Source organism: Halomonas huangheensis (assembly GCF_001431725.1).
GTDB classification, from domain to species: Bacteria; Pseudomonadota; Gammaproteobacteria; order Pseudomonadales; family Halomonadaceae; genus Halomonas; species Halomonas huangheensis.
Genome location: NZ_CP013106.1, coordinates 4,143,770 through 4,374,455 on the forward strand (window position 1 = coordinate 4,143,770; position 230,686 = coordinate 4,374,455).

General features: G+C 57.7%; 180 protein-coding genes and 1 pseudogene (2 of these 181 cut by a window edge). 47 read left to right on the plus strand and 134 right to left on the minus strand.

Annotation, left to right across the window (positions count from 1 at the left end):
- Positions 1–1,315, minus strand: the 5' portion of a protein-coding gene (locus tag AR456_RS17955; protein ID WP_081694605.1) for a GNAT family N-acetyltransferase. Its footprint begins 1,010 nt before the window's first position; the window shows 1,315 of its 2,325 coding nt (coding positions 1–1,315); it begins with the start codon at positions 1,313–1,315; its stop codon lies off the left edge, out of view.
- Positions 1,316–1,632: 317 nt separating this feature from the next.
- Between AR456_RS17955 and dctP the strand changes: the two genes are divergently transcribed.
- The 3 genes from dctP (at position 1,633) to AR456_RS17970 (ending at position 4,732) form a co-directional block, all read left to right on the plus strand.
- Positions 1,633–2,754, plus strand: a complete 1,122-nt coding sequence (dctP, locus tag AR456_RS17960) for a TRAP transporter substrate-binding protein DctP (protein ID WP_021817931.1) — start codon at positions 1,633–1,635, stop codon at positions 2,752–2,754.
- 92 nt (positions 2,755–2,846) lie between these two features.
- Entirely contained in the window at positions 2,847–3,365 is a 519-nt protein-coding gene (locus AR456_RS17965) for a TRAP transporter small permease subunit (protein WP_021817930.1), read from the plus strand.
- Positions 3,362–4,732 carry a TRAP transporter large permease gene (locus AR456_RS17970; RefSeq protein WP_021817929.1) on the plus strand — a complete coding sequence of 457 codons (1,371 nt, stop codon included), beginning with the start codon at positions 3,362–3,364 and terminating at the stop codon, positions 4,730–4,732. Before AR456_RS17965 ends, AR456_RS17970 begins: the two co-directional genes overlap by 4 nt.
- Before the next feature lie 109 nt (positions 4,733–4,841).
- On the opposite strand, the gene AR456_RS17975 is transcribed toward AR456_RS17970, so the two are convergent.
- From AR456_RS17975 to AR456_RS17985, 3 genes are all read right to left on the minus strand, one after another.
- Positions 4,842–7,934, minus strand: coding sequence for an efflux RND transporter permease subunit (locus AR456_RS17975; protein ID WP_021817928.1), 3,093 nt, complete (start codon positions 7,932–7,934; stop codon positions 4,842–4,844).
- Positions 7,935–8,099: 165 nt separating this feature from the next.
- The gene (locus tag AR456_RS17980; RefSeq protein ID WP_021817927.1) at positions 8,100–9,209 is read right to left on the minus strand and encodes an efflux RND transporter periplasmic adaptor subunit; all 1,110 of its coding nucleotides are present in this window, start codon (positions 9,207–9,209) and stop codon (positions 8,100–8,102) included.
- A gap of 59 nt (positions 9,210–9,268) precedes the next feature.
- Positions 9,269–9,874: a TetR/AcrR family transcriptional regulator gene (locus AR456_RS17985; RefSeq protein WP_021817926.1), complete on the minus strand. Its 606-nt coding sequence runs from the start codon at positions 9,872–9,874 to the stop codon at positions 9,269–9,271.
- Between the two features lie 225 nt (positions 9,875–10,099).
- Here AR456_RS17985 and AR456_RS17990 point away from each other — a divergent pair, with 225 nt between their 5' ends.
- Complete coding sequence (locus AR456_RS17990; protein ID WP_236995584.1) at positions 10,100–11,710, plus strand: ABC transporter permease; 1,611 nt, start codon at positions 10,100–10,102, stop codon at positions 11,708–11,710.
- A 5-nt stretch (positions 11,711–11,715) separates the two neighbouring features.
- On the opposite strand, the gene AR456_RS17995 is transcribed toward AR456_RS17990, so the two are convergent.
- A complete protein-coding gene (locus AR456_RS17995) occupies positions 11,716–12,822 on the minus strand; it encodes an ABC transporter ATP-binding protein (RefSeq protein WP_021817924.1) in 1,107 nt (368 codons plus the stop codon).
- 259 nt (positions 12,823–13,081) lie between these two features.
- On the opposite strand from AR456_RS17995, the gene AR456_RS18000 reads away from it, so the two are divergent.
- Positions 13,082–14,101 (plus strand): Fe(3+) ABC transporter substrate-binding protein, encoded by a 1,020-nt coding sequence (locus tag AR456_RS18000; protein ID WP_021817923.1) that lies wholly within the window; start codon positions 13,082–13,084, stop codon positions 14,099–14,101.
- A 93-nt stretch (positions 14,102–14,194) separates the two neighbouring features.
- Here the strand turns inward: AR456_RS18000 and AR456_RS18005 are convergent, their stop codons facing one another.
- Positions 14,195–15,118, minus strand: coding sequence for a LysR family transcriptional regulator (locus AR456_RS18005; RefSeq protein WP_021817922.1), 924 nt, complete (start codon positions 15,116–15,118; stop codon positions 14,195–14,197).
- 184 nt (positions 15,119–15,302) lie between these two features.
- Here AR456_RS18005 and AR456_RS18010 point away from each other — a divergent pair, with 184 nt between their 5' ends.
- The 3 genes from AR456_RS18010 to AR456_RS18020 are packed head-to-tail and all read left to right on the plus strand — an operon-like array spanning position 15,303 to position 18,810.
- Entirely contained in the window at positions 15,303–16,664 is a 1,362-nt protein-coding gene (locus AR456_RS18010; RefSeq protein WP_021817921.1) for a uracil-xanthine permease family protein, read from the plus strand.
- Entirely contained in the window at positions 16,664–18,100 is a 1,437-nt protein-coding gene (locus AR456_RS18015) for an amidohydrolase family protein (protein ID WP_021817920.1), read from the plus strand. The genes AR456_RS18010 and AR456_RS18015 overlap by 1 nt, the downstream gene beginning before the upstream one ends.
- Positions 18,097–18,810 (plus strand): sulfite exporter TauE/SafE family protein, encoded by a 714-nt coding sequence (locus AR456_RS18020; protein ID WP_021817919.1) that lies wholly within the window; start codon positions 18,097–18,099, stop codon positions 18,808–18,810. Before AR456_RS18015 ends, AR456_RS18020 begins: the two co-directional genes overlap by 4 nt.
- A 116-nt stretch (positions 18,811–18,926) precedes the next feature.
- Here AR456_RS18020 and AR456_RS18025 read toward each other — a convergent pair whose 3' ends face one another.
- Entirely contained in the window at positions 18,927–19,484 is a 558-nt protein-coding gene (locus AR456_RS18025; protein WP_021817918.1) for a hypothetical protein, read from the minus strand.
- A 176-nt stretch (positions 19,485–19,660) separates the two neighbouring features.
- Here AR456_RS18025 and AR456_RS18030 point away from each other — a divergent pair, with 176 nt between their 5' ends.
- A complete protein-coding gene (locus AR456_RS18030; protein ID WP_021817917.1) occupies positions 19,661–20,710 on the plus strand; it encodes a sodium:calcium antiporter in 1,050 nt (349 codons plus the stop codon).
- Positions 20,711–20,812: 102 nt separating this feature from the next.
- Here AR456_RS18030 and polA read toward each other — a convergent pair whose 3' ends face one another.
- On the minus strand, positions 20,813–23,599 hold the full coding sequence (polA, locus tag AR456_RS18035) for a DNA polymerase I (RefSeq protein ID WP_021817916.1): 2,787 nt from the start codon (positions 23,597–23,599) through the stop codon (positions 20,813–20,815).
- 291 nt (positions 23,600–23,890) lie between these two features.
- On the opposite strand from polA, the gene AR456_RS18040 reads away from it, so the two are divergent.
- The 3 genes from AR456_RS18040 (at position 23,891) to speA (ending at position 27,127) form a co-directional block, all read left to right on the plus strand.
- Positions 23,891–24,163, plus strand: coding sequence for a DUF2782 domain-containing protein (locus AR456_RS18040; protein WP_021817915.1), 273 nt, complete (start codon positions 23,891–23,893; stop codon positions 24,161–24,163).
- Between the two features lie 88 nt (positions 24,164–24,251).
- Positions 24,252–25,217, plus strand: coding sequence for a homoserine kinase (locus AR456_RS18045; protein ID WP_021817914.1), 966 nt, complete (start codon positions 24,252–24,254; stop codon positions 25,215–25,217).
- The gene (gene speA / locus AR456_RS18050) at positions 25,214–27,127 is read left to right on the plus strand and encodes a biosynthetic arginine decarboxylase (RefSeq protein WP_021817913.1); all 1,914 of its coding nucleotides are present in this window, start codon (positions 25,214–25,216) and stop codon (positions 27,125–27,127) included. The genes AR456_RS18045 and speA overlap by 4 nt, the downstream gene beginning before the upstream one ends.
- A gap of 103 nt (positions 27,128–27,230) precedes the next feature.
- Here speA and AR456_RS18055 read toward each other — a convergent pair whose 3' ends face one another.
- Complete coding sequence (locus AR456_RS18055) at positions 27,231–27,908, minus strand: fumarylacetoacetate hydrolase family protein (RefSeq protein ID WP_021817912.1); 678 nt, start codon at positions 27,906–27,908, stop codon at positions 27,231–27,233.
- A 298-nt stretch (positions 27,909–28,206) separates the two neighbouring features.
- Between AR456_RS18055 and AR456_RS18060 the strand changes: the two genes are divergently transcribed.
- The 6 genes from AR456_RS18060 (at position 28,207) to AR456_RS18085 (ending at position 33,197) form a co-directional block, all read left to right on the plus strand.
- Positions 28,207–28,881, plus strand: coding sequence for a response regulator (locus AR456_RS18060; RefSeq protein WP_021817911.1), 675 nt, complete (start codon positions 28,207–28,209; stop codon positions 28,879–28,881).
- On the plus strand, positions 28,878–30,293 hold the full coding sequence (locus AR456_RS18065; RefSeq protein ID WP_021817910.1) for an ATP-binding protein: 1,416 nt from the start codon (positions 28,878–28,880) through the stop codon (positions 30,291–30,293). The genes AR456_RS18060 and AR456_RS18065 overlap by 4 nt, the downstream gene beginning before the upstream one ends.
- Before the next feature lie 60 nt (positions 30,294–30,353).
- Complete coding sequence (locus AR456_RS18070) at positions 30,354–30,857, plus strand: GNAT family N-acetyltransferase (protein ID WP_021817909.1); 504 nt, start codon at positions 30,354–30,356, stop codon at positions 30,855–30,857.
- A complete protein-coding gene (locus AR456_RS18075) occupies positions 30,854–31,819 on the plus strand; it encodes an alpha/beta hydrolase (RefSeq protein WP_021817908.1) in 966 nt (321 codons plus the stop codon). The genes AR456_RS18070 and AR456_RS18075 overlap by 4 nt, the downstream gene beginning before the upstream one ends.
- A gap of 188 nt (positions 31,820–32,007) precedes the next feature.
- On the plus strand, positions 32,008–32,487 hold the full coding sequence (locus AR456_RS18080) for a phosphatidylglycerophosphatase A family protein (protein WP_021817907.1): 480 nt from the start codon (positions 32,008–32,010) through the stop codon (positions 32,485–32,487).
- A gap of 518 nt (positions 32,488–33,005) precedes the next feature.
- Complete coding sequence (locus AR456_RS18085) at positions 33,006–33,197, plus strand: hypothetical protein (protein ID WP_021817906.1); 192 nt, start codon at positions 33,006–33,008, stop codon at positions 33,195–33,197.
- A gap of 36 nt (positions 33,198–33,233) precedes the next feature.
- Here AR456_RS18085 and AR456_RS18090 read toward each other — a convergent pair whose 3' ends face one another.
- Together AR456_RS18090 and AR456_RS18095 are read right to left on the minus strand one after the other, a co-directional pair.
- Positions 33,234–33,872, minus strand: coding sequence for a YdcF family protein (locus AR456_RS18090; protein WP_021817905.1), 639 nt, complete (start codon positions 33,870–33,872; stop codon positions 33,234–33,236).
- A 22-nt stretch (positions 33,873–33,894) separates the two neighbouring features.
- On the minus strand, positions 33,895–34,599 hold the full coding sequence (locus AR456_RS18095; RefSeq protein WP_021817904.1) for a TetR/AcrR family transcriptional regulator: 705 nt from the start codon (positions 34,597–34,599) through the stop codon (positions 33,895–33,897).
- Positions 34,600–34,696: 97 nt separating this feature from the next.
- On the opposite strand from AR456_RS18095, the gene AR456_RS18100 reads away from it, so the two are divergent.
- From AR456_RS18100 to AR456_RS18110, 3 genes are read left to right on the plus strand one after another with little or no spacing between them, the layout of a single operon-like run.
- Positions 34,697–35,749: an efflux RND transporter periplasmic adaptor subunit gene (locus AR456_RS18100; protein ID WP_021817903.1), complete on the plus strand. Its 1,053-nt coding sequence runs from the start codon at positions 34,697–34,699 to the stop codon at positions 35,747–35,749.
- Positions 35,737–36,990, plus strand: coding sequence for an ABC transporter permease (locus tag AR456_RS18105; protein WP_021817902.1), 1,254 nt, complete (start codon positions 35,737–35,739; stop codon positions 36,988–36,990). The genes AR456_RS18100 and AR456_RS18105 overlap by 13 nt, the downstream gene beginning before the upstream one ends.
- Positions 36,987–37,676, plus strand: coding sequence for an ABC transporter ATP-binding protein (locus tag AR456_RS18110; RefSeq protein ID WP_021817901.1), 690 nt, complete (start codon positions 36,987–36,989; stop codon positions 37,674–37,676). The genes AR456_RS18105 and AR456_RS18110 overlap by 4 nt, the downstream gene beginning before the upstream one ends.
- A 10-nt stretch (positions 37,677–37,686) precedes the next feature.
- Here the strand turns inward: AR456_RS18110 and AR456_RS18115 are convergent, their stop codons facing one another.
- From AR456_RS18115 to AR456_RS18235, 25 genes are all read right to left on the minus strand, one after another.
- On the minus strand, positions 37,687–37,965 hold the full coding sequence (locus AR456_RS18115) for a PAAR domain-containing protein (protein WP_021817900.1): 279 nt from the start codon (positions 37,963–37,965) through the stop codon (positions 37,687–37,689).
- Positions 37,966–38,004: 39 nt separating this feature from the next.
- A complete protein-coding gene (locus AR456_RS18120) occupies positions 38,005–38,742 on the minus strand; it encodes a hypothetical protein (protein ID WP_021817899.1) in 738 nt (245 codons plus the stop codon).
- A gap of 58 nt (positions 38,743–38,800) precedes the next feature.
- Entirely contained in the window at positions 38,801–39,841 is a 1,041-nt protein-coding gene (locus AR456_RS18125; protein ID WP_155829185.1) for a DUF6708 domain-containing protein, read from the minus strand.
- Between the two features lie 149 nt (positions 39,842–39,990).
- Positions 39,991–41,040, minus strand: coding sequence for a DUF6708 domain-containing protein (locus tag AR456_RS21760; RefSeq protein ID WP_335337925.1), 1,050 nt, complete (start codon positions 41,038–41,040; stop codon positions 39,991–39,993).
- Positions 41,041–41,140: 100 nt separating this feature from the next.
- On the minus strand, positions 41,141–42,193 hold the full coding sequence (locus tag AR456_RS18135; protein ID WP_155829183.1) for a DUF6708 domain-containing protein: 1,053 nt from the start codon (positions 42,191–42,193) through the stop codon (positions 41,141–41,143).
- Between the two features lie 3 nt (positions 42,194–42,196).
- Complete coding sequence (locus AR456_RS18140) at positions 42,197–44,899, minus strand: T6SS effector BTH_I2691 family protein (RefSeq protein ID WP_021817895.1); 2,703 nt, start codon at positions 44,897–44,899, stop codon at positions 42,197–42,199.
- On the minus strand, positions 44,896–45,804 hold the full coding sequence (locus tag AR456_RS18145) for a DUF4123 domain-containing protein (protein WP_081694603.1): 909 nt from the start codon (positions 45,802–45,804) through the stop codon (positions 44,896–44,898). The genes AR456_RS18140 and AR456_RS18145 overlap by 4 nt, the downstream gene beginning before the upstream one ends.
- Positions 45,805–45,810: 6 nt before the next feature.
- Positions 45,811–48,459 carry a type VI secretion system Vgr family protein gene (locus AR456_RS18150; protein WP_021817893.1) on the minus strand — a complete coding sequence of 883 codons (2,649 nt, stop codon included), beginning with the start codon at positions 48,457–48,459 and terminating at the stop codon, positions 45,811–45,813.
- The gene (locus tag AR456_RS18155) at positions 48,456–49,652 is read right to left on the minus strand and encodes a hypothetical protein (RefSeq protein WP_021817892.1); all 1,197 of its coding nucleotides are present in this window, start codon (positions 49,650–49,652) and stop codon (positions 48,456–48,458) included. The genes AR456_RS18150 and AR456_RS18155 overlap by 4 nt, the downstream gene beginning before the upstream one ends.
- 3 nt (positions 49,653–49,655) lie before the next feature.
- Positions 49,656–50,756 (minus strand): type VI secretion system protein TssA, encoded by a 1,101-nt coding sequence (tssA, locus tag AR456_RS18160; protein WP_021817891.1) that lies wholly within the window; start codon positions 50,754–50,756, stop codon positions 49,656–49,658.
- 252 nt (positions 50,757–51,008) lie between these two features.
- Positions 51,009–51,554 carry an Hcp family type VI secretion system effector gene (locus tag AR456_RS18165; protein ID WP_021817890.1) on the minus strand — a complete coding sequence of 182 codons (546 nt, stop codon included), beginning with the start codon at positions 51,552–51,554 and terminating at the stop codon, positions 51,009–51,011.
- A 238-nt stretch (positions 51,555–51,792) separates the two neighbouring features.
- On the minus strand, positions 51,793–54,261 hold the full coding sequence (gene tssM / locus AR456_RS18170) for a type VI secretion system membrane subunit TssM (protein ID WP_031207243.1): 2,469 nt from the start codon (positions 54,259–54,261) through the stop codon (positions 51,793–51,795).
- Positions 54,262–54,269: 8 nt separating this feature from the next.
- On the minus strand, positions 54,270–55,214 hold the full coding sequence (tagF, locus tag AR456_RS18175) for a type VI secretion system-associated protein TagF (RefSeq protein ID WP_021817888.1): 945 nt from the start codon (positions 55,212–55,214) through the stop codon (positions 54,270–54,272).
- A 38-nt stretch (positions 55,215–55,252) separates the two neighbouring features.
- Positions 55,253–59,197, minus strand: a complete 3,945-nt coding sequence (locus AR456_RS18180) for a type VI secretion protein IcmF/TssM N-terminal domain-containing protein (RefSeq protein ID WP_021817887.1) — start codon at positions 59,195–59,197, stop codon at positions 55,253–55,255.
- A gap of 10 nt (positions 59,198–59,207) precedes the next feature.
- On the minus strand, positions 59,208–59,924 hold the full coding sequence (gene icmH, locus AR456_RS18185) for a type IVB secretion system protein IcmH/DotU (RefSeq protein WP_031207241.1): 717 nt from the start codon (positions 59,922–59,924) through the stop codon (positions 59,208–59,210).
- A complete protein-coding gene (gene tssK / locus AR456_RS18190; protein ID WP_021817885.1) occupies positions 59,921–61,264 on the minus strand; it encodes a type VI secretion system baseplate subunit TssK in 1,344 nt (447 codons plus the stop codon). Before tssK ends, icmH begins: the two co-directional genes overlap by 4 nt.
- Before the next feature lie 37 nt (positions 61,265–61,301).
- Positions 61,302–61,874: a type VI secretion system lipoprotein TssJ gene (gene tssJ, locus AR456_RS18195; RefSeq protein WP_021817884.1), complete on the minus strand. Its 573-nt coding sequence runs from the start codon at positions 61,872–61,874 to the stop codon at positions 61,302–61,304.
- 55 nt (positions 61,875–61,929) lie between these two features.
- Positions 61,930–64,557 carry a type VI secretion system ATPase TssH gene (tssH, locus tag AR456_RS18200; protein WP_021817883.1) on the minus strand — a complete coding sequence of 876 codons (2,628 nt, stop codon included), beginning with the start codon at positions 64,555–64,557 and terminating at the stop codon, positions 61,930–61,932.
- On the minus strand, positions 64,554–65,633 hold the full coding sequence (gene tssG / locus AR456_RS18205; RefSeq protein ID WP_021817882.1) for a type VI secretion system baseplate subunit TssG: 1,080 nt from the start codon (positions 65,631–65,633) through the stop codon (positions 64,554–64,556). Before tssG ends, tssH begins: the two co-directional genes overlap by 4 nt.
- The gene (gene tssF / locus AR456_RS18210) at positions 65,597–67,432 is read right to left on the minus strand and encodes a type VI secretion system baseplate subunit TssF (RefSeq protein ID WP_021817881.1); all 1,836 of its coding nucleotides are present in this window, start codon (positions 67,430–67,432) and stop codon (positions 65,597–65,599) included. The genes tssG and tssF overlap by 37 nt, the downstream gene beginning before the upstream one ends.
- Positions 67,432–67,920, minus strand: a complete 489-nt coding sequence (tssE, locus tag AR456_RS18215) for a type VI secretion system baseplate subunit TssE (RefSeq protein ID WP_236995520.1) — start codon at positions 67,918–67,920, stop codon at positions 67,432–67,434. Before tssE ends, tssF begins: the two co-directional genes overlap by 1 nt.
- Before the next feature lie 63 nt (positions 67,921–67,983).
- Complete coding sequence (gene tssC, locus AR456_RS18220) at positions 67,984–69,492, minus strand: type VI secretion system contractile sheath large subunit (RefSeq protein WP_021817879.1); 1,509 nt, start codon at positions 69,490–69,492, stop codon at positions 67,984–67,986.
- Positions 69,493–69,507: 15 nt separating this feature from the next.
- On the minus strand, positions 69,508–70,038 hold the full coding sequence (tssB, locus tag AR456_RS18225; protein WP_021817878.1) for a type VI secretion system contractile sheath small subunit: 531 nt from the start codon (positions 70,036–70,038) through the stop codon (positions 69,508–69,510).
- 79 nt (positions 70,039–70,117) lie between these two features.
- Entirely contained in the window at positions 70,118–70,867 is a 750-nt protein-coding gene (locus tag AR456_RS18230; protein ID WP_021817877.1) for a hypothetical protein, read from the minus strand.
- 62 nt (positions 70,868–70,929) lie between these two features.
- Positions 70,930–71,391: a copper resistance protein NlpE N-terminal domain-containing protein gene (locus AR456_RS18235; protein ID WP_155829180.1), complete on the minus strand. Its 462-nt coding sequence runs from the start codon at positions 71,389–71,391 to the stop codon at positions 70,930–70,932.
- A gap of 1,078 nt (positions 71,392–72,469) precedes the next feature.
- On the opposite strand from AR456_RS18235, the gene AR456_RS18240 reads away from it, so the two are divergent.
- Genes AR456_RS18240 through AR456_RS18265 form a run of 6 tightly spaced genes read left to right on the plus strand, consistent with a single transcriptional unit; the run spans position 72,470 to position 82,785 of the window.
- Entirely contained in the window at positions 72,470–75,142 is a 2,673-nt protein-coding gene (locus AR456_RS18240; RefSeq protein ID WP_021817875.1) for a nitrate/nitrite transporter, read from the plus strand.
- 48 nt (positions 75,143–75,190) lie between these two features.
- A complete protein-coding gene (locus AR456_RS18245) occupies positions 75,191–78,961 on the plus strand; it encodes a nitrate reductase subunit alpha (RefSeq protein ID WP_021817874.1) in 3,771 nt (1,256 codons plus the stop codon).
- Positions 78,958–80,514 (plus strand): nitrate reductase subunit beta, encoded by a 1,557-nt coding sequence (gene narH / locus AR456_RS18250; RefSeq protein WP_021817873.1) that lies wholly within the window; start codon positions 78,958–78,960, stop codon positions 80,512–80,514. The genes AR456_RS18245 and narH overlap by 4 nt, the downstream gene beginning before the upstream one ends.
- Positions 80,507–81,268: a nitrate reductase molybdenum cofactor assembly chaperone gene (gene narJ / locus AR456_RS18255; RefSeq protein ID WP_021817872.1), complete on the plus strand. Its 762-nt coding sequence runs from the start codon at positions 80,507–80,509 to the stop codon at positions 81,266–81,268. The genes narH and narJ overlap by 8 nt, the downstream gene beginning before the upstream one ends.
- Positions 81,265–81,942: a respiratory nitrate reductase subunit gamma gene (gene narI / locus AR456_RS18260; RefSeq protein WP_021817871.1), complete on the plus strand. Its 678-nt coding sequence runs from the start codon at positions 81,265–81,267 to the stop codon at positions 81,940–81,942. Before narJ ends, narI begins: the two co-directional genes overlap by 4 nt.
- Positions 81,943–81,954: 12 nt before the next feature.
- Positions 81,955–82,785: a peptidylprolyl isomerase gene (locus tag AR456_RS18265; RefSeq protein ID WP_021817870.1), complete on the plus strand. Its 831-nt coding sequence runs from the start codon at positions 81,955–81,957 to the stop codon at positions 82,783–82,785.
- A gap of 94 nt (positions 82,786–82,879) precedes the next feature.
- Here AR456_RS18265 and AR456_RS18270 read toward each other — a convergent pair whose 3' ends face one another.
- The 3 genes from AR456_RS18270 to AR456_RS18280 all read right to left on the minus strand — a co-directional run bounded on the left by AR456_RS18270 (position 82,880) and on the right by AR456_RS18280 (position 88,289).
- A complete protein-coding gene (locus tag AR456_RS18270; protein ID WP_021817869.1) occupies positions 82,880–84,901 on the minus strand; it encodes an alkyl/aryl-sulfatase in 2,022 nt (673 codons plus the stop codon).
- Between the two features lie 114 nt (positions 84,902–85,015).
- A complete protein-coding gene (locus AR456_RS18275) occupies positions 85,016–86,971 on the minus strand; it encodes a DUF1302 domain-containing protein (RefSeq protein ID WP_081694598.1) in 1,956 nt (651 codons plus the stop codon).
- 304 nt (positions 86,972–87,275) lie between these two features.
- Entirely contained in the window at positions 87,276–88,289 is a 1,014-nt protein-coding gene (locus AR456_RS18280; protein WP_021817866.1) for an AraC family transcriptional regulator, read from the minus strand.
- 270 nt (positions 88,290–88,559) lie between these two features.
- On the opposite strand from AR456_RS18280, the gene AR456_RS18285 reads away from it, so the two are divergent.
- Complete coding sequence (locus AR456_RS18285; RefSeq protein WP_021817865.1) at positions 88,560–91,541, plus strand: LysM peptidoglycan-binding domain-containing protein; 2,982 nt, start codon at positions 88,560–88,562, stop codon at positions 91,539–91,541.
- Between the two features lie 27 nt (positions 91,542–91,568).
- Here AR456_RS18285 and AR456_RS18290 read toward each other — a convergent pair whose 3' ends face one another.
- The 3 genes from AR456_RS18290 to AR456_RS18300 form a co-directional block, all read right to left on the minus strand.
- Positions 91,569–93,461, minus strand: coding sequence for an ABC transporter ATP-binding protein (locus tag AR456_RS18290; RefSeq protein WP_021817864.1), 1,893 nt, complete (start codon positions 93,459–93,461; stop codon positions 91,569–91,571).
- Positions 93,462–93,562: 101 nt separating this feature from the next.
- Positions 93,563–94,750, minus strand: coding sequence for a M24 family metallopeptidase (locus AR456_RS18295; RefSeq protein WP_021817863.1), 1,188 nt, complete (start codon positions 94,748–94,750; stop codon positions 93,563–93,565).
- A gap of 141 nt (positions 94,751–94,891) precedes the next feature.
- Entirely contained in the window at positions 94,892–95,668 is a 777-nt protein-coding gene (locus AR456_RS18300) for an META domain-containing protein (protein ID WP_021817862.1), read from the minus strand.
- A 995-nt stretch (positions 95,669–96,663) separates the two neighbouring features.
- Between AR456_RS18300 and AR456_RS18305 the strand changes: the two genes are divergently transcribed.
- Positions 96,664–98,271: a hypothetical protein gene (locus AR456_RS18305; RefSeq protein ID WP_021817860.1), complete on the plus strand. Its 1,608-nt coding sequence runs from the start codon at positions 96,664–96,666 to the stop codon at positions 98,269–98,271.
- Between the two features lie 177 nt (positions 98,272–98,448).
- Here AR456_RS18305 and AR456_RS18310 read toward each other — a convergent pair whose 3' ends face one another.
- The 20 genes from AR456_RS18310 to AR456_RS18410 all read right to left on the minus strand — a co-directional run bounded on the left by AR456_RS18310 (position 98,449) and on the right by AR456_RS18410 (position 138,053).
- A complete protein-coding gene (locus AR456_RS18310) occupies positions 98,449–99,945 on the minus strand; it encodes a TolC family outer membrane protein (RefSeq protein ID WP_081694596.1) in 1,497 nt (498 codons plus the stop codon).
- A gap of 4 nt (positions 99,946–99,949) precedes the next feature.
- Positions 99,950–101,332 (minus strand): HlyD family type I secretion periplasmic adaptor subunit, encoded by a 1,383-nt coding sequence (locus tag AR456_RS18315; protein ID WP_021817858.1) that lies wholly within the window; start codon positions 101,330–101,332, stop codon positions 99,950–99,952.
- Positions 101,332–103,101, minus strand: a complete 1,770-nt coding sequence (locus AR456_RS18320; RefSeq protein WP_031207233.1) for a type I secretion system permease/ATPase — start codon at positions 103,099–103,101, stop codon at positions 101,332–101,334. The genes AR456_RS18315 and AR456_RS18320 overlap by 1 nt, the downstream gene beginning before the upstream one ends.
- A 706-nt stretch (positions 103,102–103,807) precedes the next feature.
- Positions 103,808–104,554, minus strand: a complete 747-nt coding sequence (locus AR456_RS18325; protein WP_021817856.1) for a 2OG-Fe(II) oxygenase — start codon at positions 104,552–104,554, stop codon at positions 103,808–103,810.
- A complete protein-coding gene (gene ada, locus AR456_RS18330) occupies positions 104,551–105,630 on the minus strand; it encodes a bifunctional DNA-binding transcriptional regulator/O6-methylguanine-DNA methyltransferase Ada (RefSeq protein ID WP_021817855.1) in 1,080 nt (359 codons plus the stop codon). Before ada ends, AR456_RS18325 begins: the two co-directional genes overlap by 4 nt.
- 133 nt (positions 105,631–105,763) lie before the next feature.
- The gene (gene yiaK, locus AR456_RS18335) at positions 105,764–106,771 is read right to left on the minus strand and encodes a 3-dehydro-L-gulonate 2-dehydrogenase (RefSeq protein WP_021817854.1); all 1,008 of its coding nucleotides are present in this window, start codon (positions 106,769–106,771) and stop codon (positions 105,764–105,766) included.
- A gap of 34 nt (positions 106,772–106,805) precedes the next feature.
- A complete protein-coding gene (locus AR456_RS18340) occupies positions 106,806–108,320 on the minus strand; it encodes a tripartite tricarboxylate transporter permease (RefSeq protein ID WP_021817853.1) in 1,515 nt (504 codons plus the stop codon).
- 50 nt (positions 108,321–108,370) lie between these two features.
- Positions 108,371–108,877, minus strand: coding sequence for a tripartite tricarboxylate transporter TctB family protein (locus AR456_RS18345; protein WP_021817852.1), 507 nt, complete (start codon positions 108,875–108,877; stop codon positions 108,371–108,373).
- Positions 108,878–108,970: 93 nt separating this feature from the next.
- Positions 108,971–109,915 (minus strand): tripartite tricarboxylate transporter substrate binding protein, encoded by a 945-nt coding sequence (locus AR456_RS18350; protein WP_021817851.1) that lies wholly within the window; start codon positions 109,913–109,915, stop codon positions 108,971–108,973.
- Positions 109,916–109,966: 51 nt separating this feature from the next.
- Entirely contained in the window at positions 109,967–111,307 is a 1,341-nt protein-coding gene (locus AR456_RS18355) for an enolase C-terminal domain-like protein (protein WP_021817850.1), read from the minus strand.
- Positions 111,308–111,684: 377 nt separating this feature from the next.
- A complete protein-coding gene (locus tag AR456_RS18360; RefSeq protein WP_056933017.1) occupies positions 111,685–115,806 on the minus strand; it encodes an autotransporter outer membrane beta-barrel domain-containing protein in 4,122 nt (1,373 codons plus the stop codon).
- Positions 115,807–116,597: 791 nt separating this feature from the next.
- Positions 116,598–117,260 carry a lysozyme inhibitor LprI family protein gene (locus AR456_RS21360; protein WP_021817848.1) on the minus strand — a complete coding sequence of 221 codons (663 nt, stop codon included), beginning with the start codon at positions 117,258–117,260 and terminating at the stop codon, positions 116,598–116,600.
- Positions 117,261–117,323: 63 nt separating this feature from the next.
- Entirely contained in the window at positions 117,324–117,956 is a 633-nt protein-coding gene (locus AR456_RS21175) for a response regulator transcription factor (protein WP_021817847.1), read from the minus strand.
- 348 nt (positions 117,957–118,304) lie between these two features.
- Positions 118,305–123,530, minus strand: coding sequence for an autotransporter outer membrane beta-barrel domain-containing protein (locus tag AR456_RS18375; protein WP_056933020.1), 5,226 nt, complete (start codon positions 123,528–123,530; stop codon positions 118,305–118,307).
- Positions 123,531–123,919: 389 nt separating this feature from the next.
- Positions 123,920–129,097, minus strand: coding sequence for an autotransporter outer membrane beta-barrel domain-containing protein (locus AR456_RS18380; protein ID WP_021817844.1), 5,178 nt, complete (start codon positions 129,095–129,097; stop codon positions 123,920–123,922).
- Between the two features lie 394 nt (positions 129,098–129,491).
- The gene (locus tag AR456_RS18390; protein ID WP_021817842.1) at positions 129,492–133,121 is read right to left on the minus strand and encodes a transporter substrate-binding domain-containing protein; all 3,630 of its coding nucleotides are present in this window, start codon (positions 133,119–133,121) and stop codon (positions 129,492–129,494) included.
- Positions 133,118–133,753 carry a response regulator transcription factor gene (locus AR456_RS18395; RefSeq protein WP_021817841.1) on the minus strand — a complete coding sequence of 212 codons (636 nt, stop codon included), beginning with the start codon at positions 133,751–133,753 and terminating at the stop codon, positions 133,118–133,120. The genes AR456_RS18390 and AR456_RS18395 overlap by 4 nt, the downstream gene beginning before the upstream one ends.
- Positions 133,754–134,241: 488 nt before the next feature.
- A complete protein-coding gene (locus AR456_RS18400) occupies positions 134,242–135,558 on the minus strand; it encodes a cytochrome c (RefSeq protein WP_236995521.1) in 1,317 nt (438 codons plus the stop codon).
- A gap of 8 nt (positions 135,559–135,566) precedes the next feature.
- On the minus strand, positions 135,567–137,339 hold the full coding sequence (locus AR456_RS18405) for a GMC family oxidoreductase (protein ID WP_021817839.1): 1,773 nt from the start codon (positions 137,337–137,339) through the stop codon (positions 135,567–135,569).
- A gap of 3 nt (positions 137,340–137,342) precedes the next feature.
- Complete coding sequence (locus tag AR456_RS18410; RefSeq protein WP_021817838.1) at positions 137,343–138,053, minus strand: gluconate 2-dehydrogenase subunit 3 family protein; 711 nt, start codon at positions 138,051–138,053, stop codon at positions 137,343–137,345.
- Between the two features lie 796 nt (positions 138,054–138,849).
- On the opposite strand from AR456_RS18410, the gene AR456_RS18415 reads away from it, so the two are divergent.
- Entirely contained in the window at positions 138,850–139,866 is a 1,017-nt protein-coding gene (locus tag AR456_RS18415) for a proline iminopeptidase-family hydrolase (RefSeq protein WP_021817836.1), read from the plus strand.
- Positions 139,867–139,916: 50 nt separating this feature from the next.
- Here AR456_RS18415 and AR456_RS18420 read toward each other — a convergent pair whose 3' ends face one another.
- Positions 139,917–140,807 carry a methylenetetrahydrofolate reductase gene (locus AR456_RS18420; RefSeq protein ID WP_021817835.1) on the minus strand — a complete coding sequence of 297 codons (891 nt, stop codon included), beginning with the start codon at positions 140,805–140,807 and terminating at the stop codon, positions 139,917–139,919.
- A gap of 15 nt (positions 140,808–140,822) precedes the next feature.
- On the minus strand, positions 140,823–142,019 hold the full coding sequence (locus tag AR456_RS18425; protein WP_021817834.1) for a glycine cleavage T C-terminal barrel domain-containing protein: 1,197 nt from the start codon (positions 142,017–142,019) through the stop codon (positions 140,823–140,825).
- A 258-nt stretch (positions 142,020–142,277) separates the two neighbouring features.
- Here AR456_RS18425 and AR456_RS18435 point away from each other — a divergent pair, with 258 nt between their 5' ends.
- On the plus strand, positions 142,278–144,857 hold the full coding sequence (locus AR456_RS18435) for a GcvT family protein (protein WP_021817832.1): 2,580 nt from the start codon (positions 142,278–142,280) through the stop codon (positions 144,855–144,857).
- Here the strand turns inward: AR456_RS18435 and AR456_RS18440 are convergent.
- Positions 144,854–145,918, minus strand: coding sequence for a GlxA family transcriptional regulator (locus tag AR456_RS18440; RefSeq protein ID WP_021817831.1), 1,065 nt, complete (start codon positions 145,916–145,918; stop codon positions 144,854–144,856). The two genes, AR456_RS18435 and AR456_RS18440, sit on opposite strands and share 4 nt — an antisense overlap.
- 228 nt (positions 145,919–146,146) lie before the next feature.
- On the opposite strand from AR456_RS18440, the gene AR456_RS18445 reads away from it, so the two are divergent.
- The 3 genes from AR456_RS18445 (at position 146,147) to rnk (ending at position 150,140) form a co-directional block, all read left to right on the plus strand.
- Positions 146,147–147,874, plus strand: coding sequence for a formate--tetrahydrofolate ligase (locus AR456_RS18445; RefSeq protein WP_021817830.1), 1,728 nt, complete (start codon positions 146,147–146,149; stop codon positions 147,872–147,874).
- A gap of 353 nt (positions 147,875–148,227) precedes the next feature.
- A complete protein-coding gene (gene gdhA / locus AR456_RS18450; protein ID WP_021817829.1) occupies positions 148,228–149,580 on the plus strand; it encodes an NADP-specific glutamate dehydrogenase in 1,353 nt (450 codons plus the stop codon).
- Positions 149,581–149,726: 146 nt separating this feature from the next.
- Positions 149,727–150,140, plus strand: coding sequence for a nucleoside diphosphate kinase regulator (rnk, locus tag AR456_RS18455; protein WP_021817828.1), 414 nt, complete (start codon positions 149,727–149,729; stop codon positions 150,138–150,140).
- A 204-nt stretch (positions 150,141–150,344) separates the two neighbouring features.
- Here the strand turns inward: rnk and AR456_RS18460 are convergent, their stop codons facing one another.
- The 15 genes from AR456_RS18460 to AR456_RS18535 form a co-directional block, all read right to left on the minus strand.
- Positions 150,345–150,908 (minus strand): CBS domain-containing protein, encoded by a 564-nt coding sequence (locus AR456_RS18460; RefSeq protein ID WP_021817827.1) that lies wholly within the window; start codon positions 150,906–150,908, stop codon positions 150,345–150,347.
- 493 nt (positions 150,909–151,401) lie between these two features.
- On the minus strand, positions 151,402–152,859 hold the full coding sequence (nuoN, locus tag AR456_RS18470; RefSeq protein WP_021817825.1) for an NADH-quinone oxidoreductase subunit NuoN: 1,458 nt from the start codon (positions 152,857–152,859) through the stop codon (positions 151,402–151,404).
- On the minus strand, positions 152,856–154,400 hold the full coding sequence (gene nuoM, locus AR456_RS18475; protein WP_021817824.1) for an NADH-quinone oxidoreductase subunit M: 1,545 nt from the start codon (positions 154,398–154,400) through the stop codon (positions 152,856–152,858). Before nuoM ends, nuoN begins: the two co-directional genes overlap by 4 nt.
- 87 nt (positions 154,401–154,487) lie before the next feature.
- A complete protein-coding gene (gene nuoL / locus AR456_RS18480) occupies positions 154,488–156,365 on the minus strand; it encodes an NADH-quinone oxidoreductase subunit L (RefSeq protein WP_021817823.1) in 1,878 nt (625 codons plus the stop codon).
- A 12-nt stretch (positions 156,366–156,377) separates the two neighbouring features.
- Entirely contained in the window at positions 156,378–156,686 is a 309-nt protein-coding gene (nuoK, locus tag AR456_RS18485; RefSeq protein ID WP_021817822.1) for an NADH-quinone oxidoreductase subunit NuoK, read from the minus strand.
- Positions 156,683–157,228 (minus strand): NADH-quinone oxidoreductase subunit J, encoded by a 546-nt coding sequence (gene nuoJ, locus AR456_RS18490; RefSeq protein ID WP_021817821.1) that lies wholly within the window; start codon positions 157,226–157,228, stop codon positions 156,683–156,685. Before nuoJ ends, nuoK begins: the two co-directional genes overlap by 4 nt.
- Positions 157,229–157,254: 26 nt before the next feature.
- Entirely contained in the window at positions 157,255–157,794 is a 540-nt protein-coding gene (nuoI, locus tag AR456_RS18495) for an NADH-quinone oxidoreductase subunit NuoI (RefSeq protein WP_021817820.1), read from the minus strand.
- 30 nt (positions 157,795–157,824) lie between these two features.
- Positions 157,825–158,805, minus strand: a complete 981-nt coding sequence (gene nuoH, locus AR456_RS18500; protein ID WP_021817819.1) for an NADH-quinone oxidoreductase subunit NuoH — start codon at positions 158,803–158,805, stop codon at positions 157,825–157,827.
- Entirely contained in the window at positions 158,802–161,597 is a 2,796-nt protein-coding gene (gene nuoG / locus AR456_RS18505; protein WP_021817818.1) for an NADH-quinone oxidoreductase subunit NuoG, read from the minus strand. The genes nuoH and nuoG overlap by 4 nt, the downstream gene beginning before the upstream one ends.
- A 33-nt stretch (positions 161,598–161,630) precedes the next feature.
- Positions 161,631–162,989 (minus strand): NADH-quinone oxidoreductase subunit NuoF, encoded by a 1,359-nt coding sequence (nuoF, locus tag AR456_RS18510; RefSeq protein WP_021817817.1) that lies wholly within the window; start codon positions 162,987–162,989, stop codon positions 161,631–161,633.
- Positions 162,986–163,495, minus strand: coding sequence for an NADH-quinone oxidoreductase subunit NuoE (gene nuoE / locus AR456_RS18515; RefSeq protein ID WP_021817816.1), 510 nt, complete (start codon positions 163,493–163,495; stop codon positions 162,986–162,988). The genes nuoF and nuoE overlap by 4 nt, the downstream gene beginning before the upstream one ends.
- A 1-nt stretch (position 163,496) precedes the next feature.
- Entirely contained in the window at positions 163,497–165,272 is a 1,776-nt protein-coding gene (gene nuoC, locus AR456_RS18520; RefSeq protein WP_021817815.1) for an NADH-quinone oxidoreductase subunit C/D, read from the minus strand.
- Between the two features lie 41 nt (positions 165,273–165,313).
- Positions 165,314–165,994: a NuoB/complex I 20 kDa subunit family protein gene (locus AR456_RS18525; RefSeq protein ID WP_021817814.1), complete on the minus strand. Its 681-nt coding sequence runs from the start codon at positions 165,992–165,994 to the stop codon at positions 165,314–165,316.
- A 108-nt stretch (positions 165,995–166,102) separates the two neighbouring features.
- On the minus strand, positions 166,103–166,510 hold the full coding sequence (gene ndhC, locus AR456_RS18530) for an NADH-quinone oxidoreductase subunit A (protein WP_021817813.1): 408 nt from the start codon (positions 166,508–166,510) through the stop codon (positions 166,103–166,105).
- A gap of 433 nt (positions 166,511–166,943) precedes the next feature.
- Positions 166,944–167,933 (minus strand): MBL fold metallo-hydrolase, encoded by a 990-nt coding sequence (locus AR456_RS18535; protein ID WP_021817812.1) that lies wholly within the window; start codon positions 167,931–167,933, stop codon positions 166,944–166,946.
- 151 nt (positions 167,934–168,084) lie between these two features.
- On the opposite strand from AR456_RS18535, the gene AR456_RS18540 reads away from it, so the two are divergent.
- The gene (locus AR456_RS18540) at positions 168,085–169,014 is read left to right on the plus strand and encodes a LysR family transcriptional regulator (protein WP_021817811.1); all 930 of its coding nucleotides are present in this window, start codon (positions 168,085–168,087) and stop codon (positions 169,012–169,014) included.
- A gap of 580 nt (positions 169,015–169,594) precedes the next feature.
- Here AR456_RS18540 and AR456_RS18545 read toward each other — a convergent pair.
- Positions 169,595–170,743 carry a multidrug effflux MFS transporter gene (locus tag AR456_RS18545; RefSeq protein ID WP_021817810.1) on the minus strand — a complete coding sequence of 383 codons (1,149 nt, stop codon included), beginning with the start codon at positions 170,741–170,743 and terminating at the stop codon, positions 169,595–169,597.
- 106 nt (positions 170,744–170,849) lie between these two features.
- Between AR456_RS18545 and AR456_RS18550 the strand changes: the two genes are divergently transcribed.
- On the plus strand, positions 170,850–171,626 hold the full coding sequence (locus tag AR456_RS18550) for an AraC family transcriptional regulator (protein ID WP_021817809.1): 777 nt from the start codon (positions 170,850–170,852) through the stop codon (positions 171,624–171,626).
- Positions 171,627–171,994: 368 nt separating this feature from the next.
- Here AR456_RS18550 and AR456_RS21365 read toward each other — a convergent pair.
- The 7 genes and pseudogenes from AR456_RS21365 to AR456_RS18585 all read right to left on the minus strand — a co-directional run.
- Positions 171,995–172,190: pseudogene (locus AR456_RS21365) on the minus strand (hypothetical protein); the annotation flags it as partial.
- Between the two features lie 54 nt (positions 172,191–172,244).
- The gene (locus AR456_RS18560; protein ID WP_021817806.1) at positions 172,245–173,198 is read right to left on the minus strand and encodes a site-specific integrase; all 954 of its coding nucleotides are present in this window, start codon (positions 173,196–173,198) and stop codon (positions 172,245–172,247) included.
- The gene (mobH, locus tag AR456_RS18565; protein ID WP_081694593.1) at positions 173,191–175,050 is read right to left on the minus strand and encodes a MobH family relaxase; all 1,860 of its coding nucleotides are present in this window, start codon (positions 175,048–175,050) and stop codon (positions 173,191–173,193) included. The genes AR456_RS18560 and mobH overlap by 8 nt, the downstream gene beginning before the upstream one ends.
- 437 nt (positions 175,051–175,487) lie before the next feature.
- Entirely contained in the window at positions 175,488–176,090 is a 603-nt protein-coding gene (locus AR456_RS18570) for a hypothetical protein (RefSeq protein ID WP_021817804.1), read from the minus strand.
- Positions 176,091–176,246: 156 nt separating this feature from the next.
- On the minus strand, positions 176,247–176,744 hold the full coding sequence (locus AR456_RS18575; protein ID WP_021817803.1) for an SOS response-associated peptidase family protein: 498 nt from the start codon (positions 176,742–176,744) through the stop codon (positions 176,247–176,249).
- A gap of 71 nt (positions 176,745–176,815) precedes the next feature.
- Positions 176,816–177,199, minus strand: coding sequence for a VOC family protein (locus AR456_RS18580; protein ID WP_021817802.1), 384 nt, complete (start codon positions 177,197–177,199; stop codon positions 176,816–176,818).
- Between the two features lie 10 nt (positions 177,200–177,209).
- On the minus strand, positions 177,210–178,121 hold the full coding sequence (locus AR456_RS18585) for an AraC family transcriptional regulator (RefSeq protein ID WP_155829170.1): 912 nt from the start codon (positions 178,119–178,121) through the stop codon (positions 177,210–177,212).
- Positions 178,122–178,390: 269 nt separating this feature from the next.
- Between AR456_RS18585 and AR456_RS18590 the strand changes: the two genes are divergently transcribed.
- The 5 genes from AR456_RS18590 (at position 178,391) to AR456_RS18610 (ending at position 181,690) form a co-directional block, all read left to right on the plus strand.
- The gene (locus AR456_RS18590; protein ID WP_021817799.1) at positions 178,391–178,777 is read left to right on the plus strand and encodes a VOC family protein; all 387 of its coding nucleotides are present in this window, start codon (positions 178,391–178,393) and stop codon (positions 178,775–178,777) included.
- Positions 178,777–179,784, plus strand: a complete 1,008-nt coding sequence (locus AR456_RS18595; protein ID WP_021817798.1) for a saccharopine dehydrogenase NADP-binding domain-containing protein — start codon at positions 178,777–178,779, stop codon at positions 179,782–179,784. Before AR456_RS18590 ends, AR456_RS18595 begins: the two co-directional genes overlap by 1 nt.
- A 4-nt stretch (positions 179,785–179,788) precedes the next feature.
- Positions 179,789–180,247, plus strand: coding sequence for a nuclear transport factor 2 family protein (locus AR456_RS18600; protein WP_021817797.1), 459 nt, complete (start codon positions 179,789–179,791; stop codon positions 180,245–180,247).
- Between the two features lie 378 nt (positions 180,248–180,625).
- Entirely contained in the window at positions 180,626–180,820 is a 195-nt protein-coding gene (locus AR456_RS18605) for a hypothetical protein (RefSeq protein ID WP_021817796.1), read from the plus strand.
- A gap of 33 nt (positions 180,821–180,853) precedes the next feature.
- Positions 180,854–181,690 carry a hypothetical protein gene (locus tag AR456_RS18610; RefSeq protein ID WP_021817795.1) on the plus strand — a complete coding sequence of 279 codons (837 nt, stop codon included), beginning with the start codon at positions 180,854–180,856 and terminating at the stop codon, positions 181,688–181,690.
- A 24-nt stretch (positions 181,691–181,714) separates the two neighbouring features.
- Here the strand turns inward: AR456_RS18610 and AR456_RS18615 are convergent, their stop codons facing one another.
- Positions 181,715–182,383: an SOS response-associated peptidase family protein gene (locus AR456_RS18615; RefSeq protein WP_021817794.1), complete on the minus strand. Its 669-nt coding sequence runs from the start codon at positions 182,381–182,383 to the stop codon at positions 181,715–181,717.
- 30 nt (positions 182,384–182,413) lie between these two features.
- Between AR456_RS18615 and AR456_RS18620 the strand changes: the two genes are divergently transcribed.
- Together AR456_RS18620 and AR456_RS18625 are read left to right on the plus strand one after the other, a co-directional pair.
- Positions 182,414–182,851 carry a LexA family protein gene (locus tag AR456_RS18620; protein WP_216635835.1) on the plus strand — a complete coding sequence of 146 codons (438 nt, stop codon included), beginning with the start codon at positions 182,414–182,416 and terminating at the stop codon, positions 182,849–182,851.
- The gene (locus AR456_RS18625; RefSeq protein WP_021817792.1) at positions 182,835–184,088 is read left to right on the plus strand and encodes a Y-family DNA polymerase; all 1,254 of its coding nucleotides are present in this window, start codon (positions 182,835–182,837) and stop codon (positions 184,086–184,088) included. The genes AR456_RS18620 and AR456_RS18625 overlap by 17 nt, the downstream gene beginning before the upstream one ends.
- A gap of 25 nt (positions 184,089–184,113) precedes the next feature.
- Here the strand turns inward: AR456_RS18625 and AR456_RS18630 are convergent, their stop codons facing one another.
- The 4 genes from AR456_RS18630 to AR456_RS18645 all read right to left on the minus strand — a co-directional run bounded on the left by AR456_RS18630 (position 184,114) and on the right by AR456_RS18645 (position 186,948).
- Entirely contained in the window at positions 184,114–184,845 is a 732-nt protein-coding gene (locus AR456_RS18630; RefSeq protein ID WP_021817791.1) for a hypothetical protein, read from the minus strand.
- Entirely contained in the window at positions 184,845–185,795 is a 951-nt protein-coding gene (locus AR456_RS18635) for an MvdC/MvdD family ATP grasp protein (RefSeq protein ID WP_031207194.1), read from the minus strand. The genes AR456_RS18630 and AR456_RS18635 overlap by 1 nt, the downstream gene beginning before the upstream one ends.
- 41 nt (positions 185,796–185,836) lie before the next feature.
- On the minus strand, positions 185,837–186,415 hold the full coding sequence (locus AR456_RS21375) for a hypothetical protein (protein ID WP_155829167.1): 579 nt from the start codon (positions 186,413–186,415) through the stop codon (positions 185,837–185,839).
- Between the two features lie 98 nt (positions 186,416–186,513).
- Positions 186,514–186,948, minus strand: coding sequence for a DUF2569 family protein (locus tag AR456_RS18645; protein WP_021817788.1), 435 nt, complete (start codon positions 186,946–186,948; stop codon positions 186,514–186,516).
- Positions 186,949–187,871: 923 nt separating this feature from the next.
- Here AR456_RS18645 and AR456_RS18655 point away from each other — a divergent pair.
- Complete coding sequence (locus AR456_RS18655; protein WP_031207193.1) at positions 187,872–188,054, plus strand: DUF1289 domain-containing protein; 183 nt, start codon at positions 187,872–187,874, stop codon at positions 188,052–188,054.
- Between the two features lie 73 nt (positions 188,055–188,127).
- On the opposite strand, the gene AR456_RS18660 is transcribed toward AR456_RS18655, so the two are convergent.
- The 11 genes from AR456_RS18660 to AR456_RS18710 all read right to left on the minus strand — a co-directional run bounded on the left by AR456_RS18660 (position 188,128) and on the right by AR456_RS18710 (position 199,569).
- Positions 188,128–189,246, minus strand: coding sequence for a hypothetical protein (locus tag AR456_RS18660; RefSeq protein ID WP_021817785.1), 1,119 nt, complete (start codon positions 189,244–189,246; stop codon positions 188,128–188,130).
- Between the two features lie 163 nt (positions 189,247–189,409).
- Positions 189,410–191,635, minus strand: coding sequence for a DEAD/DEAH box helicase (locus tag AR456_RS18665; protein ID WP_021817784.1), 2,226 nt, complete (start codon positions 191,633–191,635; stop codon positions 189,410–189,412).
- 94 nt (positions 191,636–191,729) lie between these two features.
- A complete protein-coding gene (locus AR456_RS18670) occupies positions 191,730–192,896 on the minus strand; it encodes a DUF6094 domain-containing protein (RefSeq protein WP_021817783.1) in 1,167 nt (388 codons plus the stop codon).
- 15 nt (positions 192,897–192,911) lie between these two features.
- A complete protein-coding gene (locus AR456_RS18675) occupies positions 192,912–193,505 on the minus strand; it encodes a hypothetical protein (protein ID WP_021817782.1) in 594 nt (197 codons plus the stop codon).
- A 76-nt stretch (positions 193,506–193,581) separates the two neighbouring features.
- Complete coding sequence (locus tag AR456_RS18680; protein ID WP_155829164.1) at positions 193,582–193,860, minus strand: hypothetical protein; 279 nt, start codon at positions 193,858–193,860, stop codon at positions 193,582–193,584.
- A 174-nt stretch (positions 193,861–194,034) separates the two neighbouring features.
- Positions 194,035–195,186 carry a DUF3275 family protein gene (locus AR456_RS18685; protein WP_021817780.1) on the minus strand — a complete coding sequence of 384 codons (1,152 nt, stop codon included), beginning with the start codon at positions 195,184–195,186 and terminating at the stop codon, positions 194,035–194,037.
- A 109-nt stretch (positions 195,187–195,295) separates the two neighbouring features.
- Positions 195,296–195,694, minus strand: a complete 399-nt coding sequence (locus AR456_RS18690; RefSeq protein ID WP_021817779.1) for a hypothetical protein — start codon at positions 195,692–195,694, stop codon at positions 195,296–195,298.
- Positions 195,695–195,782: 88 nt separating this feature from the next.
- Entirely contained in the window at positions 195,783–196,214 is a 432-nt protein-coding gene (locus AR456_RS18695; RefSeq protein ID WP_155829158.1) for a hypothetical protein, read from the minus strand.
- A gap of 205 nt (positions 196,215–196,419) precedes the next feature.
- Positions 196,420–196,647 (minus strand): hypothetical protein, encoded by a 228-nt coding sequence (locus AR456_RS18700; RefSeq protein WP_021817777.1) that lies wholly within the window; start codon positions 196,645–196,647, stop codon positions 196,420–196,422.
- Positions 196,648–197,171: 524 nt separating this feature from the next.
- The gene (locus AR456_RS18705) at positions 197,172–198,164 is read right to left on the minus strand and encodes a DUF4238 domain-containing protein (RefSeq protein ID WP_021817776.1); all 993 of its coding nucleotides are present in this window, start codon (positions 198,162–198,164) and stop codon (positions 197,172–197,174) included.
- Between the two features lie 661 nt (positions 198,165–198,825).
- Complete coding sequence (locus AR456_RS18710; protein WP_021817773.1) at positions 198,826–199,569, minus strand: SHOCT domain-containing protein; 744 nt, start codon at positions 199,567–199,569, stop codon at positions 198,826–198,828.
- A gap of 477 nt (positions 199,570–200,046) precedes the next feature.
- Between AR456_RS18710 and AR456_RS18720 the strand changes: the two genes are divergently transcribed.
- Together AR456_RS18720 and AR456_RS18725 are read left to right on the plus strand one after the other, a co-directional pair.
- Positions 200,047–200,967, plus strand: a complete 921-nt coding sequence (locus tag AR456_RS18720; RefSeq protein ID WP_021817771.1) for an Rpn family recombination-promoting nuclease/putative transposase — start codon at positions 200,047–200,049, stop codon at positions 200,965–200,967.
- Positions 200,968–201,041: 74 nt separating this feature from the next.
- A complete protein-coding gene (locus AR456_RS18725; RefSeq protein ID WP_021817770.1) occupies positions 201,042–201,413 on the plus strand; it encodes a hypothetical protein in 372 nt (123 codons plus the stop codon).
- A 42-nt stretch (positions 201,414–201,455) separates the two neighbouring features.
- On the opposite strand, the gene AR456_RS18730 is transcribed toward AR456_RS18725, so the two are convergent.
- From AR456_RS18730 to AR456_RS18880, 30 genes are all read right to left on the minus strand, one after another.
- A complete protein-coding gene (locus AR456_RS18730) occupies positions 201,456–202,967 on the minus strand; it encodes a conjugal transfer protein TraG N-terminal domain-containing protein (RefSeq protein WP_021817769.1) in 1,512 nt (503 codons plus the stop codon).
- 1 nt (position 202,968) lies between these two features.
- Positions 202,969–203,328 carry a hypothetical protein gene (locus AR456_RS18735; RefSeq protein ID WP_021817768.1) on the minus strand — a complete coding sequence of 120 codons (360 nt, stop codon included), beginning with the start codon at positions 203,326–203,328 and terminating at the stop codon, positions 202,969–202,971.
- A gap of 11 nt (positions 203,329–203,339) precedes the next feature.
- On the minus strand, positions 203,340–204,770 hold the full coding sequence (locus AR456_RS18740) for a hypothetical protein (RefSeq protein WP_021817767.1): 1,431 nt from the start codon (positions 204,768–204,770) through the stop codon (positions 203,340–203,342).
- Between the two features lie 3 nt (positions 204,771–204,773).
- Positions 204,774–205,724 carry a TIGR03756 family integrating conjugative element protein gene (locus tag AR456_RS18745; protein ID WP_021817766.1) on the minus strand — a complete coding sequence of 317 codons (951 nt, stop codon included), beginning with the start codon at positions 205,722–205,724 and terminating at the stop codon, positions 204,774–204,776.
- On the minus strand, positions 205,721–206,176 hold the full coding sequence (locus AR456_RS18750; protein ID WP_021817765.1) for a TIGR03757 family integrating conjugative element protein: 456 nt from the start codon (positions 206,174–206,176) through the stop codon (positions 205,721–205,723). Before AR456_RS18750 ends, AR456_RS18745 begins: the two co-directional genes overlap by 4 nt.
- Positions 206,177–206,695: 519 nt before the next feature.
- Positions 206,696–208,411 carry a hypothetical protein gene (locus AR456_RS21520; protein WP_021817763.1) on the minus strand — a complete coding sequence of 572 codons (1,716 nt, stop codon included), beginning with the start codon at positions 208,409–208,411 and terminating at the stop codon, positions 206,696–206,698.
- Positions 208,412–208,504: 93 nt separating this feature from the next.
- Positions 208,505–209,023: a hypothetical protein gene (locus AR456_RS18765; protein ID WP_021817762.1), complete on the minus strand. Its 519-nt coding sequence runs from the start codon at positions 209,021–209,023 to the stop codon at positions 208,505–208,507.
- Positions 209,020–209,781, minus strand: coding sequence for a DsbC family protein (locus AR456_RS18770; protein ID WP_021817761.1), 762 nt, complete (start codon positions 209,779–209,781; stop codon positions 209,020–209,022). The genes AR456_RS18765 and AR456_RS18770 overlap by 4 nt, the downstream gene beginning before the upstream one ends.
- A complete protein-coding gene (locus AR456_RS18775; RefSeq protein ID WP_021817760.1) occupies positions 209,778–210,431 on the minus strand; it encodes a hypothetical protein in 654 nt (217 codons plus the stop codon). Before AR456_RS18775 ends, AR456_RS18770 begins: the two co-directional genes overlap by 4 nt.
- Entirely contained in the window at positions 210,401–210,979 is a 579-nt protein-coding gene (locus tag AR456_RS18780; RefSeq protein WP_021817759.1) for a DUF2726 domain-containing protein, read from the minus strand. The genes AR456_RS18775 and AR456_RS18780 overlap by 31 nt, the downstream gene beginning before the upstream one ends.
- Positions 210,976–211,746 carry a hypothetical protein gene (locus AR456_RS18785; protein ID WP_021817758.1) on the minus strand — a complete coding sequence of 257 codons (771 nt, stop codon included), beginning with the start codon at positions 211,744–211,746 and terminating at the stop codon, positions 210,976–210,978. Before AR456_RS18785 ends, AR456_RS18780 begins: the two co-directional genes overlap by 4 nt.
- Complete coding sequence (locus AR456_RS18790) at positions 211,743–214,676, minus strand: conjugative transfer ATPase (RefSeq protein ID WP_021817757.1); 2,934 nt, start codon at positions 214,674–214,676, stop codon at positions 211,743–211,745. Before AR456_RS18790 ends, AR456_RS18785 begins: the two co-directional genes overlap by 4 nt.
- A complete protein-coding gene (locus AR456_RS18795) occupies positions 214,676–215,158 on the minus strand; it encodes a TIGR03751 family conjugal transfer lipoprotein (protein WP_021817756.1) in 483 nt (160 codons plus the stop codon). The genes AR456_RS18790 and AR456_RS18795 overlap by 1 nt, the downstream gene beginning before the upstream one ends.
- The gene (locus AR456_RS18800) at positions 215,121–216,602 is read right to left on the minus strand and encodes a TIGR03752 family integrating conjugative element protein (RefSeq protein ID WP_021817755.1); all 1,482 of its coding nucleotides are present in this window, start codon (positions 216,600–216,602) and stop codon (positions 215,121–215,123) included. The genes AR456_RS18795 and AR456_RS18800 overlap by 38 nt, the downstream gene beginning before the upstream one ends.
- Positions 216,599–217,465, minus strand: a complete 867-nt coding sequence (locus AR456_RS18805) for a TIGR03749 family integrating conjugative element protein (RefSeq protein ID WP_021817754.1) — start codon at positions 217,463–217,465, stop codon at positions 216,599–216,601. The genes AR456_RS18800 and AR456_RS18805 overlap by 4 nt, the downstream gene beginning before the upstream one ends.
- Positions 217,462–218,157: a PFL_4703 family integrating conjugative element protein gene (locus AR456_RS18810; protein ID WP_021817753.1), complete on the minus strand. Its 696-nt coding sequence runs from the start codon at positions 218,155–218,157 to the stop codon at positions 217,462–217,464. Before AR456_RS18810 ends, AR456_RS18805 begins: the two co-directional genes overlap by 4 nt.
- The gene (locus AR456_RS18815) at positions 218,154–218,570 is read right to left on the minus strand and encodes a TIGR03750 family conjugal transfer protein (protein WP_021817752.1); all 417 of its coding nucleotides are present in this window, start codon (positions 218,568–218,570) and stop codon (positions 218,154–218,156) included. The genes AR456_RS18810 and AR456_RS18815 overlap by 4 nt, the downstream gene beginning before the upstream one ends.
- Before the next feature lie 18 nt (positions 218,571–218,588).
- Complete coding sequence (locus tag AR456_RS18820; RefSeq protein ID WP_021817751.1) at positions 218,589–218,957, minus strand: TIGR03745 family integrating conjugative element membrane protein; 369 nt, start codon at positions 218,955–218,957, stop codon at positions 218,589–218,591.
- A gap of 88 nt (positions 218,958–219,045) precedes the next feature.
- Positions 219,046–219,276, minus strand: coding sequence for a TIGR03758 family integrating conjugative element protein (locus tag AR456_RS18825; protein ID WP_021817750.1), 231 nt, complete (start codon positions 219,274–219,276; stop codon positions 219,046–219,048).
- Complete coding sequence (locus AR456_RS18830) at positions 219,276–219,635, minus strand: integrative conjugative element protein, RAQPRD family (protein ID WP_021817749.1); 360 nt, start codon at positions 219,633–219,635, stop codon at positions 219,276–219,278. The genes AR456_RS18825 and AR456_RS18830 overlap by 1 nt, the downstream gene beginning before the upstream one ends.
- A gap of 164 nt (positions 219,636–219,799) precedes the next feature.
- Positions 219,800–220,504, minus strand: a complete 705-nt coding sequence (locus tag AR456_RS18835; RefSeq protein WP_021817748.1) for a TIGR03747 family integrating conjugative element membrane protein — start codon at positions 220,502–220,504, stop codon at positions 219,800–219,802.
- Complete coding sequence (gene traD, locus AR456_RS18840; RefSeq protein ID WP_021817747.1) at positions 220,491–222,668, minus strand: type IV conjugative transfer system coupling protein TraD; 2,178 nt, start codon at positions 222,666–222,668, stop codon at positions 220,491–220,493. The genes AR456_RS18835 and traD overlap by 14 nt, the downstream gene beginning before the upstream one ends.
- Complete coding sequence (locus AR456_RS18845) at positions 222,665–224,350, minus strand: PcfJ domain-containing protein (RefSeq protein WP_021817746.1); 1,686 nt, start codon at positions 224,348–224,350, stop codon at positions 222,665–222,667. The genes traD and AR456_RS18845 overlap by 4 nt, the downstream gene beginning before the upstream one ends.
- A gap of 12 nt (positions 224,351–224,362) precedes the next feature.
- Positions 224,363–224,941, minus strand: a complete 579-nt coding sequence (locus AR456_RS18850) for an integrating conjugative element protein (RefSeq protein WP_021817745.1) — start codon at positions 224,939–224,941, stop codon at positions 224,363–224,365.
- Between the two features lie 21 nt (positions 224,942–224,962).
- Positions 224,963–225,739: a lysozyme family protein gene (locus AR456_RS18855; RefSeq protein ID WP_021817744.1), complete on the minus strand. Its 777-nt coding sequence runs from the start codon at positions 225,737–225,739 to the stop codon at positions 224,963–224,965.
- A 3-nt stretch (positions 225,740–225,742) separates the two neighbouring features.
- The gene (locus AR456_RS18860) at positions 225,743–226,480 is read right to left on the minus strand and encodes a TIGR03759 family integrating conjugative element protein (protein WP_021817743.1); all 738 of its coding nucleotides are present in this window, start codon (positions 226,478–226,480) and stop codon (positions 225,743–225,745) included.
- Positions 226,477–227,127 (minus strand): V-type ATP synthase subunit I, encoded by a 651-nt coding sequence (locus tag AR456_RS18865; protein WP_156405783.1) that lies wholly within the window; start codon positions 227,125–227,127, stop codon positions 226,477–226,479. The genes AR456_RS18860 and AR456_RS18865 overlap by 4 nt, the downstream gene beginning before the upstream one ends.
- Positions 227,128–227,134: 7 nt before the next feature.
- Positions 227,135–227,941: a hypothetical protein gene (locus tag AR456_RS18870; RefSeq protein WP_021817741.1), complete on the minus strand. Its 807-nt coding sequence runs from the start codon at positions 227,939–227,941 to the stop codon at positions 227,135–227,137.
- Positions 227,934–228,566 (minus strand): PFGI-1 class ICE element type IV pilus protein PilL2, encoded by a 633-nt coding sequence (gene pilL2 / locus AR456_RS18875; RefSeq protein ID WP_081694590.1) that lies wholly within the window; start codon positions 228,564–228,566, stop codon positions 227,934–227,936. Before pilL2 ends, AR456_RS18870 begins: the two co-directional genes overlap by 8 nt.
- A gap of 247 nt (positions 228,567–228,813) precedes the next feature.
- Entirely contained in the window at positions 228,814–229,713 is a 900-nt protein-coding gene (locus AR456_RS18880) for a LysR family transcriptional regulator (RefSeq protein WP_021817738.1), read from the minus strand.
- Positions 229,714–229,945: 232 nt separating this feature from the next.
- On the opposite strand from AR456_RS18880, the gene AR456_RS18885 reads away from it, so the two are divergent.
- Positions 229,946–230,686: the 5' portion of a zinc-binding alcohol dehydrogenase family protein gene (locus AR456_RS18885; protein ID WP_021817737.1), read on the plus strand. 327 nt of this gene lie beyond the right edge of the window; 741 of the gene's 1,068 nt are visible here — the first part of the coding sequence; its start codon is at positions 229,946–229,948; its stop codon lies off the right edge, out of view.

Genomic DNA, 230,686 nt, shown 5'->3' on the forward strand with positions numbered 1-230,686 from the left:
CGACCAGATCGGCATCCAGCATCAGCAGTTGGGTTATCGCCTCTTCCAGCGGGTCGCCGACAGCCCAGCGAATCGGTGACTCCATCTTCAAACTGCGCCACTGTGGCGTCAGCGTATCGAGACGGCGGCGGAAACGCAGAGCAAAACCGCGGCCCGAGCCCTCATAACCATGCTCGGTGGTGGCAAAGGCTATGCGCGGAAAGGCTTCCAGCCATTCCCCAAGTAGTGCCGCCGGGATCGCCGCCGCCTCATCGACCAGCAACAGGCTTCCCGGCCCGCCTGCTTCCCCCTCGGCAACCTGCGCCGAAAGTGCATCAGCTGCCACAAAGCGCAACACGCCGCCTGCCGTTTCCACGCGATTGACTGATCTCATCGCCGCCGGGCGAAGTCTCACGCAGTGTTCAAATACCGCTTCCACTGCTGCCGGACGCGGCGCCGTCAGTAGAATCTGCACCGGTTCACCACGCTGTTCGGCCTCGGCCAGCATGTGCCCGCAGGCAATACCCAGCGACGCCGACTTGCCACGTCCACGGTCGGCTGTCAGTACCAGCGGCCGACGACGGCGCAGCCGCACCAGTTGTGCCACGGCGGTGGCCTGATCTTCTGTCAGGCAATCGTCATACATCGCTGTCTCACCATCGCAGCCCGGCGGCTTGTCAGGCGCCAGTTCAGGTACCTCAAGGGCATGCCCTGGTCGCCAGCGAGCAATACCATCCATGCTCTGCAACAGGTGATGGCAGCGTGCCAGATAATGACTCGTCAGTTGTGGCACGCGCCAGGGCCAGGCCGCGAGGCGTTGATAATCAGCATCGGCCACGCTCCCGCCATCATCGGCGGTCAGCAGTACCAGAAGGCCTCCCGCAACCACGGTACCCGCCACCGCCCCCAGCGCATCCGGGTCCAGCCCCGCGTCGGGGCCGACAGCATCGATAATCACCAGCTCGTGTTCTGCCCCCAGTCGTGTCCGTGCCTGGCCGCTACTCAGAAAAGTGATGGTTGATTGGTCAAGCCCCGAGTCAGCCCCAGCGAATTCTGCGGTCTCCGCTCCCCCAGCTTCTCGCTTTTCGACTTCTGGTTTTTCAACTTCTCGCTTTTCAACTTCTGGTTTCTCGACTGCTGACTTTTCGACCGCGGTTTTGCCAATCCATAGCGGCGAGCACCAGTCACGCGAGGCCAGTAGATCCTGCGCGGCGCGGCGCGCCTCGGAGACATCACCTGTTATCCACACCAGTCCGCGCCAGCGACGTGCCGCCAACAGACTCCGCCAGGCATTGAGCCGAGCAATGGCTCGAGACGGTAACAAGGCTGACATCATGGCACTCCCAATGGATCAACTTTGGTCTAACAAAACACGTCATTAAACGCAGATCAGCTTTTTGCGATGCAACACAGTGTATCGATAAAACCTGTTGATTTAGTTGATATAAAAGAATTTTGCCAGTGTGATGAGCTCTGTGCATATGCACCATAAATCCCTTTGACTCACCTGCGCAAAGCATCGAACAAGTTGTCAGGCCCATGCTAGCTTGAGGGAACCATTCCCCCTTGCCTACCCGGCGAGGGTGCCTCGAGCAGTATTCCCACGGGACTGATCGTCCCGAGTATCACAACAACCAGAATGGAGCTATCTGCATGAAGCAAACGACCAAGTTTACCCTGAGCGGGCTGGCCACCGGCATTGCCGTCGCTTCCCTCTCCGCGTCCCTCTCCACTACGGCCATGGCTCAGGAACGCTGGACCATGACCTCGACCTGGCCGGATAACCTCGATCTGATCCAGATCGACCGCCACTGGGCAGAGCTGGTCAACCAACTGGCAGGCGATGAGATAACCATCGACTTTCATGCCGGTGGCACGCTGATGCCCGGCACCGAGGTATTCGATGCCACCGAGACCGGGGCCATTCAAGCGGCTGGCGACTGGCCCGGCTACTGGGCGGGACGCAGCCCGGCCTTCTCGCCGCTGGCCACTACCACCAGCCTGTTCAACGGCGTCGACTACCTGAATTGGATCAACCAGTGGGGCGGCTTCGACCTCTATCAGGAGGTCTACGGCGAGTACAACATGGTCTATCTGCCTTATGGGATCACCAATAACGAATCCGGCTTCCGTGGCGGCACACCAATCGAGAGTCTCGCCGATCTGGAAGGCAAACGTCTGCGCCTCTCCGGGCGTGACCAGGGCCGGGTGCTCGAGCAGTTGGGTGGCTCTCAGGTAACGCTGGCCGGTGGCGAGATCTACCAGGCCATCGAGCGTGGCGTGGTCGACGGTGCCGAGTTCTCTACTCCCGGCGTTGATTACAAGGCCGGTTTCGGAGAGGTCGCTGACTACTGGATGACGCCAGGCTGGCACCAGTCGGCCAGTGTCTTCGGCGTGATGATCAACAAGGATTCATGGGACTCGCTGTCGCCGGAAACCCAGGAAAAGCTGAAGATCGCTGCCCAGGCCACCATGACCTGGTCCCTGGCATGGTCCGAGAAGCAGTCCACCGAAGGTACCGAGAAGTTCCTGGCTGACGGCACCACCATCAACCAGCTGTCTGAGGAAGACCTCGCACGCATTCAGGAAATCACCAATGAAGTGATCGTGCAGGGTGCCTGTGAAGACCCCATGCACGCCAAGGTCTACCACTCAATGATCAGCTACCTCGAGAACTACGCCCAATGGCGCGATATTTCGGTGCCCTACAACATGAGCCGAGTCACCGATAATCTGCCGTCTCTGGAAGACATCGAGGCTTGTATGGGCGAGTAGATCTCGCCTGATCATTCCTTGAGTTGCCGACGACGCCCCCATATAAAGTCGCGTCGTCGGCTTTCATTGCTCTCCCCATGAGACTTGCCACCATGAATGCCATTGCCAAGGCCATCGACTGCCTGAATGAGTGGTTCGGCCGTTTGATCGCCCCGCTGATCGCGGTCATCACCCTTGTGGTGGTCTATGACATCGCGATGCGATTCTTCCTCGGTCGCCCCAGCGACTGGGCTTTCGATGTCACCACCATGCTGTTCGGTACTCACTTCATGCTGATGACCGCCTATGGTATGCGCCATCACGCGCATGTCGAGGTCGATGTATTGAAGCGCCTGCTGTCGCGCCGAGGCCAGGCGCTGGTCGAGCTGCTCGGTTATCTGCTGTTCTTCACACCATTCATCATCATGCTGCTGATCTACAGCTGGACGTTCTTCGAGCGCTCCTGGAGTCGTTCGGAATCCACCTACGGAATTGTGTCGATCCCGGTCTACCCGGTGAAGGCAGTGCTGGTCATCGCAGCAGTGCTGATTCTGCTACAGGCCCTTGCCATCGTTATCCGCACCTTCAGCGAGTTACGCCACGATGAACCGCCCGCGGAGGACGCTGCATGATCTCCAGTATCCTGTCGTCGATCAGTCATTCGCTGACGCCTGAACTACTCACCATATTCATGTTCGCGGGCCTGCTGATTGGCCTGTTCATGGGCCACCCGCTAGCCTTTGTGCTGGGCGGCACCGCGGTACTCGCCGCCTGCCTGGGCCCGGGTTCCAATGTGCTAGGCATCATCATCAACAACATCTATGGCCGCGCCATGGATAACTATGTACTGGTGGCTATTCCGCTGTTCATTCTGATGGCGCGTTTTCTGAATGACTCCGGGGTCACCGAGCGCATGTTCCAGGCGATGCGTCTGTTGCTGGGTCGTGTCCGTGGTGGCCTGGCGCTCACCGTAGTTATTGTCTCAGTGCTGCTGGCAGCGACCACCGGTATTGTCGGTGCCTCTATCGCCGTGATGGGTCTGATCGCCCTGGCTCCGATGCTCAAGTACGGCTATCACAAGGGCCTTTCCGCGGGTGTCATCATGGCCAGTGGCTGCCTGGGCATACTGATTCCACCCAGTATCATGCTGATCCTGATGGCCAGTTACTCTCCGGTCTCGGTCGGCGCGCTGTTCGCTGGAGCTCTGATCCCCGGCCTGATGCTGGGCGCCATGTATGCGCTCTACGTGCTGGTCATCTGCCTGATCAAGCCGGAATACGGCCCGCCAGTGGGAGCCGAGGAACGTGCGGACACCTCTACCGGTGAGTTGCTGCTGATGCTCGCCAAGTATGTACTGCCGCCCATGAGTTTGATCCTCGGCGTTCTCGGTGCGCTCTTTACCGGTATCGCCACGGCGACTGAAGCCTCCGCGATCGGCGTCACCATCGCCTTTGTGCTGTTCCTGATCTTCGGTGATCGCAAGCTGTCGACCTGCTACAACACCTTCCTCGAAGCGAGCAAGACCACTACCATGGTGATGTTCGTACTGGTCGGGGCTACCGCCTTCACCGGGGTGTTCTCGATTGGTGGCGGTACCGAAGTCATCAGTGACCTGGTACTGGCGATTCCAGGCGGCACCCTCGGGGCCCTGCTGCTGATGTTCCTGCTGGTATTCGTACTGGGCATGTTCCTCGACTGGACCGGTATTGTGCTGCTGAGCTTCCCGATCATGCTACCGATCATCGAGATCATGGGCGTCGACACGCTGTGGTTTGTGGTGATGGTCGCGGTGGTGCTGCAGACCTCTTTCCTGACGCCACCATTCGGCTATGCACTGTTCTATCTCAAGGGCGTAGCCCCGCCCGAGGTGCAGACATTGGATCTGTACAAGGCGGTGATACCATTCTGCCTGTTGATCATGCTCACCTGCGCGCTGCTGGCCTGGTTCCCGTGGCTGATCACCGGGTTGCCGCAGATGATGGTCGGCTACGGAGGCTAGTCACCTTGCCGCAGCCGGCCTTGCGACAACAGCGGTAGTCACCACAACAGCAAACCCCGCCAATCCGGCGGGGTTTGCTGTTGTGGACGACGAACCAGGACAACGAACACTATCTGCTGCGATGACTCCCATCACCAGCGGGTGCGAGCTCACTGGCCGGTATCCGCATCAGGGTACAGAAGACCACCGGCAGCACCACCAGCGTCAGTAGCGTGGCCACACCGAGACCAAAGATGATCACCACCGCCATGCTGGCAAAGAAGGCATCGGTCAGCAGTGGCAACATCCCGAGCATGGTAGTCACCGCGGCCATCGCTACCGGACGCACACGACTGACGGCCGCCTGCACCACGGCGTCGAAGCGATTCTGATCGGTGCGCAATTGCACATTGATTTCCTCGACCAACACGATGGCATTCTTGAGTACCATGCCGATCAAGCTCAGCGTGCCGAGCAATGCCATAAAGGTAAAGGGCGCCCCGATCAGCACCAGGCCACCGACAATACCGATCATCATCAGCGGTACGATCGACCAGATCGATAGTGCCTGGCGCAGGTTGCCAAACAACAGCACAGTGATGATGAACATCCCCAGCAGTCCCATCGGCAAAGACGACAACAGCGCGCTCTGGGCATCACTGGCGGTTTCATATTCGCCACCCCACTCGATGTGGTATCCCGACGGCAATGGCAACGCATCGACCCTGGGGCGAATACGCGCCAGCACACTGGCGGCAGTCTCACCGGAGAGCGGCATCGGCTCGGCATAGACTGCCATCATGCGTTGACGATCGCGGCGTTTGATCAGCGGGTCACGCAGCTCGACATTCGGTTCCGCGAGCACATTGGCGGCACTGACATAGCGACCCTGCTCCTCGCTCCAGACATTGATTGCCCCGAGATTGTCGATGTCATAACGCTGGTCCTCACGAGAACGCATCACAATCGGTATCAGATCGCTGCCTTCGCGATAGACTCCTACGCGTTCGCCATCGTTGTTGAGCAGTAGCGCCTGATGCAGCGCATCGCGAGTCACACCGACACGACGCGCCTGCTCATCGAGAAACTCGGGCACCATGACACTCTCACGGTTGCTCCAGGAAAGACGCACGCCATCCGCCATCGGCTCAGCATGAAAGATGTCACGCACCTCGGCCCCCAGACGACGTAACGTATCGGCATCCGGGCCATAGATACGCGTCTCGAGACTGGCCTTGGCGGAAGGGCCGACCTGAAGCGCCTTGACCTTGTACTGGATCTGCGGATATTGCTGACGCAGCGCCGTAATGACGTCCGCCATTCGCGCCGAACGCGACTCTTGATCCGTGGTCTCGACGATCAACTGTCCATAGGACGCGTAACGATCCTCCGGCGCGTAGGTCAGCGTAAAGCGTTGTGCGCCACCACCGACCACACTGGTGACGCGGGTCACGTCCTGCATGGCCAGCACCTGCTGTTCCAGCTCGGCGGCGATACGCTCGGTCTCGAGAATATCAGTGCCCTCCGGTAACCACAGATCAGCGAAGAACAACGGTGTGGTCGCGTCGGGGAAAAAGGCGTTCTTGACCTGACCACCCAGCGACAGCACGCCGATCAACAGCAGCACAGCCAGCCCCAGTGTCAGGTAACGCAGGCGAATGGCCAGACGCAGCAGTGAGCGAAAGGCCCGGTAAATCACGCCTCGGTAGGGGTCGACGGGCTCGACATCACTCGCCTCACCACCTTCGCTGTCCTTGCGATAGACCAGATCGAAAAAGAAAGGCGTCAGCGTCAGAGCAGTAATCCAGCTGAGAAACAGCGAGTAGCACAGTACCCAGAACAACGAGCCGATGAACTCGCCGGTAGCATCCGGCGACAGACCGATCGGTGCGAAAGCGGTGATCGCGATCACCGTGGCACCCAGCAGCGGCAACCGGTTCTGCCCGACCACCTCAAGCGCTGCCTGGCGCTTGGTTCGGCCTCGCTGCAGACCGATCATCATGCCCTCGGTAACCACGATGGCATTGTCGACCAGCATCCCCAGCGCAATGATCAACGCGCCCAGCGATATCTTCTGCAGTTGGATGCCATGTATCGACATCATGATGAAGGTACCGAGAATCGTCAGCAGCAGCACCAGCCCCATCAACAATCCGCTGCGCACCCCCATGAACACCAGCAGGACGATGATGACGATGGCCACGGCTTCGGCAAGATTGATCAGGAAGCCATTGACCGCCTCCTCGACCACCTCCGGCTGGTGGTAGACCGTGGTCAACTCCATGCCCAGCGGCATTCGCGGTTCGAGCTCGGCCAGACGCTGCTCGACGCGTTCACCGACCTCGACGACATTGACGCCGGCGGCGAAGGACACGCCGATCGACAACGCCGGCCGGCCATCAGCGTGATAGAGCAGTTGCGGACTGTCGCTGAAGCGACGTTCGACTTCGGCAATATCGCCGAGGCGAATCAGGCCATTGCCCGGGCGCCCGATCACCAGTTGCTCGAGGGCCTCGACACTCTTGAACTCACCGCTGGGCTGGATGGACAACGACAGGCCATCCAGCCTGATATGGCCAGCATCCGCGACCACATTCTGAGCATTGAGCAGGTTCGCCAGTTGCTCGGGCGACACCCCCAGTGCTCTCATGCGATCGCGATCAAGCAGCACCACCACTTCCTCGTCACGGGTGCCGCCAATCGCGACCTTGTTGACGCCCTCGACCAGCCGCAACTCACGCTGCAGCAAATCAGCATGATCCTCGATATCACGCTGGCTGTACCCTTCACCGCTCAGAGTCAGCAGCAGGCCGAACACATCACCGAAGTCATCGTTGACGATCGAAGCCCCCGCGCCAGGTGGCAACGCTGCCTGGGCGTCATTGATCTTGCGCCGCAGACGATCCCAATATTGATCGAGCTCGAATTCACGGACCTTGTCATCCAGTTCGACGATGATCTGTGACAGCCCATCGGAGCTGACCGAGGTGACATTATCGAGATTCGGTATCTGCTGGATGGCCTTTTCCAGCGTCAGAGTGACCTCTTCTTCCACCTGTTCAGGCGTGGCGCCGGGGTACTGGGTGGTGATGACCGCGTTGCGGATGGTGAACTCTGGGAACTCCAGCTGGCCGAGCCCGAGGAAACTCACCATGCCTCCCACTGCCAGCAACAGTGTCACCATCCAACTGATCACTTTCTGGCGCAGGAAATAGTCGACCATGCCAGTGCTCCTTCAACCTGATATTTTCCTGTTCAGTCAGCCCTGAGACGGCTCACTGCGAGGCGTTTTCTCGATGACATGGTGGTGCCATGCCGAGAGGGAACAACGAAGTAATGGGCCGACGCCAGGCTGACCCGAAGGGCGCCATGCAGGCATGAAGGAGCACTACAGCCCCTCTTCCTTGCGCCACGGCTGGACACGAGTGTCCTCTCGCAGCGCCTGGCTACCCGCTGCCACCAGTCGATCTCCCACGGCGAGATCGCCCTCAACGAGAATGCCCTGCCCGGTGATCCTACCCGGTGTCACTGCAACGGGTTCCACCTGTCCCGGGGACCTCGGATCCGAGGAGTCATCGGGAATATAACGCCAGACAAGAGCCTGATCCGGTGCCTCATTGCGGGCCGTAACTGCCGTCACCGGCACTCGCCAGGGGCGTACCTGCTCGCCTGTCAGTGCCTGGATATCCATCAATACCGTAGCGCTCATGCCGGACAGCACGGTGATATCATCCGGTTCCGGCAACGTCAGTGTGACCTCATAACTCAACGAGCCCTCACTGACACTACTGTCATGCTCGCGGTAATGCGCCGGATAGCGCCGGCCGTCATTGGAAAACTCGATCCACACTACCTCGGTGCCACTTTCACGCACCTCTTCAGCCCGCTGTTTGTCGATGCGCCGCACCTGCTGTTCCGGTAGCTGGAAGGTCACATCAATCGAGCCCGGCTGCTGCAGCACGGCGACAGTCTGCTGGGCACCCACCACCTGGTAGTTGTCCACCGGCACACTGGCAATCACGCCATCGAATGGCGCACGCAGTACGGTATAGCTGAGCTGATCCTCGGCCTGGGCGAGGTTGGCTTGTGCCGATAGATACTCGGCACGCGCTTCGTCGTAACGTGAGCGGCTGATGGCGTTCCGCTCCAGCGAGACACGCATACGTTCATGGGTCGCCGCTGCCAGCTCGAAGCTCGAACGCGCGTTATTCACCTGGCTGCGGGCATCACGTTGATCGAGTCTGGCGATTACGTCACCAGCCTGTACTTCATCCCCCGCATTGACGGCCAACTCCTGAAGCTCGCCGCCTACACGAAAAGACAGGTCTGAGCGCTCGGAGGCCTTCACTTCCCCCGGATAGCGCAACAGGCTCGCTTCACCGCCAGCATCCAGCGTTATCAGCTTGACCGGAAACACCTGCTGCTTCTCCAGCGGCGGGGCTGCTTCACTGCAGCCCGCCAGGCTTACGCTGGCCAGGGAGATGATGACCAGACTCATCAGCCCCCATAGGCCCTGTCTTCGTATAGCAGCCACAAGAGACACTGGATGGAAAGCGGTCATGGCGTGGACTCCGGAGATGAAGCTCGATGATCGAGGGCCACGGCATCCCAGGCCATGGCGAAGGCCATATCGATGTTGGCGCGACTCGGCGAGAAGGGATGGCAGCCGCGGCTCTGCACCAGATGGTGAATCGGACGAAACAGGAAGGCTTCCAACAGCGACAGCTCCACCGACTTGATCACACCCTGCCGTTGCCCCTCCGCCACGGCATCGAGCAAGGGAGCCAGACGCTGATCATTGCGCTGGGTCAGCTCATCCGTCATCCAGGCCGAGTGGCTGAACATATCGTGGAAACGAAACAGCCGGGGCGACTCCACCGCAACCTCGAACAGCGCCACCCATACGCGGCGCAACTGTTCACGCAGACCGAGACGGGAATCGACCTGCTCAATAGCGGTATCGATCAACCGATCACAGACATCGAGGAAAGTGGCAATCAGCAGCGCATCCTTGTCGGCGTGATAGATATAGACCGTCCCCGGCGAGACTCCCGCGCGACGCGCAATCATCGCCACAGACGTCGCCGAGAAGCCCTGTTCGGTCACCAGTTCCAGCGTTGCCTCGAGCAGTGCAAGGCGTTTGTTGTCGTCGCGTTGGCGCATGCAGTCTCACCCTGAAAAGTCTCCATGAAAAATAAATGAACAGTCATTCATTTTCAATACCCAGTTTCAGCGTCAGGCGTCTCAACGACGTGCCCGGCAATGACTTGCTATCATCAGAAGCCCGCAGCGTCGCACCAACTGTTGTCAGGAGTTCACCGGTTGACCACATCCACAACTTCCACGGCCCGTTCCCGCGCGCGCCGCACGCTATCCGGCTGGACCTGGCTGACCTTTGTCGTCGCTGCCGTAGTCGCGCTGCCTGTGCTGGTGATCCTGAGCTATCTACTGGTGCCGTCCGCCGAGGTATGGCAACACCTGGCCAGCACGGTCCTGCCGCGTTACCTGAGCAATACACTGATACTGGTTGCATGTGTCGGCCTGGGTACGCTGTTGATCGGCACCGGGACCGCGTGGCTGGTGGTGATGTGTCGCTTTCCCGGCAAGCGCCTTTTCGAGTGGGCGATGCTGCTGCCGCTGGCAGTACCTACCTATGTCATCGCCTACGCCTATACCGATTTCCTGCAGTACTCCGGCCCCTTGCAGAGCGCACTACGCGAACTGTTCGGCTGGACTCGTCATGACTACTTGTTTCCGGATGTTCGTTCGCTGTCTGGCGCCGCAGTACTGATCACGCTGGTCCTCTACCCCTATGTGTATATGCTGGCCCGCGCGGCGTTTCTCGAGCAGTCGGTATGCATGCTGGATGTCGGGCGTACGCTGGGGCGCGGTCCGTGGCAAATGTTCCGTCAGGTCGCGGTGCCACTGGCCAGGCCAGCATTGGTCGGCGGCGTCTCACTGGCGCTGATGGAAACTCTCAACGAATTCGGCGCGGTGCAGTACTTCGGTGTCGATACCTTCACCACCGGCATCTACCGCACCTGGTTCGGCCTCGGCGAGCAGGTTGCTGCCGCACAGTTGGCGGCCTGTCTGCTGGCATTGGTCATGGTGCTGGTACTGCTGGAACGTTGGTCTCGCGGCCAGCGCCGCTATCACCATACTTCTCATCGCTATCAGCAACTGCCCGAGTATCAATTGCGCGGCTGGCGAGCCAGCCTTGCCACCCTCGCCTGCGCCCTGCCGGTGATAATCGGCTTTGTACTGCCGTGCTTGATTCTCGGCGAGATGGCCCTGCGCAAGGGTGACTCGGTGCTTGGCAGCAACTTCCTCAGTTTCGCTGGCAACAGCCTGCTGTTAGCAGTGGCCGCCTCACTGGTGGCGGTCGCCATGGCAGTGATCCTCAGCTACGGAGCCAGGTTGCAGCCGGGAGTCTGGACACGCACCGCGACCCGTATTGCCTCACTGGGCTATGCCATCCCCGGCTCGGTGGTAGCCGTCGGTATCCTGATTCCCTTTGCCTGGCTCGATGGACAGATCAACCATTTCTACAAGGGATATAGTGGAGAGGTGCTGGGCCTGGTCTTCAGCGGCACCGCCTTTATCCTGATCTACGCCTATGTCGCGCGCTTCCTGGCGGTATCGTTCAATGCAGTAGAAGCCAGCCTTGGCAAGGTGACGCCATCCATGGATGCCGCGGCACGTACTCTGGGAGAAACCGCCACCGGCACGCTACGCAAGGTACATACCCCGATCATGCGCGGCAGCCTGATGGCGGCGGCGATTCTGGTATTTGTCGATGTCATGAAGGAACTGCCGGCGACGATCATCCTGCGTCCCTTCAACTTCGACACCCTCGCCGTACGCGCACACAATCTGGCCGCCGACGAACGCCTTGCCGAAGCCTCCACGGCCTCACTGACCATCGTCGCCGTAGGTATCGTGCCGGTGATCCTGTTGAGCCTTGCCATGCGCCGTTCGCGCCCCGGGCAGGCAAGGTAACGGGATCAAGGTGTCGCGGGAAAGACAAATGCCTGAGCGGGATCGAGACTGATCTGTACCGGCTGATCCTGCTCAGGAAGGAACACGCCGGGCATCCGTGCGTGCAGGTGAGCCTGTTGGCCATCCATACCATGCGCGCACAGGTGCAGCAGACTGCTGCGCCCCAGCAGACGTGCCATCAACACATGGCTGTGATGTTCATGTGTCTCTCGACTGGCGATCTCTACCACCCGCAATGCCTCGGGCCTGACCAACACTTGAACCTGACTACCTTCCGGCAGGTGGGTAGGCACGGGACCAACCACGGTATGCACATAGCCGTTGCTCACCAGTCCCTCGAGCCGATTGACCTCTCCGAAGAACGTCACCACGAAGGGATCCATGGGTCGGCAGTAGAGTTCCTGAGGGGTACCGGCCTGAACCACCTGTCCATCGCGCATCAGCACGATACGATCAGCCATGAACATGGCTTCTTCCGGATCGTGGGTGACCAGCAGCGCTCCGGCTCCAACCTTCTTGAGCACGTGCAGGGTGTCATCACGAATACGGTCGCGCAGCCGAGCGTCCAGGCTCGAGAAAGGTTCATCCAGTAGCATCAGCTGCGGCGAGGGAGCCAGGGCTCTCGCCAGAGCGACACGTTGCTGCTGCCCGCCGGACAAGGTATGCGGGAAGGATGCGGCATAATCCTGCATGCCCAGCTGCTCCAGCAACTCCCGTGCTCGAGTCCGGCGCTGACTGCCGGGCAACTGCTGCAGACCGAAAGTGACATTGTCGATCACGCTCAAGTGAGGGAACAACGCTGACTCCTGGAATGCCAGACCCACACTGCGCCGCTCCGGTGGAACATGCGCCTTGCCGCTCGCCGCCAACAGCTCGCCATCGAAGCTCAACTGCCCCTGCTGAATGACCTCCAGACCGGCGACAATTCGCAGCAGCGTGGTCTTGCCACAGCCGGATGGCCCGAGCAGACAGACCACTTCCCCCGGCGCGATATCAAAGGATACGCCAGACACCGCTGTCTGATCGGAGTAATGATGGCTGAGATCACGAACCTCGAGGAGCTTGCGAGCAGCGGCATTCGAAGTCGGCGAGGGAACGGCGGGATGCAGCATGGACAAGACATTGGCTCCTGCAGGCGTTGACCAGTGAATCTCGTGGCGTGCCCATGTTACCGCGCTCAAGCATGAGATGCGCCAGGCTTGCGCGAGTGTAGCGTTGACAGCTTCGCACTTCCGGCACTCCACCAGCATTCTGTGCAGCTTCAATTCAACACTAATGACACTTATTATCAAACGCTAGTGATTTTATATACTGTCCCTGCGCCATTCCAACTACGGAATCATTATCTCCAACGACAAGTCGAGGTTATCCATGCGCCATCTCTCCGCAATTGCTTCTGCAGTAGTGCTGGCCAGCGCCAGTACTGCCGCTCTTGCCGACGGCAGTGTCAATGTTTATTCCGCGCGCCACTATGACTCCGACCAGGCACTCTATGATGCGTTTTCCGAGGAAACCGGCATTGAGGTCAACGTCCTGCAGGGTGACTCCGATCAGTTGATCGAACGCATCAAGCGTGAAGGTGAGGCCAGCCCCGCCGATGTCATGATCACCGTCGATGCCGGGCGTCTCTGGCGTGCCGAGCAGGAAGGTATCTTTGCCCCGGTCGACTCGGAGCTTCTCAACGAGCGCCTGCCAGCCAACATGCGCCATCCGGAAGGCAAATGGTTCGGCTTCAGCCAACGCGCTCGAGTGTTCTTCTACAATCCGGACACCATTGACCCGGAACAGATCGCCACCTACGAATCGCTGGCCGACCCTGCTCTCGAGGGCAAGATCTGCATTCGTTCATCCAACAATATCTACAACCAGTCACTGCTGGCGTCGATGATCGAGCATCATGGTGAGGACGGCGCTGAAGAGTGGGCCCAGGGCGTGGTCAACAACCTGGCTCGTGATCCCGAAGGCGGTGACCGCGATCAGATCAAGGGCGTCGCCTCTGGTGAGTGCGACGTGGCGGTGGGCAACCACTACTACTACGCGCGCATGCTGAAGGGCGATGATACAGCCGAGCGCGAGGCTGCCGAAGCTGTCGAGATTCTGTTCCCCAACCAGGACGACCGTGGCACCCATATCAACGTCGGTGGTGCAGGCCTGGTCGAAGGCGCACCCAACCACGACAACGCCGTAGCCTTCCTCGAGTTCCTCGCCTCCGATGAGGCCCAGCACCTGTTTGCCATCGGCAACCACGAGTTCCCGGTGGTCGAAGGCGCCGAACAGGATGAGTTGCTGGCGTCCTGGGGTGACTTCAAGAAGGACGAGATCAATGTCAATACCCTTGGCGAGAACAACCCCGAAGCGGTGAAGATCTTCGACCGCGTCGGCTGGCGCTGATCGCTCCACCATCCCTCAAGACACCAACGCCCCTGCCATTCGGCAGGGGCGTTGGTGTGATGCGCCCAAATACAACTCAGTTACCGCCCCATCTCATTTCTCCAACTGATCAAGCAGCGGCTGCTCTTCCACTGTCGCCAGCGCCTCGCTGAGCAACTCGGCAAAAATAGCCAGCGCCGGAGGCATCGAGCGCTCGCGCGCCACACAGATATCGATTCTGGCACCATGTATCGGGCGGTCTTTCAGTGGCCGGAACACCAGCTCGCCACGCTGCACTTCCCGAGCAACATCCAGCGGATTGAGAAAGGCGATGCCAAGGCCAGCACTGGCCAACGACTTGATGCTGAGTACGCGACTGCATTCAGCGAGAACGCGAAACTCCACCTGGTGATGTGCCAGTGCCTGCTCCAGCGTTGAGCCGCGAAACATATCGCTGTCCGGCAGGATAACCGGATATTCCGCACAGTCCTGCAATCGTACAGCGGGAAGTTCAGCCAACGGGTGATCCGCTGCCATCACCGCTCCGAAGCGAAAGGAGGCGCTGCGTAGCGTGCGAACACGAGGGTTGGGCGTGGGATTGACACAAATACCGATGTCCGACTCCCCCGAGACGATGCGCTCAATGATCGTGTCTGTCAGGCCCGTCAACAGCTGGAAGTGCACCTGTGGGTAACGTTCCCCGAAGCGCTGCATGACGTCAGGTAGTACGAGATCGGTCATCGACTCGACACTGGCAATACGAATCTCGGCACAGCCCGCCCCTCTGATATCCCCTAACACCCCGAGTATCTGGCGCTCGTCGCGCTGCCACTGACGCACCTGATACAGCAGCAGTTCGCCGGCAGACGACAACCGTAACCCTCGAGGCAAGCGTTCGAAGAGCGGAACGCCCAACTCCTCCTCAAGCTTGAGAATCTGTCGGTTGACGGCAGACGCCGCAACATGAAGACGTTCGGCGGCCTTGCGCAGCGATCCTTGCCGCGCCACCTCTTCGAAATAGCGCAGTGCGATGGTCATCAAAGGCACGGCCAATAACTCCTGTGTGTAGGCAGGAAAGGTTACTGTTGCCATAAAGGCAACGCCACAGACGAAAAACGATTATGGACCAGTACAGACTTTCAGCGCTAGCTTGCCAGGTAGTCTTGCTGACTCACCTCAGGTATTGCGCCTGAAATATCTACAACAACAAAGAGGTAACCCAATGTCCCAGTTGGACTCCGCTACCCCTGATCCCGTCGACGAGCGATTGCCCTGGCATACCGCCATGCTGTTTGGCTTTCAGCATGTGCTGGTGATGGCGGCCGCCCCGATTACCGCCGTATTCCTGGTCGGACAGGCCATGGGCTTCAGTACCGAAATTACCGTGCCGCTGATGAGTGCCACCTTTCTGGCCTGTGGTCTAGGAACTCTGCTGCAATCCTTCGGTCCCTGGGGCATAGGCGCCCGCCTGCCCTTTGTGCAGGTACCCGGTGGAGCTCCCATCGTAATCTTCCTGGCCATCGCCCAGGCGACGGACATGCAGACTGCCACCGGAGCAGTGATTCTCACCGGACTGTTCTACTTCCTCGCCCTGCCCTTCTTCACTCGCCTGTTGCGCTTCTTTCCTCCCATCGTGATCGGCACCATGCTGTTGCTGGTCGCAGTCAACCTGGTGAAGATTTTTGGCGGTCTGATTACCGGCAAGACCGATAGCCCTCAGTTTGCGGCAAGCTCGGATATTCTGCTGGCGCTGGCGACCATCGCCGCCATCGTGCTCTGCGCTCGCCTGTGCCGAGGCGTTCTACGCCGAATATCCGTAATGCTGGGGCTGATCATAGGAACCCTGATCGCGGCTGCCTGTGGCGCCATGGATATCAGTGGACTGAATAGCTCCACCTGGATTGCCTTGCCACAGCTGTTTCCCTTTGGCATGCCAAAGTTCGACATCATCGCTTCACTGCCGCTGATCATCTTCAGCGTGGTATCGATGACCGAAGCCACCGGGCAAACGCTGGCCACCGCCGAGATCGTCGGCAAGCAGGGCGATGCCCACGCGCTGGTGCCACGCAACATTCGCGCCGACGCCCTGGGCTCACTGTTCGGTGGGTGTCTGGGTACCTCACTGATCATCACCAGTGGTGAGAACATTGGCATCGTTCGCGCCACCGGCGTGCGCTCAAGGTATGTCACCGTGGCGGCCGGCATCCTGCTGATCATCATTGCTCTCATCGCCCCACTCGGACACTTCGCCGCCACCCTTCCCACACCCGTCGTGGCCGGCACAGCGGTAATCGTGTTCGCCATCATCGGTGCCATGGGCATCAATATCCTGCGCGGAGTGAACCTCAACGAGCACGGCAATCTGTACACCCTCGCCTCGGCGCTGGCCATGGGCCTGCTGCCCATCGTCGTCCCCGGTTTCTACTCCGACTTTCCCCAACATCTGCAGATCATTCTGGGCAATGGACTCGCCATGGGCACCCTGACCGCGGTACTGGTCAATATCCTGTTCCAGTGTGTAGGCCGCACCGCTTCACGTCGCCCCAGTCCCGTCACCGCCACAAACGACCAGGAACCCCGCTGATGCATGTCACCAGTTCATCCCCGACGCTCTCCGCCAGTCATTTCGACGCCGAGGAACTGCTGCTGTTACCCCGAGAAGTACTACTCGATGGACAAGCGGTGACTGGTATGGCCGTACATATCGTCGATGGCCGCTTCGCGACTATTGGCACGGTCACCGAATTGCGTGAGCGACTGCCACACCTGAAGGCGATTGAGCTGCCATCACACCTGTTGATGCCGGGCTTCATCGATAGCCATCACCACCTGACGCAATCGCTGGGCAAATCACTGGTATTTGGCGAACCTTCCGAGATCTTTCGCCGTATCTGGGTCCCGCTGGAATCCAGTCTCGACGAACGCATGCTATATCTCAGCGCCAGACTGGCTGCGCTAGAGGCATTACGCGGTGGCTTTACCACCGCGGTGGATGCAGGGACCCGCTCCGCCGGAGAGATGGACGCGCTGGCCAGGGCAGTCGAAGAAAGCGGCCTGCGCTGTGTGCTGGGTATGATCTGCAATGACCGGGGAGGTAGCGCCACCCGTCCTCCTCGTCAACAGATCATGGAGCGTGCCGAGTCACACTTCAGGCGCTGGGAGGGGTCGGCGCTGATCCATCCTTCATTGGCCATATCCATACCTGAAGCCGCCAGCGATGACATGCTCCACGATGCGTCGGCACTTTGTGCCGAGCATGGCGCTATTTTCCAGAGCCACGTCAATGAACACCTTCAGGCAGTAGAGCGTTCGCTGGTTGCACGCGGTCAGAGGCCCTTGCAACACCTGCACGCCGTAGGGGCGTTGGGGCCACAGACACTGATCGCCCATGCCACCCTGGTCACTCCCGATGAGCTGAACCTGCTGCGAGATACCGATACCGCTGTGGCATTCAACCCTGTCGCCAGCAGCTGGAAGGGCAACGCGGTGGCTCCGGCACTGCAGATGAGTGCCCTGGGGCTGCGCGTAGGACTGGGCACCGATGGTACACGCAGTGATGGCTTCCGCCTGATGGACGCTGCCGAGACCAGCCAACGCCTGACCGTCGGCCTGGCAACGGGCGACAGTTCCTGTGGCGGGGGTTGGCAGTGGCTCGATATGGCCACCTCCGCTGCCGCCGATGCAACGGGGCTGGGAACCGTATGTGGCCGCATCGCCGAAGGGCTCGCCGCGGATTTTCTGCTGATCAATCTCGATGTTCCTGAGATGACACCCAGCTGGGATCGCCCATGGGAACTGGTGCGCTACGGGAATCGTGATCAGATCGATGCGGTATTCACCGCGGGCAGAATGCGCCTGCTGCATGGCTGGCCCTGTGACTGGGATGCTCGAGCACTGTTGGCCGAAGTCCGGGAAACGGCAGCGGCAGCAATTTCCAGCGCACCGATTCAGCGCGTTCACCCGACCTCTCGGGAACATCGTGCCCAGTATCGCTCAGCCCATACCGAGGGCAGGCCATGATGGCACCGGTAACCTTTGCCATCGTGGCCTTGGCCACGGTGGTCGCTGCCTTCGTCCAGGGCGCCATTGGTATAGGGTTCGCGCTGATCGTTGCTCCGGTGATGGGACTGCTGGTACCTCAACTCCTGCCGGTGGCACTACTGGTGTTGATGTTGCCCCTCAACCTGTTTGTGGCACTCCGCGAACGCGATGCCATCGACTGGAAAGGCAGCGCCTGGATCAGTGTCGGGCGCCTACCCGGTACCCTGCTGGGACTTTGGGTATTACTGATCCTGAGCGCCGAGGGACTCAACCAGTTGATTGGCGCATCCACGGTATTGGCCGTACTGGCAGCGCTTTTTGCACCGGTGTTCCGCCCTGGTCCCGGCGCCTGCGTGTCAGTCGGCATGATCACCGGTGTCACCGAAACGGCAACTGGCGTGGGCGGGCCACCCCTGGCCTTGCTCTATCAACACCGCCCCGGACCGGAGCTGCGCTCAACCATCGCCTGCTGCTTTCTCGTCGGAGAACTGATCTCGCTGGTCATTCTGGCGGTGGCCGGCAAGGTCAGTGCAGAACAACTCTGGTGGGCATTGGCACTGGTTCCGCCATTGCTGGTCGGCAGCGTCGCCAGTCGCGTTGTACACCAACGCATTGATGCGCGGCGACTGCGCCAGGGCGTATTGCTGTTTGCGCTGGTTTCCGGAATCTTCCTGATGCTGCCGTGGTAATCAACGCCATCCGCTGTACAACTCATCAGACCTGGCGGCGCCGCACTACGACCATAAACCAGGGAGCCCACGCTGAATGGCGTGGGCCCCTGTGTGATCATCGCCATACCAACCCATTACGGTGTACCTGGACGCTCGCTGGTTGGATTCTCACTGGCTGGATTCTCACTAGGCAAGGGCGCAGCATCAGCTTCGTTCTGGAACACGCTCAATGCTCCCATGCGATGGCCACGATCATTGACGAAGGTTTCCAGACTGACAACCGCCTCGGTGCCAGCACGCTTGAACAGGATGCGGTCATCTGCCGATGTCGCAGCCCAATCGCTACCAAGACATTGGCCGAGGCCATCTCCACCCACCGCCAACGCGCCGCGTGGATCCTCGGTCTGGATACGCCCGAAGCACACGTAGTGATCGGGACGCTTGCTCGAGGTGATCACACAGGCGTTATCGAAGGCCTGCACATCAGTGTCCCAGCTACGCGTCAGGCGCGTATCGTTGAAGCGCCCCTTGATATCCTCGAAGCCGTTTGCGGAACTGGCGACGGCCTGATCCAGTGCGGCGCAGTCGAACAGCTCAGCCGCACGCTCCGGAGTGCCGGTGGCAACACACCCCGCCAGGCTCAACACACCCGCCGTGGCCAGACTGGCCCTGATGAAGATTCCCCGTGTCATATCCTTGTCTCCGACCGATAGCCGTGTGCGTCACGACCTTGATGACATTGCCAGATTGACACCATAGCATCTGCCGAGCTGCCACAGTAGTTCACCGCGCGCACGATGACGCTGCGGTTGCATCGTCATCCACTCCAGCTACTCTGGTGGAAGCGCTCATCGACCAAGGTCAAGGAATGCCGACGATTCTACTCTGGACTGCTGTCACCCTTATTGCCACTGGAGTGATATGGAAAGGCAGTGGCCTGCTGGAGAACGCGAGCCAACGTCTGTCGGCCTACTATCGGCTACCGGAAATCGTGCAGGGCGCTGTCGTCGTGGCCATAGGCTCCAGCTTTCCCGAGCTGTCCACCACGGTGATATCAACCCTGGTCCATGGCGAGTTCGAACTGGGTGTTGCCGCCATCGTCGGCTCAGCGTTGTTCAATATCATGATCATTCCCGCGCTCAGCGGGCTAGCGTCACGAACACCACTGCAGGCCAACCGTGATCTGGTCTACAAGGAAGCCCAGTTCTACATGATCGCGGTCGCAGTACTGACCCTGACCTTTGCCTTCGCGGTCATCTATTACCCGGTCAGCGATCCATCGATGGGCGGTGCCATTCAGGGTGAAATGACACGCTGGCTGGCTCTGATTCCTGTCGCCCTCTACGGGCTCTACCTGTTCGTTCAGTATCAGGACACCATGGATCACGAGTCCGATGAAGATATCAGCGATATTCGCCCGGGCCGTGAATGGTTGCGGTTGCTGCTGTCACTGTTGATCATCGTTGCTGGGGTCGAAGGGTTGGTACAGGCGGCACTCAACTTCGGCGAGATATTCAACACGCCCAGCTTCCTGTGGGGGATTACGGTGGTCGCGGCAGGCACTTCGGTTCCCGATGCCTTCGTGTCCATTCGCGCCGCGCGTCACGGACGCGGTGTCACCAGCATCGCCAATGTGCTGGGCAGCAATACCTTTGACCTGCTGGTCTGCATCCCTGCCGGTGTGTTGATTGCCGGTGTCGCCGTGATCAACTTTTCGGTTGCTGCGCCGATGATGGCCGCGCTGACCTTCGCCACCATCATGCTGTTCCTGATGATGCGTACCCAGATGACGCTGTCGCGCGTAGAGTCCGTCATTCTGCTGCTGGTGTATGGGCTTTTCCTGGTCTGGATCAGCCTGGAAACCTTCGGTGTCATCGATAGCGTGCCACATCTACCGCCCGTCAAGGCAGGAGCCTAGTCCAGGCGGGAATCGGTCCCGAGCTCGACGAGGCTCCTGCTTCAAAGGCGACTCTTTCCAACAGCCACTCTTCTTGAAAGCGACTCTTTGTAAACGCTGTTCCTAGTGCGCTTCATCCCAGTTGGCGCCGTGGTTGGCCTCAACAATCAATGACACATCCAGACTCGCGGCATTCTGCATGCGTTCGCTGACCGCTGCCATGAACGGCTCTGCCTGCTCTTCGCGCACTTCGAACACCAGTTCATCATGTACCTGCATGACCATCCAGGCATCGAACTCATCGTTGTCGGTCAGCCAGGCATCGACGTCGATCATGGCACGCTTGATGATGTCCGCGGCGGTACCCTGCATCGGCGCATTGATCGCGGTGCGCTCGGCGCCCTGACGACGAGCACGGTTCTGCGAATGAATCTCCGGTAGATAGAGGCGACGACCATATACCGTCTCGACGAAACCATCCTCGGCCGCTTGTGAGCGGATGCGTTCCATATAGCGTGCCACGCCAGGGTAGCGGTCGAAATAACGCTCGATATAGGTCTTGGCCTGGCTCTGCTCGATATGCAACTGACGCCCCAGTCCCCAGGCGCTCATGCCATAGATCAGCCCGAAGTTGATCGCCTTGGCGCTACGTCGCTGGTCAGAGCTGACCTTGTCCAGCGCCACACCGAACACCTCGGCGGCAGTGGCGGAGTGAATATCACGTCCCTCGGCGAAGGCGGTGAGCAAGCCCTTGTCGCCCGACAGGTGGGCCATGATGCGCAATTCGATCTGCGAGTAGTCGGCAGCCACAATGCGGTAGCCGGGACGCGCGATGAACGCCTGACGAATCCGTCGGCCCTCTTCGGTACGGATCGGGATGTTCTGCAGGTTGGGATCCGAAGACGACAACCGCCCGGTGGATGCCACCGCCTGGTGGTAACTGGTATGCAGACGCCTGGTACTCTTGTTGACCAGTTTCGGCAGTTTCTCGGTGTAGGTCGAGCGCAGCTTGGACAGTCCACGGTGTTCCATGATCACCTTGGGCAACGGGAAGTCCAGCGCCAGTTCCTCGAGCACCGCTTCCGCCGTTGAAGGCGCGCCCTTGGGCGTCTTCTTGATCACCGGAATACCCTGTTCCTCGAACAGGATCTGGCCGAGCTGCTTGGGTGAACCGAGGTTGAACTCGCGCCCCGCCAATTCGTAGGCCCTGGCTTCCAGCTCGCGGATGCGCGTATCAAGCTCGCGGCTCTGGGTATGCAGAAGCTCGGCATCCAACGCTACGCCGTTGCGCTCCATATGCGACAGCACCCGAATCAGCGGGCGCTCGATCTCATCCAGCACCTCGGCCAGACGACCGATCCTTTCCAGCCGAGGGCGCAGCTCATGGTGCAAGCGCAAGGTGATGTCGACATCCTCACAGGCATAGGGAACCGCCTGTTCCAATGCGATCTGGTTGAAGGTCAACTGTTTGGCGCCCTTGCCGGCGATGTCCTCGAACTTCACCGTGCTTTCGCCGAGGTACTTGAGCGCCAGCGAATCCATGTCGTGGCGCGTCGCAGTGGAATCCAGCACGTAGGATTCCAGCATGGTATCGACCAGCGGCCCGGCAACAGTGATGTCGTGACGCGCCAGCACCGAGATATCGTACTTGAGGTTCTGGCCAATCTTGGTGATCGAGGCATCGCCGAGCACTTCAGACAGCGCTGCCAGCGTCGTCTTGCGGTCCAGTTGATCCGGGGCATCGAGATAATCGTGCCCCAGCGGAATATAGGCCGCCTCACCAGGCTCAATGGCCAGGCCAACACCGACAATATCGGCCTCCATGTAGTCGAGACTGGTGGTCTCCAGGTCGAAACAGAAGGCGTCTGCCTTACCCAGACGTGTCAGCCACTCATCGAATTCGGTCTGCTCGAGGATCACGCAGTCCCGGCGCTCACTACTGCTGGAGCCTTGCTGGTTGTTGCCCTCCTCGGCGTCACCTTCGGCGGACGGTGTCGGAGTGCCACCGGCGACATCATCCACGCCTTTGTCCTGGCCCTTGAGCAGTTCCTCCAGCCAGTTCCTGAACTCCAGGCGCTTGTAGAGTTCCTTGAGTGCTTCGCGATCCGGTTCGGCGATGGCCAGATCATCCAGCCCGACGTCCAGCTCACAGTCGGTCTTGATGGTCGCCAACTGGTAGGACAGATACGCCAGCTCGCGATTTTCCTCGAGCTTCTTCGGCAAGGTCTTCGCGCCACGGAAAGACAGCGTGGTGACCTTGTCGAGGTCGGCGTAGATGGTGTCGAGACCGCCTTCCATGCCCTGCAGCAGACCAATCGCGGTCTTTTCGCCAACACCCGGTACACCGGGAATGTTATCGACCTTGTCCCCCATCAATGCCAGATAGTCGATGATCAACTCTGGCGGCAGGCCAAACTTGTCGTTGACGCCTGCTACGTCCAGCGTCTCATCCTTCATGGTATTGACCAGGGTGATGTGCTGATTGACCAGTTGCGCCATGTCCTTGTCGCCGGTCGAGATCACCGCATCACGCCCCTGCTCGGTGGCCAGGCGCGCGAGGGTGCCGATAACGTCATCGGCCTCAACGCCCTTGATACACAGCAGCGGCAACCCCAGCGCCTTGATGCATGCATGCAACGGCTCGACCTGGGCACGCAGATCGTCTGGCATTGGCGGGCGCTGTGCCTTGTACTCGGCGTACAGGTCATCGCGGAATGTCTTGCCGGATGCATCGAAGACCACCGCCATGGGACTACCGGGATAGTCACGCAGCAAGCGCTTGAGCATATTGATCACACCCTTGATGGCACCCGTCGGCTTCCCTTCAGAAGTGGTCAGCGGTGGCAGGGCGTGAAAGGCACGGTAGAGATAGGAGGAACCGTCGACGAGGACGATGGGGCTTGCGGCCATGAGCGACGTCTCTGAACTGATATTGACATGGGAAGTCCAAGGGAAACACTGTGCGATAACGCAGTCGCCACAGCACCATCCCTTCATGATTGCCACTAATGATACGCACCCAACTGATATGCATCCATCAAAGGAGGTACCCGGCTTTGCGAAGACGCTTTTGTGATGACGCTTTCGTGATGACGCTTTAGTGAAGACTCTTTAGTGAAGACTCTTTAGTGAAGACCAGGATAGCCGTATAGTGATGCACTTGATGCATACCCCGCCCACCGTCTGGTGGAGGAGAGAATCATGACCCTTTCCCGATTGTTCCCTGCGCTGATGCTGGCCACCGCTCTTCTGGTGGGGGCTACGCCGGTGCTGGCCCAGAACCTCAAGCCGGATGTCAATGTGCGTGAGGAAGCCGACCAGACCATCCGCGAGTACCGGGTCAATGGCAAGCTTTATGCCATCCGCATCGAGCCCAGGGGCGGCAATTCCTACTTTCTCGTCGACCGCACCGGAAACGGCAATTTCGAACGCCAACAAGGTGACAACGTCGAGATCCCCGACTGGGTGAAATAAATCCTGCCCATCCCCCTGCTCGAGTGCGTGCAACCACAGGTGAAGTCGCTACAATAGCCCCCTTGGATTTTCCGGGGCGAGACAACACATGGCCGTATTCACTCCGCTTGCCGACGCACAGGTCGCAAGTTTCCTCAGCCGTTTCGACGTCGGCGAACTGGTCGAACTCAAGGGTGTACCCGCGGGTACCGAGAACAGCACCTTCTTCGTCACCACCGACCGACGCGAGCTGGTACTGACCCTGTTCGAACAGGGTGAACACGAGGAATTGCCCTTCTTCGTCGAACTGCTCGACTTCCTCGACGAACACCGCATTCCGGTGGCCGGTCCGGTTCATGACCGTGAGGGCATTGCCCTGCATGAGCTTGCCGATCGTCCAGCGCTGTTGTTCCCGCGCCTGCCCGGCACACATCCCAAGGCCCCCAACCTTGAGCAATGTCGCGCTCTGGGTGATGCCCTCGGTCGCCTGCATCGTGTGTCTCGGCACTTCCCCGGACAGCGTCCCAACCCGCGTGACATCCATTGGCTAAGCGCCATGTATCACAAGGTGCTGGGCTACCTCTCTCCAGAGGATCAGGCACTGATGCAGGATGAAGTGGAAGGCTACCAGGCCACGCTAGGCGAGAGCCCCGAGCTGCCCCAGGGTGCTTTGCATGGTGATCTCTTCCGCGACAACACGCTGTTCGATGGCGATCGTCTCGGCGGCATCATCGACTTCTACAATGGCTGTACCGGCGACCTATTGTTCGACCTGGCCATTGTCATCAATGACTGGGCCACCGATAGCAACGGACGGCTCGATGCGGCTCGTCACGATGCTCTGCTCGGTGCCTACCTCGCACAACGCCCGCTGAACGCCAACGAGCGCGAACTGTGGCCACTTATGTTGCGCCTTACCGCGCTGCGCTACTGGCTATCACGTCTGCTGGTGGTCTATGTTGACCCGCCGGCGCATGACCTGACGCCTCACGACCCCGAACAGTTCCGCCAGATCCTGCTAGCGCGTATTCAATATGGAGCGCTACCGCTGCCCAATCCCGGAGATGCCGAGTGAGCCAGACCACACCTGATGCCGTCACCCGTGCCCGCCGCACCTGGAACATCGACCAATGGGGTAGTGGCTACTTCGACGTCAACCACCAGGGACAAGCACTGGTGAGACCGCTTGGCGACGGTGTCGAAGGACCCAGCCTGCCACTGGTCGAGCTGACCCAGCAGTTGCGTCAGGCGGGCCTGCGCCTGCCGGTGCTGATTCGCTTCGCCGATATTCTGCATGATCGAGTCGAGCAACTGTGTGCGGCCTTCGACCAGGCGATGAGTGAGGAAGACTTCAGCGGTGGCTACACCGCGGTCTATCCGATCAAGGTCAACCAGCAGCGGCGCGTAGTCGAGGAGATACTCTCGACCCAGGAGCGTGGTCGTGGACGCGTCGGGCTGGAAGCCGGCAGCAAGCCTGAGCTGCTCGCGGTGCTGGCGCTATCGGGCGATGGCTCATCATTGATCGTCTGCAATGGCTACAAGGATCGCGAATATATACGTCTCGCGCTGATGGGCGAGAAGCTTGGCCATCGCGTCTATCTGGTGGTCGAGAAGCTCTCCGAGCTGCCGTTGATCCTGGAAGAAGCCGAGTCGCTTGGTGTCACACCACGCATCGGCCTACGCGCGCGCCTGTCCTCAGTGGGTCGCGGCAAGTGGCAGAGCACCGGCGGCGAGAAGTCCAAGTTCGGCCTTACCGCCGGCCAGATCCTCAGCGTGATCGAAACGCTCAACAACGCCGGACACCTGGACAGTCTGCAGCTGGTGCACTTCCACCTCGGCTCGCAGATCGCCAATATCCGCGACATTCAGCGCGGCCTGCGGGAATGCGCACGCTTCTACCAATTCCTGCGCCAGCTCGGCGCGCCGGTGGATACCGTGGATGTCGGTGGAGGACTCGGCGTCGACTATGAAGGCACTCGCTCGCGCAGCGACTGTTCGGTCAACTACTCGATGACCGAGTACGCGCGTAATGTGGTCTACGCCTTCAGTCAGATATGTGAGGCTGAGGAACTGCCACAACCACACTTGCTCAGCGAGTCAGGACGCGCGCTCACCGCACACCATGCGGTGCTGGTGACCAATGTCATCGGTGAAGAGCGTGTGGACATCAACCCACCCGGGGAACGTCAGTCGGATGATCCGGAGGTGGCAGCGCTGTGGCGGGTACACGAGTACCTCGAGCACAACCCGGAACCGCGTGAGCTGGTCGAGTCCTGGCATGACCTGGTGCAACACATGGGCGACCTGCATGATCGCTTTCTGCTGGGGCTGGCCGACCTGACCGCCCGCGCCGAAGGCGAGCGCGTCTACTTTGCGGCCTCCGCAGCGTTGCGTGAACGCCTCGATCCCCGCAACCGTGCCCACCGTGAAATTCTCGATGAGCTGGCCGAGAAGCTCGCCGACAAGCTGTTCGTCAACTTCTCGCTGTTCCAGTCACTACCGGATGCATGGGCAATCGATCAGATCTTCCCGGTGCTGCCGCTGACCGGCCTCGAACACAAGCCGGAGCGCCGCGGTATCATCCAGGACATCACTTGCGACAGCGATGGTCGGATCGAAGGCTACGTGGATGGTCAGGGTGTTGAAACCACCCTGCCACTGCCGGAGTGGCAGGAAGGCGAAGAGCAGTTGCTGGGCTTCTTCCTGGTCGGTGCCTATCAGGAAATTCTCGGTGACCTGCACAACCTGTTTGGCGATACCGATGCTGTCGATGCCTCACTGGACAGCAAGGGAAAGTGGGTACTGAGCCATATGCAACGCGGCGACCGAGTCTCCGATGTGCTGGGTTACGTCAACTTCAATGCCGAAGTCCTGCGCGACCGCCTACGCCACCAACTCTCGGCAAGCCGTCTCGACGCCGCCGAACAGCGCCGTTTCCTCGACGACCTGTCGGCGGGCCTCGATGGCTACACCTATCTCGAATAAATAAGCCACGAGCCACGAGCCACGAGCCACGAGCCACGAGAGCACCATGGTGTAAAATGCTGGTACCGCTCGTGGCTCGTGATCTGGTCGGGTGTGGGGCTTGCTAGCCGGTTACCCGGGTCGCCACGCTCAGCGCTTCACCATTCGGCAGTTTCAGCTCGAATGTCAGGCTTGTGCCCTGCTCCAGCTTGCCGACGCCCGCAGGGGTGCCGGTAAGAATCACATCGCCGGGCTCCAGGGTGAAGTGCTGGCTCATCTCCGCCAGCAGTACCGGAATCGGGAACAGCATATCGCTGACCTTGCCATGCTGGCGGCGCTGCCCGTCGATATCCAGCGTGAATTCCAGCGCCGACCACTCGGGGACCTCCTCCAGGGCGATAAAGACTGACAGCGGGCAGGATCCGTCAAAGCCCTTGGCGATTTCCCAGGGATGGCCCTTCTTCTTGAGCGCCGACTGAACGTCACGCAGGGTCAGATCCAACGCCAGCCCCACACCCGCCACGGCCTGTTGCGCCTCCTCGGCACTGGCGGCACGCAATGGCTTGCCGATCAACAGCGCCAGCTCGGTCTCGAAATGCACATCCGAGCGCGCGAAGGGCCCGTCAAGCGGTTCCTCCAGCGCTACCACACTGGTCGCTGGCTTGATGAACAGCAGCGGAGCATCGGGCACTGGATTATCCAGCTCGCGGGCATGCTCCGCATAGTTGCGGCCAATGCAGACCACCTTGCCCAGTGCGTGATCAAAACTCTGTCCATCGGCGAAGCGAGGTTGGAAGGGCATGCAGGACTCCTTGGAAACGTCAGGGGCTAATCAAATACCACAATCCCCTGAGTCTATCCCAGCCATATGCCCAGCGACGAGTCACACGTCCACCGCTCGATTCAGACACACGCTTGGTGGCTCGTGATGACCGGTCTTATCGCAGGCTCCTTAAGCGATCATTAAGGTAGACTCGGCACTATGGTTTTTAACTGCATATTGATCTTTAACTGCATATTGGTTTTTAACTGCATGTTCTGAACTGCATGTTCAGGCATTCATGCTCGGACCTTCATGGTGGTATCGACACGGAAATCCCATGCGCGCATTACTGGTGGAAGATGACCCGCTTCTGGGTGACGGCGTAAAAAGCGCTCTTGAACGCGAGGGCTATGCTGTGGATTGGTTCATGCAGGGCCACCAGGCTCTTGAGGCGACGACCACGGAAGACTTTTCGGTGATGGTGTTGGACCTTGGATTGCCTGACATCGATGGCCTCGAACTGCTTGGTCGAGTACGTAAAGCCAGCAATCTGCCCATTCTGATCCTGACCGCGCGTGATGCCCTCGAAGACCGCATCAAAGGCCTTGATTCCGGCGCTGACGACTACGTCCTCAAGCCTTTCGACCTACAGGAGCTGCTCGCTCGCCTGCGCGTCATCACCCGCCGAGCCTCGGGGCGCGCCAGTTCAGCCATACAGCTCGGGCCATTGAGCATTGATGAAGCCCAGCACCAGGTCTGCTGGCATGGCCACCCTGCCCCTCTGACCCGCCGTGAGTTCGCGTTGCTGGTCGAGCTGAGTCGCCAGCCCGGCCAGCTGCTGTCGCGTCCACGGCTGGAGAATCTGCTCTACAGCTGGGGCGAAGAACTCGAATCCAATGCACTGGAAGTTCATGTTCATCATCTGCGCAAGAAGCTCGACAAGCTGCTGATCGCAACCGTGCGCGGCATTGGCTATCGCCTCAACACCGAGTGGCTGGATACGCAATCGTGATTACGTCCATCCGCCGCTACCTGTTCCGCACTCTCGCCCTGACCGTGGCGGTCCTCACCTTGCTGGTAGTGACCGCGGCCTGGCTGATTTCGCGGCATGAACTGGTGGAGATCCTTGATGCCCAACTCAGCATTACCGCTCGCGGTTTGATGGCTAGCGTCCCCGAACACCCGAAGGCGGATGATTACCGTCGACTGGCCAACTGGCTGGACCAGGACGACAGAAGATCTCGCCTGTACTCTGCTGCGGGGGTTGATGACGCCAATGCGCACTCCGATTGGCCGGGTCGCCTGTTTCATCATGAAGAGCGCAAACTGGGGCTCGGCCTGTGGAATGCTGCACAGCAACCGCTGCTGATCGGCCCCGGCTGGCAGAAGGCCGACAACGCCATGGCTGCCCCGCGGGAAGAAGGGCTGGCATGGGAGCAATATGCTGGCCATCAATGGCGAGTGCTCAGCATCTTCGATGAACAACGCGGTATATGGATACGCCTGGGGATCGAGCAGGAGTTTCTCGATCACATCATGATGCGCATCGCCGCCAACCATCTGTGGCCGATGCTGTTGATACTGTCGCTGGCCCTATGGTGGGTACTGCGCCTGATCCGCCGTAGCCTGACGCCCATTGATCAGCTATCGCGTCAGGTCGAGAATCGTTCCGCCGAAACCCTGCAGCACATTGATGTCGAGATGCCCCGCGAGCTGCACGGCCTGCAATCGGCGCTCAATGACTTCATCCAACGTCTGAAACAGACTCTCGAACGAGAACGGCGCTTTACCGCCGACGCCGCTCATGAGATGCGAACTCCGCTGTCGGTGGTCAAGATTCATCTCGATAACGCACTGGCAGGCGAACATGATGCGCTGCCCAAGGCTCGCCAGGGCATCGAACGCCTGCAACGGGTCGTCGAGCAGTTGCTGATTCTGGCGCGTTTCGACCGCCAGCAATTTGCCGAAAGCCAACCCATGGATCTACGCGCGGTGGTGCTCGACATGGCAGCAGAGCTGTGGCCTCTCGCTCAAGCGCGTCAGCAGCAGTTGGAAGTCCGCCAGGCGATGTCGGCGACCATCACCGCCAATACCACTGAAATCGGTATTCTGGTGCGTAATCTTCTCGACAACGCCTTGCGCTATACCCCTGAAGGTGGCCGGATAGAAGTCACCCTGATCACACATCAGCATGGCATCACACTGAGCGTTACCGACAACGGCCCCGGCATTCCTGAACACCGGCTGCCAACCATTACCGACCGCTTCCATCGCGCCAGCCAACAGACCACCAGCGGCAGTGGCCTCGGGTTATCCATCGTGGTGGCACTGGCCGAACGCCATGCTGCAACGCTGTCGTTAAGCAACGCCGATCAGGGCGGATTGGTGGCAACGCTGGAATGGCCTGTATCCCCTCGCCTTTAATGGCACTATCTACGCTGACCTTGTCGCTTCCAGAACCTTCATTTCACAGCAGAGACGAGCGTGATACAGATCATTGAGGATGACCTGTCGAGTGCGGAGATGATTGCGCTGATCCGCACTCACCTGACCAACCTGCAGGAACTGGCACCGGACTCGCCGCCACAAAGCCGTCACGCGCTGTCACTGGATGACCTGCGGCGTCGCGATGTGACGTTATGGGGTGCCTGGCATGGGCCGACACTCGCAGGCTGTGTTGCCCTCAAGGTACTGAGTGCCAGACATGGCGAGATCAAGTCGATGCGCACCGCAACGGGCTTCGAGCGCCAGGGCATCGCCTCACTGATGCTTGAGCACCTTATCTGTGTGGCAAAGGAGCGCGGCCTCTATCGACTGAGCCTGGAAACCGGCTCTCAACCAGGCTTCGCCCCCGCTCGGGCCTTCTATCAGCGCCACGGGTTCAAGGAATGCCAGCCCTTTGCTGAATACGTGGAAGACCCCAATAGCGTCTACATGAGTCTGGAGCTGGCCGATCAGCAGGCAATACCGGCGGAGCCAGTGACATGAGCCAGAGAGTGATCCAGAGCAAGAGCGCACTCAGCGACGAAGGTGAGGCAGGTGATCAGGACGACCTCCCGGAAGGAGCTCTCAATGTCGCCTTCTCAAGCAAAGGCACGGTATGTCGCGGTTGGCATTTTGCGCCCACTCAACAGCCGGCTCACTCCACCGTGCTGATGGCCCATGGACTCGGTGGCACGATCGATGGCGGGCTGGTCGACTACGCCCGTCAACTATCGCGGGCTGGCTATCGCGTGGTGGCCTTCGACTACCGCTACTTCGGCCGCTCCGATGGTAAGCCCCGTCAACTACTGACCGTTGGTGATCAATTGGCCGACTGGACTGCGGCCATCACTTTTACCCAACGCCTCGACCCATCCGCTCCTCTAGTGCTTTGGGGAACGTCCTTCTCGAGTGGCCATGTAGCGAGTCTAGCGGCACGACGTGAAGACATCGCGGCGGTGATCGCCATGAATCCCATGCTGGATGGTTTGTCTTCGGTTCTCGCCAAATTGCGAGAGAGTGGCTGGATGCCAGTGCTCAAGCTGACGCTTGGCGCCTTCGAGGATTACTTGCGTGGACTGGTCGGCATCGCACCGAAATACGTGGCCATTGTTGGAGAGCCCGGTGATCTCGCAGCGATGACCGCTCCTGACGCCGAACAAGGCGTCACCCGCTTTGCCGCCGACAACTTCGTCAACAGCATGTCAGCCCGTATGTTGCTGACACTGGGACTGTATCGCCCTATCCGTCGCGCCGGACGCATCCGCTGCCCGGTGCTGCTGCAACTCTGCCTGCGCGATAGCGTTACCCCTGTCGCTGCTGCTTACCGGACCGCCGCTCGTCTTGGTCGCCGAGCCACAGTAAAGACCTACGACGCCGGCCATTTCGATATCTATCAGGGAGAACTGCAGGAGGCCTTTCTACATGACCAGCTCATCTTCCTGGAGCGTGCGCTAAGTCACACGTAGTTCCAGGCCACTAAGTCTATAAAGTCCATATAGCTCAAAGCCTACATATCATCATGCGACACCGGTTGCGCGGTTATACTGCCTCGCTCCGGCTCACGTGAACGATGAAAAGTGCGTGAACGATGAAAAGTACGTGAGCAAGGCACTGGCAGCATTGAAGAAACATCTGGAATATCTCAGGAGCACTGATGCAGGACATTCTGATATGGCTGGCCTCGGGACTTGGCCTCGGCTACTCCCCCTGGGCACCGGGGACCGTCGGCTCACTACTCGGGCTGCCGCTGGCCTGGTGGTTACTGAGTCTGCCGCGTTATCGGCGCTCCATCATCACCGCGATTCTGATCGTCGCCGCCGTGCCGCTATGTGATGCCGCATCCATCTGGCTGGGGGGTGGTGATGTACAACAGATCGTTGCCGATGAAATCGTCGCCATGCCGCTGACGGTTATCTTCCTGACCACTGCGACTCGAGCATGGAGCGTACCTCTCGGCTATGCCCTGTTCCGCGTGTTCGATATTCTCAAGCCGTTTCCCGTGAGCTGGGCAGAAGGCCTCGGTGGCGGAGGCGGACTCGGCATCGTTGCCGATGATGTCGTCGCGGCCATCTATGCTGCGATCATCATCGCCGTGGTTGCCTGGATGGTACACAAGAGGCGCCAGCAGCACTGATCCTCACGAATCAGCCGTTCAGCCTGCAGCAACGGAAAGCCCCGACCATCTCTCGATGGCCGGGGCTTTCCAGATCAGTATCTGACATCACAGTGCCCCGTTCTCGAGGTCCTGCACTCAACCCTCTTGCGACACGCGAGAACTCGTCATCTGTAGATCGTCAGAGATACATAAAAAAGTCATAGTTCCTGTGCATCATACGCCTCTCACCCGCTTAGGCTCGCGAAGAAGCTGTCAGCTTCTGATCGCAGTGCCAATATCGCCATCGCAGGGGACAAGAACGCCATGATGTACTACCCGATCAGCTGTACTCGTTGCGGATGCACTCGGCAAAGCCTGCCCCATGGCACGCAAAGCTGGGAGCCTATCCATTGCCATGAATGCGGTGAGTTTCTCGGAACTCGTGATCAATGGGATGAGTGGCAGACAATCAGCTATGCCGTAAAGATGCTCAATATGTCACGTGCCCTGTTGCTGCGCATGGCCCGGGAACGTACCGCGACGGGGAGTTCGTGAACATGATTTCGGTCACTCTCGACCTGACCTGCTCGGTGTGTGGTTTCAGCCGCTTTCTATTGCCCATCCATCAGTTGGATGACGCCAACGTATGTTGCGCCAATTGCGCCGCTTACACGTGCAAGGCACTGGATCTCGAGCGCGTGTTGTCGGCTGTCCAGCACAAACCGCAAACGCCGCAACCATCGCTGTAAACCGCGCCAATGTAAATGACACCAGTACAAGCTTAGTTAGATGTCCGGCACCAGATGCCGGTCAAAACCGGCATCAATCAGCGCACGCCATGCCTGCAATACATCATCAGGAACAGCGACAGGCGTCTGATAACCAAGCTGGGGATACACCAGCAGTCGGTGTACATCACCCACCATCTCCTCGACCAACCCCAGCACCCCGATCTGATTCGACACTTGCTCGGGAAACTGGATATCGGGGGCGCTGACGGCGACTTCCACCTGTGGCCACTGAATCGGCAACGTCTGCTGTACGCGGCGAATGGAATTCGGCTTGGTGACAAAGGTCACTCGCCGTACCCCCTCCAACATCTTCCGGGACAGCGCGATATTCTCGGCGAAGTTGGTTGCCTTGCACTCCAGGATCAGTTGCTGGTCTGCAATGCCGTTGGCCCACGCTCGCTCGGCGAACACTTCCGCTTCCGTGGATGACCACAGGTAACGCGTCCAGTTGCCCATGCTGCCGGAAATCAGCATGCGTGGCGCCACTCCTCGATGGATCAGCTCGCATGCATGATCGCACACCCGCAGGTCATAGGAGCCGCACACCACAAGCGCATCACTGTTCGGCAGCCAGGCATTGCCGGCAGCGAGAAACTCCCAGAGGCACCTGGCATGACGCATGGTTGATGTCATCGATTGCTCTCCTCCCTGAGGCTCACTGAGATGGGGCGGCGAGTGCCCCGACAATAGCGCGGGAAAAGCCATCTTCCACATAGTCCACGCTACCATCGGCAAGGCCTAATATGCGATCCACCACCACACCCTGAAAGCGCAGCGCCTGATCCAGTTCATCGGCCGCTGTATCAGCCTCGTCGGTGCCGGCCGCATTCATGGCTCGCGCCACGGTGCGATAGCTGGCTGCCCCAAGCTGCAGGATAGTCTCCGCCGCCAGATGCGCATCAGGCACATCGAAACGGCCCTCCTGACGCCCCTGCTCGATAATGCGTGCCAGCAAGGGCGTAACCACCGCCATCGAGGCGGTATTGATGCGATGGTAGAGCACCTGATTACCGGGCTGGAAAAGCGTCTCGAACAGCCCACGCATCTGCGGCACCTGCTCCACCTTCATCTTGCGCGCCCGTGACAGAAAGGCGTTGAGTCGAGCCAGCGCATCGAGATCAGGGCTCTCCATCACATCCGACAGTTGCGCCATGCTGGCACTGGCCAGGCGTTCGACCAGCGCCTCGAGGACTTCTTCCTTGGAAGTGAAGTGGTGATAAAAGCCACCCTTGGACAGACCGGCATGCTGAATCAGTTCATTGACCGTGGTCTTGTCGTAGCCACGTTCGAAGAACAGTGCCTGGGCACTGTCCAGTAATTCGCCGCGCCGCTGTTCCGCGGACTTTATCTGGCGAGCCATGATGAGTTCCCCGTAGAGTCCAGAATAATGCTTGACCCGTTACCGACCGATGGTCTGTAATTGGACCGACCGTCGGTCTGTTAAAGGTAACTCGGGAATGAAGCCCGCGCAATCCAGGTTGTCTACCATCATACGCCGCTTGTTGCGTCTGCTGCTCGTACTGGCGCTGCTCGCCGGCTGCGCCCTGGCCATCTGGTGGGCCATGCGCCCCACTCCGGTGACAACAGTGACTCCGGTTCGCGGTGACGCCGCCGAAATCGTCTACGCCACAGGCGTCGTCGAGCCCCGCGACTGGGCGCAACTGGCTCCGCTGGCGCGTGGCCGTATCGAATACCTGTGCCAGTGTGAAGGCGAATGGGTCGAACAGGGCAGCGTTCTGGCCCGCCTCGATGATCGCGAAGCGAAGGCCCGGCTGGAGGAGTTGACGACACGCGCCGCCCAGGCCGACGACGACCTGGCGCGTATGGAGCGACTCGCCCAGCAGCGGGCTGTCAGCCAACAGTCGCTGGATCAGGCTCGCAGCGATGCCTACCGTGCTCGTGCACTGGCGAGTGCACAGGAAACACTGCTCGATCACCATGTGCTGCGCGCACCCCTGGCGGGAGAAGTGCTGCGCCAGGACGCCGAAATTGGTGAGATCGCCGGACCTGATCAGGCACTGTTCTGGGTCGGTCAACCCCAGAAGCTGCAAGTGGTCGCAGAGGTCAATGAAGAAGACATTCCCGACGTCGAGTCAGGACAGCGCGTACTGATCCATGCCGATGCGTTTCCCGAGCGGAAACTGGAAGCCAAGGTTATACGGGTCACTCCCAAGGGCGACCCGGTGGCACGGACATACCGTGTCTATCTCGAATTGCCCGAAGGAACACCGCTGCGCATCGGTATGAGTGTCGAAGCCAATATCATCACCCGTGTGGTCAACAACGCTCAGTTGCTGCCTATCGAGGCTTTCCAACAGGATGAAGTGTTCATCGTCGACAATGACGAGGCGCAGCGACGCACACTGGACGTGGGGATCCGTGGTACGGAGCGCGTGGAAGTGGTGACACCACTGGAGGAAGGGACACAAGTCATCTCACCCTGGCCGACAGAACTGTCGGAGGGTGATCAGGTCACCATCAGCGCCGGAGACAGCGCATGGTACCCCTGATTCTGGACCTGGCGATCACCCATATTCTGGGGCGTGGACGCCAGACCTTGATCGCCGTGCTCAGCGTCGGTCTCGGCGTGGGCTTTTCGATTGCCATGGCCTCACTGATGCAAGGTGGCGAAGATGACTTGATCGACCAACTGGTCAATGACATGCCGCATGTGCAGATCAGTGACGAGCAGCGCGATGCGCGCCGACAGCCCGCGGAGGATATGTTCGGCGCAGCGCAGATTCATGGCCTGAGGCCATTGGAGGACAGGCGCGGGATGCTCAATCCCGAAGAGATTCGCGCCCAACTCAGCGCCTGGCTTCCCGGCGAGATGGTCTGGCGCCTGCAGACCCAGGGCGTAGTGCGTTATGCCGGACGCGATGAAGGCATCAGCCTCTACGGCATCGAGCCCGAGCAGGAGGCCGCCGTCGAGTCGATCAAGCACGAAGACTTCGTACGTGGAGATTTCAACTCGCTGCTCAGCGGCGGCAACAACATCGTCATCGGTGACCGACTGGCTGCCAAGCTGGGGGCAGACTTCGGCACGACCCTGACATTGGTGTCATCCACCGGTCAGACACGCGCATTCAAGATCACCGGTATCTATCACACCGGCACGACTGCACGCGACGAAGGCGAAGGCTATGTGCTGCTGAAGAAAGCGCAGGCCATCAGCGAACGCCCCAATGTCATCAACAGCATTCGGCTGTATCTGCCTGACCCGGATATGGCCCCGGCAGTGGCAGCCCGCGCAGAGACACAGATCGGCTACAAGGCGGTTTCCTGGCAGGAGGCCAATGAGTCACTGCTTGAAGCGCTGGTGATCCGTAATGTGATCATGTACACCGTCGTCGGCACCATTCTGCTGGTGGCCGGTTTCGGCATCTACAACATCATCTCAACCCTGACCCACGAGAAGTCTCGCGATATCGCCATTCTCAAATCATTGGGCTTTACCGAACCCGATATACAACGGCTTTTTGTACTGGAGGGAATGGTCTTCGGTGTTGCAGGTTCAGTACTGGGTTGGCTGTTGGGCTTTGGCCTGTGTGTCGGGCTATCGATGGTGCGTTTCGAGCTCGGTGGTGACGTCGTCGCCCAGGAAATTACACGCCTGCCGCTGGCCTGGAGCATCTGGCATTACGTGATTTCAGGAGGCTTCGCGATGTTCTCCGCCATAGTGGCCGGTTACCTCCCGGCACGCCAGGCAGCCCGCCTGAACCCTGTTGCCATTATTCGGGGCGCATCATGAAGACACTGGTGGAAGCGCGCGACCTGGGCCGTGTCCTGCCGGCGACGGTACCGGTAACGCTGGTGGAGAATATCGACCTGACGATTGGCGACAACGAGTTTGTCGCCATTACCGGCCCGTCGGGCTCGGGCAAGTCATCCCTGCTGTACTTGCTGGGACTGCTCGACCAGCCCAGCCACGGTAGCCTGCATATCGCCGGACACGACACCGCCAGGCTCAAGGAGCCGGAGCGCGCCGCACTGCGCCTGGAATCCATCGGTTTCGTGTTCCAGTTCCACTTTCTACTGCCGGAATTCAGCGTACGTGCCAACGTCGAACTGCCGATGCGCAAACTGGCACGGCTCTCGGCCAGCCAGCGACGCGCCAGAGCAGAAGAACTGCTCGATTCCCTCGGTCTGGCGGATCATCTCGACAAACTGCCGGAACAACTTTCCGGTGGACAACGTCAGCGCGTGGCCATCGCCCGTTCACTGGCCAACGACCCACCGCTATTGTTCGCCGACGAACCCACCGGCAGCCTCGATACCCAGAGTTCCGAACAGGTCTTCAACATTCTCGACGAACTGGTCCACCAGCGCGGCAAGACCGTTGTCGCCGTGACCCACGACCTCGATATGGCGGATCGCGCCGACCGTCGAGTACACCTCGTCGATGGCCGGTTAGCGGATCATACGGAGTCACACTGAAGGATACTGATCAGCCGATGGCGTGGCTGCTGTTTGAAGACGAGATCAGCTTCGCCCCACAGCTGGTGGCGCAGCCATGAAAAGCGACCGCCTTGCCATTGACCGTGATGGTCGGGTGCCCTTCGATGATGCTGCACACCCCATGCCCTTTCTTCGGACATGTCACCTTGTCCCCTACCACCGCAACCGGCTTACCATTAACGGTATACGTCGACTGCCCTGAAATCACACGACCGCCATGTGTCGTGGCATCGCCGAGCAGAACTACTCCATCACCTGAACCGAACATTGTTGTGCTCCTTTTCCGCCCCGGACTATGGCCCGTGGATCATCCTTCCAGAACTTCCTGAGATTGCTTACCACTATCCACCCTATTCCTCATTGCAAGCTCGAAGCGATCTCTGTCGTGGGGCAACAGGCCGCCTGAAGCAATCCCGATCTTCCTGACCTTACCCGCCTCATTGCCATGCCGCCGGTAATGCAGGATACAGGAACGCTTCTTGTACTCGACCTGCGATATTTCGCTATATCGCAACTCCAATTTCGATCTCACCGGACCACGGTTGATCATCAGATGATCATCGCGGAACTCAACCAGAGGGGACTGCCTCCACCACACGCCCATCACCATCATGATGACACCGATAGCCCCAAGGCTCGCAGGGCTGGAAAAGCCAGCCAGCATGTATACCAGCAGCACCACAATCCCACATACAAACATAAGGTTGCCTTGCTTCACCGCATGGAAAGCTGCCACGCCCCGCCCTGATAGCTCACGTCCCTCAAGGGATGCATCCCTATCCTTGCTGGTGGCTTTCCTCGCACCAATAATGGCCACCAGGCCCAAGGGGACAAAAATGACTGAGCCAATGATCACGAGAACAGAGCCAGCTTTCCTCTTTCCGGATAACATCATCAGAAAGCCGACAACAGACAGGCTCCAGAAGCCGATACAGAGGTAGGTTCCTACCTCAACAGCCTGCGCATTATTGAAACCATAAAAGTCCTGGGACAAACCGAAGGTCCACAGCAGGTTAAGCACCAAGCCAACAAATACAATCTTCATGGAAAACTCCCTTTCCCCTAAAAAATCTAAACATAAAACCCACAACCCATTCACGGGATTAATATATTTCCTGTACCAACCAGAGCACTCCAGCCCCAATTACTGACAAGCCAATGAAAAAGCATATAACTGGCCATCCCAATTCCCAGAAACCATACTTTCCATTGCTACGCCAATCCTTCTGACAGGGATCATCAGGATCAATTTTGCACTCAGCTTCTATTTCCTTAGGCCATTGAGGAAGCTCACTCGTACTCATGGCCAACCACCGTCCTAAAGTAGTAATAGCCAATACCGGTGAGAACAAAAGCTGTCCCTTTAAAGGCCACTTCGAGGCTGGTGCGAAGGTTGCGATCAGCCCGAACTTGACCCCTTCTCGACGACCATCAACGGGGGGATATATCTCTGTATGGTCAGCGTTTTTCTCAACCCCATCCGGTTCCTCCATATACCGCCTAATATATTCCCATAACTGAAACACCCCATCCCTGTCTCCCAAGTAAGGATACCCAAGAGTAAAAGTGTCCTTAACTGTTTCACCATCACCATCTAGAACATGAGCCCGGATATCAAAGCTCTTATCAAAGAGAGGAAGTTTACTCTTTCCTACACAGAAGAAAAGATTATCCCAGGATGCTACCAGGACGGTATCTCTTGGCCTATACACATAAACCTTTCGATTTATTCTATTCAACCTAACTGGATAGTGTGTCTCTCTAAAACAATCAAACCGCATTCCTCTATAACCGACCCATGCAAAAACAACAAATACAAACATAGCAATAGAAGAGAAAACCCATGTTTCAAACTCTCCTTTTTCAACAGCAAGATTCAAAAATGCTAGAACTCCAACTACACAGGGTATTGATATTATTGCCCCCTGCCACGCAGCACATCCTTTTATGGGGTACCACCGATCAACCAGCTCCAAATATGTGCCATTAATTTTTATAGCTGACATCCAATCGGAAGGGGTGACTGCAGATGGAACCCTTATATCCAACCTATTCTTTTTTTCATCTTCCACCAAGACTCGGTTAATCTTATAGTCACGCTTGTAGTTATGTTTTCCATCTCTGCCAAAACCAGTGTAATCCATTTGATCGCTCACTTTTCGGAAGAACCAGCTCTGACATTGCTGACCTCGAACCAGGACGGCGGTCATCAACTGTTCGCGCTCACCCCGAAGAGGTAGCAGCCAACTCACGTCAGCTGCTGACAAGAGAATGAAAAATCCGCTCAGTGCTATCAACCAAAGACGATGATCCAGCCGATAACGCCGACGAAGGCTCCCACTCCAATAATCGTGCAGATCAGTGGCCAGTAAAGCTCCCACCATCCGATCGTGTCGTTGTCACGCCAAGTCAGTGCATAGGGATCATCCGAATCCACCTGACTTTCCTGTTCCACCTCTGCTGGCCACTCCGGCACTTTGCTGGTCCACATCGCAAATATCCGGCCGATAGCGTTCAAACCCAACACAGGGGAGGCTATAAACTGTAGCCATGGCCAATGACCTGACCAGGCATAGTTCTGAACAATACTCCAGCGCCAGCCCTCTTTACGCCCATCTACCGGCATCAAGTAACCTGTTTGTTCCTTGAGATGTCGCCAGGTACGCTCTACGCCATCCTCCGCTTCCATATAGGGCTGTAGAAAGGCCCAGAACTTGTTGATCGACTCAGCGTTGCCCAGTAATGACGGGTATCCCAGCGAAAACGACTCGCGTACCGTTTCGCCGTCAGCGTCCAGCACATGGACTCGTAGATCATAAGTAGTGCCACTGAGCGGACTCTTGGCTTCGCCGAGGGTGAGAAACAGGGAGTCCCAGGGGACCGTCAATACTGTGCCGTTCTGGCGAAAGAAATGCACCTGGCGTGTCTCACGACTCAGGCGCATGGGATAGTGAGTCCAGCGGCCACATTCGGTAGAGATCAACCACCAGCCACCCCAAGCTAGTGCTATAAAAAGCGGAGTCAGTAAACTTAGCCCAACCCAGTCCACGGTCGATAAAGGTGCGGTGCGGCCAGAAAGAAATAGAGCGCTATATATCCCAGCCACTCCCCCTATTGAAAGCAAAATGACACACGTCCCAAACCAGGTATTGAACCCCTTGATCGGATACCATCGGTCCACCAGGTCCATATAACTGCTATTGCATTTTATGACCGATAGAAAATCCATCGGCGGTGCGCTGCTTTTCGTCTTCTGATGGTAACGTGTCGCACGTTCGTTCTCGGTCAAGGGGCGATCCACGGGGAAGCGGATATTGCGGTAATCCAGTCCAGCGTAATCCATAATTCAGCCTTATAGAGCGTCAGAGGCCAGCTTCAGCTCAAGGCCAGTAGGCAGCAGCCAATGCAGGTGCGTCAGCTGCTTACAAAAGGATAAATCGCCATCAGCGCCAAAGGTCAGACACAATCCAGACGATCACCCCAACGAAGCTCGTCACACCAACAATCGTGCAGACCAGTGGCCAATAAAACTCCCACCACCCAATCGGACCGTTGTCACGCCAGGTCAGTGCATAAGGATCATCCGCACCCACCTGACTTTCCTGTTCCACCTCTGCTGGCCACTCCGGCACTTTGCTGGTCCACATCGCAAAAATCCGACCGATAGCATTCAAGCCCAATACAGGGGAGGCAATGAACTGTAACCATGGCCAATGACCTGTCCAGGCATAGTTCTGCACAATACTCCAGCACCATCCTTCCCTACGGCCATCCACTGGCATCAAGTAGCCTGCTTCTAGGTGCTGAAAAGTGCGCTCCACACCATCCTCCGCTTCCATATAGGGCTGTAGAAAAGCCCAGAACTTGTCGATCGACTCAGCATTGCCCAGTAGTGACGGATATCCCAATGAAAATGACTCACGTACCGTTTCACCATCAGCGTCCAGCACATGGGCCCGCAGGTCATAAGTAGTGCCGCTGAGAGGATTTTTGGATTCACCGAGGGTGAGAAACAGAGAGTCCCAAGGAACCGTCAATACTGTGCCATTCTGGCGAAAAACATGCACCTGGCGTGTCTTACGATTCAGGCGTATAGGGTAGTGAGTATATCCCATATATTCTATTTTGAAGGCATACCATGCGCCAAACCATGCAATTAGAAAAAAAATAACCGATAGTACAACCAGAAATATCGCTGGCCCAACATCTGAAATCATCGGGTTACCAAAAGGAAGAAAAACAGCGTAAAGTAAAGCTCCTCCCGCAATCAATGAGAGTCCACCAAGCGCAACCGAAAGCCATGCCCAGAGCCCTCGTATGGAATACCAGCGATCAACAAGTTCGATATAGCTACTATTGAATTTGATCACTGAGAGAAAGTCCATCGGTGGTGCTTTTTTTGGCTCCTTTTGATTGTAACGTGCCGCACGCTCAGCATCGGTTAATGGGCGATCGATAGGAAAGCGATTCCTTTCCCCAAGTCCTGCATAATCCATAATTCAGCCTTTCATGTTGTTAAGAGCCAGCTCCAACTCGCTGAGTTCCAACTCCGAATTTTGGTAGCGCTCACCTGCCTCGAACTTGCCAAAATAACACCGCTCAAGCCAATCCTGGACCTTATTGTCCTTGAGTACCTCGATCAATATCGCAATAGCTATAACCAGCACCACCAATACGATACCAATTCCCGTAGTAGACAATCCCAAAATCGTGGCCCCAAACCAACCCGCAAACATTCCCATGGCGAGCACACTAGACGCAGCTGAGGCGAAGAAGAACCCCCCGACCCAACCATTCCCCTCCTGAACTTCCTGCCACCCCCGCGCAACGTCCCATACCGCCATCACCATACCTGCGCCAAGGCCAAGCACTCTTCCCGAGACACGCAAGGCCGTACCAAGGTATCGTTCTAATCTCATGGCAGCACGGCTACCTACCTGAGATGCACTCTTTGACCATTTTCCCACTGTCTCCGCCAGCGTCCCCCCTAAACCCACGAGGCCAGTGTGGTAGCGCCAACGGTTTTCGTTCTGCTCGTGCGCCATGCCACTAGCTAGATCATCGGCCAACTTGCCCAATGCGATACATTGCAAGATACCCGCCACCACGCCTAGTCCTGCCTCGGTGGGCAGTAATTGGCGCCAACGCAAGCGAGTCAGCTCTTTCCGGTCAGCCTCGGTCAGGATCGCCGACTCAGCAAAGCGCCGAGCATTGCCCTGAGCATCCTGCCCAGGGTAGTCACCAACGACTCTAGGGTCGGCCATAAGCAGGTAGCGATGCCGACCTGTGCCTTCGATATGCATGCCGTAGATACGTGCCTTACGCATCTGGATGTCGATCGCCCGATTCAGGTCATCCAGCGTTCCCACTTCAGGGTTAACCGCCATCATGCGTGCGACCAGCTCGGCAATCGCAGCCTGTTTGCTCATCGTCACATCAGCCAGGATCACTGGTGCACGACCGATGACGCCCATTGCTACCAGTGCTGGCCCCACGACTCCGTCGACCGCCTTGGCCGCTACCTTGGCGAAAGGGCCGCCCAATGCCGCTGTCAGCCGCACCACTGCGTTCTGACTTCCATCGCGTAAAGCATCGAGTGCTTCGCCGTAAGCCCCAATCAAGGCATTCCAGGGTAGTCCGCGCAAGGCATCTGGCATCAAGCCACCCTGTAACTTCTCTTCCCACTGTTCCAGTATCACCGCCTGGTGGTAGCCCAGAGCTCTCAACACCAGGTTGCGCCGATCAATGGTCTGAGCGGAAAGCCAACGCTGGTAAAGTGCTGAGCATGGGGCGTACTCCTGTGTATCCTGAATGCACAGCAACAGCGTATCGACAAAGGCAGCACCGGTCTCGATATCCCTGTCGTCGTGTTGGGTATCCAGATGCTTGTAGAGGTTATCGCTCTCCATCCATCGCACATGTGTCCGTGCCAACGGGACCAGTTGCTCGGTGTCGAAATCCTGCAATTCCTTTTGCCATTTGCTCTCCCACGCCTGCAGCTTTGGCATATTGAGCTTGCTCGTGTAGTCATTCCAGGCGTCGTCCCGGGCGGTGCTCAATTGCACAGGAGTAGGGTTGCTCCAGTTCTCCCGTATCTCTTGCTGCATTTCGCGAACATCGGAGCTGAACACCCCTGCCAACACCATTTCTCTGCTATATGCCAGTTGCGTGGCTTGACGCTCGGTACGATAGATCTGACGGTTCTCGGCGTCTTCGCGTATGCCTTGGCGGATATTGGCAATGGCCGAGGAGATTGCCAGCGGCCGGGCTTGCGAGGGGTCGGACATTTTCTCGCGTAGTCTTGTCCCCATCAGGCTGGCCAGATCAGCGGTGATGCCCACCGGGTCTTCCAGCGCGACCATCACCGGCGACATACCGAGAGGCTCGGCCTGAGCCTCTGCCCACCTCTGCAGGCCTTCTACCTGTCCCTCAATACCGTTCAAGGAAGATTGACTATGGCCGAAAGGCGTGCGCGGTGGAGCGCTGTCCTCCTCACTGGAAACAGGTTCCGACATATTGGCAGACATCAGGGGATATCCAGTCTCGGCAACGCGGTCTTCCAGCGCGGCCAAGGGGGCCGCATGTTTAGTGCTACCACCACGCCATTCGGCCAGCGAGAGCCTGCGCATGTGGTCTCGTCGCTGCAGGCCGTTGTCACCTATCTGGGCGTTGGTTGCATGTTCATGCCACACCCGCTTGGTCCAGGCAGTATCCGAGAATGCCAGATAGATATTGTCCGCCTGGTCTGCATTGGGAATGGTGATGCAACGACCTGGATATTGGTGATCCGGGTTGAGCGTGCAAGTGAACTCTTCCTCATCGGATGGCGGCTGCAGCAAGGCATCAATACCGCCTTGGATCTGATCAGGGTTCATTCCGGCCAATACATCGCTTTTTATTTCGGTGACATAGGGGAATAGGTACCCTTTTTCGGTCACGATGTAGCCTGACCAACTTCCACGTACTTCATTGAATACGTACAAATACCCAGCACGCACCAGGCGCAGGGTGTAAGCCTGCCCCTCCGGCAGCGCTATATCTGTCACTCCCTCACCGAAAGACCCGCTGAGTGCCGGCCCCACGGGAAGGCCGCTTTCACTGTCAGTACGTGTGACGGAATAGCGCAAGGGAAGAATGGGCAGTCCCGATTTCTGACAATATGGACATTCTGCAATGCTCTGCTGCTGGCTTGCCTCGCTCATAAGCCCTCCTTGCGCGTGTTATGGCTATTCAGTTCAGTCGCCATGCTCTCCAGCATGGCGTCGTCAAGGTCTGCACAGGAATTGCTGTAGCTGCTTCCCTGCTCTCTCGCGTCTTCGAGCCGAGCCTTGAGCGCTGGATGAGAGTGAATTTCGGGATGAAAACGAACGGCCTGCTCAGCGTAGAGCTGGCGATCCTCTGCCTGGTTCAGTGGTAATTTTTCTGCACGGGACAACAAGATATCCACCCACTGCCACAATGCTTTTTCCTGCGCCTTTTCCGGCGCTGATATCAGCAGCGTATCCAGAACAGCATTGAGTGATGCCAGCCGATCAATACGACGCCACTGCTTTCTGTCGAGCATGAGCTGGGGCATGGCATATTGCTTCGTTGAGTGATGGCTCTGGCAATGCCAGTCACCTTGAGCATCCGGCCAACGCCATGCAGCTATAGGCCCCAGCAGTCGGTCCATCTGCTCAGGCTCCAATTGCCAACACAGGTGCCGAAAGACGTGTGGGTCATAGAACCGCAACCACCACCGTCTCTTGTCACCGGTCCGACGCTGCTCCAGGTGAAGCTTGAGATGCTGCGCTATAACATCTGCGGAAGCATCGCTTTGAAGGAGCGCGCAGAAGAACGTCACTCCACGCCGCTGATGACGCCCAATACGCTCCACAAGCGCCAAGCGAGCCTCGGATGACAGCTCATTCAAGCGAATCAGCTGAGGGAGCAGATGAGGACGGACATTGGCATGCGGAGTCACCAGTGGTTCACAAGGCAGGTCTGCCCATGCCTCCGGCTCCACGATCAATGGATTCAGCAGGGCGTACTCGTGCGTCAGTAACCAATCAGGCACAAGCTCCGTTGCTACTCCCTGATCTCGAGTGTCTGGTTGTTGGTGAGGCATGAAGCGTTACCCTCCCAACGGCATGGCACCGCTACGCTGCTTATCTGCGCCTTTCATCTGAGTTTCACAACCGCCTTCCGGCAACTCCGACAACTCACTCCCCGTACTCGCGGGCCCGGCAAACAGGTGCTGGGCGCCTTTGACGTCGATCTTGCCCGGGGCGTGAACTTCAATATCACCCCCCTTGATGCGGATATAACCGCCGCCGCTGGTCAGCAGGATTTCCTCGGCGGCTTCAATGCGGATCTTCTGTTCCGTGGAGGTAATCTTGACGTCCTTCTCGGCGGTCAGCTCCATGTTGTCGCTCTGCGCCTGAACTTCGACCTTGCCCTGGGCGGCGAACAGCTTGATGCCGGCGCGCTGGACGAACATCGACAGCTTCTCGGACATGGTGGCGATCAGGCTCTTGCCGGTGGCGAGGTTAATATCACGGCCACTGGTTACGCTCAGTGAATCCCCCTGTGCGAGGTGAGTGGACTCGGGGGTGCTCAGCGCAATGCCGGCTGGTGAGGCGGCGTGTAACCAGGGTGCCTTGAGTCTGGCCGCCTCGCCACGCCCGCCTTGCGTGGCGGTGCGTGCGCTACTGCCGTCGAATGCGCTGGTGCTTTCCGCTGAGCCCCGGTTTTCTGAAGAACCATAGCGTCCCTGGGCATCCTCGCTGGCCTGCTTGAGGTTGGCGCGGGCGTCGAGGGGCTCGGCATTGTGGCTGGTAGCACTCTCGCTGAGGCTGTCGGAGAGCTGCCAGGCGCTCAAGAGTTGCTGCCAGGCCGGGGTCATGTCGAGCTGTTCGCCGTTGGCACCAAGCTGGCCCCAACTGGTCAGCAACAGGCCTTCGTTGGCTCGTATCGCGCCATAGGCATCGGAGCGCAGTTCGAAGCCGCTGCCGCGGAATGCGCCACGGGTGTTGCCCTGCTGATCAATCAGGTAGCCGAGGTTGAGCTGGCTTTTGCTGTGCTCGGAATTGAGGCGCACACGCTCCTGATCAGTGGCATCATCGAATACCAGTTCATTGAACTTGCTGCCGCGATAGGTCTTGGTCTTGAAGCCCGACAGCAGGCCATTGCTGTGCCATTCGGGAGTCTGGTCGCCGTTGTAGACGCGACCGGTAATCAGTGGACGGTCGGCATCACCTTCGAGGAAGTCGACGATGACCTCCTGATCGATCCGCGGTACAAACACACCACCCCAGCGACCACTGGCATTGGGCTGGGAGACGCGTACCCAACAGCTCGAGTTGCCGTCACGCTGGCCGAGGCGATCCCAGTGAAACTGGATCTTGACCCGGTTGAGGTGATCGGTGTGGATTTCCTCGCCCTCGGGACCAACCACGGTGGCCGTTTGCGGGCCGCCGATGACCGGGCGCGGGTGATCCAGGGAGGAGCGATAAGGCTGGCTGAGGCGCTGGGCCTCGAAATCGACCAGGTAATGCCCGGTCCCGGCCTGTTGATAGTCCTCGTGGCGATGGCTGTTGTCTTCGAGGCCATGCGCCTCGCGTGCTGCGGCCAGTTGAGGCTGGAGGCTGCCGGGCAAAGTACGCAGATGGGCGGAAACCGGCAGCGCATTCTCGGCGTGGATATTCAGCCCCAGTACCAGGAACTGGCGTTCCTCCTCGGACCCCCTGTCATTGATACCCGAGGCATGACGGGCATGCTGGCTGAGTTCGAACCACTGGCCGACCTTCAACTGCCGAGCGCCACCAAAACCGCGGAAGCGCTTGGCCTGAGACTCCAACGCCTCGAGACGATTAAGCGTCAGGTGTTCGCCACGCTCATGGTCGAGGTAATAGTACTCGCCGGGGTAGTCATAGACTTCCAGATCCGGCAGGTTGCCCTGATCACGCACCGTCTCCATGCTGGTGTGCTTTTCCAGTCCTGACTGCTTGTAATCAAAGGTACCGATACTGACGCGGGTCGGCTGCTGCTGACGCACCCCGCTCCATTGGGTGATGGAATCCTGTGTCTCGGTGGCATCCTGGCGATGGAAACGAATGGTCCGAGGCGATACCGCCAAGCAAGTTTCGACATCATCGGTGATCACCAGGCGGTGGCCGTCGATACTCCCTGCCTGGCCTTCACCATCGTCATTGCCGCCATGCTCGAAGTAATAGAACAGGCCTTCCTGTTCCATGAGTCGATTGACGAAGTTGAAGTCGCTCTCGCGATACTGCACGCAGTAGCTGCGCGCCGGATAATCACGACGCAGATCCAGGCGCCAGCGCCCCTGGGCAATGGCGTGCTGCTCGAAGACGTCTTCCAGGATATCGACCACGCTGCGATCCTGGAAAATGCGGCTATCGCGGCCCAGCTTGAGCATCGCCAGCCACGGCACCAGGGTGACCTGATAATAGAAGACTCCGCCATCCTCTCCGAGAAGCGCAGCCGATTCGACCAGCCCGGAAAGCTGGCGATAGTTGCCACCGGCCTGACGTATGGACAATTCGGCGGGCTGAGCCATCAGCGTCTTGAGCTCGATGTCTCCGTCCTGGGAGATGCAGTCCAGGGTGTAGGCAAAGGGTCTCGAGAGACGTTCCTCGCCCACCATGCGATGAGGAATGAGGTCACTGTCGCCCAGCTGCAGTTGCAGCAGGCGTTCGTCCTGGGTCAGCTCTACATCGAAGGACTCGAGGATGTTATCCAGCAGGTTGAATTCTTTCATGACGCACTCCCTTCACCATTTGCGGAGGTCCGTTCCGCGTCCTCTGCACCGTTTCCCCCAACCCGAGATGCGGCACAACTGCGCAGGACCATGCTGCGACTGCTTTGCTCTTTCACCACATTCAGTACCACAGCGCTCTCGTCATCGCTCAGCGGGGCGACAGCCAACAGCAACTGCAGTGCTGTCAGCGCTTCACCCGGCCAGCCACACCAGTGCGCCACATTGATGCCATGATCGATCAGGTCGAGTTCGCTCCAGCGCTCGGTCAACGGACCAGCCACTTCTGTGCTACGTCCCGGCAGCCCCAACGCATCCACAACCACTCGGCTTGGCTCTTCGGCGTCGGCATCGTCTGCCGCATCCGGCCAGCTCTGCTCCAATAATTCCTTCACGATGGAAGGACCTTTCCGCCCTCGGGCCTTGCTCGATCGCGGCGCATGCTCCTGCTCGGCGGCGCTATCCAGCCACCAGCCGGAGGCATATTCGATATCGTCTTCCAGCGCCCGCTGCATCAACAACGCCACGGCGGCCTCTCCCGGCACCAACCCTTCTGGACGCGCGGTACGTCTCAACAAACCACGCTGTTCAAGACGCGAGACCTCGGTGACATTGATCAGTGAGTCGGCACTGATCCACAACACATGGGGATGACCACCGGCTTCGCTGACCGCCAGACAGTGATGCGGATTCCAACCGCTGGCGTTGTGGCGAATCTCACCCAGACGTTCGCCATACTCGGTTTCCTTCACCGCAAGCTGGATCTGTTCCAGCAGAAGGCTCGCGGTCTCTGGAGAACGCAGAGCAAGGCTCACGACAATATCGAAGCGCTCGTTCTCGGGTAGAGCCTCGAGCATCATCAGCGCATCGTGGAGGCTGGTCTGGATCAGCTCATGCAGGCGCAGTGCCTTGGGCTCATGGTTCCTGAGCCGCGCCTCATTGACTGGCATCACTTCCTGCACCGCACAGGCCATCAGTGGAAAGCCATCGGGGCCCCGCATGCTTTGAGACAACTCGGCACGAACGCCCTCGGGCACCATATCCATGGCCAACACGCCGGCCGCCGTCACGGCGACACCGTCCACCAGGCGCAACCGATCCGTGCGGAAATCGCTGCGTTCCTCCACCACCACCGGTTTCTCGACGACGGGCGGAGTACGCTGCTGGAGCAGGTCGTATATCGATGCCCTCGACATTCCCTAGTCTCCGTCCCGGCGCTGCGTGCCGAGTGTCTCGCGAATGCCATCGATGATGTGGTCCTCGCGAATCACATCACGCAGCCAGTCTTCCAGAGGCATACGGCCCCAACGCACGGCCCGCTCGACCAGGTAAGGTACCGGACTGTGTGGCTCGCTGCCCTTGAAGAACTGAGCCACGCCATTGAGCATCTCGAAGGCTTCCTCACGAGTCTGCGGTGTGGTGCGCAAGGCGGCTTGAGGAGCGGCCTCTACGGCCGATGCCTGAGCCGCCTTGCTGGTGGACACAGGAGCCTCCTGCGACGCCACAACCTGAGGCTCGGCTGCCTCGCTTGCGTCGCCGAAATCGACTCCACGCTCATTGAGTACGCGTTCGATCAGTTGGCTGCACTCGCGCAATACTTCCTTGAGCTCGTTGAAGCTCGGTGCCTGATCACCCATGTGCTCGGTGAGGATTTCATCCAACTCTGTCAGCACCTGCTGACAGCGCTCGATTTGCGTATGGCGCTCGGTCAGGAAGTCGGTCTCCGTCAGCACCACCGAGCGTTGGAATATCTCGGCATTGATCTTGCCGTCAGCCAGCGCCCCTTCCATGGCATCGCGATCATTGCGTGCAAGGTTCTCGACCTGGCGTGACTCTTCATAGCGCGCCAGCCCGTACTCCTGCCCTTCCAATAGCGGAATTTCGCCGACCATGCCCGCCAGAGAGGTATCCAGCCAGGAAAGGCGCCCAATACGCTCTTCATCACCATCTTCGAGCGTTGGATAGAGTGGTTCCCAGAAGCGTTGGCACAGTTCTGTGACAAGCTCGATGCCGTAAGCCATCCCGGTGAAGTGGTTGCGGTGCGATAGCCCTTCACACAGCCATCCGGCCAGCATCAGATCCTTGCTCTGCTCCGCCAGAGCCTGCGAGGACAGGTTGATGACCTCGTTCCAGTCGGACTTCTTGAGGTCGGACTGCCATTCCCCCTGGCTGAGGTAGGTTGGATCGGCGCGACGCGCTTCCTTGATCTGATCCATGAGCAATGAAAAGCTCAGATCTTCTCCCGTACCATGCTCACCAATTGGGGCGAGCAGGGCTTCACGATCCCATTCGTCGACCATGCGAGTTCCTCTCGGCACAGGGATTTATCCACATCGCCATGCGGACACCCCGGTTGTGGACAAAGTCATGATCTGCCGTCGTTCGTTGTGACCCACGGCATCAGCGATCAACAGCATTTACGATCAACAGTATCTGCGGCAGCCCTGATAGACAGGGCTCTCGCAGCCACTGGATGAACAAAGGCCATGGGGTTTCCCCCATGGCCGGTACTGGGGACACAACGGCCGAAGCCGTTGTGTCCACCACGCCACTCAGGAGTAGACGCGGTTGCGAGTGCGGTCCCAACCACCCGCGATGTTGCCGCCACCCTGGCCATCCTGACGCTTCTGCTGGGTGTAGTTGACCTTGATACGCGCGTAGTTGAACTTGATCTCCTCGGAAGGCAGATCGTGACGCGTGTCATGCACCGAGTCAGTAGAACCGCCGCCGCCGTTCTGGGCGAAGCTGGCCATGCCTTCCATACCAGTGGAGGACACGATGACTTCTTCCAGCCTCACTTCGAGGTAACGCACCTGGTCGCCGCCTGCACGATGCACCTGCAGGACGACTTCCTTGATGTGCTGACCACGGCAGCAAGCTTCGAACAGCTTGGGAGATGCCTTGTCGATGAACTTGGAAATGGCAAACTCGCTCAGGTTGACGCGCTCAGCGGAAGCACCACCCGCAGAGCTGGCAGTCGCAGAGGTTGCCTGGCTAGCACCGAACTCAAAGCTCAGCAGCTCAATCCAGTCCGTGTGGTTGGCATCCAGGCTTTCGCCGGGGATACCGTCGATTTTCAAATATGCATCAAATGCCATGTTTGGATTTCCCTATATTCGCGATGAATGGAACGACTGAACCCTTTTCGGGAGCCGGGGCGCCCCCCGGATAATCCCTTCGGGCCTTTCTTCAGGCACGCTACCGCCCGGGAGCTACCATGCCCCCTTCCGGAACGGCCCTCCTTGTTCCCACCTCCGGAGAAGTGGGTTCCTCCCTGCAACAGGGAGAAACTTCGGGGAAGCACCCGATTCAGCTGGTGTTTCCCCCGATTCGCACTCAATTAAGTGCGCGAACCTCAATTTCTACCCGGCGATTCGGCGCCAGGCACGCGATGCGCTCGGAGCGACTCATGCTGCCTTCACACTGCACCAGTGGACGCTCGTTACCTGCGCCAACCGCTTCAATCAGCTCTGGCGCCATGCCTTTACCGATCATGTAGGTACGTACGGTCTCGGCACGCTCCAGTGAAAGTCGCTTGTTGACGCTCGCCGAACCAATCTGATCGGCATGACCGGTAATGGTGATACGGCCCAGATTGGGGGTATTGGAAAGCCGCTCGACGACCTGGTTGAGCTGACGCTGCCCCGCCCCCTGCAAACCGGCAAAGTCCGCACGGCCGAAGGCAAACAAGGTGTCGGACTCCAGGGTGATGGTTTCCAGCGTGCGCAGTGAGCGATTCAACAAGCCATCGATATAGTTGCGGCTCGACGAGATCAGGAAAGCGTTGTCACTGATACGCGGCACATCAGCGAGATGAATCTGTGCGGCATAGAAGTCGATCTGCCGGCTGGCGTAATCGAGATCACGCTGATCCCGTTGCCCACTTCGCGCCTCGGCAATTGCCGGATACCAGTAGTCCGGCACCCGCTGGCGCAGCAGATCCTTTTCGACCTTATCGCGTGGCGTGCGCGACAGCTCGAGATAGGTAAGAAGCGTCGAGTTACCGAAATCCGCCAGCGCCTGTGGTGAGTTATCCACTGGCCGTGCGTAGGGCTCAATGCTCTCCACCTCGATGTCTTCCAGACGCTCACCTCCAGATTGATAAACCGGGATGGTCGGCAGCACGAACAAGGATTGATTGAGGTTCTCGGCCACCGGCGTGAGCATCACGCGATCGATCTGCGTGAAATACGCTTCGCGCAGCGACGGCTCGAGATCCTTGCCGTGATAGAGGCCAAAGCCCATCGACCAGGGCACGCCCTCTTGATGGCGCTCGAAATAGCGCTCCGCATCACCGCGCATGGCATCCAGTGTCTGCCAATGGGTATAGCTATCAGCCTTCTGGCTATCGGCTTCGCTGGCCTCAACCAACTGAGTATCGATCTGCTCAAGTTCAGCGGCGTTGTGGTAGAAGGAAACTCCCCAGGCAATACACAGCAACAATGCCAGGGCGAGCGCAGCCCAACTCCAGCGCAATTGACGCTGACGTACGCAATCGCGCCCAGTGTAGAGGCCAACCAGGTGTTGGTCGGGCAGAATCACCTGCGAGAACAGTCCGGTCACGAACAGGCTTTTGCCATCCTGCCGGGAGCCAATTCCACGCCCACCAGACAACTTGAAGCGCTGCGCCACCGAGCGCGCATGCTCGCCCTGTGCAGGCTGACCATCGGCCAGCGCGCTGGTGAAATAGAAACCACGCAGGAGAGGCGCCGACTGATAGGGGTTGGCCTGCAACAAGGCGCCGACAAAACCACTCAGAACGCCAGACAGCGCACGCAGCTCCAATGGGAACTCGAGTGCCGCTGGATCCTCACGGGTACGGATGACATCGCTTTCGATCAGGCTCTGCTCACCGATTGCGCGACACCGCGACACCAGACGCGCCAAGCCTTCGGAAAAGCGCTGTTTGAGGTTGGCATTGGCGAAATCCTGATGCGGGAAGGTCATACCCAGCACTTCCTCGCGCTGATCAGGCTCCAACTGCGCATGGAACTGACGGAAGCCGGGAATCAGGTCGCTCTTGGTGAAGACCAGGTAGATCGGTAGCGCCATCCCGAGCAGTTCATGAGTCTCCTGAATTCGCTCGCGCAAGCGTTGGGCCAGCGTCTCACGCTCAACCTCGGTGCTACCTATCAGTTCGTCGGCACTGACCGCGACGATCAAACCATTGAGCGGCCGACGCGAGCGATGACGCTTGAGCAGCTCCAGGAACGCGCGCCACTTACCCACTTCTTCCTCGTCGCTGACATAACGGCCAGCGGTATCCAGCAGCACGGCCTCGCTACTGAAGAACCAGTCACAGTGGCGCGTACCACCAACGCCGGAAACACGAGCGTTCTCGCGGTCAGAGAACGGGAAGTCGAGCCCTGAACGATATACCAGGGTGCTCTTGCCGACCGCTGGCTGGCCAATCACCAGATACCAGGGCAAGCGATACAACAGATCACGCTTGCGGCCCTTGCCGCCACCATTCTTCTTCATGCGCTCCAGCGCATTGAGCAGACGCTCGCGAAGCAGGCTGACTTCCTCGCGATCCTCTGGAGCAGCGCCCAATACGGCATCATCAGCGTTCTGGATCAACAATGACTCAACATCACCGTCCTTGCTGCGCCCCACTCCTCGGTAGAGCAGCAACAGGTAGAGTGCGGAAGCGACCAGGAACACCAGAATTCCCACCAGCAGGCTATCCAGTGATGAGAAGCCCCACCAGCTGCCGAGCCCCCAGATCACGAAGATCAACAGGAAGAACCCCAGCGCCATGCCGTAAGGACGATATCTTGCCCAGTAGTATTTCAGCTTGTTCATCAGCTTTTTCACCACGATATGGTTCCCCTGCTCCCCATTGGGTTTTCCTGGTCAGGAAACCGCGTTATATACGTCCCCATATCCAGCTCAGCCGGCGGTAGCGCCATATCCGCCCAGCGCGGATTGAATTCTTCGAAGGCTTCGAGTACATCAACGCGCGCTGCACTCGATGCCTGGCCGGACAGCAACCGGAATGCTTCATGATCGGCGCTGGCGAAACGCCAGAGCTGAGGACGCATGAAGTCATCAACCAACAGGCTCGCCTTGGCCCGGTGCGGCACCTGATACTCCAGCCAATGTAGCCAGAGGTCTGCGGCCGGACGTTTGAGAGCTCGCTCGGCAGGCAGCGGCAGCACGGCCTGAAACGTCTCTCCACGCTGCAGACCTTGATGCAGTACCTGCATGCGCAGCGCGAAGGCGTTGGCGATGAACTCGGGGAAGCTGGGTTCCAGCGCCTTCACCAGATCGCTGAAACGCACATCCTCGAGAAAGCGTTGCAACAGGCGTTGCTGAAGCTTGAGGTCTGCATCCCCCAGTTCGCGCAGCTCATCGATGCTGTGATGCAACTCTTCAACGCTGGATTCTCCGTGCACTGTGCGTTGCAACAAGGTGCGCAGTTGGCCAGAGAAGGTTTCGCTGAGGGTGTGCACACCGACACTGCCCTCCACCTGCGACGCCACGCTGAGGCGCTGAAAGATCAACAGCGGGTAGCGACGCCCACTGGCATCGCAGGAGCTGTGCAGTCCTCCCAGCAGCCAGTAGCCATTGCTGGCACGGAAATGGAAGAAGCAGGTCGGCAGGGCATCGAACTGGTCCTGCCAGCTGTCATCCTGGTCGGCCATCCTCGCCAGACAACGCTGTAGCCAGGTATCCAGCTCCTGCACGTCCTTGTAGGCGGCGTTATACGCCACGAAGTCGGCACTTCCCGGCACTTTGCCGAAATATCCGATCATGGCGTGACCTCCCCGACCTGCTGCCTATCTGCCATCACTCAACGCGCTCCTGATGGTGTAGGAATCCGTAAACGCCGCACCTGCTTGAGGTCGGTGAGCTTGACGCCACCAAAGTTGCGCGCCACCAGACTCACCGGCCCCATGCTGGTGTACCAGGTGAAACGCTGACGCACCGCATCAAGATTGGTGACATCGGCGGAGTCAATCAGCTTCAACAACCCCCAACGCGACGGAAAATCGAAGACCGTCACACGTTGCCCACCGAAGGTGACAACTTCCAGGCGCGCCCCAGCCTGACGCTCATCACCCGGCCAGGTGAATCGTTCCCACGACTGAGGGCCATTGCGATATTGCTGCTGCTGGCCGTCCAACGTCAGCTCGATCGAGGTGAAGTTGGATGCCGGCTGGATCATGATCTCGAAACCATTCTCGACATCCGCCAGGCTCTCCAGCACCCGACCGACACTGGTTCCTTCAGCGATGGTCGCCGTGATACTCGGATCGACCAGCGGTTCTCCTTCGCCCCCCGCCTCATCGAGATTGCCGACCTCCTTCTCATCGAAGGTCACCAACAACCCGGACTGCGGATCAACGAACTGGCGAAGGTCACGCACTGAGGCTTCGTTGCTGGAATCACTGACGGGATAACGGCCGTTGACCATGCTCTGCCATGGCGTGGCGATCTGATCGCTCCAGGCGGCCGCCAACTGCTCGGCAATCGGCCCATCGAGACTGGCCACCGAGAACTCCACCGGATCACGGAACAGGCTCTGTATCGATTGCACCAGCTCATCGCGTGAGGTATCGATGTTGGCCGCGACATAGTTGCGCACGGCGGTAATCTCATTGGGATTGCCGCCGATCACGTCTTCCATCAATTGCTTGGTACGCTTACCCAGGTCGCCACGCTCGAGGCTATCGAGGCGCGCCTTCAACTGACGCAGCAACAGCAGGTACTGATCCATATGGTTGCTGTCGCCCTCGGCACCGGCCTCGGTGGAGAACAGATTGCTCACCGGCTCGAAGTGGTAAGCGAGGAAGCCATCATGGATCGGTGGCATATCACTGAGCAGCGCCACCTTGTCGGCGGCTTCATCACCGCTTACCCAATCCAGGGTACCCTGCCAGAACCCCTGAGACTCCGACGTACCGGCCTCACCTTCCTCACCAGCACTCTCGGCCTGGCGCTGCTTGGCCTCTCGGGAGTCCCAGTTGGTGTTTTCATTCACTACCTGAAGCAGGACTTTCAGCGGTGAACGCTGATAATCACTGAGCTGAGTCAAGTGAGCGCGCGAGTTGCTCAGGTCATCAAAACGCCGCACACCGACATCGGCGATGAAGCGCTCCCAGGCATAGACGTAATCGCTCTTGTAGCGACCCAACACCTCGCTGGCGAACTGCGCCTTGCCCTGCACTTCATCCAGCGATGAATCGCCTTCCAACACCCAATCGCGCTCAACTTCAATGTCCGAGGCCAGCGTCTTCGCCAGTTCCGGACGCACGAATTCCTCCCACACTCGGTGAGTAAAGAACGCTGGCACGGCTTCACCGGCATACATCATCGGCTGGCCGGCTTCCGGCAGAATGTCGGCCAGCGTCAGCGGCGGGAATTGCTCCTCCGACAGCAGACGCAGGCGCAGATATTCACGATCCGCGGGAGACTGGTTGACCAGGAAGGACTTGAGATCGGCCCGTGCCTGAGCGATCAATCGTTCGTCAGGCTCGATGGCCGGTGCCTTGCCTTGAGCAAGGTAGTCACTGTAGAGCGCCACATTATCGGCAATCAGTGAGCGCTCACCTGGTACCCGTGAGCTGCGATCGGACAAGTGCTGCCAGGCGCGCGGCAACATGTTGCTGACGAACTCGCTCTGGTCTGCGTGGGCCTCGGGGTTGCTCAGGACCAGATACAGCTTGAGCACGTCATAAGCATCGATCAGGTCTGCAACCTGCGTCGGCTCCAGACGATTGAGTGCTGCATCGGTGAAGGCCGGCCCTGCATGGGTGAACGCGGAACTCGCGATTTCCTCGTCGCTCAACCCATTCCGCCAGGCATCTCGCGCCCCCTCACGCAATGCATCTCGACCCTGCTGACGTGCGCTCCAGAAGGCGTCATTGGCACTACCGCGTACCCGATAATCGAGCTCACCACGCACACGTCCAGCCAGTTCACCAGGTGATCGCGGAATACTGCCCAGCGACGGGCGGCTGGTCAGGCGGTCTCGCATCCGATCACCGCTCTCCGAAACCATGTTGCGGCCTTCGCCCATCGCGCCAGCGACCATTCCAGAGTCACCCGTTTCATCTTCACTGACTGGTACTTCAATCTGGTTGTCGAGTCCCAGCGAGGTGGCCAGCGCTCCTACCTCGGCCAGACGCCGCCCCAGATCCTCGCCCAATGGCGTGAGCACCTGATCACGCATGGCATCCATCCACACCTGCTCAACAGCGGGGCGCAAATCATCATCGATCCCCAGACCCGCATTCTGCCAGGCGGCCAGCCCTTCGCGCTCCTCACTCTTCAGATGAACCAACTGTTCGTTGAGCATCGACAATCGATCACTGTCGGATGCATCGACAACCGCATCCAGTTGCTCATCCAACTGCTGGCCTTGCTTATAGCTGAGCCACCAGGAATGGCCGAGCAATGCCAACACACCGATGCCGACGAGCCCTGCCACGCCTACCATCCAAAGGTTGGAGCCCTGCCGACGTCCATTGCGGGAATAGTGCTGTACCAGGTTGCGGTCTGCGATCAACACATCGCGGAACAGTCCCTGGATGAAATAACTACGGTCACTGCGTGCACGACTCACTGGGCGTTCCGCAGCGCCTTCGGTAAGGGCGAAGGTATTGCAGGTCTGCACATCAATGATGGCTTCCAGACCTTCACCCTGTTGTAGAGCACTGGTGAAGTACAGACCACGCGTCAGTGGCGCCGTATCAGGGTTATGACGCAGGTCGAAAGGTTCGAGAAAATCCGTCAGACGACCGTGAATCTCGGCGACATAATCCGGGAAGCGCAACAGAGCGCTGGTGGTGTTACGCCCCTCTTCCACCACCTGGCGATCAACATGAGCACGCAATGCCTCGACCATCGGCGCGAAACGCCGAGCAAAGGACTCACCGAGGCCCTTTCCGCGGATATCCGCTACCGGGAAAGTCATCCCCCAGGGTGTCTGGCGTGCAGTGGAATCAAGACTGTGGAAAGCCTCGATAAAGCCCGGCAGCAGGTCGGCCTTACTGAAACACAGGTAAACCGGCGGTGCCGACCCCAGTGCCTTGTGATATTCGTTGATGCGCTCAATCAGTTGCTGAGCCAGTGCGTGGTTATCCTCGCGTGGCGCACGCAGCAGCTCGGGGAGGTCGATGACCACCACCAGACCGTTGATCGGCTTGCGCCGACGACGGCGAGCCAACAGGCGCAGGAAGTTGGCAAACTCCTGGGCCGGCTGCTCTTCCGCGATGTAGCGCCCAGCAGTATCAACCAGCACCGCATCACTGCCGAAGTACCAATCACAGTATTGGGTGCCGGACTCGGCACCGAGGCCAGCAACACCGGTATTGAGACCGGAACGCGTCAGCAACGAAGTCTTGCCTGATGCCGAATGTCCGACCACCAGATACCAGGGCAGCTCACTGAGTGTGCCGCCGCGACCACCGCGCGCCTTGAGCATGCCCAGCGCTGACTTGAGGCGTTCACGCAGGACTTCGTAATCACTGGCCTGAGAGGCCACGCTCGCCGCTTCGCGATTGACCTCCAGTTGCACCAGCTCCTCGAGGTCACGCTCAGCACGGACCTGACGGTACTTGCGCAGAACTATCGCCAATAGCCAGATGGCTGTGAGTAGTGCCACCGCAATGGCGAGGCGCTGCGGACCACCACCGAGACGCGGGATCCACCACACGCACAACACTACTGCTGCCAGCCAAAGAGCAAAGGACAGCAGCCAGAAACTCTTGAGGAATCTCAATAATCGCCGCATGGAGACACCCTCAAGATGATTCAAACAGCGTCTGCAGGCGCTCGATCAACGCCTCGACTCGTGAATCCAGAATGCCGTCCAGCACCAGGAACACCACGCCACACAGCAGCGCGATCAATACCAGGTAGACCCACACCGGAATCTCGTGACGCAGCAGCTGACCTACCTGATCGGGCAAGCGCCAATCTGGCGCCAGCTCTTTGGGTGACTTGCGATAACGCGCAATGTCCTGACCCAGGGTGTTGGCGATATAGCGCAGTTGGTCGCGGTGCTCGAGGCGATACTTGCCCTCGAACCCCAGCGCCAGGCACAGGTGATAGACCTCCAGCACATCCACGTTGCCCTTGACGTCACTACGCAACGAGTCGAGCCGTTCGAAGAAGCCTTCACCCGCCAGGTGTACGCCGAAATAGCGGTATTGCAGCGGATGCAGCTCAATATGTTGACGAATGTTGTTGGCCCCGGCACCGAGCACACTCTCATCGAGGAAAGCACACATCGCGTACTGGGCGTCGCGGTACTGCTCCATGGAGTAGCCTGCGGCCAGCGCCTGTGACTCCAGTTCACTGAAGTAGGTGGCGACGTGCTCGAGAAAAGCATCGACGCTCTGCGCTTCACTGCCACGGCGAATCATCAGCACCATGGAAAAGAAATCCTGCGTCAGGCCGAGCAGCGTGGTCGGTGCCTCCACTGCTGAATCCTGTTGTGTCGTTATGTACTGATTCATTTGAGCACCGCCATCAGTTCAATCTTGAGATTGGTGAAGCCACTGGGGACGTAGAAGGCGATGGCCTGCGCCGACATCATCCGCTCATACATCTGGCCGCGCGGTTCCAGTGCAAAGTAGTGATTGTCGAGACGCACGGGGATCGCCACCGGCAGTCGGCTGGCGTGAACCAGCGAACCACCAGGCATGGCGCTGTTGACCACGACCTCGATATCCTCCGGTGAGCCGACCTTGAAGGCGCGAGGCACCAGTTCGATAAGTCGAGCTCCGGGCATATCGGCATGCACGCAGACGTAGAAGTCGGCATCCACCAGACGCGAATCGTGCAGTCGTCCCACGAAGTAGGAAGGTTTGGTCTGCTCCAGTGCGATCGGGATGTACTGGTTGGGCACCACGGTATCGAGCAGCTCACGTGCCATGCTGTCGAGCCGATACAACGACGCCGTGGGGTCCTCGTGGCGATAGGCCGGCAGATCGCCAAGCCGATGGCTCATCGAGAAGGTCATCAGACTCGACACGAGGTCCGCCAGGAAGGTGAACAGGCGCTCGGGGTGCAACCGGGGATGCTGCAGCAGATGCGCCAGATGCGGATAGGCGCGATTGACGGTGTACAGCAACCAGAACAGCGTGACATCGCTGGAACCAAACTCCGCCACCTGGTCGGCACGCTCCCGACGGCGGTTCGACAGTGCCTCGCTCTTGGCCTGCAGCACTCCGATCAAGCGCTGAGCCAGCGTCATCAGCGTGTCACTGGCGCCAAGATGCAGACTTGGAGGGACAAAGCTGCCGTCCACCGAGAACCCACCGGTGGCGTTACGCTTGAGCAGTACCAGCGGGCAATGACTGGTACCTTCCAGGTCATCGCCTTCCAGCAATAGACGAACATTGAGCTCCAGCAATGAGAGTTCGTTCTCGACATCACCTTCGACCAGATCCGGAAGATTGCTGAAGCGCTGCCGATAGCGGCGGCTGCTGCCACGCCGATGCTCGTCATCAACCACATTGGAGGAGAACGGTTCAGTCAAACGCAATGCGGCAAAAATGCGGCACTCGGAGACACCGCTCACCTCACCGAGGTCACGTGCGGGTGGCAACGGATCGTGCTGCGGCGCATCCACCAGAGTCCCATCGGGAAACACCAGCTTGAGGCGCGTTAGCTGCAGGCGCCCCTGGGCCAGCGCATCGACATCGACTTCCAGCTCCTGCACCCCCCAATTGAAGGCACCGACACGCTGGCTCGCCTCACTCAGCTGATGCTGGTGATACTCGTCCTGATACTGAAAGTGCTGAGGTTGAAGGAACATCCCTTCCGACCACATCACGCGATTATGCTTGCTCACTGGTCCCTTCCCTTCTCAGCGCCGGTGGCGCGAGACATCACTGGCTTTCGTTACGGGAGGCGAGTAGTTCAGCGCTGTCGCCTACCGCCTCCATGTGGTGGTCTGCGAGATGCACAATGACGCCATCCGGTGAAGTCAGGATGCCGTCCTTGCGCATTGCAGTGGCGTCAAACACCAGACGCCAGCGGTTGTCCGGCACCTGGCGAAAGAATGCCACCACTGCGATATAGCGCGTCTCCGTTGCCATGGGCGCGCTATCGACCACTTCGCGTTCCGGCAACAGCACGACTTCACGCTCACTGAGCAGCGAATCGCCCAATGCCTCGCTCGGGGCCTGCCACAGCAGCTGCGGCGATGCCGAGTTGAAGGCGGTGAGCGAGTTGAGCTGATAGATACGCGTGACAACCGACAGTGGATTGCCGTCGGCATCCGGATTGAGGTGCTCGTCGCCCTGGAGCGTCACCACGACCTTTTCGTCCTGGTTGAACAACACGTCACCCACAGTGCCATCCAGTTGCTTTCCAATTCGCCCGCTCACGCCGCAACCGGCCAGCAGGCTGGATAGAATCGCCACCATCACGAGGGACCACCATCCCTTGCGGTAACGCATGTGCTGTGTCCCTTCCCTGCGAGTTATCATTTTTCTTTATGTCCTTTGCTGCCGGTTATTCCATGCGGTAGATGAAGTCACTGTGTTCATCGACCCCGACCTGAATACTGTCGATGGGAGTGTCGGCGGCCATGCGCTCAAGCACCTGCTCGGCAAGCTCCGGCATCAGGGCGCCGGTCAACAGATGGTCGATGCTGCGCGCGCCACTGTCGGTCTGGGTGCAACGTTCAGCAATGTGCTCGGCGAGTTCCGGCGCGAATGTCAGCTGTGCCCCATGATTGAGCTCGAAACGCTGTGCCAGGCGGGCCAGTTTGAGATTGACGATGCGTGTCAGCACCTCACCCTGTACCGGGTAGAAAGGCACGATCTTGAGGCGTCCGAGGAAAGCGGGCTTGAAGACACCATTGAGGGTATCGCGCATCTCCTCGACCAGACCTTCGGGCTCGGGGTACTCCTCCGCACCGAGGCAACGCTGCATGATCCAGTCGGTACCGACGTTGGAGGTGAGCAGGATCACGCAGTTGCGGAAGTCGATCTCACGTCCCTCACCGTCCTCCATGACGCCCTTGTCGAACACCTGGAAGAACAGTTCGAGCACATCGGGATGCGCCTTTTCCACTTCATCCAGCAGCACCACACTGTAGGGCTTGCGGCGCACCGCTTCGGTCAGCACCCCACCCTCGCCATAGCCGACATAGCCGGGCGGAGAGCCCTTCAGCGATGACACGGTATGGGCTTCCTGGTACTCCGACATATTGATGGTGACCAGATTGCGCTCACCGCCGTAGAGAGTGTCGGCCAGCGCCAACGCCGTTTCCGTCTTGCCGACACCACTGGGACCCAACAACAGGAAGACGCCGATGGGCTTGTTGGGATCCTCGAGCTTGGCTCGAGACAGGCTGATACGCTTGCCGATCTCGACCAGCCCGTGGTCCTGACCGATGACCCGCTCTCCCAGCAACTGAGGAAGGCGGCGTACGGTATCGATCTCGTCACGCTGCATCTTGCCCAGCGGAATGCCGGTCCAGGCGGCGACCACAGCGCCAATGGCATTGCCATCGACACAGTCGTGTACCAGCGGCTGGTCCCCCGCCTGGCTACCGAGCTCCTGCCGCGCCTTGAGCAGCGCCTCGCGAGCACCTGCCTTCGCCGCATCGTCACTGGCTTCGCTCAGCTGCTGCTCGGCTTCGCGGATCGTTGCGACGGATTCACGCTGCTGCTGCCAGCGCGCTTCCAGTGCTTCGATCTGCTCACCCAGCTCGGCCAGTTGCTCCTCCAGATCAGCGAGACGAGCATCGTGGGCACTCTCGCCACGTTCACGTTCGTGGCGCAGTACGCTCTGCTCGGCTTCGAGGTCCAGCCGACGCTGGCGCGCATCTTCCAGTTGGGCGGGTGCTACGGCCTGACCGAGGGCAACGCGCGCGCAAGCGGTATCCAGCACGCTGACTGCCTTGTCCGGCAGTTGGCGACCACTGATGTAGCGGTGAGAAAGGCGTACGGCCTGAACCACGGCATCGTCGAGAATCTCGACACCATGATGGTCGCGCATGCGACTCGCGAGGCCGCGCAACATGTCGATGGCCACATCCTCGGTGGGCTCGTCGACCTTGACCACCTGGAAGCGCCGCGCCAGAGCGGCGTCCTTCTCGAAGTACTTCTTGTATTCCGCCCAGGTGGTCGCCGCGATGGTACGCAGCTCACCACGCGCCAACGCCGGCTTGAGCAGGTTGGCAGCGTCGTTCTGCCCTGCCTGACCACCGCTGCCGATCAAGGTGTGAGCCTCGTCGATAAACAGAATGATCGGATGCAGGCTGCGCTTGACCTCTTCGATCACATTCTTGAGGCGCTGCTCGAACTCTCCCTTGACCCCAGCTCCCGCCTGCAACAGGCCAAGATCAAGCGTACGCAGCTCTACATTGGCCAGTGCCTCGGGCACGCTGCCGGCGACAATCTTCAGCGCCAGCCCTTCAACGACGGCGGTCTTACCGACCCCTGCCTCACCGGTGAGGATCGGGTTGTTCTGCCGACGGCGCGTGAGGATATCGATCATCTGCCGGACTTCCGCATCGCGGCCCAGCACCGGATCGATACGCTTTTCACGCGCGTTATCAGTCAGATTGATGGTGTATTGGTCCAGCGCGGGGGTCTTGCCTCCACGTTTTCCGCTGCCGCTGCCCTTGCTGGACTGAGGCTGAGCAGCCTCGGCCGACTGCTGCTCCGGGCTTGATGCCAGCAAGTCATCGAAATTGAGACGCAGGTCATCGGCATCGAGGTTCTCGAGCTCCGGCGCACTCTCGCTGACCACACGCCACAATTCCTGATCACTGAGCAAAGCCAGCAATAGGTGACCACTGCGGACAAGTCCCTTGTCCTGATCGATCGACGCAATCACCCAGGCACGCTCGATCAAGCGCGTGATGTGCGGAGATAACGCAGGCGTCCGAGTACAGCCTGTCTTGAAGGTCTCAAGAGCTCGATCCAGCTGGTCCGCCAGTCGATCCAGGGCTAACTCATAGTGCCGCGCGATACGCAGCACGTCGTTGTCATCCGCATCGATCAGTTTGAGCAACAGGTGCTCGATATCGACCTCGTACTGGCGCTTGGCAAGACACAGCCCAGCGGCCTCTTCCATCGCGCCGCGGCTGACATCATTGAGCTTGGCAAATAGTGTCTTGAGGCTCACGTGGTGGCTCCGTTGAAGGGAATACGAAATAGGGCCTGGCCATCACGGGCGCGGGGGCGCCCACCCAGCCAGCCGATACGGCCGAGCGTGACACCGTCATCGCCGCCGAGGCGTGCCGCGGGCACCTGCTCTGCGGCGAGATCGAGTTCGATCTCGAAGTCCAACTCGGCACCGAGGTAGTAACGGGTCAGGCTGATCAGTTGGGTATGGTCGGGTTGCCCCGGCTGAAAACGCTGATAGTCGCTGAGCGGTAACGGGCCAAGCGCGATCCTGACGCAGGACTGGTAGTCCCACACCCGAGTACCGGCAACAGCGGACTGCCCGAGCTGTGAGTTGCCACGTCCAAGCCGCGTTCGCTCGCGTTCGGGAATCTCCAGCCAGCGCCCGCTGAAAGGGCGTACCTGGATCGGCACGTTGAAATAGAACTCCAGCATCGATTGCAGATTGAGCTGATTACGCGGCCGCTGAGCCAGCAGACCGGCAAAGTAGCTGAACAGCTCGCGTGGCAGATCGGCTTGCGGCTCGGTTGTCTGATGACGGTTGGTCAGCAGGCCGCGGGAGTGATCGGTGAGCCCCACCAGTGCTTGCAGCTGACGTTCGAAATCCGCCTCGCCCTTGCGCTCGTACTCGATGAAGAAGCGGTATTTCTGCCAGGCCTCGTAGAACATCGCGGTCATGCGATGGGAGAACAGGTCGAGAAACGCATGACCCGCATCGTCACGCAGATGGATATGACGGTCGATCAGGGTCTCGGTATAGGGACGCGGCAGCACGCCAGAAGGCCCGACCAGCCCCATGAAAGTGACCTGTATCTCGGTTAGCGGCTGATCATTGGCCGACAGACGCTTGCTGCTTTCGAAGGTCAGGTCGCTGATCTCGCTGGCCGGAAACTCCAGTGACAGCTTGCTGCGGAAACGCAACGGATCCTCGTGCGGACGCGACTCGGGGTCGAGCCTACCGAGGTGGCTGTAATGGAGTCTGAACAGGCGAACGAGCTGGAAGAAGCCAAACCGGTACGGTTCAGCCCTTGCTCGGTCGATCAGACCAGGGACTGAGTGCCGGTTCTGGGCGGCCATGTCACGACATCCTTTTCGCGCTGACGACTACGCAGCGTCAGTTGGGTGAAACTGTTGATCGAGCAGTACTGTGCGAGGAAGTGATCCAACACCATCCCGAACAGATAGATGCCGCTACCGATGAACTGTTGTTCATCGAGCTCCAGCGTAATACCCAACCCCCTGACGAAAGCCGGACGCGGGTGCCCGATCCGTGTCATGGTCGGCTCACTATCGATGGCAGTAATACCCTTGATCTGGCGTCGGGCCGCTTCGGTATCGCGATAGTTGTACAACGCCAGCATTTCCAGCAACGCTTCACGACCACGCGACACCATCGATAGATGGTTGAGTGATAGATGCGAGATCAGACGCCAGATCAGCCCCTTGCCCAGCGGCGGGCGTACAGCAGTGGTCGGCTTGCGCAGACAACGGATCGCCTTGACCACTTGCTCTCGCGGCAAGGTGAAGTCGCCCTGCGGGTGGCCGAAGTTCAACTGCTGCGGAAGGTCACGGTTGCTGCAGGTCAACTGCAGGCTAAGCACGTCACTGGACGCTTCAACCCGAGTCAGTTCGCGATCCACCAGACGCAGCTGCATCTCTGTACCGACGTCCTGGCGACGCTCCGAGGGCACTCGGCGGGCCAGCCAGTGGCTGTTACCGTGTCGCTGATCATGCCAACGCGGCTCGAAGAATGGGTGACAGACCGTCACCTCATCACGCTGTGCGGTCTTCTTGACGCGCTTCACCTGATCGATGGAGACGATCTCGACACCATAGGGATGACGCACATCAGCCACCACCGGATACTCGTGCTGGGTGTGAGTCAATTTGATCGGCTCGGCGAGGCGACGAAACAGATTGATGACCGGCGTGCAACCAAGCCTGAAGTGGTTTCGTCCAAGGTTCTGCGCCAAGCGTGACAAACGTTCGTTCGAAGAATAATCAGCAAAATGAAAGTGCAGCTGGAACTGAGTACCCTCCACACGGGCCAACACCCGATCCAGACCGCGAAGATCAACGAACATGAACTTCTCGGGAAACACGAAGTACTCGTGCAACAGACGATATCCGAGGAAAGAACGCTCGGAGTAGTCGATCAAGCCTTCATCCGGGTCGAAGCCAACCGGCTGTACACACGCCAACGGCAGATTGACCTCACTTCGCTGGCCTTCTTCATCGAAGCTGACGCTGATCCGTGAGAGGTTGTTGAACAACAGCTCGTGCAGCGGGTGCATCAGGGCCCCTTCCCCATCAAGGAAGAAGCGCAACTGATCGATCTCCAGTGGCGCGATGCTCTGCTCCGCCAGGCTACTCAGATTGAGATCGAGACGCGCCACGCTGTCACGATCCCGACCATTGAAGGCCGAACGCTCGAGCAGCGAGAAACGAGCATTATCGACACGCACCGGCCATACCGTGACGTCATAACAGGTCCGAAAACGACAGGTGGTCCCCCCCACAGCACGCGAGAACAACTCGGTGTGGCGTGGCAGGTGATAGCGCGAATCCAGAGTCGAGCTGTCGCCGAGGTCGAACTGGGCAATCGACAGCGATGGCGTCGGCCTCAGGTAGTGCGGATAAAGCACTTCAAGAAAGGACTCAACGATCTCGGGAAGGTCATCATCGAGCTTCTTGTGCACTCGCGCGGAGAGGAAGGCAAAAGCCTCGATCAGTCGCTCGGTATGGGGGTCCGCACTATTGTCTTCCTCGAGCTGCAACCTCGCGGCAACTTTCGGATACTCACGCGCAAACTCCCGGCCGAGAAAGCGCAGGTGCGAAAGTTCCTTTTCATAGTAAGGCAGCAGATCGTCGAGCATCAGGTCAGGTTCTGTACTTTATAGCGTTGTGTTTCGGCCTGCAGGACGGCATCGAATGCCACCTGCTGCCGGGCATCCATCAGTACCAGCATGGCGTCGACCCGGAAGCGCAGGAGACGATCCTGGTTGTCCTGGTCGAGCAGACGAACTCGCACGTTGCGAAAGCGACAATCATTGCTCTCGATGGCGCGTTCCAACTGGCGCTGAATCAGCTGACGGTCATCGGTACTGTGTAATCCCCGCCCGAGAAAGTCGGGCAGGCCATACTCCAGCAGAGACCCTTGTAACGATGGATAGTCGGCGAGCCGAGCACTGAGCAGTTCACGACGAGTGTTGACCAGAATTTCCAGGTCACGCACGATCGCCGCCTTGTACTCATCCAACGTGCTCCAGTGCCGTTCCTCGGCTTCCACACCCTGGTGTGGCTCGTCATCAAGCAGACGACACCACAGCGTGGGCACGAACATCCTTGTGCCTTTCAGTTGCACGGCTCACCTCATCGCTTCAATCGGCCAGCAGTGCTGGCCGTTGTCTCATGACTTACTTGCCACTTACGACTTGCGAGTCGACTGCGGCAACTCGGCGACCAGACGCAGAGACGCGGTCAGCTCGTCGAGCTGATAGTGCGGGCGCAGGAAGGTCACCGCCTTGTAGACACCAGGCTTGCCCGGCACCTCGGCCACCTCGACACGCGCCTCGCGCAGCGGGTACTGGGCCTTGGCCTCCTGGCTGGCGTTGTCATCCAGCAGCACGTACTGCGACAGCCAGTCGTTGAGATAACGCTCGACACTGGTACGTGAAGCGAAGCTACCGACCTTGTCGCGCATGATTGCCTTCATGTAGTGGGCAATGCGCGAGGTCGCGAAGATATACTGCAGCTGCGCTGACAGGCGGGCGTTGGCATTGGCAACGTCGGTGTTGTAGTGCTTCTGCTTCTGCGACGACTGCACGCCAAAGAACGCGGCATAGTCCGTGCCCTTGCAGTGCACCAGAGGAATGAAGCCGAGGTCGGCCAGTTCCTTCTCGCGACGATCGGTAATCGCAATCTCGGTGGGGCACTTGAGTGCGACTTCACCATCATCGGTCTGGAAAGTGTGGGTCGGCAGATCCTCAACCAGTCCGCCACCTTCGACACCACGAATCGCCACACACCAGCCATAGTTGGAAAACGCATCGGTAACCCGCGCTCCCAGCGCATAGGCAGCGTTCATCCACAGGTACTTGTTGTGCTCGCGGCCATCGACGTTTTCGACGAAGTTGAATTCCTCGACCGGGTCGGTGTCCGGCCCATAGGGCAGGCGTCCCAACACGTGCGGCAGCGTCAAGCCAACGTAACGTGCATCCTCGGAGCTACGGAACGACTTCCACTTGGCATATTCGACGGTATCGAAGATCTTGGAGAGATCACGCGGACCACTCATCTCGGTGAAGGAGTCCCAGCCAAACAACTCCGGTGAAGAAGCGGAGATGAACGGAGCATGGGCCGCTGCAGCAACATGCGAAATCTGCTCGAGCAGATAGATATCCTCGGGGCTGCGAGAAAACTCGTAGTCGCCGATCAACATACCGAAGGGCGCGCCACCGAAAGTGCCGTACTCTTCCTCGTAGACCTTCTTGAACAGCGCGCTCTGGTCGAACTCGGTAGCCGACTTCATGTCACGCACCAGATCCTTCCTGGTGGCATTGAGCACCTGGATCTTCATGTTGCTGCCGGTCTCGGACTGGTCGACCAGATACTTGAGGCCGCGCCAGGAGGATTCGAGTTGCTGGAACTCGCTGGCATGCATGATCTCGTTCATCTGCTCGGAGAGCATGGCATCGATTTCAGCGATCCGAGAGTCGAGTACGGCAATCAGGTCCTTGCTGGGCAGTACTTCGCCTTCCAGCACCTGAGCGACCAACTCTTCGATAAGATCACGGGCGCGGGTACGCTCCGACTCCGAGCGCGCAACGCGGCTTTCGGAAATGATACTGTCGAGCAGCGAGGACTGCGGAGCAAAGACGGTTTCCTGAGCTTCCTGGGTCGCCGCTGACTGGGCTTCGGTATTCTTCTCTGACATGTCGTGGCTCCAGCGTTACTTGTCGTCTTCGTCGCGTACGGCCTGCTCGCGTCCGAACTCTTCACCCAGCGTCTTGAGCTTCTCGCTGTTCTGCAGCACGTCCATCAGCAGTTCCTCGAGCTTGTCGTTACCGCCCATCTTGTTGCGCAGATCAGCCAACTTGTTGCGGACTTCGAGCAGTTTGCGCAGCGGCTCGACCTGCTTGACGACGTTCTGCGGCTCGAAGTCCTCGAGCGCGTTGAAATTCAACTCGACCGGCAGTTGAGAGCCATCCTTGGACAGGGTGTTGTCAACCCGGTAGGCCAGACGCGGCTTGTAGCCCTTGAGAACGCTATTGAAGTTGTCGCGATCGACAGCGACGAACTTGCGATCCTTGAGCTTGGGCGGCGGGCTCAGCGGATTACCGGTGTAGTCACCGACCACACCCACCACAAAAGGCAGCTCCTTCTGCTCCTGGCTATCGCCAATCTCGACGTCATAGGTGATATGAACTCGCGGTGCACGAATTCGTCCCAGTTTGTGTTGTGTGCTATCCCTCTCCGCCATGGCGTCGTTTCCTCATTAGTTGAATTTCTGATCTTCTTCACTGACTGGTGCGTCACTACCCGTCGCCATGCGCAGGGCATCAAGCCGCGGCGATGGCTTTCAGCAGACGCCCCCTGATCCCATCTTCCATTGCTTCCACATCCGCAGCGTCGACCAGTTCCTCGAAGCTGTTGTTACCGGCAACCTCGGTACTTCGACGAATCAGGTCTTCTTCAGGTAGGTGCGAAGTCACAGGCGACCCGATCACACAGAACGGTAGATCACCGAAGTCATCCAGTTTCTCGAAACTGACGGGGAAGCGCAGGCCCAGCAGCAGACGTCCAAGCCCTGGCGCGCGATTGATGCAGTAGAACAACATCAGATAGTGGACGATGAAGCGGAACAACTCGGCCGTACTGCGATTGGGGTCCTTGATGATCTGACGAAACTGGCTGAGCTCGAACCCCTTGTAACCCACCACCCAGCGCACCGGGCTGGTCACCCGTACAGGGCGACTTCTGTCGCTCAGAGTGATGTCGTACTCATAGGGATAAAGCTGTGGCGTTGAGCCAAGTATCTCCAGCGGCACATCCAACTCCTGAATGAGCCTGAACGGGGCAGCCCCGGCCGTGGCCTCGAACAGTGACTTGAACTCCTTGAAGGCGTGCTGCGCTTCTCGGCCGCTACCGCGTGGTGCGCCTTGCAGATATTCACCAAAGATCATCTGCGGTCGTATCAACAGCCCAAGAGTGCCGAGGTAGTCTGCGGCCTGTTCATGCAGGAGGTCACCGATGACCCGCGTCTGCTTGCGCTGCTTGATGAACGATTCGATATCGAACGTTCCCTGCATGCTCAAGATCCCTCCTGAAGCCTGTTGTTATCCATGAAATCGCCATCCATGAAATATGATTTCTAGCGCAGCGGTTCGTCGCGCACGAGCTCGTAGCTGCCCTCGCCTTTCGGCAGCGTCTGGCCTCCCGCCCAACCGAGGCGTTTACCATCGTGCTCGACCCTGAGGATCAGCGGTCCAGGCGTGTTCTCGAGGCGATAGAACTCGTGCTCCCCATTTGAGCTGAGCTGCCAGTCGCCCCAGGTGGTGGACGTGAAGTCACCACCAACCGCATCGACATGCGTTTCCTGCAGCACGTACTGCTCAGGGGAGCCATCATCCAGATTGCGGAACAAGGTGAGATCGGCACGAATGGCGCGACAATCGCCGCAAGGCAGCGTGCCGACAAAGCGAGAAACCTGCTCGTCCGGCGCTCGATTCTGATCATCTGTGGAGGCACAGCCAACCAGGGCAAGGCCCAGCATGACCAGTACCACCCTCGGTATTGCCGACATCCATTGAATTGACGGTATCTTTCCCTGCATGGCAACACTGCGTCTCTTGTCGATTCTAATTATTTCTACCGGTGCAACACCTGTGCGATGAATGCTGGTTACACATACCAGTACAGGTTGATTTCCTGCAGGGCATTCCTGCCTCCGCATGCGCCAGACTAGCCTGGCCGACTGTCATACACCGGTATCGGCCCTACCCCGAAAACACCCCTCTTCTACTTCGGGGATATTCTTGTGGCACTGAGTCCAGCCACATCAGTACAAAGGGCCGAAACAGCAATAGCGCCCGCTGACAGGGCGCTAATCCTTGATTCGAGAACGCTGTTCAAGGTGAATAACACCACCCATTATGACCTTAAGCGTTCACAGTAAACCTCACATGACAAAGCGTTGATAAAAACGGAACAAAGGGGTGCAGGATACGCAACAGTCTTGCGCCTCATGCCATTTCAGCCCGCGTCATATATAAAGTACATGTCAACTGTTCTTGATGCGGGTGCAACTTACCAGATGCTACAGCCATGAAACACCTCGATGCTGTTGCGGGCAATGTAAGCATAATCTTATTTTTTTGTAAGAGATCTCTTACGCCGGTCTATTTTATCGATAACTCATTGTTACACATAGCAAGACTGGCTCCATAGACACAGAGTCCATTGGCGAAAAAACCATCGGAATAGCCTGCAACGCCACAAGAATCGCCACGAGTGCGCTCATTTTCTGCCGGACATACAGGCCTACAAACAACAGGTGATGATCAACGGAAAATCAGCGGAAATGCGTCGAATGCCCCCCAACAGACACTGCTCTTTCGTTGTAAACCCTACTTACGACCTTCATTGCAATTCCTGGCTACGGTGTTCTTTCAAGTGGTAAATATTCTCCCACATGACGCCCAGAACGTAACAAGCTGTTACCGCTGACTTCATGACAACAGAAATTCTCGGAGCATTACCGGTTTCGCCTGGCTCCCTGCATATCCCTATGGGTGGGGCTCCAGAGTACAAATGCATATTCCTGCAAAACCCCTGAACTGCGTCTACGCTACTCCAGGCTAGAATGACATAACTATGCCAGAACGCTTATCGCCGCTGTGCGAGGGACTCTGATGGCTTCTTCAAGTGGTGTTTCTCAGCCACGGCAAAGAAGGGCCCTGGGCATCTCTACATTCGCCTTCACGCTCTGCTTTGCTGTGTGGACGCTGTTTTCGATACTCGGCATACAGATCAAGGACGAGTTCGGTCTGTCGGACACCCAACTTGGCCTACTGATGGCGACCCCGGTACTGACAGGGTCGATAAGCCGCCTGTTTCTTGGCGTTCTCACTGACAGATATGGCGGGCGCTGGGTATTCAGCCTATTGATGCTATGTAGTGCCGCCTGCGTATATCTTCTGACATTCGCCAACAGCTATCTCATGCTGCTCGCCGGCGCACTCGGGGTCGGCCTGGCCGGCGGCTCATTCATTGTCGGGGTGGCCTACACCTCAGCCTGGTATGACAAGCAGCACCAGGGGACTGCGTTGGGAATCTTCGGCGCCGGTAACGTCGGTGCTGCGGTGACCAACTTCGGCGCTCCGTTGCTGTTGCTGGCCCTCGGTTGGCAAGGTACCGCGATGGTCTACGCCAGTGTACTGGCCATCATGGGCATCACCTTCCTGCTGGTCGCGGAGACCGACCCTCAGGCGGCTCAACGCAAGGCCGCGGCAATACCGCTCACCCAACAATTGGCCCCCTTGTCGGACCTCCGGGTGTGGCGCTTCTCGCTCTACTACTTCTTCGTCTTCGGCGGTTTCGTCGCTCTGGCGTTATGGCTGCCTCACTATCTGATCGAGGTCTACGGTCTGGGACTGGCGGCGGCTGGCTTCGTTGCCGCGCTGTACACCATTCCGGCATCACTGTTCCGTATTCTCGGTGGCTGGCTATCCGACCGCTATGGTGCACGCAAGGTGATGTACTGGACCTTCATTGCCTCGACCCTGTGCTGTTTCCTGCTCAGCTATCCACCTACGCAATATGTGGTGAACGGCGTCAAGGGCCCACTCTCGTTTTCGTTGAGTATGCCGTTGGCAGGCTTTGTCCTGCTGACCATGGTATTGGGCTTCTTCATGTCACTGGGCAAGGCTGCAGTGTTCAAGCACATTCCGGTCTACTACCCCAGCAACGTGGGTCTGGTAGGTGGCGTTGTCGGAATGGTGGGTGGCCTGGGTGGCTTTTTCCTGCCCCTGACCTTCGGCATGCTCAATGACGTAATTGGCATCTGGCAAAGCAGCTTCATGCTGCTGTTTGTGGTCGTTGCCGCCGCGTTGGGATGGATGCACTACGCCATTCGTCGCGCTGAACATATCGAGATCCGCGAGAACCGCACCACTACCGATCTCCCGGAGCTCACCACACCATCGCGCTTCGTACTCAAGGACTGGCGCCCGGAAGATCCTGCCTTCTGGGAACAGAGTGGCCAGCGCATCGCCAGGCGTAACCTGTGGATTTCCATCCCCTGCCTGCTGCTGGCCTTCAGCGTATGGATGGTATGGTCCGTCGTCGTCGCCAAACTACCGGCGACGGGCTTCACTTACACCTCCAATCAACTGTTCTGGCTGGCCGCCCTGCCAGGCCTGTCCGGGGCTACCCTGCGTGCGTTCTACAGCTTCATGGTGCCGATCTTCGGTGGCCGTCGCTTCACGGCCATCTCCACAGCCTCTCTGTTACTCCCTGCCGTGTGGATTGGTTTCGCCGTGCAGAATCCTGAAACGCCTTATCTGGTCATGGTCATCCTGGCCCTGCTGTGCGGCTTCGGCGGTGGCAACTTTGCCTCGAGCATGGCCAACATATCGTTCTTCTTCCCGGCTCGGGAGAAAGGCAAGGCGCTGGCCATGAATGCCGGCCTCGGCAACCTCGGCGTCTCGGTCATGCAGTTCCTGGTACCGCTGGTGATCGCCACGGGTGCTTTCGCCTTTGCCACGGGCTCCGGCCAGCCCACCAATGATGGGGGGGAGTTGTGGTTGCAGAATGCCGGCTTCATCTGGGCACCCTTCATCGCTATTGCCACCATCGCTGCCTGGTTCGGCATGAACGACATCGCCAGTGCCAAATCCTCCTTCAAGGAACAGGCGGTGATCTTCAAGCGCAAGCACAACTGGCTGATGTGTGTGCTCTACACCGGAACCTTCGGCAGCTTCATCGGCTTCTCGGCGGCTTTTCCGCTGCTGTCCCACACCCAGTTCCCGGAAATCGATGCCTTGAAGTTCGCCTTTCTTGGACCGTTGGTCGGCGCCCTCAGCCGCGCATGGAGCGGTGGACTCGCCGATCGTCTGGGTGGAGCCAAGGTCACACTGGGCGTTTTTCTGGTCATGATCGTAGGCGTTCTGGGCGTGCTGCTGTTTCTGGGTGGCTCGGGCTCTACATTCGCTTTTGCTGGCTTCTTTGCCTCCTTCCTGCTGTTGTTCCTGGCCTCGGGTATCGGCAATGCCAGCACCAACCAGATGATCCCCGTGATCTTCCGCCGCGAAGTACCTCGCCTGATGCCGGAGCTTACCGCCGATGAACAGACAATCCATGCCGCACGCGAGTCTGCAGCCACCATCGGCTTTACCTCGGCGATTGCCGCCTATGGTGCCTTCTTTATTCCCAAGGCATTCGGCACATCCATTGATCTGACCGGCAGTGCGACAGCGGCACTGACGGGATTCATTGTCTTCTATGTCATCTGTACGGCCCTGACCTGGTTCTATTACTACCGAAAAGGAGCCGGGTTCACCTTCAGCGGCGTCAAGACCGCCTGAGCAGCTAGTCTGGCCACACCGTGACGCGGCCATGATGAGGAGAGCAGCATGAGTCATTTTCTCGATCGCCTGAGATACCTGACCAGGCGTCCTCAGCAGTTCGCCAATGGACATGGTGAAACCCGGGCGGAAACACGGGACTGGGAGGATGGTTACCGCTCGCGCTGGCAACACGACAAGGTAGTGCGCTCCACCCACGGGGTGAACTGCACCGGGTCGTGCAGCTGGAAGATCTACGTCAAGAATGGTCTGGTGACCTGGGAAACCCAGCAGACCGACTATCCGCGCACCCGCGCCGACCTGCCCAACCATGAGCCCCGCGGCTGCCCGCGCGGCGCCAGCTATTCGTGGTATCTGTACAGCGCCAACCGCCTCAAGTACCCATTGATCCGCCAGCAACTGGTGGCTCTCTGGAGGAGCGCTCTAGAGCAGCATAGTGATCCAGTGGATGCCTGGGCCTCCATCGTCGAGGACCCAGCCCGCGCCAATCAGTACAAGCGCGCTCGTGGCATGGGCGGCTTCGTGCGTGCGAACTGGGAGGAAGTGCAGACACTGATCGCCGCCGCCAATGTCTATACCGCCAGGTCCCATGGCCCGGATCGCATCATCGGCTTCTCACCGATCCCCGCGATGTCGATGGTGTCCTACGCTTCTGGCGCACGATATCTATCACTGATCGGCGGTGTCTGCCTGTCCTTCTACGACTGGTACTGCGACCTGCCCCCGGCTTCGCCGCAGACCTGGGGCGAGCAGACTGACGTGCCCGAGTCAGCCGACTGGTACAACTCCGGCTACATCATTGCCTGGGGCTCCAACGTCCCCCAGACGCGGACACCGGATGCGCACTTCTTTACCGAGGTGCGCTACAAGGGCACCAAGACCGTCTCAGTGACCCCGGACTACGCCGAGGTTTCCAAGCTCACCGATGAGTGGCTGTCGGCCAAGCAGGGCACCGATGCCGCCCTCGCCATCGCCATGGGCCATGTAATCCTCAAGGAGTTTCATCTCGAACGGCCGAGTAGCTACTTCACCAACTACGTCAAACGCTACACCGACATGCCATTTCTCGTCGAACTGGAAACGCGTGATGACGGTAGCCTGGTACCCGGCAAGCAGCTGCGAGCCTCCGACTTCGAAGGACACCTTGGGCAGTCCAACAATCCTGAGTGGAAGACCGTCGCCTGGGATGACAAGCGCGATGAACTGGTCGTTCCTCGCGGCTCGATCGGCTTCCGCTGGGGAGGCGATGAAGACGCCAATGGCAAAGGGAAATGGAGCCTCAAGCCACTGGATGCCGAGGGCCAGAAGATCGACCTGCGCCTGAGTCTGATCGATGCCCATGATGATGTCGCCAGGGTGGCCTTCCCGTACTTCGGCGGTATCGCTCGCGAGCATTTCAACCATGTCGAGGTCAATGAGGTCCTGTTTCACTACCTTCCGGTCAAGCGCCTGACGTTGGCCGATGGCAGGCAGGTTCTCGCGGCAACCGTCTTCGATCTGATGTGCGCCAATTACGGCATCGACCGCGGTCTGGGCGCCGAAGGCGAGGACGATGGCGCCACATCACTGGAGCAAGTACGCCCATATACACCCGCCTGGCAGGAGAAGATCACCGGTGTCAGTGCTGTGCAGTGCACTCGCATTGCCCGAGAATTCGCGACCAATGCCGACAAGACCCAGGGCCGCAGCATGATCATCGTCGGTGCCGGTATGAACCACTGGTACCACATGGACATGAACTACCGTGGCCTGATCAACATGCTGGTGCTGTGTGGCTGTATCGGCCAGAGCGGCGGTGGCTGGTCGCACTATGTCGGCCAGGAAAAGCTACGTCCGCAAACCGGCTGGACGCCACTGGCTTTCGGCCTCGACTGGCAGCGCCCGCCGCGTCACATGAATGGCACCTCGTTCTTCTACAACCACTCCAGCCAGTGGCGCTACGAGAAGCTGGATGTCAGTGAGCTGTTGTCACCGCTGGCGGATCCCTCGCGCTACTCGGGAAGCCTGATCGACTTCAATGTGCGCGCCGAGCGTATGGGCTGGCTACCGTCCGCTCCCCAGTTGAGCACCAATCCGCTGCATCTTGCCAAGGCCGCCAGCGAAGCCGGTAAGTCAACTGCTGACTATGTCGTGGCGCAGCTGCGCGAAGGCAAGCTGTCCTTCGCTGCCGAGGACCCGGACAACCCGCAGAACTTCCCGCGCAACATGTTCATCTGGCGCTCCAACCTGCTGGGCAGCTCCGGCAAGGGTCACGAGTACATGCTCAAGTATCTGCTGGGTACTCGCCATGGCATTCAAGGCAAGGACCTGGGCGAGATGGGAGCCCGAATGCCGGAGGAAGTGACCTGGCATGAGGACGCACCTGAGGGCAAGGTCGACCTGCTCACCACGCTCGACTTCCGCATGTCGACCACCTGCCTGTATTCCGATGTGGTTCTGCCGACCGCCACCTGGTACGAGAAGGACGATCTCAACACCTCGGACATGCACCCCTTCATCCATCCGCTGACCGCGGCCACCGATCCCGCCTGGGAAGCGCGCAGTGATTGGGATATCTACAAGGGCATTGCGAAGAGGTTCTCCGAACTCTGCGTCGGCCACCTGGGAGAGGAAACCGACCTGGTCACGCTGCCGCTGCAGCATGACAGCCCCGGCGAATTGGCCCAGCCCGAAGTCCTCGACTGGAAGAAGGGCGAGTGTGATCCGGTTCCCGGCAAGACCATGCCCAGCCTGATCGAGGTCAAGCGCAACTACCCCGAGACCTACGAGCGTTTCACGTCAGTGGGCCCACTGCTGGAGAGCATCGGCAATGGTGGCAAGGGCATCAGCTGGAATACCGACAAGGAAGTCGAGCTGCTGCGTGGCCTCAACCACGTCAAGCACGACGGTCCGGCCAAGGGCCAGCCACGCATCGAAACCGCCATTGATGCCGCCGAGATGATTCTGTCGCTGGCGCCGGAAACCAATGGCCAGGTGGCGGTCAAGGCCTGGGGAGCACTGTCGAAGATCACCGGTCACGACCACACCCACCTTGCCAGGCCCAAGGAAGAGGAGAAGATCCGTTTCCGCGACGTGGTGGCCCAGCCGCGCAAGATCATCTCCAGCCCGACCTGGTCAGGCCTGGAAGATGAGCATGTGTCCTACAATGCGGGTTACACCAATGTCCATGAACTGATTCCGTGGCGCACCGTGACCGGTCGCCAACAGTTCTACCAGGACCACGCCTGGATGCGCGATTTCGGTGAAAGCCTGCTGGTCTATCGCCCGCCGATCGATACCAAGGCCACACGCTCGATGGTCGAGCAGAAACCCAACGGTAACCCGGAAATCGCCCTGAACTGGCTCACGCCGCACCAGAAATGGGGTATCCACTCCACCTACTCCGATAACCTGCTGATGCAGACCCTGTCACGTGGTGGCCCGATCGTGTGGCTGTCCGAGGATGACGCACGTGCCATCGGCGTCGAGGACAATGACTGGATCGAGCTGTACAACGCCAACGGTGCGATTGCCGCGCGCGCGGTGGTCAGCCAGCGGGTCAAGCCCGGCATGGTGATGATGTATCACGCCCAGGAGCGCATCGTGAATGTGCCAGGCTCGGAAGTCACCGGGACGCGGGGCGGCATCCACAACTCGGTAACCCGTGTGTGTCCCAAACCGACCCATATGATCGGTGGCTACGCCCAGCTGTCCTACGGCTTCAACTACTACGGCACCGTGGGCTCGAACCGCGACGAGTTTGTGCTGGTACGACGCATGAAGCAAATCAACTGGCTCGACGGAGAAGGCAACGACAGCGTACAGGAGGCCACCAAATGAAGATTCGCTCTCAAGTCGGCATGGTGCTCAACCTCGATAAATGCATCGGTTGCCATACCTGCTCGGTGACCTGCAAGAACGTGTGGACCAGCCGTGAAGGTGTCGAGTACGCCTGGTTCAACAACGTCGAGACCAAGCCGGGTATCGGCTACCCGAAAGAGTGGGAAAATCAGCAGCGCTGGAAAGGCGGCTGGCTGCGTCGCAAGAACGGCAGTATCGAGCCACGTATCGGCGGCAAGTGGCGGGTGTTGGCCAACATCTTCGCCAACCCTGACTTGCCGGAAATCGATGACTACTACGAGCCGTTCACCTTCGACTACCAACACCTGCATCAGGCAAAGCAGGGCGAGCACCAGCCGGTCGCACGGCCACGCTCGCTGGTGTCGGGTCAGCGCATGAACAAGATCGAGTGGGGCCCCAACTGGGAAGAGATTCTCGGTACCGAATTCGCCAAGCGCCGCAAGGATGCCAACTTCGACCAGATCCAGGCCGATATCTACGGTCAGTTCGAGAACACCTTCATGATGTATCTGCCCCGCCTGTGCGAGCACTGCCTCAACCCGGCGTGCGTGGCTTCATGTCCTAGCGGCGCGATCTACAAGCGCGAAGAGGATGGCATCGTGCTGATCGACCAGGATAAGTGCCGCGGCTGGCGGATGTGTGTCTCCGGCTGCCCGTACAAGAAGATCTACTACAACTGGAAATCCGGCAAATCCGAGAAGTGCATCTTCTGTTATCCACGCATCGAAGCCGGCGAGCCAACCGTGTGCTCGGAAACCTGTGTCGGGCGGATTCGTTACCTCGGCGTACTGCTCTACGATGCCGACCGTATCGAGGAAGTCGCCGCCAGTGCCGACGAACGCGACCTCTATCGCCGCCAGTGCGAGATATTCCTCGACCCCTTCGACCCCGAGGTGATTGCCCAGGCCCGGCGCGATGGCATTGAGGACAGCGTCATCAATGCCGCTCAACAGTCCCCGGTCTACAAGCTGGCCATGGACTGGCAACTGGCGCTACCGCTGCATCCGGAATATCGCACACTGCCGATGGTCTGGTACGTGCCGCCGCTGTCACCGATCCAATCAGCGGTGGATGCCGGGCATGTCGAGCACAAGGGCATTCTGCCCGACGTCGAGTCGCTGCGTATCCCAGTCAAATATCTTGCCAACATGCTCACCGCCGGTGATGAAGCTCCCGTCATACGGGCGCTCAAGCGCATGATGGCGATGCGCAGGTACATGCGCGGCAAGCACGTCGATGGCGAACTCAACCATGCCCTGCTCGATGAAGTCGGGCTCAGCGAGGCTCAGGTGGAAGAGATGTATCGCTACCTGGCCATCGCCAACTACGAGGATCGCTTCGTGATCCCCACCAGCCACCGCGAACAGGCCCGCGACGCCTTCCCCGAACGCGGCGGCTGTGGCTTCACCTTCGGCAATGGCTGCCAGGGAGGCGATAGTGATGCCAGCCTGTTTGGCGGACGCAAGCAGACCAGCACTCTGGTCGCGGCCGAACAGTATGATCCTCAAGCGGAGGACGTGCGCCATGGCTGACTCTCTGGCACTGGGCATGCGTGCGCTGGCGCGCATGCTGGATTACCCGACCCCGGAGCTGGTGGCGGCCTTGCCCGAGATCCGTGAGGCATTTGAGCGCATGCCGCTACCCTCTGCGGCTCCACGCCGCGCGCTGCTCGAATGGAGCCAGCAACTCGCGGAGGTGCCATTGCTCGAAAGCCAGGCGGCCTACGTCGCGCTGTTTGATCGCGGCCGCTCCACCTCGCTATTGCTGTTCGAGCACGTGCATGGCGAATCTCGTGACCGTGGTCAGGCGATGGTCGACCTGCTGCGCCAATACGAGGACGCCGGATTCGTCCTCGACCGACGCGAGCTCCCCGACTACCTGCCGCTGTTTCTGGAATATCTGTCGACCTTGCCCGGCCATGACGTGGCGCACTGGCTGGGTGACATCAGCCATATCCTGGCGTTGCTGACGGCACGCCTGGAAACCCGAGACAGCCGTTACGCGCTGGTTCCCCATACCCTGCTGAGTCTGATTGGCGAAGAGTCCCAGATTGATGCTCACCGCGACCAGGCAAAGCAGGAACCGGCAGACAATACGCCTGCTGCCATTGATGCGGTCTGGGAAGAGGAAGCCGTCCGCTTTTCCGCGGAGTCCGACGAGGATTGCGCACTGCAATCCGCCGAGGGACAGCGCCTGGCCGAGCGGCGCAATACCGTGCAGCCCGAAACCATCCGCATCGACGACCTCACCCGCCCCAACCCTCAGCCTTCGGGAGGTGTGTCATGAGCTATCTGCATACCTTGTTGTTTGGTCTCTACCCCTATCTGGCAGGAACGGTATTTCTCATCGGCAGCCTGCTGCGCTTCGATCACGGCCAGTACACCTGGAAAACCGGCTCCAGCCAGATGCTGTCGTCGAAACGCATGCGGTGGGCCAGCCCACTGTTTCATGTGGGCATTCTGGTGATCTTCTTCGGTCATCTGGTCGGGCTACTGACTCCCCACTGGATGTATGAGCCCTTCATCAGCGCAGGCAACAAGCAGATCATGGCCATTCTGGTGGGAGGCATCGCCGGGGTGATGTGCCTGGTGGGCGGCACCATGCTGCTGGTGCGACGCCTGACGGATCCACGAGTGAAAGCCACCTCCAGCCACATGGACAACCTGATCCTCCTGCTGCTGGTCGTGCAGGTAACACTGGGGCTATTGACCATTCCCGCCGCCATGCAACATCTCGATGGTGGAGTCATGCTGCGGCTGGCGCAGTGGGCCCAGGCCATCGTGTTCTTCCAGGGCAATGCTGCCGCACACCTCGTCGGCCTGAGCTGGATTTACCACATCCATATCTTCATCGGGCTGACCATCATCCTGATTTTTCCCTTCACCCGGCTGGTACATGCCTGGAGCGCGCCACTCGGCTACCTCGGCCGTCGTTACCAGATTGTCAGACGGCGAGCCTGAGGGAGGCCCATCATGCAGACCATTCCAGCAGAGAACATTCCCGCCACCGGCTCGCTGCAGATTCGTGTCGGAGACAGTGTGATTGATGAGGCCACCATCGCCGGGGAAATGCAATTTCATCCCGCTGCCAGTCATGATGTTGCCGCCAGGGCAGCGGCAAGGGCGCTGGTCATTCAAGAGCTGCTGCGTCAGCGCGCCATGATGCTCGACCTGCACAACGATGCCCACACCGCGCCTGATGACTACTATCCCGGTGAAAGTGATATCGCCCAGATGCTGGACCGGGAGCTGCAGGTGCCCGACCCGGATGAAGATGCGTGTCGGCGCTACCATGCCCATCACCCAGAGCGCTTCTGCGAACCACCTCAATATCGTGTCAGGCACATCCTGCTGGCCGCTGCACCGGATGATGCCGAAGGCCGCGACCGTCAGTATCGGCAGGCAGGCAAGTTGGTCAAGAGCCTGGCCAAGCAGGGTGAGCGCTTTACCGAACTGGCTCAGCGTCACTCCAGCTGCCCATCTCGTGATCAGGGTGGGGAGTTGGGTTGGCTCCAGCCCGGACAGACAGTATCTGAACTGGACCGGGCACTGGAACACTTGCCGACTGGACTGCATGACCGTCCGTTGGCTTCACGTTATGGCTGGCATGTGGTGTGCGTGGATGAGCGCAGGGAAAAGCTTGCCCTGCCCTTTGACGCCGTGCGAGATCGGGTTGTGCGTGAGTTGACGGAGCAGGCGACGCGTATGGCGCTGCGGCACTATCTGCTGGCGCTGGAAGCGGAGATCGGCGTGGAGGGATTTTCCCTCGACGATGATGCCATGGACGGATCATTGGTGCGTTAGACGCCAGCCCGCACCATCAATGCCGAAGCCTCGCGAGTTTCCCCGCGAGGCTTCGGTGATGCCCATCAGAATAGGCGCTATGCAGTGACTGAGCTCAGCCGTCGTTATCGGTAGCAGGAGCTGCAGAGGTCACGACCGGGAAGGTCGGGGTGAAATCATCCATCAGTGAGAACAGTTGCCCCAGCACCTTGATATCACCCTCAGCGGTGACATGCCCGGCTTCAATCTCGTCACCAAGCGTGGTCTGATGCAGAAGCACACGATTGACCACATCGCGATTCAGCGACAGGCTCAAATCGGCTTCAGCGGCCCCCTCATCGATTCCCTCTCGATAACGCAGCACCGAGTTGGAGAGACTCATGCGGAAATCCTGTGCCGCCTCACCGGTAAAGTGCCAGTCGATATCCAGCTCGATGCCATCGGCCCTGGGCCCATTGAGGCGTACCGCCAGCAGATCGAAGACCTGCTCGATAGGCAGTACCTGGAGGATATCCGGCGAAGCCGTCGTCACCACACTCGCCGGGTCGAATCCGTTTCTCAGTTCGCGGGCTCCCGTCAGGTATATATTGCGCCATGGTGCGGACTCTGCCTGATACCCCAGCTGTTCGAAGATATCAGCCTGAAGTGCCTTGGCATCCTGGTTGTCTGGCTGAGACATCACCAGATGATTCATCAGCATCGCTGCCCAGCGGTAGTCTCCAGCATCGAAGGCTTCACGCCCCTGCTCCATTACTGACTCGGCGCCCCCCATGGCCTCAACATAACGTTCTCCGGCGGCCTGTTCGGGAAGCGGGTCAAGCGTTGCAGGATTACCGCTCCAGAACCCCAGGTAGCGCTGATAGATGCCCTTCACATTGTGTTCGATAGTGCCGTAGTAGCCACGGTTGAACCACTCGTTGGCCAGGCTATCCGGCACCTCGATGGCTTCAGCGATTTCATCTCGCTTGTACCCCAGGTTGGCCAGGCGCAATGTCTGGTCATGCAGATACTTGAGCATGTCGCGTTGTTTCTCGATGGTTTCATACACGTCCTCCTGCCCCCAACGCGGCCAGTAGTGTGACGTGAGCACGACATCCGTACGATCACCGAAGTAGCGCAGCATCTCATCCAGCGCGCGCGACCACTGGAGTGCATCACGTATCTGAGCGCCGCGCGGTGTGAGGATGTTATGCAGAGACGCGTTGAGAATCTCTGCCGCCAGCAGCGCACGCTGTTCGGGGAAGTAGAACACCATCTCAGCATCGGCTTCGGTGCCCGGCGCCATCAGGAATTCGATATCGACCCCATCCACGGTCATGGTCTGCCCGCTGTGAGTCACGAACTCCGTGGGTTCGACCAGCGTAAAGGAGCCATTGGATACTCCCTTACCCAGGCCGCTATCGATCTGCTGCTGGACGTTGCGCGGCAAGCCGAAGCCGAACATGTACTGGGCACGTCGACTCATGACGTTGCCCAGCAGTACCGACTCGCTGGCGACATGGTCAGTGAAGTGCTCTGGCGCAATCACTCTGACGTTACCCGCCTCGGCATCTTCGCTGGCAATAACGCCCTTCACCCCCGCGAAATGATCCGCGTGCGAGTGGGTATAGATGACCGCCGTGACCGGACGCTCGCCAAGCTCGCTGTTGACCAGCTCCAGCGCGGCGCGGGAAGGCTCGGCCGTCGTCAGCGGATCAACGACAATCCAGCCTGTGGCGCCACGAATGACCGTCATCGTAGCGAGGTCGAAGCCGCGAACTTGATAGATATCGTCGGTGACCTCATACAAGCCTGGCGTATTGTTGAGCTGGGCCAGACGCCACAGGCTAGGATTCACGCTGTCTGGAGCATCTCCCTGAAGGAATTCCTGATAGGCCGCCACATCCCATACCACCCGGCCGTCGGCATTCTTGACCACCAACTCGGGCGTCGCCTTGATCAAGCCACGACCTGCATTTCCAAAATCTGCGCGATCGGAAAAATCCAACGCTTTCAGCACCTCCGCGTTAGCCGCTTGAGTGGCTTCGGTCGCCGCCTTCGGCGCGATGGCGTCGGGGGACTGGGCCTGCGCCAGTCCGGCACTGCCCAGAGCGATGGCGGCGACCAATACAGAAGCCTTGAAAGGGAATCGAGTCATGGCGTTTCCTCGTTGTGTGATTGTCATGTCGTCATTGCCGTGTCGGGTTGGTGTATCGAAAAGATGGGCAGCCGGCCTTGTGCGAAAAGTCGGTGAGCGATGATCAGGCAAGGCCTAGAAACTCACCCCCACACTGGCGGTGATAAAGTCGAAATCGGTATCCGCGTACGGCGTATTGCCACTTCCGGCCCACAGGATTTCGGCATGGTAGCGATCCTGGTAGTCGGCCTTGAGCCCGACACTGCCGAGCAGACGGTCCTCGACGAAATTGACGTCATAGGACCAGCCGGACACGTCATGACCGAACATGGCGTAGGGAGTCAGCGTCAGCCCCGGTATGACGTTGGGATAGATCAGTTGGCCGCGCAGTCGATAGCCCCAGGAGAAGTCCGTGGTATATCCATCGCCGGAGCAGCCGCGGTCAGTGTAATCAGGGCCGGAGGTGCCAATGGCACAGCCGATCTCGCTCCCCTGTGCCAGATCAGTGCCATAGACATCCCCCTTGTTGTAACGACGCTCATCAAGACTCGCCAGATCATGGACGTACTTCATGCCCACCTCTCCGACCAGCACCAGCGCCTTCGAGCCGAGTACGCCCGGCACCGGCTGAATGGCACCGAAGGTCAGCTGCGAGACGTCGTAGCGGTCATAGCCCTCGAAGATACCGCCAGCAGGCGTTGACCTTGCGCCATCCGCCAGTGTGATGTCTTCTCCGATAGCACCAGAGAGAGCATTCGGGTCACGTACAAAGGAAGCGACCAGATCCGCGGTGGCCAGCTGCAGCGGTTGATCATGACGGAAGCTGTATTCGCCGAAGACCTGCGTCGCCTGACCAAACCTGGAGTGCAGACCAAGACCGAAGACCTGGATATCTTCCGGGTAATCATTGAAGTACTTCGCGTTGAGGTCAGGGTCATAAGTGGAATCACCGGGCGGTCGCCAGCCAGGCGACAGGCCGCTATCGTCTGGACCGCTATATCCCCCCGTGATGACACTGACGTAAGGTCGGCGCGAATGGATATTCATGGCGTAAGCGGACAGCGCGGTATCTTCGCTCGGCTGGTAGGCAAGGCTGATCCCGAACTGGCCAGAGTCACTGGGAGTATTGTCCGCTGCACGGTCAACGAATAGCCCATTCTCATAGGCATATCGATCATCGGATCCCGCAGGGACGGCACCAGCACAGCCTTCTGCGACATAGTCATGAGTGCTGAATGCCGTACCGCAACCATCAAGTACCGAGCTGTCCCAGTCGAGTTGATAGAAGGCGCCCAACTGCCAGCTTTTGCTCAGTTCAAGTTCTGCGAGCAGTAATGTCGTCGGCAGACGCAGATTGTCCCCCGGCATGCGTAACGCTGCCGGCCGATAGGGGTTAACGGTGTTGATACCATTGATGAAGAACTTGCTTTCCCCCCAGGACAGGTATTGATCTCCGAGGGTGACCTTGAGGTCATGGTCGGCTACATCAAAGTTGCCGTAAGCATACACCTCAGTGAAGGACGCCCCCTTGAAACGCGAGAGTCGATGATAGTTGCTGTCATCCAGCGGCTCATTGCTGGCATAGCCATTGGCTAGACTGCCGAAAGGCACTTCGTGATGCTCCTGAAAGGCGTCATACCAGGCCTTGCCAGCAATCCGAGCGCCCACATTGCGGTATGACAGGTCCAACTGAGTGGTGAAGATGATCGGTGTTGAGGCCAGCTCACGCTCGGAATAATTGCCACGAGCATCATCATTGTTGCGCCCACCCTCGGGGTTATAGCCGCTGCCCTTTAACCCAGCGGCCTCGGCATTACCCTGAAACAGACGGTCACTGTCAGCGGACTCGGCACTCCATATTGCACCAGCGGTCAGCGACCCCGACAGAGTCGCGTCGACCTCTCCAAACGACATATCGAGCGCCCAGGCCGGAGAGACCAGAAGAACAAGGCAGGAGAGGAAAATGTATGGCACTCCCGAAGCCAGACGTTTCGAGATCGTTCTTGATGCCCTGGGACAGCAAGATACAGAAAACTGGGCATGGCGATTCCTTCGCGCACGATGGGTCTGCGCGATTTGGGGCGCTGGCATAGCGTAGTCCTTATCGATCTTGTTGTTGTCGTTGTTGCGCAGGCCTTATGTGCGGTGGCCTACCCGTCAGGAGACATGCTTCGAGGTTCCTGGCGGCGTACAGGATCGTGCTGCAGTTCGACCATCAGCCGAGCATCACTTCCTCGACCGGACACAGGACTGGAATGGATCGCTATCCCGTAAGTCATGGCGTGGCTTGAGCGCATTGCACCTCACCTGTGTTTGTTATGTGCTGGTGGTGTCAGTGCAGAATAGAGAAGTCACGTAGGCGGGTATTGACTCAACATGCAGCCAATTTGACATATCACGCAGGTTTGGCGATTTCCATCTTATGCTTTCGTCGCCATTGAGTAGGACTTTCCCCAGTGACGCGTTTGAAACCGCGCGTCAAGGCACTCAACTGGCTATAGCCAATCAGCTCGGCGATCTCACTCAAGCTCAAGTCGGTATCGAGCATATAAGTCTGTGCCGCCTGCATTCGCGCTCGATCAAGCAACTGCTGAAAGCTCACCCCACGATGGGCCAGTCGAGCCTGCAGCGTTCGCGCGGGCACCGCCAGCGCACCAGCCACGGCATCCAGCGTCACCTGATCCAGCGGCAGGAGGTTGGTGATGATCCATTCCACCTTGTCTTCGATCTCACTCCACTGATGATGGCGCATCAGCGAGTTGATCAGCCTCCGCAACATCGGGCTGCCACCGGCGATACGCTCCTCCAGACAGGCTCCATCAAAGACCAGCGCACAATCATGATTATTGAAGCACAGTGGTGCCTGCAGCAGGCGTGTATAGGGCTCCGCATCCACTGGTTCACTACCGACGAGATATGCAGCTCGCAGCTTGAGCGGCTCACCACGCAGGAAGGTGATGATGTTATAGGCAACCATCAGCGTATGGTCACTGTGCTGGCGAGAGGAGCGCGCCTGATCATCGACCTGATAGGTAAAGTGCCAGGATGCCTGGTCATCGCTTTCAACCAGCCTCACTTCAAGCCCTTGAACGTGGCGGCCGATCTGTTCGCCAATCGTGACCAGCGCTTCACGCATGGTTCCACTGTGTTGGACCAGTAACCCCACCAGGCCAAGCGTGGAGATATTCTGTTGTCGTCCCAGCAGTAGTCCGAAATGGCGGCAGCCAGTGGCCCGTGCACCGAGTTCGAGCAAGTCGATCTTGGTGGTGACAGGGATCAGGCGATCCGGGCGGTCGAGGTAGTCCGGAGGCAGGCTCAAGTCGGCGAGCAACTGGTGTGCATCAACCTTGCGCTCTGCCAGCAGCGCAACATACCCCGTCAGGGCGGCGACACGAACCATCTGCTGCATTCAGCTCTACTCCATGGGACCCGGAAACGATCTGGCCAGTATACCGAGCCTCGACCGGTCACGCGTCCCGGACGAAGGACCAGGGAGCTGGAGAGGCGACGTACCGCGCTGGTAACCATCATCATTCGTGACTGACGACAAGTTTCAGCGGATATCGGCGCGGCTCCGAGCCCGGCATATCGTCATGGGAAATTCATGGAAAATTCATCCACCTGGCACTGGTACAAGCTCAGGCTTGAGGCACTCCTCCAGCAAGCAAGAGCGCCCAGCATGTCATACCGAATCGATAGCGATGCGCTGCGTCGCTACAGCGCCGACGGCGTGTTATCCACTGTCCTGAGTCCGGCTCAGCAGCAACGTTTCGAGACTGCAATCGAGAGCGCGCTCGAATCGCGGGAAGATGCTGGAGGGCCTGGCGAGCTGAATGTCGATGAGGAGCGCATTTTCGTCGTCGAGGAAGGTGACAGCCTGGTACAGATCGCCGATGAGTTGAATGTCGACCTCAACGAGTTGCTCGATCTCAACCAGCGTGAGGATATTCCAGACCCTGACCAGATCGATGTCGGCGATGTGGTATTCGTCCCACACACATCTCCGCAAGAAGCCGCAACGTCACCACGCAATGCGCAGGGTATCCCCGAAGGCGAAACGGACTTTGTGCAGAGCCTTCGCCAGCAGGGTAACGACCTGGAGTATGCCGATGATCCCTCGGCTATCGACATGGATGCCGAGGTTGGCCATCTGGCAACTGATGTCCAGAGCTATGTGGAAGCCCTCCCCCCTGCTGAGCGGCAGGCAGCGTTGCAGCGTTTGTATGACAACGACTGGGTCGATGCGGGTCCGGCACAGATGGCCATTGAACAGGCGGCATCCGAGCTCGGAATGGAGCTGGGGGAAACCAGCCACGCCGGGCCCGAGGTGGAGAGTCAAGCCAGAGAGATCATCGATGAAGCTCAGGCCGAAAGCGACCCGGACAAGGCACTTCAAATACTGGAAGACGCCTATGACAGCGCGTCTCCTGCGGTGCAGTCTGCCCTCGATCGTTCCAGTGCTGTCCGTGAGATCGCCGAGAACAGTGCTGCCGACTTCATCTCTGAAGCCCAGACCGCAGAAGACCCGTCACAGGCCCTACGCATCTACGAAGAAGGCTACAGCAACGCATCCGAGCGAGTTCAGGCTGCTCTGGACCGCTCCAGCGATGGCCAGGCGATCATTGATGACGCCGTCGAGTGGGCCGCCGAGCCAATGCTCGATGATAGTCATGACCATGAGCTACCGGCAGCCCGCTCCCTGCAGGCCATCGAACGCCTGGAGACACTGACCGCAGACCTGCCCCCCGAGTTCGCAGCTGGGGTAGTGGATGCCATGCTGCCACAGCTACAACAAGCTCAGCAGAACTTCAGAGATGATGGATATGCCGGAGTCGAAATCGGCTATAACGGCACACTGACGCTCAACAGCATCCTCGACCGGATAGCGGGTACAGAAAAAGGAGATGCCGCGACACAGCAGATCGTCGAGATGGCAATGATCGACATGAACGGTGTGCGCAGTGCCATGTATCAGGCCGCCTCCGAGGGCAACAGCCTGCCTGCTCTTGCCATGGAACTCGCAGCCCATGAAGGCACTACAGAGAGTTTCCGTGAAGAGGTCATTGCCACCGCCGAGCAGTTCCGTGATCAAACCATCGGCGACCAGTCCGAAGCCTATTACGAACACCTCCAGGAACTGAGCTACCTGATCGATACCGGTGACTCAGCCATGACCCCCGAGCAGCTCGAAGCTGCCATCGAGGATTACATCGAGTCCCGGGGCGATGCATGGAGCGAGGAGCTGGAAGGCCTGCGTGACGATCTCGCTGACAGTGGTGCCACGCTCCTCGAGCATATCCAGCAACTGCAGAGTCTCCCCAACGACATACGTGCCGAGTATCAGGACCGCATCGATGCTCTGATCGATGATCCCAATGCACAGCTGGCTGTCTCCACTGCCCTGCAGGAAAATCCCGAATTGGTACGTGGTGAAGCGGGCGATCAACTGGTCGAGACCTTCAATGAGCTCGGCATCCAGGGCGATGATCCCCTTGCCGCCACCCTGATGGGCACCTATCTCAACGAGAACGTGCTGGGCTCGATGGCAGATCTCGACTTCACCGATGCCGACGCCATGGCTGACGCCCGCCAGAGCATTGAAGAGGCGCTGACCGATAAGCCACACCTCGCGGAGTTGATGGGCGTTTCGACCGACGACCTCAATGAGTTGGCGACACTGCTCAGCGGCGTCCTTCCCAGCGAACCGCTACCGGGTGGCAACGAATTCGGTCGAGTCAACGGCATCCTGCGCAATCTCAACAACACCCTCGATCAGATCGATGGCAAGTTCGTGCGCAGCACGCCCTTCAGCACTACCTTCCGTACCACGGCATTCACCATCGTTGGCTCCGGGCTGATCAACGCCGGTTACAACTTCCTGGAGAATCCAAACCTACGCAACTCCGCCGAGCTGGGTGTGGCGCTATCCCGTGTCGGGGTCGACAGCGCTCAACTAGTGGCGGCGTACAGTAACATCACTGATTCCCACTCTCCGACGGTGAAGAACCTCAAGGCCGCCGGGAAATTCGTGCACATCATGGGCGCCACTCTGGCGGCTGCCGATGCAGTATCTCGCTTCCAGGAAGGTGACTACTGGGGTGCCGGACTGAACGCCGGTGTCGCAGGAGGCGTGAGCATAGCGCTCCTGTTCGGTTCCACGAGTTGGGGCGGCCCAGTCGGTTTCGGTATCGCCACGCTAGCCTCGCTGGGTCTCTACATCAATGAATCAGGCAAGGAGGCGCCCTACCAGACTCAGACCACCACCGAGTTCCTGACCCACGCCGGATTCAGCGAGGTAGCTGCCGAGATCCTGATCACGCGCAGCGAAGATGGCCATAATGCCGTGCCTTTACTGATGCGCTACGGCGAGCTACATGGTCTTTCACCCGAGCAGACCGTGGAGTGGATCAACTCGATTCCCGAGGGCGATAACGGCGATGTCATGCTGGGCGCATTGCGTGACAACCTGCTCAATACCCTCGATCAACATCTCGAGAATGGCGATGTCAGCCAATTCAATGAGCATGTTGATGAAGGGTATGAGTTATTCGGACCCTCGCTGGGACAATCTCGCGCAGGAGAGCTGGCGCCGAAATCCTCCTTCGAGCTCGACGCCATCCTTCCCATGCTCGATATCGAGTCTCCGCAGGCCTACGCCTGATGGTGCGAGGTCAGGTGGCGCCAGCCTTCATGAGGCCACCCCCTCGCTGGGCGCTGCCTCCTGGGGTTCAACCGAGGAGGCCTCTATACCGAGGAAGCCACCCGACTGCCTACGCCACAGGGCAGCATAGAGCCCATCCTGTTCCAGCAGCTCTGCATGGCTACCGGTCTCGACAATCTGTCCGTTGTCGATCACTACCAGACGGTCCAGCATGGCGATGGTCGACAGCCGATGAGCGATGGCGATGACCGACTTGCCCTCCATCAAGGTGTACAGCTGCTCCTGAATGGCGGCCTCTACTTCAGAATCCAGTGCGGAGGTTGCTTCATCAAGCACCAGAATCGGCGCATTCTTGAGCAGGACCCGCGCAATCGCGATGCGCTGCCGCTGGCCCCCGGACAGCTTCACACCACGCTCACCGACATGAGCATCCAGACCACGCCGCCCCTGAGGATCGACCAGCTCATCGAGGAAACTGTCGGCATGCGCCTGACGCACCGCTCGCCAGATGGCTTCCTCACTGGCTTCGGGACTGCCATAACGAATGTTGTCACGCACCGAACGATGCAGCAGCGAAGTGTCCTGAGTCACCATGCCGATATGGTGTCGCAGTGACTCCTGGGTCACAGCGGCGATGTCCTGACCATCGATGCGAATCGCGCCTCCTTCAAGATCAAAGAAACGCAGCAACAGGTTGGCCAGAGTGGACTTGCCGGCTCCTGAGCGGCCGATGATGCCCACCTTCTCGCCAGGCGCAATGGTCAGACCCAGTCCGTCGAAGACACGCTGTGCGTCACCATTCGGTAGGTCATACCCGAAACGTATCGACTCGAAACGGATCTCGCCATGAGGTACGGCGAGCTCACTGGCGTCCGGTGCATCAAGCACCTCAGGAGTGCGGGCGATGGTGTTGATGCCATCCTGCACGGTACCGATGTTCTCGAACAGGCTGGCCACTTCCCACAGAATCCAGTCGGACATGAAGCGAATCCGCATCACCAGGCCGATGGCCACGGCAATCACCCCAAGAGACACGGCTTCCAGATACCACGCGCCTACCGCCATGGTCGCAATACCGACCAACAACAATGAGTTGAGAAACGTCAGACTAACCGACAGTAGTGTTGCCAAACGCATCTGACGATGCACCGTGACCATGAATGCCTCCATGGCATCACGAACATAGGCCTGCTCTCGATGGGTGTCGGCAAATAACTTGATGGTCTGGATATTGCTGTAACTGTCTACCACACGACCGGTCATCTGCGCCCGGGCATCGGCCTGAGCCATCGATACCTTGCGCAGCCGTGGCACGAAGAACCACATGATGCTGACGTAGCCTGCCAGCCACAGCACCAACGGAGCCATCAACCATGGCTCGGCATTGCCCAACAGCAACATGGCGCCAGTAAAATAGACGAGCACGTAAACCATCAGCCCCGTCAGTTTCATGACCGTCTCACGGACGGCAAGAGCGGTCTGCATGACCTTCTGGGACACGCGACCAGCGAACTCATCCTGAAAGAAGGACATGCTCTGACGCAGCATGTGACGATGTGCCAGCCAGCGACCAAGCATCGGATAGTTGCCGAAGATGCCTTGATGGGTCAGCAACGATTGCAGCAGCACCAGTAACGGCAAGCCCACGACCACCAGCAACCCCATCCCCACCAGACGCCAGCCATGCTCCGCGAAGAAGCCTTCGCGCTCGGCGGTGGAAAGCCAATCGACCAGCTCCCCCATGTAATGGAAGAACACCACTTCGGCAGCCGAAACCAGTGCCGTGGCCAGAGACATGGCTACCAGCAAGCCTGCCACCGGCCGCGAGAAGTGGATGATGAAGGGTAGTAACCCTCGTGGTGGTACCTTCAAATCCCCCTCGGGATAGGGGTTCACCAGGTTTTCGAAGTAACGGAACATATCAGCACTCTTTGGTATATAACGATGTGTTCACCTACGATAATTCCTCAAGTTAACTTGAGGTCAATGAAACACCGTCCTATGCCTCCATTAGGCAGGTGCTATCGCAGTGGCGCTACACACCAGTCATTGTCGGTCAGTGCCACTCCACCGTTTGGGGTAACACGCACGGTATCACTCAAGCCAATTCCCCACTGTCCGGGGATGCGCAGGCATAGCGGCAGATGGAAGACCATATCGGTTTCGAATTCACGGGTCTGGCCGCGCGCAATGAATCCGGTGCCCTCGACCCAGCTCGGTGGGAACTGGGCACCCACGGCATAACCGGATACACCTGAAAAGAACACCTGCTCGGCATGTGGCGCCAATACCGTCTCCGCTGCACGAGCGGCATCCTCGAAGCTATTGCCGGGCCGCATGCTATCGCACAACGTTTCACCCAGCGCGTGACACAGCTCACCTAGCCTTACCATCGCATCGGTAGGGCGGCCTGCCACTGCGGTTCGCATCATCGGCGCAGTATAACGCTGGTACGCTGAGCCGAACTCAAGGAATACCGGTTCATCCTGCCCGATCACATGACGCTTGTGATTGACGTGAATGGTGCCGATACGCCGACCACTGGTGACAATGGGTTGCAGGCTCATGAACTCGCTGCCGGCTTCCAGCATGGCTCGGGCCCCTTCCGCGGCGACCTCACTGTCGGTAACTCCCGGCCTGATGATGGAAATCGCCGAACGCAGTCCCAGCGAGGTAATACGCGCACTCTCACGCAAGCATTCCAGCTCGGCCGCGCTCTTGACGATACGCAGCCGGTCGATCAGTTCACCGCCATCATTGCGAAAGCGCTCCTCCCCCAAGCGTTTCTGCAACTCGCTGATCACCCCATGCCGCAATCCGGCGCTGAAGGCATCGAGGCCAATGATCGAGCAAGGCGCCAGCGTGTCGGCCAATGGCTCAATGACTTCGGCCAGGCTTTCCCAGCGATAGCCAATGATTTCATCGACACTCGCCGTTACTACCGCCGGGCCGATCTCGATGGACGGTACCTGCAATACCAGTCTTTCATGTGTCACTACCAGACAGGCATGCACCGAGACCTCGAAGGTGTGGTAGCCGGTCAGATAATAGAGATCGGAAGGGTCCGTCAGCAGCAGAGCATCCATTCCCTGCGCTTGCATCGAATGGCGAACAGTATGGCGGCGCGCCGCGAACTCCTGCTGAGAGAACGGCAGCTCGCTCCCTCCCAGCGCATTCTCGAGGGCACGATGGTAGGCATGGTGATCCATGATGGCACTCCTTGCGGAAGCGGCCGCTGGGCATCAGCCCCGGAACCTCCGCTGCGTTGGCATTGTGCAGATACGCATCCGACCGGCCACAGGGGCCGGCCGGATGATACAGGCCTTCGAACACCCGCGACGATAGCGGTCTCAGGTCAGATGACGCACTTCGAAACGAGCCATAACCTTGCCATCGTCATCGCGCAACTCGAGTTGGTCGGCCAGCACGCGATAACTTGTGGTCTCCTCCAGTACCTCGAGGAAACGCGGCTCGACACTCGCATCTGCATCGTTCAAGCAAGCCATCATCGTGGTGGCCGGCTGGCTGAACCTCAGGCTGTCGCCGTCCTTTTCATAGCTCGCCATCAATCGATTGCAGCCTGTGGAGCCCGCGACTCGAGAGTCCGTAGCATGCAGCACCAGATGTGGTTCACGCTGACCCTCGGTGACCTCGATGGACTCACCGCCCAGCTCGATCAGCTTCCAGTAGGTATTCTCCAGGTTCTCCGTCACCAGACCGTCGGTGCGCTTCAGAGTGTAGTCCAGAGTTGACTCGATCTCGTTACCCTCCAGGTCGAGAGCTTCCAGGGTCGAATCGTCCTCCACACGCCACTTGCGAGGTTGTTCTCCGTCATCGAGCGTCAGCGTCCTGCCAGTAGTATCGAGTGACCACTCACCCTGCTCATCAAACCGCGCTTCCTCGCCCTTGCCCATATAGATCATTTCCAGGCGGTAGACACCACCCTCGAACAATGAGAGGTGGTGGCGAATCCCCGCACAATCCGCACAGGGCAGATCCCCCTGATAGCTGGCCGGCAGCTCACCCAAGGCCGCTTCTGCATCATTACCTGAGCGCTCAGCAACAGCACATCCCGCCAGAAATATAGCGGCCAACAGAAAATAAGCGAGGGAAAATATCCGTTTCATGGTGATTCATCCTGATGTTGGAGGTAAGACAACTATTTGACCATACATCGGCAGAAGGTTCTGCTGTGGACAGCCTGGCTCAGGACCGAGGCTTGTCCTTGAAAGTTTTCTGGAATTGGCACCAGAGGAAGCGCCATGTGATGGAGCAATATGTCATGGAACACATTTTATAGAGCCATTTTCAGAGCGCAGCAGACAATATACACCCCTGCTGGAAGGAAAACGCTCATCATGGGCCCTTGTTGATAAGCCCACCTGGTGCGGCTTCAACTATTTTCTGGTGACACTGTCATTAAATTCGTCGGCCAAACCTTGATTGTTACATATTGGCGCTATCAGTGAGACTACTTCAGGATTATCAAACATTCGTTTAAATATCGAACCTTGAAATTTTCATCGTCTTTATTCCTGATCTTTATCCACCTGTAAACTGCATTGAATTAAAGCTTTCCATCTCAATATCTGACTAACCACAAGCTGCTCTAATGTTTGTTTTTGTGACCCGGGGAAACAAAATGTCTTTTGCATGCACGAATAGAAATTTTACGCAGCCTGTATTTTCTCATCCGAGACACCAGAGGTGACGCTCCACTACTGAAACATGCCAGCCTCTTGAAGACATTCTGTACAACTAGAGCCCGCAGCATCGCGCATGAGGATAGCGATTATCTACCAGAAATCGCGTCAGCATAACAAAGCAGCTACAAACAAAAACCATTCCTTACTCCCTCAGCTATGGAGCTGATCTAGATTGGGTAGGGCTGTTACTGCAGATAATTAAAGAGCGACAAATGTATTACGCTCGTCCTCATACGAGAATTGAGCCATATGATGGCCCTTCTTGCCTATTGGCTTTTATGGATTGCAGCCAATGCTACAACGAAGTCGCCTGATATCCACTAGCCTCAGCACCGTTTTCTGGTGCCATTGAATCGAGATATCGATTCTCCCCTGAAATACCATTTATCGAATGCATTCACGGAATGGAGCATCTCATGGTAACTCAAACAACTTTACCCGCACTGAAGCCCATCAGCGCCGCGGTCAGCAACGCCACAGCGTCGCTGGTTGGCACCGATAGTCTGCTTGGCGGAGACCTACTCGGTGGTGTACTGAACACTCACCTACTCGGAAGCCTACTCAGCGACGACGGTCTGTTGGGAGGACTGCTGGGCGGTGACGGCTTGTTGGGCGGTCTGGTCGGCGGTCTGCTGGGTAGCGATGGCCTGGTCGGCGGTCTGCTAGGCGGTGATGGCCTGGTCGGCGGTCTGCTTGGTGGCCTACTTGGTGGTGACGGTCTACTCGGTGGCCTGCTGGGCGGTGGCAGCAACAACCTCGACCTCGTGACAGAGATCGCCAATGGTGTGGTTACCGTCGTTGGCGGCGTGGCTGCACAGGTTGTCGACACCGCCGCATATGCCTCCGCCCTGGTCCAGGGTAGCCTGGTTGGCGTGTTGGCCGATGGTGGTCTGCTCGACCAACTGATCGACGATGATCTCACCAGCCTCCCGGTCAGCGAGCTTGGAGATGCCGCGGCCCTGATCGCCAACCAGGTGGGCTCGGTAGTGGAGAACACTGTCGATGGCGCCCTGCAGTTCGCACAGAATCGTCTGGATGGCGTACTCAGCGATGATGCACTCGTCGATGCACTGGCCTCGATTGGCAACGGTGCGCTGGGTGATTTGCTCAGCGGTGCTGAAGGCCAGTTGGACAGTATTGGTGATGTCGCCGATGCACTCACGGAGGAGTTGAGTGCATCTCTCGAAGGCGCGTTCGATCTGGTTCGCTCAGCGGTCGACGACGTACTCGGCAATAATGGCCTGGTTGACCAGATCACCAGCGCACTCGATGACGTCATCGAGAACGGTCAGGTCAACATTCCGGTTGGTGAACTGACCGAGGCCATCTCCGGCGTCATTGGCAATGTTGCAACGCAGCTGTCAGGCGCCTTCGACGAAGCCTTCACCGGTGTAGTCGGCGACCTGCAAGGCCTGCTCGAAGCCGACGGTATGCTGGGCGGCTTGCTCGGTGCAGACCTGGTCGATGGCGTAATTGGCGAAGACGGCCTACTGGGCGGCCTGACTGGCGGCGGTGGTCTACTCGGAGGCCTGTTGGGCGAAGATGGTCTGGTCGGCAGCCTGCTGGGCGAGGACGGCCTGCTTGGTGGTCTGCTGGGCGGTGACGGTTTGCTCGGTGGTCTGCTGGGTGGTGATGGCCTGGTCGGCGGCCTGCTCGGTGGAGACGGTCTGGTCGGCGGTCTGCTGGGTGGTGACGGTCTGGTCGGCGGCCTGCTGGGTGGTGACGGCCTGGTCGGTGGCCTACTGGGTGGTGACGGCCTGGTCGGCGGTCTACTGGGAGAAGACGGTCTGGTCGGTGGCCTGACTGGCGGCCTGCTGGACGGTGATGGCTTGGTCGGTGGTCTGCTGGGCGACGACGGCCTGGTCGGTGGTCTGCTGGGTGGTGACGGCCTGGTCGGTGGCCTGCTGGGCGACGACGGCCTGGTTGGTGGCGTGACCGGAGGTTTGCTCAGTAATGACGGTCTGGTCAGCGGCATTGAGCTGGTAGGCGCCAATAACGAGCTGGTTATCCCCGAAGTCGCCTGATTCTCTGGCCATCCGCACGCACGTTCAGCCTGGGGCGGATGGCCGAAGTTCAGGATCTCATATACGCCCGGCAGACAAACTGTCGGGCGTCTTCATGTTCCGCATCTTCATGTAGCGTCGATATTGTGTGGCGCTATTTTCAGAGTGTCTCGTTTCAGGAGGATCCGTACCTTGTGATCAGCCAATCGCCGCCGAGCCGCGGGTCAAGGCATGCAGGGTCTCCATGGTACGCATCAGATCATCGGAGCCAAGGTCGCCCACGGCCACCTCAAGACCAAGGCGATCCACCAGGTACTGGCGCACCACATCGACATACTGCACTCTCAGGTCATACAGTTCAGCCCGCGCATCGAGCACATCGACGAGATTACGCAGGCCCAGTTGCTCGCCCTTTTCCGCCGCTTCAAGGAACAGGCGGCTGGACTCCATGGACCGGCTCAAGGCGTTCAGCTGACGCAGACCGCCATCAATATTACGCAACCGTTCACGCACGTCCTGACGAGCCAGACGTTGCTGATGTGTCAGAGACTCCTGGCTGGCCAGCGTCGTAAGTTCTCCCTGGCGAACACTGGCGCTGGTGTAACCGCCCTGATAAATGGGAACCTCAACTTCTACACTGGCTCGACCATCGCGAGTCTCACGATAGGGATCGTTCGAGTCGCGATCGAAGTAGCTCAAGCTGAGATTGACCTCTGGATAATGGCCACTCCTACGAACATCGGTATTGGCCTGTGCTACGTCCAACTGCTGCGCTGCCAGACGTACCGAGAGATTCTCCGTGGTGCGGGCAATCCAGTCGTCAACATTGCCGTCCACCGGTACCAGATTCACTCCCAGAAGGTTGCCTAGCCCCCCTCTGAACTCAGGGCGCTGCCCCGTCAGGCGCTCCAGTTCACCCAGCGCCGAATCCAGTGAGTTTTCTGCCTTGATGCGGTCTGCAGCGGCCTGATCGAGACGCGCCTGCGACTCCAGAACATTGAGGCGATCACCAACCCCCAGTTCATAGGAACGTGACGCCTGGCGATACTGCAACTCGAAGGATTCGCGCTTCGACTCCATCAATCTGACTTCACGGGAGGCCAGGAACGCATTCAGGTAGGCTTCAATGACCGCCATCGCAAGCTCATTTTCACCAACCGCCAGCTCAAGCTGCGACACTTCTACCTGCGCCTCGGCTTCATCCACTCCTCGCCAGCGTTCGAGGCTGAACAACGGCTGAGTCAGGCTCACCTGCCAGCTGGCATCCCTTGTTCGTCCTTCGAAGCGAGCCTCGTTGTCGTCGGCGCCGATTATCTCATTACCGGGGTCGTAATCGGGGTTGTCTGTGTAGTAATTGTCGCTGACCTGGTACATATAGGAAGCACCAGCGGACACCTGGGGCTTGAGCTGTGACCAGGCCATGTCGATTTCTTTTGTTGTGGCTTCCAACCCATAACGCTGGCTGGCCAGGTCACTATCGTTCTCCAGCGCCAGGCTGAACAGCTCCGGCAAGGAAGGCAGGGGAGTTGTCGCCTCAGACGGAAACGGCGGTGGCTCCATGGCCGGTCGGGACTGGGGATCACCGACGCCGGCCGCCATGCCAGAGTTCGACGATACCAGGCATAATACCGCCACGCCCCAGGCAACCCACATGCGACGGTGTTCCTTCACTGCTGGCAGCGCCATCCTTCGCATCAAATCACTCCTCTCGCATGGCTCTGGCCAGCATGTCGGTTATCGGCTTGGCAATATAGCTGGCGAAAGTGCGCTCCCCGGTACGAATCATGACCTCGGCCGGCATCCCCGACAGCAGCTGCATCTGTTCGGTCATGTCGCCCTCACCTTCACTGGTCACCTTCACCCGCGCCTTGTAGTAGCGCTCTCCGGTTGCTTCATCCTCGAAGCTATCAGCACTGACACGGCTGATCTCTCCAGCGATTTCATTGGTCAGGCGCTGATTGAAGGCCGAGAAGCGGATATTCGCAGGCTGTCCCGCATAGATATTGTCGATATCACGCGTCGGCACCCGCGCTTCGACCACGAAGCCGTCGCCACTGGGAACCACATCCATGATCGGATCTCCCGGGCTGATAACGGCGCCCTGGGTATGCACCGTAAGCCCCACCACCGTACCGGCAACAGGGGACAAGACCGTGGTTCGTTCAACCTGATCGGTAAGCGACGTGATCATTTCTTCGGCTTCGGCGATGCTGGACTGGGCGGTGCGCAGTTCCTCGCCGACTTTCGACTGGAACTCCTGACGCTGAAGCTCCTTCTGGAGTGCGTTCTCACTGATCTGTGATTTCAAGCTGGCAATCCGGGAACGGTGGTCTGCCACCTGGCCCTCATAATCCAGAATCTGGCGCTCGAGCTCCCGCAGTCGCTGGTTGTCACCCAGCCCTTCACGAAACAGCGACCGAAAGTCTTCGGCTTCATCACGCAGTGACTGGATACGCCGCACGTTGACACCAATCAGCGACTCCAACCCGCCGATCTGCTCGTGCATTTGCCTGGACTGTTCATCCAGCGACTCGAGGGAGCTCTGCAGCGACTGACGGCGCGCCACAAACAGGCCACTTTGGACCGCCAGCACTTCCTGAACCCGGTTACGATCGCTGTTGGTCAGCTCCGCGGGAAAGCTCAGCGTATCAGCCCCACTCTGTTCCGCCAGCAGGCGCACTTCCATGGCTCGATTGATCAAGTACTGCGAGCGGGAAATATCGAGTTCGGAACGCGCCTGGGTATCACTGAGCAGGAGCAACGGCTGCCCCGCCTCGACGCGATCGCCATCCTCAACCAGTATCTCGCGCACGATACCGCCCTCGAGATGCTGCACCGTGCGCTTGAAGGACTCGATGGATACATTGCCGGGCGCTACCACAGCAACCGCCAGTTTGGCAGTTATCGCCCAGGTGCCGAATACTCCAAATGCCAGCACCAGGGCCAACAGACCAAAGCGTCGAGTGCCCTTGTCGTCGGTCGGCAGACGTTCGCTATACTCCCCCTCTAGAGTTTCGGGATGAGAACTGCCCTCAATGCTCGGACGTTCCGCCACTTGCCGCTCGTTTCGTTGGTCAGCCATCAACGCTGCTCCTCGGATCGGCTTCCGGGAGCGCGTCCCTGAACAGCGGCCAGCCGACTGCCGGTATTCTGCGCGACCTGGTGCGCTGCGACATTTCTGGCGTACTGCGCCAGTACCTGTTCCCGCGGCCCAAACATGCCGACCTGCCCTTCCTTCATTACCATCAGCAGGTCCATCTGCTTCAACACGCTGGGCCGATGGCTGATCACGAACAGGGTTGTCTGTTCGTTCCTCAATTGCGTGATGGCATTCGATAGCGCCTTCTCACCGGCATCATCGAGGTTCGAGTTGGGCTCATCGAGCACCACCAGCACCGGAGCACCGTAGAGCGCTCGAGCCAGCCCGACACGTTGACGCTGACCACCGGACAGAACGCCACTCGTGGAGGAAATGTAAGTATCGTAACCATTGGGAAGTTCGAGGATCATTTCATGGACACCGGCCTTGCGTGCCGCCTCCACGACCTTGTGGGCATCAACATCCCCAAAACGAGCGATGTTCTCGCTGACGGTGCCATCGAACAACTCGATATCCTGCGGCAGATAGCCGATATGTGGCCCCAACTCGTCCCTGTTGAACTGCTGAATATCGGCGCCATCCAAACGTACACTGCCCACCTGGGCCGGCCAGATACCCAGCAGTACTCGCGCCAGAGTCGATTTTCCTGCCGCACTGGGGCCGAAAATGCCAACATGCTTCCCCCTCGGCACCTCGAAGTTGATGCCCCGGATCGTCGCCATCCGCATTCCTGGAGGGGCCGCCGCCACGGTTTCCATTGCCAGCTTGCCCTCTGGAGTGGGCAGCGACATGCGACGTTGCTCGTCGGGAATCTGTGTCAGCAGCTCATTGAGACGCTCATAGGCACCTCGAGTACTGACAAACCCCTTCCAGCTACCAATCATCTGGTCGATCGGTGCCAGAGCTCGGCCCATGATGATCGAACCTGCGATCATCATGCCGGGCGTCATCTGGTTTTCCAGTACCAGCCACGCGCCAAGCCCCAGGATCATCGACTGGAAGAGCATTCTCAACACTCTGGAAGTGTTGGTCAGAGTGTTGGAGCGGTCGCTAGCTCGAGATTGTCTGGCCAGAAATGCGTGATGCTTCTCTGCCCACCTGCCACGGATGTTCGACAACATCCCCATGGCATGCAGCACCTCGGCATTGCGCAGATTGGCATTGGCCAGTTCCTGCGCCTTGATATGCTCGCTGTTGGCCTCTGCCAACAGCCCCTTGGTGGCCTTCTCGTTGGCAATGGCCAGCGCCAACAGAATGATGCCAGCAACGGTTGCGAATACACCGAGCCACACATTGAACAGAAACAACACCCCAAGATAGACCGGCACCCAAGGCACATCGAAGAAGGCAAAGAGTCCATTCCCGGTAAGAAACTGACGCAAGTTGGTCAAGTCACTGAGTGGCTGTGCGGACTGGTGGCCCTGAGACAACACGCTGCGCCGGAACATGGCGCTGTAGAGCCGGGCGTTGATGGTCTTGTCCAATCGATTGCCGACCCGCACCAGAATACGCGAGCGCACCAGCTCAAGCGTTCCCAGTACCGCAAACAGGAAGACTACAACCAGAGTCAGCATCAATAACGTCGCAAAACTGTTGGTTGTCAGTACCCGGTCATAGACCTGCAGCATGTACATTGGAGGAACCAACATCAGCAGGTTGACGAACATGCTGAAGAAACCCACTGAAAGAAACGATCCTGCACATGCCTTCAGCGCACGCTGTAGATCAGTGACGTCCTGTCGCTTTTCCATGAAGAGAACCACCATTGAAAAGTAGCGCACCAGTGGGAGCTGTTACTCCTCGCTACAAGAGCCTTCTGGGTATCCAGATGCTATAGGGACAGTACTACCGAGAACTACAGACTGGCGGGTATCACAACAGACTTATTGCAAATCCATAGTCGTAATCACCGGCAATTCCGCTCACATCCCGTCACCCATGCATTGTCTCGCCGATGATGTATTACCGATATTTCTGGCGATTACAACATCCTGAAAAACTGGGATCTGGCTGGTGTTTTATACTGCGCAGGCGGGTCATAGGCTTCATTCCATTGTGGCCACAAGACTGGAAAGGTGTTCTACACCACTTCTCTTCTCCCTAGTGTGGGGCGCTTACCAAGGGCTAGCCAGCTTGCCCCCACAAGGGTTTTGTCATATTGGATCGCTAGCCTAGCCTGATACTGGAGATAAGTGCAAAGACAACAATCGAGAGTTGGGTGCGAAGAGCAGGAAAACGTAACTGACTGTACCGCTAAAATAAGTCAGTTGGGGTTCAAGGGTTTTTGACTCACTAAAATACGACACAACCTCACCGAGTATTTACAGTCAGACATAAACAGAACACCGAGATGTTGCACAAATATGCAAACAATGAATGGTCGCCGGTAATCAAAACTTGAACCGTCGTGGGATTCAAAACTCGATGTCAGCCATATCGCAGTAGTACCGTTTTATCCTACTCGGCGTCGTGGAAGATAAGCCCGGCCGTGAGCCGCTGTCCTGCCTGCACCTCACTGACACCATGGCGCGTATTGACTCGATAGATCCCCCGAGCCCCCTGGGCCGGTCGGTGATGGCTGGCAAGAATCGCGGCATCCCCACGATACAGGGGGAGCACATCGACACGGGATTGGCGGCGCGGGCGCTGCTCGCTCAGCACGAACTCGCCTCCCTCATGTTCCTGGCCAGGTTGTGTCAGCAGTATCACCACCTGAAGTGGAAAGGCGAGATCTCCGTAAAGGTCCTGATGCAGGCAGTTGTAGTCCCCTGCTCGGTAGCGCAACAGCAAAGGTGTTGGACGACGTTGCCCCGCCGCGTGACATTCCGCGAGAAAGTCGGCATGCCGCTGGGGGTACCGTCGTTGCAGCCCCATCGCCTCGTTCCAACGGTTGGCGATGGAGACCAGCCGCGAATACAGTGCCGTGCGCAACTCGACAATGAACCGGGGCAGCGGATAGTCGAAATAGCGGTATTCACCACTGCCGAAACCGTGACGCGCCATCTCGATATGACGACGAAAGAGATCGCGATGGGCATACAATTCACCGAGCCGTTGGCATTCACCATCATCGAGCAATCCCGGCAGAATGGCGAAGCCTCGGGTATCGAGGCTGTCCTCGATACCCAACCAGTCGGCACTCTCCAGGCGTGCAACGGCTTTCGACAGGTTCACTTCGGAATGGGAGATAGTGGTCATGTTCATGCGTCAATCTCCCGGTCCAGCAGCACTCGCTTACGCTCAACTCCCCAGCGATAGCCGGAAATCCCACCATCCTGACGTACGACCCGATGGCAGGGAATCGCCACCGCCAGCGGATTGGCCGCACAGGCTCGGGCAACGGCCCTTACTGCAGTAGGTGAACCGATACGCTCGGCGACTTCGGTATAGCTCGCCGTCACCCCGACAGGAATCTCGCGTAGCGCCTGCCAGACTCGCTGCTGGAAAGCAGTGCCTCGAATATCCAGAGGCAGCTCGATACCGACACTCGGGTCATCAATCAAGCCCACCACCTGGGCTACCCAGTCCTCGAAGTCACTGCCACCGGCATCGAGTTCCGCCCCGGGAAACTGATCCTGAAGGTTGTCAACGAGAGTACCGGGATCATCGCCCAGCAGAATGGCGCAGACGCCTCGCTCGCTGCATGCCACCAACACCGCCCCCAGCGAGCAGTCACCAACCGCAAAACGGATGGCAGCGTTCTGCCCACCACGCTTGTAGGCTGTCGGTGTCATGCCAAGCATCGCATCGGCATTCTCGTAAAAACGACCGCTGGAGCTGAACCCCGCGCCATGTATCGCCTCGGTCACGTCCCGGGATGGATCCGCCAATGCCTCGCGTACCCTCCGCGCCTGATGCGCTCGGGCATATCCCCTGGGTGTAAGACCGGTAACGGCCTTGAAGCGATGATGCAGATATGAGGGGCTCAGACCGACTCTGTCCGCCAACTCCGTCAGGCCGAGTGGCTTATCGGCCTGCTCAATGATTCGGCAAACCTGCTCGATGAGCGCCACGACCGGCGCTCCCGATGTCACCAGGTCCGGCCTACAACGCTTGCAGGGGCGATAGCCCGCAGCTTCAGCCTCTGCCGGAGTATGGTGAAAGGAGACATTCTCCCGCTTTGCGGTACGTGATGGGCAGGATGGGCGGCAGTAGACGCCGGTGGTCAGCACTGCGTACACGAAAGCACCATCCGCCGCCGCATCGCGCTGAACAACCGCCTGCCAGCGCCAGTCCTGCTCGGTCTCGAAGGAACGCGGTGTAGCCATGACAAGATTCATCCTGGTGTCCTCTACAGTGTGGGTCATGCCCCGAGTAAAGAACACCAGCAAAGAGCGCACACTCCGCTACTGGCTCTTCAATCTCACATCGTTCGCCTGGCAATCTCAACGCTCCAGAGACCAGGGTTACGGACTACAAGGCCAGCGCCTGCACCTCTCGCCAAAGACCATCGTCGATATCGAGTGGCGCTACGCTGTTACGATTACGCCATGTAGAGCCTCCCGGCCAGCGCACTGGACGGCCGGAAGCATCAGCTGTGACGGCAGCCAGATGCGCCTGAATGCCTTCGACGATGGCGTTGCAGGCATCCCGCCCACCAAGTTGCTCGGGGTCGAACAGCATGAATATCTGGCAACTGCCACCACCACTGCCTTTCTGAACGTCGTCAATCGCGTGGGTCGGTCGGCCCTGGGCCAATAGCGCGGCCAGCGCATCGAGCAGAATCGCCAAACCCGATCCCTTCCAGTAGCCCGTGGGCAGCAGTCGGCGTGTCGCCGCAATGGCACCAGGGTCGCGACTCAAGTGCCCCGATTCATCGAAACCGCCGTCAATGGGCAGTTGCTCGCCCTTCAAGCGAGTGCTCTGCAGTTTTCCATAGGAAAATTGCGACATGGCCATGTCCAGCACCAGTGGACCATCCTGGTGCGGCACCGCCATGACTAGCGGGTTATTGCCTATCGATTGTTCGGCAGCTCCCCAGGCCGGCATACAGGACTCGGTATTGGTCCAGAGGATAGCCGCATAGCCCTTCTCGACGGCATGCCAGCCGTAGCTTCCTCCGCGCATCCAGTGAGTGGTATCACGCAGCGCGACCAATCCCATGCCATGTTCCTGTGCCAACTCCATGGCACGATCGGTGGCATACAGCGCATTGGTAACGCCAACCCCGAAGTGCCCATCAAGCACCTCGATCGCTCCGAGTTGCTGCACTCTGGTGGGTATCGCATCGACATCAACCCAGCCACGTTTTACATAGTCGATGAAGCGCGGGATTCGACCAATACCGTGAGAGTGCACGCCATCGCGTGTGCTCTCGGTATGTATGCGTGCGCACACCTCGGCGACATTCGGCGCCACTCCTGCCCGTGTCAGTGCCTGATACAGCACCGCCTTCAAGGTATCTATCTCAACCGTTGCCATATCCCCTCCTTTTGTTTGCCTGCCGCTGTTGACGTCATGCTTCACCGCTGGAGGCAGTTTGCGGGCTCCGGTTGGAGCGATGGTTCTGCCAGAGCGTCAACAACAGCAGCCCGACGGCGATGACCAGGAAAGTCACACTGATCGGACGAGTGAAGAATGGTGTCCAGTCGCCCTCGAACGCCTGTAATCCACGACGCAGGTTGGATTCCGCAATCGGCCCGAGGATCAAACCCAGGATTACCGGCGCGGTGCCAAACTGGTATCGGTTGAGGAAGTAGCCGAGGATACCGAAGCCAAGCATTAGATAGAGATTGAAGACATCACCGTCGACGCCATAAACCCCGATGAAACAGAACACCAGAATCGCCGCCAACAACTGTTTGCGCGGCACCATCAGCACGCGAATGAACAGCTTGATGCCCAGGCACATGATCAACAGCATGAAGACATTGGCGAGCAGATAGGCGATGAAGATGCCGTAAATCATGCCGCCCTGATTATCGAAAAGTAGCGGGCCCGGTGTAATGCCTTGAATCATCAGACCGCCGAGCAGCACCGCAGTCGCCGCCTCTCCGGGAATTCCCAATGCCAACGTGGGTATCAGTGCACCTCCCAACAGCGCATTGTTGGCACTCTCCACCGAAACAATACCCGGCGCATAACCGGTCCCGAACTTCTCCGGGGACTTCGAGAATCGACGCGTCTGATCATAGGCCACCAGCGAGGCGATACTGCCACCCGCGCCAGGCACAGGACCTACGATGGACCCCGAGGCCACGCCAGCAATGACTGCCTTCCAGTGGCTCAACGTTTCAGCAAACCTGGGGCGTGCGATATCGATACGGTGTCCGCTATCCTGCACTCGCTGATGAGGGTCGTACTCGAACGCATCCTTGAGCACTTGTGCAACGGCAAACAAGCCGATCAAGGCCGGCAACAGATTGATGCCTGTCAGCAGTGACAACTGGCCGAAAGTAAATCGGTCAACGCCGGTAATCGGGTCGGTGCCGATAGTCGAAACAAAGAAGCCGATAAGGCCTGCAATCAGCCCTTTGAACAGCGATTTTCCTGCCACCGAGGCGATGATCACCAGACCGAAGATGCTGAGTGAGAAGTACTCGGCAGCTCCAAAGCGCAATGCGAATTCAGCAATCGGCGGAGCCAGAAGGCTGAGGATGACCATGCTCGCAACGCCACCGAAGAACGAAGCAACAATGGCCAGTCCAAGAGCACGCCCGGCCTCACCCTTCTGGGCCATGGGAAAGCCATCGAATGTGGTTGCCACAGACGAAGGCGTACCCGGAATATTGAGTAGAATTGCCGGAATCGAACCACTGGCGCCCGCGCCACAAAGTGCGCCCAGCATCATGCCGATGCCCATGACCGGTGGCATGCCGAAAGTCACCGGCAGCAGTAGCGCAATGGCCATGGCAGAGGTCAGGCCAGGCAGCGCGCCCATGATGATACCGAGCAGGGTACCAGCAGCGATCGCCAACAGCGTGCCTAGCTGCAGCACCATCTCCAGACCATCGAGATAACCAGAAATCATGACGTTCTCCTGGGAGTAAACGGGGTCGTCATCCGCAGAGCCACCTTGCTTCAGTCAGGCAGCGGAATCTCGAACAGCTCGGTAAATACATAAAAGATCACAACCGCCAGAATCACAGCGAAAACGACGGCCATGAGTACAGCCTTGAGCCTCGCCGTAGCTCCCATCTCCTGCCAGGTACCGCTGACGATCGCCAGCCCGATCACACTGCAGAAGGCAAACAGGGCGGTGCTCGGGATATAACCGAACGCTTCGAAGATCAGGATATAGCCGACCGTGAGAGCGACGATAAGTACCCACTGCGCCAGGCCACGAGCGCTTCCGAGCCGCTCTCCGTCAGCATCACCGCCACCGGCGGCTCGCCACTCACGGATGTCCTTGATCAAACAGGGAATGGCGAACAGGAATATCAGCCCTGATATCAGCTTGGGAAAGAAGGATGGAGAGAGGTCGCCGACAATCTCGACATTCTGTAGCGTCGTGGACAGCGCGAAGGCGGCTGCCGACGCAATCAGCAGCACGAGATCAAACAGCGGCTTACCGATATCACGTTGCATGTTTCAACACTCCAGAGGCAGCAGCGCTACATTGCCGACTGCCTGGGTCAAGGCCTGGAGCGCCGGCCGAACGACCGGCGCATCCCTGAAACGTTACTTCGCCAATTCCCCAGCGGCTTCACGCATCACTTCAGCGGACTGATCGATGAAGGCATCGAGTTCATCACCGTAGAGAGGCGCCAATTGAGTGCCGAGGTTGGTCGCAGTCTCTTCATAGGAGCCGTCTTCGATGACCTGCTGGATCGCCGCTACCCACTTCTGCTCAACTTCGTCAGGGAGACCCTTGGGCGCAGCGATACCACGCCAGACAGTCAGCGTCAGGTCATAACCGGATTCCTGGAACGTCGGCACATCGGGCAAGGAATCACTGCGCTGGTCGTAGGTCATGGCAAGCGCCTTGAGGCGTCCGGACTCCAATGCAGAGCGCAGTTCGGCACCGCCGAGTACCACTGCATCAGCGTGACCACCCATTGCCGCGGAGATCGCTTCGGAACCACCGGGATAAGGAATGATGTTGAAATCTGCCCCGGTACGGTTGGCTATCGCTACGGCGGCAATGTGTGCCGATGATCCAACCCCCGAGACACCGACCTTGATTCTGGTGCCGGAAGTCGCAGCCGCGACCAGGTCGTCGATATTCTGGTACTGGCTATCACCGCCAACCGCGATAACGTAGGGCTCCTCGACCACCTTGGCAATGAAGTCGAAATCGTCGTGGGCAAAAGCGACGTTGCCCATCGCTTCAAGCGTGAGCATGGCATTACTGGCGGCCAACAGCGTGTAACCATCAGGCTCCGAGGCAACCGCACGAGACATACCCACCGCACCACCGCCGCCAGCGAGGTTACGAATCACCAGATCCTCTCCCAGCTTCTCCTCCAGCAGCGGCTGCAAGGCGCGCACGAAGGTATCGTTGCCGCCTCCTGCCGAGAACGGCACGATCATGTCGATGTTACTCGAGGGATAATCCTCAGCCATCGCCTGCCCACTCACGACCAGAGCGGCGGCAACAGTCAGCGTACCAAGTAGCTTCTTCATTGAGTTCTCCGTTATTCCGATGACAGGAATTCAGCGTTCAGGTCTCGACCGTCAGCGCACCAGCGCTGGACGCTTGGGATCGAAGGTCCAACCATCGATCAGGTGCTGCATGGCCATGGCATCATTGCGCCCCCCAGCAGGTAGGCTGAGATAGAGCTGGTGTGCCTTGTCGATCTGCTCGTAGTCGATTTCGATACCCAGGCCCGGTGCGTCACTGACAGCGACCCGGCCGTCGACAATCTGCGGAGGGTTACGAGTCAAGCGGGCATCGCCTTCCTGCCATATCCAGTGGGTATCCAGCGCAGTAGTGCGGCCCAGAGCGGCAGCACCGACCTGAGCAAACATCGCCAGCGAGATGTCGAAGTGGTTATTGGAGTGGGAACCCCAGGTCATGCCGTGGTCCTGGCACAGTTGCGAGACGCGCACGGCACCCGAAAGTGTCCAGAAGTGCGGGTCAGCCAGCGGGATATCGACCGAGCGCAGCATCAGGGCATGCGCCATCTCACGCCAGTTGGTGGCGACCATATTGGTGGCAACCGGCAGCCCGGTGGCATGACGGAATTCGGCGAGGATCTCGCGACCAGAAAACCCCTGCTCCGCGCCGCACGGGTCCTCGGCGTATGCGATTACGCCATGCAGGTCCTTGCACAGGCGAATCGCTTCGTTGAGCGACCAGGCACCGTTGGGGTCGATCGTCACCCGCGCCTCGGGGAAGGCGTCATGCAGCGCCTTGACGGCCTCGATCTCCTGCTCACCAGCCAGTGCCCCGCCCTTGAGCTTGAAATCCCTGAAGCCGTAGCGGTCATGAGCGGCACGGGCCAATTCGACGATGTGCTGCGGTGTCATCGCCGCCTCATCGCGCAGGCGATACCAGTCATGGCTGACATCGGGCGTACCGCGGCGGTAATCAAGCGGTGTATCGTGCCCATCGCCGATGAAGAACAGATATCCCAGCACCTCAACACTATCGCGTTGCTTGCCCTCGCCCAGAAGTTCCGCCACCGGTACATCGAGGAACTTGCCCATCAGATCCAACAGCGCTGCCTCAAGCGCCGCTACCGCGTTGACTCGCAGTTCAAAGGTCCAGGAGCCCTTTCCGAAATCTTCGAAGTCAGCATTGCGTCCACTCGAGTGCAGCGACGCCACCATTGAGCGCAGCTTGCCGATTGGCTGCCCCAGCACCAGGGGACGAGCCTGTTCCAGCGACTGCTGGATCGTCTCTCCACCGGGTGCCTCACCTACGCCTACGTTGCCACTGCTGTCTTCGAGAATGACCAGGTTACGCGTAAACCAGGGCGAATGAGCACCACCAATATTGAGCAACATGCTGTCACGACCGGCGACCGGTATAACCTGCATATCGGTGATGGTGGGGGTTGCGTGGCTCGACATGTACAGTCCTCCAATAGACTTTGCGGGGCGCAGCCCAACCACGCTTCTCGTTGTGATCTGCGCATGACATTGTCAGGGGGCGACGCAGGGCCACCTCGGCTGAATCGAATACGGGGCTACCAGGCTCAACCAGTTCCTACAGCAACCGGTCACAGGCACGCGGCAATGATCGCTCTGCCCACCAACTCAGTCCTGCTATGCACCCAATATTGTCATACATAATACAAATCAGCCTGTTAGACTTTAGATTGAGCTCGCCCCATACGCATCGATACTGGGCTTCCTGTATGTGTTAGCGAGTGTGGCGTCGAAAACGAGGAAAGCCTCCTCACCAGAGAGTGAGGAGGCTTTCGTTTGTGTGCTTCAAGGAAGCTGTCTTACCAGCGATACTCTATACCGACGGTACCGCCGAAGCCGCGATAGTCACTGTCATCCAGATCCTTACGCCATGATGCTTCGGTGTAGAGGCGCGTATTTTCCGACAATCTCGCTGTACCGCCAAAACCTACCTCACCCCAGCTCTCGACACCGGAGTTTTCCAATTTCACCCCACTGACGGTGGTCTGCGACTCGGCATCGAAGTCATGGTAGACATTGGCAATGGCATAGAAGGTGTCGGCATTCTCACCACGATTCCGCGCAGCCACATCGCCACCAAACTCATAGGCCACACCAGCGCGAGCAACAGTACTCTCTGTCTTGTCGAAGGACACCTCTCTGCCATCCGTATCATTGAAGTCCTTCAGATCAACATTGGACCAGGACACCTGCATCTGCGGCACAATGGCCCCTTGCTGCCCCACAGAAAAGCGATGGCCCACCTCGCCACTGGCGCCGTAGTTATAGCCCTCGGCATTGTTTTCCAGCTCACCAAACTTGCCAGAACTGTAATCCACCCAGTACCGGCCGCCGAAAACCTGACCGTCAAAATAGGTGCCATCATTAGCATACCAGGTTGCAGTAGGCACGATGGTGACGTTCTCCGCGTCCACGGCGCTGCTACCGGTATAGGACTCGATATCACTGGTAATGCGGTTGTACTGCACTGAGGTGCCAACCACCCAACGCCCTGACTGAGTGGGAGCGAGTGCCTTGTCGACACCCAACTCAATTGTCCACAGGTCGCGATCGAGATCAGCATTCGCGGTACTGGTCTGCGCTGTCAGGTTTTCGAAGTCACCCGATACACGTCCCCACACTCCTCCGTGGCTGGGGTCGCCATCCACCGACCACAGCCGTTGTCCAACGCGCTGCTGCAGGGAGTTCACTGGCAAACGCAGAGCCTGAGGTACAGCTTCGTAGGCGGCACCCGCTGTGCCAACCACCAGTTCAGGCGCAGGATCAGGTGTCGGAGTCGGATCAGGCGTCGGAGTCGGATCAGGTGCCGGAGCCGGGTCAGGTGTCGGAGCCGGATCAGGTGTCGGAGCCGGATCAGGTGTCGGAGCCGGATCAGGTGTCGGAGCCGGGTCAGGTGTCGGAGCCGGATCAGGTGTCGGAGCCGGATCAGGTGTCGGAGCCGGATCAGGTGTCGGAGCCGGATCAGGTGTCGGAGTCGGATCAGGTGCCGGCGTCGGTTTCATATTCATGGCCTGCAGATACCAGTCACCGTCCGTGCTGCCCTGCTCCAGCTCATAGGCATAGGCACCAACTTCCACAGTACCGGTAGCGAGAGCGAAGGAGTCGGCAGCTGACGCCCCCCCCACCTCGACAATCTTGATACCTTGAGAGGTATCCGCACCAACACCACTCTGATTGGCAACGTAGACACTGGACTGGCCAGAAACATCCCCGGTAACCACCAACTGATCAGTCAGCGAGTCATCACCACCCAACTCGGTGTCCAGAAGCAGGTCAGAGCGGGCACTGTAGTTACCGTCGACGGTCAACACATCGCCAGCCACACCATTCTGCATGTTCACCGCACCGTGATTGTGCAGATCGCCTTGAATGGTTGCCGAGCCGCCTGAAACCCCCAGCGCACTGCCCTCATCAATTACCAGCCCGCCAGCCGGTGCGCCCAGGGCATCAACTCCACTACCTACGGCAATGTTGCCGGTCAGAGAAGCCGTTGACATATTGGATAGCTGGACAGTTTGCCAGTTGGTCGTCAGTGCACCGTCAATGGTCTGTGACCCACCGTCGAACACCAAACGGTCGTTTTCACCTACACCACCATCCAGCATTGCTCCATCAATATTGACGCCAGCCCCCAGAGTAACGAGGTCAGAACCAGCACCTGCTGCAAGGCCGGCACTACCGAGCGTCCCCGCACTCCAGTTGATGACATCATCTCCTGAATGGGTCGAGATACCACCGACATCGCCATTCTGGATATCGAGCGTATCGACACCATCATCGCCATGCAGAGCACCATCGATACTGCCCCCCGTCATGACGAAGCTGTCAGCGTCAATGGAGGTGTTGTCGACGGTACCTAGATGGATATTACCTGCAATGTTGCCGCCGCCAACGCCAATGGCATCGCTACCCACCCCGGCAACCACATCTCTTTCGACCATGGTGCCGTCAAGGCGGATGATATCGTCATCGCGTCCGGTATCGATGGCGCCGACTGAACCGCCATTCAGCGTCAGGTCCTGAACATCAATATCGGGATACAACCACTCAGGATCCGATGCTCCCATGATCGTGCCGTCGACCCTGCCATCATCCATGACCAGGGCACCGGAGCCTCCCGCAGAGCCAAGCAAATCGGAGAACACAACATCCCCTCCGATAACCGTATCGGCACCACTGATAAATATCTGGTCGTTGTCACCGCCGCCCATCACGTTGCCAGCAATACTACCGCCGCTAATGGTGATGATGTCGTTGTCGTATCCTGCGTACACGTCACCGTTTACGCTACCGCCACTCACCGTGATGACATCTTCACCTGCGTCCGTCCCGATGGCGGCAACCGTATTCCCATCAGAACCAACGCTACCACTGGAGACTGTAACGGTGTCATCCCCGGCGCCTGTCATGATTCTGCGACCAATATTGGCCCCTTCAACAAGAACAGTATCTTCTTCCTTGCCAGTAGAAACCTGGTTGGTCACCGTGCCTCCGGATAAGGTGATATCACCCACAGAGCTGGTCGCCCCATAGATCGTATCCACTTGCCCGCCTGTCATGATGAGGGTGTCAGTACCACCGGTTTCCGAATCATCCACAGATGACAGCTGCACGTTGCGGGCTATTCCTCCGTTGATGATGACGGTATCGCTACCAGCGCCGGATACTACATCATCAATTGAACCACCATTGATTGTTATACTGTCGTTACCGGCATCGCCCAGTATATCTCCTTCGATGGTGCCATTATTGATGGTAAAGTGATCGGCATCCGTCGAGCTGAAATCCTCTTCCCCCAGATAGACGTTTCCTGTGAGGGTACCGCTCTCCATGCGAATGCTATCTGTTCCCGTACCGACCAGAACGTCACCAGTGATACTCGGTGCGTTAGACCCATCGGCAGCGCCCAAGATGATACTGTCGTTACCATCGAATGTATAAATCGAAGTAACTTTTCCAGCAGACCGTTCAAAACCAAAATCATCGACATAGCCATCAATGGAGCCATTCTTGACGATAACTTCATCATCTCCCTTGTCACCATAAACACCTTGTGTAACCGTACCACCCGTCATATTAAAATGATTAGCATCCATACCCGTTAGTGATGAAAAAGACGGGAAAGTATCACCAAGGAAGACTACGCCTACAGTACCACCATTGATATTTACAGTGTCTTCACCACCTGATGCAGACAGCTGTCCCTGGATCGTTCCTCCATTGACTGTGATGCTGTCATTACCCGCGGCACCATTGACTGAACCACCAATAGAACCTTCATTAATGACAAAACTATTGGCATCAGTACTACCCTCAGGACCAAGCACAACATGGCGGCCAACTGAGCCACCGTTCATGATGACACTATCCTGACCTTGCCCTGCCTCTATATCCAGCGCTACCCGAGTTCCATTCAAGGTGATGGTGTCATTTCCCGCATCACCGACAACATCTCCAGCGATCTCACCTGCATTCATGGTGAAGTTATCGGAATCCCTTGAAGCCCTGTCGGTTGTTCCTAGATAAACGCTACCGTTGACAATTCCATCTGCCAACGTCATGTCATCAGATCCGGTACCAAAAATCAGGTTACCGGTCATGTTATAAGCATCCGGGCCAGACTCTCCTATCGAGATAACCTGACTATCATTCCCTGCACCCCAGGAAACATCTCCGCTGTAACTACCCGAGATGAAACTTACTTCGTCTGCGCCGTCTCCCATATCCACGCCACCGGAGACACTAGCCCCATTTTCAAGACTCAGGATATCATTCCCGCCTCTCGCATCCAGGCTGAAATCTGAATCATCTTCCGAGATAGTAATTATTTCGTCGTCATCCGTACCGATATATTCAGCATTGACGGCTTCCGAAACAAATAACGCCAATGGAAGCATTGCCATACCGAAAACAGGCGCCATACTTACAACCCGCCCCTTCCATTTGATCATTCTTCCGCCGCGAAAAGTACGGTCTTCAACACCGCCTATAACTTTTTTCATGTGCCACCAGTAATGGTTACTTTGCAAAGCGCCATGGACAACTCCAGAAACGTCATAAAGCGGCGCTGAATGGTCTTCTGCTTCAGAAAACAGATCCTTGAAAAAACCAACCCGACAATCCTTGAACGGATCATATAAAGCAATCACATCAATTGGAGGAGCGCAGCCAATAAGCAGAGAGCACACATCCTCATTCAGCAATTTATGGCCAGAAGACAGAAGTGATTTACATATATATCAGGAGAACGCATGTTACACGCGATTCACGGCACAAAAAATGGGATTATTCTGGTTAACTTGTGGGAAATTTCCCACATCGCGTACACACAGTAGATGATGTCGTGGGAGTTCCAGCGTGCTGATGGCGTCTTACTGACAAATGATGTAGATCGTGTACTCGAAGAGGGAGGCGGCAGCCAAGCGTAGCGATAGGAATGATACGGGACCTGTAACTTCCCGAAGGAAGCTAACTCCCCATCACTGACACTACACAAGGCCTTTCATGAAGAGCAGCATTAAAGGGCCTCGTCGAGCAATCCGACTAGCACTTTTCCAAACAAATCACTAATCGTAGAAAAAATACCTGTTGAGAAAAAATAAAGAATCCAAGCCAGCACCAATATTGAGCCAAGAAAAAACACCATGCGCACACTTGATGACAGCCAATGCCTATCTACTGACCTCAACACACTATAAAAACGCATCATATATCAGTTCTCGATAACTTTCTGAGCGGAAACTAGGCTATCCTTGCGAAAATAATCAAGACTCAAAAGAGACTTCTCTACCTCTTCAAGTTCACCAAGGCGTGTCAAGTATGCATTATTTACACACTCGGTAGACATGCACTTATTGCGCCATTCCTGCCAAACCTCCTGGTCTCGTTTGACGTCCTCAAGGTTATTGAGGGAAATCATCACGCCATAAAGAAGAGAGAGTTCCAGATCCATACTCGAAAGTTCACTATTCCTGCAGATCATATCTTCCACCAACCCGCTTCTCGTTTGGCAGTCGAACGCAGGCCCCGACCATTTCCCAACCTCCTGAGAACAGAAACAACCTGTACTTTCCCCTGTCATGACAGGGGAAGGATAACAAGCATTGGTTACCAGGGGCCCCTCTCCTCGTTGGTATAAGGGAAAGCACTTATTGCTGGACAAGATTTCCTGGACATCCCCAACCGAGTTCAGTGGTAACTCCTCACAACCGGCTGCCCCATAACCGACTTCCCCATAACCGACTTCCCCATAACCGACTTCCCCATAACCGACTTCCCCATAGCAAGGGGATTGTTTGTCACGGCATTCGGAGGTCAAATCTATATGTGCCGCCATCAACGCGAAAGAAAACACCCCCCATAAAGTTACAGACATCAGGAATCTTCCACTAAAAACCACTTTAAAAACTCAATAGAAAAAATCCTTATGGATGAATTTTTAAATCACCCCATTTTGCCTGGCCACCTCTATCAGCTCCGCCACGCTGGAAACGCCAAGTTTCTTGTACACCCTTGCCTTGCATGCACTGACATACTTTTCTCTCATCTGTAAACTTGCGGCAACTTCCTTGTTTTTCATGCCCAGCACCAGCTTGTCAAATACAGATAGCTCTCTGCTCGATAGAAAACTCATGGCATCTATTCCTGATGTACAACCATCATCTTCCATATGGATTGATTCCGGAAAGCATAAACAACCATCAAAGATGGATTCTAAAGCATGAGCAACTATGGACATATCATCTTCCTTTCTAACAAAACCGGAGGCCCCTGCCACTCGATATCGCCTGGCATGTACTTTGTCAGGTAAGTCACTCAACACCAGGAATTCCGGATGTACCTTACGACGAGAAAAACTGGATATAAGGTCTATCCCGTCGACACCAGACACATTGGAGTCCATGATAACTATATCCGGATGTGAGAATGAGATAATTTTTTTCAAGTTCTTGTCACATTTTACCCAGTCGACATCCCGGTATCCCCTGTTTGATAAAAAAATGGACAGGCCCCAACAGGCCAAGGGATGGTTGCCAGTAATCAATATCTTCGCCGCGCCACTACGACTCATCACATCAGCCTCGCATCAGAAAACTTGCTCTCCATATTTCCGAAACATAAATATTCGATATACGGCCAGCTAAAAGACATGACATAGATACTCCTGACAAGTCACTCCTCATTTTTCCACTATCCATATAAATAGCCACTAATAAGATCCCAGCTTTATGTAGGATTATTCCTGCTTCAATCACATCTCTGTTACACATCAAGGAATACAACCTGAAATTCGAACCTCATCCAAACCCTAGAAAAAAGCCACCCCAACATCCCTGTTGCGGTGGCTATTCACGATCACGATGAGCCGAGGGTCTTTTGCTACATACCTGAGCCTGAGGCCAACCGACTTACAGCCGAATCACCAGTTGAAGCGGTAGCCGATCGTCGCGCCCCACGGTGATTCGATATCATCACCATCGGCATACTCGACATCCATGAAGATCTTCGAGCTGTCGGTCACCTTGACGTTGAGGCCGGCCCCTACTTCCAGCCAGCTGCCCGGCAGCTCGACATCGAAGTCATGACCATTGACCGTCGTGGTGCTGTCGCCATCGTGCTCGGTGATATATGACGCCTTGGCGTAGACACTCATCGGCGTTCCGTTCTGCAGCTGGAAGCTACGGCCACCCAGAACACCGAAGCGGCTCTGGATGCTGGTGATGTCATCGTTCTCGACGTGCAGACCATCGTCCTGGGTGTAGCTCTCGCCCTGGATCTGGAACATGCGCAGTTGTGCCTGAGGCTCGACATACCAGCCATCATCGTAGTCATAGCGCTTGCCGGTCTCGATGCTGGCACCGAAGCCATAGGTGTCGTACGAACCATTCACCTTGTCGCCGACGTTGGTCACGTGCTCACTGTCAACGTCGTAGTCACTCATCGTGACAACCGCGTCATAGTAGAAGCCATCATCGCCCACCCAGGTGCCATAGAGGCCGCCATCGACGCTGTCGATATCACTGCTCGCGCCACCATCGAAGCTGTTGTCGGAGCGTGACTGACCGACCATGCCACCCAGCAGCCAGCTTCCCCCTTCCCGATGAATCGCCTTGTCGGCGCCGAACTGCAGCCCCTGGATATCCTGGTCGAAGGCACGGCTGGTATCGGTGGAGATGTTGTTCTCACGGGCCATGCCACGCACCCAGATACCGCCATTCTCCTTGCCCATGCGCACGTCACCGAGGCGCTCAACCAGCGTATCCATGCCGGCATTGGCCAGAGTGCCGAGAGCGGTCTGATTACCGATGGCCATATTGGTGCCATCACTGTAATCGTCCGGCGTCGGATCAACAGGAACAACCGGTGTCGGATCAACAGGGTCAACCGGTGTCGGATCAACAGGGTCAACCGGCGTCGGATCAACAGGGTCAACCGGCGTCGGGTCAACAGGGTCAACCGGTGTCGGATCAACAGGGTCGACTGGGTCAACCGGATCGGGCTGCGGTGCTACCGGGCTTGCCAGATACCAGTCGGTATCGCGCTGCTCGAGGCTGTAGCGGAAGGCGCCGGCATCCACATGACCACCCTGCAGGCCGAACTGACCGTCACCGCCAGCGGTTTCCACCACCTTCAGCTCACCACCGGCAAAGGCCGGCTCGACACCGCTGTCGGCGATAACCAACGTATGATCCCCGGATGCAGTGCCCCGCACATCCAGCAGATCACCATGTTCGGAAGCGAGGTCGGTCTGCATGCCAAACTCACCGGCGCCGCTCAGGTTACCGTCGATGGTGAAGGTATTGCCCCAGGACGGACCGTCGGAGCCGATATTGACTCGACCGTTGGTGTTCAAGTCACCCGACAGCGTCTGGGAGCCGGACACATCCAGCGTGCTGGTCGAATCAATGTTCAGCGTATTGCCAGTCCCCGTCGCTGCCAGCAGGTTTACCGGTGCAGTCGCCCACAGATCACGCTGCAGCTCCATGACCGTGCCGTTGCTCAGGTTGATCTGCTGGAAATTGACGAAGCTATCGACATTGTCAGCTGTGGCCTGTGCCTGGGTAACGTGGTCGAACACCAGTTGGTTGGTACCCGCACCACCGTCCAGTTGCGTATAGCGGCTGCTGTCGCCCTGCACGGTTACGCTGTCGTCGCCAGCTCCCCCAGCCAGGTGGTCGACGAAGCTGTTGCCTGCCAGCAAGGCCGTATCGTTGCCTGCCCCCAGGTTAACCACACCCGTCACGCTACCGTCAGCGGTATTGACGAAGGAGTTGTCGCCATCGCCCAGTTGCACCGCAGTGGCACTACTGTCGGCGGAGACGATCTGCCCCTGGTTGACCAGTTGATCGATGTTGCCCTGCACCAGCACCGCATCGGCATTGGTGGCTCTCAGCACTGCACCAGTGTCTACCAGCACGTTACCCGCAGCATCCGCGAGCACAGCATTACCCGTACCGGAAACGTCGATGGCGGTATCCACCGTCAGGTTGCCGGTGGTATTGGCATACAGGCCTGCACCGTTACCAGTCACGTCGATATCCCAGCCATCACCAACGCTCAGGCTGCCATCAGAGACCGAGCCATCCGCATTGGACAGCGCGATACCCTTGCCGACCACCTCACTGGACACCAGAATCTGACCATGTGATGCCTGGTTCAGGTTGCTCTCCGAGAGGATCGCTGCACCGGAACCCTTCATCTCCAGCACGGCACCGTCGACCAGCGTGGTGGCCTGTGCCGCCTGGTTGGTTATCAGGTTGCCATAGCCGGAACCCAGGCCAGTGATATGCGCGTCAGAGTTGATGACCACTTCACCGGCATCTTCAGCGATCAGTACACCGGATGCACCGCCATCGACAGTAATATCGTTGGACGTATCGAGGGTCGCGCCATCCATGACATGAATACCAGCAACACCATCGTGGACGGTGATGGTACCTGCCACACCACTGGCATTGGGCTTCATCTGTGAACCGGCACCGCTCAGTTCCACAGCAGTACCATCGGCCAGATCGATATTGCCGGAGTTGATCAATTCTGCACCGTTCTTGACCCGGAACAGCGTCACGTCCTGAGCGTCCGCCACATTGATGGCGCCAGTGTTGGTGAATACCGAGTCACCGCTGCCGACTGCTGCGCCGGTGAGGTCGTACTTGGTGTCATCGACCACCACCGCCACACTGCCATCATTCAATGTCAGGCTGGAGTTGTCACCGATGGCATTGCTGGAGCCTGTCGCACCACCTTCGATCTTGAGCGCGGTGGCATCCTGGCCAGTCACGCTGATGTTCAGTGCATCAAGATTGGCCACCGAACCTTCGCCGGTGATCTGCAACGCCGTAGAGCCCGCACCGGAAGCCACCAGACTGGTGCCATCGGCCATGATCTGCGCGCCATCCTCGATGCGGAACAGCGTGGAATCCTCGGTCGAGACATCCAGTACCGCACCGGTCACCCCTGTCGAGATATCGATGGAGGAGCCATCGCCATAGGCGAAGTAGCCGATCTGGTTGGTACCGCTCTCGAAGTTGACCTCGCCACCACCGACTTTGATGTGGCCCTGGTCTCGCGCATGCACACCGATGGCCCCATCACCGGCCAGATTGATCGCACCGCCATTGATATTGACCTGGCCACCATTGCCCTCGGCCCATGCCCCGAAGTTACGGGTACCGGAGACCGGATCCGCCGCACCATTGATGTTGATGGTGCCGACTGAGGTAATCGTCGAGGGCGTACCCTTGCCGACCGCCATCAGGCCAACGGCATTGACCCCGTTGAGGTTGATCTCACCGGTGTTGGTGATTCGGGTCGTGTTCGCATTCCCGGCATAGATGCCGACATTGAGCAGCGGCGCATCGTTGGCCTGACCATTGATATTGATGGTGCCGCTGTTGGTAACCGCAACCGTTTCATTATTGTAGCCGGCAGAGATCGCCTGAGCGTTCTCGACACCGGTCCCCAGGGTAATGGTGCCCTTGTTCTCGACATTACTGTTGCTACCGGCGCGAATGCCCCACAGCACAGTGTTCGGGTGGGTGTCGGCCACGCTTTCTGGCGCATCCACGTTGTACTGCGCCGCGCGCCCCAGATAGATCTCGCCATCCACCTCATTGATGAAGCTGGCACCACCATAGGCACTGACGCCCACACTGCCATTGGGATTGCTGCCATCATTGTTGATACCGACATTGATGATGCCATTATTGACTGCGCTGGAGCCATCATGCTGGACGATGATGCCGAATCCCTGGCGTGTGGTGCCGGGATTGTTGGATGCTGCGACATTCATGATGCCATTATTGGTGAAACTCCCCCCATTATTGACATATACACTGCGTGCTTCAGTGTAGAAGGGAGCAAAATCGGAAACCTGCGTCGGCTGAGCCGTATCCGGCAACCCATCGCCATGAACGAAGCCTGCCGACATCACACCATTGTTGATGCCCTCACTTCCTTCATCACTTACCATCATGTTCACGGCTAAACTCAGTGACGCCATCATACCATCATTGATGATGGTGGCACCGCTATCGGCACGCATGACGGCGCTGCCATTGCTGGAATCCAGGCCTGCCATCCGGGCATCGATCTGAGCGCCTTCCGCAACTCTCCCGGTAGCATTGGCCCCGGAAGCATAGATGACTGCATTGTTTTTATTCTCGATATAACCTTCATCAGCTCCATCATCGGTGAGGCCGAAATCAAAGGATACGCTCCGTGTTTCGGTGCTGTAGGCGCGCCCGAATTCCTTCTGATAGTCGCTACTGGAGAGATTTCCTGCCTGCACCTGCTGAACCAGCCAGTCATTCCAGGAGCGCAGGCCTTCTACCGAGTCAACCGTATGAGAGCTGCCATCGAAGGCGGTAATGGTACCGGCATAGACTGGTGTATAGAGTGTACGATTCACGACACTATCGGCAGGCGCTTGAAGCACACCACCGAAGTCCACACTGTTGCGCGAATTCCAGACCACCGTAGAGGCAGCATCACCAGAGCCGTCGGCATGGAAGAGTGCCGTCTGCTTGGCTCGTATATCAATGGAATTGTCTGCGGAGGAAACGCTCTGCCCTGCATCACCGATATCGACGTTCAGGGTACCACCGGTACTGTCAACGGTACCTACGCGGGCATCAATATACATTGCGTCGCCGACATCCTTGTAGCCCACAATATAACTGTCGGCATAGGATGACTCATTGATACTGGAAGAGTCATAGACCGCAATAATGCTGTTGCCACCGGTAATCGGATCCGGTGCCGCAACCCCCACCTGACCACCCAGATTCAGACGATAACTGTCCTTGACCGAGGCGCTACCTTCCGCCAGCATGCCCGCGTCTTCCAACGCGCCATACGTCGTGCTGTATCCTGGCTGTTTCCCGGTGGCAAACTGCGAAGCACTACCGGTTAGTGTGTCAGAGCTGCCGCCGGAAATGATCACCGCGCCCGCCTGGTGATCATTATCATAAGGATTGAAGTCCACCAGTTCGGCAGACCAGGCGTTGCCCGACAATGAAAGAGCCAGCGCCGAACCGGCACCGATCAATGCACGACCAGTCTTGCCGTGGCGGCGCGAGTTTTCCCCTGCAGCACTCCAGCATCCGAGAGAAGTGTTCCAAATCAGACGATAGAAATGATTCATGAATTTATTTACTCAACTTGTGTGGAGCGCGTAATGCTCCTTGACGGCATTCCGAACGCCAGACGCTCCATCCATAGTTGGCAGGCATTCACTCAGTTGCCGAATGCTACCTAAATCGCGCTACCAGGCCATTGAGAAGACAGCCCGCCTTCCTGTAGGAAAAGTCCTATAAAAACTCATCATAAATAGCTGGTTAATAACTGAAGGCAGGATAATTCCAGAAGCATGCCCACGAAAAAACTATCAATAATCACAAAAATAAACAGCTACAACCCGATAAAACAAAAAGCCACTCCGATATTTCTATCGAAGTGGCTGCTTTTCGTTACGATATTTTCGGCTCCTTCGACCCCATGCCCGAGCCGAAGGACGACCATACTGTCACCGAATTACCAGTTGAAGCGGTAACCGATCGTCGCGCCCCAGGGAGACTCGATATCATCACCATCGGCATACTCGACATCCATGAAGATCTTCGAGCTGTCCGTCACCTTGACGTTGAGGCCAGCCCCTACTTCCAGCCAGCTGCCCGGCAGCTCGACATCGAAGTCATGACCATTGACCGTCGTGGTGCTGTCGCCATCGTGCTCGGTGATATATGACGCCTTGGCGTAGACACTCATCGGCGTTCCGTTCTGCAGCTGGAAGCTACGGCCACCCAGAACACCGAAGCGGCTCTGGATGCTGGTGATGTCATCGTTCTCGACGTGCAGACCATCGTCCTGGGTGTAGCTCTCGCCCTGGATCTGGAACATGCGCAGTTGTGCCTGAGGCTCGACATACCAGCCATCATCGTAGTCATAGCGCTTGCCGGTCTCGATGCTGGCACCGAAGCCATAGGTGTCGTACGAACCATTCACCTTGTCGCCGACGTTGGTCACGTGCTCACTGTCAACGTCGTAGTCACTCATCGTGACAACCGCGTCATAGTAGAAGCCATCATCGCCCACCCAGGTGCCATAGAGGCCGCCATCGACGCTGTCGATATCACTGCTCGCGCCACCATCGAAGCTGTTGTCGGAGCGTGACTGACCGACCATGCCACCCAGCAGCCAGCTTCCCCCTTCCCGATGAATCGCCTTGTCGGCGCCGAACTGCAGCCCCTGGATATCCTGGTCGAAGGCACGGCTGGTATCGGTGGAGATGTTGTTCTCACGGGCCATGCCACGCACCCAGATACCGCCATTCTCCTTGCCCATGCGCACGTCACCGAGGCGCTCAACCAGCGTATCCATGCCGGCATTGGCCAGAGTGCCGAGAGCGGTCTGATTACCGATGGCCATATTGGTGCCATCACTGTAATCGTCCGGCGTCGGATCAACAGGAACAACCGGTGTCGGATCAACAGGGTCAACCGGTGTCGGATCAACAGGGTCAACCGGCGTCGGATCAACAGGGTCAACCGGCGTCGGGTCAACAGGATCAACCGGTGTCGGGTCAACGGGGTCGACCGGCGTCGGATCAACAGGGTCAACCGGCGTCGGGTCAACAGGGTCAACCAACGGCGGATCAATCGGGTCCGGCAGGTCACGTACGGGGCTTGCCAGGTACCAGTCGGTATCACGCTGCTCCAGGCTATAGCGATAGGCACCAGCATCGACATGGCCGCCCAGCAGAGCAAACTGCCCGTCACCACCTGTAGTTCCCACCACCTTCAGCTCACCACCACCGAATGCCGGTTCGACACCGCTGTCGGCGATAACCAACGTATGATCCCCGGATGCAGTGCCCCGCACATCCAGCAGATCACCATGTTCGGAAGCGAGGTCGGTCTGCATGCCAAACTCACCGGCGCCGCTCAGGTTACCGTCGATGGTGAAGGTATTGCCCCAGGACGGACCGTCGGAGCCGATATTGACTCGACCGTTGGTGTTCAAGTCACCCGACAGCGTCTGGGAGCCGGACACATTCAGCGTGCTGGTCGAATCAATGTTCAGCGTATTGCCAGTCCCCGTCGCTGCCATCAGATTTACCGGAGCAGTCGCCCACAGATCACGCTGCAGCTCCATGACCGTGCCGTTGCTCAGGTTGATCTGCTGGAAATTGACGAAGCTATCGACATTGTCAGCTGTGGCCTGTGCCTGGGTAACGTGGTCGAACACCAGTTGGTTGGTACCCGCACCACCGTCCAGTTGCGTATAGCGGCTGCTGTCGCCCTGCACGGTTACGCTGTCGTCGCCAGCTCCCCCAGCAAGGTGGTCGACGAAGCTGTTGCCTGCCAGCAAGGCCGTATCGTTGCCTGCCCCCAGGTTAACCACACCCGTCACGCTACCGTCAGCGGTGTTGATGAAGGAGTTGTCGCCATCGCCCAGTTGCACCGCAGTGGCACTACTGTCGGCAGAGACGATCTGCCCCCGGTTGATCAGTTGATCGATGTTGCCCTGCACCAGCACCGCATCGGCATTGGTGGCTCTCAGCACTGCACCAGTGTCGACCAGCACGTTACCCGCAGCATCCGCGAGCACAGCATTACCGGTACCGGAAACGTCGATGGCGGTATCCACCGTCAGATTGCCGGTGGTATTGGCATAAAGGCCTGCACCGTTACCAGTCACGTCGATATCCCAGCCATCACCAACGCTCAGGCTGCCATCAGAGACCGAACCATCGGCATTGGACAGCGAGATACCCTTGCCACCTACCTCGCTGGAAACCAGAACCTGACCATGGGATGCCTGATTCAGATTGCTCTCCGAGAGGATCGCTGCACCGGAGCCCTTCATCTCCAGCACGGCACCATCGACCAGCGTGGTGGCCTGTGCCGCCTGGCTGGTTATCAGGTTGCCATAGCCGGAACCCAGTCCAGTGATATGTGCATCCGAGTTGATGACCACTTCGCCGGCATCGGCAGCGATCAGTACACCGGATGCGCCGCCATCGACAGTAATATCGTTGGAAGTATCGAGGGTCGCGCCATCCATCACATGAATACCAGCAACACCATCGTGTACGGTGATGGTACCTGCCACACCACTGGCATTGGGCTTCATCTGTGAACCGGCACCGCTCAGTTCCACAGCAGTACCATCGGCCAGATCGATATTGCCGGAGTTGATCAATTCTGCACCGTTCTTGACCCGGAACAGCGTCACGTCCTGAGCGTCCGCCACATTGATGGCGCCAGTGTTGGTGAATACCGAGTCACCGCTGCCGACTGCTGCGCCGGTGAGGTCGTACTTGGTGTCATCGACCACCACCGCCACACTGCCATCATTCAGGGTCAGACTGGCGTTGCCACTCATCGAACCACTGGCGCCCCCCTCAACCTTGAGCGCCGTTGCGTCCTGGCCTGACACGCTGATATTGAGCGTATCCAGGTTGGCCACAGAACCTTCGCCGGTGACCTGCAGCGCAGTTGAGCCGTCACCGGAAGCGATCAGCTCACCGCCAGCGGTGGTAATGGTTGCGCCATCCTCGATGCGGAACAGTGTGGAATTCCGGGTCGAGACATCCAGCCCAGTGGTACTGGCTGCCGTGATATCAATCGCCGAACCCTTGCCATAAGCAAAGTAACCGATCTGGTCACTACCACCGGCAAAAGTGATGGCACCGCCATCGACCAGGATGTTGCCCTTATCACGGGCATGTACACCGATGGCGCCATCACCGACAAGGTTCACCGAGCCGCCATTGAACTGGATATCGGCATTGGTCCCCTCGGCCCAGGCACCGAAGTTGCGAACCCCGGAGACCGGATCCACCGCACCATTGACATTGACCTCGCCGGTGGAAACGATGGTTGCACCAGCACCTTTATCAAGAGCCATCAGGCCAACGCCATTGACACCATTGACGTTGACCTCACCACTGTCGCTGTTGGTAACCTGCATATCCCTGGTGTTTTCTGCACGAATACCGACATTCATCAGCGGAGCATCACCCGCTCGGCCATTGATGTCGATAATGCCATTATTGGTGGCCTCACCAGGAACATCCGTCGTGTTAATCGCGCCAACCCAGATACCCGTACTGCCTTCGGTCATTGAGCCCAGAGTGATGGTGCCATCATTGATGACACTGCCACCACGGGTCGACGACAAGCCTCGCGAGAGCGAGGTCGCAACATCCTCCACCTCCTCCGGCGCGCTGACATCGAGCAGCGACTGACGTCCGAGGTAGATCTCTGCTCCCGCCTCATTGGTGAAGCTGGAAGCTCCCGAGACAGATGCCGCCGTCCCACGGTTGTAGACATTGATGATGCCGCTATTGACACCGGAAGCACCTTCAGTAGTCTCTGCCTCCCCCGTTGTGGAGCGGACGATGACGCCAGTACCTGAAGAGAGATTCATGATGCCAGTATTGGAAAATGACGCACCATCCTCGATGGTGGCACCGATCCCGGAAAACTGATTCATGACCCCGCTGTTGAGCGCAGTGCTGCCATCTCCAGTCGCCGACATGCCGCGTGCGCCATTCGTCAGTGAAAGGCTACCTTCATTGCGGATACTGGCACCGCCCTCCGCCAGCATGACGCTTCCGCCATTGCCGAATCCGCTACCCGTCGCGGAGATATCGCCATCACTGCTGATGACACCGCTCGCATTGGCTCCCACTGCGTGGATCAATGCATTGGTCCCCTGGCTCAAAAGTGCCTCATTATCGGCACCGGTGCCCTGGTTGAGATCGATCGTTATGTTTGAATAGGTGGTGCTGTAGGCTTGGCTGAATGCCTGTGAATAGCCCTGCTCATCCAGCTTTCCAGCCTGCAGCTGAGTCACCAGCCAGTCGTTGTAACCCCGAAGGTCATCAACCGAGTTGACCGTATGCTGGCTGCCATCGAATGCGGTAAAAGCGCCCGTGTATTCAGTGGAGCCAATGGCTTTCTGCTGGGGTTCGAGAGCACTCTCCGGCGTGACCAGGATCGTGCCGAACGAGACTTGATTGCGAGAGTTCCAGATGATGCTGGAGGACTCGCTTCCGGTTCCATCGGCATGGAACAGTGACGTCTGTTTGGCGTTGATCTGGAGCTTGTTCGACGACGCACCAGGCCTGGCCGTTGCATCGCCCAGTTCAACCGTCAAGGTGCCACCGCTACTGTCCACCGCCCCGGCCCGAGCATCGATGTACATCGCATCGCCGACATCGGTATAGGTCGTGACCCGGCTATCTGCAGCAAGTCTTTCAGTAAAGTTTGCCGAGTCGTAGACCTCAACCACCCGGTTCGAGCCGGTAATCGGGTCCAGTACCGTAACGGTCGTCTTCGCACCCTGCGACAGATTCCTCTTGTCACCAACGGTCCCATCAACCACCTGTCCATTTGCCTCCAGCTCACCCAGTGAAATGGATGTGCCTGCCGGGCTCTCCCCCCGGGAAAACTGCGAGGCAGTTCCGCTCAAGATATCCGACGCCCCACCGGAAATGGTGATGACGCCAACCTGGTGATCATTATCATGAGGATTGAAATCCACCAGTTCGGCAGACCAGGCGTTGCCCGACAATGAAAGAGCCAGCGCCGAACCGGCACCGATCAATGCACGACCAGTCTTGCCGTGGCGGCGCGAGTTTTCCCCTGCAGCACTCCAGCACCCAAGAGAAGTATTCCAAATCAGACGATAGAAATGATTCATGAATTTATTTACTCAACTTGTGTGGAGCGCACAATGCTCCTTGACGACATTCCGAACGCCAAACGCTCCATCCATAGTCGGCAGGCATTCACTCAGGCATCGGATACTACCTGCGTCCTGCGGCCGGGCCTCCAGGATTACATCTCGTCGCAGCGTAGGAAAATTCCCATTGCGCGCATGGCGCGAATGCGTGAAAACAACAAGAGCATCCAATTGCCTGATTACAGATGTCGTCAGATACCAGGTTGTGCAGACGTCGCGCCATCGGCGAGCGACTAACGGATAGACCTGGACTCCACCTCAGCTATGCCACCAAGGCGGTCGAAGGAAAGATAGGAGATTGGCCAGCTACCGGGCGTGCTGGCAGAAGTGTGAGGGCCCGGCCCCCAATGCCTTACTCGTCGACTGGCAAGGCGTGAGACTTGAGCTGTTCCTGGAGGATAGCAAGCTCTTCCAGCAACTCCTGTTGTGCCTGCTTCAATTGGATATCATTCTGCTGACGATCCAGATATTGCTCTAAATGTACACAGGCCTCAACTACTGGGTCAGCATGTATAATACGTGCGCCGCCTTTTATCTTGTGTGCCAGGTCAGCCTGGTGAGAAAGATCCTGTCGTTCAAAGGCTAGATGTAGCTGCTCGATATCTTCAGCGTTAGTGAAATAGAGCTTCTCCAGCATCTGCATCACCGTTCTTGGATTGACCCCCAGCGTCTTGCATACTGAGCATATATCAACAGTCTTTATCTGGCTGAGGCGACACACTATCTGTTGCATGGATTGAACAGTTTCCAGCAACTCACGCAACTCCTGTATGCTGATGGGCTTATATAAGCAGCCATCCATACCACTTTCCAGGCAGCGTTCCTTTTCCTCGACCATGGCATTGGCCGTCAAGGCAAATATCTTCGAATAGGGCCCACCCTTGGCCTTTTCACGCTCGCGCATCTTTCTAGCCAACTCATACCCGGTCATTCCCGGCATATTGCAGTCGGTAATTACCAACTCATAGCAATCAGCTTCCCAAATCTTCAATGCCTCGGCACCACTGCTGGTCACAGTAACCTTCTGATCCAGCTGTTTAAACTGCTGTGAGATCAATATCCTATTTGCCGGATGGTCGTCGACCACCAGTATATTGAGTGTCGGCAATGGCGACGACTCCATCTCACCGGTATCGATATACGCGGGTATCTGCAATGGCCAGTCGATGGCCTTGAGGATAAAACCAATAGCGACTCTTGTACCAACGTGTTCTTCACTGGTTAGAGTCAACTGGCCTTTCATCTGGTCAACCAACCCTTGACAGATCACCAACCCCAGGCCGGTGCCGTTGATGCCTGACGACAACTGGGAGAAGGGTTGAAAGATTCGACCCATGTCCTGCTCGGCGATACCACAACCACTGTCCTCGACGACAATACTGAGCTCCGTCATTCCATCGACCGCATCGGTCATGCTCAGGACGACACGCACGAAACCTTCGGAGGTGAACTTGATGGCGTTGCTGACCAGGTTGGAAACTACCTGCTTGAGACGGTTGGGATCAACGAAGACGTCATAACGCTTGCGGGCCTCGACCTCCAACTCAAGTATGATGCCCTTCTCGATCGCCAACGGATGGAAGATACCTACCACTGATTCGCAAAGTGCAACCGGGTCTACCCTGGTCGGCTTGAGATCGAGACGCCCGGCCTCTATCTTGGAGAAGTCCAGTACATAGCCGATCAGTTCGAGCAAATCCTGTGAGGACTGATACGAAATATCCAGCGCCTGCTCATCAAACTCACCTTTCCGCCCCCGATCCAGTGCCAGTTCCAGCATACCGATAATGGCGTTGAGCAAAGTCCGTATCTCGTGACTCATGGTCGCCAGGAAACGGCTCTTGTATTGACTCGCCGACTCCGCTATTTGCATCGCCTCCTTCAGTTCATTCATCAGGCGATAACGCTCACTGACATCGATCCAACCACCGATAACACCACGCACATCGCCAGCATGACCACGTAGCGGAATAATCCAGTGATAGACCGTCACTGATCGGCCTCGAGCGCCAATGACTCGGTCGCCGATTTTTGGTTGTTGAGTTGCTATCACGGTGTCGTAGTCGTGCAGCAATGAGTCCACAACATTCGGATCGATTCCCGGCAGTTCGCCAAGCTTGCAATTCATTGCCTCACTCTCGGTCAGGCCAAGATCCGCAAGATAGCTATTGTTGCAGCGAAGTAGTTTTCCCTGCGTATCCCTGACATAAATAGGATGAGGTGTACCATCGATCATCGCTGTCATGAATTCAACTTGATCGTAAAGCTCTTCTTCTACACGTTTACGCTTGGATATTTCCTTGCGCAGGAAAAAGTTCCACGCAAAGAAGAGTATCACCACCAACAATGACACCAATATCACGCCGAGAATAATGGTGCGATATGCCTGCCATCCTGGCACGCTTATCACTGGATTGGTTCGCCAGCGATTCTCCATGCTGGCCAATTCCTCTGGACGGATACTGGCAAGCGCTGTATTCAGGATATCCACCAGGGCGGTATCACCTTGCAAAGTAGCAAAGGACATCCGGGCAAATCGATTCGGCAATACGCCAACAATATGAAGACTCGAACTCTGCTGACGCAGCAGAAAATAATGTGCACTGCGATAAGGCTGGATGGCGACATCAGCACCACCACGATCCACTTTCTGATAAGTCGACCAGACATCTTCAAGCTCAACAAACCTGGCGTTTGGAAACTCGAGCGTCAAGGAAGGAATAAGTGCATGTCCACGCGGTAGCGCAATATTCATGCCATTAAGATCGGATACATTAACATCCTTATCAGCACCATTGGCTATGACTGCAAAAGGCGTGATCAAATAAGGACGTGAAAACAAATACTGCTCTCTGCGGCTTGGAGTAGCCGCAAAGTCTGCCAGCATATCGACCTCACCATCTTGAAGGGCACGAATCGCTTCCTGAATTTTCGAAAAAGGTACGACATCAAACTCAAGGCCAGTAAGCGCCGAAAGACGCGATAGCACATCCGAGGTAATGCCGACATAACGTTGCTCGATATCATAATAGGAATAAGGTGCCAACTCCTCGTTGACCGCAACCCTGATCACAGGTCGGTTCTTCACCCATTGCTGCAATTCGGGAGAAAGCTCTAGCCGACCACGAGACACCACGCCGCCACCTCCCCAACGATCCACAACCGCATTGACAACATCAGGGGCGATAGCGCTGATCGCTTTATCCAGTACCGACTTCAGTAGTAGGCTATCTGATGACACACCGATACCGATATCAATCGACTCATCAATCAAACTGACAATACGTGCATCGTTGGGGTAAAACTGATTGATCACATACTGAGCGGATACCGAATCCGTTACCACATTGTCAACGTTGTCAAAGATCAAACTCGAGATAGCATCCAGCGTCGATCCAAATCGACGCAATTCTGTGCCCGACACCACTCTGCGGACGCCGTCGCTCTCCAGCCATGGCTCATTGAGTTTGTCGTAACCAGTGACCAGATCATCAGACTCCGTAGTGGAAATCCGCCTCACCAGCGCCAGGCCGGAACTGAGATAAGGGCGTGTATATATCATCCCTTCCCCGGTCCGGGTGTTGACCGGCAGAGTCGCAATGGCATCAATTTCACCTTGCTTCAGTGCCGTAATAGCTTGAGCCTGTTCTGAATATTGGATGACTTCGACATCAAGTCCAGTAAACCCCGATATGATGCCAAGCATATCGGCAGTAATACCTTCGAGTACGGTGCCATCAGAAACCACCTCGAAAGGAGAGTACGAGGATAGGAAGACCCCTACGCGAAGGGTCTCAAGCTGACGAATTCGAGCCTGCTCCTCCACGGAAAAGAGGTCAAGGCGCTGGCGCTCATGAGTTCTTGCCAACAATTCCAACGGTGTTCCCTGATCGCTTTCGGCCAGCGCCGGGGCAACGGACACCATCAACAGCAATATCAGACTGATGAAGGTGAGCGATCTGGCAAAGCGAGAGACGATCATATAATTGCGTTACGCCGCGCCAGTTCGATCAGCTCTGCAACATTGTTCACATCGAGCTTCTGATAAATCCGCGTCTTGTAGGTACTGACCGTCTTGTTGCTGATCAACAGCTGTTCGGAAATTTCCTTGTTGGAGCGCCCCATTGCCAGCTGACTGAATACGGCCAACTCACGTTCTGACAGCGTCATTACCGGATCATCGGACTTGTTGCCAATCTCTCCATCCATTGAACCTGTGGATTCCTTGGGAAAGTGCTGATAGCCATCGAGAATGTTCCTGACACCATTGAGCACTGCGGTCATATCCTGCTCTTTGCTGATAAAGCCCGATGCTCCCGCCAGCCGGCAGCGACGGCTATACACCGGAGCGGCCATCGACGTAAAAACCAGAATATCCGGTGCTGTTGGCAGTACACGTATACGTGAAATGACCGTCATACCATCGAGACGTGGAATATTGATATCCAGTACGACCACATTTGGTTTGTGTTGCTTGATCAACTGGATGGCCTCAACGCCATTGTCGGCTTCGCCAACAACGTCCATGCCATTGGAAGACAGCAAAGCGTTCAGCGCCATACGAATAACGGGGTGATCATCAACAATGACTACTCTGGTCTTGGCTAGTGCCACCTTCAACTCTCCTTTCGGTCGTTATGCCGACACTGCACGTAAGTAGGCATATTCCATGAAACCAGTGGGGACCGAAGCCTGATCGGACCTTGTGAGGCGGAGGACAAGTAACGAATTCAATCTACGAGGCGCGGTGCACCCAGCGGCTGGAGTAGTATTACGGCTCTAACACCGCACTCCTACAAGAAATCTCTGCAACCAGTGTAGGAAAATTCCGGCGATAGCGCTTGATGATGCCAATAGCATGCACAATACACTCTACCTGGTGGTCACTCATTCTCCAGGTATTTCATGGGATACCAGCACCCTCACGCCCCCATAGGTCGAACGGCAGGAAGTACTCTTACCGCCCATCCATTTCCTCCTGATGTCCCGGTAGCAAAGCCTTGAAACTCGCATGGATCGTGCCCGCTGCCAAAAGGAAGCAAAAAGCCCCGCGGATTTCTCCACAGGGCCTCCTGTATTCCGCGGTGTATCGCCAGTTGTGGCTAGTCTTCAATCACCGGTTCGCTGGTGATGCGATCTTCAGGTAACTCACTACGGACCTCGGATACTTGATCCGCGGCAACCGTGCTGCCGTGGTTCCCCCAGGCACTGCGCACAAAGGTTGCCAGCTCAGCGGCTTCGTCATCCGAGAGACGCCAGCCGAAATCAGGCATCGCCAACTCCTCGGGTTTGTTCGGCGTCGATGGAAGGCGAGCACCGGCAAGTATCACGTGGATCAGACCGGTGGGGTCTTCGGCATTGACCAGGCTGTTGTCGACCAGCGAGGGAAAGACCTGTGGAGCGCCGCGACCATTGGCAAGATGACAGGCATTGCAGTTGTCCAGATACAGCCGGGCTCCCAGGTCATCACCGAGCTCGGCAGAGGTCAACAGGGCTTCGGTATCCTCGGGGCTCGATGCAGACTGCCGATCCTCATCGGCCTCGCGAGGCAACGCCTGGAGGTAAGCGGCAATGGACAGCAGGTCGTCCTCGTTGAGGTGTGACGTACTGTGGGCAATCACCGAGGACATCTCTCCGACCACCGCATTGTGGTCGTTACGTCCTGTCGCCAGATAATCGACGATGTCCTGCTCACTCCAGCTCTGCAGACCATGCCCACCTTCACCGCCAGCGCGGATGTTCGGCGCAAGCCAGCCACCGAGCACCTCACCGCTGAGGTAATCGCCCTCACTGCTGTCCAGTGCCTTCTCCTGGAACAGCAGGCCACGCGGCGTATGGCAGCTACCACAGTGCGCCAACCCCTGGACCAGATAGGCACCGCGATTGGCGGCATCACTCTGCTCGGGGTCGGGCTGGAACAGCTCACCATCGGCAAACATCCAGTTCCAGGCCGTGATACCCCAGCGCTGATTGTAGGGGAAGCCGACATCATTCTCGGGCGGTTGACTATCGTCCGCTTCCACGCCCTCCATGAAGTATGCGTAGAGAGCGTCGATGTCCTCGTCGGTGACATTGGCATAGGACGGATAGGGCATTGCCGGATACAGTTTGGCCCCATCGGCGCGAATACCTTCACGCAGCGCGCTGGCAAAGTCATCACGCGAATAGGCACCAATACCGTGCTTCAGATCCGGAGTTATATTGGTCGAATAGATCACACCGAGCGGACTCTCGAGGGGTAAACCACCAGCAAAGTCCTTGCCGCCGGGGGCGGTATGACAAGCCACACAGTCCCCAGCGCGGGCCAGGTACTCACCACGAGCCAGTTGGGCGTCATCCGCGGCTGCCATGCTGTTGGCGCTGAACAACATCGTGCCGCATGCGGCAAGGGTGATCAGTTGATTTCGATAGATCATCATCGCGCTCCTCAAGCTTGAACCAACGGGCCGGGGTTCGGCAGATATTGCTCGCGTATCGCCTTGGCAGCCCAATAGGTCAGGGCTCCAACCAATCCGGTCGGGTTGTACTGAAGGTTCTGAGGAAACGCACTGGCACCCATGACAAAGACATTGTCGACGTCCCAGCTCTGCAGGTAGCGATTCAGCGCACTGGAGGATGGGTCGGTCCCCATGATGGCACCACCAACATTGTGAGTGGTCTGGTAGGGACGGACGTCGTATTGCGAGTCGAAATCCTTGAACGACAGTCGGTAATCGTCCGGCCCCAGCGCCTTGGTCAGGGTCTCGATCTTCTGCTTCATGAACTGGGTCATGCGCACGTCATTGTCCTTCCAGTTGAAGGTCATGCGCATCAGGGGCCGGCCATGAGGGTCGGTATAGGTCGGGTCCAGATCCAGGTAACAGTCGCGATAGGACATGTTGCTGCCATGCGAGCCGATCGACATCGCATGGCCATAATTGTCCTGCACCGCCTGCTTCCAGCCAGCGCCCCAACCGGGAGCACCACTCGGCAGCGGCATATTGCGGATTGGCTGACCATTGGTCATCGCGGCACTGAGATAGGAACCACCGATGAAGCCCTGCTGGCCGAAGTCGATCTGCTCGACGCCATAGTCATTCACGGTGGTGGCATTGGCGCCAGCACCGATGAAGGGGTTGAACTCCTTGTCGCGGAAGAACAAGGTCGCACCACCGTTCATCTGATAGGCATAGTTCTTGCCGACAACCCCTGTACCGCTGATGGGGTCATAGGGTTTGCCGATGCCGGAGAGCAGCATCAGATGGACGTTGTGCAACCCATAGGCGCCAAGGACAACCAGATCGGCAGGCTGAAAGACCTCTTCACCATTCTCATCGACGTAAGTCACGCCAGTGGCACGCTTGCCATCACTGTCGAGATTGACCTTGAGAACCTCGCAGTTGGCACGATAGGAAAAGTTGCTGCGCTGCTTGAGCGCACCCAGCACACAGGTCTGCGGCGACGATTTGGAATAGTTGATGCAACCGAAACGCTCGCAGAAGCCACAGAAGTTACAGGGACCCAACTGCATGCCATAAGGGTTGGTATAGGCCTCTGAGGCATTGGCCGCCGGCAGCGGGAAGGGATGAAGTCCCTGATCACGTGCCACGTCGGCAAACAGCACATCATTGTAGGTGCGTGCCAACGGTGGCATTGGATATTCACTGGAGCGCCAGCCTTCAAAGGGGTTGCCGCCCTCCTGAATTTCGCCATTGATATTCCCGGCCTTGCCGGCAAGCCCGAGCACCTTTTCGAAGAAATCGAAATGTGGCTCGAGTTCGTCATAGCTGACACCGAAGTCCTGAATGGTCATCTCTTCAGGAATGATGTCGCTACCGAAGCTCTCCTCCACATAGCTTTTCAGGCGCAGTTCCTGGGGCTGGGGACGCCAGGTGTGGCCATTCCAGTGGGTACCCGCACCACCGACCCCATTGCCGGGCAGAAACGAGCCAAGGCTGCGATACGGAAGAGCCGTATCATTGACACCATGGCGCACGGTCAAGGTGCTTTGCGCAGGGCGCTGCATCATCTTGTAGCGCACAGCATAGGTCAGTTCATCCGCCATCTTCGGGTAGGCAAAATCCGGGACGGTGTCCTGATCCTTGCCGCGCTCCAGTGCCAGAACATTGAGCCCGGCATCGGTCAGTTCCATACCCATGATGGAATTGGTCCAGCCCAGTCCCACCAGCACTGCATCAACGTGTGGATTCTTCCTTGCCATGATTTATCCTCGCTCCCCGGTAAGGCTGACCGGACCGAGCGGATAAGCCTTGTTGTGTTGGTCGACCCATTCCAGATAGGACGCGCGCGCACCGGGAAAACCGATGAACTTCCAGGCCGCCATATGCTTGTTACCGCCGTGGATGGGATCAGCAAAATACCCTTCTCTGGTGTTCTGCAGCAGAAAGGAAAAGAACTGCCGGGAGGACACATCGTCGAACTGGATGTCGCCTTTCTCGAGAAGGCTCAGCACCTGATCGCGAGTCTCTTCATCCAGAGCAGCAAAGTCGGCATCGTGTTGCTGCTGGCACCATGCACGTGTCGCAGCAATACCTCGACGATAGACGTCACGTGGCAGCAGCGATGACTGGTAACCGAACAGCGGCGAGGCATGCTCATCGAAAGGGCCTTGCATGTACCAGTCAGCGGCATGGCCGAATTTTCCTTCCATCTGGCGATCAATGAACACCGGCACATTGGTTTCCAGTGCACCAGGCCCCTCTCCTTCTGAGGGAATCAAGCGATCGCAGGCGGCGAGAATGAAATGCCATTCATCGTCATCAAAGAAGACAGGTTGATAGTCACTCAGGTTGACGGGAGGCTCGCTCGCCGCCGCAGTAAGTGACACACCACTACCAACACTCACCGCAGGAATCATCATCAGTGAACCCTTGATGAAGCTCCGGCGGGATTCACTCGGGGGCGCGGATTTCATGAGCATTTCCTCAGTGCTTGCCAGCCAGGCGTGACCGTTCCGGTATGGAGATTCCATACCGGGTCGGGCTTCAGCTTGCTGGTACCGGTCCTTTAATCATTATCGTGGCAACCTGAACATGGCCGTAGCAGCCGCCAGGAGAGCCAGCTTTAATTTTCCGCATCAGCCAGAAACATTTCCTGAACCTGACACATGCAAACTTAGTAAACAGGCTAACTATCCGCCATGTCCAGGTGCAATCGACCTGATGACGGATATCCTGAATAGATCAAGACCTAGTAGCGGATAGTGGCGCTGCCATTGATTAATAATACGAAATATTATCGTTCATTCTCAGGCAGCCACGAGTTGGAAGAGACTAGCACGATGCGATTTGATGGTACCTTCCAGGCACTTCATCAAGCCCCCGATTCCGCGTAGGAAATATCCGCTAATCATCCACATGGAAGGAGTCTCATTGCCTGTCTGGTTCAGAGACGGCGGCCGTTGTACTGGTACAACACCGGTATAAGCTCGCCTTGCGCATCAGGGCATCGGCAAGCTATCGACTTGACCTGTGGCTGTCATTCAGGAGTTACTCCAATATCACCAGACTGTCTGATAACAGACATAGGTGTGCTAGACCGTTCTGTACAATTCAGTTGTACAATTCAGCAGCACAGTCCAGCAGTACAACTCAGGCATTCACAATAAATAGCCCCGTGGTCGATATAAAGACGGTCGGTATAAAGACGGACTGTCGGTCGAAGGGCCCACTCCTTGTGTGCCGAAACCCAAAAAGACAAGAGGACGTACAATGAAACCTTTTCTTACCCACAATCACACAAAACACACTCCCTCGGTGCTGTTCAAACTTGCCCTGGCTGGCGCAATTGCCCTTGCTGCTATCTCGACAGCTCAGGCTCAGTCTTCGCTTCCCGATGATGGTTTTGTCGATGTACCGGGGGGCCGAGTTGCCTTTCGCACCTTCGGCGAAGGAGACGGCACACCATTGCTGCTTATCCACGGCGGCCCCGGCGGCACCAGCTGCATGTACCCGTCCACATTGCAGGGTATCGCCGAAGACCGCCCTGTAATCGTCTACGATCAGTTGGGCTCGGGGAACTCGGATCGCATGGCGGATATGCAGCGCGATGCCGTTGTGCCGCGCTTTGTCGAGGAGGTCAAGGCCATCCGAGAGGAGCTTGGCCTCGATGAGATTCACCTTGCCGGTCATTCCTGGGGTGGCGCAGTTGCCATGGAATACCTGCTGACTGCGGATCCTGTGGGCGTTCAATCCGTGACCTTCATCGGTCCCCTTATTGGTACCGAGCGTTGGCTGGAAGATGCCAATTCGCTGATCTCTCGTTTACCCGAAACCGACCAGCAGGCCGTTCACGCGGCGATTGAAAGCGGTGATTATTCGACCGAAGAATTTCAGGCCGCCAATGATGTGTTCATGGGAGAATTCCTGTCACGAGGCCCAATCATCCGTAATGAACTTCCCGAATGTGCCAATAGCCCAGGCGGCAATGGCGAGCTCTACGAATATATGTGGGGGCCCTCAGAGTTCGTCTCGACCGGGACCCTGCGCGATTTTGACCGTACCGGGCAGCTATCCGAGATCGATATCCCCACGCTATTCATTGCCGGGGAGTATGACGAAGCACGACCGGAAACCATGAAAGAGTTCCAGGCCCAGGTCGAAGGGTCAGAGGTGGAAATCGTGGCTGATGCAGGACACCTGGTGAACGTCGATCAGCCCGAGGCTTTCAACGCCGCCGTTGCCGAATTTCTGGCCTCGGTGGATGCTGAGGATTCCAACGCAGAGTAACGGTGTCTGCTCACCTCAACATGAACCCGACCCACAACATGAGCCCGGCCCTATTTGCCGGGCACGCTCTCTGCCTCTGGGGATGCTGTACGTTGCCGGCCTTCCAGCTTTTCCAGCCAGGTGCGGGTGTCGGCCACTTGATTGAAGGTGTAGACATGCAAACCGGCAAAGCCACTGTCGGAAGCACCCAATACCGCCCCCAACTCATCAACCAGGGCGTCGGGCCGATAGGCGGAGGGGCCGAACAAGCGGCTCATTCGCCCCGATTGGCGTCGCAATGATTTCACTGAAGACCCGATTCCCAGGCGGAGAGCAATACCCAGCAGGCGCTTGCGCTCGATCACGCCGGGTATCCCGGCATATACCGGCAGCCGCAGACCGAGGCGCGTCTGCCGGTCGCGCCAGTCCAGCAGTGGTCGCGCCTCGAAGCACAGTTGAGTGACGGCATAGTCGGCGAATGTGGCCTTGGCCTCGAGGTCATGCTGCAAGCAGGGTGGCTCGATATGATGATGGCCTTCGGGATACGCGGGCACACCAATGCGCACAGGACGCAAGGCCAGTCTGGCCATGTCCTCCAACAGCGCCAGCCCATGGGGATAATCTCCTACCGCTCGCGGTACATCACCGCCCACCACGAAAACATCCTCGATACCCAGCATCGCCACATGTTGGAGTAGACGCTGCAGATGATCATGGTTGCGCACCAGACGCGCGGCGAGATGTGGCACCACTCGGAATCCCGACCCAACAAGCCACTCGGCAGCTTCCAGGGTCCGCTCAAGACCGTGACGCGGCGAGCAGGTCACCGTCACCACGGCACCCTCGGGTAGCTCACGGGCCGCCTCCCGCAGGCCGGAAATCGGCAACAACTCGAAGCGGATCGCCAGCCGAGTGGAAGACTCGAGGGCAGCTGCCAGAGCGGCACGATTGATGTCATTCATGTCGCCTCCACCGGCTCAGGCCTTGGGGATGTCCTTGCTCGGGTCGTGGAAGGGTTTGGCCACCACCACCGCATCCTGCGGACCGGTATTGGCCTCGACGCGCAACGGCGTACCCAGCTCGGCATATTCCACCGGCACCATGGCATAGCCGATGTTGCGCTCCTGACGCGGTGACCGGGTCGCCGACGTAACCTGACCGATGCGTTTGCCATCAGGGGTCAATACCGCAAAGACATCGATCATCGAGCCGTCGGTAAAGTAGCCGACACTGGGACCATCGATCTCCACCCCAACCAGTTTGCGGGATACCCCCTCGGCCTTGATCTTCTCGAGGGCGCTGCGGCCGATGAAGTCATCATCACCGCGCAGGTCGACCATCCAGTCGTAGCCCATACCTACCTCGAAGGGATTGGTGTCGTACCAGATGTCACAACCGAAGGCGAGGATACCGCCTTCAATGCGACGGATATGGCAAGGGCCGATCACCTGCATACTGTGAGGACGCCCGGCCTCGAAGACCCGCTGCCAGAGTGCCTCTCCGTGAAGGCTGGCGTCGCGCAGATAGATCTCATAGCCGATTTCGCCGGAATAGCCGGTGCGCGAGATCACCACCGACATACCATCCAACTCAGACTCCATCAGGTGATAGTAGGGCATCGCCAGCACTGCCTCACCGAACAGGTCGACCATCACCGCCTTGGCTGCGGGTCCCTGTACCTGAACCGGCGCCACATCCACTTCCTGGATGGTGACATCGAGACCGGAATGCAGAGCCAGGCCACGGCACCACAGCAGGATGTCGCTATCGGCCAGCGACAACCAGAAGCGGTTCTCCTCGATACGCAACAACACTGGGTCATTGAGAATGCCACCGTCAGGACCAGTCACGAACACGTACTTGCACTGCCCCACCTGGCATTGGCGCATATCGCGGGGCACCAGCCGCTGGGTGAAGGTGAAGGCATCGGGGCCACTGATCTCGATCTGGCGCTCCACCCCTACATCCCACAACGTCACGCCCTGTACCAGAGCCCAGTATTCGTCCACCGGATCGGTGTAGAGACGCGGATGGTAATGATGGTTGTAGACGCTGTACTTGCGTACTCCATGGCGTCGTGACGCATAGAAGAACGGCGACTTGCGGATGCGTGGATACAGCAGGATTTCCGGTGCCGCTGGAGGGCGCTGGATATCTTCGATGGCAGGGTTCATGACCGACTCCTCCACTATCTCGATGCCGGGGAGCAGCCTCCATCGGCCACTCTTGATTTCGACACTAGACCGGCCTGTCGCAGTGCATCTCGCTGTGGGCGTCGAGCTTTTTGCTGTGGGCGACAGCCTCCTGACTGCCTGTCGTCGCGAGGTAAGGGAGCGTCGCCGCAAGATAGCGTGTTCCACTCCCCCTGCCCTATTCTGCGGTAATAGGAAGACCGGCCTGCGGAAAGAAGATCAGCTCCCGGGAGGATGACCATGGCAACCCAACCCTCGCAAGCGGACGCGGTGATCATTGGTCTGGGCGGCATTGTCGGCGCCTCGGTGGCTCACCACCTGATCGAGCGAGGCTGGACCAACCTGGTGGGCCTTGATGCTTCCGCGATTCCCACCGACGTCGGCTCCACTGCCCACGCTTCCGATTTCTGCTTCATGACCTCGCACGACCGCATGGCGTGCTACACCACCACCTACAGTCGCCATTTCTACGAGTCGATGGGGCACTATCATCGAGTCGGCGGCGTGGAGATCGCGCGTGTCGGTGACGAGGCACGTCTCGCCGAACTCCAGCGCAAGGTCGCCTCGGGCAAGGCCTTCGGCACCAATGTCAGCATGATCGATGCTGACCAGGTGGTGGAATATTTTCCGCTCATCGAACGTGAACTGGTACTGGGGGGCATGTGGGACCCCGACGCTGGCCTGGTGGTGCCTCGTTCGCAGCGAGTGGCTGGCGCCCTGATCGAGCACGCACTGGAAAGCGGTCATCTGCGCGCCTTCGCCGATACGCCCGTACAGGACATCGACGTTCAGGCCGGTCGGGTACACGGTGTCCATACTGCCAGGGGATATATCGCCACACCGATAGTAATCCTCGCCTGCGGCATCTGGGGGCCCTTACCCGCAGCCATGGCCGGGGTGGCGCTGCCACTGATGCCAGTGGAACACCCGCTGATGTTCTTCGGTCCCTTCGACACTTTCGCCGGCACCGGCAAGGAGATCGGTTATCCGTTGATGCGCGACCAGGGCAATTCCGCCTATATGCGCGATACCGGCGACCCCACCTCCACCGAAGGCGGGCTGCTGGAATGGGGCTACTACGAGACCACCCAGCCTCGTCTGGTTCACCCCCGCGATATCCTGCCACGGGATCGGGCCCGGCTTTCCCCTTCGATGCGCGACCTGGAGGCTGATCAGATCGCCGAACCCTTCGAGCGGGCGGTGGAACTCACCCCAGCGCTCGGCGAACTGGGCTGGGATGAAAAGCACTCCTTCAACGGCCTGCTCTCGGTCACCTCGGATGGAGGCTCGCTGATCGGCGAGGCGCCGGAAACCCGCGGTCTGTGGTGCTGCGAAGCGGTGTGGGTCAAGGATGGTCCAGGCATGGGCAAGATACTCGCCGACTGGATCACCGACGGGCGTACGGCCATGGATCCCTGCGCTATCGACATTGCCCGCTTCTATCCCGTGCAGAAGACACCGCATCACGTGTATGGCCGCTGCCTGGAAATCGCGCGCAAGATATATGATCCACCGGTGCACCCTCGCGAGCCTTTCGAAAGCGGGCGCAACCTGAGACGCAGCCCCTTCTGGTCTCGGGAGAGCGAGCTCGGTGGCTATTTCATGGAGGCCGCAGGCTGGGAGCGCGCCCACGGCTATGCCAGCAACGAAACCCGGTTGGCACACTATCTCGAGCAGGTTCCCGAACGCCCGGTGGAGTGGGATGCCCGTCACTTCTGGCGCGTGTCGAACGCCGAACAGTTGACGATGAGCGATGACGTAGGAATGATCAATCTATCCCATTTCGCCATCTTCGATATCTCCGGCCACGATGCCGAGGCTCTGCTGGAACGCCTGTCGGTAGCGAGAGTGGGCGGTGACACTCCTCTCGGCAAGGGGGTGTATACCCACTTTCTCGACGCCTTCGGCGGAGTCCACTCGGACCTGACCATCGTCCGTCTTGCTGCAGACACCTACCGGGTCATCTGCGGTGGAGACACTGGACACCGTGACCTGATGTGGATCACTCGTCAGGCCGAGGATTTCGGGCTGACTCGCTGGCACCTGGAAGACCGCACCGATAGCCTGGCCACACTGGGCCTGTGGGGCCCCAATGCCCGGCGTACATTGCAGGCCCTCGCCGACGAGCCCGAGGGGCTGAGCGACGAGCGCTTCCCCTTCGCCACTGCCCGGGAAATCCGGGTACGCGGTCTACCGGTGTGGGCCTTCCGCATCTCCTATGTGGGAGAACAAGGCTGGGAGCTTTACGTGCCCTTCAGCTATGGCCTGACACTCTGGGACATGCTGTTCGAAGCCGGAGTACCACCGGTAGGCATCGAGACCTATGCCAACAGCCGCCGCTTGGAGAAGAGCCTGCGACTGCAGAATGTCGACCTACTCACCGACTACAACCTGGTAGAAGCAGGCCTCGCCAGACCCAGGGTCAAGGCCGTCGATTTCCATGGCAAGGCCGCCCATCTGGAACAGCGAGCCCGTGACCGTCAGCCAGCATATCTGTGTACGCTGGTGATGGAGCAACATCTCGACGCCAGTCTTGATAACCAGGCCCAGGCGCGCTACCCCGTCGGTCAATCGCCCCTGCTCGACCCGGAAAGTGGCGAGGTGCCGGTGGATAGTCTTGGGCGTCGCTCCTATACCACCAGCATCGCCTATGGCCCCTCGCTGGGGCGCAATATCGCACTGGGTTATCTGCCAACCGAGTATGCCGAACAAGGGCGCACTCTGCTGCTGGAATATTTCGGCAAGCACTATCCACTCAGTGTCGCGGCGGTGGGCTATCGAGCGCTCTACGACGAGGAAAATACCCGGCCACGCAGCTAATCGCCGCACGGACGCGATTTACTCTCCCCCGTCTCGTCGAGCGGGGGCTCACTTGCCTCTAGTGGCTCGACGAGTTCCGCCTGGCGATCGTGGCGCCGCTTGCGCTCACTACTCGGCGAACGGCCGAAATAATCGTGATAACACTTGGTGAAGTGCGGAGGCGAAATGAAGCCACAGGCCATGGCCACCTCGGTAATCGGCATATGGGTCTGCAACAGCAGCAGCCGTGCTCGGGCCAGGCGTAGCTCCAGATAAAACCTGAGCGGTGGACAGCCGACATAGCGCTGGAACAACCGCTCCAATTGACGTCGCGACAATCCGGCGTAACTGGCCAGTTCATCCAGTCCCAGCAGTTCCTGCAGATTGGCCTCCATCAGATTGGCCACCTCCTCCAGCTTGGGATGACTGTGACCCAACCGCACCCGTAACGGAGTACGCTGACGGTCCCCCACACCACGAATGCGCTCGTGAATGAACTCTTCGGCAATCGACTCGGCCAGCGCCAGCCCCTGCTGACGGCCAATCAGGTTGAGCATCATGTCCAGCGGAGCGATGCCTCCCGAACAGGTATAGCGGTCGCGATCCATGACAAACAGTTGCGAGGTGAAGGCCACCGCGGGGAAGCGCTGCGCTTCATGGAGGCTGGAAATGTGTTCCCAGTGCAGGGTACAACGATAACCGTCGAGCAGCCCCGCGCGAGCCAGGACATAGCCACCGGTGCATACCGCCCCGAGGGGGATGCGTCGCTCGGCCAGACGTTTGAGCCACGCCAGGGTTCCACGATCATCATATCTCTGTACCTCAACGCCTCCGCATACCAGCAACAGATCCAGGGCCGGCATCGGCTCCAGCGCCTGATCCACAGCGGTGGCCAGACCACTGCTGGCCTCCACAGCCGCCCCATCGCGACTCACGAGATGCCAGGTGTAGAGCGTACGCTCAGCCAGATGGTTAGCCATGCGCAGCGGTTCCAGCGCCGAGGAAAAGGCGAGCTGGGAGAATCCCGGCAGCAACAGGAAGCCGATATCGTAGTGTCCCTTGGCCGGTATCGGGGGAGCCATCACACCTCCTTCCCCTTATGGGTGCCGACGGCTGCATTAGCGTCTCCACCAGGCATAGCCCATCCCTCAAGCCACTGCCACGCTTGATCGACCTTCTCTCATGTCGCTGTGCCCAAGGCCGCTGACGCCACCAGGCAAACCCTTGTCTGGGGACGCGCAATACTGATCTTGAAGACCCGGCTTGAAGACCCGGCCTGCAGACCCACTCCATCTCAAGGAGGCACGCCGATGGCACCCCAGGCGACCGAACCGGCCCCAATCGGGGCCACCGACAATCTGAGTATTGCTCGGGCAGCAAGACTCTGGCCCATCGAGGAGATCGCGCACCAGCTCGGTCTTCCCGGCGAGGCAGTGGAACCTTACGGCCGGGGCATCGCCAAACTCGACCTGTCGGCGATGAAGGCTCTCAACGGTCACCCTCGAGGGCGCTACGTGGTGGTAACCTCGATGACCCCGACACCCCCTGGGGAAGGCAAAACCACCACCGCCATCGGCCTGGTACAGGGTCTACAGCGTCTCGGCCATACCGCTACCGTGGCTCTGCGCCAGCCTTCCATGGGCCCTACTCTCGGGCTCAAGGGCGGTGCCACCGGCGGCGGCTACAGTCAGGTGCTGCCCATGGAACGCATCAATCTACACCTGACCGGCGATCTCCATGCGGTGGGTGCGGCCCACAACCTGCTCTCAGCAATGGTGGACAACCACCTGCACCATCGTCTGTCACCAGAGCTGGACCCTCGTGAGATCTACTGGCAAAGGGTCATCGACCTCAACGATCGAGCACTGAGGCACATCGTACTGGGCCTTGGAGGTCGTGGTGATGGCGTCGCGCGTCAGGGGAGCTTCGAGATCACCGCGGCCTCGGAGGTCATGGCAGTACTGGCGCTGGCAGACTCTCTCGCCGACCTGCGCCAACGACTGGGACGCCTGGTGGTGGGGTTGGATCGCGAGGGAGAGGCCGTCACTGCCGAGCAGATAGGTGCCGCCGGCGCCATGACCGTACTGCTCAAGGAAGCGCTCAAACCCAACCTGCTACAGACCCTGGAGCATGCTCCAGCACTGATCCATGCCGGACCCTTCGGCAACATCGCCCATGGAAACTCCTCGATCATCGCCGACTATATCGGTCTGAGCACCAGCGACTTCCTGATCACCGAGGCGGGTTTCGGTGCCGACATGGGCGCCGAGCGTTTCTTCAACATCAAGTGCCGCGCTTCCGGCCTGACACCAGATGCCGCCGTGGTAGTGGTTACAGTACGTGCCCTGAAATACCACAGTGGCCGCCACGCGGTGGTCGCTGGCCAGCCCCTCCCCGCCTCGCTGCTGGCGGAACATCCGGAGGAGATCTATGAAGGCGGGGCCAATCTGCTCAAGCAGATCGATAATGTCCGCGCTCATGGGCTCAATCCGGTGGTGGCAATCAATGCCTTCCCCGGCGACCATCCCAGCGAGTACGCAGCGATCCGTGATCTAGCGGCTTCAGTAAGCGTACGTGCCGAGGTCTCCACCCATGTGAGAGATGGCGGCGGCGGATCCCAGGCACTGGCCGAGGCGGTGGCAGAAGCAGCCGAAGGCGAGAAGGACTTCCGCTTCCTCTACTCTGATGAATTGCCGCTGGCATCCAAGATAGAGCGCATCGCGACCCGTATCTATGGTGCCGAGGGCGTCGACTTCGCTCCCCAGGCCCATGAACGGCTGAACGTCTGGCAGCGCCAGGGATATGGCAGCCTACCGGTATGCATCGCCAAGACCCATCTATCGCTGTCCTCCGACCCAACACGGCTCGGCGCGCCCGCTGGATGGCGACTGCCGGTACGCGAGGTGCGTCTCTCCGCCGGGGCCGGGTTCGTCTACGCGCTGGCCGGAGATATACGCACTATGCCCGGATTCAGTACATCACCGGCCGCCACTCGGATCGATATCGATGAAAGCGGCGAAACCGTCAACCTCTATTGAGGCAGATCGAGTAATTCGAGGAATCAACCGGCAGTCGAAACAAGTCTTCTGCCTATCAATGCTTTCGTATTCTTCATTCAGCCCTGGTAGAGAGTTGTTGTGCTCACAGGGCAATCAAATACTGTCAGAAGAAGCCGGAACCTGCTCACCCTTAACGTTTAAAAACCGTATAAACACCTTTACTTATTTTGGTGATTTCAGCGTCACCAGGTACCACTTTCGTCCAGGTTCTTGATCTTTTCGCGCTATTCCAAACCGGCATAGGGTATGCAGAAAAATTCCTCGGCAGTTAAATGGCTCTACGGGCTGGCCAGCCAGGACTTCCTTGTCATTGCAACGGTACATATCCCTTTATGCCCTACGTTCACGATACTCTTACCCGTCTAAAGCGCAGCAGCCCTGCCCAGGCAGAGTTCTACCAGGCAGCCGAAGAGGTGCTGGAATGCCTGCGCCCGCTCTTCGAACGTTTTCCTCACTATCATGATCACAGCATTATCGAACGTATCGTCGAACCTGAGCGACAGATTCTCTTTCGTATCAGCTGGATAGATGATGCTGGGCGGGTACAGGTCAACAAGGGCTATCGTATTCAATTCAACTCCGCCCTCGGCCCGTATAAAGGTGGTCTGCGGTTTCACCCCAGTGTGACGTCAGGCACGATAAAATTTCTGGGATTCGAGCAGATTTTCAAGAATGCACTGACCAGCCTACCGATTGGCGGTGGCAAAGGCGGCTCCGACTTTGACCCCAAGGGCAAGTCGGATAACGAGATCATGCGCTTTTGCCAGGCATTCATGACTGAGCTGCATCGCCATATCGGCCCGACCTGTGACGTCCCCGCGGGCGATATCGGTGTCGGCGGCCGAGAGATCGGCTACCTGTTCGGGCAATACAAGCGCCTCACGGGTCGCTATGAAGGTGTACTCACCGGTAAAGGCTTGAACTGGGGCGGCTCCATCGGTCGCAAGGAAGCTACCGGTTATGGTGCCGTCTACTTTGCCCAGAACATGCTCAACAGCCGTGGTGACGACCTGAAAGGCAAGACCTGCCTGGTATCCGGGGCCGGGAATGTAGCGATCTACACCATCGAAAAACTCTACGAGTTGGGCGCGCTTCCCGTAACCTGCAGCGACTCGAGAGGCACGTTGCACGACCCCAAGGGCATTGACTTGAGCCTCCTCAAGGACCTCAAGGAGGTACAACGCACCTCGCTGGAAGAATACCTGCACCACCACCCGGATGCCCGTTACACCGGTGCACGCGATTACCCGCAGGATGGGCATGCTGTCTGGCATATCGCAGCGGATGCTGCCTTCCCCTGCGCCACCCAGAATGAGCTCACCGCAACCGACGCAAAGGTGCTTTTGGCACAAGGTGTACACTGCATCAGCGAAGGCGCCAACATGCCCTCCACCAAGGCAGCAGTCGACCTCTTTCTGGAAGCGAAGGTAGCTTACGGCCCCGGCAAGGCCGCCAACGCTGGTGGCGTCGCGACCAGTCAGCTGGAAATGGCACAAAATAGCAGTATGCAGCAATGGTCACTCGAGAAAGTCGATGAAAAACTCAAGCTGATCATGGCCAATATCCACCAGCAATGCGCTGACACCGCAGAAGAATTTGGCGATGCCAACAATCTGGTACTGGGTGCCAACATTGCCGGTTTCAGAAAGGTTGCCGATGCCATGATCGAACAGGGCGTGACGTGATCGCCTTCCTGTGACTTATCGCTTACACTGCCGATGGTGAACAGTCCTTCCTATTCGGGAGGGCTGTTTTTATTGGCAACCATAAAAGTGCCGCCTGGTCATTTAAAGATCCTATCCGGATCTTATTGCTTTCCGAGGAGAGTAAAATGGAGCAGCGTCCTCCAATCTACATCAACCGTCTCGATGCCGAGCGCCTGCAACGCTTGATCGATAGCGCGACAGATAAAGAGCTGGCCGTTGCCGAACTGCTGGAAGAGGAACTGGCGCGTGGCAACGTATTGGATCCGGAATTGATTCCGGACAACGTCGTGAGTATGAATAGCCAGATTCGCTTTACCGACCTGGCGCGAGGCCGGCAGATGATCCGCACTCTTGTCTATCCCCATTCCGTGGATTCAGTCGAGGATGCCATTTCCGTGATGGCCCCGATAGGCGCCGGCTTGATTGGCCTGAAGGTCGGCGATGTCATCAATTGGCCGCTCCCCAACAGTACGACGACACAACTGCGTGTAGATGCCATCCTGTGGCAACCCGAACGCGAAAAGCAGTTCCACCGGTGACGCGACCGCAGGCGGGGTCATTCCGCCAGATGGTAAGCAGCACCCGATCATTCCCGACATGACCACAACCGTGGACATCACCACCGGGTCGCGTAGTGTTCTCGATCAGGCTAGATAGGCACTCAGGGAACGCTGATCAACGCTGCATACAACAACGGGCCCTGTTACGGGCCCGTTTATCTTTTCTGGTGCAAGGCGAGAACTTCAATTCAATGCTTGATTGAGCACCTTGAGTACCGAAGCCTTGGGCTTGATCGACAGTTGCTGATGCAGGCGTTCGGAAAGCTCTCGCATGGAGATCAACCCACGGATCTGCTGGTGCTCTTGATCCCGCACCAGGCAATACGGTTCACCGGCTTCCTGCAAGGTAGCCACAAGATCAGCAACGGTGGCTCTTTCCAGATCCCTGTAATCAAGTGCCGGCATAGCATTGCGAGGCAGCATCAAATCTGCGGCTGTCAGACTCTCGCGATCAATTCCCATGGTTACCTGTGCTACGAGCAGACTCTGTTCCGAGAGGCGCTCCCGAGTCAGAAGCCCAATCAGCTCGCGGTGATGGTCGACCACCAGCTTACTGTCCACTTCCTCTGTTGCCATCAGCCTCGCGACCCCGAGCGCTGGTGCTGCAGCGCCAACAGCATGGGGGCGGTGCTGACGAAAATCGGTCATGAGACTCAATGCTGGAGAGTCCTGATCAATATCGTCGAATTGCTGGGGAGTCACCAGGTGATCTGCGGTGTCGAGTTTTGATAGGGGTAAGGTTTTCATACAGCAGCCTCTGCAGTGCCCACATTCGATCATGAAGGCATCAGTAAAATACCGGCTTGAACACAAGCCAGAACGTCAAGGGCGAGGTCAGAGGTGCTGTGGTGGTGCTCGGATTGAATAGGCCGTGCTATAGCGGCCGCCATACACCGGAGGGCGCAATGCGGCGTCGGTTGCCTGAACGGCCAACGAGAAAAGGTGAACGCAACCTGTACAGGCATCGTTGTTTTCGTTCCCTTCGTCGGCGAGTACCGTTGCCGAGAAGACGGTGTCGTACGTGAACGCTGCCGGGGCCTTACTGGCCGTGCACGCATCTTCTCCGGCCGCGAATGTGGTCGGTAGCATGCCCCAGAACAGCAGGGTCGTCAGACAGGCAAGCAGGATACGTTGCAAAGGCAGCAGGTCCTTCCGAAGGATGTGCGACGTGCACACCCAAGCACTCAAGCTAAAACAGAGACCGCCATAGCACAAGAGCGTTCCATTTCAGAAGGCGACGTCAGCCCGGCGCCCCCAACATGGCACCGCCCATGACCCGTACCCAATCGATCATCGGCGTCGGGTAGATTCCCAGCAGGATGATCAGCAGCCCCACACCCAGTACGACCACACCGCCGGCGCGTACGCCCCAGTCTTCAGGCGCATCGCGCTTTTGCATGCCTGGCTCAGCCAGATACAGAGTGACCATTACCCGCAGGTAGTAATAGAGCCCGATGGCACTGCCTACGATTATCCCGCCGACCAGCCACCAACGTCCGGCCTCGACCCCCAGAGCAATGATGTAGAACTTGCCGATGAATCCTGCGGTGAAGGGAATGCCAGCCAGCGATAGCATGGTCACGGAAAGCACTGCGGTCAGGTAGGGCCGCCGCCAGAACAACCCGCGATAATGGTGCAGTGCCGCTGCGTCCTCGCCACGGTATGGCGAAGAGATCAACGTCACCACGCCAAATGCCGCGAGGGTAGTCAGTATATAGACCACCAGGTAGACGCAGGTAGCTTCCAGCGCCAGACCGTCGCTGACCACCAGCGCGGTCAACAGATAGCCGAAATGGGCAATCGACGAATAGCCCAGCAGGCGCTTGAGGTTTGATTGAGTCAGTGCCAGCAAGTTGCCGATCAACATGGTAAGGATCGCCAATACCGCCAACACGCTATGCAGCAGGGCATCCTGAAAGGCAGGGACTGCCATGACCAGACGCAGTAGAACCACGAACACCGCAACTTTACTGGCCGAGGCGAGGAAGGTCGACGCTGGTCCCGGGCCGCCCTCGTAGACATCCGGCGTCCATAGATGAAACGGTACGATCGACAGTTTGAAGCCCAGCCCCATCAGCATCAATGCGGCTCCCGCCAGGCCCCAGGCACCAGCATCGACAGCCAGCCCCGTGGCTAGGCCAGCAAAGTCCAGATGGCCGGTTTCGGCGTAGAGCAGCGCCATGCCGAACAACAGCATGGCAGTCGCCGCTGCAGACAACACCAGATACTTGACACCGGCTTCGAGCGAGCGTCGCTCATGATAGGTATAAGCGAGCATCCCATACAGCGGCATCGATAACAGCTCGAGACCGAAAAACAGCGTCGCTGAATGAGTGCTGGCGGCAAGCGTCATGCCCCCTGCCGTGGAGCACAGCAATAGCAGATAGAACTCCTCACGCGGTCCACGGTAGTACTCGAGGTAGGCATGGCCCAGGGTGGCGCAGACCAGGGCCGCGATCAGGATCAGTACCGCGGCGAAGATCGCCAGGCCATCAACGACCAGCATCGGCGTGGCCAGCGGTGCCATGAACCACACGCCAATCAGCGAAACGAGTGCCAGATTGAGGCCAACAACCGTGACTACGGCGATAGCGGTATGATGCCGGCGCCAGGCAATCGCCAGCATCACCACGATGGCCGTGAAACAGACCAGAATCAGCGGCATCAATGCCAGCAGGTGCGTCGCAGTCAGCGTCATGGAGCCCCCATCAACAGCGCGGGTGACTGTGCGACGGCACCGAACAGATGCTGTACTTCAAGCATCGCCGCACCAGTGGTATCCAGCAGAGGCTGCGGGTAGAGCCCAAACAGCAGTACCAGCCCCAGTAGCGAGAACATCATCAGAAACTCACGCTTATCGAGATCGGCAAAGCGCCTCTCATCCCGGGCCGGGCCGAAGTGAACCCATTGCATCAGCAGTAGCGAATAGATCGCCGCCAGCACCAACCCACCGCTGGCGATGACCACTGTCCAGGGAGCGACGGGGAAGCTGCCGAACAGGATCATGAATTCGCCGATGAAATTGGCCGTTCCGGGCATGCCCAGCGAGGCAGCGACGAAACACAGCGAGAACCCGGGCAGACAGCCCATGCGCCCCCACAAGCCACCCATCTCGCGCATATCGCGGGTATGCAGCCGCTCATAGAGCTGGCCGCTCAGGATGAACAACCCAGCCGCCGAGAAGGCGTGGGCGACCATCAGCATCATCACTCCCTGCAGGGCGAGCTCAGTGCCTGCGTAGATGCCGATCAATACAAAGCCCATGTGCGAGATGCTGGTGTAAGCGATCAGACGCTTGATATCCCGCTGCCCGCAAGCCAATAGCGCCCCGTAGAAGATCCCCACCAGACCCAGCGTCATGGCCACCGGGGCGAAGGCCTGGGACGCCTCGGGGAACAACGGCAGCGCGAAGCGCAACATACCGTAGGCAGCAGTCTTGAGCAGGATGCCCGCGAGGTCGACGCTACCCGCGGTAGGCGCCTGGGCATGCGCATCGGGTAGCCAGCCGTGCAGCGGCACCACCGGCAGCTTGACCGCAAATGCGACGAAGAAGCCGAGCATCAGCAGCATCGCCGCCCTCTCCGATAACGGTGTCTCCATCAACGCTGCATAAGAGAACGAGTACTCGCCGGTGTTGGAGTGGTGCAGAAACACCAGGCCAAGAATCGACACCAGCATCAGCAGGCCGCTGGCCTGGGTATAGATGAAGAACTTGGTCGCCGCGCGGATCCGGGTCCGCCCTTCCGAGCCACTGTGGCCCCACAGCGCGATCAGGAAATACATCGGCACCAGCATCATTTCCCAGAAGAAGAAGAACAGAAACAGGTCGATCGCCAGGAAAACACCGACCACTCCGCCGAGGATCCACAGCAGGTTGAGATGAAAGAAGCCGACACGACGCACAATCTCGTTCCACGAGCAGAGTACCGCCAGTATGCCGAGGAAGCCGGTCAGCGCGATCAGTACCAGCGACAGACCATCGAGCGCCAGATGCACACTGATGCCGAAGCGCGGAATCCACGTGACCTGCCATTCCATCGACCAGCGCACCCCCTCGCTAGCGGTGCCCATCTGCGGCAAATGGTAGTCGCCGTGGAACCACAGTCCCAGGGTAATCACTAGTTCGATCAGCATCGTTGCCAGCGCAATCCAGCGCGGCGCCTGTTCGCCGAAGCGCTCGCCCTGCCAGCACAGCAGGCCGCCGACGAAGGGAATCAGAATCAGCCAGAGCAGCGTCATATGCGGTGTGTTCCCTGTGGTTGTCGATACACTGTTGGCATCTCCCTGCCCCTCGTTATGCAAGTCACAATGTGCAAACCAGGTTGCTCAACCGCCCAGTACCAGCACAATGAGAATCACCGTGACCCCCAGCGCCATACTGGTGGCATACAGCCGCAGCTTGCCGGTCTGGGTGTAGCTCAAGCCACGGTGAGCTAGCCAGGCCACCCAGCCCATCACCAGCACTAGACGATCGATGATGTCATCGCGCAATACATGCACCAGGCCACGATAGGGACGCACCAGAAGCCGGTCGTAGGCGATGTCAAAACCCCAGCCCTGATTCCAGAGCCGCCATAGTCGCGCTTCCCAACCGCCAGCCATGCGTTCACCGAGCCAGCGTCGACGCTTCAGGAATAGCCAGGCCGCCAGCCCCAGACCTCCCAGTGAAGCCGCGGCCGCGAAAATACCCAGCACGGTATGCCCGACATCGTGCACATTGGCCCCGGGGCTCGACGGCAGAACACCCTCCAACGGTGGCTGAATTACCCCGCCGAGGAAGGTCGACAGGATCGCCAGCACCACCAGCGGCAGTCCGTGCACCAGCCCGCGACCGGCTACGGCATGGCGCGCGTTGTCGCTTTTCATCTCGCCATGGAAAGTGCCGATAATCAGCCTGAGGGTATATAACGAGGTCAGGAAAGCGCCGACCAGCCCCGCCAGCATCAATCCTCCATCACCGGCGGCCCAGGCTTCCCAGAGGATCTCATCCTTGCTGTAGAAACCGGCGGTGACCAGCGGCAGTGCTGCCAACGCCGCGCCACCAACGATAAAACCTGCATAGGCCAGCGGCAGTCGACGCCACAGCCCGCCCAACCGATGCATGTCCTGTTCATGGTGACAACTGACTATCACCGCACCGGCAGAAAGGAACAGCAGCGCCTTGAAGAAGGCGTGAGTCATCAGATGGAAGATCGCCGCATCATAGGCACCAACGCCCAGTGCCAGAAACATGTAACCGATCTGGCTCATCGTCGAATAGGCCAGTACCCGTTTGATGTCGGTCTGGGCCAACGCCGCAAAGCCGGCCATCAGTAATGTCAGCGCGCCGATCAGCCCCACCAGGTAGAGCACCATCGGCGCCAGCTCGAAGATCCCATGCAGGCGAGCGATCAGATAGACGCCAGCGGTGACCATGGTCGCCGCATGAATCAACGCCGACACCGGCGTAGGGCCGGCCATGGCATCCGCCAGCCAGGTGTGTAGTGGCAACTGGGCCGATTTGCCCAGAGCGCCACCGAGAATCAGCAGGGCCGCCAGCCGCGCCTCAAGCGAGCCCTCGCTCCAGACTTCCGGCGCACGCGTCAGGATATCGGCAATATTCAACGTGCCCAGCGCACGGAACAACAGGAACAGTCCAATGGCCAGCAACACATCGCCCAACCGGGTAACGATAAATGCCTTGAAGGCCGCCCAGCCGTTGGCCGACGTCTCATAGTAGTAGCCGATCAGCAGGTAGCTGCACAGGCCGACGCCTTCCCAGCCCAGGAACAGCAGCAATACGTTGTCGCCAAGCACCAGCAGAATCATGCTGAACACGAACAGGTTCATGTAGGCATAGAAGCGAGTGATACCGTTCTCGCCCTGCATATACCAGGCAGCGAACAGGTGTATCAGGAATCCAACACCGGTGATGATTCCCAGCATGGTCAACGACAGACCATCGAGGCGTAGACCGATGGTCGGCTGAAAGTCACCCACCGAGAGCCAGGTCCATAGCGTCATGTCGGTACTGGCGTCGCCGCTGGCTTGAAAATTCCAACCGAGCCAGGCGGTGACCAGTGCAGCCAGCCCAACACTGGCGACACCTACCACAGCGCTCAAGCGAGCGTTGAGCCTGCCTCGTGACAGCGCAAGGATCAGGGTACCGGCCAGTGGCAGCAGGAACGTCAGTGGCAGCAGGAATGTCAGTGGCAACGGCGACATCAGCAGGCTCCCTTATCCGCGCATGCGGTTGGCGGCGTCCACATCAAGTGACTTGAAGCGATGGTGGAGTTGGATCAACAGTGCCAAACCTACGCTCGCTTCGGCTGCAGCCAGTGCAATCACCAGCAGGAACATCGCCTGGCCCTCCGGCTGCCCCCAGGCCGAGCCACCGACGATGAAAGCCAGCGCTGCGGCATTGAGCATGACCTCCAGACTCATCAGCACGAACACCATGTTGCGTCGGCAGATCAGCCCGGCGAAGCCCAGCACGAAGAGGATAGATGCCAGCACCAGGCCATGTTCCATGGGGATTCCGTTCATGACACCTCCTTGCGAGCGCTGGGTTCGGCATTGCTGTGAGGCGCGTCAGGATGGGCGGTGCGACCGACATGAGAGGCGGTGACCAGCGCCGCCAGCAACAGCATGGCGCCAAGCTCAACAGCCATCAGCCAGGGACCGAACAGCAAGGTGCCGACTGCCTTGGCGGTCAGGATCTCGCCATCCACCATGCGCCCGGTATCCCCCGACCATAGCGTGGCAATCAGCGTTACCAGCAACACCACCGCGAGCAGCGACGGGCCCAACCAGATCCGTGGCTTGAGCCACGCCCGCTCCTGGGCTTCACCCTGGTCGCCCAGATTGAGCATCATCACCACGAATACGAACAACACCATGATCGCCCCAGCGTAGACAATCACCTCCATGGCCCCGGCGAATGGTGCCCCCAGCGCGAAGAACACCAGCGCTACCGAGATCAGTGAGACGATCAGGTAGAGCAGCGCATGCACCGGGTTGGTGTTGGTGATGACGCCCAATGTAGCCAGTACAGCAACCAGGCCACTCAGGTAGAAGGCGATTTCCATGGCTATCTCCTGCTGGTGAATGCGACTTACGGCAGCAGCGTCTTGACGTCGATCGGCTGTTCCTCATTTTTCGCCCGTCCCTTGTCCTTGCCGGCGATCGACATCCCCGCCACTTTGTAGAAGTGGTAATCGTGGTCCTTGCCCGGGCCATCGATCAGCAGGTCCTGCTTCTCATAGACCAGTTCCTGGCGTCGATACTCGCCCATCTCGAAGTCGGGGGTGAGCTGAATCGCCGAGGTCGGGCAGGCCTCTTCGCACATGCCACAGTAGATGCAACGCGAGAAGTTGATGCGAAAGAACTCGGGATACCAGCGGCCATCCTCCTGTTCGCCCTTCTGCAGCGAGATGCAGGCGACGGGACAGGCCACCGCGCACAAGTTGCAGGCCACACAGCGCTCCTCACCGTCAGGGTCCCGGGTCAGGACGATGCGTCCTCGATAGCGCGGTGGCAGGTAAACGGGATCCTCGGGGTAATTCTGCGTCTCGCGCTTGCGGAAGCTGTGCATGAAGACCATGCCCAACGTACGCAGTTGGGAGATGGTTCCCTTGATCACATTCCTGAACATGGCCATAGCTCCTCGGTCGAGGCGGATTTGTCACACCGGATCGGCAATCAGAATTACCGCCCCGGTCACCAGCAGATTGATCAACGTCAGCGGTAGGCAGAATTTCCAGCCGAAACTCATGACCCGGTCATAACGCGGCCGCGGCAATGCCGCGCGCAACAGCACGAACAGCATCAGGAAGGCCGCGACCTTGAGCGCAAACCAGACGATCGGCGGCAACAGCGGACCGTGCCAGCCACCGAAGAACAGCGTCACGATCAACGCTGAGATCAGCACCATGCCGACATACTCGCCGATGAAGAACATGCCGAATTTCATGCTCGAATACTCGATGTGATAACCATCGGCAAGCTCCTGTTCGGCCTCGGGCTGATCAAATGGGTGACGATGGGTCACCGCAATCCCGGCGATCAGGAAAGTGCAGAAGCCGAAGAACTGCGGGATCACGAACCACAGCCCCTGCTGGGCGTTGACGATTTCACGCATGTTGAACGAGCCGGTCATCGCCACCACGCCCATCAGCGCCAGCCCCATGAAGACCTCGTAAGACAGTGTCTGCGCAGAAGCGCGCATGGCGCCGATCAGCGCGTACTTGTTGCCGCTCGACCAGCCGCCGAACAACACGGCGTAGACGTTGATACCGGCCATCGCGAGGAAAAACAGCAAACCGATATTGAGATCAGCCACTCCCCAGCCGGGAGTGATAGGGATGATCATGAACGACAGCAACAACGAGGCCATGGCGATCACCGGCGCCAGCACGAATAGCGTGCGATCAGCAAACGGCGGGACCCAGTCCTCCTTGAAGAAGATCTTGATCATGTCGGCGACCAACTGCAGTGAACCGAACGGCCCAACCCGGTTGGGCCCGTAACGGTCCTGCCAGAGCCCCAACAAGCGACGTTCGACCACCGTCATGGCCGCACCCAGCAATACTGTACCCAGCAGGATGGCCAACGCCTGGAGCATGGCGATCAGGCTGGCGGCGACTAGCGGCGTCAACCAGCTCATCGGCGGTCTCCTGTCTCATCGCCACGCCGGGCCATGGCCTCTGCATCGTGACCGTTATTCATCACCGGGCCAATCATCACCGGGCCAAGCTCGGCCCAGTCACCGCTGACAAATGCTGGCTCGATGCCCGCCGGAACACCGATCAGCCCCGCAGGGAGCGCGGCATCGAGCTGCACAGGAAGGTTGATCCGGCCACTGCCGGTGAACACACTGAGCAGATCGCCCTCACTACAGCCCAGCTGCTGAGCATCGTCGACAGACAGTCGCAACGCCGCCGGTGCAGTACGCTCGACGATCGGTGCGGCGCGTGACGAGGTTTCCTCGCCACCAAACAGCCGCGGCAGCACCACTATCTGCCAGGCTGAATCGCGCGGCGTGAAGCGCTCTGGCAGCGCGATGAAGTATTCGTATTTACCCGGGCGTGGATGCAGCAGTCGCACCCCGGGATCGCCGGCGCTCAAGTGGCCACCGACCTCGTCGGTGAACTTGTTCCATGCCTGCGGCGAGTTCCAGCCCGGCGCCCAGGCGAAAGCAACCTCTTCACGCGGCCTATCGAAACCGTTATAGCCCTCCATCGAGAAGGTGAGCGGCGAATCGACGTCCTGCGAAGCGCGCGGCTCGCTGACGTCGAGATGAGCGCGCATCGCGGTGCGCCCGCTGTAGCGGTGCGGCTCGCGAGCCAGCTTGAGCCCGCGCACCCGGTAATCGGCGCTCGGTGATGCATCGAGGATGTCATGTAGTTCGGGATAGCGCTCGGCACAGGCCCGAGTCACCGTATCGAAGGTGACCTCACCGACATCGTGACGCAGCACCTCAGCACGCAAGGCATGCAGCCAACGCCAGCTTTCATGGATGCGCGTCTCGGGGCGAATGTAGCGCGGATCAAACACCTGAAAGAAACGCTGGGCGCGCCCTTCCAGACTGACCAGCGTGCCGTCGGCTTCGCTGAAGGCTGCCGCTGGCAGCCCCAGATGGGCATGCTGCCAGGTGCCGGTGCGCTGGTGGTCAAGCACAATCACCGTCTCGGCTCGCGCCAACACCGCATCGACCCGCTCTCGCGGCGCACGCTGATAGAGGTCGTTCTCGAGCACTACCACGGCATCGGCATGCGCGTTCTCGAGTTCGTCGAACGCCCACTCCAGTGACTCGCCGCCCAGCATCGTCAGCCCGGTGCTGTTGGCCTCGCCGCGCACCAGCAACAGACTACCCTGCCGAGTCTGCCGCGACAGCGCTCGGGCCACGCTGCCAGCGGCCTCGATCACCATCGGCGAGCCCAGCGAGCCGCCACTGATGACCAGCGGACGACGCGCCTCAAGCAAGCGCTCGGCGATCGTTTCGGCTTCCCGCCGTGTGGCTTCCTCGAGGCCTTCGACCGCCGGTGCCGTTGCGTCAATGGCGTGCGCCACGGCAAAGCCAAGTCGTGCGATATCGTCCGGTGCCAGCCTCCAACTGGCGGTACTGATGTCATCGAGCCCGGAGGCAATTGGGTAGGCGATGAAAAGCGGATGATAGCTGTCCTGACCGAGCGTCCTGACGGCATCATCGTTCCAGCTCGGAATATCACGTTCGGCGGCCAGTTCGGTACGTCGCGCGGTGACTGCCTGACGCACCGTCAGCCCGACGCGGGCGGCGCTGGCAATCAAGTCCTCGCCGAGCACCAGCACAGCATCGTGATCCTCAACGTCACGCAGCGTCGGAGTGGGCAATCCGCAAGACTGGTTGAGCGCCTGCATTGTCGCCAGGCACACCAGCTCTTGCGCGGCGATACCGGTCGAGAAGTTTCCCTCGCCAACCAACTCACGCAGTTGATGGTTGCTTTCGAGACTCGCCCGTGGCGAACCGATGCCGATCACCCGACGTGCGTTGCGCAACAGGTCGGCGCCGCGATCCAGTGCCGCATCGACCTCCAGGTTGAGCGCTGCGTCGTTGCGGTCGATGCGCCACTCGGGGCGAAGCGGGCGATCGCTACGATTGACGTAGCCATAACCGAAACGGCCGCGATCGCAAAGAAAGTAACGATTGACCTCGCCATGGTAACGATTCTCGATGCGTCGGATATCTCCATAGCGCTCGCCGGGACTTATATTGCAGCCCGAGGCACACTGATGGCAGATGCTCGGCGCAAACTGCAGGTCCCACTTGCGGGTGTATCGCTCGGAGTGAGTCTGATCGGTAAATACTCCGGTCGGGCAGACCTCAGTGAGGTTGCCGGAGAAGACGCTTTCCAGCACGCCTTCCTGGTGACGGCCGAAGTAGATGTTGCTGTTGGCGCCGAAGGCGCCAAGATCGGTGCCTCCAGCGTAGTCACGATAGAAACGCACGCAGCGATAGCAGGTGATGCAGCGATTCATCTCGTGGGCGATGAACGGCCCCAGATACTGATTGCGATGAGTGCGCTTGCGAAAACGATAACGCCGCCGATCATGGCCGGTCATCACCGTCATGTCCTGCAGGTGACAATGGCCGCCCTCCTCACATACCGGGCAATCATGCGGGTGGTTGATCATCAGCCACTCGATGACACTGGCACGAAACTCGCGCGCTTCGTCGTCGTTGATCGAGATCCTGCTGTCATCGGCCGCCGGGGTCATGCACGACATCACCAGCATGCCCCTGGTATCGTCGGCGTCCTTGTATTGCTTGACCGCACACTGGCGACAGGCACCGACGCTACCCATCGCTGGGTGCCAGCAGAAATAGGGCACATCGAGACCCAGCGACAGGCAGGCACTAAGCAGGTTATCCGCCCCATCGACGTCGTAGCTCTGTCCGTCCACGTGAATCGTCGCCATTCGGTTACCTCACCTTCAGGTGAACGAGTCCGCTCATACCGCACCCACAGGAATCGGATCGGCATGGGCACTGCGCGGTGGATGCACGACACCACGCTCGAACTCCTCACGGAAATACTTGAGCGCCGACTGCAGCGGCATCGCCGCCCCCGGAGCATGGGCGCAGAACGTCTTGCCCGGCCCCAGGTCGCTGCCCAGTTTGTCGAGCATTTCCAGATCGCCGCGCTCGCCTTCGCCACTCTCGAGCGCCTGGAGAATCCTGACGGTCCACGGCAAACCATCACGACACGGCGTGCACCATCCGCACGACTCTCGGGCGAAGAACTGCTCCAGGTTGCGCACCAGCGACAACACGCTCTGATCCTCGTTGACCACGGTCAGCAGTCCAGTCCCCATACGGCTTCCCAGCTTACCGATGGTGTCGAAGTCGAGCGGTTCGTCGAGGTGTTCGGGCAATAGAAAGCCCGTGCTGCCGCCCCCCGGAAGCCAGGTCTTGAGTGCTCGGCCATCGCGCATGCCGCCGGCACGCTCTAGCAACTCGCTGCCGCTGGTGCCGATCGGCAACTCCCATAGTCCCGGCATAGTGACCTTGCCGGAGACGCCATAGAGTTTGGTCCCACCGTCGTTGCTGAGCTCACCGGACAGATCCTGATACCACCTGGCGCCGCGGAGCATCACCGCCGGAGCGTTGCAGATCGTTTCAACATTGTTGACCACGGTGGGCTTTCCCCAGGCCCCTGACTGACCAGGGAACGGTGGCTTGGCACGCGGGTTGGCACGATTACCCTCCAGCGAATTGATCAGCGCCGTCTCCTCACCGCAGATATAGCGCCCAGCACCGGTGTGCAACGCAATGTCGAAGTCGTAACCGCGGCCCGCGATATCATTGCCTAGCCAACCAGCAGCACGCGCCTCATTGATTGCATGCGTCAAGGCATGGGCGGCCTCGACGTACTCACCGCGCAGGAAGATGTAGCCGAAACGCGAGTGGTTGGCATAACCAGCGATGATCATGCCTTCGATCAGCAGGTGTGGCAGCTGTTCCAGCAGCAACCGGTCCTTGAAGGTGCCCGGCTCCATCTCGTCGGCGTTGCAGACCAGGTAGCCACGCGGGATATCCGGTCCCTTCATGGTCAGGCTCCACTTCATGCCCGCCGAGAAGCCAGCGCCGCCGCGCCCGCGAACATTGGCGTCCTTCATGGTCGCGACCACGTCATCGGGAGACTGATGATTGAGCACCTCACGTGCGGCGACATACCCTTCCTTGTCGAGGTACTCGTCTAGACCGACCATTGCGCCGTCGTCGGCCAGTCGCCAGGTCAATGGATGAGTTTCGGCGCGGCGCTCGGCGGCGCTCTGACGCAGCTGGCAGTGATAACGGCTGACGCTCATGCATAGCCCTCCAGCAAGTTGGCCACGTCATCGGCTGCAACGGGGCCGTAGGTGTCATCGTCGACCATCAGCGCCGGACCACGGTCGCAAGCGCCCAGACAGCACACCGGCAGCAGCGTGAAACGACCATCCTCGGTGGTCTGGCCCAGACCGATACCCAGCCGTGCCGACAATGCCTCAAGCAGTTGATCGCAATCGTTGAGGAAGCACGAGCTGCTGTCGCAGACCAGAATCACATGCCGCCCCACCGGCTGACGGAAGATCAAGCTGTAGAAGGTCGCCACGCCCTCGACGGCGGCCGGGCCAATCCCCAATACTTCGGCGATAACGGGAATGGCTGCATCGGGCACCCAACCATGACGGCGCTGAACGATCTTGAGCGCCTCGATGCAGGCCGCCTGAGGCTGCTCGTAATGATCGCGTTCATGCTCGATGGCATGGCGATCCTCCTCGGCGAGATTGAAACCTTCGCCATCACTGGCGATCTGTCGTGCGCTCTCGGTCATGTCAGCGATCCACGTCAGCCATCACGAAATCGATACTGCCCAGGTGAGCAATCAGGTCGGGTACGAAGCCACCACGCATTACCGCCGGGATCTGCTGAAGATGCGGGAAACTCGGCGTGCGAATGCGAGTTCGGTAGCTCATGGTATTGCCGTCACTGGTCAGGTAATAACTGTTGATCCCCTTGGTCGCTTCGACCATCTGCTGCGACTCATTGGGCTCGAGTACCGGCCCCCAGGAGACCTGCAGAAAGTGGGTGATCAAGGTTTCGATGTGTTGCAACATCCTTTCGCGCGGCGGAGGCGTAGTCAGCGGATGGTCAGCCTTGTAATCACCGTCCGGCATGTGGTCGATGCATTGCTGGATGATGCGCAAGCTCTGGCGCATCTCCTCGATACGCAGTTGGCCGCGGTCAAAGGCGTCGCCATTACTACCCAGTGGCACCTCGAAATCGAACTTCTCGTAACCCGAATAAGGGCGCGTCTTGCGCAAATCGAAGTCACAGCCGGTAGCGCGTAGATTGGGGCCGGTGATCCCCCAGGCCAGAGCGTCTCTGGTGGTGTATGCCGCGATGTGTCGAGTACGTTCGCGGACGATGGCATTCTCCATCATGGCCCGTTCGTACTCGCGCAGCCGTTTGGGCATCCAATCGACAAAGCCCTGCATCAGGCGATCCCAGCCCCTGGGCAGGTCCTGAGCCACCCCGCCGATGCGAAACCACGCCGGGTGCATACGAAAGCCGGTGATCGCCTCGATGACTTCGTAGGACTTCTGACGATCGGTAAAGGTATAGAACACCGGCGACATGGCGCCCAGGTCCTGCAGATAGGTGCCAAGGAAGAGTAGATGGCTGCTGATACGGAATAGCTCAGCCATCATGATACGAATGGTCTGGGCGCGTTCAGTCACCTGAATACCGGCAAGCTTCTCCACCGCCAGGATATACGGAAAATTGTTCATCACCCCGCCGGTATAATCGACCCGGTCCGTATAGGGAATGTAGCTATGCCAGGTCTGGCGCTCGCCCATCTTCTCAGCGCCGCGATGGTGATAGCCAATGTCCGGCACACAGTCGACGATTTCCTCGCCATTCAGCTGCAGTACGATACGAAAGGCGCCGTGTGCTGAGGGGTGATTGGGCCCGAGGTTGAGAAACATGAATTCGGTGTCGGCCTGCGCACGCTGCATGCCCCAGTCTTCAGGTTTGAACCTCAGTGCCTCCTGCTCGATATCCTGACCCTCGACGGTCAGCGTATAGGGATCGAACTCGGTAGCTCGTGCGCCATGATCCTTGCGCAAGGGATGGCCATTCCAGGTCGGCGGCATGAGAATCCGCGCAAGATGGGGGTGGCCACGAAAATCGATACCAAACATGTCCCACACTTCACGCTCGTACCAGTTGGCATTGGGATAGAGTGACACGCTGGTCGGTAGTGTCAGGTCCTCTTCGTGCAGCGCCACCTTGAGCATGATGTCGCGGTTCCGCGTTATCGACAGCAACTGATAGAACACCGTGAAATCCGAAGCCGGCAGGCCGCGTCGGTTGCTGCGCAGGCGCTCATCGATCGCCGACAGGTCATAGAGCATGTCGAATGGCTCGGGCACATCGCGCAGGAAACTCAGTGCTTCGGTCAATATTTCGCGGGATACCCACAATACCGGCATGCCAGTCAGCGTCGACTGCTCGAGAACCGCTTGATCACCGAAACTCTGCTTGAGCGCACCAACGATGGGGTCGTCGGCGGCTGTCGAATCGGGTGTTGATGTGGCAACGCTCATGAACGTGACCTGGCTCCTGCAACGAAAAATGGACTCACGGATCAGATACTATCGGGCGTACGCAACTCGGTGGCCTGGATGCGCCTATCGCGATTCTTCTCGCGCTGCGAAGGCATTTCGGCTCGGTAGACGCCCTGGTCGCCAACCACCCACGACAGCGGCCGCCGCTCCTGCTGAATAGAGTCCTGGAGCAGCTGCAAGCCCTGCAGGAAAGCCTCGGGGCGAGGCGGGCAGCCGGGCACGTAAACATCGACAGGCAGGAACTTGTCGACACCCTGAACTACCGAGTAGATGTCGTACATGCCGCCAGAGTTTGCGCATGAGCCCATCGAGATCACCCACTTGGGCTCGAGCATCTGGTCGTAGAGCTGCTGGATCACGGGGGCCATCTTGATGAAGCAGGTCCCGGCGATCACCATGAAATCCGCCTGGCGCGGGGACGCACGAATCACCTCGGAACCAAAGCGGGCGATGTCGTGGGGTGCAGTAAACGCCGTGGTCATCTCCACATAACAGCACGACAGGCCAAAGTTATAAGGCCACAGAGAGTTCTTGCGCCCCCAGTTCACGGCTGAATTGAGGACCTCTTCCAGCTTGCCGGTGAAAACGTTGCGATGGATCTGCTGCTTCATCGGGTCGTCTTCGACCCGTTGGCGCTCGCCCAGTGGGTAGCGCTCATTCGCTGGCGCATCCTCTTCTGCACGTGTGAGGGTGTAAGTCATACATCTCCTCCCGCTAAAGGCTAACTGTCACATCGTTATCGAACTCGTGATCGACCCCCCGAAACCGGCGTCGGTCAGACCTCGCCTGGAGCCAGGGCCAAGGCCAGGTCAAGAGCCGGGATCGCGCGTGTTGCGTTTCGGGGCCCAATCGAGGGCGCCTACACGGCTGTCGTAAATCAACCCTGCAAGCAGAATAAAGATGAACACCGCAGCCCCGGCGAAGCCTGTCCAGCCCGTCTCTCGCACGGCTACGGCCCAGGCAAACAGGAATACGGCTTCAATATCGAAGATCACGAAGAGCATCGCGACCAGGTAGAATTTGACGGAGAAACGTTGGCGAGCACTCCCCGTACCGATCACGCCGGACTCGAAAGGCAGGGATTTGCTGCGCCCTTTACTGCGCCCTCCGAGCAGGCTTGCGACACCGATCATGAAAGCGCACAGCGCAATAACGGCAACGACAAAAAGTCCGACAGCCCAGTACTGTGCAACGGTCACGGTAGCATTCTGGTCCATGCATGCCCTCGTCCAGATCTTGAACGGGAAACAGGCCGAATCGCATACTGATCGACTATCGTTTTTAGTTCTTTTGACCTGTCATTTGCCCATACGAGTCAAGCATAGGAGATCATTGGGGAATTGTCAGAACATGCAGTGTTTTCGAAGGACCGAAGACCACGTTATGCGGTATGAGAGGAGTGAAACCAAGCGGGTCCCGGGGTTGCCAAAAATCGAGGAGCAGTGCTTGATAAAGGCGCTTCAGAGTCCGCTCAATGACTGACTGGAGGCGGTCGAACGTCACCACCATATCCCCGGGGAAGGCAGCCTGGCTGACCCGGAAAGCCCCGGTTCGGGGGGAATGATCCACCTATTACCTGGCAGGTGGGAACTTCTCGAGAAAAGGCCCGGGGTGCAGCTCAGTGCTCCCGGGCGTTACCTTTACGGTGATTTACCGCACCTCTGGTGCCGCTCGATTGCCGTAATCGACAGGCACCCAAGCATAGCCTTCATGTGCCTTGCGAATATGGCCGATACCCGGGAAAGGCATATGGGGCACGGCAACAAGCTCACCGTCTTCGGCGAGGGCCGAAAAGGCCGTTGAGCGCGCGCTAGCGGCCTTTTCTGGGTCGACGTCATAGGCAATGGTCACCGATGGATCCGGGAACTGCACGGCCGCCACGTGAATGATATCGCCGATGAAGGTGAGCGTCTGTCCCTGACTCTCCAACGTGTAGAAGGCACTGCCTGGCGTGTGGCCCGGATGAAGAGACGCCGTCAGGCCGGGGAGTATTTCCGTAGCCCGATCGAAGGAGTCGACTTTTCCGGCGTCGACATAGGGCTTCAGGCTGGTGATTGCCTGCTCAAAATAACTCATGTCATAGTCGGCACGCTCTGCGTTCTGACGATCCAGAAAGAAGTCCACGTCCGGCTTGCCGACATGGACCCTGGCGTTGGGAAAGACGAGCTGTCCATCCCTGGTGAGTCCGCCCATATGGTCGGAATGAACATGGGTGAGCAGGACGTCGGTGATCTGCTCAGGCTCAACTCCTGCGGCATGCAGACTGTCGATCACCTGGTTGCCCAGCCCCGGTCCGAACAGTGTGCCCACGCCCGTATCCACAAGGACGAGCCGATTGCCCATCTCGAGTAGAAACGCATTGATCGATGCTTCGACGGGGTTGGCCTGATAGGCCCCTTCCAGCATGGCATCGATTTTTTCGTTGGTAATACCATGCAGGAGCTTATGCAGGTCCTGTGGCACTGTACCATCGGAGAGAGCCGTGACCCGAACATCCCCTATCATGACGGCATAGGTATCAGCGCCCTGTTGGACAATACCCGGCGCATGGTCTTGAGCGAGGTCTGCGGTCGCAAAGACCGGTCCCGAAGCAACCACCCCCATCAATACAGCAGAAAGCATAAAGGTACGTACAGCCATTGGTCTGTGTCCCTGTTCCAGTGAATGTCAGGGCCAGAGCATAGGGGGCGCGATGATTGTCGGGAAATCGATGACCGCGATATCTTGCATAACCCGCACTGATAGCTCATGTATCGACCTGTCAGAACAGGAATGAAACCAGGAAACTCCAATGCCCGACCGCTTGAGCGAAATTGATATTGGATTGTTGATGGCGTTCGAAGCCCTGATCCAGGAGCGAAACGTCAGCCGCGCGGCAGACCGGCTGGGAATTACCCAACCGGCTCTTTCGGGGCGACTGACGCGCTTGCGTACAATCTTCGGTGATCAGCTTTTTGTCCCGGTCGCCGGTCGAGGCGTGACACCAACTCCCCATGCCAAGGTGTTGGGAGCGACATTGCCCCAACTGCTGGGCCATCTGCGCGAGTTCATCGGGCCATCTCCCTCGTTTGACCCGCAGGAAAGCGATCGTGAGTTTGTCATTGCGGCCTATGACAACCCCGCCATCATGCTGGGACCGGACATTGTTCCCGCGCTCAAGCGGGCGTCGCCCCATATCAGGATCTCATTCGTGGTGCCGAATCCCGAGACGATCACGCAGGCCCTCGATCGTGGGGATATCGATATGGTCATCGGTCTACCCCGACCGGACGATGGCGGCTTGATTGGTCGGACACTGTTCACCGATGAATTCGTGACCGCGCAACGACATGGTCACCCGAGGGGCAGCCAACCGATCACGCTGGACGAATTCTGCGCCGCCGAACATATGTTGGTGTCGACCAACGGAGGAGGATACAGGGGGCCGGTGGATCGTGCGCTCGACAAGCTGGGCCGCTCGCGTCATGTCAGTCTGTCGGTCCAGAGCTATGGCCTGGCACCGCTCATCCTCAGCAACAGTGATCACCTATGCACGCTGCCTCTCCGTTTCCTGCGACGCTTCGAAACCATGGTCGACCTGTTTGCTCCTCCGCTGGATGTTGACAACATTGAGCTCTACGCCCTCTGGCATCCGCGCATGAGAGACGACCCAGCGCATCGCTGGTTTCGTGAGCTGGTGTTTGAGGTAGCTCAGGCGAAGCATCAGGTGGAGAAAATCTGATCGAGGCCTATCAACTCGGTGGCGAGTAGCTCGTAGATACCGCCGGCTTCGACAGCTCAACACAGCAGCAAAGGGCTGGAGTTCGTGCCGTAGAGTTTGCCTGGAGGAAGGAGCTACGGACACAAAAAAACCGCCTCCAAGGGCGGTTTTGATGTTGCAGCAAGTCTTTGATTTACAACCATCTAGAGGATGGTGCCGACACCAGGAGTCGAACCCGGGACCTACTGATTACAAGTCAGTTGCGGGTTTCCGGTCGGACAAAAACTAGCTGCAGTACATCATGCGCAATAAAATTCGTCTCTACGACCAAGCGTGCAAGAAGGGGCTGTTTATTCCCATCTGCGATCTTGCATCACATTGGCGATTAGAAGCATGGCCAACACCGACAGGGATGTCAACCCACCAAACATACGTTTTGGCTCAGTGAGGAGGGCAGCCCCCTCACCTCTCATCGTTCTTGTTAGCTAAAGAGCTGTAGTGGATTACGACACAAAGTGATGGGTGGCACCACAAACCTCAAATCATCCGCCGCCCATTGTTGATTACCGAGCGACCTGTGGTTTGGCGGTAGTGTCCGCGATCAATCCTCGCTTGCGGCAAGCGCTTGGTGGTGGGATGCGATTGCCAACGGCACGGCGACAACGCCACAGCATACCAGTACCAGACCGAGCGCTTGGCTCCATGCCGCAAGGACAAGCCCTCCCCCCAGCATCAGGTAATAGAGCAATCCCAAGAGTGCACCTGCGGTTCCGGCTCGGTCACCATAGGCGGTCAGGGCAGTTGCCAGAATATTGGGGATCGCAACCCCGTAGGCGAGTACCACCAGCATCATTGGAAGAATGAATAGCCAGCTTGTGATCGACGCTGCGACCAGTACACTACCGGCCAATGTCAATAGCGAAGCCAGCGTCACCAGTCGCTCCGAGCTCCAGCCGCGTCGAAGGAGACGTTTGTTCAATATCGATCCGAGTACCACACCGAAGGCCAGTGCCAGCCCGCTATAACCGAACGCTTCTGTAGACAGACCCAGCCGTTCGAACTCAAACGGTGCCAACTGGTAATAACCAAATAGTCCGAGGTTGAAGAGTGCCACCAGAATTGCTGTGCGCCAGATTGCCAGGTCACGCAGCATCATGATCAGTGTCTTCAGCAGTGGCATCGTTAGCACATGACGAGGTCGCGTTTCTGGAAGCGTCACCGCTGACCATCCGAACAACACGAAAGCCAACAGGGCAAGGCCAGTGAATACGCCCTGATGACCAAATTGACTGCTCAGGGCCGAGCCAGTCATCATCCCGATTGCCGGGCTTATCGCCAGAGCGATGCCCATTACAGAAAACACCTTGGCAAGTTCAGCGCCGGCGAAGGTGTCACGTAGCATGGTCTGAGTACCGACCGACCCAACGGCGGCGCCAAAGGCGGCCAGCATCCGAGCGGCCAACAGCATTTCGAACTGGTGACTGAGCAGTGCTGCCACCGAGGCCACGCCGTAGACGAGCAATCCTACGAGCATTGCCGGTCGGCGACCGATCCGGTCGCACATCCGCCCCCAAACGACTACGCCAAGTGCGAAGGCCAGGAAATAGAGCGACAGGGTTTGCGCGGCCTGTTCGGCGGTTACCGAAAAGCCTTGTGCAATCTTCGGTAGTGCAGGGCTGTATATGGTTTCCACGATCTGCGGAAACATCATTAGAGCCGTGGCTAATGTGAGCCCAATGTTACGTTGCATGACGTTCCCATTCTCTTTCCAGTGTTTTCGCTGGCCCTAATGTCGCTTTATTCGTTAGAGTCTGTTACAAACAATCAGGCAATAAGCATCGGAAATCGGACAGAACATGCCTTGGCTGAAATCTGATGACAGTTTTAACCCGGATAGCTTGGGGCAGCCGGTGATCGGTATCGCCGCCGATCTTGGACGGCACGATTCTGGCTTGCACCAGCACGAGATGGGACAATTGCTATTCACACAGAGCGGCTGTATCCGCATCATGCTGGCCGACTACCTCTGCATGTTGCCGCCAACACGTGTCGCTTGGATTCCACCGCGCACCCTGCATCGGGCACAAATGACGGAAGCGGTCGACTATCGGTCCGTATATCTCAAGGTGGCGCCACATTGGAAGTTGCCGACCCAAGTCGAGATAATGGATGTGACACCGCTGCTGCGCGCGGCGCTGGAAAGAATTGCCACGGCTGAAATCGGAATGAACTGGGATAGTGGAGTCGGAGCCAACCTACTGGCAGTGTGCCTTGATGAAATCAGCGCCGCCCGGCGCGAACCCATGTTGTTACCATTACCTATGGATCGGCGACTTGCGAGATTGCAAACTGACAGACTGCCACCTTCACTCGGAGTGTTGGCAACCCAGGTAGGAGCAAGTGAGAAAACCATCAGCAGGATATTTCGTCGAGAGACGGGGCTCGGCTACCAACAATGGAGGCAGCAGTGGCGATTGCTCAAAGCAGTGGAGTTACTTGCCAGACAGCAAAGTATCGCATCCGTGGCCTTTGACCTCGAGTTTGCTAGCGACAGCGCCTTTATCTCCTTCTTCAAGCGTATGACAGGACATACACCTCGCGCGTATATCCTCTCATCAACGTCAAAAACCTAAGGAAACGTGGCATAAACCCCGCCGGAGCCGCCTGTTTGCCACCTCTAGCCATCCAGCCGCCGTTTGACAGAGCTTTCGATGAAGCAGGTCTCGTTCGCCTAGGCTGAGCTGAGCATCAGAGCAAGCAGAAGGTCACCCGCCGGGATCGGTTCCTCGCTCAGCTGTTCACCTTCGGCAATCTGGCGCTGGCTAGGCGATGCCATGGCCATGCTAACGGGTGTCTGGAATCTGGCTTGGCAGCCGGGTACCCCCGCTGCCGGGAAAACAGGTCACTTGAGGCAGTCTTGCAATGACCGCTGAGGCGATGATCTTGGCCACGCTGAACACGTCAGCCGACCGGAACCGAGTTGAATTGTTCAGCGATTGGGGAAGTGGGAGTCTGTGCAGACTCCCATCGCCACGGTACAAGGCAGGAAAATTGCCGAAGAATCGCATCATCTGCTGAGGCGGTGCTTTAGCACGAAACATTTCTCGACCAGCAGTACCCATACCATGCAAGTGGAACGAATGTTTACCGGGATCAATACCAATCAGCACCGACAGGGATGTCAACCCACTAAACATACGTTTTGGCTCAGTGAGGGAGTCAGCCCCCTCACCTCTCATCATCCTTGTGAGCTAAACCGGCAGCCGCGTGTTCAACGCGCGACGCATCGCTTCAACGTCTGGATGGATGTACTCCATCGTGGTGCGTATGTCGGTGTGGTGAAGTATGCTCTGCGTGATATGGATATTCCTTTCGGGACTATCCATGAGGCTCGTTCCCAGGAAGTGACGAAAACGGTGGGGAGACATCTTGTACCCCGTGAGTTCCGACAACGATTGAAAGAATCGCTCCACCTGCCATGTGTCCATCGTCGTTCGCTTATGGCGGTGACTAAACCGGTTCACATTGAAGAGTTGATCCTCTCTTTTGAACCCAGAGTTATGGGCTGCGACAATCAACTTGCGCATGTGCGGATACAGCCCATCAGGTATTGGCATTATACTCTCAGAATGCGTTTTCGATCCTACAGCGGACGTACGGAAAACACGTTTTTTCAGATTTACGTCACCAGCCTCTATGTGCAACAACTGGTTCAATCGTATTCCCGTGTAGAAGAATGTTTCCATCAGGCTCTGCCAGAACCAGGCAGGATGTATTTTTGAGCGTTCATCGTAGCAATGTTCATACCGTCGGCAGACCTCAAGCACCTCCCTGGCATATCGTATCTGCAAGGGTTGCAACGATCTTTTGGGTACCTTTGGTTGCTTGACCGATACATCCAGGAAAGGATTTTTGTTACACGCAATCAACTGATGCTTGATACCGAAGCTATAGAGCGCCTTGAGGTGCCTCACGTAGTTATTCCAGCTTGATTCAGTGATGCCATCAGGCTTGTCCTTGGTACGAATGATCGACACACGCCAATCAATCACCATCTGTCGTGTCACCATGCTTGGATAAGCTTCATGGCCTAAGTAGCGACGAAACAATCGGACGACACCAGTGTAGGTGCTTACGCTTTTAGGGCGAAGATGTTTATCGGCAGCATAGCGGCTCATTAACTCCAGGAACGACACATCATTCATCGGAAACTCCCTTTTCTCCCTTGGTGGTTACAAGAGTCAAAACCCAGTTGTCAGGTGGGATCTTCTGACTCACAAGTCCCGGATCTTTGATTAAATAGCCCATCAAAGTTCCGGTTTTATTCTGCCCCTCGACAGAAACTTTATGAATATTCTGCCCCTGGGTTCTGACATGTACACCCAATTTTTGAAACCGTTTCTGAACCGTTTGCCATTGATTTTTGTCATTCAACACACTGGTGCAGAAACGCTTAAAAATGCCGGGGCTGACAAGGAAGTAGGTACCATTTACTGTATGAACTGGAGCCTTTGTGTCATTGATAACGATTGAATGGTCCGCTAGACCCGCCTTCAGCCACTGCCAGAACCGCTCTCCAAGGTCTGCTGAATCATTGGAATTGTTGGTGACCTCACTAGACTTTCGTATAAGGGGAGCTGTTTTAGCAGATTCTGATGCATTTTGCTGAGATGTTTCTGATTCGTTACTATCGTTTTTCGTTATATCATCCTGTTTGTCCTCGCTTTTAACTTCCGGGAAAAGTGCCATGATGTCGTCGTCTATAGACGTCGACGCAGCATCTGACGCTTGTGAGGAGGTTGTCCCCGTCTCCGCTGGTCTGGGTACGGCGGCAGGCGTATCGGCCTGGTTCTGCGATGGTTGTTCTGGTGCAGGGGTAGATTCTTCCTGGGGAGCCGCAGCTGAGGGTGGCTGCTTCTCCTGCTCCTCGACTGTCCCTGCTCCCTGGACAGTCAATTTACCACTGAAGGAACTCGGTCTATCATCGACCCCCCAAATCAAGGTCGGGGGCACCTTGATCATGTTGAAGGACTGTTGCCAATCACCATCCGTGATGTCGCATTTCCATACGTGTTTGCCTTCTTCAACTTCCTCGATGATGCCGTGGGCATGCATCTCGCCCTGAAGCCTGTTCAGGTCGGCAGGAATGCTTTTTATCCCTTGTGCATAGATGTGCGCTTTGAGCTCGTTGATGGCACGAGGAGATACCAACCACAGCGCTTCATCGGTCAGCCAGGCTTGCCCCCCTCGCTTGTTCAGCTTGAATTGCTCCTTGACCAGGTAACGCAGACCTTCGGCCAGCTTGCGCTGAATGGACTCGATGGGTGCGGAGAGTGCTTGAACCGGATCCCCGCCGAGCGCCTTGGCAACACTGGCGCGGTCAGCCTGATGGATCAGTTCAGCAATGATGCCGCCTCGCTCGGTATGTCCTGAGATGGTGTACATGAACAGTGAGAAGAGCTTGGGCTGGCTCATCAGCCAGTCCATAACCTTTCCTCCCAGGACCTGTTGTCCCAGCAGGGTGTTGACGGCGCTATGGAGGTGATATTCCCTGCTTGCCCGATACCGCACCCGGTAAGGCTTCGGAATCACACCGTGCCATACGCGCCACTCACTGCCGTCCTGAAGGTGGATCTCGATGTCGACCAACACCTTGGCGACGTCGTGCATCAGCGCGCCATAGATGATCGCGGCACTCCACAACTCGCCGGCTGAGCTCTGATCCTCTGGTTTTGCATTGGGAGGCAGAAGGTGGCGTTGTCGAAGACGTAACCCATAACAGGCCATCTCGAGCGCGTGATCGAGCATGCCGCCGGCGTAGGCATGGTGATGGGACTCCGACGCAGGAAGTAGCTGCACCAGTTCTGCGTACCGCTCTATCGGGGCCAGCAAATACTCGTTGAAGACAGGCTGTGTCAGGGACGTTGTGTCCCACAGCATCTTGACCATGGACTGGCGACGCGGTGTCGCCAGGAGCTCCTTGCCTGCACGCGGAGTATGGAACCCCTCTGATGTTTGTGAGGTGGTCGTGGATCGCGAGAATAGGCGTCGGAGCATCGGTGGTTCCCTGCAGCTATCAATCAATCGATAGATGTGACAGGGAAATGGGGGCAAGGTGAAGCCAAAACGTTAAGTCCAGGAGAAAGCGTTTCCTGCATTGCAAGGAGCGCACTCATACCCTGTATAAACAAACAGGACGGTCCAATATTTCATGCGCAACTCTATTGAAGAAGCTAACGAATATGTCACAGTTCTATAGATGCACTACCACTACTCAGCAATCTCGCAATATTTCAGGAATGCACTTGGTGAACCGAATACTCCAGTGCTGATGTCCCATCACGTCAGAATATATTGATTAGAAAACTGACCGCATCTTGCCAGATAATTGCATGGTCCTTTGAACCCAATCACCGCCACCTAAATTCAACAAGTAATATCGATGATTAATTATCACGCCCCTTCATTTACCAATAATGACATCTTGAATGGCATCAATTCTTCTCTTCCGAAAAGTTATTTAATTCAGGCACTGGCCCGCGCCATTCTCGATATTCACGCCCCTTAGGAGTAACAGTCAACATATTAGTAGCCTCATCATGCACTACCAAATGATGATTCTCGAGAGCTGTAATAATCGCCTGACGCTCATTTGCGGAGGGTATAAGCGGCAACCAGACAGAATCAAAATATGCATATGTGACCGGTTGCGACAAGTTTGAAAGCCAATCGAGAATTAGCTGAGTTCCACGCACTAGAAAATAATTCAGGTAGCGATATTCCCATAGATATGCAATAGCCACATGTGACTCTAAGAGCTTCTCAACTGCTGCTTTTTGTTCAACAGTTAACCCTGAAGGGATAACACCCGTTGGTATAGGCCCGGGCTCAGGGGGAGCTTTATCTTTTTCTTCAGGGTTTCTATTACTTTGGTGAGTACTGACCTCTGCTCCACCTGGAAGTTTTATTTTTGCCACGCGGCGAACAAGAGCGCTAATATCCTCTGAGAACTTGAATATAAAAACGCCCAAAATCACAGCAAATATTAACGGTGGAGTGAGAATCGCTTTCACATACTCTAAAACCAATTCCGACATCTCCAATTTTCACTCCTTCATTTCAGCAACTTCGAGTCTGCACCTTAGCTCAGCTCAATGGTTATTTTATCATTCTAGTGAATTCGTAGCCTATTGATCGGCCACACTCAAGCTTGAAGTCACAAGAATGGAATCCTGTAGATCTCAGGCTGTTCCTCAATTTAATGTTGGAATAGTGAAAAACTTGCCCACTGGAGTTTTTCTGAATGTCTTATCGATGGGGGTCGCCTTCAGGTCGCAACGCAACGCAAGTTCTAGAAAGTAGTCTAGCCCAACGGTGTCAGTAACACCTAGCGACAACCACTTCTCGTCGGCATCCTCGGACAGCCACATCGGCACTGACTTGAGATGGATGTTCTCCAACGGCTTGATCCCGGGCAGGGTGATGATCGAGGCCGAGTGCACGAACTCACCCGAGACCTTGACCATCCATTCTTTGTGAATCCCACCGAACGCGAAGGCCCTGCCGTCGGCCGGCTCCAGTAGGTGAGGATGCTTACCGTCCTGACTTTCGACGAATGCAGTGGCCGGCACGATGCACCGCCTGTGCCGGTACTCAGGCTTCTTCCTCACCTTGTCGTACCGTGCGTTCACTGAGAAGTAGTCACGGTGTTGCGACAGACCTATCTCCGTCTTTGCAGGTACGGCCACCATGTAGACGGCCGCACTACATGGTCAGCGTTAGATCCAGTGATAATGCAGATCTACACGTATGGCATGAACCTTCAACTTGAGCCTTCCATTCCATAAACCGCCAGCTTGTTCCCGTCCGGATCGCGCGTGTAGGACGCGACCGCGCCGGGAGCCCAAGACCGGGGACCGACAGCGCCCTCGTCGGGCATCCCGAGAGCCAGTGCCGCCTCGTGAAACGCCCAGACAGAGGCATGATCCGGTGCTCGGAAACTGATCGTCGTTCCATTTCCCGCCGTGGCAGGCTCGCCATTTCGCGGGACTGTGACCATGAAGCTGGGTGCTCCGTCGCCCCAAAACGAGCCGGTGTCCCCCAGGTCCACGATCCGCGTCCAGCCAATAGTTGCCAACACCCTGTCGTAAAAGTTGCGTGACGCTTCGATATCGTTCGTGCCGACTGCCACATGGGTGAAGACCATCTTGATATCCTCAGGTTTGAATCGGGTTGTTTCGGATCTCGGCCAGCACCCGTGTGACGTCGCGCGAGGGCGGCAGGCCGAATAGGCGTGCATATTCACGGCTGAATTGGGTCGTGCTTTCATAGCCAACCGAGAAAGCGACCGCCGTTACTGTTCCTGCGCCGGTCAGCAGAAGCGTCCTTGCCTGCAACAGCCTCAACTGCTTCTGAAATTGGAGCGGGCTGAGCGAGGTCGCCGTCTTAAAGTGCCGATGGAAGGCCGACACCGACATGGCGGCACGACTTGCCAGTGCCTCGATGTTCACCGGCTCCATGTAGTTCTTCCGCAGCCACTGGATGACCTGATGAACGCGGTGGAGCATCGTGTCGGGCGTGGCGATGTCGCGCATCATCGCACCCATCGGGCCGGATAGGACGCGATAGAGGATCTCGCGTTCGTAGATCGGGGCCAAAGCCGGAATGTCCTCGGACCGCTCCATCAGGCGCAGAAAACGCGCCCACGCATCCAGCAGCTCAGGCGTGACGGCCGCGACGGAAAACCCCTCCTGACGCGCGTTAGGGCGGATCGGGGGGATATCGGCCAGCAAGGAAGCTATGCGTTCAGGCTCCAGCGTCAGGGCGACGGCAAGATAGGGCGCGCCATTCTCAGCCGCGTGAATTGTGCCAATGGCAGGGAGATCGACCGACATCACGAAGTAGGTGGCAGGATCGTAGCGCAGAGTCCGATCGCCGATCGACATCGTCTTCGATCCTTGCAAGATCAGATTGATCATTGGCTCATAGACTGCGGCAAGTTCGTGCTCTGGCACACGTCCCTTCACCATCGCAAGGCGCGGAATACCGGTTTCCGTCCGTTTGGTCTCGGAATGGGCCATGAGGTGGCACAACTCTTCGAGAGTTTGCTGGGTGATGTCTGCAGTCATAACCATGCTTTCGCGAGGGACCTGACACAGGTGCCCGACTTCGCGCGCTTCGCCAAGGTCGAACACGCCGGAATGCAGGATTAGGCAAGTTTGCGCCATGATCGGGTGGGTGTGGCGCTGTGAGGGTCTCTACCATTAGACAAGATAAAGGAAGGAACACCAAATGAAAATTTTGATTATCACAGGTGGAAGCCGCGGTATCAGTGCTGCCACAGCCCTCGAATGTGCCCGCGACGGAATGGGCATCATCATGATCTGAGGAGACGCCCATGCTCGACCATATTTTTCTGACTGTCCACGACCTTCCCAGATCCATCGCCTTCTACGAGGCCGTGCTGCCGACGCTCGGTATCACCGTCCGGCACAATTACGACGGGGCAGACAACCATCCTGACCTCAAGGGGTTCGGTGCCAATGGCCGCATCTTCTTTTGGCTGCGCAAGGGCGATCCCGCGCCCGACGCCGTTCATATGGGTTTCGTCGCGAACAGCGAGGCAAAGGTGAAGACGGCCCATGCCGCAGCAATCCGCGCCGGAGCGCAGAGCCTGCACGCCCCCGGCCCTCAGCTTCACTACGACCCGAGGTATTTTGCGGCGCAGGTCCGTGACCCCGACGGCTACAGCCTCGAATTCGTCTACAAGGATTGGCAACACTGATGACACACCTGATGATCTATGGCGCCGCCGGATTTACCGGGCGCATGGCGGCAACCCACGCCAAGGCAATGGGTCTCCAGATACTCGTTGCGGGACGCGATGAAGAACCCCTGCTCGCTCTGGCAGAGGAGCTCGGGGTGGACCACCGCGTCTTTGCACTCGACGACGCTGCGGCCATCGATATCGGTCTAACGGATGTGGCAGTGCTTCTGAATTGCGCGGGGCCCTTCATGCACACCGCTGAACCCCTGATGCTGGGTGCGTTGCGAAACCGCGCCCACTATCTCGACATCGCGGCGGAACTGGACAGTTACCGACTGGCCGAGAAGTTGGATCGCGCAGCCCAGGCTGCTGGTGTGATGTTTCTGCCCGGCAGTGGCGGCAGTGTCGCAATGCTCGGCTCCCTGGCTGGATTTGCGGCCACCCAGGGAGCGGAACCGCGCAAGGTCAGCGTCGCGCTGCACGTTACAGGTTCCATGTCGCGGGGATCGGCGATTAGCGCGTCGCAGAACCTGACGACGCAGACCCTGGCACGCGTGGCTGGCACTCTAGTAGACCGTGAGCCGTCGGAGTTGGTGGATTTCGACTTCGGCAAAGGGATGGTGGCGTGCTTCCCTGTGACGCTTCCCGATCTCATCACAATCTGGCGCAGCACCGGGGCATCGGACGTGGAGACCTTTGTCCATATGTCCGGAAACGCTTTTCCCGAAGGCGATCTTTCCGACCTGCCCGTTGGCCCGACTGGGGAAGAGCGCAACGCCAACCGCTACCAGGCTTCGATTCGCGTCACCGACGCCAGCGGCAGCACTGTGTGCGCGGTTCTGGACACGCTCAACGGCTACAGCTTCACGCCTCTCGCGGCGGCGGAAGCGGCGCGCCGCGTGATGAGCGGCGAGGTCCGCCCAGGATTCCAGACACCAGCTGGCCTGTTCGGACATGAATTTGCCGAAACCATCGCTGACACGCGGATCACCTTGCTGGACGCACCAGCCCATACGGAGGCTTGAAGCCATGACGAACCGAGATCACCCATCCGATATCATTGCGGTGACCGATGCTCTTTATCGCTTCGCCGCAGGTATCGATCTACGAGACAAAGACCTTCTTACCTCTGCCTTTGCTGAGGGAGCCGTGTCCGACTTTCGACCCGCCGGCGAAAAGGCGGGGTTCGAATACCCGGTGCTCGAAGGCAGAGACACGATCGTAGCTGCCCTGCTGGGATCACTTGCTGCATTGGACACTTCTCATTCTGTCAGCAATCCGCGCGTATTTCTGAGTGGTGACCTCGCACGGCTGGATGCGTTGGTGGAAGCACAACATCTCCCGCGCACAGATCACTCGCGCCACTACCTGATGAAAAACAGGTATGACGTCGAACTGGTACGCGAGGGCGGTAGGTGGATCATCCAGCGGGTGACCATCGACAATATCTGGCGGACCGGTGATCCTGCTGTTCTGGTCGGAATATGAAGCGAAACTAAACATCAGCTCCTGCGCTCGCAGTCATCGGCGCAACGCGCAGCATCAGAAAAGCCCATCTTACTTATCTCGCTGAGGGTCCGCTGTTGCGGAGATGGTCCTGGTGCTTCGTGGCTGCAGTGGAGTATGGACCCCCTCTAATGTTTGCGAGGTGATCGCGGAACGCGAGAATAGCCGTCGGAGCATCGGTGGTTCCCTGCAGCTATCAATCAATCGATAGATGTGACAGGGAAAGGGGGCTACGCGAAGCCAAAACGTTAATCCCAAGGGCTATGGTTTCTTGCACTGCATGAGATGCCTTTCTCGTTACTGGATATTTGAACAGCTATGGCGTGGTACAGTGTCTCTCTTTACAGAGGAGAATCTCTCATGGCAGTCGAGTACGGCGTACGCCCAGCAGGAATGTCTGATGAAGAGTGGACCCTTGAGTGCCAAGCCAGAATGGTCGTTCGGCAGTACCTTGAATTTCCGGGGAAAAAAGGTGAAATTATCGAGCGATGGTCGAAGCTACCAGGCGTGACCCCAGAGAGGCTTGCTAAAGCCGAAAAAGAGCTGAGATCGTAAGCCGTTCTTGCTTCCGCGATAGGAGATAGTGGTGTGAAAAAGCACTCTCTAGACTTGCTAGAAAATGCCATCGACAGCCTATCTGAGGCTCTTTCAAAATATAACGAGGGTGAGCAAGGCAATGAAAAGTCCTATAAATTCGCAATATTACATCTCTCTCATTTCATCGAACTGATATTCAAGCATTACATATCTGAACAACACAGCTTATTGATATACAAAAACCCTTTTGCCGAAAAACTTGATCGGAGCAAAACAATTGGCTTCTGGGAGTCAGTCAATTTCATTTCTCATGAAACAGGTCAGATTGCGCAAAATTCTGAATTCAGAAGAGATCTAAATTGGCTCAAAAAATTGCGCAACGATATTGAACACTACAAATTCGACATGAATGTCGAAGAAGCCCGAGAGACAATTGGAAGAATATTTAGATCTGTACTAGAGTTTTTTGAGTTTGTAGGCATCCTGAATTTAGAAAGCTATGTCCCTGCGGAATTAAGCGATACATTCCGCGCACTATCAGACGAATATGAAGAAAAATTACAAAGGGCGACAAGGGCTGTAGAAAATGCTGAATCTGAGGCTTTCTCCGGATATCGATTAAAAGAATATGATCAAGTAAGCTGGAGAAAGCTGAATTGCCCTGATTGCGGAAATTCGCTCATGATCCCCAACGAAGACTCTGACACTGGCTACAAATGTGAATTTTGTGGTAATGAAGATAGTGATGAGATCCCAGTGTATTGCACCATGTGTGGGTGTGAAGGCGTTGCAGATGACATGGTCACTTGGTGGGATGACGAACATGGCAATTTAGAGAACCGTTGCTATTACTGCTCAGGCCAACATCATATGGACAAAGATGACTAAGTTATGCTTTAGGTAGGACATCTACTAGTCATCGTTTTTCTGTGAGATTACGAATGGCATGCCAATAGGAACCTTACTGAAGGTCTTGTCGATTGGAGTCGCCTTTAGGTCGCACCGCAAGGCAGACTCAAGCAAGTAGTTCAGCTCCTCGGCATCGGTCACCTCCGGCGATAGCCACTTCTCATAGGCATCGTCAGGCAGCCACATCGGCACCGATTTGCGGTGGATGTTCTCCAAAGGCTTGATTCCTGGCAGGGTGATGATCGATGCCGAATGCACGACCTCCCCCGTGACCTTGTCCGTCCATTCCTTGTAGATCCCACCGAACGCGATGCCGCGGCCATCAGCAGGCTCCAGTAGGTGAGGATGCTTCCCGTCCTGACTCTCAACGAATGCAGTGGCCGGCACGATGCAGCGTCTGCGCCTATACTCCAGCTTCTTCCCTACTTTGTCGTACCGCGTGTTCACTGAGAAGTAGTCCCGGTGCGGCTTTAGCCCCTTCTCTGTCTGTTGCAGGTAGAGCCACCAAGTCGCTGGACGGACGACGTGGCCATCACCAGAGCCGGTGATAATGCTGATCAAGCTCCCGGGCTTGAAATTCAGTCCGTATATCAGCTCGTTGGGATCCACTGACAGGCGATCGGCCAACTCTGCGGATCCACTCTTCTTGACCAGGACGTAGTTGGTGCACATAATTTCACCTGTATATTCATCCAGGTTTTAATGATGCCCATCACCACGGTCTCACGCAATGAGGTAGCCTCTCGCTTCTCGGCACCCTGCTTCCTGTCCCGCGTTCGCGCCGGCTTTCCGTCACCGGCTGACGACTACATGGACCGAAAGCTCGATCTCAACGAGTTCCTGATCCATCGGCCGGAGGCGACTTTCTATGCTTGGGTGCAGGGCGAGTCGATGGAAGGTGTGGGCATTTACGACGGTGACCTACTCATCGTAGACCGTGCCGAGGAAGCGCGTGACGGGGATGTTGTACTGGCCAGCCTGAATGGCGACCTCACCTGCAAGATCCTCGACGTCGCCCGACGCCGGCTGATCGCCGCCCATAAGGACTACCCGCCGATCGTCATTTCCGAGGGCTCAACCTTCGAAGTTGAGGGCACTGTGATCAGCTCCGTGAGGCTCTTCCGTGCTCGCGCTCGTTGATTGCAACTCGTTCTACGCCAGCTGTGAGCAGATCTTCAGGCCAGACCTGCGCGGCAGGCCTGTTGTGGTCCTATCGAACAACGATGGGTTCGTCGTGGCCAGGTCGAAGGAAGCCAAGGCGCTGGGCATCCCGGACCTGGAGCCGTTTCACAAGATTGAGCATTTGCTGCGTCAGCACAACGTGACGATCTTCAGCTCAAACTACCCTCTGTATGGCGATATCTCCGACCGGGTGATGACGACTCTGCAGGCGTTCAGTGGGAGAATCGAGGTCTACAGCATCGACGAGATGTTCCTGGATCTCTCCGGCATGCCCGGTGACTTCAGCGAGCTGGGCAGAGAGATCAAGGACAGTGTGTGGCAGAACGTCCGGATGCCCGTGGGCGTTGGAATAGCGCCGAGCAAGACATTGGCAAAAGTGGCCAACCACGCTGCAAAGAAGATCCCGAAATGCGGGGGTGTGTGCGTACTGGATGAGCCTCACAAGTGGGAATGGTTGCTGAAGAGAATGCCGGTGACCGGCGTATGGGGCATAGCGAAGCGACTGGCCAAGCGCCTCGAGGACCTGCGTATCTACTCCGCATGGGATCTGGCCACAGCCAACCCGAAGATCGTCAGACGGGCCAGCAACGTGAATCTTGAGCGGACGATCGAGGAATTGAACGGACGCCCGTGTCTCGGCCTTGAGGACGTGCCACCAGCAAAGAAACAGATCTACTGTACCCGAGGATTCGGTAAGCGATCCGACACGTTAGAGCCAATCCAGGAGGCAGTGGCTCTCTACGCTTCCAGAGCTGTCGATAAGCTCAGGGCTCAGCGCAGTCTGGTGACAACACTGCATGTGTTCCTGCACACCAGTCCATTTGAGCCCAACTTTGTAAGTGCGAGTGCCGCTGCGCAGCTTCCGTACCCAACTGACGATGTTCGCCTGGTTGCAGCCTTGGCCCGTCGCACGGTGGCCAGCCTATACCGCCCGGGTCACCAGTACGTGAAAGCTGGGGTGGGAATGATTGAGATTCTGGACCGTCGGCACCATCAATTCGACATGCTAGAACCCGGACAGTCAGTGCAGTCTGATAAGCTGATGGCGACGTTGGATGCAATCAAGCGGAGGCATGGCAAGGGAGCCGTGTTCCTGGCAGCACAAGGCGTAAGCCAGCCGTGGTACATGCGCCAGAAGTTCAGATCTCCAGAGTACACTACGCGGTGGACAGACATTCCTTGTGTCAAAACGTAACAGGACTTCCATTATAAGAGTTTATTTAAATGCTCCCATTAACGCACAATTCATTCGGCTTCAATGGCACCTGAACATGGCAAGAACTGTCAAATTTATCATATATAACATCCTGAAATAGCAAAACATCTATATGTTTTTCCTCGTCGGCAAAAATGCTACCCATGGCTGGATAACCCCCCTGCAACAAAAGAGTTAACGTAATTAATATAACTGCTCTAACCAAAAATGCGTTAGCCATCTTTACACATGTAACCTTGTCATTCACCGACTTTCTATTAAACCTTGAAGAAACCAGCAATTTTATCAAGAGATATTTTTTTGGATCAGTTTCACTGGACATGCTCACCAACTCTTCAATATCCACACGAGAAGAAGGTACAACGTTTAATGCTCGCAAGGCCCATAGCCCGCTAAAAAATAAACAAGAAAACGACAAGACTATTAGGCCGAAGTAAATGAAAAGAATATATTTACTATATATTCTTTCCATGGAAAATGTTGCCAAAGAAGCAAGGAGAGGTGCGAAAGCACCTACGACTGCTAAGTATACCCCTGCTTTTGTTTCCGCCGTTGACCGACGGTTGTTTTCTTGGTCATGAATCCTCCTTGCCTCATCAATATAAACATCGACCTCACTTCCCCAATCGTTATCTTTCACCTTTTCAATGTCTGCTTTTGTTTTGGATTCAATACGAGAAATCTCATCCTTGGATGGTTTCTCAAGCATAGGCCACATGATTTTAAGCAGATCCATCAACTCAACTCTCCTACTAGCTCATCGACGATAGCACTGGCAATTGGAAGCCCTGTTCTATTTTCAATCCATGCCCACTGTCCATTTGGGTTTATTTCAAGGAACCAATACCTGTCATCGAGATCTTTTACCATATCAATTGCACCAAATTTGAGCCCTAGCTTTCTGACTATATCTTTGCATTTTTGTTCTATGCTCACAGGCAAAATGATAGGCTCGTGCAATAAATCTGGAACTTCTCCTCGACGCCAATCCACCACAGTTACAGTGTTGTCTTGAGAGTGGATTGCCACAGGAAAAACCTTGCTGCCCACCACAATGATGCGTATATCATAGGCCTTTTTTATTTCATGCTGAACTATTATTGGAGCAAAAGACAAATCAATCTCATCTACCGAATCAAGAGCAGGAAGCGAAGTCGTAAAAATAATCTTCTCATTCTTATCCTCAATCAGAGCTTGGCGCAAAGGTTTTCCAATCACTGAGCGAAGAGCAGCAATACTTTTGAAAGAATTTATATCATTGGTGATCGAGGTTTCAGGGATAAGAAAGCCAATATCTTTTGCCAAGAAAAGCTGCCTGGGCTTATCTTCAGAAAGTAGAATATTAGCGGGCGAATTCAACCACATTTTATCGAGACGACTGTAAAGGCTTTTTAGGAATGATGCCCATTCAGATTCAGCATAATTGAGATGTCCGCGTTCTTCTAGATCCTGTTTAACTTCCGGCTTGCCAGGGCGACGAAAATACGCTGCTCTAACATCGCCCCCAGACAAAATATTCTCACCATCGTATATCTTCCAGTCATCCCTAGAATGAATGCCCATTTCGACACGATATTGGGGCAATGACTCTGTATTAAGACGATAATACTTGAGGCCGCGCCTTTGTAATTCAAGGACTACATAGTCCATAGTTATATCACGCTCATTCGTAACTAGAAGTATCATGCCCCGCCCTCAAATTTAATAATCATGACCATTGCTCACAATTAAAAACCATCTTCATCGTCTCTTTCCTCATCCACTTTTGTTTTTGTAAGCAACTCTATCAACGGATCTACAAATGGAAATTCATCGTCGCTTTCTGCATCGACTTCAGTTTTAGTCGATAGCTCATTGAGTTTTACTGAGCACTTGATTTTTTTACCATCACCGGCAGCCATTCTAGTCGACAATGGTACGACGTCGCCATATAAAAAATCAGAATCATCCCTCTCACTTTGAACGTCCGTCTTAGTTATCAGCTCATGATGAAAAAAAGGTGACTCATCGTCTTGCTCATTATAATTATTTGTCTTTGTAATCATTTCAGACGGCATGCCGTGACTAAGTATTACTGGAACTTCTTTCCCATCGCAGTTAACGACCCAAACATTTTTTTCTTTAGAAAAACCACCAGGCATACTTTGGCCCGCACTTCTAGGAACGGCATAACGAGTAAGTAAAGGCTGATGCTGAGCAGACGATTTCTGTGACATTTTTAATACCTCTCCTTTTAGTTTCGTTTCTAACCCTAAAGGCAATTTGCAAACAAGTGGAAGCCACAAACCCCAAACTGAACAACTCATATTGGTCGGAAAACTCCCCGAGACAAGATCGAGAGGCCATCAAGAATCAGATAACAGCGCTCGAGAGACCGACTGCCCAACGATCACTGAGAGTCGGGTCATACAGGCTTCCAGTAGGTGTTGGCCACACGCTTCGACTTCTTGAAGTAGAGAGTCCAGATTGTGGTCCAGAATGCGCTACCAAGGGCCGCTGGAATGATCTCTTCAAAGACACGACCCTCGGGAAGGGCAAAGTGCATGACAATCCCTCCTCCGATAAGCGCTACAGGTCCTGCAACCCACATCATCATAATGGCATCGCCCTTGGTCGTTTGAAGTTCGCTCGTGCTCAGGATATAAGCCAATCGGAACATGACAAAGACATTCACAACGACGATGCCATACATCGCGTTCCTATATGTCTCCCAGTTGTAGAACCCTGAAAAATCTGAGTTGCTTTCAAGACCAAGAACCGCTGTCAAAGTTACAAGGAAGCCCAGTATGGGGGCAACAATGCAGAAGAAAATGATATAGAACTTTAGCCAACCACCCACCCCCTTCAGCTCTCTTGCTTGTCAACTCCGAAGCCTGTCTCTGCGGTGCTGAAATAGGCGACGATTCAAGCTCTTCATCAGTGCTAGATTCTCCCGGTGTCCATGTGGCTTCAACGGCCTTGGTTGCAGATTCACTTTTGATAGCAGTCCCGCAGTTGTAGCAGAACCGGTCTCTGCTGGCATCAACCTCCACACCACATTCACGACAATACATTGTTATGTCCCCCAGAGTTCCCTGCTGTGAGAGCGGCTACCAGGTTCCGCCATGACAACGCCCCTACCTCAACCCTAGCCCCATCCGACCCATCCGTCAGGCATCGGCCGAGACCGGAGGTCTATTGGCAGCGTCGGTGCCTGAGTAGGAGGTCACGTTACACGACTCGATGGAATGAGTTTGCATTGGTAAACTGTTCATGAACATAGGATTCAAGGAGTGATATCCATGGAACAAATGCAATGCCCTCACTGCATGGGAGCAGTGCCCCGTGGAGCAAAGGTCTGCACCGGCTGTGGAGCGGAGATCTCTTACGGTACCCCAAAGGGGGCGATTGCACTGGCCATCTTGCTACCGATCTTTATTGCCACCAAAGCAGCAGCGTATGCTCATGCGCAATGGCAAATCGGCCTCCCCGTTCAGATTGGGACTTTTGTGATACTGCTTTGTGCTGGACTCTATCTTTGCAGGAGAGTCTATGCAAATCGGGTGAACTTTAAACGCCGGTACTACCAGTAGGGACTCGTTCGATTAAGGCCGGGTCATCTATGCCTGGGCGGTTGACCCGCGTGATGACCAGCCAGTGTGTGATCGCATCAGTCTGGATGTGTCGAACGACATGTCGATTTCGACAGCGAAGAGGAGTGCCAATGTACCCATGGGGGCAGCTGGCCACTTCGTCTACGTTCAAGGACAGGACATCATTAACATGGCCAAGAAAATAGAGAGCCCCTGTATAGCCTCCTGCCGTCTGCAAGGCGGGCTATGCGTCGACTGTGGGCGCTCGGTGGAAGAGATACGCCGCTGGAAAGCCATGAAGCACCCCGAAAAAATGGCAACGGTGAAGCGGGCTGAACAACGGCGCAAGAAAGTCAACTCTGACGAATACTAGTCGCGAGGCAATAATCTCTTATACACTTGAAACGACCTCTACCGCTCCAAGTGTATAGTGCAAAGAAAAACCTCTAGTCGCAAGATTTTAACAGAGATTCTTTCATTTCGGCCCGCTCTTCTTCGCTTGCAGAAATGTATTTCTTTATCACTTCAGGGTCGGTTGTAAATATTTCTCTATAAGCTTTGTGAAACAAAGGAAGCTTAGACGACTCATAAGCCAAAGAAACATCCTCTACTTCAAACTCTTCCAGCGCCTGGCCATCCTGGTCAACCATATCCTCCAGATATACTTCGGCATTCGCACCTGTCTTAACGCCCTGCGCTCTAAACTCCAAAATATCACTTGGCCAAACAGTGCCAGAGAACAGAGCGTCAAACTTGTTCTTCTCAATAATCCAGCCCTGATAGCCTCTCACAGGATAGTAGACTTCCTCACCTCTTTCTAAGAACATCAGGAAAGTCTTCATCTCTATTCGTGTTCGTTTATAGCCCCAGGGCTGATGTCTGATGATAAGATATTTAGTGGCTTCTTCTGTTTGAAACTCGATAATAAATCCTGCATGCACCCTAGACTTCGCCCAGCTGCTTTCACCTTCATCCTCTAGAGGCTGATATCCATCTTCCATCACGAAATGAACATGAACTCTATCAGTGGAATCTTTTTCCTTAAGGATTTCTTGGACCAGTTGAAACTGTGATCGGTCATAATTTCTATCAGAAAATATCTGATCGCTTACTCCATTCAGCCATTCTTCCTTCACACCAAACTTATCAGAAAGATGAGAAATCATCTCTGGAGTCACTTTTTCTAAAAGTGACTGCGGATCTTTTAAGACCGACGCATTTATACCGAAGGGTGATAGCATTATTGCAACTTGCGAAGGTGAAAGCTTATTCCTTGCAAATACATCATAGATCCGGCTTTCCATCAAACTGGCCTGCTGAACCATCTCGTGGCTCCCACCGGTCATCAACCCTTTTAACATCATTGCAATGAATTGCTGAGAAGACACGCCATAATGTTTCGCCTGATCGTCAACGAACTTCCTGACGGCTGGCTCCAACCTTAATGTAGTGTTAGCCCTACTCCCATCGTCGTCTTCTGCTGGGGTTATTGAAGAAGAGGGAGACGGGGCCGAGTTGGCGAGGTTGCTAAGCAATCTCAGTACAGAGAATTTTCGCGATGACATAGTAGACTCCATTTGATGTATCGATAATGACAACATACATTGCCAAAACCATAGTGGCAACACGTGTTGCCATTTTTTCCCGACCCTTCCATGAGTCTACTAAAATCCACCAACCACCCGCATCAGAACCAGATGAGAACCCCCTCCGAAGAGGGGGTAAGGTTCAAGCGACCAGCTGTCTGGCCAGTTCCATCTCGACCGACACGCCATCGCTATTGAGTGCATCCAAACCCGACTCGGGTATGTCCCCGGACGTACTCTGCGCCACGGCAATCTTGCTGGCCATCAGCCGCAGACAGGCGATCTGTGACGTCTCGGCGTAGCCGAAGAAGATCACACGCACTGCCCGGTGCTGACCGATGCGCCACGATCGGCGTGCCGCCTGCTGGAGTGTGTAGACGTTCCAGCCCGTCTGCATGAATGCGATCGTCGGAAAGTCGAGTAGATCGAGGCCCGTCTTCACCAACTCGGGGTTGGTGATCAGGACATCGATCCCCTTCTCGACCCGATCCGCGATCCAGTCTTCCCGCCGACTGGTGTCGACGCTCGAGCGCAGCACAGCCACTTTCAACCCTGCCTGCTCGAGGACGCGCTTCAGGCGGCTCGTCGTGTCACGCTTGCCGGTATAGGAGGAGTAGACCAGGACCTTACGGCCCTCAGCCTTCTCCGACCGACACATCTCGACCAACTCGCCCTCCTTGGGCATCGTCGACTCGTCATCAAAGATCGACTTGGTGAAGTTGATCAAATCCCGCGATCGCGGGTGTTTGACCATCTCAGGCCGGAAACAGCAATCAGGCCACGCCAGAAGCACATTGAGCACCACACCCAACAAGGTGGTGTCCTTGCGTGCCAGTGCTTCCTTGAGCGCCTGTGTCAGCTCCCGGGAGAGCCTGTCATAGGCACTGGCCTGGTCTGACGACATCGGCACTTCCACAAACTCCTCGTCATACGGCGGAAGTACATCACCACCGATGTCCTTGAGCTTGAGGAACACCGTAAAGGGCAACACATACCGCAGTATGCCCTTCGGCCCGAACCCCGGTGCCTTGACCGTGCGCACCGACGTTTTCCGGCCCTTCGCCGTCTTGTGTCCAATGCCCTCACGCTCGGAGTAGATGTCCTTGAGAACGCCATGTTCCCGCATGAAGGCCATGGACGCCGCACCCAGCGAATTGCGCTGGGGACGGTAGCCGTCCTCGATCATCACCGGCGTCAGAACCCGAAAGAGCAAATAGAACAGGTCGTCGGCATAGCCCCCCATCAGCGTGCCGGTCAGCAGAAGCGTCTTGTGTGCCTTTGCTGCCAGAACGCCCATGGCCTGGCCCTGTGCCGACCCCGCGTTCTTGTACTCATGCCCCTCGTCGACGATCAGCAGGTCGAAGAACTGATCAGGCAGATAGCGCTTCACGAACTCGCTCGGCTGAAAACCGCCCTCACCGAAGCCGAACTCGATGTTGGCCATCGCCCGCTCCATTCTCGTCGCCTGTCGATCGTTGAACACCAGGTCGCCGTTCTCGTCCATCAGGTTGATGAACTCATGCACATTGTCAGCCAGCATCGACGAGAGAAATGCCTCCCCGAACTGGTCGATCAGCTTCTCCGATGTCACCTTGCCAATGGTCGGAATGCGTTGCAGCGCCTTGAGCACCGAACGACGGCGGGCACCCCCTTCGGGTTGCCGCTGTCGTATGAGTGTCCAGAGCTGGCCACCGCATTCTTCGCATCGCTGCTGACGTTCGGACTGCTGAAACAACTCGAACCTGATCGGCTCGTTATCGCTGTCGTGGATCATACCGCCGCAGTCCGGGCACGCCGCGAAGCGTCCGTCCAGCGTACGCTTTGGGGTGGCCACCGGGATCCAGTGAAACCCCATTCGCATCCGCACACGTCCCAGCACAAAGAACTCCGGCCGGCCATCACTGGGCTGTCCCAGCTGCTCGCGCAGCTTGAGCAGTTTCGCCAGTGTGTCCGGGCCGTTGAGCACCCAGACCCGCGCCTCGGGTATCGTCTCGAGGATCTCGCGTCGCCACTTGTAGACCAGGTGTGGCGGCGAGACGATCAACGACCGGCGATAACCTTCATTCGCCATCACGGCAGCGACGGCGATCGCCATCATCGTCTTTCCTGTACCCATCTCGGCGTTGATGATGCCGGCACGCTCATTCTGATCCAGCAACAAGGCCGATATCGCCTGAACGACATCGGCCTGTGCCGGGAACGGCTTTCGCGCCAATGAGTCCATCACCGCCTGGCGACCCGGGTTCCCCCGACCGTCGTAAACCGGGGGGTGGGTATGGTTGAGGGTATCTAGAAGCCCGTCGCCGAACTCATCGATGAAATCGTTGAGTGGGATGACGTTATCCAGTGTCGCGCATGGCATGTTCATGACCATCTCCTTGAAAAATGGGCAGAACACGCCCCTCTATGGGCGGTGTTGCTGCCCATGGAGGGAAGATCGCCGTGGCGATCGGGGTTAGTGGTTATGCCGACTCGGTGTCGGCGGTTTCAGTCACTGGCACGTTTACCGGCGTCGATGTGATCTTGAATAGCTTGCCTCGCTCCGGAGAGCTCTGCGTCACGTCCCAGGCCATGATGGCCGGCACGAAACGGTCAGTCAGAATGCGACGCTCAGTGATGTTGCCGTCGGCGTCCTCCTCAAACTCGACCTTCGCAGCTTTCTCCTTGAAGGTATCGCCCTTCACGACCAGTTGACGTCCCGACCTCGAGGTTACGATGCCCGATATGCCTCCCGCTGCCAGTGACAGCGCGAGGTGCCAGCTGGACAGCTGACGCAGCGGACGTCTTTGCGTGACGCCATCCGTCCAGAACGCGAGGTTGAAGTCAGGCCATAGGCCGCCGAGACGGTCCATTTCCTGCTCCAACTGCTCAGGTTCCAGCGACACGCGATAACAGTGCGGCGTGCTACTCGTAGCCGGTGGTACATCGTAGGGTTCGCTGCTCCAGTATTCCGGCAGGATGTCCGGCTCGATGTCCTTCGAGCCGATTCCCTGTAACAGCATTTTGACCTCTTTCGCCTTGCTGTTGGCCAGTAGTGCATTGCGCCTGGTGCGCACTCCGAACACGATCATCTGCTGGAACGTGTCGACGACGGCCCGGTGGACGCTGACGCGATCGAAATGCAGGGCAACCCAACTCGATAGCTCGTCATCGAACACATACCCCGGCACGATCATGACCATCACCCCACCGTATTGCAGGAGATGCACTGACCGCTGGTAGAACAGCTTCTCCAGCCGCTGTCGCCCCTTGCCGGCATAACCCTTGCTGCCGCCGGTCTCGCCAACGAGATCGCCATAGGGGGGATTGAAGAACAGCAACCCGAACGATCGCGGGGATATGACGGTATCCATCAGATCCGACTGGATCCCCACATCCACGACGCGCTGCATGTGTCGGGCTCGCTCCAGGTCGAATTCGATGCCATAGGCATCGGTTCTCTCCCGGCCCAGGCGATGCGCAGTTTCCAGGATCGCCATGCCTTCGCCGGCACAGGGATCGAGGATTCGCACACGTTGGTCGTGCGACGCATCCAGCGCATTCAACACACGCTCGAGCGTGGCCTCATCGGTTGGGTAATAGCCGTTCTTGGCGAAGTTTCTCGCCAACCGTGGAAACATCAGCGCCATGGTGGCCTCCTGGGTTCATTGAATGGCGAGTTCGCCGGAGTGGATACGTTGGCCGATCGCCTCCTGCACTGAAGCCAGCGAAAGATCGATCCAGACGCCGGACAGACGCTCGGACGTCTGGTCGAGCATGCGGATGGCTTCATGCTCGAGGAGCAACTGCACGATCGTCGGTCGCCAGTGATCCAGGAGCGGATATGTCGCCAGGTCACGCAGTCGCGACCAGAGCATCGCGCTCTTGTCCTGCAGGGAATCTCTTTCGTTGAAGATGGCATAGCACTGCCGATTGGCCCGGTCGGGCTCCTGGCAGCGCTGATCGAACAGCCAGAGGTTCAGCAGACTACCGAATCGCGTTTGTCGATAGGTCCGCGTGGTGCGCTTACCTAGTCGGTCGCGGTTCAAGTGCAACCGGACGGGCCGCTCTCCCATCATGTTCAGACTGTCCAGGCCGCCTTCGCTAATCGGCAAGGTCAGCTTGGCCATCAGCTCATGGATCGCGGTATCCCGTCCCCAGAGGGATAGGAACACTGCGCTGTCGCTATCGGCGACATAGCTGTCCAGAAATAGCTCCGGGGCCTCTTCGAGGCACCGGAGCCGGGGTTGAGTCGTCATGCTCGCCTCCGTGATAAGGAAAAGGGGCGAGCTACCCCCGAGGGGCAGGCGTCGCCCCACGGGGAAGTGAATGTGATCAGATCCGCTTGAACTGCCGTGCTTGCGGGTCATAGAAACGTGCGTACTCACCCGCACGTATCGGCGTGTAGCCCTCTTCGAAAATCCGGGTCAGGTAGTCGTCGCGAAGGGATACAGCCTCTCGCGCCGGCGTCACCGGTATACCTTCTTCGATGAAGAACTCGAACAACTCCTCGTCGGTCGAGGACTCGTTGTTGGACAGCTGGTCCTCAATCATTCGCAGCTGTGCTTCGGTGAGTGCCGAGAATATGGGATCCATGGATTTAGTCACTGACATCGCTCGTCTCCATCATGTTGTTGATGGGCGATCCATCCCCAACGGGATGAAATCGCCCGTAGGGGAATGACCTTTCGGTCGGGTAGTCAGTCAGGCATACAGTCGCTGAGTCCAACTGCCGCTGGCCAGCGCCTGCAGAGCCTGGTCGTGCGTTGTGAAGCCTTGTTAAAAAGCTCAGGCGGCTGCAACAGCCGCGTAGTTCCAGGTTTGTGATCTGGCATCGAACTGATATCCGAGCTGCTTCAGGCGCGATACCTGAGCCCGGAACGTCCCCCGGTCGACCGTGGGATCCAGCTTGACGCTATCGCCCAGTGGCCACTGATGGCCGAACAGTTCAATGTCCTGATCATCCGCCCTGGGCCGGCGCGTCGGCATAGCCTTGACGCTCTCCTGCTGCGGTTGGTCAGTGGATGCCAAAGCACGGTTTTCCTGGTGCGCTTGCTTCAGGACCTCCGCTGCCAGGCGTGCCGCGCCGGTTGCCCGAAATATGGCTCTCTTGTCGTCCCTCAATGCCTGAATCCAGCTGGCGATGTAAGCGGTGTCGAAAGCGTCGTTTCGGATACCGAAGTGCCCGCACAGAAAGGCACTGCCCAGCTGCGCGATCAGTTCCTCGAAGGCATACTGGGGAGTCCCGAAGCCGTCGTGGTCAGTGATACCGGCACGCGCCAGGCGTGATTCGTGCCCAGTGGCGTGCGTGAGTTCATGCAGTGCGACGCTGTAATACCCCTCGGCGTCATGAAACCGCTCCTTTGCCGGCAGCAGCACACGGTCCTGTTTGGGGTAATAGCCAGCAACGTCACGATCCAGTGAATGCACGACCTTGATGCCACAGCCATCGATGAAGTCATCGAGCGCGTCCACGCTCTCGAATCCCTCAATCGTGGTAGCAGGCGGGTTCGTGACGTCATCTGGAAGTCCATCGCACTGATCGATGTTGAAGAGGTTGAACCCCCGCAGGATAGCGAAGTGCTTCTCCTTCGGGTTGCCTTCCTCATCCATAACGGGATCGCCGGCGTCGTCGACGATCTCCCGCTTCATGGGTTTGTAGAAACAGGCAAGGGTACTTCTTTCGCCCTTGCGCACCGAGCCTCCGGCTTCCTTCGCCTGGCGAAAGGTCAGCCAGCGATCTTGAGAAAAGCCGCGCTTGTCGGCCATGTCCCAGAGCAATGGCACATTGATGCCGTTGTATTGACGCCCGGAAACAGCATTGCATGGTATGAGGGGCGTTCGACTGGACGGATCCCAGGGCCTCCCGACGCCGGGAAGGACTCCCTGCTCAAGGCTTTCCAGAATCCGGTCAGTGATTGCCTGATAGATATCGGCCATCGTCAGATCCTCAAGATGACGACCGAGCGGCCCCCACCGGGAGCGCATCCCGGTCGGGGGTGAAGAGAAAAGCCCGGCGAGCCGGGCTATCTAGTAGATAAGGGGATGGTCAGGCAGCCATGGCGCTGTGACCGGCCAGAGAAAACACCAGCACTTGCTTGTGCCAGAGGCGCTGCACCTCGACATGAACTCGCAGGGAGCATGGCAAGTTGCTGACGCTGAGATTGCCGTGCACCTCAACATCACAGTCAAAGGCACGACATCCAGAGGGAACATCGGCGAGTTTATCTCTCGCGCTGTCCATGAAGCCGTCTATGAGATCCAGCCAGAACACCGCAGGCACACGCTCGTGTGCTGAGGTGGCGGCAGATAACATGACAACCTCGTTCAACAGAGGCTGCTCCATGTGGACCATGCAGTTCCGATCTGATGGGCACAGGCCGCGATACATGGCCTTGGTCGTGACATCAAGGCGCGGAACGGCATGTTGAGTGGTGGCAGTAGTCATTGTGCTTCTCCTTCGTTTGAACAAAAAAAGGGGAAGCACCTCGCCCCAGGGGGAAGGAAACTTCCCCATAGGGTGGATACCGCTTGGTTTATACCGGCAGAACGTGTGCCTTCCAGGAATAGCGGTGCGTGCTCACCTTGCGATGATCCACGACATGCCCCTGGTCATTACGAACTGGCTGTTTGACAACGACCGCTTCACGCCCGAGAAACTCGAGCGCGACGGTGTCACCAACGGCCAGTGGGGTCTCCAGCGCTACGCGCTTTAGATCGATACCCCACACGGTTCTGTCGTCACCACGCTTGGTTCGTAGCGTGATGTAGTAGCTGAGGCGGTTTGCCTCGTCGAACTGATAGGGAGCGCTGCCATGGGCAACGATCTCTCCTCGATGCGTAACACCGTCTCGACGGGAACCAGAGGACTTCGAAGAAGCCGTCCCATCCTCGCCGGTTGCACTACGATCGAAGCCGAAGCTGATGATCCCGAGGCGCTTGAGCACCACCAGGGCGACAAGCGTCAACCAGATCCACCGGAGTGGCTCGGGTATGACCTGCGGAAACATTAGCGGAATCAGAACGGAGAGAAGTAAGGCGCGAGAGCCTTTGAATGGATGCTTCTTCATGGTGATACTCCAGTGGATCAAATCCGGGAGACACACCTTCCCCATTGGGGATGTGTCCCCAGATGGGTAGTAGAAGCAGGATCGGTGAAGCGAAAGCGCTGTGTCAGCTGAAAACCTTCAGCAACGCCATGACGATACTGAGAACGCCGACGGAACCGGCAATCATACCGCCAAGACGAACCGTCAGCCGTGTCTCCAGCTGGCTCAGGTCTTGCTTGGTGGCTAGTTGCTGTTGCATCTCGCTCTCCAGGGCATTGACGACATCCATTGCCTTCTCATCCGAGACATCGGCAGAACGCAGGGCGTTGTACAAGGCAATGCCTAGCTGCATGGGAATCTCCTTCTATTGGATGGGAGACTCCCGTCCAGGGAAAGTCTCCCTGGTGGGGTGAGGTAGCATCCAGCCCTTGCGGGCGCCGTCTCTCGGGATGCGTTACGGCTTGCGGGCTGCCCCGAAGGGCAAAGGGCGCTGCTGTTGCCGTCAGCAGCAAACGGGTGCCCATCAAGAATAGCCAATGTTCGCGACCGAGCACAAGGTCAGTCGAGGTTTCATCACTGATCACGTCCGGGCTGTATCGTATGCGCTCAGCACCGGACAAAAGCCACGTGAAGCCACGCTAGCGCCGGCTGATGGCTTGCCGTCTAAAACGCCCCGGGTTGTGGGCGGAAGGTTCTCCTCAGGCGTCCCATAATTCGATCGCTTCTGCGTTGGTCTGAGAAGCGTGACCAAGTCACCTACCACTGCCGTCCAGCGGCTTTAATGTACCAGCAGGACGTTCCACTAGAGCAGATATAACGCAGTGCTCGCTGGAAAACAGGAGCGCAGAGATTATTTTATCCGCGCGTATCATTTTGTTAGCTGATTTGCATGCGAAGTCCAGATTTATATGCTTTGTTATCGCCAATCATTTCTTCCGCCAACGCAAAATTATCTTTCTCACAAAAAACATACTGCTCTGAAAATGACACTTGCAAACTATTAAGAAACCTTACATTATTAGCAGACTGCTTAATTGGATTTCCGCTCTCATAGGCATTCCCTAGCTCTATCAAGCCAAGAGGATTGTTTAATTGTTGTAAAAGGGGAGATGCGATAGCTATTAAGGCTTTGACCTGGCGCTTCCCATTAATTGCAGCTTCAGAAATAGAGGGGCATGTTAATGCAAGTGTTAGAGATGACGACAGTGGCAAGTGTATTTGTATACCTTTAAGGGCGACACCCAAGTTACCCAAAAAACCCATATCCACTTCGTTATATAGAGTAACTGGATTATCAGATATAAAAAATGGGTCGTGAGTGCTCGTTTCATAGAGAACCCATGATTTAGCCATTAAATGCGCAACGGTTTCTCTTTGGTCAAGAATTAGTTCTAGAAATAGGTTTTTACGTTCACTTGACCCTTCTGAACCTAACTCTTCCTCTATTTGCTCGCGAGTCGAGCCAATTGCAGCGAGCTTTCCCGTCAACGCGCCAACAACATGCTCAATGCGAAGAAATTCACCATACGACCTAGACCGCTGAACCGCTATAAATGTCGCGATTTTAAACCTGTCAACTTCAGACAGCCATCCAATGCTATTCGTTTCGATGATTCGCTTTATTAGTGGCGCAGCTTCAGTTTCATAGATCCCCAAAATAGGCTCTAAACTTGCTCTCTCAGGATGATTTTCAATATTATAGAAAGTATTTCTTGTTGTTGCATCAAAAACTGACTGCTGAAATCTTCGAGAGCTTTTTTTATCAAAAGTATACAACCTTCTTTTTTTTCCTTTTTTCCCAAAACCAAACTTATCCAAGAGAAAGCGTGGTACAGTGTGTTGCTTTTTGACGTCCGTAGTAATTTTCAAAGGTTACTCACTATCATTTCATTTAATACAGAAAAACTAACGTAGAGCACACTGGAGACCTTGATGCAGCGAAGCGGAGACATGGGCATCAGAGTGCGGTGCTTGGTTAACTGGTTGCTCGACATTAGCACGCCGTTTCCGCTCCTGCTTGATCATTTGTTCCTGGTGCTTCTCGAGGGAGTTCAGCTCAAGACGCTCACGGCGTTCATTAACCGTAGAAGAATCCTCAATAGGAAATAACATTGGCCAACCGTTTCCATCAACACCAAACTGGGTGCTGTAGGATTGAGGCTTGCTAGATAGAGTACGTACCCGATCTTGGAGAAGTGCCAACTGCCAACCCGCTACATCCTCTCCCGTCACGGCAGCCTCATCCCCAACTAACGAAATTCCGGGCCGGCCGTGAGCACCAATCATCTCCTTCAGGCGGAAAGCACTGCTCTCATGTAGGGCTTTCATCAGGGGATGATAGATTCAGATGACAGCTCTTCGGAATCGAAGAGTTTCTGCAACAACCGCTGATTTTCCGCCATCTTCGTGACTGGCTCATTCGCAAGAATCTGTTTCATGGGCACTTTCCCAGTTAATCAACAGCACGCGCGGCTTCGGCACGCAGGTGAAGTAGCGCGTGCTGTAATTGATAAATTACTTGAAAGCGTGGCTATGACAACAGCTTCTGTTTCTGCGTTACGAACTCCTCGTCGGAGAGTACTCCCTTGTCCCGGAGATCGCTCAATTTTGAAAGTTCGTCTGCCAATGAGTTGATGTTAGAGCTCTCTGCACTGGAGGAAGGCTCGGTGTTCACTTGGCGTTCATCTTCGTTATCTGCTATTTTAATAAGGACAGCAGCTAATCCATGCCAATGACGAGCCTGATCCATAGCCGTTTTGTAAACTATACCGTCCTTCTTCCCTTCAACATCCATAAAATTAAGGTCGTGCAAAGGCGACTTCGTGTCGTTTACGGTTATTCTAAGATCAACCCTCTTTACTTTTTCAGACGATTTTGTTTTTCCTGACAACCCACCGATAATAGCTCCGACACCTCCGAGCGCAAGACCACCAATAAGTGCTCCGCCAAGCTGGCTTCCTCTTGCCGTTTTGGTGACTGTCTCTCCATCTACAAATATTTCGGAAGAAAGGATGTCTCGATATGTGATTGGTTTCAGCCTAACGCCAGACGGACCACTATTAATCAATACGACTTTTCTCCGATCTTCATCAATCGCAAGGCCAGCCTCTCCATTATTTCCTATTATTTTCTGTGTAGGAGAAAACTCAGGAAGAGACCTTAACTTCTCCTCCATCGCTTTCTTTTTATTTGATACAACAACAACCTGCACGATTGCGATACCTACCCCTGCGATAACAATCAGTAATACCCAACCCCAAAAATCCATAATCATCCCCCCCTATCTGAAGTCTAAAGTTCAAGCTCACCTGCTGCTCCGCCACAGCACAGCAGAGGCGGAGCAGCAGGTGCATTACGCTGTTCGGATGCGTCTCTTATAGCAGACAAGTATTTTCTATGCAGCACTGTCCTGAAAAAAGATGCCTAAGAGTTCCCGGTCTACTGAGGAGGTGCCCCCCCCCCGACGTCGAAGCCTTCCACCCTATAGGGGAAGGGAATGATATGGGCAAGTAGAGGGATTTTGACTCAAGGGGGAGACCTACGAGGTGGTGGTTACCCTTTCACAGTCGCCCTTTGGCCCTTTCAGCCCTTTGGTGTTTGCCCCTGCTATTCGGGTAAGCCCCTTCCCCTTACTCCCCCTTCCCTTCCAACCCTTTGCCTGAGCCATTTCCCTTTCCCTCGCGGGGAAGCGCGGCGCAGAGGGGCGCTCGCTGTCATGATAAGCTGCCTCCAGCCACATCACGGAGGATTCATGAACAACCAGCACGATCACAGTTATAAGCTGCTGTTCAGCGAGCCAAGGGTCGTCCGCGACCTGCTGACAGGCTTCGTGAAGGAAGAATGGATTGAACGCCTGGACCTCGACTCGCTGGAAAAGGTCAGTAGCACCTTCGTCACCGATGACCTACGCGATCGCGAAGGTGATGTGATCTGGCGTGTGCGCTTTGGTGACGAGTGGGTATACGTCTATCTGCTGATCGAGTTCCAGAGCACTGTCGACTCGTTCATGGCGCTGCGTATCATGACCTACGTGGGGCTGCTGTATCAGGAGCTGGTCAAACAGAAGAAGCTGACTCAGGACGGCAAGCTGCCCCCCGTGCTGCCTATCGTGCTGTACAACGGCGAAAAACGTTGGAATGCGGCACTCAACGTGGCTGAACTTGTCCAACCTGTACCGGGAGGCTTGGAGCACTACCGGCCTGACCTCCCATATCTGCTGCTGGATGAAGGCGCAATCGTGACCAGTGAGCAGTGGTCGGAGGAGACCCGAAACGTGGTGTCGGCCATCTTCCGGCTGGAACATCACCAGGATCCGCAGGATGCCATTGATCTGATCGGATTACTGGTACAATGGTTACAAGCACCGGAGCAGACCCAGCTACGCCGGCACTTCGCCCTCTGGATCCGGCGCGTGCTGCTGCCTAGCTGGGTACCCGAGAACGAAGGGGCTGAGTGGCAGTCGCTCAACGACTTAAATGAGGTGCACAATATGCTGGCTGAACGTGCAAAGCAGTGGCCCGAGCAGTGGAAACAGCAAGGGCTGGAAGAAGGTCGACTGGAGACGGCTCGCAATATGCTCGAGCGAACCTCCATGGATGACCAGATGATCGCTGAACTGACGAAGGTGGACATCGAGCAGGTCCGTAAGCTGAGAGAAGAGCTGAAGCACTGACCCAGTTCGAATTGCACTGAACTGGCTTGCAAGCTACTCTCGAACTATCTGTACCCGTATTCTGGAGGTGTCCCATGAGCCTCAAAAAGCTCCTGTGGAACGACAAGGCAACTGAGCTGTTCGGTCACTGCCGTGACCAGAGCGAGCGAGCTGCGCCTGAGCGTCCAGAAGAGGACATCGCCTCCCATCGTAGCCACACGGCCCGCAAGGTTCTCAAAGGCTCTGCAGCGTTCACGTCTGCGCTACTGTTTGGGACAAAAGAATCCCAAGGGCTGATTCGAACCTTGGGCCAAGCATCGGCTGAAGCAGGGAAGAATGTCTGGAATTCTTTGCCGGAGGATCGGACCTCAACTCCTATGCCCGACTCTCTAGAGGAACAGGATGGGTATCGCTATGGCCATAATGGCTATGGCTACTATATGGGCGGTTTTAAGGTCCATGATTGAACTGTACTGGAGAGGTCCTCCAGTACAGTCAAACTTCTATAATTAAGCTTTCCCTCCCGAAGCCCCTTTCTGTGCCATATCACCTCCTTTTTGGCCTGCGCCCTTAGACTCTCTACCTGCTTCGCTAACACCACCAATGGCATTGCCAACCTTAGCTCCGGCCCAACCCAAAGCGGAAATCCAAACACCTGGCAATACCAGGAACATCATCCCGCTTACGAACTTGAGCACCATCTTGTCATTGGCATTTTCAACGCCGGCAATCCAACTAAGCTTGGCGGCATCGCTGTCGTACATCAGATCAACCAAGTTCGAGTCCAGCCAACGTGCCAGTTCCCACCAGAACGTTAGGAAGAAGATCGCGAATAGGCCAAACATGGCTGTCCCGGCCACCTTGACGGAGTAACCCGAGGCCACCAGGACAAACGGCAGACAGATGATGATCGCCATCAACAAGATCCCCTGGATCATCGGCAATGACTGTTTGAGGCTGTCCATGCCCGCCTGAAATGGGATGGTGGCCACCGCATTACCGACCATTCCGGCCGCAGAGGTGACATCATCGACAAACCCACCATCCAGTGACCGGTAGCCAACGGACGCCTGACTGGTATTACCATTCGCTGCACCAGAACGTGGGCTCACCATACGCCGGATCATGTATTCCTCTGCAGACGATGTCCCCGGGAAGAAACTCTGCATGCGTGACCACACCGTGGTGTCGACCTGATCCTGGATCCGAGCCGCCAGTCCCTCTGAGCCATCGCTCCACCACTCGCGGCAACTGGGATACCCTGGTTGGCCTGGCCCCGTGCTGGGCCGTGCCTGATCACGATCGGCATTGTAGGGGAAGCCTGGCATGGGTCGGGGTGCATAGAAGCTGTCGTAATAGCCCGGAGTGTCCAGGAAGTAATCCGAGCCTACCCAGTCGACATCCATGCCCCTGGCCTCCTCGAGGCCCGCCCCACTCTGAAACAGCTTGTTCCTGGCCGGACCAAAGCATGCCAACTGGAATTCACCAATCTCACGTTTCAGCCCCGGGTCAGAAATGGATTCAAGGTCGAGCGCCGTGCGCACCGACTGGTAGTCCGTCGAACAGGGGATCTTCGAGATGGCCACGTTGGTCAGGCCCTTGGAGAGCGAGTGTGTCAGCGCCCACCACATGGGGACGCGAGCCTGCTGCCCGTCAATCGACGTCATGGTCGACTCGCCCCACTGCCCAGAGGACATCATGACGGTGCCGCACTGTTCAGCATGCTCCTGATTGACGTTCACTGGGTTCACGTTGAGCGTGAACACAGGGACGCAGGTAAACGCCACAACCAGCAGCATCACATAGAGCCGTGACTCGATGCGGTTGAGCGACAGTACCCCCTTGTTGCCTTCATCGTCGCCCTCCTGTCTCGCCCGGAACCACTCACCGGCGACCAGGGCGATAAATGGCACGACCGCGATACCGGTCGAAGTCATGGCATCCCAGACGCCATTGTTGATGACCCAGCCCAGGGTGAGCATGGTGCCTTCCATGTAGTCATTGACTGCGAACGTCGCCATGTCAGGCTCCTCCCCACCAGATGAACAGGTTGTAGCCCTCGATCAGGACCAGAACGATCAGGATCATGCGCTCGAGCTTGTGCAGCAGGACACGGCCCTGCTGGCCACCATCCTTGTCCTGCTCGACGCTCTGCAGGATCCTCGGACGCCAGGCCCGCCACCAGACCAACGCCAGCCCGCCGTAGAAGATGACTCGCCAGGCCATCAACCAATGACGGTTTTCCCCCATAGCGATCTGAAAGTCTGAAATGCTGCCGTAGAGGCGCATTCCTGTGTAGACGACCAATCCTCCCAACCAGGCCGCAATGATCAGTCCAAGGAGCCCCAGTAGCAGCGGGTGACGTTTGAGTGATCGGATCATCGTGAGACTCCTTATTGCCCTTCGACCGGCGCACCACGACCATCCAGCTCGCTACGCGGACTGTCGGATTCGTTCTGCATGGAACCGCCGGCACGGTTGGCCGCTCGCTGGAGTGCTGACATCGCGGCACTGCTGGCCAGTGACTTACGGATTTCCATCTCGCTCTGCAGCAACTCGATGTCCCGATTGAAGGCATCGACCTTGCGATCCAGCGCTGTCATCCCTTCCTGGTTGTTCTCGATGCCCGGATCACTTGTGCCAGCAATCAAGGCTCTTCGCGCCCACATCGCCTTGGTGAGGGTTCTGGCCAACGCCATCTCACTGGCAAGACGCTGTGCCAGCAATGGTCCCTGGGGATCGGAGCGCATCGCCTCGATCACGCCTCGCGACACAGCAAGGCCACTACCTGCTGAAACATCATTCAGCTTGTCCTGGGTAATTTCGCCGCCATTCAGCATGTCGACCAGATTCTCGTGGATACTTTGCTGTTCTTCCTCGAGCTCACGGATCAACCCGGTGCCGGCAACGCTCTCGGATTTCTCGCATCCATCGCAGGACCGCAGCTCGGTATCGCCGACGATCTTTTTGGTCCACTCGGCGGCTTCCTCGGGGGAGCCCCAAATGGTGCACATGCCGCCCATACAATCGCTGCCACTCCCGGCACCGCCACCACCGCTGCCACCGGCAATACCGCCTCCACCCACCCAGTCACCATTGGAAGTAGAGACCGATCCCCAGCCTCCTCCTCCACCCGAAACAGTCTCATTCGATGTCGTATCGGTGCGGCCATGAAGCAGGTTGTAACCGGCTTTGGCCGTATCCTCGACAACACGCAAGGGCGCCTGGCCGCTGCCACCACGTTTCTGACCACCCACCCAGGTGCGGCCAGCGTTGCCGGCCTCAGCCTCAGCTTCCTCTTGAGCTGCCACAGCATCAGGATTTGAGCTCGCGATGTCCTGCCAGTTTTCCGCCATGGCGCTCTGCTGCATTTGCCCCCCGACCGTCGCATCGGCCAGGGCCTCGGACATGCGCTGGCAGGAGAGCTTCGACTTGTCGAAGTCCATTCGCCCCTGCAGGACGCCGTTGGTCAGGAGGTCATAGAGAGCGGGATTGGATCGTTGGATGATCATCGCCGGCAGACTGGCCACTGCGCCGGTGGCGTTCTGAACGACATCCCCCATCATGTTCTGGAAGCCATTGGTCAGGCCATTGAGCTGATTGCTGACTGTCGCGCCGATATCGAAATTGCCGCAGGTGGCGTCAACGTTCCAGCTGACCCCCATCCCATTCATCCTCGGGTCGTGTCCCAGCCCTGCAGACGCGCCGAAGGGGGCCGCGCCCCCAATGTCGTAGTAGAGCCGATCAGCGGATTGCGCCTGAGCCAGTAGCGGAGTGACCAGCGCCACCGAGAGCGTCAGGCTCTGAAGGATCTGTCGTTTCATGGCTTACTCTCCGGTGAAATACAGCAGTTCTTGCCCCCGGACCGCACAACACCGATAGGGACGCCACAGCGCCCAGGCGTAATTGCCGGGATCCTGGAGTTGATGGCTTTCGCCCCCATCCGGGAAAATCGAGCAGGACATGCTCATGTTGGGTTCCAGTTGTTGCCACTTGTGCGTGTCTGGATCCCCTTCCATGACAGGGTCAGGTGCCCACTTACCCGCGGCAGGATTGTCAGTAGGGGCCAGCGGCATGTAGACGTGCGGCTGCCCATTGCGTGTTACGACATCCGCCGCACGCTGAGCGGTGGTGGCAGCGGCTTTATAGTCATGCGGCTGGGAGACGAAACCGCTGCGCGGATAGATCGGGCTCCAGAGATCCCCCACCGTGCCCATCTCTCGCATTCCCGGTGTCAGCGCCTCGGGATAGGCCATCTCGGGGAGGGATGAGCGCCAGGCCAATGCATCCAGTGTCGACAGGAAATACGGGGTATAGGGCAGCACATCGCTTTCGCAGGAATACCCGAAAGAACTGAGCATCCGGTAGAAAACCGCGCCCCCAGGGTGGCCAATGGCGTCGGTATTCTTGAACCTGGTGTTGGAGTGGCGGCTATCGGCTTCCTCCGTCGCACGGCCACCGCCCGTAGCATCCCCTGTTGGTGGTGACAGCATTGCCACCTCGCTCCAGGGGTTGTCACCGGTATTCTCGTAGGACGACACCACCAGCTCGGGGATGAAATGTTTCACACGCGTCGAGGTGCGCACGGTACAGCCATATGGAGTGCAATAGAGCCAGGCACAGATGCCGATGACCTGGTACTCGAGACACGAAGTGCTCAACGAAGACTCGGCGATCTCGGGTGTGGTGAGCGCGCGCGCCTGGGGAGCCGTCGTCGTGCTGGCCATCCCGATTGTCAGAGCAACGGCCATGGACAGGGAGGTGAACGTCCGCATCATTGGTCGACTCCATCCTGTGGGGAGTATTCACCGATTGCCCTATCGATCTCCTCGAGGGCGACACGGACTTCGGGTTCGCCGTACACGACATAGCGTCCATCGAGGACGACTGCTGGAACCTTCTCGATACCGAGCATCCAGGCGCGTGCGACGCCGGTATAGATCTCGCCATAGCGTTTCAGGGTGGCCTGCCACTCTGGGCCGCTCATGCGGGATTGAAGGACCTGTTTCGCACGATCAGGATCCGCAGGCAGGTCTCGCGAGATCTGGGCATCGAGCCTGGCCGGTGCATCCAGTTCAACCACGGCAGCCGACGCCGGCGCGTTGATGATGGGCTCGCCAGCCACGGTAAATACCTCGACGCCGGCATACGCCACACCACCCCATGTCAGGGCAGTAACGATGCTGCAGGCACACAGGACGGCGCGTGGCCGCAAATTGGGGATTGGCATAGCTCGACTTCCACGGCGATATCAGCGTTCAGGTGTACCGGGAAGCCAAAGGCGAGGCAGTAGAGAATGTTAAATGGATCGGGTAGGGTTTCTGATGGAGGAAAGGACGGTCATCGTCTCGTGGTTCAGCAGTTCTTCGATTCGGACCTCGCCCATGAGCCGCCAGTCTTTCTCGGCCCTTTCCGGGGCCTCCAGATAGAGGTTGTCAGACACCTTCGGGGTGTGGCCGCCGGGTCTTGGCCGGACAGGGTGAACAGCCGGTTCTCAAACGTCTTGCGAAGTCGCATGATGTTGAGCTTCAGAGGCTTGCCGTCGGCATCGTTTATCTGATGCCGGTCGAGAAATACCTTAATACCTGAGGCGAGAGTACCTGGCCTCAGGCGACATTTCTCCCCGGCGCTACGAGAGGAGCGGCTCTCGTAGACAAACAACGACTCAGGGTAGTTGCTCAACTGTCGTGGCAGGTGGTTGTTAAAAAAGACTCCTAGATAGCCAAGAACGATTGAGTGATTCTTCAACCTATCTAGTAGCCCTTTCATCAGCCAAGCTAGGATCTATGTCGAGGCAGTCGTATTGGGGCTCGAGTCTTAGGCCCTCGGCAGGAAATGTCTTTACGATCTTAAGGTTATTGTGGTCGTAGCTTAGACTGTCAACAAGGCAGTCTTCTGCAACGCGAGGGGTGTACTCATATAGCCATGCGTAGTTCTTTTTCGTCCAGGAAAGAATTGCCTTGTGCAGGGCGCGACTTTCCTTATCATAGTTACCCCTTCTTAAGTTGAGCCCCATCACATTCAGGCAGAAGCCGAGAATCTTCGCCCCTTTAAAGTTTGGAAATTTCTTCATGTTTACGACTTCATTGTAAAGGAGTCGGCGAACCTTGAACATTACCACCCTACCAGCAGAATTATTCAGGTGACCGAGATTAAAAAGTTCCCCCCAGACTGAGTTGTGCTGGATCACCCAACACTCCCACCTCGGCGACTTTACATTTGAAGATGCAAAAATTACTTCAAATACCATGCTCGCAAGGAGGTCATAGAAAGATTCTCTTGCTGGAGTGCTGTTCTCTCGAACCCGGAGTGTTAGACCCTCCGGCACCCCTTTTTTGTCTAATACTTCAGTCGCTTTCCAGATGAATTCCACAATGACTCGAAGGCGGCTAATTATATCGCCTTCCCAAGTTATTCCAGCCACCCCATTGAGTTTATAAAGGTCAAATAGTGCATGCTCGATGTACCTTTTAGTGCCATATAGCACAGAAGAGTGTTCACGGAAGTGATTTTCTACGTAGTCTTGGAGTGTGATTAGAACAACTCGGCAGTAAGCTTCAAATTGATCGGCATCCCATTTCATGCTTCCTATAACATCGGGGTCCAAGGGGGTCCTGATAATACTAACCATGCTATGGTTGGCGAAAATAGCCTGACTGAGGGGCTTGTGATGGCCAATTAGTCCCGATTCGTAAGCTTCTGCTTCGTTATATAGAAAGGAGTCTTTGCTATTTATTGCCTCACTCACTATGTTTTTTGCGAAAATTTCTACTTGAATTCCGTATTTTTTTGACGCCCCTATCTCTTGAAATATTGCTAGAGCTGTGATTGGAGATGACTCGACAATGACTCGGCAGAATCGTTTGTTTGCAATCAGTAGCAGCAGATCATTCGCATACGCCTCTACTTTAGGCGGGGCTGGTTCCGATACGCTATTGTCCTCGTGAAAGTGACGGATCGGATCTCTATCGCTTGCGTGGCGTACTAGGGACCTAGCCGAATACGTGAGTTCATCAGCGATGACAGCCAACTCGGTTGCTGCGCCCTTCAAGATGAAACGATAAAGTGTTTGAGCAAAACGCTCAGCATTCCGTTTTCCGTATTTTGGGGGCTTGATGAAGGCAAACCAAGCCCAAGCAAGAAATGTAAAAAGGAACAGACCAGCCAAGATGGCCTGCCACGTCGCAGGGGTCAAAAGGATGCCCTGTGGAACCAACCATTGCTCAGCACGCCATAGGTCTGTCAACAGAGTTAGTCCACCTATTGCAGCGACTATGAAAAATGTGAGCCTCTGAAGTGGTATGGGGGCTACTCTGACGCGGAATCGGTAGCGAACGTCGGCGATAGTCCAAGCCAGCACCATGAGGGCTAAGCCGGCAAGGAACTCGGAGAATCGGAAGAGTGTGGGGCCACTGACATCAAGTGGGGTGAAACATACTCCCAGGAAGCAATTCTCAGTTGACACTGATAATTTCCTATTCCTTGATAAAGTTTTGGGGCCACTCCAATGGCTTTAACACGGAAGAAAGACCCACACAAACCACTTTAGCAAGATGTATCACCTAAGCAAGCGGTAATCATCCGCTTTCCCTCCGCGAGGAACACCAGCTTTAGTGACAGCGACGGGATAGAAGGCACGAAACTCCCTGTGGCAAGGTTTGTTCAGCGTCAAAAGATGGCTTAGGTAATAGGCATCCAGGGAACGAGTCACTGCAACGCATCCTTCATCCCCGTTTGGGAACGAGGTACTACCCAGTACATAGATACTGAGCCCCTTGCCTGGCTCCCAGTCATTCCTATCATCATTCTCAAACTCGCTATCAATTCTCCAGCACTCGATTTCCGTGTCTGCTGGCCATGTCTCTGCCAAGTTGGCGAATTCTGGAGAGGCCATCCCAAAATCGGATCGACGCGTGACGTAATGGGGAGTGATGGCGAATGTCTGCCACCAGAAGCCCTCGGCCCCGGTTCGCAACCAGGTCCAGAGCCGGTGAATCTCAGGGATATAAACAGTTTCCGGTACTGCTATCCCACTGGGGCGAATAGAGAATAAAGGCGACGTCGACTCATCATTCATGACCCGGCCCCCTTGATCGCCTGAACGATCTGCTCAGCTGGTACAAACCCCTCCCCCATCTCCCCATTCGGCAGCACAATGGTCGGTGTACCCGTCACTCCAAATCGCTGTCCCAGCTGAAATCCGCCCTCAACTACGTCCTGACAACTCTGTGATGGTGAGACACTGAGTGATTGCCCCTTGAACGCTGACGTCATGGCGTTTTCGGGAGATTCAGAACATATCACTTGCGCCAGTTGACGTGCGGCTGGGGACTGGCTGCCGGCACGCGGGAACGGCACGTAGTGAACCGTGATGCCGGCAGCCGTCAGCTGGTCAATCTGCTGATGCAGCATCTGGCAATAGGGACAGGTCGTATCCGTGAATACGGCAATCTCGCCAAGGTCATCTCCCTGGGCGGGGTATGTCACCAGACTTTCCTCAGAAACATCCTGCAACTGGTCCAACCGCTCTTGACGGTTGCGCTGTTCGGTGACGTTGATAAGCCCCTCTGGAGCGTTGTCGTAGAGATACCCCACCACCATGTGACGCCCCTGAGCGTCGCTGTAGAAGGTGTCTCCATTGCGCAGCCGTACCTCGTATATCGGCCCCTCGAGGTCGACACGATGAACGGACTCGGGGGTGATGGCCTGACCATTGATGGTGAAATCATCCAGCGCCTCCGGCACATCGTCCCCTGATGCCGCCAGGCTCATTGTCGAAGCCATCATGACCATGGCGGCAGCGGTAGGGATCAGGCCGTTCAGTTGACGTTTCATCGCAGCGCCTCCAGGCAGGAGTGAGCGGACTCTCCTCCATAGGTGTGAATGGTCCAGCAATCATTGAGGGTGATCGCAGGAAGCGTCAGGGACTCCTGGATGTCGAGAAAGCGACACCCCTCGCGTATCGACTCATGGACATGTGCTCGCCGTGTTGGAGAAATCCCCTGATGCTTCAAACGAGAAAACCGATTGCGGCCAATTTCGGGTGTAGGGTGCCCTTCACCGGCGAATTCGCTCTGAGCCCACCAGTTGGCCACGTCCATCGAGTAGGTTCGTCCTTCTCCCTCTTCAAAAGTCAGCTCGATACGGTGTTCGATCTGAAACCGGCCGGGTGGCAGGTTCTCTACGGCAACGGACCAATGGAATACGACTTCTCCCGCTGTGAGATCTGGCGGGAGTGTGATGAGCTCCCCGAGCTGACATTCCGAGGATCCCCCCACGTAATACAATCCATTGGGATAGGGCTGACGGATGACCCAACCACCGTCAGGGCTGACGGGTTCCTTCATCCAGCTGGTTGTGACGCTCAGGGTGATGTCCTCAGCGGTTAACTTGTCAAAGGGGTCTGCCTGCAGGACCGGCAGCAAGTGAAGTGTTCGTTCACGCGCATCGGCGTTCACGGTGTCGAAGACCTGGATTTCTGACATACCACCGATCCTTCTTCCGGGGGCGTGAGATGGAGATGGGGAGCAAGTTGAGCGCGGATCTCTTGAACGTCGTATCGTCCACGGGCGGGAAAGCGCACCAGCGGGATACCCGCTGAAGCAAAGGCCCGATCCACAAATCGGTCGCGACGCTTCCTGTCGGCACGACCATGCGTGCGATCGTCGAGCTCGATCGCGATGAGAATTCGTCCGCCTCGAGGTTCACAAAGCACCAGATCGACGTGCTTTGAACTGATCAGGCGGAAGTAACGCCACCAGCGCTGGTCGCGAGCGTGGCGTTTGCGAAAACGGACCCGCAGTACATCGGCAATACGCACCTTGCAGGCAATCAAGACGGTGGATCCCACTGCCCGAGATACCGCGCTATAGAACGCCTGCTCGGCCGGAGAATTGAGCGTAGGTTGGCGAACATAGGGCAGCGCTCCCCTCCTCAACCGCCAGAAGACCAGTGAGAGCAGGACATGGAGGACAACCAGCGCCAGGAGCCCCAGTATAACGGCCATCAGGAGATCAACGGCTTCGGCAGTCAATTGAGAATCTCCTGCCGCGCTGCGTCATCAGAGAAGACGTCACCGCCCAGGGCAAACGCAAAGGCGACCACAACGGCCAGGATTGGGGTGGCGAGTAGAGACAGCACCGGAATGAACAACGCCACCACCGACATCACGACAAGAAGGCATCCAGAGATCACCGCCAGTGGCGTCATCGGCATCCACTCCATCAGCGGCCAGACCACTATCAGACGCACCAACGCTCGCAGCGTCAGTCGATGTGTCATCACGAGGTATCCGGCGTACAGTGCCCAGCGTCCCAGCACCAGGAACAGCCCCATGAAGACCAACATGCCGACGTGCGCCTCATGCCAGGCCGCCAGGACAAGGGGCTGGCCATTTTCCGGCATGGGAGGTGGGGGCGACGCCAAGTCGAAGTTCCCGATGTGCTGCACCAGAGTAATGAGAAGTTCCAGGAACACCCCTGCCAACGCAAAGACCACCATGACCAGCAGCACCCAACCAATCAGCATCAGCAACAGCTGCACCAGCCCCCGGATATCCTCCACGAAACGCCATCGATCCCCTGTAGGGCGTCGGCTCAGTGCCGTCGCCCACACCTGCAACGTGAATGCGACCAGCGGAAACACCCACCACAGTGGTGAGCTGAGCTGAAGCGTCTGGCCGTAAATCAATGTCAGAGCCAGGGAGACGGCGATCAGAGCCGGTGAGCGAAGCACCATCACGACAGCTGTTTTTACGGCGGCCTGGATCCGGGATAATTCTCGGCGTGTGAATGCTTTCATGCTGAAACCTCCACCTGATCCTGACCAGTGGCGACGCCGAAGGCTTCCTCCTCGATAAAGCCGCGCTTCGCGTCCATCTCCTTCGCCAGGGTGATGGCGGCATCCAGTTCGGAGCAGTGTTGTTCCAGCATGACGTTACGCCGGGCCTTCTTCTCGTCCCCCTCGGTCCCGGACAACGCCAGGTAGAGACTTGGCTGGACCACCCGGAAAAGCGCCTCAACCGTAGAGGCCAGCACGACGCCCTCGGTGTATTTCCTGGAGATCTTCGAGGCGGAGAGGAGCAGCTCCTCCTGAGCCGGTGTCAGAGACTTGAATCGCTTGATCTTCTGAACCTCATCCGGTGGCATCACCAGGCAGATCCAGAACTCGATCATGTTGAGCAGTTTCTCGGCGGCGTCCGGGAAATCCTCGACGTTCTGGGTCGCGAACCACAGCCAGTACATGAGCTTACGTCCCATCTTTCCCACCTTGACGAAGAAGGGAGACAGCAATGGGTTGACGGTGACAACGTGACTCTCGTCGATGATCTGGACGATGTGACGACCGTCATACTGGGTCCGCTCGGCCAGGTTGGTGATCATGTTGGTGATCGAGATGACGGACAGCGCCAACTGCGCCCCGTACCCCTCACGGGCGTAGGTGGCCAGGTCAACCAGGGTCACGTCGCACTCGGGCCAGGGGTCGCCGGTGGAATTGAAAACCTCACCATCAAAGCCATCACAGAACAGCCCGATGTTCATGCCCATCTCTTCGATGCGGCGCTGGGTCTCTTCATGAAAACCCGGGTCGCGAGAAATCTCGAAGAAGGCATCGCGTACATCTTCGGTCTTGCAGGGGCGTCCTTCTTCAAACGTCACCCGTGCTGCGCGCATGATGGCATCGCGCACAATGCGTCGATCAGCACGACGAAAGCGGCGTTCCTCTTCCTCCTCACCACCGGTGATCATCAAACGCGCGGTGATCTCCATTTCACCGAGAAGATCCCGCTTGTCTTCGTCGAGGTCCTCATCATCCTCGATGGGTGCCGGCAGAGCATCATCATCGATTTCGCCCAGAGCGCGCGCCTTGGCATCCTCTTCCGCCTGTTTGCGTGCTCGCTCGTCCTCGAGGAGTCGGTGGGCTTCCAGGAACGGTGCCAGAGAAACCCCTGAGCCAGGTGACAGCTTGACCTTGTTGACGCTCAGGCCATTGCGCTCGAAGTAGTCAGCCAACAGCCCGAAGCTGTTCCCCACCTCCAGGATGAACAGACGAGGCCGCCGTACCGCCATCAACTGGGCACAGAACGCGGTGATCGTGGCCGATTTACCCGCCCCGGTCGGCCCGCTCAGAAAGCCATGCGCGTTCTTCTCGCGATCGGCGAGATGAAAGGGGTCGAAAGACAGCGTTTCTCCGCCACGATTGAAGGCGCTCAAGCCAGGACGCCCGGTCCCCCGCGCTCGGCCGAAAAAGGGACTCAGGTTCGCAATGTGCTGAACGTAGTTGTAGGCGGTATACCAGTGGTTGCGAGCATCCTTGTCGGGCTCGAAGGCCATCGGTAACCACCGCAGGTAGGTATTGAGCGCGGCAATCTCGTCCTCCGGCTCAACAGGCTTCAGGCTGGACTGATACAGCTTGGTGCTCAGTATCTGGGTTTTGACTCGTAGGTCTTCTTCATCGTCACCGCGCAGGTAGAACACCAGTGAGGATTGATACAGGAAATGGCGTTCCGCCATGTACTCCTTGGCTTTCTTGCAGTCATTACGCACGCTGACCGCCAATACGCTATCGCCATGCGCCTTCCCACTGAGACGATTGACGTGGTCTTCGAGGGGTTCCTGGGGAGACGCGACGACGGTCAATACCATGACCGTCCCCTCGGGCAAGACATCCATGATCGCGTTGGAGACCTTGGACTTGCTGCCCTGACGCTTCACTTCTCCGGTGATATGCCCAATGTCCGGTGCCTTGCGCAGCTCATCCACCACCAGGCATCGATGCGGCAGACCATCGAAATACCAGAGGCCCTTGTCGGCATCGGATTCGGGAATGTTGAAGAGAACATCGCCCCCCAGGTCATAGTCGTAGGGGAGCTGGTCATCACCGGGATAATCGACCAGATCGTAGAACTGCTGGGGATCCTTCGGGGACATGGCCGGACGAGGGTTGAACCAGGCCACCATCCAGCGCCGGAAGGCCCGGGCATCATAGCGACGGATCGAGAGACCGACGCCCTCCAGGGCGGACACCAGACGATCGTAGACCATGTTGGCCTCATCCTCTGGTGTCATCGGTTGACCACGCCCCGTGTTGGAGGACTTGCTGAGGCGACGATACAGCACCAGACGGGTTCGACGTGTCTGCCCCTTCCAGGTGGTCTGCGTCACCAGGTCATCGTGGAACACCCCTCCTTCCAGGGAAATCGACTTGAGATGCCGCTCGAACTGACTGAGCCATTCCTGGGTATACGTGGTATCGAGTAGCCCACTGGATTGCGGCGTGGACTCGGGATCCGGACAGTCAATGTAATCCTTGAGCTGTTCCATGATATCCCGGTAATCGACCTCATCCTGGGCGAAGATCTGAGCGACCCAGGGAGACGTATCATGCTGAGGCAAGGCATCCTGTAGTGCCCCCTCGATCAGATCCCGCTTGGCATTCAGCCATTCCTCGGAGCGCCCTTCGGTGGCGAGCGGCACAATCTCCGCCACCACACCAACAGAACGGCAGTCATCCATCAGGAAACAGCCCGATTCCGGCAGATACTCGATGAAGGGCAGATAGTTGGCGAAGGACGGAGCACGTTTGTAGAGCCGATCGATATCCTGCTCAGTGATCGACTTCCCCCTCGGGACCGGAATGGGCCGATCGTCCCCCCTATAAGAGGTATCGCTGTGATCGGCCTGTTGACCGGCTCCGCCGAACCAACGATTCATCAGGTCATTGAATGACATCAACGCGTCCTCCCCACAGGCCGCGCACCTTCACCGGCCATGGCGTACTGCGGTTTGGTGTGTAGCGGGAAGATCGTGGAGTAACCCGGTACCGGCACCGACTCCCCACCAGCCAGGTGGGGATAGATGAACATCACCAGATCCGGGTTCGGCAGGCGAGAGAACTGACTGTAGATCTCATTGGCGGCGTCACGGGTGTACCGCGTCTGTTCAGCGGTTACCTCACCGTCCCCAATCGGGCGGCGCAGCGCCCCTCGCGCCTCCAGCACCGCCTGGTTTCCGGCACTGCCACCCGCGCTCTGCCTGGAGCCCTCCTTCCAGAGCTCCTGCATGCTCATTCCGCTGGTTGGCATCAGCTCGTCCTTGGACGTCGCACAGCCGGAGAGAAGGCCCAGCCCCACCAGGACCAGGGTGAACAGAGTGGCTCGCGTCAAGGCCCTGCGATCAGTCGAGCCCGTGTGTGGTTGCCCTTGATGAGTCATAGCGCACCTTCCTCCCTTCGGTCTCGTAATCGATCGGCAGTTGCTTGTTGATGTGGATGGCCACTTCCTGGCCGGGGGGAACATAGACGGCAGCAAACGCTTCGCCATAGAGCTTGTTGACCCACTGGCTCATGTCATTCACCCCTTGAGCGAGGATCTGCCCCATGGCCTGGTTGCCGGTCATGGCCTGAGAAATGCTGCCGTCGGCACCGATGGACGTGATCGAGGTCGAATCGTCATCGGAAAGCATCGTCGCCGCACCGGCACCGGCGGCGGTGAGCAGGCTCTGGGTACTCAGGTATTCCTTCGCGTTGCTGCGACGCAGGCCACTGATGCAGGGAATGCCGTTCCGGTCACTGATCCAGCCAATGGAGTCACCGCCCCCGATCGTCTGGTTCTGATTACTGTCGTTGCCGTTTCCACGCCCCTGATTGACGTCTTCCGGCGATGGGACGGTGCGCACGGTGCCGTCCTCGAAGACGAAGGTCATCGACGAGATGTTTCCGCGTACACAGGAGAGGGTCCAATCCCCCGTTGCCGTCCCACTGACGATCGCCGCCTGCACTTCAGGGAGCTCGATACCGTTCGCGGTGAGGTTGTCCTTGCCCACCATCACCTTGAACGGATAAGGGTCGTTCACCGTGCCATCGACCGGCACTCTGCCCAGTAGCGCCGTCATGGACAGTGACCCCATCAGAGTGGAGTTCTCCGGGATGGTATAGACCGGTTCGACGGTGGCTTCATCGGGCTGGCCCGTGGCGCTGGCCTTGACGGCACTCCCGGCTCTGGATGCGGCATTGCCTACGTCGCTGGCCGCGGATTGAAACGACGTCGGGAACGTCGGCCCCTCCTGACCTCGACGGCCGGGTCCTTCTTCAACGCGTTGATCCATGGGCTCGACCCAGGACAGGTTGCTGCCATTGCCGCTGCCGGCACCGCCGCCTTCAAGCCCCAGTCCGATCGGCACGTCCTCGTTGTTGCCTTCACCTGAAAAGCCATCCTTCAGATTGCCGATCTCGCGCTGCAGACTCTGAAGCAGGCTCTGGTTCTCACGCTGTGTCGCTCGGCGTTGTTGAGTGAAGTCCTGCTCCTGTTGATGCAGGGCACTGCGAATCTGGCTCTGGACGTCACGTCGGTCCTCGAGCATGTCGGCATTCTGTTCCCGGAGCCTCTCGTTGGTCTCGAGCACCCGATTCATTTCTTCCCGCATGGCTCGCGTCTGACCGACCAGCGTGGCGACGGTATCCTCCGGCGTGTCACCCTCGATCCCCAGCGCCTTGAGCTCGTCCTCACTCAACGTCAGCGATGGATCGCGTTCTTCCCCACCATTCGACCCGGACTGCTGGTTGGAATCGGCTCCCGGCCAGAGCATGACAATCGCAACGACCAGGGCGATAAATGACGGCACCAGAATCTTGACCAGGCCGTTGCCCTTGAGCTTCATGAGTCACCTCCCGCATTGGCGTTGTCCCCGGCATCGGACGCCGACAGTGGCACCGCCTGTGCCAATGACACCCCTTCGGTGACGATGAAGACGGTGGTGGTATCCCGCACGGAGCCACGGCGGCCGAGCGTGGGGTGCATGAAGGTGGCGCTGTAGAGATCGCCTTGCAGCCAGCGTGGATCCATCTCGAAGGCCCGCGAAGGGTCGCGATTGGAGAGCTTCACCGCCGTGACGGTCCACCCGTCGAGCTTCCAGGCGGCAACCGGCGTCGCGGAAACCGGCAATGCCGGCAACAGCGAGGGCATGCTCTCAGGCAGTCGCATGGCGACGCGATTGACCCCCTGCACCGGTTCAATGGTTCGCGTCGGGGCGTACAGGGACTGCGCCGCAAAGCGGGTCAGTACCACAGGAACCGGGGTATTGGCCGAAGTCGACGCCCCTTCAGCCTGTTCCCGGGAACCCGAGGATGAGGCTTCCTCTTCATTGACTGGCTCGTCTTCCGGGAACACCACCCGAATCTCTTCGTCGCTGGCCCCGTTCTCCATGGCCGTCAGGTCAAACAGGACGACTTCATTGGTCTCGACGTCCTGCAGGCGAACCCGCTGGGTATCGAACGGCTGGTCGGCCTTCAGGTAGATGGCTCCACCGGCACTCTGAACGCGGAGCGTCTCCGAGTCGGCAATCTCGGGCGGGAGGCCGACCCGTACATTGCGATCCAGCACGATCACACGTTCCGTTCCAACGAGAAGGTCGACAGGCAAGGGCTTGCGATCCCAATGCAGGATCTCCACCGCCTGCGCCTGGGAGGCGAGCATCAACGTGGCACACGCCATGCTCAGTCGTGAAAACAGGAGTCTGCTCATGGTGAAGCTACCTCGCTTGGCTGGTCAGCGTCGCTGTCGTCGTCGGCATACCCGAGCCGCTGGGGCACCCCGGCGAAGCAACCATCGGCGGAGCCGATCTGCAGCCCCCAGGGGTTCGCGTCGGGATCGTTGTCCACGCGGCTGACGTAGATGGGATAACGAACGTAAGCGTCGCGAACGGACGTGCCGGCGTAGGATTCACTGACGCCCATGTCGAGCGTGGCAATCCAGTGATCGCGATCAATCACACGGACCCCACCAGGTCCTTCAGGACTGTCGTTCTGGAACCCTCGACCGGGAATTTCGTAGATACCCCGCACCCGCCCCTTCAACTCGCCACGGGCGCGACGCTGCTCATACTCGTTATCGAGGTAGTTGCGACAGCCTGGTGTCAGGAAGGTGTTGAACACCTGAATGTTACGCTTGTAATTGACCTCGCCATTGACCGGCCAGCGGTTGATCGTCTGCCAGACATAGACGGCGAAGGTATAGATGTTGGGCTCCGGCACTTTCCACCATACGCGGGTGCTGCCGGTGCGCAGGTCCGGGGGAACATGGACATTCAGCCGATCCGGTGACGTTTTCCACCCCCAGAAAAGTCCCGCGCACACCAGGATCATCACCACAATCACGCTACGCAATGTGGTGATGTGAGCGTCCCGGGCCGCCAGGGCATGGCGTTTACGACTCATGAGTTATCTCCCTTACTGCGCGAGAAGCGGCCCGTCGATGTCGACACAGGACGACGAACGGGATCGCGGCGAATACGCCAACGGATGGAGGTCTGGATCAATTCATTACCACCAGGCACGGGAAGTCCCGCTTTCTGGAGTTGCCACTGGATCTTGCGATACACCCAGGAGGAGGGGCGGCCTCGGCGCAGCCGGCGCATGAACGTGCCACCGAACCACAGTGAGAGACCTGCCCCGGCAAACATGCAGGTCGGGACCATGGCCCCCATGCCCACGACAGCCCAGCCGATCAACCCGACAGGAATGAACGCCACCAACCCCGCCAGGGTGCAGACCACCAACTCCTTGCCCGTCATGCCGCGAAAGACGACGGGAGTGGCGTTCAGACGGGAGGGAATGAATTCAATGGTCATGGCCCGACGTCTCCGTGACTAGGTGCTCTGCATGATCGGATCGCCGTAATTCGCCAGCCAGATGACGACGACGATCATCACGACACCAATGGCACACACCATGCCGAAGCCGCCCCACTCGCCCTTCTTCTTCGATTCACTGAACTGCCAGATCAGGGCGGCGATGTAAGCCACAATCGCGAAGGCGGTGAGGGCAATGAAAATGATGCTGAAGCCTTCCGACCCCACGTTGCGGAAGGTATCGAGCAGGTTGCCATCCGCGCCTTCCGTGATCCCTTCCTGTTGTGGCAGGGCGGCCAGCGCCATGGCCGGGAAGGTAGCCAGGGCGGCCAGGCCACTTTTCATGACCCCCCTGGTGCGGGAGTAAAGTGACTGAATGAGGTTCATTGCGTGTTTCTCCTTGCGTCTCTTGCTGATGGGAGTTCCCCTCGACGGGGAGTTGTGACACCCCGGGATGGGGCTTCCAGCTGAGCTGCTACAGGAACAGCCAGAACAGGATCACGACCGCCATCACCCCTCGGATGAAGTTCCAGGTCATGAGGTATTCGTTGATCGCGCCACTTGCCCAGCCTCGCCAGTTGCTGACACAGAGCCACACCAGCCAGGCCACCGCGATGGAACACCCAATGGCGGCAATCAACAGGTAGACCTCATTGGAGGAGGCCCCCGCACCGGCCTCGAAGGCGGCTTGCGTTGAGGACGCCATTACTGCCCCCTGTCTTCGAGGTAGTCGCCATCGAGTGGCATGGGGTGACGCGGGAGCAGTCGCTCGGGGGCGAGATAGGCGTCGATACCGGAGGTGATGGACGTGAGATCCGATCGCAGCATGCGAGTGTCGAAATAGATGCGCGTGATCTCGGGGTTGGTCTTCTGCTGTCGCGCATCGATGCGATCGACGACAACCTTGATCTGCTCGATCTGGGTCTGGATCAGAGCCAGATCGCGGCGCTGGATCTCGTCGATGTCATCGGCCCTTGCCGGCGCCGACATGACCGCGCTCATCAGGAGTCCGCAGAAGACGCCTGTGGCGCAGAAGGAAAGGGAGCGTTGAGGTAGCACCATCATGTTGGAGTCCTGTCGTGGGTGGTGACGACATGGCTCCATGGTCGAGGGATGTGCGCGCGGGATCAGCTGGAAACGTTAAGCGAATCAGACGGGTATTCTTGACGTGCAGCGGATAAAAATTGCCCCGCCGAAGCGAGGCCAATGGAGAACACCCTGGTGGGCTTTCAAAGGTATTTCTTGAAGCTCGAAGTGGCGATGGTAATCATCATGCCGAACAACAGCGCACACGGCAGCAGAAACAGGTTGGGATGGATCGAGAACGGCAGGGATAGGTAGATCAGCCAACCGGTGAGGAATATCGGTGTCACCATCCGCTTGGCGTGATGGTAAACAAATGCCGATTCTCGGCCTGCACCGAACCGGCGAATATCGCGGCTGACCAGGCCATCGGTGAAGCCAACCAGGCCAGCCAGGATGAACAGTGGCGCGGTCAACATCAGGATCACACAACGCGTCAGTGTCATGAGCGTGACGTACATGCCCGCCTGCAGATAGGTCTTAACCACGCCGATCCACCCCTCCGAGCCGTTTCCTGACGCTGCCCAGGCAGCAATCCCGGATTTTACGAACATCCACTGGTAGCAGGTATTGACGATCCAGGTCGCGAACTCCACCGGGGAGGACACCAGCAATGACCGGGTGAACTGGCTATCCAGGTAGCCCATCTCGGACATCATTGTCTGACGCGCATGTTCCGAACCAGGTTGGCTGAACCAACCGAAATAGATCCCCACCCATTCGATCAGGACCGAACAGATGATCGAGATGACGAGGATCCCCAGAAGGGTGAACGGGAGCTTGAACAGAGTCCCTATCGCACCTGAGCGTTTGCTTTCCGCTCGTCTTGCCGGAGCTTCAGAGCTGGCCATCGTCACCCTCCCCGCTATCATCGCCAGGTGCCCGTGGCACATCACGGTCCCGAGCTCGAGTCGCCTGCTGCGGGGGCTCGAAATCCAGGTGGATCGGCGGCGGCATCACACCTTCCCACCACTGGTCGCCCGTGCTGTATTTGGCGCGCATCCGCTCGGCAATATCGGCCACATCTCGGGGCACGTCTTCCGTCTTGTCCGGCATTGGCAACGGCATGCGGATTTTCCAGGGTTGACCGCCCTCGAGGAGCGCGAATGCCTGACCTTTCGGCAGGCCGATAATGTCGTTCGGGACCAGCATGTCGACCGATTCGGTGCCAATCCTGTCACCCGCCGAGCTCGAGAAGTCCTGGTCACTGTTCACGTCGGCGTTGTCGCTGGCCATGGAGACCATCAACCTGGTCGAAACGTTGACCTTGGGCAGCTGGTCGGTGAGCAGCCTCGCGGTGCGTTCCTCCCGCACGCGTAGCATGATCAAGGTATTGAAGTTGCCCACCACCTGGCCGGCCTTGGCGGCATTCCCGATGCGTGCCTCGATGTCAGAGAGCGTCTGGGTATAGGCGGTCACCTGGATCCCTGCACCGCCGCCCTTGTTGATGAGCGGAATAAATTCATCCCCCATCAACTCGTTGAATTCATCGCAGTGCAGGTTGATCGGGACTTTCTTGTTGCTACTGCCAGGAAGTCCATCTTCAGCGCCAAACTTGTAGATGTGGCCAGCGACGGACACGATATCGGCAAACATCGAATTGCCCACTGCCTGAGCGACTTCGAAATCACTCAGTGCATCGAGTCCCACGTAGACGATGCCCTTCTTGCGAATGATCTGCTGCCAGTCGATGATCGGGCGATCGTCCTCGATGTCGTTGTAGTCCGGTGACAGCAGCTCCGCGATCTTGCCACTGGTCAGCTTCTCAAGCAGCGGCAGCAGTGATGCCACGATCTTGTCGAAGTAGGTCTTGTCGTAACGAACCGCTGACAGCAGACCATCGAGGACGGGATCGGTCAGTGTCTCGATGACCTCCGGCTGCTGCAGGTACTGGACGATCGCGACCACTCGCTTGTGACGCCCCACCATGTTGCGCGGCATATTGCGGTCATTGAGCTTGCCCTCGATGTCGGTGATCTGCTGGTTCGAGCCTGGCATCTGCTGTTCCAGTGTCTCCTGGACGTACTGCATCAAGAGCGCATCGATATTCACCACATCGGCAAGGATCTGGCCATAGCTTGGACGCTCACCCAGCGCATGTCGTGCCCGGGCAACGATGTTGACGAACCGCCAGGCAAACTGACGAAACGCGGCGCTGTTCCCCTCGCCAGACAACTGTCCCGTCACACGGGTCGATACCTCGGAGAGCCGTGAGAAACGGCCCACGGCGTTGTAGCGACAGGAGACATCCGGCCAGCCCAGGTGAAAGATATAGAACTCATCGCCACGTCCCGCCTTCTGCGCCTCGGCATACATCCTCAGCAACAGATCCGCGTCCCCTTTGGGATCGAAGCAGATGGTGATGTCACCACGATGGATATCCTGAGTGATCAGGATCTCCGCCAAACGTGTCTTCCCGACTCGCGTGGTCCCCTCGACGAGCGTGTGGCCCACCCGCTCGCCCAGCGGCATCCAGACATCGTGTTCCTTCCATTCCACCGCATGAAGTGCAGGACGCCCGCCTACCGGAGGAAGTGGACGCACAGGATTCAAGGGAGAATCCCAGCGCAACAATGCGGCGATATGCTGACCCACCGCGCCACCTTCCAGAGTTTGCTCCAGACGCCGCGCTCGCTGGAACCAGGCGCTTGGCTGCACGTAGACCTTTGCCGCTGGTTGTGCGGATTCATGTAAACGCTGGGTATGTTGCGCGTCCCATTTGAACCCCTTGCCAAGCCACAAGCTGCGCTTGCTGACGGGCACCTTCCTCGCCGGAAGGGCGAACCGCGGCAGTCGACGCATGTTGCGCCGATAGCGCAGCACGACCCATGCCTGGTGAAAACGCCAGGCACCGTAAGCCACAAAGGCGAGCGCTGTACTGATGCCTACGCTGGGTGTCAGCGCAAGTGACCAGGGCGCATAGATACAGAGCACGGCACAGCCGGCACAGACCCAAACGGTATTCAGCTCAACAGCAGGACGTAAGAGAGACTCAAGGGGATGATGACTGCTCATGCTGCCTTCTCCAGGATGGCGCCGTTGATGTGCTTGACGATGACGCGAGCAAACTTGTGAAACGCAGTAGAAGCCTCCTGGTTGCAAGGGCCAAAAAGCTGATCCATGGCGACCTTGCCTGTGCGCTGGACGCGTAACCCCAGAGTGGCTCTGTCACTGCCCTCTGTTGTGGAGAGGGCATATACGAGGTACTCCCCTTCAGCACAGCGGTCATCGTATCCACCGACGCAGTGATGCATTCGCCGGCCTTCTTCACGTAGACCAGCAGAACTGAGAAGGGCTTCGGCCTCCAGGCCATCGGTTTCCAATCGCGGCACTGGAGCAGTCCATGAGAGCTGTCTTTCGTCTCGACGTCTCCGTGGGCCTTCCCCGTCCTGCATCAACTGCTGGTGATAAATGTCGCTATGACGTTTGATGGCTTCCCAGCCCATTTGCTTGTCCGGCAAGCCGGCAGCCCGTCCTCCGTCGCGAAACCAGTCCATGGCATGTCGAAGTTGATTGCTCAAACTGTCGGCCCCCCTGAGCCTCATGGATTGACGGAACGCCGAAAAGCCCTCTTCCTGCCACAGGCGAGAACACTCGCAGAACCAGGCTCGAAGTACCCTGACATCACAGGGATTCTCAGGTGACAACCGGTGGAGGCTGATGACATCGATCGCGATGACCAGAGCAAAGGCTGGAATGCGCGACTGAGGCTGCGCGAGTCTGAGCAACCGGACCCATCGAGACAGTTGCGGTTGACCGGATGTCTTCAGACTTCCCTTTAGATGGTTCAATACCGATGTCGGAGCTTGTACCAGCCATCGAAAGTCGGCCTTGCTCTGCAGGCTGGACAGGTACTGGAGGGGTTCATAACGGTCCCTGCACATGAAACCGCGACGATCGATCAGCGTCGTCTTCCGTGTCCCCGTCACCCAGAGGTGCCTGGAAAACAAGTCTGGCCTCGCCCAATGGCGCGGCTCTATGTCTTGCAGTAACGGAACACAGTTGCGATGTTCGAGAGCGACCCGCTTCAAGCCGGTCCAGTGGCTGGCACAGCGCAGGTAATCGGTTAATCCCAATCGCGCCCGATACCCCACCATGGATGAGGTAAGTGAAAGCACCTTCTGGTCAATAACCTCCGTCCAGAGGTTCTTGCGTAAGGCACGCATTGCCGATCCCGCTCGGCGATGATCGAGCTGGAAGCGGCTTCGAGAGGTCTTGACGCCCAACTGCTGATGGAGGAAAGCCTCTGCCAGCCGGGAGCGTTTGGCCCTGGGTAGCTTCTGGAAACCGGACTGGTCCAGAACATAACTCAAGGCCCTCCGCAGCACGGTGAACGCATCCGAGAGCGATTGCTGTTCTTTCCGTGACGGCGAACTGACGCGGTGAATGGGAAGCAGAGAGATGAGCGGCCAGACCTTGTAATTGCAAAGCGATGGTTGCCAGGTATTGCTGTCAAAGTCCCAGAGAAACGTTTCCACATCGGGGGAGCACAAGGACCGGTCGATACGCCAGAGATTGCAGATGATGATCGTCACGAACCCTCTGCGAAGATGAACCTTCTGGTACAGCCTCAGCATATTTCTCTCAATGACACGATCCTTCGCCAGGCGGTACACCTTATTGAAGGCAACATCACCAAACATGAAGCGCTTGGGGGTGAAGTCAGGGGAGACAGAAGTTGGTTGTACCGAATCCATGGCGCTCTCCCTCTACTGCTCGATGCCGTTCTGACTGATCAGGGCGGGATAGTGTTGAAGCCCTACTCGTTCCGCCAGACCGTCACCAGAGACAGGGCGCAACTCCAACCCTCGAGCGGCCTGACGCAGTTCCTGCATGGCCTGTTCATCCTGAACCTGAACCACCAGGCCCACGGCATTCATGTCGCGAAGAATGTCACCTCGCTGGTCAAGCCACTGACGCGACAGCGCGTCGTCACCAATCACGAAGATCGGGGTAAACCCTCCCGGGAGTTCGAGATCTCGCGCGACGACCTGCCCCGGAGTCAGCTGCTCGCTCTCGACCGGCAACATGTCCTGTTCGCTGTACCGCCCAGTCGGGCGTGACTGAGGCCCCATCTGCGGGGAGTACCCTTCCTGCTCGTCGACGCCGGCCCCCTTGATGGCCACGTAATAGGGACGTGCCGACTCGCCGCCGTGATCGGCCACCACTTCCAGATCCGGAAGCCCCGGTGGACGTTGAACAGGTGCCTGTGATTGCGCGACCAGAGGCAAGGCCAGAATCAGACACCCTGCCATCACGCTGAGGGAGTAACGGTTCACACGATTCATGAGCATGTTCCTTGTCGAGAATCAGCGACTGGCCACGGCAACTTCCGCCATCCACCGACGTGGTTCCGGGGTTACCCAGGTGACGTCAGCATCCGGCGATCGGGGGGTGGGCGTGACCCAGGTCAGGCTGGCGTCATTGTCAGGAGTGGTTGCTGTTGCTGAAGGGGGTGCTGGACGACTGGAAGAAGCGACGCGTGCCACCATGAGCTCTGCAGAATCCGTCCCCAGAGTGGGAGAGGATCCCAGTTGAGCCAGCTCCTCACGGACTTTCCGGCGATATCGCGCTGCCGGTGTTCCACCCGCAGGACGGTGATACCGACCAGCAGCCACCACCCAGTCACCGGACGCATCGTAGTGCTGCCGAATCACCTTTGAGGCTTCATCGAGGTTCGCGTAAGGATCCAACCCTGCACAGGGATCGGAGAACCGTTTCCCCGGACCAAACACCTGTGTCTGCCAGCGCACGTTCATCTGGGCGATGCCAACATCAACGACGCGAGTCTGCTGCAGGAACGAACGCAGTGCCGTACAGGCTTCATCGCGAGTGTCGTACCGATAGCCCTTACCGGCCACGTTCAAGGTCCACGGCCAGGGCCGCACGGTATGCTCCAGCGACATCTTCGATTCCGTCATGGCCACGGCATAGAGCACTTCCGGCGGGATGCCATTGTCCTCTGCTGCCACAACGTAAGCGGAAGGAATATCCGGCGAGGAGGGAATGTCCGGCGTGTTTGCGCTTGCCTGCCCTACTGTCAGCAAACTTGCCAGTGTTGCCATCGCCATGACCACGCGTCGCATCGTTCACCCCCTCGGCGCGACGCGCGGCAACTCAGCGCTGTCGATATTGATCGAGCCACCATGGTTGAGCGTGATACTCCCGCTGCGCACCTGATCGGGGGGAATCCCCACTTCCGCTGCCCAACTGCGAATGCGATCGTCACTCCCCTCTGAATCGACAATCCAGATGTCCATGGAGGCCCCGGTGCTGAGCAGTCGTTTCACCGTGGCATCGCACTGCACACATTCCTGGGTGGCCACGACCACATTCAGTCGAGGAGACGACGATGCCGCCGAGTGTCCAAACACCGATTGAGTGGCATCGATGCCGCCCTTGGTAGTGAACGAGTTGACCGGCATGTCGCCAGGGTAGAGACGCTGCCAGGCATCATCGTAGGCGCGCTGGAACGCGAGCTCTGCCTCGACACGTTTGCGCTCGGTCTCGACCAGCAACTCCGCATACTTCTGCCGTTCAGCGTCCGAACGCGCCTCCAGACCCAGTGCCATCAAGGGATCCAGATTGGGTGACCAGGTCCCTCGAGGCCCTTCCATGATCGATTTATAGCGCTGGATCTCCTGCTGGTTCAGCCCCCAGGCGTCGGCAGCACGCTGTTGGCTCCGCTCAATGACCGTCTCGGAGACTGTCGAGTCACCCCGCTGAGTTTCATCTACGTCCTGCGACAACCAGGTTTGTCCCCATGCCGGCAGTGCGAGGCAGGGCAATATCGTCACCGCCATCACGCTTAACGCTTTGCGATTCATGAGCGAGCCTCCTCTTTATCGTCGATAGCCTTCTCCGCCACCGCTTCAGGCGCGTCTGTCTCGGGCTTTGATCTGGAGCTCCCAGAGGCGTCTTCCTGTTCGGTGTCAGCATCGCCATCGTCGGAGCCAGCTTCAGGCGTCTTCCCGAATTCGTCCTCGGAATCCTCGGAGGACGTGCTTTCTTCATCCCCCTGAGATTCCTCCTCTGTGCTCTCGGGAGCCAGGCGTTGGGACATATCCGCAATGCGCTCCTCGGTCATGGCCACCAGGGCCTTGACGGATGCTTCGAGCGCATCGAGCCGTTCAGCCAATTGCTGTTGTTCCTTCCCCTTCTCTTCCAGGCGGACGGACGTATCAGCAAGTTGCGTGGACACTTCCTCGAGCTTGCGATCCGTGGCCCCGAGCCCGGCGACACGTTGATCAAGATCGCTGACGTCGACCTGGAGCTCTGCCAGGGAAGCTGACGCTTCAGATGCGTCTTCCACCTTGTCGATCAGTTCTTTCGTGGGAAAAATGTCGATCCCTGGCGGGACGGTGGCATGTGCCGAACTCAAGGGAATCAACATCATGGCCGCCATCGAGGCAATGGCGTTGGGTCGGATGCCGCCATGACCGGAATGGCTCATGTGAGTTGCCAGTTTCATCATTCAGCTCCTACGGCAGATTGACCGTGACGTTCTGCCCGCGATAACGAAATACCGCCGTTGAGGCGTTGATAGTGACCAGCTGCCACTCCCCCACGGACTCGCGCTCTCCCAGCAGTCTCACCTGGTCCAGATCATGTACCGGACCGGTGGCGACACTCAGGAAAGGACGGCCACCCCGGTACTCGACGCCGGAAATGTGGAGAGGAAGACGGGGCACTGCTGGACGGCTTGACGTTCTGGGCTTTGCTGGCGTGGGGGACGGCTCAGGTTCTGAGACATGCCGAGACGCGGCAGCCGATTCGGCGAGGCGATTCGACACGACCTCTTCCAGCGCCGTCAGTTGCATGTCGATCCGGGGACTTGCCTCTTCGAGGAAGCCTTCCAGTGCATCCATTCGATGAGTCAGACTCTCCACATCAAGCGCATCCGACGGCTGGTCGAGTTGCGCATTGATCTCACCCAGGCGCTGCTCCATTGAGGCCACACGAGCGTTCAGGTCATTCAACGAGCCCAGACGCTGCTCCAGGTCCTGCACAGATCCCTGAAGGCTTTCGATGACAACACCTTGTGCCATTGGGGATGGCTCCGGAGTGTCAGTGGGGTCTCCCTGCAAGCTGTCTGTGCCGGCAACCAGAACCATGAAGAGAGCGATAGCAAGACCACCCAGGAGAGCGACAACAAGCCCCCACACAATGATCTTCGACCAGGGGAGACGATCAATAGAATTCGCAGTGAGTGGATCCCTGGAAGCCTCACTGGACAAAGGCCCATTGGGCTCCGGATCATTGGGCAGCTTGTCAGTCAGATCACTCATGGCTCCGCTCCGGTACGACCGTTGTGGTTTTCACCGTGCGGAGGTCGCGCTGTTCATAGCAGACCTGGCGACGCACGGGATCCTCCTCGAGTTCCCAGGCATCGCCGGCCAGTACCTGCAACGCTTCACGCAGCGTCATCGGACCCAGGTGGTAATGGGCAGCAGGCAGCTGACGGCTGTAGAGCCACTCCTCGTGACCCCGGGTGGCTGGGCAGAGTGTGTATCCCGTGTTCTTGAGCGTGTAACGGATGCCATCCCCCACCGTGGTGGAAAGGCTCGGTGGAATGCGTACGTTGACGATCTGCTCGAGCAGATGTCGCTGCCCCATCGGAGCCAGCATGGTGACCAGCTGATAACGCCCTGTGCGCAGGACCTCGACAGGAATCAATTCCTGATCGTAGACATCGGGATCCACAATGCCGCGATGAGGGGGATTGGGACCGGTGACGATCTGGTGCTCCGTTGTGATGACCCTGGGCTCGTCCAGCGGGGAGATCTGCAGTGCGCTGGCTGAATCAACTGTCGGTGTGGTGCTCGTTTTGGCAGGCGGCTGTTGAGCGCAGCCGGCCAGCAGCACCATCGCTACACCACAGGACAGAAGAGGTGATGAACCGTGCAGCTTCATGTTGGTTGGCCTCGTAATGATCTGATCAGAATCAGGCTCACGGTGCCGCCATGACGGGGTTCGGTCGACGGGGAATGTTAAACAGGCAGGATCGGGTTTCTTGACACAGCAACCCGAAAACAAGAAATGTCTGCTATGTGGGCCACACCAGAGAAAGCCTGGGAGTGATCAAGCGGCTATTCGACAACTTGCAACTCGATAGCAAGCAGCGCCAGGCCGGCGTCTACTTCGGGGCGGTATTTGCCGCCTAGCAGGGCTCATATGGAGGCAGCACCCGTGCATGGAGAAAGTCCACCAAGGCCCGCACTTTCGGCGAGGGGTATTTACTAGCAGGCCAGAGCACATAGAATGCGCCCGTACGTTGCGCATAACTGGTCAGAACCGTGTGCAGCCGCCCATCCGACAGCGGTTCCTCGATGGCGAATTCCGGCAGGTACGCAATCCCCAAGCCTTGCAGCGCAAAGCGCACGCGCGTCTCGATGTTGTTGCAGATCATCGAGGTACGCAATTGCAGCTCAGGTTCCCCCTCGGCGCGGCGCAACTCCCACGGCTCCAACTTGCCGGTGTGGGGAAAGCGATAGTGCAGGCAAGTGTGTTCCAGCAGATCGGCAGGAACCTTGGGTATACCGCGTTGCGCCAGGTAGTCGGGGGAAGCCACCAGCACCGAACGGAAAGAGCCGAGTTTCCGGGCAACGAGGCGCGAGTCGGTTGGCTCGCCAGCTCTGACCACGGCATCGAAGCCTTCCTCGACGACATCGACCAACCTGTCGGTGAAATCCAGATCCAGTTCGATCTCAGGGTATTCGCGCATGAACTTGCCCAACACCGGCAGCATCGGTGAACTCACCATCGGCAGACTGATGCGCAAGCGGCCATGTGGAGCGGCCGTTGCCTGGGATAGCTCCATCTCCGCCGCTTCGATCTCGGCCAGGATGCGGCGGCTTCGTTCCAGAAAAAGCGCACCTTCCGCCGTCAGAGTGACGCTGCGCGTACTGCGGTGAAACAAGCGCACGCCCAGCTTTTCCTCCAATCGGGCAACGCTCTTGCCGACGGCAGAGGCAGACACGCCCAGCAGCCGGCTGGCCGCCACGAAACTGCGCGTTTCCGCGACCTGCACGAACACCACGAAACCGCTCAGATTTTCCATTCCGCCTCCAATTGCAGACAGGAAGTTCCGTATAGAAAGGAACTGTATCCTATTTATCTTCAATGTCAGAAGGCTTACCGTCGCGGTCTTGTTCATTCACGAAAGGTCTAGCTGTGATGCCTCTCCGTATTTCCCTCTGCATCCAGGCGCATCACCTGTGTCTCCACTCGCAAAACGCCAGCCAATCCCCGGCCTTGAGATGGAACGGGGCTTTGGCCGACAGGAGGCAATGATGGCAGCGACTTCTTCGATCATGTCTGCCGTCGCATACCGAAAACACTCCACGCTGGCCGATCCAGACTGCCTTGTTGACGTGGATGTTGAGCGACCGGTACCTGGGCCAAACGATCTGCGTGTTGCCGTTCGCGCCATTTCGGTCAACCCCGTGGATACCAAGATACGGGCGGGGCTGGTTACTGCGCCCGATACCGTTCAATGCCTGGGTTGGGATGCTGCCGGAATCGTGGAGGCTGTCGGCGAAGCCGTCACGCTGTTCCGGCCGGGCGATCAGGTGTACTACGCTGGCTCGTTCGATCGCACTGGCAGCAATGCGCAGTTCCATCTGGTGGACGAGCGCATCGTCGGCCATATGCCCGAGAGCCTCAGCTTTGCCGAAGCGGCGGCGATGCCCCTGACTTCGCTGACCGCTTGGCAACTACTGTTCGATCGCCTGAGCGTGCCGCCCGGCAAGCCGGCCAATGCCGGCAGTCTTCTGGTGCTGGGCGGCGCAGGCGGCGTCGGCTCGATGCTGATCCAGTTCGCCCGTCGCCTGACCGGCCTGACAGTGATCGCCACGGCCTCGCGCCCGCAAAGCCGCGACTGGTGCCTGGCCCTTGGGGCACACCACGTCATTGACCATCGGCAGCCCCTACCGGAACAAGTCAACGCGCTGCCGGTGCCCCCCGTCACGCACATTGCGGCGCTGTCGAACACGGCTGATCACTGGGGGGAGTTGGCTGAATTGATCGCCCCG

Coding starts and splice junctions, on each gene's coding strand:
- AR456_RS18085 (WP_021817906.1), top strand. CDS start 33,006: ATGATTTCGGTCACTCTCGACCTGACCTGCTCGGTGTGTGGTTTCAGC.
- AR456_RS18670 (WP_021817783.1), bottom strand. CDS start 192,896: ATGGCGCTGATGTTTCCACGGTTGGCGAGAAACTTCGCCAAGAACGGC.
- AR456_RS18230 (WP_021817877.1), bottom strand. CDS start 70,867: ATGCAGGGAACGTTCGATATCGAATCGTTCATCAAGCAGCGCAAGCAG.
- polA (WP_021817916.1), bottom strand. CDS start 23,599: ATGGCCGCAAGCCCCATCGTCCTCGTCGACGGTTCCTCCTATCTCTAC.
- AR456_RS18860 (WP_021817743.1), bottom strand. CDS start 226,480: ATGAATCGCAAAGCGTTAAGCGTGATGGCGGTGACGATATTGCCCTGC.
- AR456_RS18620 (WP_216635835.1), top strand. CDS start 182,414: ATGATGCCCATCACCACGGTCTCACGCAATGAGGTAGCCTCTCGCTTC.
- AR456_RS21760 (WP_335337925.1), bottom strand. CDS start 41,040: ATGGATTACGCTGGACTGGATTACCGCAATATCCGCTTCCCCGTGGAT.
- AR456_RS18585 (WP_155829170.1), bottom strand. CDS start 178,121: ATGACTGCAGACATCACCCAGCAAACTCTCGAAGAGTTGTGCCACCTC.
- tssC (WP_021817879.1), bottom strand. CDS start 69,492: ATGTCAGAGAAGAATACCGAAGCCCAGTCAGCGGCGACCCAGGAAGCT.
- AR456_RS18560 (WP_021817806.1), bottom strand. CDS start 173,198: ATGAATGATGTGTCGTTCCTGGAGTTAATGAGCCGCTATGCTGCCGAT.
- tssF (WP_021817881.1), bottom strand. CDS start 67,432: ATGCTCGACGATCTGCTGCCTTACTATGAAAAGGAACTTTCGCACCTG.
- nuoF (WP_021817817.1), bottom strand. CDS start 162,989: ATGAGCGTCAGCCGTTATCACTGCCAGCTGCGTCAGAGCGCCGCCGAG.
- AR456_RS18355 (WP_021817850.1), bottom strand. CDS start 111,307: ATGTCGAGCCACGCAACCCCCACCATCACCGATATGCAGGTTATACCG.
- AR456_RS21375 (WP_155829167.1), bottom strand. CDS start 186,415: ATGAGTTGTTCAGTTTGGGGTTTGTGGCTTCCACTTGTTTGCAAATTG.
- AR456_RS18590 (WP_021817799.1), top strand. CDS start 178,391: ATGCTCGACCATATTTTTCTGACTGTCCACGACCTTCCCAGATCCATC.
- AR456_RS18315 (WP_021817858.1), bottom strand. CDS start 101,332: ATGGCTGACCAACGAAACGAGCGGCAAGTGGCGGAACGTCCGAGCATT.
- AR456_RS18730 (WP_021817769.1), bottom strand. CDS start 202,967: ATGGCGACGTTCGCAGTCAATGACTACATGGAAGGCACCATGCTCACC.
- AR456_RS18665 (WP_021817784.1), bottom strand. CDS start 191,635: ATGAACATGCCATGCGCGACACTGGATAACGTCATCCCACTCAACGAT.
- AR456_RS17965 (WP_021817930.1), top strand. CDS start 2,847: ATGAATGCCATTGCCAAGGCCATCGACTGCCTGAATGAGTGGTTCGGC.
- AR456_RS18635 (WP_031207194.1), bottom strand. CDS start 185,795: ATGATACTTCTAGTTACGAATGAGCGTGATATAACTATGGACTATGTA.
- AR456_RS18525 (WP_021817814.1), bottom strand. CDS start 165,994: ATGACTTACACCCTCACACGTGCAGAAGAGGATGCGCCAGCGAATGAG.
- rnk (WP_021817828.1), top strand. CDS start 149,727: ATGGAGCAGCGTCCTCCAATCTACATCAACCGTCTCGATGCCGAGCGC.
- AR456_RS18135 (WP_155829183.1), bottom strand. CDS start 42,193: ATGGATTATGCAGGACTTGGGGAAAGGAATCGCTTTCCTATCGATCGC.
- AR456_RS18000 (WP_021817923.1), top strand. CDS start 13,082: ATGCGCCATCTCTCCGCAATTGCTTCTGCAGTAGTGCTGGCCAGCGCC.
- tagF (WP_021817888.1), bottom strand. CDS start 55,214: ATGATCGGATATTTCGGCAAAGTGCCGGGAAGTGCCGACTTCGTGGCG.
- tssM (WP_031207243.1), bottom strand. CDS start 54,261: ATGAACAAGCTGAAATACTACTGGGCAAGATATCGTCCTTACGGCATG.
- AR456_RS18655 (WP_031207193.1), top strand. CDS start 187,872: ATGGCCAAGAAAATAGAGAGCCCCTGTATAGCCTCCTGCCGTCTGCAA.
- AR456_RS18115 (WP_021817900.1), bottom strand. CDS start 37,965: ATGTTCGGTTCAGGTGATGGAGTAGTTCTGCTCGGCGATGCCACGACA.
- AR456_RS18660 (WP_021817785.1), bottom strand. CDS start 189,246: ATGTCATCGCGAAAATTCTCTGTACTGAGATTGCTTAGCAACCTCGCC.
- AR456_RS18825 (WP_021817750.1), bottom strand. CDS start 219,276: ATGGCGTCCTCAACGCAAGCCGCCTTCGAGGCCGGTGCGGGGGCCTCC.
- mobH (WP_081694593.1), bottom strand. CDS start 175,050: ATGCTCCGACGCCTATTCTCGCGATCCACGACCACCTCACAAACATCA.
- AR456_RS18015 (WP_021817920.1), top strand. CDS start 16,664: ATGCATGTCACCAGTTCATCCCCGACGCTCTCCGCCAGTCATTTCGAC.
- AR456_RS18880 (WP_021817738.1), bottom strand. CDS start 229,713: ATGGAAAATCTGAGCGGTTTCGTGGTGTTCGTGCAGGTCGCGGAAACG.
- AR456_RS18845 (WP_021817746.1), bottom strand. CDS start 224,350: ATGGATTCGGTACAACCAACTTCTGTCTCCCCTGACTTCACCCCCAAG.
- traD (WP_021817747.1), bottom strand. CDS start 222,668: ATGAGCAGTCATCATCCCCTTGAGTCTCTCTTACGTCCTGCTGTTGAG.
- ada (WP_021817855.1), bottom strand. CDS start 105,630: ATGAATCTTGTCATGGCTACACCGCGTTCCTTCGAGACCGAGCAGGAC.
- AR456_RS18265 (WP_021817870.1), top strand. CDS start 81,955: ATGCAGACCATTCCAGCAGAGAACATTCCCGCCACCGGCTCGCTGCAG.
- AR456_RS18325 (WP_021817856.1), bottom strand. CDS start 104,554: ATGAACATGACCACTATCTCCCATTCCGAAGTGAACCTGTCGAAAGCC.
- AR456_RS18290 (WP_021817864.1), bottom strand. CDS start 93,461: ATGTTCCGTTACTTCGAAAACCTGGTGAACCCCTATCCCGAGGGGGAT.
- AR456_RS18690 (WP_021817779.1), bottom strand. CDS start 195,694: ATGACTACTGCCACCACTCAACATGCCGTTCCGCGCCTTGATGTCACG.
- AR456_RS18535 (WP_021817812.1), bottom strand. CDS start 167,933: ATGGCTGTACGTACCTTTATGCTTTCTGCTGTATTGATGGGGGTGGTT.
- AR456_RS18725 (WP_021817770.1), top strand. CDS start 201,042: ATGAGCCTCAAAAAGCTCCTGTGGAACGACAAGGCAACTGAGCTGTTC.
- AR456_RS18075 (WP_021817908.1), top strand. CDS start 30,854: ATGAGCCAGAGAGTGATCCAGAGCAAGAGCGCACTCAGCGACGAAGGT.
- AR456_RS18680 (WP_155829164.1), bottom strand. CDS start 193,860: ATGTCAGTGACTAAATCCATGGATCCCATATTCTCGGCACTCACCGAA.
- AR456_RS18675 (WP_021817782.1), bottom strand. CDS start 193,505: ATGACGACTCAACCCCGGCTCCGGTGCCTCGAAGAGGCCCCGGAGCTA.
- AR456_RS18020 (WP_021817919.1), top strand. CDS start 18,097: ATGATGGCACCGGTAACCTTTGCCATCGTGGCCTTGGCCACGGTGGTC.
- AR456_RS18595 (WP_021817798.1), top strand. CDS start 178,777: ATGACACACCTGATGATCTATGGCGCCGCCGGATTTACCGGGCGCATG.
- AR456_RS18785 (WP_021817758.1), bottom strand. CDS start 211,746: ATGAAAGCATTCACACGCCGAGAATTATCCCGGATCCAGGCCGCCGTA.
- AR456_RS18795 (WP_021817756.1), bottom strand. CDS start 215,158: ATGACTCATCAAGGGCAACCACACACGGGCTCGACTGATCGCAGGGCC.
- AR456_RS18390 (WP_021817842.1), bottom strand. CDS start 133,121: ATGATCGTCTCTCGCTTTGCCAGATCGCTCACCTTCATCAGTCTGATA.
- AR456_RS18740 (WP_021817767.1), bottom strand. CDS start 204,770: ATGAAACGACAGATCCTTCAGAGCCTGACGCTCTCGGTGGCGCTGGTC.
- AR456_RS17985 (WP_021817926.1), bottom strand. CDS start 9,874: ATGCGCCAACGCGACGACAACAAACGCCTTGCACTGCTCGAGGCAACG.
- AR456_RS18340 (WP_021817853.1), bottom strand. CDS start 108,320: ATGATTTCTGGTTATCTCGATGGTCTGGAGATGGTGCTGCAGCTAGGC.
- AR456_RS18240 (WP_021817875.1), top strand. CDS start 72,470: ATGGCTTCTTCAAGTGGTGTTTCTCAGCCACGGCAAAGAAGGGCCCTG.
- AR456_RS18765 (WP_021817762.1), bottom strand. CDS start 209,023: ATGAATGATGAGTCGACGTCGCCTTTATTCTCTATTCGCCCCAGTGGG.
- AR456_RS18165 (WP_021817890.1), bottom strand. CDS start 51,554: ATGGCATTTGATGCATATTTGAAAATCGACGGTATCCCCGGCGAAAGC.
- AR456_RS18275 (WP_081694598.1), bottom strand. CDS start 86,971: ATGCCAGCGCCCCAAATCGCGCAGACCCATCGTGCGCGAAGGAATCGC.
- AR456_RS18810 (WP_021817753.1), bottom strand. CDS start 218,157: ATGAGTCGTAAACGCCATGCCCTGGCGGCCCGGGACGCTCACATCACC.
- gdhA (WP_021817829.1), top strand. CDS start 148,228: ATGCCCTACGTTCACGATACTCTTACCCGTCTAAAGCGCAGCAGCCCT.
- pilL2 (WP_081694590.1), bottom strand. CDS start 228,566: ATGAAGCTGCACGGTTCATCACCTCTTCTGTCCTGTGGTGTAGCGATG.
- AR456_RS18380 (WP_021817844.1), bottom strand. CDS start 129,097: ATGAATCATTTCTATCGTCTGATTTGGAATACTTCTCTTGGGTGCTGG.
- AR456_RS18320 (WP_031207233.1), bottom strand. CDS start 103,101: ATGGAAAAGCGACAGGACGTCACTGATCTACAGCGTGCGCTGAAGGCA.
- AR456_RS18180 (WP_021817887.1), bottom strand. CDS start 59,197: ATGCGGCGATTATTGAGATTCCTCAAGAGTTTCTGGCTGCTGTCCTTT.
- AR456_RS18855 (WP_021817744.1), bottom strand. CDS start 225,739: ATGCGACGCGTGGTCATGGCGATGGCAACACTGGCAAGTTTGCTGACA.
- AR456_RS18155 (WP_021817892.1), bottom strand. CDS start 49,652: ATGTCGAGGGCATCGATATACGACCTGCTCCAGCAGCGTACTCCGCCC.
- AR456_RS18295 (WP_021817863.1), bottom strand. CDS start 94,750: ATGGATCACCATGCCTACCATCGTGCCCTCGAGAATGCGCTGGGAGGG.
- AR456_RS18850 (WP_021817745.1), bottom strand. CDS start 224,941: ATGAATCGTGTGAACCGTTACTCCCTCAGCGTGATGGCAGGGTGTCTG.
- tssG (WP_021817882.1), bottom strand. CDS start 65,633: ATGGCCGCCCAGAACCGGCACTCAGTCCCTGGTCTGATCGACCGAGCA.
- narH (WP_021817873.1), top strand. CDS start 78,958: ATGAAGATTCGCTCTCAAGTCGGCATGGTGCTCAACCTCGATAAATGC.
- nuoH (WP_021817819.1), bottom strand. CDS start 158,805: ATGAGCTGGTTGACGCCGCTAGTCGCCGCCAGCCTGATCGCCATGCTC.
- AR456_RS18460 (WP_021817827.1), bottom strand. CDS start 150,908: ATGAAAACCTTACCCCTATCAAAACTCGACACCGCAGATCACCTGGTG.
- nuoE (WP_021817816.1), bottom strand. CDS start 163,495: ATGACCGAGAGCGCACGACAGATCGCCAGTGATGGCGAAGGTTTCAAT.
- icmH (WP_031207241.1), bottom strand. CDS start 59,924: ATGAATCAGTACATAACGACACAACAGGATTCAGCAGTGGAGGCACCG.
- AR456_RS18830 (WP_021817749.1), bottom strand. CDS start 219,635: ATGATGGTGCTACCTCAACGCTCCCTTTCCTTCTGCGCCACAGGCGTC.
- AR456_RS18870 (WP_021817741.1), bottom strand. CDS start 227,941: ATGAGTGATCTGACTGACAAGCTGCCCAATGATCCGGAGCCCAATGGG.
- AR456_RS18010 (WP_021817921.1), top strand. CDS start 15,303: ATGTCCCAGTTGGACTCCGCTACCCCTGATCCCGTCGACGAGCGATTG.
- tssJ (WP_021817884.1), bottom strand. CDS start 61,874: ATGCGTTACCGCAAGGGATGGTGGTCCCTCGTGATGGTGGCGATTCTA.
- dctP (WP_021817931.1), top strand. CDS start 1,633: ATGAAGCAAACGACCAAGTTTACCCTGAGCGGGCTGGCCACCGGCATT.
- nuoI (WP_021817820.1), bottom strand. CDS start 157,794: ATGTTCAGGAATGTGATCAAGGGAACCATCTCCCAACTGCGTACGTTG.
- AR456_RS17995 (WP_021817924.1), bottom strand. CDS start 12,822: ATGCTGCATCCCGCCGTTCCCTCGCCGACTTCGAATGCCGCTGCTCGC.
- AR456_RS18835 (WP_021817748.1), bottom strand. CDS start 220,504: ATGGCCAGCTCTGAAGCTCCGGCAAGACGAGCGGAAAGCAAACGCTCA.
- AR456_RS18145 (WP_081694603.1), bottom strand. CDS start 45,804: ATGCCTCACCAACAACCAGACACTCGAGATCAGGGAGTAGCAACGGAG.
- tssA (WP_021817891.1), bottom strand. CDS start 50,756: ATGGTCGACGAATGGGATCGTGAAGCCCTGCTCGCCCCAATTGGTGAG.
- AR456_RS18790 (WP_021817757.1), bottom strand. CDS start 214,676: ATGTCATTCAATGACCTGATGAATCGTTGGTTCGGCGGAGCCGGTCAA.
- AR456_RS18410 (WP_021817838.1), bottom strand. CDS start 138,053: ATGAAATCCGCGCCCCCGAGTGAATCCCGCCGGAGCTTCATCAAGGGT.
- AR456_RS18095 (WP_021817904.1), bottom strand. CDS start 34,599: ATGGCTCGCCAGATAAAGTCCGCGGAACAGCGGCGCGGCGAATTACTG.
- AR456_RS18720 (WP_021817771.1), top strand. CDS start 200,047: ATGAACAACCAGCACGATCACAGTTATAAGCTGCTGTTCAGCGAGCCA.
- AR456_RS18570 (WP_021817804.1), bottom strand. CDS start 176,090: ATGTCGGAATTGGTTTTAGAGTATGTGAAAGCGATTCTCACTCCACCG.
- AR456_RS18580 (WP_021817802.1), bottom strand. CDS start 177,199: ATGGTCTTCACCCATGTGGCAGTCGGCACGAACGATATCGAAGCGTCA.
- AR456_RS18770 (WP_021817761.1), bottom strand. CDS start 209,781: ATGAAACGTCAACTGAACGGCCTGATCCCTACCGCTGCCGCCATGGTC.
- AR456_RS17980 (WP_021817927.1), bottom strand. CDS start 9,209: ATGAGTCTGGTCATCATCTCCCTGGCCAGCGTAAGCCTGGCGGGCTGC.
- AR456_RS18110 (WP_021817901.1), top strand. CDS start 36,987: ATGAAGACACTGGTGGAAGCGCGCGACCTGGGCCGTGTCCTGCCGGCG.
- AR456_RS18440 (WP_021817831.1), bottom strand. CDS start 145,918: ATGGCTCCCCCGATACCGGCCAAGGGACACTACGATATCGGCTTCCTG.
- AR456_RS18120 (WP_021817899.1), bottom strand. CDS start 38,742: ATGAAGATTGTATTTGTTGGCTTGGTGCTTAACCTGCTGTGGACCTTC.
- tssB (WP_021817878.1), bottom strand. CDS start 70,038: ATGGCGGAGAGGGATAGCACACAACACAAACTGGGACGAATTCGTGCA.
- AR456_RS18090 (WP_021817905.1), bottom strand. CDS start 33,872: ATGACATCAACCATGCGTCATGCCAGGTGCCTCTGGGAGTTTCTCGCT.
- AR456_RS18805 (WP_021817754.1), bottom strand. CDS start 217,465: ATGAGCAGACTCCTGTTTTCACGACTGAGCATGGCGTGTGCCACGTTG.
- AR456_RS18685 (WP_021817780.1), bottom strand. CDS start 195,186: ATGGCCGATATCTATCAGGCAATCACTGACCGGATTCTGGAAAGCCTT.
- AR456_RS18150 (WP_021817893.1), bottom strand. CDS start 48,459: ATGAAAGAATTCAACCTGCTGGATAACATCCTCGAGTCCTTCGATGTA.
- AR456_RS18415 (WP_021817836.1), top strand. CDS start 138,850: ATGAAACCTTTTCTTACCCACAATCACACAAAACACACTCCCTCGGTG.
- AR456_RS18270 (WP_021817869.1), bottom strand. CDS start 84,901: ATGACTCGATTCCCTTTCAAGGCTTCTGTATTGGTCGCCGCCATCGCT.
- AR456_RS18600 (WP_021817797.1), top strand. CDS start 179,789: ATGACGAACCGAGATCACCCATCCGATATCATTGCGGTGACCGATGCT.
- AR456_RS18575 (WP_021817803.1), bottom strand. CDS start 176,744: ATGGTGGCCGTACCTGCAAAGACGGAGATAGGTCTGTCGCAACACCGT.
- AR456_RS18540 (WP_021817811.1), top strand. CDS start 168,085: ATGCCCGACCGCTTGAGCGAAATTGATATTGGATTGTTGATGGCGTTC.
- AR456_RS18775 (WP_021817760.1), bottom strand. CDS start 210,431: ATGTCAGAAATCCAGGTCTTCGACACCGTGAACGCCGATGCGCGTGAA.
- AR456_RS18040 (WP_021817915.1), top strand. CDS start 23,891: ATGACCCTTTCCCGATTGTTCCCTGCGCTGATGCTGGCCACCGCTCTT.
- AR456_RS18005 (WP_021817922.1), bottom strand. CDS start 15,118: ATGACCATCGCACTGCGCTATTTCGAAGAGGTGGCGCGGCAAGGATCG.
- AR456_RS17970 (WP_021817929.1), top strand. CDS start 3,362: ATGATCTCCAGTATCCTGTCGTCGATCAGTCATTCGCTGACGCCTGAA.
- AR456_RS18435 (WP_021817832.1), top strand. CDS start 142,278: ATGGCAACCCAACCCTCGCAAGCGGACGCGGTGATCATTGGTCTGGGC.
- AR456_RS21175 (WP_021817847.1), bottom strand. CDS start 117,956: ATGAGTCGTAGTGGCGCGGCGAAGATATTGATTACTGGCAACCATCCC.
- AR456_RS18865 (WP_156405783.1), bottom strand. CDS start 227,127: ATGATGAAACTGGCAACTCACATGAGCCATTCCGGTCATGGCGGCATC.
- AR456_RS18105 (WP_021817902.1), top strand. CDS start 35,737: ATGGTACCCCTGATTCTGGACCTGGCGATCACCCATATTCTGGGGCGT.
- narJ (WP_021817872.1), top strand. CDS start 80,507: ATGGCTGACTCTCTGGCACTGGGCATGCGTGCGCTGGCGCGCATGCTG.
- nuoC (WP_021817815.1), bottom strand. CDS start 165,272: ATGAGCGTTGCCACATCAACACCCGATTCGACAGCCGCCGACGACCCC.
- AR456_RS18820 (WP_021817751.1), bottom strand. CDS start 218,957: ATGAACCTCATTCAGTCACTTTACTCCCGCACCAGGGGGGTCATGAAA.
- AR456_RS18400 (WP_236995521.1), bottom strand. CDS start 135,558: ATGATGATCTATCGAAATCAACTGATCACCCTTGCCGCATGCGGCACG.
- nuoK (WP_021817822.1), bottom strand. CDS start 156,686: ATGAACGGAATCCCCATGGAACATGGCCTGGTGCTGGCATCTATCCTC.
- AR456_RS18630 (WP_021817791.1), bottom strand. CDS start 184,845: ATGGATCTGCTTAAAATCATGTGGCCTATGCTTGAGAAACCATCCAAG.
- AR456_RS18445 (WP_021817830.1), top strand. CDS start 146,147: ATGGCACCCCAGGCGACCGAACCGGCCCCAATCGGGGCCACCGACAAT.
- AR456_RS18080 (WP_021817907.1), top strand. CDS start 32,008: ATGCAGGACATTCTGATATGGCTGGCCTCGGGACTTGGCCTCGGCTAC.
- AR456_RS18045 (WP_021817914.1), top strand. CDS start 24,252: ATGGCCGTATTCACTCCGCTTGCCGACGCACAGGTCGCAAGTTTCCTC.
- AR456_RS18605 (WP_021817796.1), top strand. CDS start 180,626: ATGGCAGTCGAGTACGGCGTACGCCCAGCAGGAATGTCTGATGAAGAG.
- nuoG (WP_021817818.1), bottom strand. CDS start 161,597: ATGGCGACGATTCACGTGGACGGACAGAGCTACGACGTCGATGGGGCG.
- AR456_RS18100 (WP_021817903.1), top strand. CDS start 34,697: ATGAAGCCCGCGCAATCCAGGTTGTCTACCATCATACGCCGCTTGTTG.
- AR456_RS18420 (WP_021817835.1), bottom strand. CDS start 140,807: ATGAATGACATCAATCGTGCCGCTCTGGCAGCTGCCCTCGAGTCTTCC.
- AR456_RS18405 (WP_021817839.1), bottom strand. CDS start 137,339: ATGGCAAGGAAGAATCCACACGTTGATGCAGTGCTGGTGGGACTGGGC.
- AR456_RS18125 (WP_155829185.1), bottom strand. CDS start 39,841: ATGGATTACACTGGTTTTGGCAGAGATGGAAAACATAACTACAAGCGT.
- AR456_RS18710 (WP_021817773.1), bottom strand. CDS start 199,569: ATGATTATGGATTTTTGGGGTTGGGTATTACTGATTGTTATCGCAGGG.
- nuoN (WP_021817825.1), bottom strand. CDS start 152,859: ATGACGCTGACTGCGACGCACCTGCTGGCATTGATGCCGCTGATTCTG.
- AR456_RS18300 (WP_021817862.1), bottom strand. CDS start 95,668: ATGAAACGGATATTTTCCCTCGCTTATTTTCTGTTGGCCGCTATATTT.
- AR456_RS18285 (WP_021817865.1), top strand. CDS start 88,560: ATGTCATACCGAATCGATAGCGATGCGCTGCGTCGCTACAGCGCCGAC.
- yiaK (WP_021817854.1), bottom strand. CDS start 106,771: ATGGCAACGGTTGAGATAGATACCTTGAAGGCGGTGCTGTATCAGGCA.
- AR456_RS18745 (WP_021817766.1), bottom strand. CDS start 205,724: ATGATGCGGACGTTCACCTCCCTGTCCATGGCCGTTGCTCTGACAATC.
- AR456_RS18305 (WP_021817860.1), top strand. CDS start 96,664: ATGGTAACTCAAACAACTTTACCCGCACTGAAGCCCATCAGCGCCGCG.
- AR456_RS21360 (WP_021817848.1), bottom strand. CDS start 117,260: ATGTCTGTAACTTTATGGGGGGTGTTTTCTTTCGCGTTGATGGCGGCA.
- AR456_RS18800 (WP_021817755.1), bottom strand. CDS start 216,602: ATGAAGCTCAAGGGCAACGGCCTGGTCAAGATTCTGGTGCCGTCATTT.
- AR456_RS18750 (WP_021817765.1), bottom strand. CDS start 206,176: ATGCCAATCCCCAATTTGCGGCCACGCGCCGTCCTGTGTGCCTGCAGC.
- AR456_RS18350 (WP_021817851.1), bottom strand. CDS start 109,915: ATGAAGAAGCTACTTGGTACGCTGACTGTTGCCGCCGCTCTGGTCGTG.
- AR456_RS18545 (WP_021817810.1), bottom strand. CDS start 170,743: ATGCAACGTAACATTGGGCTCACATTAGCCACGGCTCTAATGATGTTT.
- AR456_RS18360 (WP_056933017.1), bottom strand. CDS start 115,806: ATGGCGCCTGTTTTCGGTATGGCAATGCTTCCATTGGCGTTATTTGTT.
- AR456_RS18060 (WP_021817911.1), top strand. CDS start 28,207: ATGCGCGCATTACTGGTGGAAGATGACCCGCTTCTGGGTGACGGCGTA.
- ndhC (WP_021817813.1), bottom strand. CDS start 166,510: ATGGACCAGAATGCTACCGTGACCGTTGCACAGTACTGGGCTGTCGGA.
- AR456_RS18245 (WP_021817874.1), top strand. CDS start 75,191: ATGAGTCATTTTCTCGATCGCCTGAGATACCTGACCAGGCGTCCTCAG.
- AR456_RS18425 (WP_021817834.1), bottom strand. CDS start 142,019: ATGAACCCTGCCATCGAAGATATCCAGCGCCCTCCAGCGGCACCGGAA.
- AR456_RS18615 (WP_021817794.1), bottom strand. CDS start 182,383: ATGTGCACCAACTACGTCCTGGTCAAGAAGAGTGGATCCGCAGAGTTG.
- AR456_RS18550 (WP_021817809.1), top strand. CDS start 170,850: ATGCCTTGGCTGAAATCTGATGACAGTTTTAACCCGGATAGCTTGGGG.
- AR456_RS18375 (WP_056933020.1), bottom strand. CDS start 123,530: ATGAATCATTTCTATCGTCTGATTTGGAACACTTCTCTCGGATGCTGG.
- AR456_RS17975 (WP_021817928.1), bottom strand. CDS start 7,934: ATGGTCGACTATTTCCTGCGCCAGAAAGTGATCAGTTGGATGGTGACA.
- AR456_RS18310 (WP_081694596.1), bottom strand. CDS start 99,945: ATGCGAAGGATGGCGCTGCCAGCAGTGAAGGAACACCGTCGCATGTGG.
- narI (WP_021817871.1), top strand. CDS start 81,265: ATGAGCTATCTGCATACCTTGTTGTTTGGTCTCTACCCCTATCTGGCA.
- AR456_RS18280 (WP_021817866.1), bottom strand. CDS start 88,289: ATGCAGCAGATGGTTCGTGTCGCCGCCCTGACGGGGTATGTTGCGCTG.
- AR456_RS18025 (WP_021817918.1), bottom strand. CDS start 19,484: ATGACACGGGGAATCTTCATCAGGGCCAGTCTGGCCACGGCGGGTGTG.
- AR456_RS18345 (WP_021817852.1), bottom strand. CDS start 108,877: ATGCAACGTGATATCGGTAAGCCGCTGTTTGATCTCGTGCTGCTGATT.
- AR456_RS18700 (WP_021817777.1), bottom strand. CDS start 196,647: ATGCAGCTAGGCATTGCCTTGTACAACGCCCTGCGTTCTGCCGATGTC.
- AR456_RS18055 (WP_021817912.1), bottom strand. CDS start 27,908: ATGCCCTTCCAACCTCGCTTCGCCGATGGACAGAGTTTTGATCACGCA.
- nuoM (WP_021817824.1), bottom strand. CDS start 154,400: ATGACGCTGCTCTGGCTGATTCTGATTCCCTTCGTCGGCGGCCTGCTG.
- nuoJ (WP_021817821.1), bottom strand. CDS start 157,228: ATGGAAATCGCCTTCTACCTGAGTGGCCTGGTTGCTGTACTGGCTACA.
- nuoL (WP_021817823.1), bottom strand. CDS start 156,365: ATGTCGCCGTTGCCACTGACATTCCTGCTGCCACTGACGTTCCTGCTG.
- AR456_RS18140 (WP_021817895.1), bottom strand. CDS start 44,899: ATGAGCGAGGCAAGCCAGCAGCAGAGCATTGCAGAATGTCCATATTGT.
- AR456_RS18235 (WP_155829180.1), bottom strand. CDS start 71,391: ATGCAGGGAAAGATACCGTCAATTCAATGGATGTCGGCAATACCGAGG.
- AR456_RS18815 (WP_021817752.1), bottom strand. CDS start 218,570: ATGACCATTGAATTCATTCCCTCCCGTCTGAACGCCACTCCCGTCGTC.
- AR456_RS18735 (WP_021817768.1), bottom strand. CDS start 203,328: ATGATCCGATCACTCAAACGTCACCCGCTGCTACTGGGGCTCCTTGGA.
- AR456_RS18030 (WP_021817917.1), top strand. CDS start 19,661: ATGCCGACGATTCTACTCTGGACTGCTGTCACCCTTATTGCCACTGGA.